The sequence below is a fragment of the Lysinibacillus louembei genome, assembly GCF_033880585.1.
Lineage (GTDB): Bacteria > Bacillota > Bacilli > Bacillales_A > Planococcaceae > Metasolibacillus > Metasolibacillus louembei.
Window position 1 is genome coordinate 516,452 of the sequence record NZ_CP137624.1, and the last position, 230,686, is coordinate 747,137.

Annotated in this window: 225 protein-coding genes, 1 other RNA gene, 3 pseudogenes, 2 riboswitches and 1 other annotated feature (2 of these 232 cut by a window edge); of the genes and pseudogenes, 90 read left to right on the plus strand and 139 right to left on the minus strand. The window is 37.5% G+C overall.

Translation table 11 applies throughout. The features are described from left to right. From thiD to ilvA, 5 genes are all read left to right on the plus strand, one after another. A protein-coding gene (gene thiD / locus R6U77_RS02480) for a bifunctional hydroxymethylpyrimidine kinase/phosphomethylpyrimidine kinase (protein WP_319837290.1) crosses the window boundary here: on the plus strand, positions 1–798 show its 3' portion. Its footprint begins 33 nt before the window's first position; the window shows 798 of its 831 coding nt (coding positions 34–831); its start codon lies beyond the left edge, outside the window; the stop codon is at positions 796–798. 135 nt (positions 799–933) lie between these two features. After that, positions 934–1,284 (plus strand): YojF family protein, encoded by a 351-nt coding sequence (locus R6U77_RS02485; protein WP_293921395.1) that lies wholly within the window; start codon positions 934–936, stop codon positions 1,282–1,284. Between the two features lie 12 nt (positions 1,285–1,296). Then, positions 1,297–2,007: a bacillithiol biosynthesis deacetylase BshB2 gene (gene bshB2 / locus R6U77_RS02490; protein WP_319837291.1), complete on the plus strand. Its 711-nt coding sequence runs from the start codon at positions 1,297–1,299 to the stop codon at positions 2,005–2,007. Positions 2,008–2,174: 167 nt separating this feature from the next. Continuing rightward, the gene (locus tag R6U77_RS02495) at positions 2,175–3,527 is read left to right on the plus strand and encodes a YjiH family protein (RefSeq protein ID WP_319837292.1); all 1,353 of its coding nucleotides are present in this window, start codon (positions 2,175–2,177) and stop codon (positions 3,525–3,527) included. A gap of 149 nt (positions 3,528–3,676) precedes the next feature. Further along, on the plus strand, positions 3,677–4,942 hold the full coding sequence (gene ilvA / locus R6U77_RS02500; protein ID WP_319837293.1) for a threonine ammonia-lyase IlvA: 1,266 nt from the start codon (positions 3,677–3,679) through the stop codon (positions 4,940–4,942). A gap of 165 nt (positions 4,943–5,107) precedes the next feature. Here ilvA and R6U77_RS02505 read toward each other — a convergent pair whose 3' ends face one another. Then, positions 5,108–6,055, minus strand: coding sequence for a nuclease-related domain-containing protein (locus R6U77_RS02505; RefSeq protein ID WP_319837294.1), 948 nt, complete (start codon positions 6,053–6,055; stop codon positions 5,108–5,110). A 70-nt stretch (positions 6,056–6,125) separates the two neighbouring features. Here R6U77_RS02505 and R6U77_RS02510 point away from each other — a divergent pair. Next, positions 6,126–6,659, plus strand: a pseudogene (locus R6U77_RS02510) (ATP-binding protein). Here the strand turns inward: R6U77_RS02510 and R6U77_RS02515 are convergent. From R6U77_RS02515 to R6U77_RS02585, 15 genes are all read right to left on the minus strand, one after another. Further along, entirely contained in the window at positions 6,651–7,445 is a 795-nt protein-coding gene (locus R6U77_RS02515) for an ABC transporter ATP-binding protein (RefSeq protein ID WP_319837295.1), read from the minus strand. The pseudogene R6U77_RS02510 and the gene R6U77_RS02515 sit on opposite strands and share 9 nt — an antisense overlap. Then, entirely contained in the window at positions 7,438–8,442 is a 1,005-nt protein-coding gene (locus R6U77_RS02520; protein WP_319837296.1) for an ABC transporter permease, read from the minus strand. Before R6U77_RS02520 ends, R6U77_RS02515 begins: the two co-directional genes overlap by 8 nt. A gap of 22 nt (positions 8,443–8,464) precedes the next feature. Then, on the minus strand, positions 8,465–9,460 hold the full coding sequence (locus R6U77_RS02525; RefSeq protein WP_319837297.1) for an ABC transporter substrate-binding protein: 996 nt from the start codon (positions 9,458–9,460) through the stop codon (positions 8,465–8,467). A gap of 190 nt (positions 9,461–9,650) precedes the next feature. Then, complete coding sequence (locus tag R6U77_RS02530) at positions 9,651–10,283, minus strand: M15 family metallopeptidase (RefSeq protein WP_319837298.1); 633 nt, start codon at positions 10,281–10,283, stop codon at positions 9,651–9,653. Between the two features lie 4 nt (positions 10,284–10,287). Then, positions 10,288–10,680: a phage holin family protein gene (locus R6U77_RS02535; RefSeq protein ID WP_319837299.1), complete on the minus strand. Its 393-nt coding sequence runs from the start codon at positions 10,678–10,680 to the stop codon at positions 10,288–10,290. 78 nt (positions 10,681–10,758) lie between these two features. Beyond that, complete coding sequence (locus tag R6U77_RS02540) at positions 10,759–10,953, minus strand: hypothetical protein (protein ID WP_319837300.1); 195 nt, start codon at positions 10,951–10,953, stop codon at positions 10,759–10,761. Positions 10,954–10,969: 16 nt separating this feature from the next. Continuing rightward, the gene (locus R6U77_RS02545; protein ID WP_319837301.1) at positions 10,970–12,778 is read right to left on the minus strand and encodes a phage tail protein; all 1,809 of its coding nucleotides are present in this window, start codon (positions 12,776–12,778) and stop codon (positions 10,970–10,972) included. 31 nt (positions 12,779–12,809) lie between these two features. Next, positions 12,810–16,181 carry a hypothetical protein gene (locus R6U77_RS02550; protein ID WP_319837302.1) on the minus strand — a complete coding sequence of 1,124 codons (3,372 nt, stop codon included), beginning with the start codon at positions 16,179–16,181 and terminating at the stop codon, positions 12,810–12,812. Between the two features lie 12 nt (positions 16,182–16,193). Then, a complete protein-coding gene (locus R6U77_RS02555; protein WP_319837303.1) occupies positions 16,194–17,009 on the minus strand; it encodes a distal tail protein Dit in 816 nt (271 codons plus the stop codon). Then, complete coding sequence (locus R6U77_RS02560) at positions 17,006–19,633, minus strand: phage tail protein (RefSeq protein WP_319837304.1); 2,628 nt, start codon at positions 19,631–19,633, stop codon at positions 17,006–17,008. Before R6U77_RS02560 ends, R6U77_RS02555 begins: the two co-directional genes overlap by 4 nt. Positions 19,634–19,686: 53 nt before the next feature. Further along, the gene (locus R6U77_RS02565) at positions 19,687–20,784 is read right to left on the minus strand and encodes a phage tail tape measure protein (RefSeq protein WP_319837305.1); all 1,098 of its coding nucleotides are present in this window, start codon (positions 20,782–20,784) and stop codon (positions 19,687–19,689) included. Between the two features lie 33 nt (positions 20,785–20,817). Further along, positions 20,818–20,952, minus strand: coding sequence for a hypothetical protein (locus R6U77_RS02570; protein ID WP_319837306.1), 135 nt, complete (start codon positions 20,950–20,952; stop codon positions 20,818–20,820). A gap of 71 nt (positions 20,953–21,023) precedes the next feature. Beyond that, positions 21,024–21,377, minus strand: coding sequence for a hypothetical protein (locus R6U77_RS02575; RefSeq protein WP_319837307.1), 354 nt, complete (start codon positions 21,375–21,377; stop codon positions 21,024–21,026). Positions 21,378–21,397: 20 nt separating this feature from the next. Continuing rightward, the gene (locus R6U77_RS02580; protein ID WP_319837308.1) at positions 21,398–21,970 is read right to left on the minus strand and encodes a major tail protein; all 573 of its coding nucleotides are present in this window, start codon (positions 21,968–21,970) and stop codon (positions 21,398–21,400) included. 405 nt (positions 21,971–22,375) lie between these two features. Further along, on the minus strand, positions 22,376–22,762 hold the full coding sequence (locus tag R6U77_RS02585; RefSeq protein ID WP_319837309.1) for a hypothetical protein: 387 nt from the start codon (positions 22,760–22,762) through the stop codon (positions 22,376–22,378). Between the two features lie 457 nt (positions 22,763–23,219). Between R6U77_RS02585 and R6U77_RS02590 the strand changes: the two genes are divergently transcribed. The 8 genes from R6U77_RS02590 to trpA all read left to right on the plus strand — a co-directional run bounded on the left by R6U77_RS02590 (position 23,220) and on the right by trpA (position 30,434). After that, positions 23,220–23,645: a helix-turn-helix domain-containing protein gene (locus R6U77_RS02590; RefSeq protein WP_319837310.1), complete on the plus strand. Its 426-nt coding sequence runs from the start codon at positions 23,220–23,222 to the stop codon at positions 23,643–23,645. Positions 23,646–23,724: 79 nt separating this feature from the next. After that, positions 23,725–24,177 (plus strand): ImmA/IrrE family metallo-endopeptidase, encoded by a 453-nt coding sequence (locus R6U77_RS02595; RefSeq protein WP_319837311.1) that lies wholly within the window; start codon positions 23,725–23,727, stop codon positions 24,175–24,177. Positions 24,178–24,396: 219 nt separating this feature from the next. Beyond that, complete coding sequence (locus R6U77_RS02600; RefSeq protein WP_293926740.1) at positions 24,397–24,882, plus strand: QueT transporter family protein; 486 nt, start codon at positions 24,397–24,399, stop codon at positions 24,880–24,882. Positions 24,883–25,043: 161 nt separating this feature from the next. Further along, positions 25,044–25,251, plus strand: a binding site (T-box leader). 57 nt (positions 25,252–25,308) lie between these two features. Next, positions 25,309–26,082: a metal ABC transporter ATP-binding protein gene (locus R6U77_RS02605; protein WP_319837312.1), complete on the plus strand. Its 774-nt coding sequence runs from the start codon at positions 25,309–25,311 to the stop codon at positions 26,080–26,082. A 5-nt stretch (positions 26,083–26,087) separates the two neighbouring features. Then, positions 26,088–27,116 (plus strand): anthranilate phosphoribosyltransferase, encoded by a 1,029-nt coding sequence (gene trpD, locus R6U77_RS02610; protein ID WP_319837313.1) that lies wholly within the window; start codon positions 26,088–26,090, stop codon positions 27,114–27,116. Continuing rightward, the gene (gene trpCF, locus R6U77_RS02615) at positions 27,113–28,489 is read left to right on the plus strand and encodes a bifunctional indole-3-glycerol-phosphate synthase TrpC/phosphoribosylanthranilate isomerase TrpF (RefSeq protein ID WP_319837314.1); all 1,377 of its coding nucleotides are present in this window, start codon (positions 27,113–27,115) and stop codon (positions 28,487–28,489) included. Before trpD ends, trpCF begins: the two co-directional genes overlap by 4 nt. After that, a complete protein-coding gene (gene trpB, locus R6U77_RS02620) occupies positions 28,486–29,673 on the plus strand; it encodes a tryptophan synthase subunit beta (RefSeq protein WP_319837315.1) in 1,188 nt (395 codons plus the stop codon). Before trpCF ends, trpB begins: the two co-directional genes overlap by 4 nt. Further along, entirely contained in the window at positions 29,670–30,434 is a 765-nt protein-coding gene (gene trpA, locus R6U77_RS02625) for a tryptophan synthase subunit alpha (RefSeq protein ID WP_319837316.1), read from the plus strand. Before trpB ends, trpA begins: the two co-directional genes overlap by 4 nt. Before the next feature lie 48 nt (positions 30,435–30,482). Here the strand turns inward: trpA and R6U77_RS02630 are convergent, their stop codons facing one another. Both R6U77_RS02630 and R6U77_RS02635 read right to left on the minus strand, forming a co-directional pair. Then, the gene (locus R6U77_RS02630) at positions 30,483–31,409 is read right to left on the minus strand and encodes an L-threonine 3-dehydrogenase (protein WP_319837317.1); all 927 of its coding nucleotides are present in this window, start codon (positions 31,407–31,409) and stop codon (positions 30,483–30,485) included. Positions 31,410–31,639: 230 nt separating this feature from the next. Beyond that, positions 31,640–32,431 (minus strand): carbon-nitrogen family hydrolase, encoded by a 792-nt coding sequence (locus R6U77_RS02635; protein WP_319837318.1) that lies wholly within the window; start codon positions 32,429–32,431, stop codon positions 31,640–31,642. A gap of 78 nt (positions 32,432–32,509) precedes the next feature. Here R6U77_RS02635 and R6U77_RS02640 point away from each other — a divergent pair, with 78 nt between their 5' ends. Further along, positions 32,510–33,673, plus strand: coding sequence for a pyridoxal phosphate-dependent aminotransferase (locus R6U77_RS02640; protein ID WP_319837319.1), 1,164 nt, complete (start codon positions 32,510–32,512; stop codon positions 33,671–33,673). Then, positions 33,633–34,283, plus strand: a complete 651-nt coding sequence (locus tag R6U77_RS02645) for a hypothetical protein (protein WP_319837320.1) — start codon at positions 33,633–33,635, stop codon at positions 34,281–34,283. Before R6U77_RS02640 ends, R6U77_RS02645 begins: the two co-directional genes overlap by 41 nt. A 5-nt stretch (positions 34,284–34,288) precedes the next feature. Here the strand turns inward: R6U77_RS02645 and R6U77_RS02650 are convergent, their stop codons facing one another. The 18 genes from R6U77_RS02650 to R6U77_RS02735 all read right to left on the minus strand — a co-directional run bounded on the left by R6U77_RS02650 (position 34,289) and on the right by R6U77_RS02735 (position 56,761). After that, the gene (locus R6U77_RS02650) at positions 34,289–36,034 is read right to left on the minus strand and encodes a polysaccharide deacetylase family protein (RefSeq protein WP_319837321.1); all 1,746 of its coding nucleotides are present in this window, start codon (positions 36,032–36,034) and stop codon (positions 34,289–34,291) included. Beyond that, the gene (locus R6U77_RS02655; RefSeq protein ID WP_319837322.1) at positions 36,027–37,880 is read right to left on the minus strand and encodes a glycosyltransferase; all 1,854 of its coding nucleotides are present in this window, start codon (positions 37,878–37,880) and stop codon (positions 36,027–36,029) included. The genes R6U77_RS02650 and R6U77_RS02655 overlap by 8 nt, the downstream gene beginning before the upstream one ends. Next, positions 37,880–39,310 (minus strand): polysaccharide deacetylase family protein, encoded by a 1,431-nt coding sequence (locus R6U77_RS02660; RefSeq protein ID WP_319837323.1) that lies wholly within the window; start codon positions 39,308–39,310, stop codon positions 37,880–37,882. The genes R6U77_RS02655 and R6U77_RS02660 overlap by 1 nt, the downstream gene beginning before the upstream one ends. 12 nt (positions 39,311–39,322) lie before the next feature. Beyond that, the gene (locus R6U77_RS02665; protein WP_319837324.1) at positions 39,323–40,627 is read right to left on the minus strand and encodes a nucleotide sugar dehydrogenase; all 1,305 of its coding nucleotides are present in this window, start codon (positions 40,625–40,627) and stop codon (positions 39,323–39,325) included. Between the two features lie 401 nt (positions 40,628–41,028). Beyond that, positions 41,029–42,027, minus strand: a complete 999-nt coding sequence (locus R6U77_RS02670) for a cellulose biosynthesis cyclic di-GMP-binding regulatory protein BcsB (protein WP_319837325.1) — start codon at positions 42,025–42,027, stop codon at positions 41,029–41,031. A 2-nt stretch (positions 42,028–42,029) separates the two neighbouring features. Continuing rightward, positions 42,030–43,061, minus strand: a complete 1,032-nt coding sequence (locus tag R6U77_RS02675; RefSeq protein ID WP_319837326.1) for a cellulose biosynthesis cyclic di-GMP-binding regulatory protein BcsB — start codon at positions 43,059–43,061, stop codon at positions 42,030–42,032. 15 nt (positions 43,062–43,076) lie between these two features. After that, positions 43,077–44,336 (minus strand): glycosyltransferase family 2 protein, encoded by a 1,260-nt coding sequence (locus R6U77_RS02680; RefSeq protein WP_319837327.1) that lies wholly within the window; start codon positions 44,334–44,336, stop codon positions 43,077–43,079. Further along, entirely contained in the window at positions 44,329–45,657 is a 1,329-nt protein-coding gene (locus R6U77_RS02685) for a hypothetical protein (RefSeq protein WP_319837328.1), read from the minus strand. The genes R6U77_RS02680 and R6U77_RS02685 overlap by 8 nt, the downstream gene beginning before the upstream one ends. Before the next feature lie 88 nt (positions 45,658–45,745). Next, positions 45,746–46,603: a diguanylate cyclase domain-containing protein gene (locus tag R6U77_RS02690; protein WP_319837329.1), complete on the minus strand. Its 858-nt coding sequence runs from the start codon at positions 46,601–46,603 to the stop codon at positions 45,746–45,748. Beyond that, positions 46,578–47,639, minus strand: coding sequence for a hypothetical protein (locus tag R6U77_RS02695; RefSeq protein ID WP_319837330.1), 1,062 nt, complete (start codon positions 47,637–47,639; stop codon positions 46,578–46,580). The genes R6U77_RS02690 and R6U77_RS02695 overlap by 26 nt, the downstream gene beginning before the upstream one ends. A 105-nt stretch (positions 47,640–47,744) precedes the next feature. Further along, positions 47,745–48,935 (minus strand): glycine C-acetyltransferase, encoded by a 1,191-nt coding sequence (locus tag R6U77_RS02700; protein ID WP_319837331.1) that lies wholly within the window; start codon positions 48,933–48,935, stop codon positions 47,745–47,747. Between the two features lie 29 nt (positions 48,936–48,964). Further along, positions 48,965–49,591 carry a YczE/YyaS/YitT family protein gene (locus R6U77_RS02705; protein ID WP_319837332.1) on the minus strand — a complete coding sequence of 209 codons (627 nt, stop codon included), beginning with the start codon at positions 49,589–49,591 and terminating at the stop codon, positions 48,965–48,967. Positions 49,592–49,615: 24 nt separating this feature from the next. Beyond that, positions 49,616–50,101, minus strand: a complete 486-nt coding sequence (gene ybaK, locus R6U77_RS02710) for a Cys-tRNA(Pro) deacylase (RefSeq protein WP_319837333.1) — start codon at positions 50,099–50,101, stop codon at positions 49,616–49,618. A gap of 117 nt (positions 50,102–50,218) precedes the next feature. After that, positions 50,219–51,013 (minus strand): putative metalloprotease CJM1_0395 family protein, encoded by a 795-nt coding sequence (locus R6U77_RS02715; RefSeq protein ID WP_319837334.1) that lies wholly within the window; start codon positions 51,011–51,013, stop codon positions 50,219–50,221. A gap of 236 nt (positions 51,014–51,249) precedes the next feature. Beyond that, the gene (locus tag R6U77_RS02720) at positions 51,250–52,086 is read right to left on the minus strand and encodes a D-alanyl-D-alanine carboxypeptidase family protein (protein ID WP_319837335.1); all 837 of its coding nucleotides are present in this window, start codon (positions 52,084–52,086) and stop codon (positions 51,250–51,252) included. A 173-nt stretch (positions 52,087–52,259) separates the two neighbouring features. Next, positions 52,260–53,354, minus strand: coding sequence for a sensor histidine kinase (locus R6U77_RS02725; RefSeq protein WP_319838335.1), 1,095 nt, complete (start codon positions 53,352–53,354; stop codon positions 52,260–52,262). Positions 53,355–53,376: 22 nt separating this feature from the next. Beyond that, positions 53,377–54,069, minus strand: coding sequence for a VanR-ABDEGLN family response regulator transcription factor (gene vanR / locus R6U77_RS02730; RefSeq protein ID WP_293926759.1), 693 nt, complete (start codon positions 54,067–54,069; stop codon positions 53,377–53,379). 499 nt (positions 54,070–54,568) lie between these two features. Then, the gene (locus R6U77_RS02735; RefSeq protein WP_319837336.1) at positions 54,569–56,761 is read right to left on the minus strand and encodes a DNA topoisomerase III; all 2,193 of its coding nucleotides are present in this window, start codon (positions 56,759–56,761) and stop codon (positions 54,569–54,571) included. A 194-nt stretch (positions 56,762–56,955) separates the two neighbouring features. Between R6U77_RS02735 and R6U77_RS02740 the strand changes: the two genes are divergently transcribed. Beyond that, positions 56,956–58,305, plus strand: a complete 1,350-nt coding sequence (locus R6U77_RS02740; RefSeq protein ID WP_293926674.1) for an MATE family efflux transporter — start codon at positions 56,956–56,958, stop codon at positions 58,303–58,305. A 41-nt stretch (positions 58,306–58,346) separates the two neighbouring features. Here the strand turns inward: R6U77_RS02740 and R6U77_RS02745 are convergent, their stop codons facing one another. The 12 genes from R6U77_RS02745 to R6U77_RS02800 all read right to left on the minus strand — a co-directional run bounded on the left by R6U77_RS02745 (position 58,347) and on the right by R6U77_RS02800 (position 70,521). Next, complete coding sequence (locus tag R6U77_RS02745) at positions 58,347–59,858, minus strand: methyl-accepting chemotaxis protein (protein WP_319837337.1); 1,512 nt, start codon at positions 59,856–59,858, stop codon at positions 58,347–58,349. Between the two features lie 197 nt (positions 59,859–60,055). After that, entirely contained in the window at positions 60,056–61,066 is a 1,011-nt protein-coding gene (locus tag R6U77_RS02750; RefSeq protein ID WP_319837338.1) for a histidinol phosphate phosphatase domain-containing protein, read from the minus strand. Then, on the minus strand, positions 61,063–61,848 hold the full coding sequence (locus R6U77_RS02755) for a DeoR/GlpR family DNA-binding transcription regulator (protein WP_319837339.1): 786 nt from the start codon (positions 61,846–61,848) through the stop codon (positions 61,063–61,065). The genes R6U77_RS02750 and R6U77_RS02755 overlap by 4 nt, the downstream gene beginning before the upstream one ends. Then, positions 61,845–62,846, minus strand: coding sequence for an ABC transporter ATP-binding protein (locus tag R6U77_RS02760; protein WP_319837340.1), 1,002 nt, complete (start codon positions 62,844–62,846; stop codon positions 61,845–61,847). The genes R6U77_RS02755 and R6U77_RS02760 overlap by 4 nt, the downstream gene beginning before the upstream one ends. Next, on the minus strand, positions 62,843–63,628 hold the full coding sequence (locus tag R6U77_RS02765) for an ABC transporter permease (RefSeq protein WP_319837341.1): 786 nt from the start codon (positions 63,626–63,628) through the stop codon (positions 62,843–62,845). The genes R6U77_RS02760 and R6U77_RS02765 overlap by 4 nt, the downstream gene beginning before the upstream one ends. After that, entirely contained in the window at positions 63,628–64,458 is an 831-nt protein-coding gene (locus R6U77_RS02770; protein WP_406601093.1) for an ABC transporter permease, read from the minus strand. The genes R6U77_RS02765 and R6U77_RS02770 overlap by 1 nt, the downstream gene beginning before the upstream one ends. A 179-nt stretch (positions 64,459–64,637) precedes the next feature. Further along, a complete protein-coding gene (locus R6U77_RS02775; RefSeq protein WP_319837343.1) occupies positions 64,638–65,471 on the minus strand; it encodes an alkaline phosphatase family protein in 834 nt (277 codons plus the stop codon). Next, positions 65,461–66,552: an ABC transporter substrate-binding protein gene (locus R6U77_RS02780; protein ID WP_319837344.1), complete on the minus strand. Its 1,092-nt coding sequence runs from the start codon at positions 66,550–66,552 to the stop codon at positions 65,461–65,463. The genes R6U77_RS02775 and R6U77_RS02780 overlap by 11 nt, the downstream gene beginning before the upstream one ends. A 194-nt stretch (positions 66,553–66,746) precedes the next feature. Then, the gene (gene dcm, locus R6U77_RS02785) at positions 66,747–67,994 is read right to left on the minus strand and encodes a DNA (cytosine-5-)-methyltransferase (protein WP_319837345.1); all 1,248 of its coding nucleotides are present in this window, start codon (positions 67,992–67,994) and stop codon (positions 66,747–66,749) included. Between the two features lie 75 nt (positions 67,995–68,069). Next, a complete protein-coding gene (locus R6U77_RS02790) occupies positions 68,070–68,309 on the minus strand; it encodes a hypothetical protein (RefSeq protein ID WP_319837346.1) in 240 nt (79 codons plus the stop codon). Between the two features lie 43 nt (positions 68,310–68,352). Next, positions 68,353–68,898: a hypothetical protein gene (locus tag R6U77_RS02795; RefSeq protein ID WP_319837347.1), complete on the minus strand. Its 546-nt coding sequence runs from the start codon at positions 68,896–68,898 to the stop codon at positions 68,353–68,355. Between the two features lie 273 nt (positions 68,899–69,171). Next, the gene (locus tag R6U77_RS02800; protein WP_319837348.1) at positions 69,172–70,521 is read right to left on the minus strand and encodes a Sau3AI family type II restriction endonuclease; all 1,350 of its coding nucleotides are present in this window, start codon (positions 70,519–70,521) and stop codon (positions 69,172–69,174) included. 402 nt (positions 70,522–70,923) lie between these two features. On the opposite strand from R6U77_RS02800, the gene R6U77_RS02805 reads away from it, so the two are divergent. Then, on the plus strand, positions 70,924–71,313 hold the full coding sequence (locus R6U77_RS02805) for a diguanylate cyclase (protein ID WP_319837349.1): 390 nt from the start codon (positions 70,924–70,926) through the stop codon (positions 71,311–71,313). A 59-nt stretch (positions 71,314–71,372) separates the two neighbouring features. Here R6U77_RS02805 and R6U77_RS02810 read toward each other — a convergent pair whose 3' ends face one another. Beyond that, entirely contained in the window at positions 71,373–74,234 is a 2,862-nt protein-coding gene (locus tag R6U77_RS02810) for a hypothetical protein (protein ID WP_319837350.1), read from the minus strand. Positions 74,235–74,316: 82 nt separating this feature from the next. After that, entirely contained in the window at positions 74,317–75,009 is a 693-nt protein-coding gene (locus R6U77_RS02815) for a copper homeostasis protein CutC (RefSeq protein WP_319837351.1), read from the minus strand. 81 nt (positions 75,010–75,090) lie between these two features. Between R6U77_RS02815 and R6U77_RS02820 the strand changes: the two genes are divergently transcribed. Next, complete coding sequence (locus tag R6U77_RS02820; RefSeq protein ID WP_319837352.1) at positions 75,091–75,846, plus strand: class I SAM-dependent methyltransferase; 756 nt, start codon at positions 75,091–75,093, stop codon at positions 75,844–75,846. Positions 75,847–75,891: 45 nt separating this feature from the next. Here the strand turns inward: R6U77_RS02820 and R6U77_RS02825 are convergent, their stop codons facing one another. Further along, positions 75,892–76,446 carry an NADPH-dependent FMN reductase gene (locus R6U77_RS02825; RefSeq protein WP_319837353.1) on the minus strand — a complete coding sequence of 185 codons (555 nt, stop codon included), beginning with the start codon at positions 76,444–76,446 and terminating at the stop codon, positions 75,892–75,894. A gap of 101 nt (positions 76,447–76,547) precedes the next feature. Further along, positions 76,548–77,357, minus strand: a complete 810-nt coding sequence (locus R6U77_RS02830) for an NAD(P)H-binding protein (protein WP_319837354.1) — start codon at positions 77,355–77,357, stop codon at positions 76,548–76,550. 100 nt (positions 77,358–77,457) lie between these two features. Between R6U77_RS02830 and R6U77_RS02835 the strand changes: the two genes are divergently transcribed. From R6U77_RS02835 to R6U77_RS02855, 5 genes are all read left to right on the plus strand, one after another. Next, positions 77,458–78,462 (plus strand): CMP-N-acetylneuraminic acid synthetase, encoded by a 1,005-nt coding sequence (locus R6U77_RS02835; protein WP_319837355.1) that lies wholly within the window; start codon positions 77,458–77,460, stop codon positions 78,460–78,462. A gap of 60 nt (positions 78,463–78,522) precedes the next feature. After that, positions 78,523–78,708, plus strand: a complete 186-nt coding sequence (locus R6U77_RS02840; protein ID WP_293926630.1) for an SE1832 family protein — start codon at positions 78,523–78,525, stop codon at positions 78,706–78,708. A gap of 45 nt (positions 78,709–78,753) precedes the next feature. Next, positions 78,754–80,328 carry an ABC-F family ATP-binding cassette domain-containing protein gene (locus tag R6U77_RS02845; RefSeq protein ID WP_293926627.1) on the plus strand — a complete coding sequence of 525 codons (1,575 nt, stop codon included), beginning with the start codon at positions 78,754–78,756 and terminating at the stop codon, positions 80,326–80,328. A 261-nt stretch (positions 80,329–80,589) separates the two neighbouring features. Further along, a complete protein-coding gene (spx, locus tag R6U77_RS02850) occupies positions 80,590–80,991 on the plus strand; it encodes a transcriptional regulator Spx (RefSeq protein WP_293926624.1) in 402 nt (133 codons plus the stop codon). Positions 80,992–81,032: 41 nt separating this feature from the next. Then, positions 81,033–81,461 (plus strand): MarR family winged helix-turn-helix transcriptional regulator, encoded by a 429-nt coding sequence (locus tag R6U77_RS02855; RefSeq protein WP_293926621.1) that lies wholly within the window; start codon positions 81,033–81,035, stop codon positions 81,459–81,461. Between the two features lie 34 nt (positions 81,462–81,495). Here R6U77_RS02855 and R6U77_RS02860 read toward each other — a convergent pair whose 3' ends face one another. Both R6U77_RS02860 and R6U77_RS02865 read right to left on the minus strand, forming a co-directional pair. After that, entirely contained in the window at positions 81,496–82,476 is a 981-nt protein-coding gene (locus tag R6U77_RS02860) for a glycerophosphodiester phosphodiesterase family protein (RefSeq protein WP_319837356.1), read from the minus strand. 34 nt (positions 82,477–82,510) lie between these two features. After that, complete coding sequence (locus R6U77_RS02865; RefSeq protein ID WP_293926619.1) at positions 82,511–83,059, minus strand: RNA polymerase sigma factor; 549 nt, start codon at positions 83,057–83,059, stop codon at positions 82,511–82,513. 269 nt (positions 83,060–83,328) lie between these two features. Here R6U77_RS02865 and R6U77_RS02870 point away from each other — a divergent pair, with 269 nt between their 5' ends. Together R6U77_RS02870 and R6U77_RS02875 are read left to right on the plus strand one after the other, a co-directional pair. After that, the gene (locus R6U77_RS02870) at positions 83,329–83,904 is read left to right on the plus strand and encodes a TetR/AcrR family transcriptional regulator (RefSeq protein WP_319837357.1); all 576 of its coding nucleotides are present in this window, start codon (positions 83,329–83,331) and stop codon (positions 83,902–83,904) included. A 14-nt stretch (positions 83,905–83,918) separates the two neighbouring features. Continuing rightward, positions 83,919–84,749 (plus strand): CPBP family intramembrane glutamic endopeptidase, encoded by an 831-nt coding sequence (locus R6U77_RS02875; RefSeq protein WP_319837358.1) that lies wholly within the window; start codon positions 83,919–83,921, stop codon positions 84,747–84,749. On the opposite strand, the gene R6U77_RS02880 is transcribed toward R6U77_RS02875, so the two are convergent. From R6U77_RS02880 to R6U77_RS02895, 4 genes are all read right to left on the minus strand, one after another. Further along, entirely contained in the window at positions 84,735–85,736 is a 1,002-nt protein-coding gene (locus R6U77_RS02880; RefSeq protein WP_319837359.1) for an MBL fold metallo-hydrolase, read from the minus strand. The two genes, R6U77_RS02875 and R6U77_RS02880, sit on opposite strands and share 15 nt — an antisense overlap. Further along, positions 85,729–87,390 (minus strand): ABC transporter permease, encoded by a 1,662-nt coding sequence (locus R6U77_RS02885; RefSeq protein ID WP_319837360.1) that lies wholly within the window; start codon positions 87,388–87,390, stop codon positions 85,729–85,731. Before R6U77_RS02885 ends, R6U77_RS02880 begins: the two co-directional genes overlap by 8 nt. A 50-nt stretch (positions 87,391–87,440) precedes the next feature. After that, entirely contained in the window at positions 87,441–88,454 is a 1,014-nt protein-coding gene (locus R6U77_RS02890) for an ABC transporter substrate-binding protein (RefSeq protein WP_406601072.1), read from the minus strand. Between the two features lie 89 nt (positions 88,455–88,543). Next, positions 88,544–89,416, minus strand: a complete 873-nt coding sequence (locus R6U77_RS02895) for an ABC transporter ATP-binding protein (RefSeq protein ID WP_319837362.1) — start codon at positions 89,414–89,416, stop codon at positions 88,544–88,546. A gap of 137 nt (positions 89,417–89,553) precedes the next feature. Here R6U77_RS02895 and R6U77_RS02900 point away from each other — a divergent pair, with 137 nt between their 5' ends. Continuing rightward, positions 89,554–90,435: a LysR family transcriptional regulator gene (locus R6U77_RS02900; RefSeq protein WP_319837363.1), complete on the plus strand. Its 882-nt coding sequence runs from the start codon at positions 89,554–89,556 to the stop codon at positions 90,433–90,435. A gap of 40 nt (positions 90,436–90,475) precedes the next feature. Here the strand turns inward: R6U77_RS02900 and R6U77_RS02905 are convergent, their stop codons facing one another. Then, on the minus strand, positions 90,476–90,907 hold the full coding sequence (locus R6U77_RS02905) for a hypothetical protein (protein ID WP_319837364.1): 432 nt from the start codon (positions 90,905–90,907) through the stop codon (positions 90,476–90,478). A gap of 178 nt (positions 90,908–91,085) precedes the next feature. Here R6U77_RS02905 and R6U77_RS19905 point away from each other — a divergent pair. Further along, positions 91,086–91,205, plus strand: a pseudogene (locus R6U77_RS19905) (IS30 family transposase); the annotation flags it as partial. Positions 91,206–91,489: 284 nt separating this feature from the next. Here R6U77_RS19905 and R6U77_RS02910 read toward each other — a convergent pair. Beyond that, positions 91,490–92,782 (minus strand): helix-turn-helix domain-containing protein, encoded by a 1,293-nt coding sequence (locus R6U77_RS02910; protein WP_319837365.1) that lies wholly within the window; start codon positions 92,780–92,782, stop codon positions 91,490–91,492. Between the two features lie 385 nt (positions 92,783–93,167). On the opposite strand from R6U77_RS02910, the gene R6U77_RS02915 reads away from it, so the two are divergent. The 7 genes from R6U77_RS02915 (at position 93,168) to R6U77_RS02945 (ending at position 102,196) form a co-directional block, all read left to right on the plus strand. Further along, complete coding sequence (locus tag R6U77_RS02915) at positions 93,168–94,334, plus strand: hypothetical protein (protein WP_319837366.1); 1,167 nt, start codon at positions 93,168–93,170, stop codon at positions 94,332–94,334. Then, the gene (locus tag R6U77_RS02920) at positions 94,303–95,391 is read left to right on the plus strand and encodes an arginase family protein (RefSeq protein ID WP_319837367.1); all 1,089 of its coding nucleotides are present in this window, start codon (positions 94,303–94,305) and stop codon (positions 95,389–95,391) included. Before R6U77_RS02915 ends, R6U77_RS02920 begins: the two co-directional genes overlap by 32 nt. A gap of 5 nt (positions 95,392–95,396) precedes the next feature. Continuing rightward, complete coding sequence (locus R6U77_RS02925) at positions 95,397–96,767, plus strand: hypothetical protein (RefSeq protein WP_319837368.1); 1,371 nt, start codon at positions 95,397–95,399, stop codon at positions 96,765–96,767. 74 nt (positions 96,768–96,841) lie between these two features. Then, on the plus strand, positions 96,842–98,011 hold the full coding sequence (locus R6U77_RS02930) for a type III PLP-dependent enzyme domain-containing protein (RefSeq protein WP_319837369.1): 1,170 nt from the start codon (positions 96,842–96,844) through the stop codon (positions 98,009–98,011). Continuing rightward, on the plus strand, positions 98,001–99,617 hold the full coding sequence (locus R6U77_RS02935; RefSeq protein WP_319837370.1) for an ABC transporter ATP-binding protein: 1,617 nt from the start codon (positions 98,001–98,003) through the stop codon (positions 99,615–99,617). The genes R6U77_RS02930 and R6U77_RS02935 overlap by 11 nt, the downstream gene beginning before the upstream one ends. Before the next feature lie 25 nt (positions 99,618–99,642). Next, positions 99,643–100,071 (plus strand): GNAT family N-acetyltransferase, encoded by a 429-nt coding sequence (locus R6U77_RS02940; protein ID WP_319837371.1) that lies wholly within the window; start codon positions 99,643–99,645, stop codon positions 100,069–100,071. A gap of 742 nt (positions 100,072–100,813) precedes the next feature. After that, the gene (locus tag R6U77_RS02945; protein ID WP_319837372.1) at positions 100,814–102,196 is read left to right on the plus strand and encodes a dipeptidase; all 1,383 of its coding nucleotides are present in this window, start codon (positions 100,814–100,816) and stop codon (positions 102,194–102,196) included. Positions 102,197–102,230: 34 nt separating this feature from the next. On the opposite strand, the gene cyoE is transcribed toward R6U77_RS02945, so the two are convergent. The 7 genes from cyoE to R6U77_RS02980 form a co-directional block, all read right to left on the minus strand. Continuing rightward, a complete protein-coding gene (gene cyoE, locus R6U77_RS02950; RefSeq protein WP_319837373.1) occupies positions 102,231–103,127 on the minus strand; it encodes a heme o synthase in 897 nt (298 codons plus the stop codon). Positions 103,128–103,300: 173 nt separating this feature from the next. Then, positions 103,301–104,200, minus strand: a complete 900-nt coding sequence (locus tag R6U77_RS02955) for a nuclease-related domain-containing protein (RefSeq protein WP_319837374.1) — start codon at positions 104,198–104,200, stop codon at positions 103,301–103,303. 209 nt (positions 104,201–104,409) lie between these two features. Further along, positions 104,410–105,348 (minus strand): Gfo/Idh/MocA family protein, encoded by a 939-nt coding sequence (locus R6U77_RS02960; RefSeq protein WP_319837375.1) that lies wholly within the window; start codon positions 105,346–105,348, stop codon positions 104,410–104,412. A gap of 17 nt (positions 105,349–105,365) precedes the next feature. Continuing rightward, on the minus strand, positions 105,366–105,980 hold the full coding sequence (locus tag R6U77_RS02965) for a PH domain-containing protein (RefSeq protein ID WP_293926583.1): 615 nt from the start codon (positions 105,978–105,980) through the stop codon (positions 105,366–105,368). A gap of 36 nt (positions 105,981–106,016) precedes the next feature. Further along, entirely contained in the window at positions 106,017–106,799 is a 783-nt protein-coding gene (locus R6U77_RS02970; RefSeq protein ID WP_319837376.1) for a hypothetical protein, read from the minus strand. A gap of 1 nt (position 106,800) precedes the next feature. After that, positions 106,801–107,673 carry an ABC transporter ATP-binding protein gene (locus R6U77_RS02975; RefSeq protein WP_319837377.1) on the minus strand — a complete coding sequence of 291 codons (873 nt, stop codon included), beginning with the start codon at positions 107,671–107,673 and terminating at the stop codon, positions 106,801–106,803. Continuing rightward, positions 107,670–108,038 carry a GntR family transcriptional regulator gene (locus R6U77_RS02980; protein ID WP_319837378.1) on the minus strand — a complete coding sequence of 123 codons (369 nt, stop codon included), beginning with the start codon at positions 108,036–108,038 and terminating at the stop codon, positions 107,670–107,672. The genes R6U77_RS02975 and R6U77_RS02980 overlap by 4 nt, the downstream gene beginning before the upstream one ends. Before the next feature lie 146 nt (positions 108,039–108,184). Here R6U77_RS02980 and R6U77_RS02985 point away from each other — a divergent pair, with 146 nt between their 5' ends. Both R6U77_RS02985 and R6U77_RS02990 read left to right on the plus strand, forming a co-directional pair. Continuing rightward, a complete protein-coding gene (locus R6U77_RS02985; RefSeq protein ID WP_319837379.1) occupies positions 108,185–109,087 on the plus strand; it encodes an AEC family transporter in 903 nt (300 codons plus the stop codon). A 195-nt stretch (positions 109,088–109,282) separates the two neighbouring features. Next, entirely contained in the window at positions 109,283–109,729 is a 447-nt protein-coding gene (locus R6U77_RS02990; RefSeq protein WP_319837380.1) for a DUF4279 domain-containing protein, read from the plus strand. A 166-nt stretch (positions 109,730–109,895) separates the two neighbouring features. Here R6U77_RS02990 and R6U77_RS02995 read toward each other — a convergent pair whose 3' ends face one another. The 3 genes from R6U77_RS02995 to R6U77_RS03005 all read right to left on the minus strand — a co-directional run bounded on the left by R6U77_RS02995 (position 109,896) and on the right by R6U77_RS03005 (position 111,458). After that, positions 109,896–110,099, minus strand: a complete 204-nt coding sequence (locus R6U77_RS02995; RefSeq protein ID WP_319837381.1) for a hypothetical protein — start codon at positions 110,097–110,099, stop codon at positions 109,896–109,898. Between the two features lie 241 nt (positions 110,100–110,340). Continuing rightward, positions 110,341–110,910 carry a nitroreductase family protein gene (locus R6U77_RS03000; RefSeq protein WP_406601073.1) on the minus strand — a complete coding sequence of 190 codons (570 nt, stop codon included), beginning with the start codon at positions 110,908–110,910 and terminating at the stop codon, positions 110,341–110,343. Between the two features lie 50 nt (positions 110,911–110,960). Then, entirely contained in the window at positions 110,961–111,458 is a 498-nt protein-coding gene (locus R6U77_RS03005) for an amidase domain-containing protein (RefSeq protein WP_293927892.1), read from the minus strand. A 120-nt stretch (positions 111,459–111,578) separates the two neighbouring features. On the opposite strand from R6U77_RS03005, the gene R6U77_RS03010 reads away from it, so the two are divergent. Then, positions 111,579–112,601, plus strand: a complete 1,023-nt coding sequence (locus tag R6U77_RS03010; protein ID WP_319837382.1) for a DUF2804 domain-containing protein — start codon at positions 111,579–111,581, stop codon at positions 112,599–112,601. A 174-nt stretch (positions 112,602–112,775) separates the two neighbouring features. Here R6U77_RS03010 and ccsB read toward each other — a convergent pair whose 3' ends face one another. Then, complete coding sequence (ccsB, locus tag R6U77_RS03015) at positions 112,776–113,897, minus strand: c-type cytochrome biogenesis protein CcsB (protein WP_319837383.1); 1,122 nt, start codon at positions 113,895–113,897, stop codon at positions 112,776–112,778. Between the two features lie 128 nt (positions 113,898–114,025). On the opposite strand from ccsB, the gene R6U77_RS03020 reads away from it, so the two are divergent. Continuing rightward, complete coding sequence (locus R6U77_RS03020; protein WP_319837384.1) at positions 114,026–115,297, plus strand: sensor histidine kinase; 1,272 nt, start codon at positions 114,026–114,028, stop codon at positions 115,295–115,297. Continuing rightward, positions 115,278–115,988, plus strand: a complete 711-nt coding sequence (locus R6U77_RS03025) for a LytR/AlgR family response regulator transcription factor (protein ID WP_319837385.1) — start codon at positions 115,278–115,280, stop codon at positions 115,986–115,988. Before R6U77_RS03020 ends, R6U77_RS03025 begins: the two co-directional genes overlap by 20 nt. Before the next feature lie 41 nt (positions 115,989–116,029). Here R6U77_RS03025 and R6U77_RS03030 read toward each other — a convergent pair whose 3' ends face one another. Together R6U77_RS03030 and R6U77_RS03035 are read right to left on the minus strand one after the other, a co-directional pair. Then, on the minus strand, positions 116,030–116,512 hold the full coding sequence (locus R6U77_RS03030) for an NUDIX hydrolase (RefSeq protein ID WP_319837386.1): 483 nt from the start codon (positions 116,510–116,512) through the stop codon (positions 116,030–116,032). A gap of 93 nt (positions 116,513–116,605) precedes the next feature. After that, the gene (locus R6U77_RS03035) at positions 116,606–117,208 is read right to left on the minus strand and encodes a 50S ribosomal protein L25/general stress protein Ctc (RefSeq protein ID WP_319837387.1); all 603 of its coding nucleotides are present in this window, start codon (positions 117,206–117,208) and stop codon (positions 116,606–116,608) included. A 271-nt stretch (positions 117,209–117,479) separates the two neighbouring features. Between R6U77_RS03035 and helD the strand changes: the two genes are divergently transcribed. Next, complete coding sequence (helD, locus tag R6U77_RS03040) at positions 117,480–119,699, plus strand: RNA polymerase recycling motor HelD (RefSeq protein ID WP_319837388.1); 2,220 nt, start codon at positions 117,480–117,482, stop codon at positions 119,697–119,699. Here the strand turns inward: helD and R6U77_RS03045 are convergent. The 4 genes from R6U77_RS03045 to R6U77_RS03060 form a co-directional block, all read right to left on the minus strand. Beyond that, positions 119,694–119,831, minus strand: coding sequence for a hypothetical protein (locus tag R6U77_RS03045; protein WP_293927910.1), 138 nt, complete (start codon positions 119,829–119,831; stop codon positions 119,694–119,696). The genes helD and R6U77_RS03045 overlap by 6 nt on opposite strands. A 97-nt stretch (positions 119,832–119,928) precedes the next feature. Further along, complete coding sequence (locus R6U77_RS03050) at positions 119,929–120,801, minus strand: GNAT family N-acetyltransferase (protein ID WP_319837389.1); 873 nt, start codon at positions 120,799–120,801, stop codon at positions 119,929–119,931. Positions 120,802–120,819: 18 nt separating this feature from the next. Next, entirely contained in the window at positions 120,820–122,631 is a 1,812-nt protein-coding gene (locus R6U77_RS03055) for an ABC transporter ATP-binding protein (RefSeq protein WP_319837390.1), read from the minus strand. Further along, entirely contained in the window at positions 122,628–124,352 is a 1,725-nt protein-coding gene (locus tag R6U77_RS03060) for an ABC transporter ATP-binding protein (protein WP_319837391.1), read from the minus strand. Before R6U77_RS03060 ends, R6U77_RS03055 begins: the two co-directional genes overlap by 4 nt. A 323-nt stretch (positions 124,353–124,675) precedes the next feature. On the opposite strand from R6U77_RS03060, the gene R6U77_RS03065 reads away from it, so the two are divergent. Further along, the gene (locus tag R6U77_RS03065) at positions 124,676–126,685 is read left to right on the plus strand and encodes an EAL domain-containing protein (protein WP_319837392.1); all 2,010 of its coding nucleotides are present in this window, start codon (positions 124,676–124,678) and stop codon (positions 126,683–126,685) included. A 59-nt stretch (positions 126,686–126,744) separates the two neighbouring features. On the opposite strand, the gene R6U77_RS03070 is transcribed toward R6U77_RS03065, so the two are convergent. Both R6U77_RS03070 and R6U77_RS03075 read right to left on the minus strand, forming a co-directional pair. Then, positions 126,745–127,218 (minus strand): threonine/serine exporter family protein, encoded by a 474-nt coding sequence (locus R6U77_RS03070; protein ID WP_293927921.1) that lies wholly within the window; start codon positions 127,216–127,218, stop codon positions 126,745–126,747. Between the two features lie 13 nt (positions 127,219–127,231). Further along, on the minus strand, positions 127,232–127,984 hold the full coding sequence (locus R6U77_RS03075) for a threonine/serine exporter family protein (RefSeq protein ID WP_319837393.1): 753 nt from the start codon (positions 127,982–127,984) through the stop codon (positions 127,232–127,234). Between the two features lie 180 nt (positions 127,985–128,164). Between R6U77_RS03075 and R6U77_RS03080 the strand changes: the two genes are divergently transcribed. Beyond that, the gene (locus R6U77_RS03080) at positions 128,165–129,589 is read left to right on the plus strand and encodes a polysaccharide deacetylase family protein (RefSeq protein ID WP_319837394.1); all 1,425 of its coding nucleotides are present in this window, start codon (positions 128,165–128,167) and stop codon (positions 129,587–129,589) included. 24 nt (positions 129,590–129,613) lie between these two features. Here R6U77_RS03080 and R6U77_RS03085 read toward each other — a convergent pair whose 3' ends face one another. From R6U77_RS03085 to R6U77_RS03110, 6 genes are all read right to left on the minus strand, one after another. Continuing rightward, entirely contained in the window at positions 129,614–130,357 is a 744-nt protein-coding gene (locus R6U77_RS03085; protein WP_319837395.1) for a GNAT family N-acetyltransferase, read from the minus strand. Positions 130,358–130,430: 73 nt separating this feature from the next. After that, positions 130,431–132,575, minus strand: coding sequence for a beta-propeller domain-containing protein (locus tag R6U77_RS03090; RefSeq protein ID WP_319837396.1), 2,145 nt, complete (start codon positions 132,573–132,575; stop codon positions 130,431–130,433). A gap of 325 nt (positions 132,576–132,900) precedes the next feature. Next, the gene (locus R6U77_RS03095; protein WP_293927929.1) at positions 132,901–133,473 is read right to left on the minus strand and encodes a hypothetical protein; all 573 of its coding nucleotides are present in this window, start codon (positions 133,471–133,473) and stop codon (positions 132,901–132,903) included. A gap of 17 nt (positions 133,474–133,490) precedes the next feature. After that, positions 133,491–134,132: a hypothetical protein gene (locus R6U77_RS03100; protein ID WP_319837397.1), complete on the minus strand. Its 642-nt coding sequence runs from the start codon at positions 134,130–134,132 to the stop codon at positions 133,491–133,493. 287 nt (positions 134,133–134,419) lie between these two features. Next, positions 134,420–135,592: a saccharopine dehydrogenase family protein gene (locus tag R6U77_RS03105; RefSeq protein WP_319837398.1), complete on the minus strand. Its 1,173-nt coding sequence runs from the start codon at positions 135,590–135,592 to the stop codon at positions 134,420–134,422. 108 nt (positions 135,593–135,700) lie between these two features. Then, positions 135,701–137,173 carry an aldehyde dehydrogenase family protein gene (locus tag R6U77_RS03110; protein WP_319837399.1) on the minus strand — a complete coding sequence of 491 codons (1,473 nt, stop codon included), beginning with the start codon at positions 137,171–137,173 and terminating at the stop codon, positions 135,701–135,703. Between the two features lie 167 nt (positions 137,174–137,340). Here R6U77_RS03110 and R6U77_RS03115 point away from each other — a divergent pair, with 167 nt between their 5' ends. Further along, on the plus strand, positions 137,341–138,138 hold the full coding sequence (locus R6U77_RS03115) for a TIGR00266 family protein (RefSeq protein WP_293927940.1): 798 nt from the start codon (positions 137,341–137,343) through the stop codon (positions 138,136–138,138). A 48-nt stretch (positions 138,139–138,186) separates the two neighbouring features. On the opposite strand, the gene R6U77_RS03120 is transcribed toward R6U77_RS03115, so the two are convergent. From R6U77_RS03120 to R6U77_RS03135, 4 genes are all read right to left on the minus strand, one after another. Further along, the gene (locus R6U77_RS03120) at positions 138,187–139,014 is read right to left on the minus strand and encodes an undecaprenyl-diphosphate phosphatase (protein ID WP_319837400.1); all 828 of its coding nucleotides are present in this window, start codon (positions 139,012–139,014) and stop codon (positions 138,187–138,189) included. Positions 139,015–139,032: 18 nt separating this feature from the next. Then, the gene (locus R6U77_RS03125) at positions 139,033–140,100 is read right to left on the minus strand and encodes a metallophosphoesterase (protein WP_319837401.1); all 1,068 of its coding nucleotides are present in this window, start codon (positions 140,098–140,100) and stop codon (positions 139,033–139,035) included. 132 nt (positions 140,101–140,232) lie between these two features. Next, entirely contained in the window at positions 140,233–142,506 is a 2,274-nt protein-coding gene (locus tag R6U77_RS03130; protein ID WP_319837402.1) for a HAMP domain-containing sensor histidine kinase, read from the minus strand. Between the two features lie 142 nt (positions 142,507–142,648). Further along, positions 142,649–143,335 carry a response regulator transcription factor gene (locus R6U77_RS03135; RefSeq protein ID WP_319837403.1) on the minus strand — a complete coding sequence of 229 codons (687 nt, stop codon included), beginning with the start codon at positions 143,333–143,335 and terminating at the stop codon, positions 142,649–142,651. Between the two features lie 111 nt (positions 143,336–143,446). Here R6U77_RS03135 and R6U77_RS03140 point away from each other — a divergent pair, with 111 nt between their 5' ends. After that, entirely contained in the window at positions 143,447–143,677 is a 231-nt protein-coding gene (locus R6U77_RS03140) for a MerR family transcriptional regulator (RefSeq protein ID WP_293927958.1), read from the plus strand. 51 nt (positions 143,678–143,728) lie between these two features. Here R6U77_RS03140 and R6U77_RS03145 read toward each other — a convergent pair whose 3' ends face one another. From R6U77_RS03145 to R6U77_RS03155, 3 genes are all read right to left on the minus strand, one after another. Continuing rightward, the gene (locus tag R6U77_RS03145) at positions 143,729–144,715 is read right to left on the minus strand and encodes a homoserine dehydrogenase (RefSeq protein WP_319837404.1); all 987 of its coding nucleotides are present in this window, start codon (positions 144,713–144,715) and stop codon (positions 143,729–143,731) included. 362 nt (positions 144,716–145,077) lie between these two features. Continuing rightward, entirely contained in the window at positions 145,078–145,464 is a 387-nt protein-coding gene (locus R6U77_RS03150) for a hypothetical protein (RefSeq protein WP_293927963.1), read from the minus strand. 162 nt (positions 145,465–145,626) lie between these two features. Beyond that, positions 145,627–146,913 carry an O-acetylhomoserine aminocarboxypropyltransferase/cysteine synthase family protein gene (locus tag R6U77_RS03155; protein ID WP_319837405.1) on the minus strand — a complete coding sequence of 429 codons (1,287 nt, stop codon included), beginning with the start codon at positions 146,911–146,913 and terminating at the stop codon, positions 145,627–145,629. A 105-nt stretch (positions 146,914–147,018) separates the two neighbouring features. Further along, a riboswitch (SAM riboswitch) is annotated at positions 147,019–147,133 on the minus strand. 178 nt (positions 147,134–147,311) lie between these two features. Between R6U77_RS03155 and nfsA the strand changes: the two genes are divergently transcribed. Both nfsA and R6U77_RS03165 read left to right on the plus strand, forming a co-directional pair. Beyond that, positions 147,312–148,046, plus strand: coding sequence for an oxygen-insensitive NADPH nitroreductase (nfsA, locus tag R6U77_RS03160; RefSeq protein ID WP_319837406.1), 735 nt, complete (start codon positions 147,312–147,314; stop codon positions 148,044–148,046). Positions 148,047–148,410: 364 nt separating this feature from the next. Next, positions 148,411–148,839 carry a hypothetical protein gene (locus R6U77_RS03165; RefSeq protein WP_319837407.1) on the plus strand — a complete coding sequence of 143 codons (429 nt, stop codon included), beginning with the start codon at positions 148,411–148,413 and terminating at the stop codon, positions 148,837–148,839. 47 nt (positions 148,840–148,886) lie between these two features. Here R6U77_RS03165 and lepB read toward each other — a convergent pair whose 3' ends face one another. Both lepB and R6U77_RS03175 read right to left on the minus strand, forming a co-directional pair. Then, positions 148,887–149,450, minus strand: coding sequence for a signal peptidase I (lepB, locus tag R6U77_RS03170; protein ID WP_293927975.1), 564 nt, complete (start codon positions 149,448–149,450; stop codon positions 148,887–148,889). 70 nt (positions 149,451–149,520) lie between these two features. Then, positions 149,521–149,778 carry a hypothetical protein gene (locus R6U77_RS03175; RefSeq protein WP_319837408.1) on the minus strand — a complete coding sequence of 86 codons (258 nt, stop codon included), beginning with the start codon at positions 149,776–149,778 and terminating at the stop codon, positions 149,521–149,523. A gap of 87 nt (positions 149,779–149,865) precedes the next feature. On the opposite strand from R6U77_RS03175, the gene R6U77_RS03180 reads away from it, so the two are divergent. Next, entirely contained in the window at positions 149,866–150,045 is a 180-nt protein-coding gene (locus R6U77_RS03180; RefSeq protein ID WP_319837409.1) for a hypothetical protein, read from the plus strand. A gap of 43 nt (positions 150,046–150,088) precedes the next feature. Here the strand turns inward: R6U77_RS03180 and R6U77_RS03185 are convergent, their stop codons facing one another. Beyond that, positions 150,089–151,786: a methyl-accepting chemotaxis protein gene (locus R6U77_RS03185; protein WP_319837410.1), complete on the minus strand. Its 1,698-nt coding sequence runs from the start codon at positions 151,784–151,786 to the stop codon at positions 150,089–150,091. A 188-nt stretch (positions 151,787–151,974) separates the two neighbouring features. Continuing rightward, positions 151,975–153,657, minus strand: a complete 1,683-nt coding sequence (locus R6U77_RS03190) for a TMEM175 family protein (protein ID WP_319837411.1) — start codon at positions 153,655–153,657, stop codon at positions 151,975–151,977. A gap of 72 nt (positions 153,658–153,729) precedes the next feature. Here R6U77_RS03190 and R6U77_RS03195 point away from each other — a divergent pair, with 72 nt between their 5' ends. From R6U77_RS03195 to R6U77_RS03210, 4 genes are all read left to right on the plus strand, one after another. Further along, positions 153,730–154,374, plus strand: a complete 645-nt coding sequence (locus R6U77_RS03195; protein WP_319837412.1) for a lysoplasmalogenase — start codon at positions 153,730–153,732, stop codon at positions 154,372–154,374. A gap of 32 nt (positions 154,375–154,406) precedes the next feature. Further along, the gene (pepT, locus tag R6U77_RS03200) at positions 154,407–155,636 is read left to right on the plus strand and encodes a peptidase T (protein WP_319837413.1); all 1,230 of its coding nucleotides are present in this window, start codon (positions 154,407–154,409) and stop codon (positions 155,634–155,636) included. An 87-nt stretch (positions 155,637–155,723) separates the two neighbouring features. Beyond that, positions 155,724–156,677 (plus strand): DMT family transporter, encoded by a 954-nt coding sequence (locus R6U77_RS03205; protein ID WP_319837414.1) that lies wholly within the window; start codon positions 155,724–155,726, stop codon positions 156,675–156,677. 310 nt (positions 156,678–156,987) lie between these two features. Beyond that, a complete protein-coding gene (locus R6U77_RS03210; protein WP_319838337.1) occupies positions 156,988–157,698 on the plus strand; it encodes a Fe-S oxidoreductase in 711 nt (236 codons plus the stop codon). 31 nt (positions 157,699–157,729) lie between these two features. Here R6U77_RS03210 and R6U77_RS03215 read toward each other — a convergent pair whose 3' ends face one another. From R6U77_RS03215 to R6U77_RS03240, 6 genes are all read right to left on the minus strand, one after another. Beyond that, the gene (locus tag R6U77_RS03215; protein ID WP_319837415.1) at positions 157,730–158,401 is read right to left on the minus strand and encodes a GNAT family N-acetyltransferase; all 672 of its coding nucleotides are present in this window, start codon (positions 158,399–158,401) and stop codon (positions 157,730–157,732) included. Between the two features lie 84 nt (positions 158,402–158,485). Continuing rightward, positions 158,486–158,626 (minus strand): hypothetical protein, encoded by a 141-nt coding sequence (locus R6U77_RS03220; RefSeq protein WP_293928003.1) that lies wholly within the window; start codon positions 158,624–158,626, stop codon positions 158,486–158,488. Positions 158,627–158,767: 141 nt separating this feature from the next. Beyond that, positions 158,768–160,780, minus strand: a complete 2,013-nt coding sequence (locus R6U77_RS03225; RefSeq protein WP_319837416.1) for a TRAP transporter permease — start codon at positions 160,778–160,780, stop codon at positions 158,768–158,770. Next, on the minus strand, positions 160,777–161,226 hold the full coding sequence (locus R6U77_RS03230) for a DUF1850 domain-containing protein (protein ID WP_319837417.1): 450 nt from the start codon (positions 161,224–161,226) through the stop codon (positions 160,777–160,779). The genes R6U77_RS03225 and R6U77_RS03230 overlap by 4 nt, the downstream gene beginning before the upstream one ends. 113 nt (positions 161,227–161,339) lie before the next feature. Continuing rightward, positions 161,340–162,332, minus strand: coding sequence for a TAXI family TRAP transporter solute-binding subunit (locus tag R6U77_RS03235; protein WP_319837418.1), 993 nt, complete (start codon positions 162,330–162,332; stop codon positions 161,340–161,342). 221 nt (positions 162,333–162,553) lie between these two features. After that, complete coding sequence (locus tag R6U77_RS03240; protein ID WP_319837419.1) at positions 162,554–163,105, minus strand: superoxide dismutase family protein; 552 nt, start codon at positions 163,103–163,105, stop codon at positions 162,554–162,556. Between the two features lie 94 nt (positions 163,106–163,199). On the opposite strand from R6U77_RS03240, the gene R6U77_RS03245 reads away from it, so the two are divergent. Beyond that, entirely contained in the window at positions 163,200–163,376 is a 177-nt protein-coding gene (locus R6U77_RS03245; protein ID WP_293928018.1) for a putative motility protein, read from the plus strand. A 40-nt stretch (positions 163,377–163,416) separates the two neighbouring features. Here the strand turns inward: R6U77_RS03245 and R6U77_RS03250 are convergent, their stop codons facing one another. The 4 genes from R6U77_RS03250 to R6U77_RS03265 form a co-directional block, all read right to left on the minus strand. Beyond that, a complete protein-coding gene (locus tag R6U77_RS03250; RefSeq protein WP_319837420.1) occupies positions 163,417–164,151 on the minus strand; it encodes a LytR/AlgR family response regulator transcription factor in 735 nt (244 codons plus the stop codon). A gap of 14 nt (positions 164,152–164,165) precedes the next feature. Continuing rightward, on the minus strand, positions 164,166–165,215 hold the full coding sequence (locus tag R6U77_RS03255; protein WP_293928024.1) for a GHKL domain-containing protein: 1,050 nt from the start codon (positions 165,213–165,215) through the stop codon (positions 164,166–164,168). A gap of 241 nt (positions 165,216–165,456) precedes the next feature. Then, on the minus strand, positions 165,457–165,624 hold the full coding sequence (locus R6U77_RS03260; protein WP_319837421.1) for a hypothetical protein: 168 nt from the start codon (positions 165,622–165,624) through the stop codon (positions 165,457–165,459). Next, positions 165,624–166,169, minus strand: coding sequence for an accessory gene regulator ArgB-like protein (locus R6U77_RS03265; RefSeq protein WP_319837422.1), 546 nt, complete (start codon positions 166,167–166,169; stop codon positions 165,624–165,626). The genes R6U77_RS03260 and R6U77_RS03265 overlap by 1 nt, the downstream gene beginning before the upstream one ends. Before the next feature lie 323 nt (positions 166,170–166,492). Between R6U77_RS03265 and R6U77_RS03270 the strand changes: the two genes are divergently transcribed. The 4 genes from R6U77_RS03270 to R6U77_RS03285 all read left to right on the plus strand — a co-directional run bounded on the left by R6U77_RS03270 (position 166,493) and on the right by R6U77_RS03285 (position 169,152). Continuing rightward, the gene (locus tag R6U77_RS03270) at positions 166,493–167,182 is read left to right on the plus strand and encodes a hypothetical protein (protein WP_319837423.1); all 690 of its coding nucleotides are present in this window, start codon (positions 166,493–166,495) and stop codon (positions 167,180–167,182) included. A 23-nt stretch (positions 167,183–167,205) separates the two neighbouring features. Continuing rightward, a complete protein-coding gene (locus R6U77_RS03275) occupies positions 167,206–167,829 on the plus strand; it encodes a hypothetical protein (RefSeq protein ID WP_319837424.1) in 624 nt (207 codons plus the stop codon). Positions 167,830–168,277: 448 nt separating this feature from the next. After that, positions 168,278–168,808 (plus strand): hypothetical protein, encoded by a 531-nt coding sequence (locus R6U77_RS03280; protein ID WP_319837425.1) that lies wholly within the window; start codon positions 168,278–168,280, stop codon positions 168,806–168,808. Between the two features lie 2 nt (positions 168,809–168,810). Continuing rightward, on the plus strand, positions 168,811–169,152 hold the full coding sequence (locus R6U77_RS03285; protein WP_319837426.1) for a DUF3969 family protein: 342 nt from the start codon (positions 168,811–168,813) through the stop codon (positions 169,150–169,152). A 362-nt stretch (positions 169,153–169,514) separates the two neighbouring features. Here the strand turns inward: R6U77_RS03285 and R6U77_RS03290 are convergent. After that, positions 169,515–170,545: pseudogene (locus R6U77_RS03290) on the minus strand (IS3 family transposase). A gap of 95 nt (positions 170,546–170,640) precedes the next feature. On the opposite strand from R6U77_RS03290, the gene R6U77_RS03295 reads away from it, so the two are divergent. Both R6U77_RS03295 and R6U77_RS03300 read left to right on the plus strand, forming a co-directional pair. After that, positions 170,641–171,210, plus strand: coding sequence for a toxin C-terminal domain-containing protein (locus tag R6U77_RS03295; protein WP_319837427.1), 570 nt, complete (start codon positions 170,641–170,643; stop codon positions 171,208–171,210). A gap of 8 nt (positions 171,211–171,218) precedes the next feature. Beyond that, on the plus strand, positions 171,219–171,743 hold the full coding sequence (locus R6U77_RS03300; protein WP_319837428.1) for a phosphatase: 525 nt from the start codon (positions 171,219–171,221) through the stop codon (positions 171,741–171,743). A gap of 277 nt (positions 171,744–172,020) precedes the next feature. Here R6U77_RS03300 and R6U77_RS19830 read toward each other — a convergent pair whose 3' ends face one another. After that, the gene (locus R6U77_RS19830; protein ID WP_406601074.1) at positions 172,021–172,260 is read right to left on the minus strand and encodes a transposase; all 240 of its coding nucleotides are present in this window, start codon (positions 172,258–172,260) and stop codon (positions 172,021–172,023) included. A gap of 688 nt (positions 172,261–172,948) precedes the next feature. Here R6U77_RS19830 and R6U77_RS03305 point away from each other — a divergent pair. From R6U77_RS03305 to R6U77_RS03335, 7 genes are all read left to right on the plus strand, one after another. Beyond that, positions 172,949–173,299: a hypothetical protein gene (locus R6U77_RS03305; RefSeq protein ID WP_319837429.1), complete on the plus strand. Its 351-nt coding sequence runs from the start codon at positions 172,949–172,951 to the stop codon at positions 173,297–173,299. A 483-nt stretch (positions 173,300–173,782) separates the two neighbouring features. Next, positions 173,783–174,331 carry a hypothetical protein gene (locus tag R6U77_RS03310; protein ID WP_319837430.1) on the plus strand — a complete coding sequence of 183 codons (549 nt, stop codon included), beginning with the start codon at positions 173,783–173,785 and terminating at the stop codon, positions 174,329–174,331. Positions 174,332–174,713: 382 nt separating this feature from the next. Next, positions 174,714–175,262, plus strand: a complete 549-nt coding sequence (locus R6U77_RS03315) for a hypothetical protein (RefSeq protein ID WP_319837431.1) — start codon at positions 174,714–174,716, stop codon at positions 175,260–175,262. Positions 175,263–175,895: 633 nt separating this feature from the next. After that, the gene (locus R6U77_RS03320) at positions 175,896–176,147 is read left to right on the plus strand and encodes a hypothetical protein (RefSeq protein WP_319837432.1); all 252 of its coding nucleotides are present in this window, start codon (positions 175,896–175,898) and stop codon (positions 176,145–176,147) included. A 315-nt stretch (positions 176,148–176,462) separates the two neighbouring features. Continuing rightward, positions 176,463–176,711 carry a hypothetical protein gene (locus tag R6U77_RS03325; RefSeq protein WP_319837433.1) on the plus strand — a complete coding sequence of 83 codons (249 nt, stop codon included), beginning with the start codon at positions 176,463–176,465 and terminating at the stop codon, positions 176,709–176,711. A gap of 10 nt (positions 176,712–176,721) precedes the next feature. Further along, the gene (locus tag R6U77_RS03330; protein WP_319837434.1) at positions 176,722–177,036 is read left to right on the plus strand and encodes a hypothetical protein; all 315 of its coding nucleotides are present in this window, start codon (positions 176,722–176,724) and stop codon (positions 177,034–177,036) included. 82 nt (positions 177,037–177,118) lie between these two features. Further along, positions 177,119–177,487 carry a hypothetical protein gene (locus R6U77_RS03335; protein ID WP_319837435.1) on the plus strand — a complete coding sequence of 123 codons (369 nt, stop codon included), beginning with the start codon at positions 177,119–177,121 and terminating at the stop codon, positions 177,485–177,487. Between the two features lie 54 nt (positions 177,488–177,541). On the opposite strand, the gene R6U77_RS03340 is transcribed toward R6U77_RS03335, so the two are convergent. The 10 genes from R6U77_RS03340 to R6U77_RS03385 all read right to left on the minus strand — a co-directional run bounded on the left by R6U77_RS03340 (position 177,542) and on the right by R6U77_RS03385 (position 186,531). Beyond that, the gene (locus R6U77_RS03340) at positions 177,542–178,171 is read right to left on the minus strand and encodes an IucA/IucC family C-terminal-domain containing protein (protein ID WP_319837436.1); all 630 of its coding nucleotides are present in this window, start codon (positions 178,169–178,171) and stop codon (positions 177,542–177,544) included. After that, complete coding sequence (locus tag R6U77_RS03345) at positions 178,168–178,962, minus strand: ABC transporter ATP-binding protein (protein ID WP_293925918.1); 795 nt, start codon at positions 178,960–178,962, stop codon at positions 178,168–178,170. Before R6U77_RS03345 ends, R6U77_RS03340 begins: the two co-directional genes overlap by 4 nt. 10 nt (positions 178,963–178,972) lie before the next feature. Beyond that, positions 178,973–180,007 carry a FecCD family ABC transporter permease gene (locus tag R6U77_RS03350; protein WP_319837437.1) on the minus strand — a complete coding sequence of 345 codons (1,035 nt, stop codon included), beginning with the start codon at positions 180,005–180,007 and terminating at the stop codon, positions 178,973–178,975. Next, on the minus strand, positions 180,004–181,008 hold the full coding sequence (locus R6U77_RS03355; RefSeq protein ID WP_293925922.1) for a FecCD family ABC transporter permease: 1,005 nt from the start codon (positions 181,006–181,008) through the stop codon (positions 180,004–180,006). The genes R6U77_RS03350 and R6U77_RS03355 overlap by 4 nt, the downstream gene beginning before the upstream one ends. A gap of 68 nt (positions 181,009–181,076) precedes the next feature. Then, the gene (locus tag R6U77_RS03360) at positions 181,077–182,048 is read right to left on the minus strand and encodes an ABC transporter substrate-binding protein (RefSeq protein WP_319837438.1); all 972 of its coding nucleotides are present in this window, start codon (positions 182,046–182,048) and stop codon (positions 181,077–181,079) included. A 173-nt stretch (positions 182,049–182,221) separates the two neighbouring features. Further along, positions 182,222–183,576 (minus strand): IS3 family transposase gene (locus tag R6U77_RS03365; protein WP_319837439.1). Its coding sequence is split into 2 segments (ribosomal slippage): positions 182,222–183,123 and positions 183,123–183,576, totalling 1,356 coding nucleotides; the frame shifts between segments, so codons are not numbered across the junction. 84 nt (positions 183,577–183,660) lie between these two features. Then, positions 183,661–184,383, minus strand: coding sequence for an amino acid ABC transporter ATP-binding protein (locus R6U77_RS03370; protein ID WP_319837440.1), 723 nt, complete (start codon positions 184,381–184,383; stop codon positions 183,661–183,663). After that, positions 184,380–185,084, minus strand: coding sequence for an amino acid ABC transporter permease (locus R6U77_RS03375; RefSeq protein ID WP_293925929.1), 705 nt, complete (start codon positions 185,082–185,084; stop codon positions 184,380–184,382). Before R6U77_RS03375 ends, R6U77_RS03370 begins: the two co-directional genes overlap by 4 nt. Positions 185,085–185,166: 82 nt before the next feature. Beyond that, on the minus strand, positions 185,167–185,961 hold the full coding sequence (locus tag R6U77_RS03380) for a basic amino acid ABC transporter substrate-binding protein (RefSeq protein ID WP_293925931.1): 795 nt from the start codon (positions 185,959–185,961) through the stop codon (positions 185,167–185,169). Positions 185,962–186,093: 132 nt separating this feature from the next. Then, positions 186,094–186,531 (minus strand): DUF2269 family protein, encoded by a 438-nt coding sequence (locus R6U77_RS03385; RefSeq protein ID WP_319837441.1) that lies wholly within the window; start codon positions 186,529–186,531, stop codon positions 186,094–186,096. A 180-nt stretch (positions 186,532–186,711) separates the two neighbouring features. On the opposite strand from R6U77_RS03385, the gene R6U77_RS03390 reads away from it, so the two are divergent. After that, positions 186,712–187,350: a YfbR-like 5'-deoxynucleotidase gene (locus R6U77_RS03390; RefSeq protein ID WP_293925935.1), complete on the plus strand. Its 639-nt coding sequence runs from the start codon at positions 186,712–186,714 to the stop codon at positions 187,348–187,350. 167 nt (positions 187,351–187,517) lie between these two features. On the opposite strand, the gene R6U77_RS03395 is transcribed toward R6U77_RS03390, so the two are convergent. After that, complete coding sequence (locus R6U77_RS03395) at positions 187,518–188,249, minus strand: MerR family transcriptional regulator (RefSeq protein WP_319837442.1); 732 nt, start codon at positions 188,247–188,249, stop codon at positions 187,518–187,520. Positions 188,250–188,334: 85 nt separating this feature from the next. Between R6U77_RS03395 and R6U77_RS03400 the strand changes: the two genes are divergently transcribed. The 6 genes from R6U77_RS03400 (at position 188,335) to R6U77_RS03425 (ending at position 193,282) form a co-directional block, all read left to right on the plus strand. Continuing rightward, positions 188,335–189,039, plus strand: a complete 705-nt coding sequence (locus R6U77_RS03400; protein ID WP_319837443.1) for a CPBP family intramembrane glutamic endopeptidase — start codon at positions 188,335–188,337, stop codon at positions 189,037–189,039. A gap of 75 nt (positions 189,040–189,114) precedes the next feature. Then, positions 189,115–189,822 carry a lantibiotic protection ABC transporter ATP-binding protein gene (locus tag R6U77_RS03405; RefSeq protein WP_319837444.1) on the plus strand — a complete coding sequence of 236 codons (708 nt, stop codon included), beginning with the start codon at positions 189,115–189,117 and terminating at the stop codon, positions 189,820–189,822. Beyond that, positions 189,822–190,553 carry a lantibiotic immunity ABC transporter MutE/EpiE family permease subunit gene (locus R6U77_RS03410; protein WP_319837445.1) on the plus strand — a complete coding sequence of 244 codons (732 nt, stop codon included), beginning with the start codon at positions 189,822–189,824 and terminating at the stop codon, positions 190,551–190,553. The genes R6U77_RS03405 and R6U77_RS03410 overlap by 1 nt, the downstream gene beginning before the upstream one ends. Next, positions 190,550–191,260, plus strand: coding sequence for a lantibiotic immunity ABC transporter MutG family permease subunit (locus R6U77_RS03415; RefSeq protein ID WP_319837446.1), 711 nt, complete (start codon positions 190,550–190,552; stop codon positions 191,258–191,260). The genes R6U77_RS03410 and R6U77_RS03415 overlap by 4 nt, the downstream gene beginning before the upstream one ends. Positions 191,261–191,279: 19 nt before the next feature. Continuing rightward, a complete protein-coding gene (locus R6U77_RS03420) occupies positions 191,280–191,942 on the plus strand; it encodes a response regulator transcription factor (protein WP_319837447.1) in 663 nt (220 codons plus the stop codon). Continuing rightward, positions 191,930–193,282, plus strand: coding sequence for a sensor histidine kinase (locus R6U77_RS03425; RefSeq protein WP_319837448.1), 1,353 nt, complete (start codon positions 191,930–191,932; stop codon positions 193,280–193,282). Before R6U77_RS03420 ends, R6U77_RS03425 begins: the two co-directional genes overlap by 13 nt. A 41-nt stretch (positions 193,283–193,323) precedes the next feature. Here R6U77_RS03425 and R6U77_RS03430 read toward each other — a convergent pair whose 3' ends face one another. Continuing rightward, entirely contained in the window at positions 193,324–194,364 is a 1,041-nt protein-coding gene (locus R6U77_RS03430; protein WP_319837449.1) for a DUF418 domain-containing protein, read from the minus strand. Positions 194,365–194,472: 108 nt separating this feature from the next. Between R6U77_RS03430 and R6U77_RS03435 the strand changes: the two genes are divergently transcribed. The 4 genes from R6U77_RS03435 (at position 194,473) to R6U77_RS03450 (ending at position 198,456) form a co-directional block, all read left to right on the plus strand. Further along, complete coding sequence (locus tag R6U77_RS03435; RefSeq protein WP_319837450.1) at positions 194,473–195,948, plus strand: methyl-accepting chemotaxis protein; 1,476 nt, start codon at positions 194,473–194,475, stop codon at positions 195,946–195,948. A gap of 256 nt (positions 195,949–196,204) precedes the next feature. Continuing rightward, positions 196,205–196,394: non-coding RNA, 6S RNA (gene ssrS, locus R6U77_RS03440), on the plus strand. Positions 196,395–196,603: 209 nt separating this feature from the next. Continuing rightward, on the plus strand, positions 196,604–197,131 hold the full coding sequence (gene speG, locus R6U77_RS03445; RefSeq protein ID WP_293925945.1) for a spermidine N1-acetyltransferase: 528 nt from the start codon (positions 196,604–196,606) through the stop codon (positions 197,129–197,131). 161 nt (positions 197,132–197,292) lie between these two features. After that, positions 197,293–198,456 carry a YbfB/YjiJ family MFS transporter gene (locus tag R6U77_RS03450; protein WP_319837451.1) on the plus strand — a complete coding sequence of 388 codons (1,164 nt, stop codon included), beginning with the start codon at positions 197,293–197,295 and terminating at the stop codon, positions 198,454–198,456. A gap of 19 nt (positions 198,457–198,475) precedes the next feature. On the opposite strand, the gene R6U77_RS03455 is transcribed toward R6U77_RS03450, so the two are convergent. Further along, entirely contained in the window at positions 198,476–199,075 is a 600-nt protein-coding gene (locus R6U77_RS03455; RefSeq protein ID WP_319837452.1) for a histidine phosphatase family protein, read from the minus strand. Between the two features lie 155 nt (positions 199,076–199,230). On the opposite strand from R6U77_RS03455, the gene norA reads away from it, so the two are divergent. The 3 genes from norA (at position 199,231) to R6U77_RS03470 (ending at position 202,536) form a co-directional block, all read left to right on the plus strand. Then, positions 199,231–200,409, plus strand: a complete 1,179-nt coding sequence (norA, locus tag R6U77_RS03460; RefSeq protein WP_319837453.1) for a multidrug efflux MFS transporter NorA — start codon at positions 199,231–199,233, stop codon at positions 200,407–200,409. A 211-nt stretch (positions 200,410–200,620) separates the two neighbouring features. Next, complete coding sequence (locus R6U77_RS03465) at positions 200,621–201,808, plus strand: ornithine--oxo-acid transaminase (RefSeq protein ID WP_293925955.1); 1,188 nt, start codon at positions 200,621–200,623, stop codon at positions 201,806–201,808. A 161-nt stretch (positions 201,809–201,969) separates the two neighbouring features. After that, positions 201,970–202,536 carry a hypothetical protein gene (locus R6U77_RS03470; protein ID WP_319837454.1) on the plus strand — a complete coding sequence of 189 codons (567 nt, stop codon included), beginning with the start codon at positions 201,970–201,972 and terminating at the stop codon, positions 202,534–202,536. A 46-nt stretch (positions 202,537–202,582) separates the two neighbouring features. Here the strand turns inward: R6U77_RS03470 and R6U77_RS03475 are convergent, their stop codons facing one another. Continuing rightward, positions 202,583–203,485 carry a DMT family transporter gene (locus R6U77_RS03475; protein WP_319837455.1) on the minus strand — a complete coding sequence of 301 codons (903 nt, stop codon included), beginning with the start codon at positions 203,483–203,485 and terminating at the stop codon, positions 202,583–202,585. Between the two features lie 77 nt (positions 203,486–203,562). On the opposite strand from R6U77_RS03475, the gene R6U77_RS03480 reads away from it, so the two are divergent. Both R6U77_RS03480 and R6U77_RS03485 read left to right on the plus strand, forming a co-directional pair. Continuing rightward, complete coding sequence (locus R6U77_RS03480) at positions 203,563–204,120, plus strand: SLOG family protein (RefSeq protein ID WP_319837456.1); 558 nt, start codon at positions 203,563–203,565, stop codon at positions 204,118–204,120. Positions 204,121–204,192: 72 nt separating this feature from the next. Continuing rightward, positions 204,193–204,504, plus strand: coding sequence for a hypothetical protein (locus R6U77_RS03485; RefSeq protein ID WP_293925964.1), 312 nt, complete (start codon positions 204,193–204,195; stop codon positions 204,502–204,504). Positions 204,505–204,537: 33 nt separating this feature from the next. On the opposite strand, the gene R6U77_RS03490 is transcribed toward R6U77_RS03485, so the two are convergent. The 3 genes from R6U77_RS03490 to R6U77_RS03500 form a co-directional block, all read right to left on the minus strand. Next, positions 204,538–205,809, minus strand: a complete 1,272-nt coding sequence (locus R6U77_RS03490) for a nucleobase:cation symporter-2 family protein (RefSeq protein WP_319837457.1) — start codon at positions 205,807–205,809, stop codon at positions 204,538–204,540. A 23-nt stretch (positions 205,810–205,832) separates the two neighbouring features. Further along, positions 205,833–206,405, minus strand: a complete 573-nt coding sequence (locus R6U77_RS03495; protein ID WP_319837458.1) for a xanthine phosphoribosyltransferase — start codon at positions 206,403–206,405, stop codon at positions 205,833–205,835. 119 nt (positions 206,406–206,524) lie between these two features. Further along, positions 206,525–206,626: riboswitch (purine riboswitch) on the minus strand. Between the two features lie 67 nt (positions 206,627–206,693). Further along, complete coding sequence (locus tag R6U77_RS03500) at positions 206,694–207,389, minus strand: RNA 2'-phosphotransferase (protein WP_319837459.1); 696 nt, start codon at positions 207,387–207,389, stop codon at positions 206,694–206,696. Positions 207,390–207,520: 131 nt separating this feature from the next. Here R6U77_RS03500 and R6U77_RS03505 point away from each other — a divergent pair, with 131 nt between their 5' ends. Together R6U77_RS03505 and R6U77_RS03510 are read left to right on the plus strand one after the other, a co-directional pair. Further along, on the plus strand, positions 207,521–208,708 hold the full coding sequence (locus R6U77_RS03505; RefSeq protein WP_319837460.1) for a CynX/NimT family MFS transporter: 1,188 nt from the start codon (positions 207,521–207,523) through the stop codon (positions 208,706–208,708). Between the two features lie 62 nt (positions 208,709–208,770). Then, a complete protein-coding gene (locus R6U77_RS03510) occupies positions 208,771–209,325 on the plus strand; it encodes a restriction endonuclease (RefSeq protein WP_319837461.1) in 555 nt (184 codons plus the stop codon). A gap of 39 nt (positions 209,326–209,364) precedes the next feature. On the opposite strand, the gene R6U77_RS03515 is transcribed toward R6U77_RS03510, so the two are convergent. Beyond that, a complete protein-coding gene (locus R6U77_RS03515) occupies positions 209,365–210,069 on the minus strand; it encodes a toast rack family protein (protein ID WP_319837462.1) in 705 nt (234 codons plus the stop codon). A 97-nt stretch (positions 210,070–210,166) separates the two neighbouring features. After that, complete coding sequence (locus R6U77_RS03520) at positions 210,167–211,207, minus strand: nitric oxide synthase oxygenase (RefSeq protein ID WP_319837463.1); 1,041 nt, start codon at positions 211,205–211,207, stop codon at positions 210,167–210,169. Between the two features lie 165 nt (positions 211,208–211,372). Here R6U77_RS03520 and R6U77_RS03525 point away from each other — a divergent pair, with 165 nt between their 5' ends. Continuing rightward, a complete protein-coding gene (locus R6U77_RS03525) occupies positions 211,373–211,516 on the plus strand; it encodes a hypothetical protein (RefSeq protein WP_293925978.1) in 144 nt (47 codons plus the stop codon). Next, entirely contained in the window at positions 211,513–211,872 is a 360-nt protein-coding gene (locus tag R6U77_RS03530; protein WP_319837464.1) for a hypothetical protein, read from the plus strand. The genes R6U77_RS03525 and R6U77_RS03530 overlap by 4 nt, the downstream gene beginning before the upstream one ends. 24 nt (positions 211,873–211,896) lie before the next feature. On the opposite strand, the gene R6U77_RS03535 is transcribed toward R6U77_RS03530, so the two are convergent. Then, a complete protein-coding gene (locus R6U77_RS03535) occupies positions 211,897–212,796 on the minus strand; it encodes a hypothetical protein (protein WP_319837465.1) in 900 nt (299 codons plus the stop codon). Further along, positions 212,793–213,266 carry a sigma-70 family RNA polymerase sigma factor gene (locus tag R6U77_RS03540; protein ID WP_319837466.1) on the minus strand — a complete coding sequence of 158 codons (474 nt, stop codon included), beginning with the start codon at positions 213,264–213,266 and terminating at the stop codon, positions 212,793–212,795. The genes R6U77_RS03535 and R6U77_RS03540 overlap by 4 nt, the downstream gene beginning before the upstream one ends. Before the next feature lie 372 nt (positions 213,267–213,638). Between R6U77_RS03540 and R6U77_RS03545 the strand changes: the two genes are divergently transcribed. Beyond that, positions 213,639–214,442 (plus strand): hypothetical protein, encoded by an 804-nt coding sequence (locus R6U77_RS03545; RefSeq protein WP_319837467.1) that lies wholly within the window; start codon positions 213,639–213,641, stop codon positions 214,440–214,442. Positions 214,443–214,908: 466 nt separating this feature from the next. Here the strand turns inward: R6U77_RS03545 and R6U77_RS03550 are convergent, their stop codons facing one another. From R6U77_RS03550 to R6U77_RS03565, 4 genes are read right to left on the minus strand one after another with little or no spacing between them, the layout of a single operon-like run. Further along, positions 214,909–215,871, minus strand: coding sequence for an agmatinase family protein (locus R6U77_RS03550; protein ID WP_319837468.1), 963 nt, complete (start codon positions 215,869–215,871; stop codon positions 214,909–214,911). Beyond that, positions 215,868–217,136: an imidazolonepropionase gene (hutI, locus tag R6U77_RS03555; RefSeq protein WP_319837469.1), complete on the minus strand. Its 1,269-nt coding sequence runs from the start codon at positions 217,134–217,136 to the stop codon at positions 215,868–215,870. The genes R6U77_RS03550 and hutI overlap by 4 nt, the downstream gene beginning before the upstream one ends. A gap of 4 nt (positions 217,137–217,140) precedes the next feature. Next, positions 217,141–218,802: a urocanate hydratase gene (gene hutU, locus R6U77_RS03560; protein WP_319837470.1), complete on the minus strand. Its 1,662-nt coding sequence runs from the start codon at positions 218,800–218,802 to the stop codon at positions 217,141–217,143. 15 nt (positions 218,803–218,817) lie between these two features. Then, positions 218,818–220,140 (minus strand): YjiH family protein, encoded by a 1,323-nt coding sequence (locus tag R6U77_RS03565; protein WP_319837471.1) that lies wholly within the window; start codon positions 220,138–220,140, stop codon positions 218,818–218,820. 151 nt (positions 220,141–220,291) lie between these two features. Between R6U77_RS03565 and R6U77_RS03570 the strand changes: the two genes are divergently transcribed. Continuing rightward, positions 220,292–221,749 carry a helix-turn-helix domain-containing protein gene (locus tag R6U77_RS03570; protein ID WP_319837472.1) on the plus strand — a complete coding sequence of 486 codons (1,458 nt, stop codon included), beginning with the start codon at positions 220,292–220,294 and terminating at the stop codon, positions 221,747–221,749. Positions 221,750–222,533: 784 nt separating this feature from the next. Here R6U77_RS03570 and dinD read toward each other — a convergent pair. The 4 genes from dinD to R6U77_RS03590 form a co-directional block, all read right to left on the minus strand. Beyond that, positions 222,534–223,376: a DNA damage-inducible protein D gene (gene dinD, locus R6U77_RS03575; RefSeq protein ID WP_319837473.1), complete on the minus strand. Its 843-nt coding sequence runs from the start codon at positions 223,374–223,376 to the stop codon at positions 222,534–222,536. An 880-nt stretch (positions 223,377–224,256) separates the two neighbouring features. Continuing rightward, the gene (locus R6U77_RS03580; RefSeq protein ID WP_319837474.1) at positions 224,257–225,327 is read right to left on the minus strand and encodes a S26 family signal peptidase; all 1,071 of its coding nucleotides are present in this window, start codon (positions 225,325–225,327) and stop codon (positions 224,257–224,259) included. Then, positions 225,324–225,821 (minus strand): sigma-70 family RNA polymerase sigma factor, encoded by a 498-nt coding sequence (locus R6U77_RS03585; protein WP_319837475.1) that lies wholly within the window; start codon positions 225,819–225,821, stop codon positions 225,324–225,326. The genes R6U77_RS03580 and R6U77_RS03585 overlap by 4 nt, the downstream gene beginning before the upstream one ends. A gap of 20 nt (positions 225,822–225,841) precedes the next feature. Next, on the minus strand, positions 225,842–227,080 hold the full coding sequence (locus R6U77_RS03590; protein ID WP_319837476.1) for a polysaccharide deacetylase family protein: 1,239 nt from the start codon (positions 227,078–227,080) through the stop codon (positions 225,842–225,844). Positions 227,081–227,657: 577 nt separating this feature from the next. Between R6U77_RS03590 and ahpC the strand changes: the two genes are divergently transcribed. Both ahpC and ahpF read left to right on the plus strand, forming a co-directional pair. Continuing rightward, positions 227,658–228,221, plus strand: coding sequence for an alkyl hydroperoxide reductase subunit C (ahpC, locus tag R6U77_RS03595; protein WP_319837477.1), 564 nt, complete (start codon positions 227,658–227,660; stop codon positions 228,219–228,221). A gap of 150 nt (positions 228,222–228,371) precedes the next feature. Beyond that, positions 228,372–229,901 carry an alkyl hydroperoxide reductase subunit F gene (gene ahpF / locus R6U77_RS03600; protein ID WP_319837478.1) on the plus strand — a complete coding sequence of 510 codons (1,530 nt, stop codon included), beginning with the start codon at positions 228,372–228,374 and terminating at the stop codon, positions 229,899–229,901. 69 nt (positions 229,902–229,970) lie between these two features. Here the strand turns inward: ahpF and R6U77_RS03605 are convergent, their stop codons facing one another. Both R6U77_RS03605 and R6U77_RS03610 read right to left on the minus strand, forming a co-directional pair. Beyond that, positions 229,971–230,549 (minus strand): type 1 glutamine amidotransferase family protein, encoded by a 579-nt coding sequence (locus R6U77_RS03605; RefSeq protein WP_319837479.1) that lies wholly within the window; start codon positions 230,547–230,549, stop codon positions 229,971–229,973. 42 nt (positions 230,550–230,591) lie between these two features. After that, positions 230,592–230,686, minus strand: the final stretch of a protein-coding gene (locus tag R6U77_RS03610; protein ID WP_319837480.1) for an ABC transporter ATP-binding protein. The gene runs 808 nt beyond the window's last position; the window shows 95 of its 903 coding nt (coding positions 809–903); its start codon lies beyond the right edge, outside the window; the stop codon is at positions 230,592–230,594.

Sequence of the window (230,686 nt, forward strand, 5' to 3'; positions counted from 1 at the left end):
TCTGATACATCTGCTGGCGCTGGTATGCAAGCGGACTTAAAAGCATTTCAGGAGCATGGCACATACGGTATGGTCGCATTAACAGTCGTTGTAACAATGGACCCGAACGGCTGGCATCATCAAGTAACACCGCTCCCAACAGACTTATTGCAAAAACAAATTGATACAGCTTTATCGACAAAAGTAGATGCAATTAAAACAGGTATGCTATCAACAGAGGAAATTATTAAAATTACAAGCGATGCGATTCAACAATCTGGCACAGATATCGTTGTCATTGACCCTGTTATGGTATGTAAAGGCGATGACGAAGTATTAAATCCCGGCAATACAACAGCGATGATTGAATATTTACTGCCATACGCTACAGTTATCACACCTAACCTTTTCGAGGCAGGACAGCTTGCTGGAACAGGTACACCAAAAACGATTGAGGAAATGAAAGCAGCAGCAGCAAAAATTCATGAGCTTGGTGCAAAAAATATTGTCATTAAAGGTGGTAAAGCTTTAGCATCAGACAAGGCGGTTGATTTGTTTTATGATGGCACGTCTTATAAGCTCCTTGCCTCTGAAAAAGTAGCTTCCACTTATAATCATGGGGCAGGCTGTACATTCGCAGCGAGCGTTTGTGCCAATTTAGCAAACGGCCTTTCTGTAGAAGAGTCTGTCATTGAAGCGAAGGAATTTGTTTCTGCTGCGATTGCACATGGCTGGGCATTAAATGAATACGTTGGACCTGTAATGCACGGGGCAAAATCACGCTTCGGTGCACCAGAAGTAACAATCACAGAAATTTAAAGAAAAGTATCAGGCTAATTCGGTCTGATACTTTTTTATTGGCGAATCCATTTAGTTTTCAAGACGTCTTCTTTTCATTCTGAAAAAAATTCTACTATACTATCATATAGAGAGTTTAGAAAGGGGTTACGATAAATGAAAGAGGTACATATCGAAACACTTCAGGAATTGCTTAATTCTTTTGCTAATAAAGATGTTTTTATTCATTTAGAAACGACAAATGGCGCTTATGCAAGCCATTTTGATACGAAGGTTTTCAATGCGGGGGCCTTTATTCGCAATGCAAAAATTCGCTATGAGCTAGGAAAAGTAATTGATGATATGCCGCATCGCATCGGCTTAAAAATGGAGCATGGTTGGGTTTATGCGCAGGGCATTACTCACTATGAATTAGATGAACATGGTCGCTTATTAATGGCTGGTCTTGACTATACAGGCAAGCTAGCGATTGCTTTGGAAATTAGCGAAACACCATTTTCTTATTAAGGAGTGAAAGAAATGACATTACCTTCAGAGCGTCATGTATTAATTATTTTCCCACACCCTGATGACGAGGCATTTTCTGTTGCTGGGATTGCTAGACTATATCACCAAATGGGCGTACCTGTGACATATGCTTGTTTAACGCTTGGCGAAATGGGGCGCAATTTAGGTAATCCCCCATTTGCAACACGCGAATCGCTGCCAGAAATTCGCCGCAAGGAGCTTATAGCTGCATGTGAGGCGATGGCGATTCCTGATTTGCGCATGATGGGCTTACGCGATAAAACAATTGAATTTGAAGATGATGAAAAGATGGTACAGCTTGTCACAGCATTAATCGAAGAGCTGAATCCATCCGTAATCTATTCATTCTATCCTCACTATGCAGTGCACCCTGACCATGAAGCAACAGCACGTGCTGTAAAAGAAGCTGTGCGCCGCATTGATAAGGAGAAACGTCCACGTTTACTTGGCTGCGCTTTTGCAAATAACACTTTAGCAGAGCTAGGTGAACCACATGTCGTTGTCGACATTAAAAGCGTTGGTCACCATAAATTAAGAGCATTGCAGGCACACGCATCACAAACAGGCTGGATGATGGCTGAAACAGCAAAGCGTGTAGATGATGGTGAAACACCTGCTGATAGCTGGCTAAGTATTGAGAAGTTTTATGTTGTACAACAGGATGATGAGCTTGGCGAGCCAATTCAACGTGTACACTATTAAATTATAGTGAAAAAGCAGTATGTAAATTTCTTCGTTTACATACTGCTTTTTTACGAATAAATGTATTTTTATAAATTATTTCAGCATAAAATTAAATTTAGTGTAGATTTTTTCGCTCACCGAACTTATAATTATACAGGAAATAAATTAGGAGTTTAATGAGATTTATGAAAAAGTATTCGTTTTATATTTGGTTTTTATTTATTGCATTATCAAGCTTAGGAATCTTTTTATTCATTTTGCCGATTGGCACAGAGAATGGCATTAAAGTACCAATTGCATTACTAGCTAGTGCCCTTGCTGGCGTTGTTGAACCATTTATTCAGTGGTTCACTCTGATTGTCTTTATTATCGCTGCGATAGGTTCTTTAATTACAAAAGTAGTTCCAAAGCATGAAGGCTCATACACATTATGGGATTCCATTTTCCGTGTTAACTGGTTTTGGACTATTGTACGCGTATTAGCTGTTGTATTTGCAGCAATGTATATATTAGATTTCGGTCCATCGCCAATTAACAGTGACAATACAGCAGGTATTTTGCTTGACCCTGCCGGTGGTCTTGTTACGTATATGTTTTCAATTTTCTTCTTTGCGGGTCTGCTACTACCGTTATTAACAGATTTCGGTTTACTTGATTTCTTCGGTTCCATGATGGTCAAAATTATGCGTCCATTATTTAAAATTCCAGGACGTGCTGCGATTGACTGTCTTGCTTCCTTCGTTGGTGATGGTACGATTGGTGTTTTATTAACGAACCGTCAATACGAAGAAAACAATTATACAGCGCGTGAAGCTGCAACAATTGCGACAACGTTTTCTGTTGTGTCCATTACATTTTGTATCGTTGTTGTTGAAACAATCCATATTGAGCAATACTTCTTACAGTTTTATGGAACGGTCATTTTAGCAACGATTATATTAGCTGTCATTATGCCCCGTATTTATCCGTTAAAGAAAAAATCAGACATGTTTTATAATGGTCAAGCTCCTACAGCAGAGCGTGAGAAAGTAGAGGAAGGCTTTAACGTTTTTTCATTCGGCTTAAAAAACGCATTGGAAAAAGCAGAAGAAAACAAAAACCTCGGCAAAATCGTTTTCTCTGGCTCTAAAAATGTGCTAGAAATGTGGATTGCGATTACGCCAATCATTATGACATTTGCTACAATCGCTTTGATGTTAGCTGAGTTTACAAGCTTCTTCCGTATTTTGGGTATGCCATTTGAGCCTATTTTAGCGCTACTACAAATCCCTGAAGCTGGTGAAGCTGCTCAAACGATGATTGTCGGATTTGCCGATATGCTATTGCCATCTGTTTTAGGTGCTGGCATTGAGTCAGATATGACACGCTTTTTCATCGCAACTGTTTCAGTAACGCAGCTCATTTATTTATCTGAGGTTGGTGGATTAATTTTAGGAACGAGACTTCCATTAAAGCTATGGGATTTGTTTATCATTTTCTTAATTCGCACAATCATTTCAATTCCAATTGTTGCTGCTGTTGCACATATGATTTTTTAAACCACATGAGCTTTCATGTGGTTTTTTTATGCATCCGCTTTCATTGTGAACATTTTGTAAACAGTTGAATTTACTAAATATTTTCAACATTTCGTCATTAAATTATGTTAGAATAAATAAACGTTTTATCTTAATGGAGGTTGCTATATATGGAAGAAGTTTCAAACTCAAAAACCGTTGCGGTTGAGAATATTTTAATTGCCCATCATTTCTTAAAGGATGTTGTTGCACATACACCTTTGCAAAAAAATGATTATTTATCAGAGAAGTATGGGGCAAATATTTATTTAAAGCGCGAAGATTTACAGCATGTACGCTCATTCAAATTACGAGGTGCATACTATAAAATAAAAAAAATAGAAGAGCAAGCAAAAGAGGTAGGCGTTGTGTGCGCAAGCGCAGGTAACCATGCACAAGGTGTCGCTTATGCATGTGCCCATTTGCAAATTCAAGCAACTATTTTCATGCCTAAAACAACACCTAAGCAAAAAATTGGCCAGGTTCGCATGTTTGGTCGTGACTATGTCGAAATTGTACTGTCAGGTGATACATTCGATGATTCTGCGCGAAGTGCCCAAGCTTACTGTGAAGAGCATGGGAAAATTTTCATTCACCCGTTTGATGACTTTGATGTCATTGCTGGACAAGGCACTGTGGCAGTCGAAATTATGAACGATATTGAGGAGCCGATTGATTACATTTTCGGTAGCATCGGCGGTGGTGGCTTAATGTCTGGTGTTTCAACATATGTGAAAAACCTCTCCCCTACTAGCAAAATCATTGGTGTGGAGCCAGCAGGTGCTGGCAGTATGAAAGCTGCATTTGCCAATGACGCGCCAACCTCTCTATCTTCCATCGATAAATTTGTAGATGGTGCAGCTGTACAATGTGTCGGCTCTGAAACATATGAAACGTGTCGCAAATATTTAGACGATATCATTCTAGTACCAGAAGGCAAAGTATGTACGACGATTTTAGATTTGTACAATAAGCATGCAATCGTTGCGGAGCCAGCTGGCGCCCTTTCTGTTGCAGCGCTTGATTTTTATGCTGAAGAAATCAAAGGGAAATCAGTTGTCATCATTATTAGCGGAGGCAACAACGATATCGGACGCATGCAGGAAATTAAAGAGCGCTCACTTATTTATGAAGGCTTGCTCTACTATTTCATCGTCAGCTTCCCACAGCGTTCTGGTGCACTACGCCAATTTCTCACATCTGTGCTCGGACCAAATGATGATATTACAACATTCGAGTACACGAAGAAAAACAACAAGGAAAGTGGCCCCGCCCTCGTCGGCATCGAGGTCGCATATCGTGATGATTATCAAGGCATACTACAACGCATGCGAGAAAACGGCTTCGAATATAAGGAAGTCAATAAAGACAGCACACTATTCGGACTGTTAGTATAATGAAATCCCCCGCCAGCTGAACTGCACCTCCAATTATTAGATGTGTCTAACAATTGGGGTGCAGTTCAGCTGGCGGGGGATTTTTGCTTTATTCCATGTTTTTTTGGTTTTATTCCATATTTTCAGAAGTTTATTCCACGTTTTTTGAGATTTATTCCATGTTTTTCAGAGTTTATTCCACGTTACCTCATTAGGAATCATATACTCTCTTTTTTTGCGTTCTCCAATCCTCTCTAAATTAAGCTGAGCTAATAAATTCCCTGCCACTTTCACATCCCGTATACCAAAAAACTGCCGAAATTCACTATTTGTAATCTTGTCACTCACTAATATTTTATAATCACGTAAACCTTTTAAAATTGCATCATTTACACGCATTTCACAGCATGGACATTGAAAGGTTTTGCCACGCCAATGCTGCATGCGGATGGCAGGCTGACAAGTTGGACATAATGCACCCATTATTGTGTTTGGTGGAATCGTCAACCTAACAAACGGTTTTCTTTTATAGCTTGCTAGTAATTGTTCCTTTAAGTAACTTAATTGATTGCTTGTAATTATAGGAGGATATTTTTCAAAAAGCTGTTGTAGCTTTGTACGTAAGCCGGTCACGTGGAAAATCAAATATTGAGGTGGCGTTGTAGCAATGTGTGATGAGGGAGTCGTCACAACGATAGCTGGAATTACAGGAAGCTCAACTCCCCATTGTAATAGGAGTGTTTCCATCAGTAGGCGATGGCGTTCAACCTGATCGATTGGATTTCGGTAAACATTTTGCGTACCATCATTTTTAGTGCGGATAAATTGATGTGTCTGTTCTTCAAAATCGAGCCGCCCAACAATATGCTTTACTTCAATTAATAAAATAAAGGAGCGACAAATAAACAAGGTGTCAATTTGATGCGTAAAATTCGCTTTGTTTGTTAGTTGATAATCATAAAAAAGATAATGCTTCTGCTTTAAAAATATATCAGCCCATTCACGGTCTACTCGAAGCTCTCCTATGTATCCCGCATTCACACTCTGATATTGCTCATAAAAGTCTGCATTTCTTTGCAGCAATGTCTCTAAAAATAGCAATTGTTCTGGCATTTTTCTACACATAACAATCATTAGCATTTCCCCTTTTTTAGACAATATTATATAATATTCCCCAGGGAATTTCTTTATTGGAGATGAAAAAATGAAGCGTCTACTTATTATGACGGTTGGTAAAACACATAGTGGAAAAAGCTCGTTTGCTAAAGCATTGGAAAACAAATTTTTGTTATAGGCCAAGATAGCCATGCTGAATTTTTAATTGCTCTAAAAAACAGGCACAAGAACATTAAAAAATGGTCTTTCTAAATACATTTTGTCGTATGCCATTGAACATACGAGCCTACATATTATTGTGTGTAATGCCAATCGTGATAAAGGTAGTCGCACACAGTTATTTAGGGAATTCTTCACAGAGGAAAAGTTCATTCGCATTTTCGTACATTTTGATTTATCAGATGAAGTGCTTTTATAAAGAGTAAAGACAAGCAACCGAAGCACCAATATATTCAGGGAAAGTTATTCAAGCTTTCAGCAAGTACTGAATCAACAGCAAAAAGCCCCATCAGAAAATATCTCGTCTGATGAGGCAGATTATTTATTTGTTATTAAAGATAATGCGGAAAACGATTTAGTCATTGAACAAATTATAGAAATTGCGCAATCTATATCACCCTAACAACGCGCGGTCAGAGTTCATTTTTTCGCCACGAATGCGCTCAAATTCTGCCATCAAATCAGGAATGGTCAAACCTGGTTTTGTTTCTTCATCGATTTGTAAAATGATTTGGCCTTTGTCCATCATAATGAGTCGGTTGCCTAAGTCTAAAGCTTGCTGCATATTGTGTGTCACCATTAATGTTGTTAACTTGTCTGCTTCAACTAGCTCCTTCGTTAAGCGAGTGATGAGCTCTGCGCGTGATGGGTCAAGCGCTGCTGTATGCTCATCTAGCAAAAGAATCGCCGGCTTAGTAAATGTCGCCATTAATAGCGATAATGCCTGACGTTCGCCACCTGATAATAATCCTACTTTCGCATTCAGGCGGTTTTCTAAATTTAAATGTAGTCGCTCAAGCGATGTACGGAAGAAATCACGGCGCTCACGGTCTACGCCACGGCGCAAAGAACGCTTTGTATTACGTGAATAAGCAATCGCTAAGTTTTCTTCAATTGTCATTGATGGTGCTGTGCCTGCCATTGGGTCTTGGAATACGCGGCCCAAATATTGTGAGCGCTTATATTCAGGTAAACGTGTAACATCAGTACCATCAATTGCGACAACACCATAATCTGGTGTTAATGCGCCTGAAATCATGTTCATCATTGTTGATTTACCTGCACCATTACTCCCGATAATTGTCACGAAATCACCTGACGCTAAGTGCAAATTGATATCATTTAAGGCAACCTTTTCATCAGGTGTCCCTTCATTAAAAATCTTATTAATTTGTTGTAATTTAAGCAAGTGGCTGACCTCCCCGCTCTGCTAAGCGTTTTGCCTTGCTTTTTTGTTGCTTGCGTTTATTGACTATTTGCGGAATAACTAGCGCTAAAATTACAATGACTGCTGTAATTAATTTCATATCTCCTGTGTCTAACCAATCGATGCGTAGTGCAATCGCGTAAATAATACGATAAATAATTGCCCCTACAACAACAGCCAATGTTGTACGGAAAATCGTTTTCGTACCAAAAATGGCTTCCCCAATAATGACAGAGGCTAAACCAATAACAATCATCCCGATACCAAGCCCGATATCTGCATATTTTGCATATTGAGCGATTAAAGCACCTGAAAACGCAACAAGCGCATTAGAAATACCAAGCCCTAAAATAATGAGGCGGTCTGTATTGGCAGAGAAGCTGCGAATCATGCGCTTATTATCACCTGTTGCACGAATCGCAAGCCCTACCTCTGTTTTTAAGAACCAATCGACAATCAGTTTAATAATAACCGTAATAATAATGACAACTAATAAAATGCCCCATGTTGCTGGTACTGGTGCGATGCCCATGCTTGCTAGCATGTTATTTAATGCATCGTCGATTCCCAAATTACTCCAAAATGCATAAAACTTCGTAAAAATCGTTTCTTCGTTCAATAACGGGATGTTGGAGCGACCAATTGTATTGTCAGCTGTTAATCCCATAATACGCAAATTGATTGACCATAGGGCAATCATCATTAAAATCCCTGAAAGCAATGGATTTATTTTTCCCTTGGTGTGTAATAAGCCTGTCATGCATCCTGCAATAAATCCTGCAACAATTGCCACTAACGTCGCGAGTATTGGATGATAGCCGAGCACAATCATCATCGCTGCTGTCGCCGCACCTGTTACAAAGCTTCCATCAACCGTTAAATCTGGAAAGTCTAACACTCGGAATGTTAAATACACTCCGAGTGCCATAATTGCATAGATGATTCCTTGCTCCACCGAGCCAAATAATGCTGTAAACATGCTGAATCATCTCCTAGAAAAATTATTTCACTTCCGCATTCCAAGTATCTTTAATTTCAAGACCTAATGCATCTGCTACACTTTTATTGATTACTAATTTTAAATTTGCAGGGTATGCTGCTGGTACTTCACTTGGTGATTTGCCATCTTGTAAAATTTGAATCGCCATTTGCCCTGCTTCATAGCCGATATCATAATATTCAAAGCCATATGCACCTAAGCCACCACGTGCTACTGAATCAAGTTCTCCTACCATTGTTGGTAGGCTGTTCACTTTCGCTACATCGATAACAGATTCTAAAGCTGAAACAACTGTATTATCTGTAACAATATAAAGCGCATCTACTTTACCTACTAATGATTCTGTCGCTTGCTTCACCTCAGCAGATGTTGCTACTGATGCTTCTACTAATTCTAAACCTTCATTAGCTAGTGCTTGTTTTACCTGTGCAATTTGTGCAACAGAGTTTTGCTCACCAGAGTTATATACTGTCCCAACTTTTTTCGCACCTAGTTCATTTTTCATAAATGCTACTGTGTTAGCAATTGTATCTGGATGTAAGTCAATTGTACCTGTGACATTGCCCCCTGGCTCTTCCATTGAATGAATTAATTGCGCATCAATTGCATCTGTTACAGAGGTAAAGACGATTGGAATATCGGATGTTGCACTTTTTGCTGCTTGTGCAGACGGTGTGGAGTTTGCAAAAATTAAATCAACTTGATCCCCTACTAGCTTTTGAGCGATTGACATATTGGCATTATTGTCACCGTTTGCTGTCTGATAAATAAATTCTGCCTCAATACCTGCATCGGCAAATGCAGCCTGAAACCCTTTATATGCTGCATCAAGCGATGGATGCTCAACGATTTGTGTTACCCCAATTTTATATTTTTTTGTATCTTGTGATGTTTCTTTGTCCTCTGTACCTGTAGATGACCCATTGTTTGAGCCAGTCCCACATGCCGCTAGTAACAAAACGACGGCTACTAGTAAAAATGCTAATTTGTTTTTCATTTTCAATAAATCCCCCTGCTTCATTTGAATAAAGTGATAATTATCGTAATATTACATGGGGTATTCTATATAGTCAATACGATTTACGCAAATATTCTTACAATTTTTCGCTTTAAACCGCTAAACTAAAGTTTTTTCGGAATTATGAATTTTTTATGTCTTTTTTCTTTAAATGAATAAAAGTAATCTGTTAGTGATTACGTCGTTGGTTAATTGTGATGAATAGCCCTAATAATCGATCTGTCGTTAACTGCTTATTTTGCAAATCCTTTAAGTGAGATGCTTGAATAATACCTTCCTTTACCGCTTGTGCTAAAAACAGTTCTGCTGCTGTTTGCATAGCTGGACTTGCTGGATTCCATCCTGTCATTTTTATCTCCTCCTTTGCTTGACTACTTGAAGGTATTGTCATCATATCTTCAAGCTGATGGCCCTTCGGTAACCGCCAATTTCCTGTAACCTCGAAATGTGGACGGTCAATGCTCCCTAGCCAATCACCACCCCATGTGATATTTAGCTTACGGGCAATAGCCCCTACTTTATTTAAAGTAACCACATCATGCAGTGATTGTGGTGGGCCAACAGCGATATCCCAAGCTAAGCGTGATTTATGCTTACTATCAAGCGTCCATGTCACAATCTGTCCTGGCCTTGTGCGCCCTTGTGCATACAAGTAATTTTGTCTTTCCTGTGAGCGGTAGGTTTCCGTTATAAAAATATTTCGTATCCCAGCCTTATAACATTCTTGAAAAAGCAATTTACATGCTCTTTGTGCTACTGGTAATAGCTCATTAACATCCCGACATGTTGTTGAAATACTCATCACATCACTTCCCTTCACGATGTAGCAAGCCCTTGAAAAATTCAATAAAAGGGTCCATGCTCTTATCATCCTCTGCTAGCTTAAAGTGATTTAAAATCGAATTAATCTCACTTAATAAATAAACGATATAAAGCGCATATAACGCACTAATACCTAAGGGCTTTGGCATTAGAAGCGCTACGGGAATGGCATATACTAACACAACAAATAAAGTAATTTTACGTGCCACACCAAAAATAGCCTTTGAGCTACTAAATTTCACCTTTTTATTCAATTTTGCATTCAGCCAGCCCACTACTGTATCTAAAATGTTGGCAAACAAAATACACGATAAAATATAAATTAGCTTCGTGCTATCTGACTCTAAAAAGCCTTGCAAATAGTCAATCATCTCCATATACATCACCCTTCATTTTCGTTTTTATACAAAGAAAAGCCCTCCACAGCAGAGCTGTGAAGGGCATAAAAAATAACGCTAGTCGTTGGACTGCGTTTCCATAGCATTTGTAGGTAAGACACTAACGATAATGTGCTTATTAATGATTGCCCCACCGATATTAACAAAATTAATTTTTTGCTCATTTAATGTCGTTGTAAAAGCCTCCACATTAAACTCTGCATTTTTTAAAGTAATTGCTTGTCCATTGTTTAATTGTACTTGATAATCCATGTTTATCATGCTCCTTTTAATTAATTTCTACTTGTCCTAAATAGCTACCATTTTGTCTGAAGGTGATATATTTTTTTCCTCCGGTTGAGGTATAGGTCATTGTGTAACCGTTTATTGAATTTGCAGATACTGCATTTTGTACATTTGCGTCCAGTCTACCTACAACTCGAATATACTCAGCATTTAATTCAATTCCATTTGTTGCACTAATTACTAAGCTGCCCCCATTGTATGCAATACCTGCTGTACTATATTGTCCAGCAAATCGAATTGCTTTCGGATAAGTAGATTGCCAATTTTGACCAATTTGTAATGTCGTTCCTATAACGATGCTCTCTTGAACATTTATAGATGTAGCACCACTTATTGTGCCATTAACTATGACAGCACCGTTGAGGTTAATGCGATTCGCTTGAATCGTCACATCTGTAGCGGTTTGGTTAATCAATGATGCAATTGTATTACCATTATAGTCCGTCTGCGAGACCTTTGAGCTAATATTATGTTGCATAATACCAATAGACGCATTTGTATTATATTCTAAATCTTTTACGGATAGGTTAATTTCATTTGCACGAGCATTGATCTCTGCCACTTCATTTGTTATACGGTTATTAACACTTATATTGATATTGTCAGCCTTGAAATTTATGACTGCCATTTCATCTGTGATACGATTGTTTACTGATATATTAATATGGTCAGCTTTTACATCGATAGCAGCAATAGATTTTTCTAGCTCCTCCACTTCAAATTTAATTTGATTGTCTGTTTGCTCAATTTTGCTTTGAAATTCCTTTTTTGCTTCATCAATGCTTTCTTTCAATTCCGTTTTTGTTTCCGTTAATTTCTCTTTCGTTTCCTTCAGCTTTTCTTGCTGCTCAACAAATAAATCTGTAGAAGATTTATTTGTTGTATTGCCAAGGACAATAGAGGAAGTCACTAGCTGACCATTTTGTAAAATGAATATCTGCTGTAATATACGTGTCTGCATTTCAATATTTAACGGCTCGTATATTAGCCATACACGCTCACCAATTTCTCGTTTTGTCAGCTCTGGAATGGCTGATTCAATGACTAGCTCTGGCTCATCCTGGATTTGGCTCGCCATATATTCTTTGAATGCTTGAGCATTAGTAAATTGCTCATCATGAATAGGCTCTGCCTCTAGCTCCCCAAAAATATCAGCTTTTGGCGACCTATAAATTACCTCTAGCCCATCTTTTCCATAGCCACGCATAACCGTTGTTAGATTCGCTGTATCCTCTTTTCGCACAACACTTGAAACATTATGCTTATAACGATATTGATAATCATAATCTCCACCGATTTGCTTAGCAAAATACAGCCTTTTATTTGGTAAAATCAAATATTCGCATTGAAATACTTTACAGATTTTCGTGATTAATGAAACGACATTATCATTACCAAACTTTCCTATATCACTAATTAAATTAGCAATACTACGATCTATTGTAGCTTCCCACTCAGTTCCTTGGAGTGCAAAGTTAATATAATTTTGTAGTGTAGAACTACTATTGAAAATATTATGCTGCTGTGTTTTTGCATGGTCATAAAATATACTAATAGCTGTTACTGTCTTAATTTGTGCTGTATGGCTAAGCTGCTTCACACGAAAATCATAATCCATTATCGTAACCATAGATTCAGCTTGTAGCAATTCATAGCCATCATTATTATTACTAGGAAAACAAGAAAACGACACTGTCAAAGTGCCGTCTATTGCTTGTTCCATTTTAAAATCGCTGCCGATGTTTATTAAAGGCTCTACCTGTGACCCATCTAAGTTTGTTACATAAAACAATTCCTCACCATCTTTCTATCATTAACGTTATTTAACTGAAAGAAGTGACCTTACCGCCTGTAAGTTCCTGTATTAAGTTTGTCGCTGTTAAGGTATTGGCACTATTGTATAAAACTGTAGAGCCTACACTAGCTCTATAGCCGTTAGTATTACCTGCACCGCTAACATTATTTGCATACAGACTAGAAATTCTGTCTGCATACATAGCATACGTAGCATTATCAATCTTGACGTTAGATACTTCTACTCTAGCATTTTGAGATACGCTGATGCCTACACTATTAGATACAGAGCCGCAATTGACTTGAACGCTTGTAAGATTAGCATAAGCATTACGTACAGATATTCCGACACGCCCTGTAAAAGTGCCTTGATTAAAGACAACTTTAGTAGACGTGTTTGTTACACTTATAGAGCCTGTGAATATAGCGCTAAACATATTAATCTCAATAGTGCCGCCCTGTGTACGCCCTATATAAGTGTTGGCGTCGAAATACGTTGCGGAGCTAAATTCAATCTTAATCGTAACGTTAGGTGCTATTATATCTCCGATGGAATCAATAGCCTCTTGTAATGTCTTTATCGGTCTAGTTGCACCTACTTGGATAGTTCTATTAACCTTCTCAACTGTCGCCCCTCCAGAAGGTATAGTGACGTTACCGTTTATATCTGGAGATATATCATTTACTGTTAAGACACCCTTATCAACATACGACGTAACTCTACCCCCAGTTGATTCCTGTTTCAGTACAGTAGTAGTTATAGTATTGCTAGGGTCGTACAGGATAGAGCCGCCTGTAAATGCACGATAGGCAAGGGTATTGTTACTGCCGATGATTCCTGTTGCACGAATAGAGGATAATTCATTGGCAAAGATAGCAGTTCCTCCATTATTAATTCTAACGCCTGCTATGTCCATGCTTCCTTTTCTCGCTGCATATAATGCTATACTACTCGAATTGTTATCACAATCTATTTCAGTATTCATAATGCGGACTCTGGAGTTCAGGCTGTACACAGCAGTAGGTATCCCATTTTCAAGTAGGAACGAGCCGCCCCTAATATTTACTTCGGTAGTAGTATTTCTTACGTAAATACTACTTTTTATAACAGCACCACCTAACTGTAGCTCAATAGCGCCGCCTTGTGTACGACCTATATTTATAGTATTGCCTGTATACGTTCCTGCATCAAGTACTATAAATATTGTGACGTTTGAATCTATCATATCTCCAATGGAATCTATAGCATCTTGTAGTGTCGTAAATTCCCTAGTAGCTCCTACATAAATAGTTCTGCTATATTTCTCGACTATAGCGCCGCCTGCCGATATTTCTACATCGCCGTCTTCATCTGGAGAAATGCCATTTATAGTTTTTACATAGTCCGTTGGTACTTCTAGAATAGGAATTGTGATATTACCACTTGCGTCAGGCGATTGGCCATTAACTGTTGTTACTGGATTATAATTAAAAGGGATAATTCGTCCACCATAACCTGTTTCTTTTGTTAATTCAATCTCATTGGATTCAGCATAATTAATTACACTACTAGTCTGTGCTTGGTAACTTGTGATGTTACCTGTACCTTTAACAGCATAAGCATTAATGATACTGTTAGTATTTGCACTAATTGCATATTTACTATTGTTGATAGTTACAGACGTAAGTGCTACATTAGCAGAATATGTTAATATACCATAATTATTATTAAAGCTATCTATCAATGACCCATTAAGAACTACTGTACTGTTCATAATAAAGATAGCTTCATTCTTGTTGATATTGTTATTATTGAAGTTAATAGTCATGTTATTCAGAACTACTCTTGAAGATGTGTTACGTATATCAATACATCCATTAAGAGTAAATCTATTCCTAGAACTTGTGCACATAATGTCAAGTACACCACCTTGAGTGCGACCTATGATAATATTTTCATCATACACACCTTGGTCAACAGAAATAACAACACTAGTCTGGGGCGACATAATGTCACCTATCGAATCAATAGCACTTTGAATAGTTGTGAATTCCCTAGTAGCTCCTACATAGATAACACGACTTACAGTTTCAATCTTAATGCCTGTTTGTAAATCCAATTCCACGTTGCCCTGTTCGTCTGGAAGAACACCGTTGACAGAACTAACTGCACCTGTACCATCTACACCACGTTGAGCAAACAAAAGCCAATCATCACCACTAACAGGCGTAACACCTGTATTCGCTCGTTTAGCTTGCCATGTAGACCCATTATAAGTAACAAGGTTGTGCTCTACATATTCAGCTGTATTGTTCCATCCGCCTTTTTGTTCCCAACCTTCTATTAGGTCTGCCGCTAAATCAGCACGCACTGCCGCATTATTTGCATCTTCTGTAGCGACTATGGCTTCACCAATTTTCACAATCACTTCATCTTTTGCACTATTGGCTTCTGTAGCTGCGATATTAGCTGAAAGAGCTGCTAGATTGGCTGCTGTGACTGCTTCATTTGCGCTTGTTGTTGCTTCACTTGCTGCTGTTGTAGCGGCTGTTGCATTTGTAGCTGCCTGTTCTGCTATACTTGCTGCTGATGTTGCTTCATTTGCTGCTGTTGTAGCAGCGATTGTTGCCACATTCGCTGTATCTGTTGCGGTACTGGCATTTGTTGCTGCTGTATTAGCTGCTTCTGTGGCTAAATTGGCAGCCGTTATTGCTGTGTTTGCATTTTCAGTAGCTTGATTAGCGTTAATGGTAGCCGTTTCTGCGGCTGTAGCAATTTGTGTTACATCCGTTTGTAATTGCTGTAATTCGTCTTTCAACGCTTTAAGTGCCGTCAATAATTGTGTTGCTTCTGTTACTTTTTCGTTAGCTGCTTGTGCTGCATTGTTCGCATCTTCCGTCGCTGCTTGTGCATTTGCTGTAGCTTGAGCTGCGCTATCAGCCGATTCTTGCGCTAGTTGAGTAGCCTCGTTAGCATTTGTTGTAGCTGTGATGGACTCTTGCGTAACTGTATTAGCTGCTTCTGTCGCATCTTGTGCTAACTGCGTCGCATCATTTGCGTTTGTTGCCGCTTCATTGGCATTATTTTTAGCCTCAACAAGCGACGTTTGCATTTGCTCTAAAACATTCTGTAACACCGTTAAGTCACCTAAGAGCACCCTAGCCTCTGTTGTGATATTATTAGCTGCTTCTGTCGCTTCTCTTGCTTCCAACGTTGCATTTTCTGCATTTGTTGCTGCTTCATTAGCTGCGTCAATAGAGCTATTTATGCGTGCTATTAATTCCTCTACTTCTTCGTTGCCTGTTAAAAAGCGAATATCGCTTTGAATTTTAGCAAAGCGGCTCAAAATATCCTGCCATGTCGCATTGATATTGTTTCTTTCTTCTCGCGTAATGGGCGAGTTTGTGTTATACATTGTCATTCCATCACTTCCTTACATATATAAGAATCTAAAATTAAAAGCGATACTTTGAATCGTACCGCCCTCCACTGTGAATATATTTTGTCCAGGTGCTAAGGAAATTAGCTTTTTATTTGTCTCTTTAAATACCGACAAACCATTTTTCAATGTTTGTATCCCTTTTAATACTAGCGTATCGTTTACGGTTAATGTGCCGCCATATTTATAAACATCGCCCGTTGTTTGATTCGTTATTTGCAAATAAGATGCGGCGTTTGCCTTCACTATAATTTCAAGCTCATGCTGACGTGGATCAATCAATGCATTGCCAATGTTTTCAATACTGAAATGATTTGAGCTATGTTCATAGCTGTATGTTTTATCCCAATCTATTCCCATGCCCCATCCCCATAAATCGGCATCCCATTGTTTCGTGCTTTGTAAATTTAAGGATGTTCCTACCGATTCAGCAAATAAGTTTTCCATCCGAAATTGCACATCAAAGCTGTTCATATGTGTGGAAGGCTCCATAGATAGCTGCTGCATTAAACGAACCTTATAGCGTTTATAAGGCTCTCTTTTAAAAATGATATAAAATGGCTTCTCCTGTAAAAATAAAGCATTCAATTCATCGCGCAGTAAATAATAATCATAAATATCCTGTACGATATATAAAAATCTCACAGTAATGACACGTTGTTTAAAATTGCTCGCTGTGACAATATCGCCATTGCCTTCCACAGATTGAATGGTGTGTGCTATTTCAACAGAGGGAATATCATGAAAAAGCCTTTTTAAACTATAGTTGGCAATATCATAACGAGTGCCATTTTCTAGTTCGATAATCATAGCACCACTCCTTTCGTTAACGCAGAAAGATTGGCATTACTATATTGGTGCGTTGATACAGCATTTGCTACCTCTTTGCCATCCATCGCAACAATCGTTTGTACTGGGCGACCTGCTAATTGTGTAATTGCTTCTACTAATGAAGCTAAATCGATATTCGCACCACGCTGAATGATTTGTGTTTGTGCAATGTGATTAGCCTTTGATTTTTGAGTGGATGATGCTAGCGATCCATATACCGTGTTCATGGTGTCTTGCAATTTTAAGCTGGAATGCTTAATGCCTCCTACCAATCGCTCATTTAACTCGACTTCAAAGCCTTTTGAATAAAGTGAGGTTGAGCCAAGGTCAAGTGCTTGCTTAATTGATTGGGCAATTTCCGCCGCCTTTTGTGCAATAGCTGGCGCAGTATCACTCAGGCTTTTTAGCAATCCTTTACCTGCATTTTCACCAAAGGCATCTAGCATAAGCAATTCATCATCGGCTGCTTCAGCAATCGCCTGTACTGTACTTTGATAAGCCTTTTGTGCCTCTATTTTTTCCTTTGTTCCATCTTTGAAAAGGTTAGCCGATTTTCTCCATACCTCTGCCTCTTGAAGAAGATTTAGCTGATCCAATACCTTCTTCTCGCTAATAAATTGTTTAATTGCCTCTAAACGTTCTTTATCACTATCCGCATGTAACAGCGCTCTATCTTGCAGTGCTTTTGCTTCAATGGCATTTACCTTTTGCTCACTCTGCTCTTTTATCTGCACAATGGCATTTGCTTCATCGACTGTAAGAGCACGTTTTTTAGATGCTGCTGTTTGTCTAATTTTCTCGATGTCATCTGCAGCTTTTTGCTCAATTGCTTCAATTTCTGTATTGGCATCCTGTGCTATTTTTTTTTCATTTTTACGGAAGTCGATTGATACCTGCTCAAGTCCTTTTGTTAAATCTGTCATCACTTGATTCAGCTGCTGTTGTCTCTCGCTCATCCCAATTTCCATACCACGCACTGTGTCAGCACCTATTGCTGCAAAGACACGCGATGGAGATTTAATGCCTAACAGGGACTTCGCTTTGTTGATTACGCCATCCACAACACCTGTAATGGATTCAATCGCATTCACCGCCATATTGGAGATACCTCTAATTAAACCTTCAATAATATTTTTCCCAATTTCAATGAATTTCTCTGGTAATACGGTAATACGCTCAAGCATGCCATCTTTAATTTCAGTCATTTTATTGATAACATTTGTTTTCATTGTAGATATCGTATTGAAGAAATTAGTTGAAAGATCTTTTACAAATTGCCATACAGAGCTAGCCATTGTAGATATCGTTTCTTTTACTGAGGTGCTTAAGCTGCTAAAAGATGTAACTACATTATTCCAGAGGTTTTTAACTGTATTAATAACATTTGTTCCTAACCCTTTAAAGAAATTGACAATCGATAGAGAAAAATTTGAAACGGTTGTCGATACAGTTGTTCCCATTGTCGAAAAGAAGCTTGCAATATTATCCCACATTCCTTTGAGTAGGCTGATACCTGCCTGGGCAAGCTCTGTGAAGATTTTTTTAATACCACCAAAGAATGTCAATGTTGTCCACCCGATAATTAGCTCAATAGCACCAGAGAATAGCTGCTTAATTCCTTCCCACATGGCAGAGAAATCGCCTGTAAATAAGCCACTAAATATTTTCACAGCGCCCATAATAATATCGAGCGCACCATTAATCACATTTTGAATGGCTGTCCATACGGTTTCAATGACAAATTGTATAGCAGGCATCACAAAGTCAATAACACCCTTAATGGTATTAAAAACATTTTCAACAGCCTGCATAATTTGTGTGCCATTTTCATCCCAAAACTGTTTAATTAATGCGATTTTTTCCCCAATAAAAGAAGCCACTGCTTCAAAAACAATGACTGCGACCTCCTTTATTTGATTAAACACATTTTGAACATTTTCTCTAAAGGTTTCAGAATTTTGGTATGCGGCTACTAAAGCAATTCCTATTCCTGCAATGGCTGCAATAACTAAGCCTACAGGAGATAATATCGCTCCTACAGCAGCAGCTAGTGCAGGCCATGCTGTAACTAAGCCTGCAATTGCAGGCATCAATGTAGCAAATGCACCAACTAAAATGCTAATCGTCATGGCAATCGCTGTGATAGCTGCAACAAGGCTTGCGTTATTACTTACCCACTCCGCTATTTTTCCAACAAAATCAGCGATCACTTCAAAAACAGGCTGAAGTGAGTCCTTGATTTGCTTGCCAGCATCAGCAATGCGCATCAACGGATCAGCATTTACTCCATTGATAGTATCCGTTACACCTTGCATATTTTCTGCTGTTTGATCTTGTGCATTCGCAAGCCCTTGGAAAACAGATATCATATCATTAACTTGCAGACCTGTTTCTGTCCCAAATATCTCCATCGCTAAGCTGTTTTTTAAAGAATCATCCTCAATGGTTTGAAGCCAGCTTGATACTTCTCCCATTGCTGATGCTCCATCTTCTCCACCTTTTGCAACAGCTTGACCCCATGCCTGAAATTGCTTTAATGAAACATCTGTACCTTCTAGTAGCTTGGCTAACGAATTAGGCACTTCCTGACCAAAGCTTTTCATATTGTTATTGGCTGTCTTAATACCATCATTTAATTTACTTACATCAAAGTTCTTTAAATCGATACCTTTTTCAAAACAGCCTGTATTTCGTTTGTAGTAAAGCCTACTTCCTTCATTTGCTGCCCATAGCTTGCGATTGTATCTAACTGCTCAGGGGGAAAGCCTGATTTTAATAAGCTGTCTATAAGACCTAATGCTTCTTCATTGCTTATACCTAATGCTGCCCCTACATCATTGACCTCTTGAACAAGCTCAGCAAAATCGATTTGGCCATATACGTTTGCAATCGCCCCTGCCCCTTGAATAATAGAGGCATTTGCTTCATCTGATTGATCTTTATTCAAGGCCCATTGCTTACGAACCCCTTCTAATGCGGTTTCTTGATCTCCGATATATGTTGTAACTGTTGTCACCGAGTCTCGTATCGTTGCCACACTTTCTTCAGGTACATCAAACATAATATCTATTTTCGTATTTAAGCTAGATACATCTAAGGCCTGTGTTACAACGCTTGTCACATTGCTAGTTAAAGAGCCTGCTTGTTTCTGAGCAAAGTCATTAAGGGCATTACTTGCATCCCCAGCTTTTTTGCTAATGCCTTCTAAATCCTTTTTAACTTGATCTAGGCTTGCTCCTTCGCCGGCACTCCTTAGTGCATTTCGCATTTCATCAATGTTTGCACTAGCTCCTAAAGTATTTCGCCCCATCAGCTTTAATGCTTTATTTATTTCATCTGTAGAAGCTGTTCCATTGCGGATGGCGTTCGTTAAACGCGTACCTAAAACATCCGCAAAAGAGCTAACATCCGTTTCTGTCGCTTCAAAAAAAGTAGATAATTCTTTAGTTGCTTGCGCTAACTTCTCTTGCTCTTTTGTTGAACTGTTTAATTGTGCACTATATCTTCGTAGTTGAGCCTCAACCCTCGACTGCGTTTCCTGAAGCGTGTTTAATTTTTGCCCAGCTATTTCAGATGATTGTTGCAAAAGCTCCATTTTTTGCTTAATTAAATCTACATTGCCAGCATCTAATTTTAATCCACGCTCTACTTTTTTTAGTGCCTGCTGTACCCTATTGCTTTCTTGCGTTATCTCTTTTAGAGCGGCCGCTATTTTTTTTGCTTCATCATTGCTTCCACTTTGATTACTCGCCAATACTACCACCACCTTTTGTACTAAATTGACATATTAAAAGCTATCAAAATCAATTTGATTCGCATGTCTAGTTTTTGGCTTTTTATTTGGATTTTTACTCTCCAAATATTCATCTATATAATCTAAAACCATACCAAAGGACATCGTTTCAAGATCATCGTGTGTCAAATGACATTCTCGACACAACACTAAAAATTGTTCGGTGCTGATCTGGCTTGCGCCAGCAGCACCGCTATATGTTATTTTTTTTTAGAAGCGATTGTTTTTTCAAGCAAGCTTTGTAAAGGCTCAATAATATCTAAAATCGGGAATTCATCAAAGGATTCAAGCCAGCTTAGAGGATCTTGAATGGTATTGTCTGCTGTTTTAGCAAAAGTCCATGCAATGTCGTAAAACATATTAAAATCAATATTTTCACGCATCCAGCTAACTTTTTCTCCTTCTTCCATCTCCTCAAAGCCTTTATTTGTAGCACCCATACTTAAAATATCCTTAAGTAAATCACGTTGGAATTGCATCATATAACGTTTTGCTACTGCACCATTCGATTTGAATGGAATTTGTTTACCATCAATTGTTAATGTAATCTCCATTGTTTAGTCTCCCATCATAATTAAGGTGCTGGTACTACTACTGGTTGAAATACACTTGAATACCAAGCATTATAAACAACATCTTCTGTCTCACCTGTTGTTGAGCGTTTTACGACACCATCAATTGTTGGCGCAGCGACAAATGCCAGCTCCTGTGTGCCTGGCTCAGTTGTTTCACCCTTTGTTTGACCAGTTAATCCAGGGCGAGAAATGGTTACATTATATAAAGCATGACGTGTAGCCTTTACATCGCCATCAAATTCAAATAACAATGCCACTGTTTTCGGCTTAGCATTCGATGTTTCTGTTAAAACACCATCTGCACTTAATTCATCGCCTAATACATCTACTCGGAACTGCTGCAATAATGTTGCAACCGTTAATGTACCAGAATAACCTGTATTTGTAGATGAAGTGTAATACACACGATCATCTGCATAGAAGTCAGCCTGCTCACCACGTGCTTCTAAAGTTAAAGATACAGCCCCTGGGAATGCTACTGGTGCAGCATATGTGAATTGCCCATCTGTGCCTTCCGTTGCTACTGCATAATGTACGTTTTTAATACCAAATTGAACTTTGTTTTCTGTCATAAAAATGACCTCCTAGGTTAATTAATTTTTTTGTAAAATAAAAACTCCTTATGCATCATGTGACGATAGGAGCCTACTGCTTAATAAAATTGTGTCATTGTAGTACTAACGCCGCTTTTTCATCATGTTCTCAGCTCCGTCCATAGATTGTCATTGTTTTAGCTATTAATAATCTTCCATTACTATCTACTTCATTGTGATTCTCTCCTTTCTGCCAATAACAAAAGAAGCCTATTCATGAGAATAGACTTCTTTTGTTAATTTATTTTTCACTGTTGCCTCAAAAGTTAAGCACATCCGGTGAAATGAAGGTTGATAGCCTTTTGCATAACTATCACGTTATCATCATAATATGATTTAGCAATAAAATTAATAGCCACAATATAGAGTAAGTTTATAATAAGTTTATGAAGCACCATGAAATTTCATCAATCGTTTAATTTGAGAATGCTTCGTGTAAATATATTGTGCACTGTAGCCTAAGTCTTCTGCTACATGTTCTAACGTCTTTCCTTCAATATACTTTCCATAAATAATCTTTTGCTCAATGCCTTTGAATTTTTTTATTAACTGCTCTAAATCATATAAATCGTTTAATTTGTGGGCTAATTCATACTCAATAATTTCAATGCGCTCCTCCAGCCTTGCTCCATCCGATTCTGCTGTCAGCTTATACTTTGCTAAATCACCATGCATCCAACGCTGTAGCTCCTTTTTCGAGCGACTTAAATTTTGTTCAAAATAACTAATTTCATCCTCCAATTGCTGATAATCCTTTAACCATTCGTACATTTGCTGCACCTTCCTTTTGATTATTTTGATATGTATTATGTAATTTAATTAATTTGCCCTTTGAAAACATAAAATTTTAAAAATAGACTGAATATACCTTCGACTCATCCTTCGTTTAAATAATTCAGCTCAAGCTTGTATTGTTAAATACTTTGACATCGTTCCCCTCCTTATATGGAATAATCATTTCAACAAAAAGTGAATCCATTGACTTAAAGTATCCAATAGTATAAAATTAGTGTACAGCTAAATAAAACTTATAAAAGCCTATTACGGTATACTTGATTTGTCTCTTAACAACGTAGATATACGGTAAGTAAGGCTATTTATATATACTGGGATTTAGCTAATAACTTAGCCTATGAGAATAAAATAATATAATTGGATACAAAAATCAATGATACAATATCCAAAAGTATAATTTATTTTTATTCAAGTATCCAGAAAGGTTGATACTATGTTATTTGACAGAGTCAAAAAACTAGCAGAAGAACGTGGAGAAAATTTAAAAACAGTTGCTCAAAAACTAAGTTTTAGTGAAAATGCTTTTTATAAATGGAAAACGCAAAGTCCTAAATCTGAAACTTTAGAAAAGACAGCAGACTATTTTGATGTGAGTACCGATTATTTACTAGGTCGCACTGACCAAAAGCGCTATTACGATTTAACCGAGAAGGATGAGCAATCGATACAGGAAGAGCTCCAAAAAATGATTGAAGGATTATCTAATAGCGGACATGCTGCGTTTGATGGACGAACATTAGACGAATTAAGTGAAGAGGAATTGGAAGATCGAGAATTGTTACTATCCAGCTTAGAAAATTCTCTACGACTTGCTAAAAGAGTAGCTAAACAAAAATTTACACCTAAAAAATATAGATAGTCATGCTGTTATTTCCCTATCACTAAGAAAATTAGTTATAATATACTTAAAAGTATCGTTAAAGTAGGAAGTGATGAATTTGTCACAAATTAAAAACTTAGTCAATCAGCTAATCAAAAAGCATCGTACGCTTGATCCATTTGAACTTGCTGAGCGCATGGGAATAATCATTGTTTATGAGCCTTTAGGAAGTACTTTAGGTTACTTTAGCAAGCAGTTTAGAGTCCCTATCATTCATATTAATCAGGATGTTAGCAAAGAAATACAAACGTTTATTTGTGCTCACGAGCTTGGCCATGCTGTCCAGCACGCCAATGTGAACACAACCTTTTTAAAAAGGCATACCCTTTTATCCACTGAAAAAATTGAAATAGAGGCGAATACGTTTGCTATTGAATTACTGTTACCAGATGAATATTTTAATGAAAAAAATAATACTAACTTTACCATCTATGAAGCAATTGAAAGTTACGGTGTTCCTACAGAGCTACTAATTTTGAAAAACTTAGATGGTAAAAAACTTGCCCTTTAACAGAACGTACATTCTATTGTGGAGCGGAAATTATCTTGATCAGCAAAACCTCTTCTACTCTTTATATCATCTATTGCAAACATGATTTCTATAGAGTAGGAATAGTATGATTAAATATTTTTATTGCTCTCTAACGTTATTTTAGTTATAATTCATATTTGTGCTTATGCACCGTGGTTCGTAACCATCCCACGTGAACAAAACTAGGAGGAATTGAATATGAAGGTCAAATTTTTAGCTACGAGCGCTATTATTGCGGCACTGTATATCGCAGTGACAATGCTTGTTGCACCAATTAGCTTTGGACAAGTACAGTTTCGCATTGCGGAGATGTTTAACCATTTAGTTGCATTTAATCCACGTTATATCGTAGGTGTGACCCTTGGTGTACTTATTTCCAATTTTTTATTATCATCAGTTGGACCGCTCGATTTAATTTTCGGTGTAGGTCATACAATTATCACATTAGGCATTTTTATTTTTATTTGTAAATTTGTCAAAAATATTTGGGCACGTTTGATTATCAATACATTTTTATTTACATTTACAATGTTTATTATTGCGTACCAATTAAATTTAGTGTTAGAGCTACCATTTTGGGAAACATGGCTCTTCGTGGCGGCAGGCGAATTTACTGTATTAGCAGTGAGCGCACCAATTATGTATGCATTGAACAAACGACTTGACTTTAAAAATTTAATATAGAATTTTTCAACTGAATGCTTAAAGCATTCAGTTTTTTTAATCAGAATTAATTGACTTTTCTGTACATACCTTTTACAATGACACTACATCTTTGTTCGGGTATGGTAGCAGGTTGCGGGAGCGCGACCACCAAGAGACGAGATGAGTAGAGTTTGAGCTGAGAAAAATTGATGACTAAGAATAGTAGCTATTGTTTTATGTGAGAGAGAGTGCATGTTGGGTGGAAATGCACCATAAACAGTAGTGAATGGGCCTTAGGAGAGCTGTCGGCTTTTTTGTCGATGGACGGATTCCCTACGTTATAAGGGCATGAGTGGAAGCAAATAGGCTTCAAGCTGAGGTGGCAACGCGGTATTTATCGTCCTCTACAAAAGGAACAATTCCTTTTGTAGAGGACTTTTTTTATTTTAAAAGGAGGAAAATGAAATGCAAAAAACTTCACGTACGACGATTCGCAAAGTAAATGGAGATTGTTTAACGCCAATTGTACTTTTTAATAGACTGCAAGGAACGCAAAAGTTTTTATTGGAAAGCGCCACAAAGCATGAAACAACTGGGCGCTACTCCTTTATTGGAGCAAACCCACGCAAGACATATAAAGGCAAAGGAGATACGCTACAGGAAATTAGCCATGTCACATATAGCCATCATGGCGACTTAATTCAATCGCTCAAGCAAATGATGCCACGTATTTCACAGCATACAGAATACCCTTTTATGGGTGGGGCAATCGGCTATATCCATGAAGATGAGATACTGTTTCAAGTATATGATACGGTCATTATTTTTGATCATATAACTGACGAGCTTGCTATCGTGCATACAAATATTGAAATCGAGCAGCAAACACCTAATTTAGATGCACTAATTGAGCAATTGATGAATGGAACTACAGCAGACGCTCAGAACAAGGCTTTTGCGGATTACCGCAAATTCCGATTAGAGCAAAGAGCTTCCTATTTATATTATGTAGAATTTGCGAATAGCACTCTTATTGGCTCTTCAGCAAGTAGCACAATTAAGGTAAAAGATGGCGTGATTACGACAGCAATTCCAACGGTAAACGAATGGGCACAGAATGGGCAGCTCCCCCCTTCTGCCCATTCAATCGACGCATTAGCAGAAGCAGTAAAAAGCGTGCCAGCAATGTTAGGCTATATCGGTTTTAATGGACAAATTGATTTTACGGTGGAGGGATAAGTCATATGTCATTACAACAATACACGGCGCAAATTAATCATCATGAAAGCTTACCACTTGAAGAAATGAAGGCGGCAGCAGCGCTTATTTTCAATGAGACAACTCCTGCTCAAGATATCGCTGACTTTTTAATTGGCTTAAGCAAGAAAGGGGAAACGGCGGAAGAGGTAGCAGGTCTTGCAATCATTATGCGTGATAATGCACTGAAAATTGATGTACCAGAAGGAATTTATATGGATAACTGTGGTACAGGCGGTGATGGTCTACAAAGCTTTAATATTAGCACAACGACCGCTTTTGTCCTCGCTGGTGGGGGCTTGCTTGTTGCCAAGCATGGCAATCGCAAAATATCGAGCGCTGCTGGCAGTTCTGACGTTTTAGAGGCATTGCAAATTCGTTTGCTCCCTTCTGTTGAGGAAACTTCCGAATTACTTGAGCAGCATGGCATCGCTTTTTTACATGCACCTAATATGCATCCGAAATTAAAGCGTATCAGTGAAATCCGTCGTTCTATTGGCAAACCAACGATTTTTAATTTAGTTGGGCCTTTGACGAACCCTGTCCCTTTAAAGACGCAATTTGTCGGCATTAATCGTCCGCATTTTACGACAGATTATGCACAGGTTTTGCATATGCTAGGTCGAGAGCGAGCAATTGTTGTTTCGGGCACACAGGGAATGGACGAAGCTTCACTAGAGGGAGAAAACACGCTTGCATTGCTTGACCGAGGTGATATTATCCCATTTAAATTACGCGCTGAAGATGTTGGTTTACGTACTATGCCTTTATCTGCAATTCGAGGTGGAGATGCACGGGAAAATGCAAAAATTTTGCTCGATTTATTAAATGGTCAGCAAAGTGCTTACTTAGATACTGTGTTACTTAATGCCGGCATCGGCTTCTTTGCATATGGATCCGCACTATCAATTAAAGAAGGTATTGAAATGGCTAGGGATAGCATTTTTTCAGGTCGTGCTTTAGAAAAGCTACAGGCTGTCGTTGCCTATTCACAGCACAAGGAGGGTGTCCAATGACCATTTTAACGAAAATTATTGACCATAAAAAAACAGAATTAGATAGCTTACGTGCAACAGAGCCTAATTTTATCGCAACGGCAAAGCGCCCTTCTCTTTATGAACAGCTGCGTCAAACAACGACTGTACAGGTTATTGCTGAAATGAAACGTGCCTCCCCCTCAAAGGGCGATATTGCGACACATGTTGAGCCCGTTGAGCAAGCAAAGACTTATGCAGCTGCAGGTGCTGCTTGTATTTCTGTTTTGACAGAAAGTAAATTTTTCAAAGGCTCTTTCGCTGATTTAAATGCTGTGGCACGAGCTGTTGATATTCCTTTATTGTGCAAGGATTTTATCATTGATCCAGTGCAAATCGATTATGCAAAGGCTGCTGGGGCATCAGTTATTTTGCTTATTGTAGCGGCTTTAACGGATGAGGAGCTCGCTTCGTTATATGCTTATGCAACGTCTTTAGGGCTTGATGTTTTAGTAGAGGTACATGATGTTGAAGAACTAGCACGCGCATTAAAAATCAACCCGAAAATTGTCGGTGTTAATAACCGCAATTTAAAAACATTTGAGGTAGACTTAGCGCAAACAGCAGAGGTAGCGCAGCATTTAACAAATAACGACATCGTCTTTATTAGTGAAAGTGGTATTTGGGGACCTGAGGATGTAGAGGTAGTAGCAAAGGCTGGTGCACGTGCTGTGCTCGTTGGCGAGTCCCTTATGCGTAGCGACGATGTAGTAGCAGATTTACAAGCATTGCAAATTCCATTAACAAAGGTCAAAGTTTGTGGCTTAAAAACATCTGAGCATGTTGAAGCAGCAGTGCAAGCAGGCGCAGATTTCATCGGCTTTGTTTTCGCACCAAGCAAACGCCGCATTTCAGTGGAGGAGGCAATTGAACTTGCTAAATTGATCCCTGCTAACGTGAAAAAGGTTGGTGTATTCGTTAATGAAGATGTAGAAACAATTCGTGCTATTGCTAAGACAGTTCCACTTGATTACATTCAATATCATGGCGATGAAACGAATGACTTTATTCAGCAAGTTGGCTTACCTGCATTAAAGGCATTTTCGGTACGTGATGCAGAGGATGTAAAAAAGGCAGCAGCTTTTAATGTAGATTATTACTTATTCGATGCACCAGGCACAGATTTCCGTGGTGGTAGCGGGCATACATTCGATTGGTCTTTGGTAGAGGAAGCAAATATTCCAAGCTCAAAGGTAATTGTTGCAGGTGGTTTAACGGTAGCTAATGTTGCAGAGGCCGTTCAATTTGTTCATCCCGCAGCAGTCGATGTATCAAGCGGTGTAGAACGAGATGGTATAAAAGATTCCACATTAATTCAAGCATTTATTCGCAATGCGAAAGGAGCTAAACAATGACAACTGTAAAAGGACGTTTCGGTGAATACGGTGGACAATTTGTGCCTGAAACATTGATGACTCCACTTTTGGAGCTGGAGCAAGCTTATGAGGAAGCAACAAATGACTCTGAATTTTCAGCGCAATTTCAATATTATTTGCAGCAATATGTAGGGCGTGAAACACCTCTTTATTTCGCAGAGCGCCTAACAGCTAAATGTGGTGGTGCAAAAATTTATTTAAAGCGTGAAGATTTAAATCATACAGGGGCACATAAAATTAATAACGCCATTGGGCAAGCATTGCTAGCAAAGCGTATGGGTAAAAAGAAAATCGTAGCTGAAACTGGGGCAGGACAGCACGGTGTCGCAACAGCGACAGCCTGCGCATTGCTCGATTTAGAATGCATTGTTTATATGGGGGCAGAGGATGTGAAGCGTCAAGCATTGAACGTCTTCCGTATGGAATTACTTGGCGCAAAAGTTATTGCAGTTGAAAAAGGCTCTGCTACATTAAAGGATGCGGTAAATGAAGCTTTACGTCATTGGGTAACACATGTGGAGGATACACATTATATTTTAGGCTCAGCGCTTGGACCACACCCCTTCCCTACCATTGTACGCGATTTCCAACGTGTCATCGGTGATGAAACACGTGCACAAATTGTGGCACAGGAAGGGCGCTTACCAGACAGCGTTATCGCTTGTATTGGTGGTGGCAGTAATGCAATCGGCATGTTTTATCCATTTATCGAGGATGAAAATGTGCAATTAATTGGGGTTGAGGCTGCTGGTGCAGGTCTTGCAACAGGCAAGCATGCGGCAGCGATTTACGGCGCACAAAAAGGCGTGCTACATGGCGCATATATGTACTTATTGCAGGATGAAAACGGCTTTGTACAGGAGGCACACTCCATTTCAGCTGGGCTTGATTATCCAGGCGTCGGACCTGAGCATTGTTATTTGAGCGATATTGGTCGCGCACTTTATGAAAGTGTAACAGATGTGGAGGCTTTAGAAGGCGTCAAGTTGCTTGCTGAAACAGAGGGCATTTTACCCGCTTTAGAAAGTGCCCATGCTATTTACTACGCAGCACAGCTTGCGAAATCGAAGACGGCAGATGAAATCATTGTCGTTTGTTTATCAGGTCGTGGCGATAAAGATGTGCATACATTAATTGATACAATTGGAGGGACAGAGGCATGATTCAACAAGCGATTGAGCAAGTTTTAGCACATGGTGACCGTGCGTTCGTCCCATATATTATGGCTGGAGATGGCGGCTTAGAAGCTTTAAAAACGACCATTTTGCGCTTACAGGAAATCGGTGTAACAGCCATTGAAGTAGGCATCCCTTTTACAGACCCTGTAGCGGATGGATCGACGATTGAGCTTGCAGGACAGCGTGCATTGCAAAATGGCACTACATTAAAATCAGTCTTAGCTACACTAGCGAGCTTTGCTGAGGAAATTACTGTGCCACTTGTTGCGATGACCTATTTAAATCCTATTTTAGCGTACGGGGCAGCAACATTCGCTCGTGATGCAAAGCAAGCAGGTATTTATGGTGTCATTATTCCGGATATGCCGTTGGAGGAGCGTGACATTATTTATAGTGCACTACAGCAAGAGGAAATTGCGTTAATTCAGCTCATTTCTTTAACAAGCCCTGCGGAACGTATTGAAAAATTAGCTGCGGCGAGTGAAGGCTTTATTTATGCGGTCACAGTTAACGGCATTACAGGCGCACGCAGCAATTTTGCAAATGAGCTAGAAGCCCATTTTGCTAAATTGAAAGCGGCAAGCACTATCCCTGTATTAGCCGGCTTCGGCATTTCTACACCTGAGCACGTCAAAAAATTCGCCAGCTTTAGCGATGGCGTCATTGTTGGCAGTAAGATTGTTGATGCTCTTACAAATAATGATTGGACAACAATTGAAGCGTTAGTTGAGGCTTCGAAAAAGTAACTAGCATGTAGAAAAAGCTCTGAAATTTTCTTCAGAGCTTTTTCTCATTTACTTTTTCAATTTATCTAACATATCCACCGTCATTGATGCAAGATCATACTTTGCATTGAAGCCCCATTCCGCCTTTGCCGCAGAGGAATCAATCGCATTTGGCCAGCTATCTGCAATCGCTTGACGTACAGGGTCTACATCATACTCCATCGCAAAGCTTGGAATATGCTTCTTGATTTCTGCAGCAATTTGTGAAGGTTCAAAGCTCATTGCTGAAATATTGAATGCATTACGGTGCACTAATTTAGAACCGTCTGCCTCCATTAAATCAACAATTGCTTGCAATGCATCTGGCATATACATCATATCCATGTACGTGCCTTCTGCAATATAAGATGTATATTTCCCTTCTTCAATCGCCTTATAGTAAATATCAACCGCATAATCTGTTGTGCCCCCACCTGGTGGTGTCGCATAAGAAATTAAGCCTGGGAAACGAACACCGCGTGTATCTAAGCCGAATCTTGTGAAATAGTAATCACATAGCAATTCACCCGCTACTTTGTTGACACCATACATCGTTGTTGGGCGCTGTAATGTATCCTGCGGCGTATTATCTTTTGGTGTCGATGGACCAAACGCACCGATCGAGCTTGGCGTGAAAAATTGCAAATTCAGCTCACGTGATACTTCCAATGCATTCATTAAGCCACCCATGTTTAAGTTCCAAGCAAACAGAGGGTTCTTCTCTGCTGTTGCTGATAACAATGCTGCCATATGAATCATTGTGTCCGCACCAAACTCCTTGGCAAGCTCATGCATGCGCTTACCATCTGTTACATCTAATATTTCAAATGGACCATCCTGCTGCGCTGCGCGAATATCCGTCGCTAAAACGGCATCTGTTCCATAAATTGTACGTAATTTCCCCACTAACTCTGAACCAATTTGACCAAGTGCACCTGTGACAATAATTTTTTTCATTCCCGTACCCTCCTGTGGCGTTATACATTTGTACACTGTAAAAATACAACAAAACACTGATATACAGCGTTTATTTTGTCCTTTTGCTGAAATTAATTATAAAATGTTCTTTTCAAAAACACAATCATTAATTTTATTTATCGTTGAAAATACTATTAAATAGATAACTTAAAAGTTATGAGTACTTTCTACATACAAAAACAAAAAACTAGCCAGAAATTGACTTCTGGCTAGTTTTTCACTACTTCTTCATATAAATTTGGTCGGCGGTCATCGTAAACTGGTATACGTGTGCGTACTTCATCTACAATGGCGAAATCAACATCGATAATGGCAAGCTCCTCATCAGCTGCACCTGTCCACAGCACCTCGCCCCAAGGCTGGATAATCATTGATTGTCCATTGAAGTTTTCTACTTTACGCGAAATTCGGTTGACCGCAATAACAAAGCATTGGTTCTCAATTGCTCGTGCTTGCAGCAACGTTTTCCAATGGTCAATACGCGGCGTAGGCCACTGCGCTGGCACAAATAGCACTTTTGCGCCTTGCAACGCATGGGAGCGTAGCCATTCTGGGAAACGAATATCGTAGCAAATGACACCCCCTGCCTCAACATCTCCTAAAGCAAAGCGGTTCATTTTATCCCCTGCCTGCAAATATAAATGCTCGTCCATTAGACGGAATAAATGCGCTTTGCTATATTCGCCAACAAGCTCGCCCTCCTTATTCAATGTATACATCGTATTAAAAAATTTTTCGCCAACACGGATAGCGACTGAACCTCCAACAATATGGACAGCTAGCTCCTTCGCTAATTTACTTAAAAACGCTTGCGTACGCTCGCCGTTTTCATCTGCTAGCTCTGGCAACTTTTCAAGTGCATAGCCCGTATTCCACATTTCAGGTAAGACGATAATTTCAGCGCCACCTTGTGCAGCCTGACGAATAAATTGTTCCGCTCGTTCAAAGTTTTCATCTACTTTGCCAAAGCCGACATTTAATTGAATACATCCGATTTTCATAGCTTCACTTCCTATATAGACATTTTTTCAAAAAAGCTTTACCATATTTTTATTATATTCAGAAAACGAGGGGATTGCATGGAATTTTCAAAAAAACTACAGCAGTTACCGCCTCAATTTTTTGCTTCGCTTGTGCAAAAGGTTAACGCGGCTATCGCTGAAGGGCGCGATATCATTAATTTAGGACAAGGTAATCCTGATCAGCCAACACCTATACATATTATTGAGGCATTGCAGCAAGCTGCTGAAAACCCAGTGACGCATAAATATCCACCCTTTCGTGGCATTGCGGAGCTACGTGAGGCAGCAGCAGCGTTTTACATGCGTGAATATGGTGTATCTATCGACCCACAAACAGAGGTCGCAATTGTTGGTGGTACAAAAATTGGGCTTGTTGAGCTACCACTTGCCATCATGAATCCTGGTGATTTAATGCTGCTACCTGATCCAGGCTATCCAGATTACTTATCAGGTGTAGCGCTTGCGGATGTGCAATTTGCCACAATGCCGCTACAAGCAGAGAATCATTTTTTGCCTAATTATGATTTATTAAGCGATGACATTAAAGCACGAGCAAAGCTTCTCTACCTTAACTATCCTAACAATCCAACAGGGGCGATGGCAACTTATGACTTCTTTCAGGAAACGGTTGCCTTTGCTAAAAAGCATCAAATTGCTGTTGCACATGACTTCGCCTATGGTGCTATTGGTTTTGATGGCAAAAAGCCAATTAGCTTTTTACAAATAGAGGGAGCTAAAGAGGTTGGTATTGAATTTTATACATTATCAAAAACATTTAATATGGCAGGCTGGCGTGTTGGCTTTGCGGTAGGTAATGCCAAAATAATTGAGGCGATTGAATTGCTACAGGATCATTTATTTTGTAGCCTCTTCCCAGCAGTTCAACATGCAGCAGCACATGCGCTCAATATGGAGCAAACCGTTGTTGGAGAGTTGCGAGCAGCTTATGAAAGCAGGCGCAATGTATTAATTGAGGAGGCAGCAAAAATCGGCTGGCAAGTGAAGGCACCTGCGGGTTCATTTTTTGCATGGCTTCCTGTGCCTGAAGGCTATACAAGTGAGCAATTTACCGATTTGCTATTAAATGAGGCGGATGTTGCTGTTGCCAATGGTCGAGGCTTTGGGGAATTCGGGGAAGGCTATGTGCGTGTTGGGCTTTTAGTTGAGGAGGAGCGCTTACGTGAAGCGATGCAACGCATTGCCGCACTTCATATTTTTTAAAATTAAAGACTGTTTGAAAGGAATAGCTTTTCAAACAGCCTTCATCTACAAGAACTATTATTTATGTCATAGCAACAATAAATGCGTCCTAGAGAGGTTTAAAATTTTGTGCTGTGGAGGTTTTGATTTATTTGCGGGTTTCTCGTTTTATTTGCGCTTTCTCAGATTTATTTGCGACTTTCTCGTTTTATTTGCGCTTTCTCCGGTTTATTGGCGAGTTTCTCAATTTATTTGCGACTTCCCCGGTTTATTGGCGAGTTTCTCAATTTATTTGCGACTTCCCCGGTTTATTGGCGAGTTTCTCAATTTATTTGCGACTTCCCCGGTTTATTGGCGACTTTCTCGTTTTATTTGCGACTTCCCCAGTTTATTGGCGACTTTCTCGTTTTATTTGCGACTTCCCCGGTTTATTGGCGACTTTCTCGTTTTATTTGCGACTTCCCCAGTTTATTGGCGACTTTCTCGTTTTATTTGCGACTTCCCCAGTTTATTGGCGAGTTTCTCGTTTTATTTGCGACTTCCCCAGTTTATTGGCGAGTTTCTCGTTTTATTTGCGACTTCCCCGATTTCTTTAGTTACTCCATTCAAAATGAACGATGCACATAGCTAACACTATTAAAACGTTTCAATGAAGAAATCTACGACACCATTAAACCATGTGGAAACATTATGCTCAGCCTTTGCCATTTTAGTATATTGATTTGAGAAAAGAACTTTTCCTGCTTTATCTGTTATTTCAATGTCCTCCACCACTGTATCGTATATATCATCTGCATATTGCTCATGCGATGTATCCTTTTTAGAATAAGCTGCACCGAAGCCAATTTGTGTACTTTGAATCGCCTCATTCATTGCAATTGTTGCTATAGGCTCATTATCGACTACTAATTGCAGCTCCCCTTGCCCTACCTGTAGCTCAAAATGGCGGCGGTTTTTTAAATTGCGAGGATATTCCTCCTCATCAATACGAGAGCCTTTTTGTGTATCATAATAAGAATATACTGTCGCCTTATTAAAGGCATAATCCTCACCGTTCCACTCTATTTTCTTCAGCGGATAACGTTGCACCTCAGCCTCTGTTTGATTCGGCTGCTTTTCTAATACAACCATCTCGTTGTCCTTCAGCATAATACGCATATAGCTCTCATCGTCCGCCTTCACATAAAGCGATTGCTCACCAACAACATTGCCATAAAAATCGAACTCTAGCTGATAAGTAGTAGGTAGCTCTTGCTTTAAAAATAATGTCGCTTGTGCAGAGGGCTCTGACGTTAAAATAAGTTGATTATCTAAAAATTCTGCTGCGCCATTTGCTAAAATCCACTGCTTTGCAAGCTTCTCGTCACCGATAGCAAACTCTACATTTTGCTTGCTCGATTGTTGAATTTTCATCATTAAATGGTTGGTTGGCCAATAGGGGGAAACCTGCAATCGACTCAAATTATAAATATCAGCATCCGCCTCGTTATAAGCATCTAGCTCTAAATTAAAATGCATTTTGTATAGCTCTTTAATATGTTGATCATTCGCCTTTTCAACGAGTGAATCCATATTATTATACAGCGCATTTGCATGCATAATCGCATATGCTTGTGGTACTTCTCCAAGCGTCTCTGTATAAATATCACGCATTAGCCCATAATCCTCTGCAATACGCTGTTCTAGCTCCGCTCGTGTTTCTGTCGGAATCATATACTCATCACGAATAAAATCCATTAAATAATGGTTATAGTACTCAATTGTCATTTTGTCGGGCACATCGTTTTCATCTATCATGCCTAATGACTTCCCTTCATCATTAAAAACATTAATGTATGTTAGGCGATAGCCGTTTGAGCCGAGCTCCCAATAGCCGCTGTTTTGCATGAGCTTCAAATGATTAGGCTTTAAAAATTTTGTATCTTTCGTATCCATTTTATTTGCATATGTGTACATCGTTGCGCGATAGTTGAGCTTTTCCAATATTTTTTGTGCAAAAATACTTGAATCTGTACGCCCATCCTCAAACGATAAATACAAGGCCTTTTCAGGTAAGGGCTTGCCTTGCTCATAAAAATCAATAATATCCTGCTGAGAAATCGTTGTATAGCCCTGCTTCGCCAACAATGTTAATTGCTTTTCCAATTCAGCCTTTGCTACATATTTCGTTGACTCTCCTCGGCTCACACCGAAATAAGACAGAGCGATAAAGCCATCTCCATTTGATGTAGCAAAAGCTGTATCTTCATATTTGTTAAGTAAAAAGACAGCACGTATTAAAATAAAAGCTAGAAAAGCAACAATTACCGCTTGAATAATCGTTCGAATAACCTTCTTGCGCTCTTTCGATTTTTGATTTAATGCAACACCCTTTTTACTCATTTTTCTCACCTGCATTTCTAAAAGCCCATTTTTTCTTGCGACGAGCTTTTCTTTCCAATTTCTTTTCTCGCTCTAATACATCCTGTGGCGTTTCTCTCGTGCCCCATGTCGATTTCCAAAATGTGACCCAAGCAACAGGCATTTGCCATAGTAAAACAAACTCATAAAATAGCACAAAAATAAAGCCAAATGACCATAGCTTACTTCTTCTAAAATAAAGATGTGCTAAGCTCATTAGCATTGCCATTAATAATAGCCCTAACAAAAATGTTCGAGGAAAAATACTTTGCGTAATCGGCACCCATATTAAGTTATATACAACCACAACAGGTGCAGCAATTGGCACGATTAAGCCAATAATGAAGAAGAGGAACATAAACGGCTCCTTTTTCCACATAAATGTAAAAGCGCGCAATGATTCTCTTAGCCATGAACGTTTCCAGCGCATCTGCTGTGATAAAAACGACTTCGTATCAGATGGTACAATCGTTGAGCATACAGCATTATCCTGATATGTCGTACGATGCGTTTTTAAAATATAGTTCGTCATGCTACGATCATCACCAAATGTTGCTGGCTGACCGAGAAATTTTTGATTGAGCCATGCTTCTTCATTTTGTAAAACAAGGTCTTTGCGATAGCAGGAAAGCGGACCAGATAAGCATGTCACTGCATCAAACCACGACTCTGCTGCCTTCATAATGCGAAATGCAATATAATATCGAACCGTTTGGAGCTTCGTTAAGGCATTTGTAAATTTGTTTTCTACCTCAGTGCGCCCTGCTACGCCACCCATTTTTTCATCTTGAAAAGGCTGCACTAAGTTGCGAATCGCGTTTGGCTCTAAAAAACTATCAGAATCAACGAACACGACTAAATCGTGCTTTGCCATATGCACACCTGCTATTAATGCCTCACGCTTGCCACCATTTTGAGGCAATTGATGCACGATTAAACGCTCCTTCGTTTTAAAGCGCTCCCCCTCTTGATGAATGAGCTCTGCTATTTCATCCGCTTTTCGCTTCGTATCATCTGTCGAACAATCGTCAACAACAATGACCTCCAATTTATCAACTGGATAATATTGATTCATACAGCTTAAAATTGTTCGCTGAATCCACTTCTCTTCATTAAATACAGGAATAATAATGGATACAGCAGGCTCATACTGTGGGTTAATGCGAACAGTTCGATAAAACATGCCAAATACATAACGACTAATTAAAAATGCGGCCGCAATTAAACTATATAAATATAAGGATTTATTAAATTTGAAATAAATAACACTTTCCGCACGCATCAGCATTACTGTTAATGTTGCAAGCAATAATACGAGGCTTGCAACAAAAATGGATAGACCCCAGCGCTTTTTTTGCATATATTGATTCAGCGACTGTAAAAATTCACAGGCATAATAATAGCGTGTTTCTCCATCTACTTCCTTTGTAAATGTACGAATAATCTTACCCTTTAGCTTAACGTTTGCCTCATAGCCCTCAGGCATTGCACCGCCAGGAATTTTAAATGCTAATGTTAAAATTTCATCACATTCAAAAACATTTGCTGTATCTGAATAAATTAAAATCCCCGTAACAGAAATGTCCTCAGAATAAAATTTTATAGCCGATTTTAATTTTGAAACCTTTACAGGGAATCTTGTAATATAGCGTAAGCTTAATGACTGTAAGCGAAACAATTCATTAACATCCGCAACATCTACCTCAGCTTGCTGATAACTAGCCCCTCTTCGGTCTATCAGGCTACGCATATTTTCCGGGTCGGGAATATTTGATAAAATACGCCGATCCGGTCGTTTAGTCATTAACACTTCCTTTTCTATTGTCATCAATCCACACCTTCTTCTGCATATTGTTCTATCCATGTCGAGAGCTTTTCAAATGTGTAGCCTTGCTGCTGTAATTGCTCAATAACTAACGGCAATGCGTTCACTGTTTCTGTACCATCCAACACATGCATCACAATAATTTTCCCCGGTGCTACTCGCTCCATAATTCGGTTATAAATATCTTGTACAGTGTAGTCTGTTTTCCAGTCAAATGACGCAATATCATATAAAGCAATAGCCTTCATTCCTGTTGCTGTGACTACCTTTGCGGATTTTTCATCAATCACACCTTGCGCTGGCCTAAAATATAATAATGGCGATTGCTGCAAGGCATATGTTAGTGCACGATGTGTTTTTACAATATCCTCTTGAAGCTCCTCAGGCGTCATTTCAGTAATATTTCGATGATAGTAGGAGTGGCTTGCAACCTCATGCCCCTCATCTAAAATAAGCTTTGCTAAATGCGGATCCTTTTCCACACCACTTCCGATTAAAAAGAATGTGCTTTTAATGTCGTATTTGCGCAATATGTCTAGAATTTCCTTTGTTCTTTCCTCGCTTGCCCAATCATCAAAGGTTAAAGCAACTTCCTTTTTTGTTGTATTTTTTCGATAATAAATATATGGCTCTACATCTTCATAATTCGCGTTCATTTGAATGGCATCATAGCCTTCGATTTCCTCTAATTCATGCAATGTATACTGATCCTTTAACACTTCTGATAATGTCGTGAGCGTGTAGCCTCTTTCATTCGCTTTCTCTGCTAATAACGGAATCGCCTCAATCACAGCTGGGTTAATATATGTGTTCAAATGAATGACAGCACCACTACTCCAAAAACGCTCAATATATGCTACAAGGTCCTCTGCGCTTTGCATTTTTCTATCCTGTGGATTAATCGAGTATTCTATAACCGCCTTTAACCCTAGTGTAGCGGCTGCTAAACGCATGTTTTCTGTTGCATCGCCTGAGCGGCTGCGCACATATTGTGGTGTATAGTGTAAATGCTTATCAAAAATTTCATTCGCTAAAAAGATTTCTTTATATGTTTGCTCATAATCTAGCGTTGACATATTCTGAAATGTTAAGGTACCATTTTGCACTTCATGCCCTCTTGCTATAATTTCCTGTGCAAGCTCCGGCTCTTGTGCCACACGCATTCCCTCTAAAAAGAAAGTTGCTTTTATTTTATGTTTGTCTAGTTCATCTAATATTTTCATCATTGTGTCTTCGTCTGCTAAGCCGTTAAATGTAAGTCCTATTTTTGGTTCTAGGGTGTTAGATACTCGAATTACATCGCTTAGTGTTCCATCAGATGCCTCCACTTCAATTGAAGGTTCTACTGCCTGAACAGCTCCCTCTCCATTTTTTGACTGACAACCTATTAAAAATAAAATAGGCACTATACTATAAAGTAGCCATTTCTTCATAAATAACACCCCTTACAATTTATAGTAATTTTCATTTTGGAATAAGTAGTTTGTTTGACGAGTATCGAAAATAAAATTCGCATGAATATCGATTATTTCATAATCAATATTGGAATGGTTTGTTAAAATCAAAACTCCATCTGCCTGCTGAACAAGCTCAGGTGTTAATAAAACGGTAGGTATATCTGTCATAAATGGATCAACGATTTGAATGTTGCAATTCATATTTTTAAGCAATTGAATAATAGCAAGTGCAGGTGATTCGCGTACATCATCAACATTCGGCTTATATGCCACACCAATAACGACTAGCGTTGCACCTGCTAACTGCTTGTGTAGCATATTCAAATAGTTTGCTAATCGATATACGATAAATTGTGGCATTGATGCATTCACTTTATCAGCGGTATCAATTAGTGATGTGTGCACACCATATTGTTGCCCTATCCATAGTAAGTATTTAGGATCGATTGGTATGCAATGCCCGCCAACCCCTGGTCCTGGAGTGAAACGCATAAAACCATAGGGCTTTGTAGCAGCCGCATCCACAACTTCCCATATATCAATATTCATCGCATGACATACTTTGCTTAGCTCATTAATCAAAGCAATATTCACTTGGCGGAATGTGTTTTCAAGTAGCTTCTCCATTTCGGCTACTTCCGGTGTCGAAACGCAGTGTACTTGCGTTTGCAATGCATTTTCATAAAATAGCCTCGCTAGCCATGTACAGCTTGTAGTTAATCCTCCGACGACTTTTGGCGTATTTTTTACATTAAAATGTTGATTCCCCGGATCAATACGCTCAGGAGAATAAGCGATAAAGCAATCTTCCCCCACTGTATAACTATGTTGCTCAATCATTGGGTAAATAACTTCCCTTGTCGTTCCTGGATATGTTGTGCTCTCTAAAATAAGTAATGTATCTTTCGTCATATAGCGTTGTATTTGGATAACAGCGTCTTCTATATACGAAATATTCGGACTTCCGTCGACATTTAAAGGCGTTGGTACACAAATAACAATAATATCAGCTTGCTGTAATCGCTCAAATTGATTTGTTGCTATAAATCGCTCACTCTCTAATGCTGTTGCTATATCGTTAGAGAGCATATCTGAAATATAGCTTTTTCTTTGATTCAAACTATTAATTTTATCGATGTTATTATCAAAGCCAATGGTAAAAAACCCATTGTTGACAGCTTCAATTGCTAAAGGTAATCCGACATAACCGAGACCAATCACACCAACTACCGCCTGCTTCGATTGTATTTTGTCAGCAAATATAGAGTATTTACTGCCCATTTTATTATTCATAAAAATCTCCCTTCATCTCTTTTCAACTAAACATCTATCATTATTATTGAAATTAAAATAAGTAATATTTTTACTTTTATAAATATATAATGAAGACTTAATTGATATATGCAATTATATTTCAAAGTATGATTTACCTGTAAATTCCAATATAAAAAGATGCACTGTTACCGAATTGAAACTTAGCATAGCTTGCAAAGGTTAAAATTAGGTTAAAAAATCACAATTTTTCTCAAAAATCCCCTAAAATAATCCTATAGTTTCAATCATTATTAAATAGGATAAAACACATGTAATCCAAAATACCCAACCACTTTAATATTATTCAAAAGTAATATTTACTATTGAAATAAAAATGGAGTTATACGAAAGGATGATGCTCTTTCGTATAACTCCATTCATTATTCATTATTTTCTTCTATTGGATAGCGCTTTTTTCTTCTTCTTAGCAAAATGTATATAATAACAGCAATGAGCGCCATAAAGAGGGCAAAGAACATGATTATTTGCCATGAAAGATTTTCTACTTCTTTTCCTTTCCCTTCCATTACCTGTACTTGCTTCCCTGCGATTAACTGCCCTTCCTTTGTCAACATCACCGTATTTATTGGTTGATTTACTTGGCGGAGCTGCTCTAAAAAATGTGGCTTTATAGACGCTGCTTCAGCTAGTTGTAACAGCATAAACGGCTGGTTTTCCTGCCAAAAGCTTCGTGTAATAAACGCATATTGTGACATAGCCCCATATAGAAGTCCCTGATTTGAAAAATCCTCCTCTGTATGCACAATGCTATTTGTGTGCGCAGTAAGTGTTGAAAAATCTGCTAATGCCCCCACATAAATGACTGCATAGCTTTGCAAATTCTCCTCGCTAATTTCCTGCTCCTGTATTAATTTTATTTTAGCAGGTTGTCCATTCATCATTAGCGACTTATAAAGCTGAACCATCTCTCCAAAATTCGTTTCTTTATTGTTTGGTACAACAATTAATGCATTTTTATAGAAGGCGCGTGGGAAGTCCATCAATGTAAATGTAGGACTTGCTAGTTCACTTGGTATTGATAATGTGCTTGCTGAATCAATATATAACCAATAGCGCTCATTCGTTGTCTCACATGGCTCCTCCAATTGGAAGCCTGTTACTTCAAATTGAATGGCTGCCAGCTTGCTTTTGTTTAAGGTATTCGTTGACACAGGGATTGTTACCTCATATATGCCTGTAGATGCTTCTGTTAGCTTTTGCAAATCTACTGCATGTGGCACATTATTAATTGTAACAATTAACTCGGTTTCCCGTTCCATTTCCTCAGATAATGTAGCGGACTTTTTTAATAGCAGCTTTAAAGCTGCTTCTTTATCTGGCTGCAATTGTGGCAAAGCTACATAATAAGGAGAGGTCATCGTTACTTGACTTGATAATGTTTGCGTAGTAAAACCAAATTGCTCAAAGGAATTTCAGATGTTTGTAAATGGTCAAACACAGGCAGACTCTTTACTGAAAAGGTGTCTCCGACTAATTGCTTGTATAAATGCTCTGTTGTTAATAGCGAAATTCCTTGCTGTAAGCTAGCTGCCTCTTTTGCAGTGACGAATAGTGCAGGAACACTTTGCCTATTGGCTGTACTTTCAAATGCAAAAACATTTAGTGTCGCCTCCTCAGCATTGATACCTCTCAGTATTTCTTTCATATAGGGCTCTGTAAATTCATCTTGCGCACCTACTACAATGACTGCTCCTCTGACTGTTTGCACCGATGATTCTTTGACAATATGCACATCCTGCTCACTGTGCTCTGATAAATAGGCAGCGAGCTGATAAGCATTGTTTAATGTCGCTATAGATGCTTGATTTGGGATAATTAGTGTTGTTTCATTGCCTTCATAGCTAAAAAATGCAGAGGGATAATCAGCGAGTGTCCATGCTTGCGCCCCTTTATCAAATAAAGAAATAGAGGAAAGCGGGTCAATACGCAGCCAATTACCTGCATTACCTGACGCTACACAAACACCTTCTTTTACAATACCATAAAAGCTTGCCGTCACTTTATGTGTTCCTTTTGCTAAAGCTTCCTTCGGTAATTGAACGGTTACAGACTGACTCAATTTATTTTGTGTTAATGGGATTGTTTTAATGGCACTATCATCTATTTTTACTGTAAAAGAAGAGGGTGCAATTAATAGCCCAGAATGACGAATATGAAATATAACTTCATATGTTTTATCATTCAGCACATCCTCTGTTAGCGTATAATAAAAATCTCTGGATGCTTCCGTTCCTTGCAGTTCAATAGATTTAGTTACTAAGGGCTTTTTCAGTGTTTCACTTACATTCATTTGTAGCTTCTCCTCATCTATTTCAATCGTTGCTGCAGCGACCTGCTCGGAATAAAATAACAAGCTGATATATATCGCTATTAAATAAGCTATATTTTTCACTACCTTCATGACCTCCTATTTCGTCTTTTTAGCGAAACGCTCCGTTTTATACCATTGCACCTCTTGCCCTGTAATAGCTCGCTTTATTTCTAAAAAGAGCGACCACACCACTAACACAATCCACATTTGTGAATAGGTGAAATACATTAAAATAACGTAAAAGAAGTTTTTTCGATTCATCTCCGTCTTTTCAATGCTTAACGTAATCATTACCTCTCCTAAAAAAAGCAAAAATGCTAATATCCATAAAATAATTGCGATATTACCTACTGTTAAATGAATATCAACAAACAAATTGGTAATAAAAAGGGCATTAGATAAAATGACACCGAAAAAAAATAAAAAATAAGTAAAAAAGAAATAGAACAAATCAAAAATAATGCTTTTGCGTTTCAATGTCATAAACTGTGTCAAAAACTTCAATACAACATATTGGTTGCCACGCGCCCATCTCGTACGCTGCTTCCACCAAACCTTTAAATTTTCCGGCTCTTGCTCCCATGTAATTGCTTTTGGGAAAAAGCGAATATGGTAGCCCATATTATAAACACGAATCGTTAGCTCTGTATCTTCCGCAAGCGCTTTCACATCCCAGCCACCTAGCGACTCTAGCACACTGCGTCGAATCGCAAAGTTTGTTCCTGGGATTGTGGCAATTTTAAACCATTTCCAACGTCCTCCTTGTGCCATCCACTGAAAGCAAATCGTTTCAATATTAATAAAGCGTGTTAGCCACGTTTCGTCTGCATTAATAACACGAAATTTTCCTACTGTAGCAGCAGCCTTCGGGTCGTTAACAAGCCCCATCACTAAATACCAAACTGCCATCCGTTCAGGTGTATTATCTGCATCATAGACAACAACGATATCACTGTCTGAAGCCGCCAATGCTGAATTTAAGGCAGAGGATTTACCCTTCCCTTTATTCGGCTCGACTGTTTCGATGACGCGAATAAAGGGGTATTTTTCTGTAAAACGCTGTGCAATTTCTCCTGTATTATCAGAGGAATTGTCATTGATGACGATAACCTCTAGCTTGTCCTTCGGATAATATAAACGTGACATTGCACGTAACGTTTGCTCAATCACAACCGCTTCATTATGTGCGGGAATAAAGATACTTACAGTTGGAACATCCACCATCTTTTCGCTCCATTGATCAATAGGCTTTTCAAATGAGCGAAAGTGCAGGTAGCCACCCTCCATCAAAAACATGTGATAAAGTAACATCATCCAAATCAAGGTGAGCGCACAATAAAATAATATATCAGCCATTGCTTTTCCTCTCCTCAAATAATCGTTTGCGCAATGTCATGCGAAGTCTCAATGTATTCATAAAAAACAACAGAACGAACAGAGCAACCGTTATGACTAATATCCACAAGCCAAATTCAAAAGGACTGTGGTCAAAATACATTCGTAAGCGCTCAAAAATAGAAAAGGATAATTGCACATTTAGCTTGCCTTCAACGGTTTGCTCAATTACTACATTCTCTGCCTGTACGATAGAATCCAATGCTTGAAAATCAAGCCATTGCACATTTGGTCGTTGTACAAGCTTAATAAGATTTACTAAATGCGTAGCATCTGCATAGCTTGGATATTGAAAGCTGATAATAGCTCCTGGCGTTCTTAGTAGTTGGGTGATTGTTTGTTCCATTCGATAAAGTGGATTGTCTCCTGCATCAATTGCAGTTTGCACTGTATATGGGAAAATATGCTGACGGGTGTGTATGCTTCGATAAATATGGAGAGGTCTCATTTGTACTAAATGACTAAATATAGGACTATTACCATTTAGCAATGTAGGATAAATTCGATTTTGCACTAAATAGTCCAAGCTTTTTTCCACTGCTTCAGCGGGAGGTGGTGCTAATACAAAGCTTGCCTCATTCCTCTGCAAAATTTGTAAATATTTAATAAGCGGCTTATTATTCTCTAAATGAAGCAGCTCTCCATTCTCTTCATAGAAAGGAGCTATTTCCAATACGATAGGCACTTCATATTGCTTTAAAATCGTTACTAATTTTTCTAAGTGCTCAACATTTGTTTTCATATTAATATCCGATAGCACAATAAACGCCTCATGATTGCTTGGCGGATGTAGCTGCAATAATTGGCTAATGAGAGATGGCCATTCATATACAAGCTCCTTTGCAAAAAGGGCTATATATGACCAGTTACTTTTTGGCATTTCAACAACAAATGGATATTTTTGTGAAAACGAAGCGGATGTTTGCACAATTTCTGCGTCATCTGATGGCTGCACGATTTGCCAGCTAAGTGGATTGTTTAGTATCTTATCACCAATCTTCAGTAATGTCGTTTCCTCTCCAATATGCCATTCTGCAAATGGCGCTAGCTGTAACGCGCTATTTCCTATCGCAATAGCTACACCTCGGAAGTCATTCAAGGCTTGTACAGCTTTAGCAGGCATTTGAGCAGAGGAGGAATTGAAGACAATTACTCGTTCATACGATAACAACCTCTCTCTATCCACATCCTGTACAGCTAATAAATCTGTAGTCTCATATATGCTAAGCAATTCATATAAAATTTGCACATCTTCGTTTATTTCTTCATTCGCGTAAATCAAGGCAATTCCACCTTGGGGTTTCTCTGCACTGACAAGCTGAGGCAGCAGCATAACACTACTTATATAGACGATGAATAAAAGCCTATAGTTAAAGCTCATTTGTTCTCAGCTCTCTTTCTAAGCTCAATAATAGCTCTTCAAAGCTTTGTTCTACTTGAGATGTATAAACGAAGTAGCTTGTTTTATAACGCAATGTTACCCAATGCCCATTCAATAGCTGATGACTTTTCAAAGCTTGATCTAATTTTTCATACACTACATCAATAAACTGACTTGATGTATCTGTCAAAAGGAGGGCGATTTGATTGTCTCCGTAACGAAATTTTTTATCCGTTTGGCGAACTGTTTTCTGTATTTTCATCGCTAGCTGCTTCCACAAATGATGCACTTCATTCACTCCATATAGCTGCTTAAACTGCTTATAGTTTTCCAACCTTAGAAGAATAAATACAAAATTATGCTTAGAGCGGTCCGTTCTGCTCATTTCTTCTTCCACTGTTGAATACATACGTGTTTCATTATCAAACCCTGTTTCTATATCAATAGCAACAAAACGACTGACATCCCGCTCAAGATGCTGAATGTGTTGATCCTGTAATAGAAGCAGCTCCCGCACCTTTCCAGCACATAAAATAAGCAGTAATAGTAGCGCACCATAAATAAAAAATAAATATAGCGGAAAAGTAGCACTAATTGTTGAAATTGTACCAGCTATACGCATGTACAATAGAATTGTTCCACTGCAAAAAATAAGTACAAGGCTGCTAATTAAGCCAGCCACCGCACCTTTCCATATCGTTAAAATAATAATAACAATCAAAAGAATATATAATAATAATCCTTCTTCGCCTCTGTTCAACAACATAAACACAGGGATTTGCATGAGCAATAGTAGCAGTATGCCGTATACTACCAAGGATTTAGTTCCTTTTATCGTTATTCGCATCCTCCATCTCCCTCTCTGTCATTAAAGGCAGTAAATTATCAAATATATGTGTTGCCTTCGTTTTTGTATCAATATACCCTAATAGCTCATCATTTCTTAATGCATGCATTCGCTGAAAAAATTGATTCGCCATTTCTTTGTTTCCAAGTGCGAGCATATAGCTTGTAGCAAGGGCATAAACTGCTGGCGACTCAAAGGGGACGGCAGGTAAATTTGTACTTGCCTCATAACGTCCATATAGCTGACCATCTCTTTCATATAGCTTTAGCAGCCATTGTGTAAACATATCTGTCGATTCGCCCAACTGTAGCTTATTCAAAGCTGTATACAATTGATCAATCATATGCAGCTCTGTATCATACGTATATTCCTTCGCTAAAATATCATAGGATTTGGGGTAAAATCCCTCTTTCGTAGGCTGTGCATTTTGTACAATATATATTTGTTGAGCCATTTGTTCATTTGTTATAACATCGTACTGCACCATTTTCTGTAATGCATTTGGCAGTATATAACTTAACATAATAGTTGTCGCTTTATCCTTTGAATAAATATCAACAAAATCAACAAAAATTCCGTCTAGCATCCCGTACTTTGTAAGCTGCTTTCCTAGCTCCTTTGCTAAGCTAATATATTGCGCCGTATTCCATCGTTCACCAGCCTCTAATAAAACGTGAATGATGCGTAAATCATCAATAAATGCATTCACCGTCGCTTTTTTATCGCCATCCATGCGCCAAACAATCAAATCATCCGTTATAAAATACTGCTTTAACACATCTACTTGCTCCTGAAATCGCTCTCTATCTTCCTTTTCTAGCAAATAGGTTAGCCACAGTCCGACGGATTCAGATAAAAACACCTTCTTTTGCTGTTGCATATCTGTTTGCAATAGCCCATTTTTATTAATCAATTGCTCCAGCACAAATTGTTCTGTAGGTGATAGTGGAGGCATCTGTTCAACTATTTTCTCCTGTTCACAGCCAATCAATACTAAAATTGAAAAAATCAAAAACCCTTTCATTATCCGCTTCATTTAGCCGCACCTCCTTACACATAAATATGCTTTAAGCTATATACAAAAGGCTACCAAAAAAGTAGGTAGTTTATTACCTATTTTTCCGGCAGCCTTTTGTTGCGCTTATTGAATTACACCTAATTCACGACCTACTTTCGCATAAATCGCTAATGCCTCATCTAGCATTTCCTTTGTATGTGCTGCTGTTGGCATGTTACGCACACGACCAGTTCCTTTTGGTACTGTTGGGAAAACAATTGATTTTGCGTAAACGCCTTCTTCAAATAGGCGCTTTGAAAATTCTTGTGTTAATTTTTCATCACCGATAATACATGGTGTAATCGGTGTTTCAGATGCACCGATATTAAAGCCTAACTCCGATAAACCTTTTTTCAAGTAATCACCATTGTCCCACAGCTTATCATGTAGCTCTGTTGAATCGATAATCATTTGTACTGCACTTGTAATTGCTGCAACATCCGCTGGTGGCAATGCTGTTGAGAATAAAAATGGACGAGAACGCACTTTTAACCAGTCGATTAATTGCTTCTTCCCAGCTACATAGCCACCAACAACACCGATTGCCTTTGATAATGTACCGATTTGGAAGTCGATTTCATTTTCCAAGCCGAAATGCTTCACTGTGCCTTTTCCTTTACCTGTCACACCAGAGCCATGCGCATCATCCACGTAAGTAATCAAATCAAACTCTTTTGCAATTTCAACAATTTCTGGTAGCTTCGCGATATCACCATCCATTGAAAAGACACCGTCTGTAATAACCATAATTTTATTGTAAAGACCTGACTCTTTCGCTGCCTTCGCCTTCGCACGTAAGTCACCCATATCTGAATGGTTGTATGCGATAATTTTTGCCTTTGATAGACGGCAGCCATCAATAATAGAAGCATGGTTTAATTGATCTGATAAAATCGCATCATTTTTATCCATCACAGCTGAAATTGCTGCCATATTACAGTTAAAGCCTGATTGATAAGAAATTGCTGCCTCTGTTCCTTTGAACTCTGCTAGCTTTTCCTCTAACTTCACGTGCAAATCAAGCGTACCATTAATCGTACGTACAGCACCTGCACCTACGCCATATACATCAATTGTTTCCTTTGCAACTTTCTTTAATTCATCATTTGTTGCTAAACCTAAATAGTTATTTGATGATAAGTTAACTAAATTTTTGCCACGCACTTTAATAATCGGACCATTTGCGCCTTCTACAGGGTCGATTTCGTTATATAATCCTTGCTCATGCAACGCTTGTAAATTCTCTTGTAAAAATGCATCTAATATTTTTGACAAAGCACTTCATCCCTTCGTGTAATGTAAATCTATTTTAACATATTTGGCTCACCAATCAATTGCGCTAGCTGTTTTCTAAAGAAAGGCAATGCCCATTGAATAATTTGTCCAGAGCCTAGTGCAAGTATAACTGTCCCTACACCAACTGGACCACCAAGCAGCCAACCGACAGCCGCTGCAAATACTTCCATAATCGTCCTTGCTAAACGCACAGAACCGCCAAACTGTTCAACAATAATCATCATAATCGTGTCGCGTGGACCCGCTCCGACATTCGCCGAAATATATAAGGCACAGCCAATGCTCATGACAAAAAATCCTGCGATAAAATAGCACAGCTCCCATATAAAAATAGATGTTGATGGTAGCAGCCAGTTAAATAAATCAATAAAAGAACCAATTAATAGCATATTTAACCATGTTGCTATTTTCGGCCATCTTCTTAAAAATAATGAGGTGCTTACAACGATGATAAGCCCTGTCAAAATAGACCATGTACCAATCGTTAAGCCAAATTGCTTAAATAAACCAATATGTAATACATCCCACGGGCTTGTTCCTAACGCTTTCCCTTTAATCGTTAAAGAAATCCCTAATGACATGACAGTTAAACCGACAAAAAAGAATGTCCACTGCCATGCAAATTTTTTCCGCATATCATTTGCCTTCTTTCTTATACTTTACATCGTCAATTCACCGTATTGTGCTTTGACAACTTCCAATAAATGCTGTGGTAGTAGCTTCATCTGCATACCAATTTTCCCTGCACTGACAATCATAAATGGTAGCTGCTGTGCTGATGCATCAATAAATGTTGGGAAAAGCTTTTTCATGCCAACTGGTGAACAGCCTCCACGAATATAGCCTGTTAAGCCTAGTAGCTCCTTTACTGCAATGAGCTCGACTTTTTTCTCACCTGCTATTTTTGCTGCTGCCTTTAAGTTTAATTCCTTTGCTACAGGAATGACAAAAACATAAAATTGCCCTTTGCCATTTGTGGCAATAAGCGTCTTAAACACCGTTTCTACTCGTTGATTTGTTTTTTGCGCAACTGTCACACCATCGATTGCACCGCCTTCCTCCACCGTATATTCCAACACCTCATACGGAATCTTTTGTTGTTCAATGATGCGAACGGCATTCGTCTTAGCTGTTTTCTTTGCCATTTTACACCCTCCTTTTAGCATATATCAATTACTCTGAGGCTTTATCATGATTCAATGGGTATTTAAATTATGATAAAAAAAGCTGTTCTAGCATACATACTAGAACAACTTTTATGTTTACGCAATTTTTGAAAATGTTGGCTCTTCAACCGCAAGATAGCCGTTTTTCACCATCTCAATATGGCTTTGGTACTGCATCTTTGCTTTATTAAACGTTCTTTGTGTAATAATATTTTCTAATTCCTTACCGAAAATCGTTGGTGCTGTCGCATTACGCTCTACATCATTTGTAAATTGCTCAGGCACATCGAAAGTTAAGTCTTCGTTTACAAATGGGGGCTCTTCATGTGGTTCCAGTTCTGCAACAAGCCCTGTCTGCACTTGTTGAATCTGTGCTGCTGCGCTCGCAGCTACTCGCAAATCCTGTGGAGATGGCTGTGCAGGTGCCAATGCCGCTTGACGTACCTGCTCTAATATTTTTATTGTTTCCTCGTCAGAGCTTGTCGTAGGTGTTTGAATAGACACTTCTCCACCACTTACATAAAGCTGATCATCTGGACCTTGCGTATATGTGTATGAAATTGGCCCTGTGACGCTTGCTCCCGCCGCTTTATGCGCCTGCTCATGTGCCTTTACTTCGCTCTCTGTCATTTGTAGGTGGCGTAATTGCGCTTGCGCTTCAGGTGTCTCTAGCCTTTGCTGTGTATCATTCGCTTTTGCGTCTGCTGCTAGTAAATCCTTCTCTGTTTTACCTGACAGCAAATTTTCTAACGCCACAAGAACTGGGTTTTGGCTTGCCTTAGCAAATTGTGCCGTTCTTTTATATGCCTCACCCATCTCTTTGCGTTGTAATACCTTTTTGCGTCCCTCAAAATCCAACATGCCGCTTTGCATCAAGCTAGCAATTTTCATAAACTTCACCTCTTTCTGTGCATTTTAGTTAAGACAATTATATCAGACCATACCCTATTTTTTCATGCACAAAACGTTAAATAGATCTTAAGTCATATAGCCTTAATAAAAATTAATGCTCATATTTTTATTTGGCTTTTCAAAAACTAGATTTTCATTATACGAAGCCTTTCTCAATCAAATAAAAAAATGAAAGGTTACCAAAAACAACCTTTCACCTTTATTATTTTGAAAGCTCACAGCGCACTATATACTGAAAATGCATCCACTATATTAAATTGCTCAGTTCGTGGTCCTCCTTCAGCTCCTGCCGTTACAAGGATGTACTCTTGTCCATTTACCACTGCTAAGCTTGCTAAACATAAGCCTGCCTCATCTGTATAGCCCGTTTTGCCACCTACTATTTCGCCCTGAGGTAGCATGCTGGAGCTCATATTTTGAAACATTCGACTTGTCAATGTGATGCCTTCTGGATGGAGATTTGTTGATTGTATAGAATAACGCTGTGCTGTATAAACATTTCGAAACTCCTGATTCATTAACGCATATTGTAAAAATAAGGAAATATCTTTAACCGTCGTATAATGATTAGCATTGTGTAATCCTGTTGTATTTGTAAAATTCGTATTTTCCATTTCTAGCTGCTGAGCCTTATCGTTCATAAGCTTTACAAATGCTTGCTCTGAGCCAGCAATATATTCAGCTAAACCGATTGTTGCCTCCGCACCTGACGGCAGCATAGAGCCATACAGTAAATCCTCTAAAGTAAGCTCCTCATTTGGAAGAAAACCTGCCATAGAGGCATTTTCTTGATATAAATCATCAAATATTTCCCTCGGTAATACAATGCGTTCTTGCAAATCATCAATATGTTCAATAGCTACTAAAATTGTCATCATTTTTGTTAAAGATGCTGGGTAAATAATTTGCTCACTATTTTTATCCAATAGCACTTCATTTTTATCCAAATTCACTAAAATTGCATTGGAGCTGTGTAAACTAATATCAAGCGTTCCCTCGCTCTGTACAGGTGCGAATAATTTTGAAGAGGCAATGTCCTGACGTAAAGACATTGAAGGCTCCCTTGTTAGCATAAAATAAAGGAATAGCGCCGTTAATATCAACAAGATACTAAAAATCCCTTTTTTCGTGAACATAAATAACAACTCCTTTTCTGTATGCTTCTATTGAAACATAAAAAAAGGAGCATTTTTTTAATTAACCATTAGTAAATTCTTAAGGTTTCTTAAGAATTCGTTGGAATCATCACAGTAAACACGGTTTTATGATCACTTGAAGTAGCTGTAATCGTCCCACCATGCGCCTGTATAATTTCATTGGAAATTGCTAAGCCAAGCCCCGCACCACCTGTTTGCGTCGACCTTGCGCTATCTAAACGATAAAATTTTTGAAATATCATCTCCAGCTTTTCAGCAGGAATTGTTTTCCCTACATTCGTAAATGAAATAAACGTCTGATTATTTTCGTTTCTAGCGCTAATTTCAATGGTGCTATTTGGATTACTATAGACAACTGCATTTTTTAAAATATTATTAAATACCCTTGCCAATTTATCACCATCTGCATAAATATTGATTTCATCATCTATTTGGACAACTGCTTTTTGACCTTTCGGTGCTAGCAATGGATAAAATTCATCAGCTACTTGCAATAGCATATAATTTAAAGGAATTAGATTTTTTTCTAAAATAATAGTTTGCAAATTAAATCTTGTTATTTCAAAAAACTCATTAATTAATTGCTCCAATCTATACGATTTTTCTAATGTAATCGTGACATACTTTTCCCTTTGCTCCACCGGCATATCCTTCGCCTCATCTAAAAGGCTTAAATAACCAATAATTGATGTTAGCGGTGTTTTAATATCGTGTGCTAAATAAACAACTAAATCATTCTTTCTCTGCTCTGCTTCCTGCGCATCTTTGGCACGCTTCTCTAATTTAGCTTTTACATTGTTTAATTGCTTTTCTAAAAAATCTAGCTCAGCAGGAAGGTGAATTTCCTTCTCTGAATCCTCTGAAAGCATCATAATACCATCGCTAATTTGATTAAAATAACGAGTAAAACGAGAAAGCGCAATGTAAAAAATAATAAGTAATAATATAATAAATCCTATAGCCAACCAAAAGGATTTATTTTGTTGAAACAATACGGAGTAAGCGTCTCTTGCTACATACCAATCTAATTGCAGCACATTTTCACAGAAGGCTATAAATAAATCCGCAAACGGCGCTTGTAATATTCCATCAAGCAAAACGAAGCTAATGAGATAGCCACTAATGATGGCTATTACTAAAATAAAAATAATTTGCCCAATCATTTTCCTCTTCAGTCGGCCAAATTCACTTTTCAATTGTATATCCCACTCCCCAAACCGTTTTAATAAACTTTGGATTTTCCGCAGAATCCTTCATTTTATCTCGCAAATTTCTAATATGGACCATAATAGTATTATTGCTGTTAAAATACTTTTCTCCCCAAACCTCCTGAAATAGCTGCTCTGAGCTAATCACCTTTCCTCTATTTAAAGATAAGTACCATAAAATAGAGAACTCAGTTGGTGTAAGAGCTAATTGCTTTTCGTTCAGAAAAACTTGACGTGTGCTTTTATTTAAAACTAAGCCAGAGAAGTCTATCGTATCTTCACTATGCTTAGCGTCCTGATTATACATTGTAAACCTTCTTATTTGAGCCTTGACACGAGCGACGAGCTCCAACGGGCGAAAAGGCTTCGTAATATAATCATCTGCTCCTAGCGAAAAGCCGTTTATTTTGTCTATCTCCTCTTCTTTTGCAGTCAGCATAATAACAGGAAAAGTGTGAGCTTCTCTAATTTTCCTTAACAGCGTAAAGCCATCTATTTCGGGCATCATCACATCTAAAATGGCTAAATCAATCGTTGTGCTTTCTATAAATGCTAAAGCCTCTTTCGCATCGTAATATTTAAACACATTGTATTTTTCATTTATTAAATAAACTTCGATTAAATCGGCAATTTCCTTTTCATCATCTAATACTAAAATATTCAAATTCAAGGCTTCATCTCTCCTTACTATATTCCCTACACCGTTCCCCTTGTCCATTATTATTATACATTCTCATAAATAGTACCGTATATTTCTTGTGAATATCTTAAGTTCTTCTTAAGAAAATATTTAGCACGGTGGGGCAATGATAGAAAGTTTTCTACAGCATTCCACACACTTTATGTTATATTTTCATCATAAAAATGGATATTTATATGTCTAAAATAGCTGTACTTGTAGAAAAGCCTTCTGTCACATAGGAATTAAACTGTAATAAAAAGAAATGGCTTTCTTGAAGGCGATAAATATCGTCACATGGACTTTAGGTCATTTAGTAACTTCGGCAAATTCTAAAAGCTACGAAATCGAGTATAAAGTGCATTAACCTAAATCATGATGGTTTTAATAAAATACAAAAGAAGCCGCATCCATTTTAGTATTTATTCAAAATAAATAACCCAATTGTTTAGTGACTCCTAAACAATTGGGTGCATTTCATATCTACAAGCTATTCATCTAATTTAAGACCCTTTAATAATTCAGCAAATGCATTATTGATTGGCTCTGCTTCCTTATCCTGCTGCTTCATATATTTTTGCACAGAGCGTTTATCGACCTTACCTGAGCCTTCTTTCTTACGACGTGCTTCAAAGGCAGACAGTTTTTCACGGTAACCACATTTACATACGAAAATTTGCCCTTCACCTTCGCCACGTAGTTCAAGCTTTTTCTTACATTGTGGACAACGTGCATTCGTCGTGCGTGAAACATTTTTACGATGACCACATTCACGATCCTGGCAAACAAGCATTTTGCCCTTTTTACCATTGACCTCAAGCATCGGCTTGCCACAATCTGGGCAAGTTTTTGTTGAGATATTATCATGCTTGTATTTTTTATCGTTATTTTTAATATCTGTTACGATTGCTTTCGTATGCTCTTTCATTTCATTAATGAACGTGTCCTTTTGTAGCTTGCCTTTTGCAATCAATTCTAGCTTTTGCTCCCACTCGGCTGTCGTCGCTGGCGAGCGCAATTCTTCAGGTGCTAAATCAAGCAATTGGCGCCCTTTCGATGTAATGAAAATATCTTTACCGCCACGCTTTTCAATCATAAAGGAATTGAACAGTTTATCAATAATATCCGCACGTGTCGCAACAGTGCCAAGCCCACCTGTTGATTTCAATGTGTCTGCTAAACGTTTGTCATCCGTCTCTAAATATTTTGTCGGATTTTCCATCGCCGATAATAATGTCGCCTCTGTGAAGCGCGCTGGTGGCTTTGTTTGACCGGATGTTCCTGCGATTAAGCGCGTTTTCAGCACATCACCTTTATTAAGTCGAGGTAACAGCTGCTCCTTCACATCTTCGTTTGTTTCTTCATCATCAAAGCGATTTTGGTAAACCTCTTTCCAGCCTGCGTTCAGCACCGTTTTACCTTTCGCAATAAATTTCTCCGCTGCAATTTCAGCCTGCACTGTTAATTGCTCGTACTCATGTGCTGGTAATAATACTGCAAGGAAACGCTTGACAACTAAATCATAAATTTTACGTTCCTTATCGGAAAATGCCGATAAATTGACATATGCCTCTGTTGGAATAATGGCATGGTGATCGCTGACCTTGCTATCATCGACAAACGCTTTCGTTGCTTTAATTGGCTTTGTCGCTATCTTATTGGCAATTGTGCGATAATCGCCTACTGCGCATGCCTTTAAACGCTCTGGCAATGTACCCACAATATCCGATGAAATATAACGTGAATCTGTACGTGGATATGTCAGCACTTTATGCGATTCATAAAGCTTTTGCATAATATTTAATGTTTCTTTAGCTGAATAACCGAACAGCTTGTTCGCATCACGCTGAAGCTCTGTTAAATCATACAGCGCTGGTGCAAAGGATTTCTTTGGCTTTCGTTCCACATTGATAACCTTCGCATCTTGGCGACCTAGCGTTTTAATAATGCTGTCGATTTTTTCCTTATTAAAGCTACGGCTATTACCATTTGCATCTTGCCATGTTAGTTTAATTGAGTCTGTTTGGGCTTCAATGCCGTAATATGTCTGTGCCTTAAAGTTTTTAATTTCATCTTCGCGTGCTGCAATCATGGCCAATGTCGGTGTTTGCACACGCCCACAATTCAACTGTGCATTATGCTTCGCTGTTAATGCGCGCGTTGCATTTAAGCCGATATACCAATCTGCCTCAGAGCGTGCAATCGCTGCATGGTATAGGTTTTCATACTGTTTACCAGGCTTTAAATTAGCAAAGCCTTCTTTAATCGCTTTATCTGTAACAGAAGAAATCCATAGACGCTTGACAGGCTTATTAATTTTCGCCTTCGCTAAAATCCAACGCGCCACAAGCTCCCCCTCACGTCCTGCATCTGTCGCAATAATTACTTCATTGACATCACTACGGCTTAGCTGTGACTTTACCGCATTAAATTGTTTGCCTGATTGCTTAATCACTGTCAGCTTTAAACGCTCTGGCAGCATCGGTAAATCCTCTAAATTCCATGTTTTATATTTGACATCATAGCTTTCAGGGTCAGCAAGTGTTACTAAATGCCCTAAAGCCCATGTCACAATGTATTTGTCACCTTCTAAAAACCCGTTACCCTTTTTATGACACTTCAGCACATTCGCAATATCGCGTGCTACTGAAGGTTTTTCTGCTAATACTACGCTTTTTGCCATTTCTTTACGCTCCTTTTACTTATGTATAGCTACTATAACATAGATTTTGCCTTGATTATGGCGAATGTGTTCACCTCTTTTGTCTTGAAAACGATTTCTTTTCGCCTCCCGAAATAAAGTTAGCGACTTTCGATAAAGAATATGATACGATACTTGTTGCTTTGATTTGATATCGGATAGAAAAGAGGTTTTTTATGGCGAAGAAAACGAAAGAACTTGGCCTATTTCAATTGACTTGGCCACTCTTTTTAGAATTATTTTTATTTATGTTAATGGGGCTAGCAGATACGCTGATGCTAAGTGCCGTTTCAGATGAAGCGGTAGCTGGAGTTGGTGCAGCAAATCAATATATCCAAATTGCTATTTTAATATTAGGTGTTATCGGCTCAGGTGCTGCCATCGTTGTTTCTCAATATTTAGGCTCGAAGCGCTTTAAAGAGGCTTCCAAAATTTCAGCGTTGTCAGTGTCGCTCAACCTTTGTGTCGGTATTATAATGAGTGCGCTGTTTATTTTATTCTCAAATAACATTATGACGATGATGAATTTACAAGGAAATGTCCTGCTATTTGCACAAAGCTATCTTGGCATTGTCGGTGGATTTATTTTCCTGCAAGCATTAATTAATTCATTATCTGCCGTTATTCGTGTAAACGGTTGGACAAAGCAAACAATGTATGTGTCACTTGGCATGAACGTCATCCATTTAATTTTAAATTATATTTTGATTTTCGGAAAATTCGGCGCACCTGCAATGGGTGTTGAAGGTGCAGCTATTTCTTCTGTTATTAGCCGTGCGCTCGCTGCTGTCGTGTTTTTCTGGCTGCTCTATCAGGCGCTGGAGGTACGCGTAAAATTACAATACTATTATACTTTTTCAAAAGACTATATTAAGAAAATTTTGCAAATTGGAATCCCTTCTGCTTTAGAGCAGGTGCTTTATCAAACTGCGCAAATTGTTTTCTTATATTACGTTACGTATATAGGTGCAGCCTCTCTTGCAGCACGTCAATATGTCGTCAATATTTCCATGTTTACTTATTTATTCGCAATGGCAATCGGGATGGGAACCGCTATTTTAATCGGTCGCCATGTTGGAGCAGGTGAACAGGAAATCGCCTATAAGCGTGGATGGTTTAGTGTGAAAACTGCTTTAATTTTCACACTCGTTATGGTAGCAGTCGTCATGCTTTTCCGTGAGCAATTCGTTCAGCTATTTACAAAGGACCCTGAAATTATAGCCATTGCCTCAGCTGTCCTACTATTAAGTATTTTACTTGAAACAGGACGGACAATTAATATTACGATTATTAACGCATTGCGTGCCTCTGGTGACGCACGCTTCCCCGTGAAAATCGGCTTCATTTCAATGATTTGTATGAGCTTACCACTAGGTTATTTATTCGTCTTCGTCCTTGATATGGGATTGGTTGGTGTATGGTTAGCTATTGCAGCAGATGAGTGGCTACGCGCAATTCTTGTATTACTACGATGGAAAAGCCGAAAATGGGAGCGCTACGCTATCGTTACGGCAAAAGCAGAATAAAAACAAAGGCTGTGCGGCGCTCTTGCCACACAGCCTTATTTTTATGAAAATTGCTGCTGCAACGACTGACTTAATGAGCCAAGCTCTTCGATTTCCTCATCTACTTGCTTCGCTGATTCTATTTGCTGGTCGCCGATTGCTCTTAACCTCTCTACAGAATCAAAGCCTCTTTCCGTAACAGCTAAAACTTGCTGCATATTTTCTGTTACATCTGTCGTATCACGATGAATCGCTGTCATCATATTGTTCATTTCAATAATATATTGCAGCATTTGCTGAATCATTTGATGTATTTTTCCAAAATCAGTAGCGAATGACTCTACATTTGTTGTTGATTGTTGGATAGCCTGTTGACCAACATTAACATGCCCAACATTCGCTTCACTTTCCTCACCAATCGTTGTAATAATTGCTTGTATTTCCTCCGCCGCACTTCGACTTTGATCAGATAATTTACGAATCTCATCTGCTACGACCGCAAATCCTTTACCGTGCTCTCCAGCCCTTGCTGCTTCAATTGATGCATTTAATGCTAATAAATTTGTTTGATCTGCAATTGCTTGAATCATGCTTGTCATACTTTGTGCCGCAAGCGCTGATTGCTGTAACGATTTCATCGATGAAACGATAACGGAAGTTGTGTGTAATACATTTTTATTTTGCTCCTGTATTATCTCAAGTCTGCCATAGCTTTCAGTTACTGCTTTTTCTGTTGTTGTTGCTTCTCCTTGAATTTCCTCAAAGGAATCGAATGTTTTTTGAATTGAATGATGAATGCGCCCAAGATTGTCATTAACATACTGAATTGAATCAATTTGCATGGATAATCCCTCTGTCACCTCATCAAAGGAATGCCCCATCGCCTCATTCGATTTCAAATTTTGCTCAGATTTACTCGAAACGTTCATTGAAGCTGATTGGATGCGCTCAGATAGCTTTTCAACCTGCTGTACTAAATGGATTAAGCTTTCTTCCTTGCTACGCTTCTCTTCCTCAAGTTGCTTCGTTATCGCATTTTTCGACAAAATTTGCTTAATTGTTGCATAGCTAGTTAATAATAAAAAGATTGCATGGATAACTAACATAAGGAAGGTATATTGGTCTGTTCCAAAAACAATTTGTGGAATAAAGAAGTAACCTGCAACATGCTGTACTGCAAACAGTACTGTCATTAAAATCATTAATCGTACTTGCTCATAATAAGCAATGATCGCTAACACCATAAAAATCGAAAAGTGAAACTCCACTCCTCCACCAGCACTACTAATAATAGCCATACTACCGAATGTTTGCGTTAATGTATTAATCCATGGCAGTAAATGGTGCTCTGAGTTTTTAATATAAAGCACAATTCCCCATGCTAAAAATAAGAAAGGAATAATGAAAAATATATATCTCCCTACTATAGTACCTGTTGAAACTTCTGTAACTGCCCCATGTGAATTATGCTTGCTTAATAAATGAAAATACTTCTCCAGTACAAAAACAATTATATTAATCCCAACCGTTAAAGCCGCTAATCTGAGCATTAAATAATTCTTTTTATATTGCATAACACTCCCTACCCTTCCTTTATTCCTAGTCTATCATATGAATTGTTTGCAAAAAAGATAGATAGATACCATATTACTATATAGACCTAAACAAATTCTGAGCAAGGTTATAACAGCTAGTATCATATTACTATTCGTTACTGTAAAATAAAAAGAAACTGTCGGAAAAGCATGTACCATTTGCTTTTCCAACAGCTCTACTCAATCTCTATATATTGTTTTTCTCGCTGATTAAATGTTACTAGTGAAGAAACTCCCGCATTTTTTAACTGCTGTGCATTTTCAAATGTAAATTTCCCTAAATCATCTGGGAAATGTGCATCAGATGAAACTGTAAACTCGACGCCATACGCTAATAATGTTTGCAAAAAGCGTGGGCTTGGACACATTTCCTTAACTGGATAACGATAATATAAGCCTGCATTAATTTCTGTAGCAGTATTTGTGGCAATCAACGCCTTTGCAATACGCTTATACGCTGTGTCCAAAAAAACTTTATCCTGCACTTTATAATTAAACACTTTAAAATTATCTAAATGCGCTACAAAATCGAATAAATTAGATGCAATCATGCCTTCAACTGTTTCAAAAAAACGTTGATAATGCTGCTTTAATGCCGCTTCATCCATGCGCTTAAAAATATACTCTGTTTGCGGATTATCGAAGCCCCAGCCATCCACAAAATGAACAGAGCCAATTACGAAATCCCAAGGATACCCATCTAGCAATGTCGCTAACTCTTCTTCCCCGCCGATAAAGTAATCAGCTTCGACACCAAGCTTCAGCGTCACACCTTGCTCACGCCATTTTTCCTTCGCTTGCTGAATCGTTTCTATAAATTCATCTATATTCTCGGTCATTACACGCTCTAGCCAATAGCGCTGTAAACTGCCGTATTCATGCTGCTTATCTAACTCCATATAACGTTCAAAGTATGCGCGTGTTTCTTTAAAGCGATATAAATGATCGACAATGCCTACTTCCCGCAAACCTAACCGTTTTGCTTGCTGTAAATATAAATCAAGCCATTCCTCACTAAAGCAGCCTTTTTGTAATCGCTCGGATAATAATTGCACTTGTCGCTCTACATTTTGACGATAGCCCTTATCTGTAGCATCTTCTTCATAAGCTTGTAATGCTTGCGCAGTACGCTCTAGCCAACGAAATGAATATGGTCCCTCTTCTAAATGTACATGATAATCAATCATCCAAATTTCCCTCCATGACATAGCGTCCAAATTTCCTCATATGCTTGCCATGTTATCGGACAAACCTGATCACACAATACTTCTACACATGCATCCAACTGGCAAATTTGATAAAAGGATTTACTATTTAATTTCGTAGCATCAGCTAATAAATAGCTTTTTTTGCTTTGCTCTAGCATTTTTTTTGAAACTAAAGATTCATCTAAATCATAATCATAAACGATGCCTTCACTAATTCCACCACATGATAAAAATGCTTTATCAAAATTCATTTTACTAAGCATTTCAATTGTCATTGCGCCTACTAATGAGGATTGTGCTGGGTTTGTCATACCCCCAAGTACAATTACTTTTCCTGTCATACGGCGTTCTTCAATTGCTAAATTAAATTGAACAGCTGCTGCAATTGAATTTGTTACAACCGTTACATCATCCACTGCAAGCAGAAAATCTGCAATGTGCACAGTCGTTGTGCCTGTATCCACAGCAATTGTATCTCCGTTCTGAATACGGTGAGCTGCTGCACGTGCAATTTGGCGCTTTGCCTCCATCTGCATTTGAAGCTTACGTAAAAAGGCTGGCTCATTTCTTACATTCATGTATTTTACAGCCCCACCATGGACCCTTGTTAATAGCTTTTGCTGCTCCAATTCATCAAAATCTCGACGAATTGTCTCAGGAGCTACTTGCAACGCTTCGGCAATATTAGCAACGATAATTTTCCCTTCAAGCTCTAGCTGCTTTACAATGTATTCAAAGCGCTCGATTTTTGCGTACGTCATAATAATGCGACCACATCTTCCTGCGCAACATAGCAAGTATATTTTTGACCAAGTATCACCTTTTGTTCACGTTGATGTAGCTGCTCCATTACAAACATACTTTCACCTTCAAATGTCGTACGAATAACATTCCCACTCATTAAAGAATGCTGCGCTATACCCGCTATAGCAATATCACCTTGTTTCTGGTCAAGATGAATGACCTCTGGGCGGATTGCAAATTTTTCTCCTTTAATAGATAAAGGTGCACCAACCATTTTTTCTAGCATTTGACGTGTAAATACATTGTAATGTCCAATAAAATTCGCTACAAATTCGCTTTTAGGGCTTGTATAAATTTCAGTTGGTGTCCCACTTTGCGCAATCATTCCGTTATTCATTACGAAAATGCGGTCTGAAATTGCCATCGCCTCCTCCTGGTCATGTGTCACTAAAATCATTGTCATCTCAAGCTGCTGTTGAATATTACGCAAGTCCACCTGTAGCTTTTTGCGAATCTGTGCATCTAGTGCACTTAACGGCTCATCTAGCAGAAGCACTTTAGGTCGAACAATAATTGCACGTGCTAAAGCAACACGTTGCTGCTGCCCACCTGATAATTCTTTAGGATAAAAATGGGCCTTTTCCGTCAAGCGAACAATTGTAAGTATTTCCTGTACACGCTTATCAATTTCTGCTTTGGCCACCTTTTGCATACGCAAGCCGAATGCTACATTTTCATACACCGTCATATTCGGAAATAACGCATAGGATTGGAACACCATGCCCACCTGTCTCTCCTTTGGCTGCACCCCCATCATATTTTTACCATCAATTTGAATAACGCCTGCTGAGGATTCTGTTAGCCCCGCCAATATGCGTAAAATTGTACTTTTTCCACAGCCACTTGGGCCTAATAGTGTAATAAATTCGCCTTTATTAATTTGCATATCAATTTCTGTTAGTACCGTCGTATCTCCAAATTTTTTATGAAGTCCTTCAATCGTTATATAACTCATACGTTTGTAGCACCTTTCGTCTTTTTCGTCACTTTTGCTGCAATAAATGTTAAAATGCCCATTAACACAATATATACAAAGACAACTGCACTCGCAATGTGCCCGCTTGTGCTTAGCTTTTTCATTAAATAAATTTGCACTGTTTCAAAGCGTGAGCCAACAACAAGATTGATTAACACAAATTCACCGAACAGCACAGAAAAAGAAAGCAACGCCCCTGCAAATAGTCCAGGATAAACAGTCGGCAGCAAAATCCTTGTAAATGCCTGCATTTTAGAAGCGCCAAGTAATTGGGCTGCATCTAAAAGCTGGCGCGCATCGACATTGCGTAAACTATTGCGTGTACCTTGATAAATATAAGGTAATATACCAATAACATAAGCGCCAAGCACAACTAAAATCATTGATATACCAAATTTGCTATAAACGCGAATTAGCCCTACTGCTAAAATAATACCTGGGAAGGAATAAACCATCACAACAGTCGCTTGAATCCACTTTTCATACTTCGGAAAATATAACACAATAACAAAAATTGCTGGGACAATGACAAATAATGCAACGATGACCGCCCCACCAGCTAGCAACACAGAACGCCCGAATGCTTGAATAAAGGCGGGGTCCTGAAATAAGGTCATTACCCATTTCAAAGTTAATCCTTCTGGCAATATTGTCTTATTCCATTTATCTGCAAAGGCATAAAGCATCGTCGCAGCAACTGGTAGCACAATATAAACGACAAATAGAAGGAAAAATAAATCGGTAAAGCTTCGTTTTTTCATTATAATTTCCTCCTCGTTTTTGCAATACTCCACTCACTTAACAGCATCGCAAGTACCATTGTTACCGCAAGCAATACTGCTATTGCACTTGCCAGCTCAGGCTGTGCGAAAATATCGCCTTTAATTAACGAGCCAATACGAATCGCTACTAAATTGTAATTACTGCTCGTTAACGCATAGGCAGAAGCGTATGCCCCCATCGCATTAGCAAACAATACGCTAAATGTTCCAACAACACCTGGTAGGATAATTGGAATACCTATCTTCATCCAAAACTGCCATGTCGAAGCACCTAAAAGAGCCGATGCCTCCTTCCATTGCTGCTGTATCCCATCATAAATCGGATATAAAAGCATTAGCGCTAACGGCATTTGGAAATACACATAAATAAGCAATAATCCTGCCCAGCTATAGAGCGAAAATGATGACAGTACACCGATTTCCCATTTATCAAATAGCAATGTAAATAAGCCGCTATTGCCAAGTAAAACAATAAAAGCAAAGGCTAATGGAATACCAGAAAAATTCGATGTTAAGTTTGTTAAAATCAAAATTCGCTCACGCATAGGCTCCGAAAAATTCATGATGGCATACACAGCAAATAATGTCACGATTAATGCGATGATAGCAGATACAACCGACAGTGTAATACTATTTTTAAAGCCTTGTAAAATATAGCTATTCGTTAAAACCGTTTGATACTGCTGCAACGTAAATGCACCATTACTTTGAAAGCTCGTAATGAGCATATAAAGTAGCGGCACAAGGAAAAATAGCAGCACGAGCACTATAAAAGGAGATAGCCAGATAAATGCTTGGCGTTTGGAAATCACAGCAATTCCTTCTTTCTTTTTTATATGTAAAGTAGAGTGCGCCCGCTATTCAGCTAGGCGCAAATTTGTGGAATTCCGCTTCGGTGCATGGTTTATTCCACATTTTTTGAGATTTATTCCACGTTTCTGCAGGTTTATTCCACGTTTTTTGAGTTTTATTCCACGTTTTCAGGACTTTATTCCACGTTCGCCCTCACACCATCCAATAACAACGGAACCATACTTTCTGCGGGCTCAATACCGAGCAAGCAACAGCAAAGTGGTGCCACTTGTAATTGCGATACGACACCATCACGAATCCCTGGCTTCACTGCACTGGAAATCACAAACATCGGTACGTGACGGTCCTCCGCTGTCGTTCCACCATGATTGCCATCGCTCGTCATTCCATGATCCGCCGTCACAATCACCTCATAGCCATGTGCTAAGCATTTCGGAATAAATAAAGATAATAAATTATCCGTTGCCAACACGCGATTACGATAGCCTGCTGAATCAGCTGTAAACTTATGCCCATCATCATCGACATTCATCGGATGCACATAAAGAAAATCTGGCTGTTTATTATCAATTAGCCATGTTGCCTCTGCAAATAAATGACTATCTGGATAATGATCTTCAAAATAGAACAAGCCGTTATTAATCGGCAGCTCTTTATCTAGTTGAATTCGGTCCTCCATATGCACGAACGGCGCGCGATTGTACAGCTCGCTTACCCAATAGTAAGCTGCTGCGGCTGTTGACAAACCATTTTGCTGTGCGACATGGAAAAGGCTCGTCTGCGTCGATAAACGCACAAGCATATTGCTCACGACCCCATGCACAAGCGGCGGTGTCCCTGTTAAGATCGTTTCATATAGCGGTCTAGATAAAGCGGGAACCTCCGAACAAACTTTATAACGTGCTGCCATATTTTGCTCCACTAAATGCTGCATAAAGCCCATATGTGTACAAGCTGTATCAAAACGTAGCGCGTCAACAACAATTAACACCACTTTTTTATTTTGCATGGATTAACACCTGCTCTTGATATAGCTGCGGTATTTGCTTTGTTGTTTCTTCCCATTTCTTTTGATCCTTCACAGGCTGCGCATTTGTATACATATCGCTTGGTAATAATAATGCCTTCACCTCTGCTGATAATTCTACATTTTCACGAATTGGACGAGCGTAGCCTTTTGCTAAATTTTCTTGTCCAGCATCAGATAAAATATATTCACGTGCTAGCATTGCTGCATACGGATTTTTTGCATACTTATTAATAACTGTTGCATATCCAGATGTCACTGAGCCCTCTGCTGGAATCACTACATCAAAACGGCTTTCATCAATTTGGCTACGATAACCAAGTGAATTGAAATCCCAAAGAATGGCTACATCAATTTCGCCTTTCTCTAAGTTCGCCACACTTGGATCACCTTGCAAGCGCCCTTGCTTCGCTAGCTCTGCAAAGAAATCGATACCTGGCTGAATATTCGACTCGTCCCCTCCAAAAGCCATCGCTGCCGCTAAAATAGCAAACTGCGCTTGGTTCGCTGTTAATGCATCCCCAATACTCACCTGATAATCACCATTTTTTAAATCTTCCCATGATTTTGGTGGATTTTTCACATTGTTTGTATCTGCAATAAATGAAATTGTTCCTGTATAACCTACAATCCAATGCCCTTCATCATCTTTTGCCCACTCAGGAATGTCATCCCAGTAAGATGTATTATACGGTAATGTTAAACCCTTCTCTTTTGCGATTGGTCCAAAGGCAATCCCTACATCACCGATATCTGCTGTCGCATCATCTTTCTCTGCTTCAAACTTCGCTAACTCCTCAGCACTCGACATATCTGTATCCGCATGCTTCAGACTATACTCTGTTCCAAGCTCCTCCCAGGTTTCCACCCAGTTCGCCCAAGTATCAGGCATCCCAACAGAATTAACTACGCCCTCCTCCTTTGCCTTTGTAACAAGCTCCTCCAGCGATACATTGCTATCTATCTCTTTCCCATTAGAAGACGAACTATCAGAACACGCCGCCAACATCGAAATTGCTGCTACCCCAATCAAGCCTTTTTTCCACCATTTTTGAATCATCATCAAATTGGACCCTCCGTTTGTTTTGCTTTATTTTTATTTGCTTACAAGATTTATAGTACGAAACAAACATTAAGTAAGTGTGGATGGTTTGAGAAGGTTGTGTAAAAAGTGTTAAGAGGGGGTAAAGGGGCGATAATTAAGATGTAGAAAAAGCTGTTCTAGAATATAGATTTCCAGAACAGCTTTCTTTTAGATTAAAAGTTAATAATTATTTGTTCAGATAATAGCTTTTCATTCTTATCTAAATTTAATATTGTGTTCCCCATTTTCTCAACCATATCCACCACTAATGCATTTCCCATGCAAAAATAACGCATACGGTCTGACATCATAGCTGTCCAATTATCAGGAAAACCGTTCAAACGTTCACATTCTACAGGTGTTAAAAATCTCTTCCTTCCATTTACTTGTACTATATGTGTACTCCGGTTAATAGAGCCTTCGCTCGTCAACATTGTTCGTCCTGGCCCTTCTAAATCATCTGTTGGTGACATACCACCTTCTGAGAAAATATATTTGTGACCATCTGCTGACGTACGCTCTATTTTTTTCGGTCCACGCAAATAAGCAAATTTTTCAGCTTGCACTTCTGTTAAATAAAAGCGCTCATCCACAATTGCTTCATCAACTAAAATATCTTTCAATGGTGTAGAAGTTGGATTTTTAGCCTCTGTTTGTGCGGTGAATACTTCACCACCTCTCATTATACCTGCCGTATGAAAAATAAATGCAAAGTTATCTGAAATATCCAAAACATCATTTGGTAACATACAAGTTGTTATTCTATTTTTATATGGCTGACTCTCTACAGGAAATGTTTTTGCAAAAAAACCATCTTTAAAAATAATATCATTCCCTGAAATTGAATTTTGCTCTTTAGCAAAATTTAATTTGTTTTTATAAGCAAAAATAAATACTCGTCGTCGCTTTTGAGCAGCGCCATACTCAGCAGCATTTACTACACGCCATTCAACATTGTATTGTAAATCGCGAAATGTCGCTAACATTACCGCAAAATCACGACCTCTTTGTTTAGAAGGTGATTTTAATAGGCGATCTACATTTTCTAATAATACATATTTAGGATGCGAATGTTCAATGACTCGCTTAATCTCCCAAAAGAGAACACCTTTTTTCCCCTCTAGTCCCTTTTCACCCGATAAGGAGCGAGCTACAGAGTAGTCTTGACATGGGAAACCTCCTACTAATAAATCTATATTTAATTCACTGAACAATTCGTTTGGAACTGTTGTAATATCGTCATTACTCGGTTCTCCACCAAAATTTTCTTTATAACAATTAAAAGCATCCTGTGCTTTGCGCGATGGCTCCCATTGATTTGCCCAAACGGTTTTAAAAATATTTGCATCCGCTTTTTCTAAACCTAAACGAAAGCCCCCTACGCCTGCGAATAACTCGACAACATTCAGAGCTTCTTTCATAAGCGAACATCCTTTCTGCAAAAACTAATTATATCTTATTATAAAACATTTCTGCAAAGGGATCAACTTTTTTAATTACACTAATATTTCCTCAAATACAATACTTTTTGAATTTGGTTCATATGTGTATTTTATTAACCTTAAATTGCTCCATTCAACAGTTATAGCTTGCCTTCTTCCCTTAGTATATACCCTTTTAGCTATTTTACTTTTTAGCTCTATTACTTCATTCGAAAACTCTTTTGCAACAATAAATGCTTCAATCATATCATAGCTATTGCTATATTCTTGATTTACCCAGTCTACATACTTCATTATTTGATGAATCACATCTTCTGTTGCTTTGTCCTTCTTTATTTCAATTGTTAAATATTTTGATATAGTGTATTAGGTATATATAACCAAAAACATCCATTTTATCCATGTAATCCACAGGTTTAAACGGAGAAGCTACAACCTGATGTGAAATATAATCCCATTTTCCAAATATACCATCCTCACAATTACTTATATAATCAATTACAGCAGCCTCAATAGCCATTTCATGTCGAAGAGAATCCCCATTTCCCACTAAAGAAATGATATTTTGAGAAGTAGCCTTATATTCACTAGTATAGATATTCTTAATCCTAGCATGCAGAACATTGTCAGAACAAAATATATTTTGCATTTGTATCAACTCTTGCTCATTCGCTTTTAGAATATAATCAAATAAAGCTTTATTTTCCACATCATCTATTTTAATAAAAGATAATTTCCATAAAACACGTAGCATTTTAAATGCTTTGAAATCAGATGCTAATACATCGTCCATATCAACACCGTTTAAAAAGAAATGTGGACTTTGTTTAAAAGTACATATAAAACGATTTCTCAAATTAAAAGCTGATTTATTTAAAATCATCTTATCTTTTAAGCTAGAAAAACTCTCACTTTGTGGAAAATCCGCCTTTGGGAAATTAAGTAGCTTACAATCATCTACAACGTTTACTAGTTCGCCAACTCCATATATTTTTCTATCAATAAAAAATATACATTATCGCCTGCCTTCATGAGCAGGTAACCAAACATCTTTTGTCAGTACATTTATATATGTACTATATACACCATTTTTAATAATCTCTTTTAATGAATCATAGCTATCTATAGTAAAAATGTATCCTGCCATATCCTAATCTCACTTCTTTAAAATTTCCGCCACATATTCTGCATTCAACCAATAACTTTGCTTCGTAATCCATTGTCCACTTGGCAACTCTGTTTTGTCAGATGCATTTCTTCCTTTTGGTCGTACATGCAGCACTCCGTTAAATTTTGTATCTGGCAGATTATTTTTTATACCTCGCTTTGTTTGCGTGAATTGAACGCCATCATTTACAACTTGACGAATTTCCATCCAGTATCTCCATACTTCATGCTCAATTGTCTCCATCGGCATATGCCAAAGCTTTATTCCTTTAAACACAAGTTCATTATTTTTATTAAATTTAAATATAACAAATAGGAGCTGTGTTTCTAAAAAGTAGTTCCTAATATAACTCTCTTCCCATCTTTCCTTAACGATTTCTTTGAAATTAATATTTACAAACGACATGTGCTCCTTTGGTATATCATTTTTCTTTAAGCGTACTGTTTTGAATTGAATATTTGCCTTTGCAAATTCTGCAATTTGATTAAGCTTCGTCCCCTTGACACCTAATAAAGCGCTTATCAATTTTGGAATAAATGCTTTGTTTTTAGAATCAAAAGGCATGTTTAAACGAGCTGCCATCTCCTCTTGAGTTAAATGAATATAAGGTGCAAAGCGTTTATGCAAAAGCTCCTCTATCGTTTTCTCACTTAATTCTTGTTTTGTTGCAAAATAAGTGAGTTTCTCTTTAGTAAGATATTCTCTCATAATTGAAGACATATACGATTGTTTCAAAGAATATGCTCTTTGTGGTGCTAAAACATTCGAATAGGGTTGTTGACGCACAGTTGATTTATTTGCACCTTTTGTACAAGCACCTAAGTATTGTGTATCTCCTTCTGATAATAAATGGGCTTCTCCAGCTCGAATTTTGCTGACTATATGTTCCCAATCTTTCTTAATAATAATTAAATCTTCCTCTGGATATTCATATAAAACTGTCTCAATTATTTGAAAGTCACCTCTTGCTAACTCTGTTTGCCATTCATAAAACATTAACAAAAGTTTTTGATTTTTCTTCCAGAAGCTAGATGTTTCAAAATTCTCATGAACTTCTTCCATATAATTAATAATATTCAATACGAGCCTTTCTTTAGCAGATAGTGTTCCGTTTTTATTTCTCTTAAATGCGGTTACTTTTAATTCAATACCTAGTTCTTTAAAGTCTGGTTCTGCGTTGCTATTTATTTCGTATCCAAAATGACTCTCTTCTATAATGTGACCAAATCCACCTTTTTGCCCTTTCCCTAATCGGTTATGTTGATCAATTTCATTAAATGTTTTCCCAATTGCTTCTCGTGCCTTTTTCATTAATTCTGCCTCTGTTGTGTACAACATAAAATCACCTCATTAGGAAATATTCAAGCATATACTACTACTTATGGTCCTTTAGAACAGCTGATTTTTCAATTTTGACTCGTTAAAATATAGCATACAACTTATACTAGAGGATGTATAGTAACGACTAAAAATGATAATATACCTATAGTGACGACAGTAATCCAACAGTCTCGACAAACAATATAAACAAATTGGTAATGCTGTACCTGTGCTACTTGCAAAAGCTGTAGCAACACCAATCGCTCAATGGGCTGTTCAATATTTAGAACAAAGAACAATCGAGCAAACACAACAACTAAAACTTTTCTAAAAGTTCTGGTATAATAATTCCAACTATTAAAATAGTAAGGAGCGCTCCCCATAACCTACCAAGCAAAAACCTCAAGATTGCTTTTTCTTATGCTGTGCCTTTTAACGCTGCCTACTTTGCTTGTGGCAGAGTTTTGGCTTCAGTTGATAAGTGGTGTAACATTACTTTTATTGCTAATGCTTATATTTTTGAAATATACCTTTACAATAAAAAATAATACAATCACTTACACAACAACACTTTTCGGTCAAATATTGTATACAAAGGAAGTTCAAGCAGCGGATATTGTAAGAGTGACGTTTAAACGGTTTAATTGGGCAACGCGCTTAGCTGTTATTAAAACGTCGAAGGGCTTGCCAATTCGGGTGGCGTTGTTTAAGCCCGAAACGGTTTTTGAAGATTTGACTATATTTTGTAAGGATTATAATGTGCCTTATACAAAGACAAAAGATTATCAAATTCTGGAGAAATTGGGCTAAACTTCGACTACACAATAAAGGCACCTGAAATCAAAATTTGATTTTGGGTGCCTTTGCTTTTATATATCACTTGGATACATTTGTTTGTATAAAACCTCTAGTTTTTTCGATAGCTTACTGTAGGCTGACTTCCACGCTTTTCGCTTCTTGTCGTCACCATCTGCTGGGACATATTGTGCGTGTATATCCGCTATTTTCTTCAAATCCGCTTCCGCTTCTGTTAGCTTTTTATAGTTTTTCACAGCGTTTTTATCACTTGTGCTTAAGCTATCATAAGCCGCTCGAAGCTCCTTCACTTTGTTGTCCAAGTTGGCGATGTATTCACCTTTCACAACGAGTCCATTAATGGATTCAATTAATGTTAATACACCATTAGCTGATTGAAGTTCCTTTTCCTTGTTACTGATTGCTTGGCGAACTGTTGAGCTTACTAGGCTTGCTTGCTTTGTTGTCAGCTTAGCAAATGCTTTAATGACCGTGCTCGGATCCTTTGTAAAGGACTTGTCGTATTGTGCCATGAAAGTCGATACTTTTTTTGCATCTGATACAGCTGTCTTTAATATGTCACCGTTCGTTATAGCTTTTTTATCTGTAGCGTTCAGTTTATTATATTGTGCTGATAGCTCATTAATTTTTTCGACAGATACTGTATATATACCGTTAACTTGTATCGCTGCAATTTCATTATTTAAGCGTGTTAAATTTGGTGCATTGTTGTCCACTAAACGGTTCGCTAGCAGGTTTTCATATTGCTGCTTGGCTAAATATTGTTGCTTTGCAGGTAGCTTATCATATGCTTTTTGAACTGATTCGATTTTTTTCGTTTGCTTTTTTACATCTGTTTCTTCACGTGCGACCTGTACTTTTTTATGAAACGAATTGACTGCCGAAAGATCCTTGCTCGCGGCTGTTAAAATATGATAGTTCGTCACATATTTACGCGCGCCAGAAGATAGGCTTTTATAGACCATTGTTGCCGAATTCACCGCATTTTCAAACGTGGCAAATGTGTAATTCTCAACTTTTGCTAACTTTTCAATATCTGTTATTAGCTTTTCTGCCACCGCTTTATCTGAAGGCTCCTGCTTGCCTGGGTCAACAGATGTTTTGGGTGCATTTTTCAAAAATGTCTCGGCATTATAAACTAGTGATTGCTGAAGGCTCGTTAATTTATTATACGCTTTTAATGTACTTGTATAAGTTGATTGCAATTTATTGCTTGCTACACCCTTCGTTGTAGACAGCTTTTGATACGCATCAATGCTTTGAATTACTTTTAATGCTGTCTTGAAATCCTTCTGTAGTGTAAGAAGCTTATCATAGCCAACAATTTGTGTTGCTGACGCTTTTGTTAAACCTTTATATTCACTTACAAGGCGATTGACATCATTAACATAGCTGTTCCACGAAGTGCTAGAAGGATTTATCGGGTAATGAGTGCCAAGATTGCCAACATAGCCTGCAATTTCATTGTTCAAGCGTTCAATTTGCTGCTTCTCTGCGCTTTCTGCTTGTAGTAATAGCGTAATCCATTCACTCGTCACTAATTGTGATTGTTTATATGTCAGTTTGTCATAAGCATTGCGAATTGATTTTGCTGTTGTCACCTGCTTATTTGGCGTATCATTCAATGATAATTTATCAAATGCTTTAATGAATTGCTGCACTTTTTTAATGTCCTGCTTGGCATCCTGTAAAACGGATTGATTTTGAATAGCAGCCTTTGCATCCTGTGACAATGTAGCGATATTTTTATCGATTTCCTCAACCTTTGCTTGTAAGCTAGCTGCGTCTGCTGCATTATATTTTGTAAAAGACGCTTCATAAACTAATAACGCTTGAATTGCTTCATTAATTTTTCTGACATCCTTGAACTCCTCATCTGCATGCGGGTCAAGTAAATTACGAATATCTTTGTATAAAGCTTCTTGTGGGTCAAGGCTACGTTGCAATAAGTCTAGCTTATTGTACGCTTCCTCAATTTCCTTTAAATATTTCGCCTTATCCTTTTCCGCCACTTCATCTACTTTACTTACTTTTTCTTGTAGCTTTTCAATTGCTTCAACATCAGCTAATGCACGCTTTAGCGACGTATAATTTGTTACACCTTCTTTCGCCGCTGCTGATAAATTTTGATACTTGCTATCTAAATCTGTTAATTGCGCTTTAAAAGATGGAATAGATGTAAATTTGTATTGATAATCATTCACGAAAATTTCTTTAATCTCATCAATCATTGAAGTAACTACTTCATTTGAAATCGTCAGCACATTAGAAACATCTGATTCTACCGATGCTTTTCCTGCTTTCGCTGTTACCCTCACAATAATTTGCTTTACATCTTTATCTAATGCGTCTTTAGCAATTGTATATGTGCTGCTTGTTGCACCATCAATAATCGTAAAGGATTCCCCTACTTTATAAAACCATTGATAGCTATATGTAACCTGCCCATTTTGTAGTTTGGCACCCGCATTATCTGTAGCAATAGCACCTTGTACTTTCACCGTCTCTCCTGGTACTGCAAAATCATTTAGCTTCGGCACTGTAATCGCTAATTGCAATGCCTTGATTTCTACTGACTCACTTTTATATTTAATGCCCTCTGTCGTAGTTGCCTCTACAAAAATAGAGCGTCCTGCTGCATCTACTGGCACTTTTAATGTCGCTTGCGTTGCACCAGTAATTGGCTTATATGTTGCGCCATTTGAGCCTTCACCTGCTACATTTTCCGCATAATACCATTGATAGCTTTTAACGAGTGAATTCGCTGGTAATTTTTCAATCGTTGCTTTCAATGTTTCATTCACTGTTTTTTCACCTGTAATTGATACAGTGTGTGTCTCTTCTCCATGTACAACAGCAGGCGCAATCATTACAATAGGAACCGCCCCTAAAGTAAAAAATAATTTTTTATTCATTTTCCGACCTCCTCTGTTTCATAGTCTATATCGGGCTTATTTTCTAGCACTTTAGTATTTTTTCAAAAAACAGGGATTCTTCCTAGCTCAATATATTTTTTATTTGTGATAATGCCTGCACATCAATAGCTTGAGCAAAGCTGCCTTCTTTGCGAATCCCTGAGCCGAAATGGTAAAACTGCGCCTGTAGTACCTCATGTACAGATGCAATATTGTGCACATTTAGCCCAGCTCCTGGCATAATCATCGGAGGATTTAATTGCTTTGAGGCATGCTGTATTAGAGCGTGTAATGTCGTTAAACCTTCTGGCACTGTACTTTGCCCTCCAGATGTTAGTATTTGGTGCACGTGATAGGATGATTGGCATAGCGCTTTGTATAAATCAAGCGTATTTGCTTCATCAATTGCACGATGAAATGTAATTGCTAAACCATCCGCTTCTTCTATCACCTTTGACAAAAGTTCAAAATCAATCATATTCTTTGTAGTCAATGCGCCAAATACAATGCCAGCAGCACCAAGCTCCTTTATTATGCGAATATCCTCCAGCAGCGTTGCCCATTCACTTTGTTGATAGTTGTAATGATAGCTATGTGGACGTACCATCACCATTACAGGAATTTGCACGCTCTTGACTACTTGCTTGATTGTGCCATAGCTAGGTGTTAAGCCACCTTCAGCAATAGCTGAAACTAACTCTAAACGATCTGCTCCATATGCTTCTGCGGTCTTTGCATCCTCTTCATTTAATACAATTGCTTCTATTTTACTCATTCTTTAGCGCCTCTTTTCCTAATTATGTATTCTTCTTATGTTATAATGAATGCCAACTTATATAAAACAAAAGGAGTAACTATGACCTTACATAATGCAGAAGAATACAACAATCCCATTCTATATGATAAAGAAAACGAAAATCATTTGGCAGATGTTCCATTTCTATTGAAATGGGCAGCACAGCAGCAAGGAATAATTATTGATTTAGCCTGTGGTACAGGGCGAGCGACCATCCCGCTTGCTCAATACGGTCACCAGTTAATTGGTGTTGATATTCACAGTGCTATGTTAGAAGAGGCCAAAAAGAAAGCAATCAAGGCAAACCTTGCAGTTGAATGGATTGAGCAAGATTGCAGTAAGCTACAGTTAGGTTTGAAAAGTCAATTAATCTACACTGTCGGCAACTCTTTTCAGCATTTCCTCACAAATGAAGCACAAGATAATTTATTGACAGCAGTTAATCGCCATTTAGAATTAGGTGGCATTTTCATTTTCGATACAAGATTCCCTAGTGCGGAGGAATTATTGCAGCCACCTACCGAGGAATATTGGAGAAGCTATATCGATCACGATACACAAAACAAAGTAGATGTTTATACAATTAGCCATTATGATACTTTGAACCAGCTTCAGCACTATACGACAATCCGAAGATCTCACAATAGCGCTGAACAACGAACAAATATTACTTTGCGCTATGTTTACCCAAAAGAAATGGAGCGATTATTAAAGGTAAATGGTTTTGTCATCCAGCATGTTTATCAAGATTGGAGCGAAACGCCAATTACCAATGATGCTTACTCTATGATTTATGTATGTAAGAAGATACGATAAACGAAAGGACGATTTACACTGAAGATGTAAATCGTCCTTTTTATTTTACGGTGTATCGACTGGTTCTTTACATAGATTTTTGCTCATTTCGCAATATTGTACGAAAACGCGTGCTAGTTCACGTAGGCGATTGTGTACATCATTATCGATAATATTGTTATCTGCGTCGAAGTGATCTGAATGTGTGTAAACATAGTTTGGTGTTACTAAGCAGCGGAAGTAATCTAAAATTGGCTTTAATTGATTTTCGATTACTAAATGATGCTGATATGTGCCACCGTTTGCAATCATTGCTACCGGCTTGTAACGCATCGTCTTTGGGCTAATCATATCAAAGGCATTTTTCAATACACCTGGAATCGATGCTTGGAAAATCGGCGATGCAATAACATAGCCATCTGCCTCTTCGAATTTTTGTACCATCAATTTCATATCATCATTTAGAGGGCTGCCGTCCAAAATTTGATGCTTTAAATCCGAGAAATATAGAAGCTCTAGCTGTAAATCTTTGTTGTATTCTTGAATATATTTTTCAACTTGTTGAAGAACGGCGCCTGTTTTACGTCCAAAAACTGTACCGTCAACGAGTAAAATTTTCATTTTTTAAACCTCCACTATTACTGAATTAGTGTTTACTTCGTCACCTATTGTAGCAGATGCAAACGTTGTCGAACAGGGTACGGCGCGAGAAAAGCTGAATTTCAGTCTTTTGGCGTATCTCGCTCAACCTTGTATTGCTTTATCTTAGATTTATCAAACGTCACTTCTTCATCTAATACATTTCCCGATTGAAGTTTATTCCAATTGAATAAATCCTCACGCTTCATTTCTGGCTCTTCCTCTAGCTCAGGCGGTGTCATTTGTGCAAGCTCGTTCGATGGATAAATCGCTAATTTAGTGTTTTTATGATAAAGTGCGATGACAATCATCGCTAAAGCTACTTGCTCTGCTTTAATTGAGCGATAGCGCTTCAACGGACCAATTAATAATGGATTGAATACCGCCAAGACAGCCGCACCTATTTTTTCTCCTATTCGCAACTCAGAGCGATTTCCTACTAATAATGATGGGCGAACAATAGATAGCTGAGGTAAATCGATATCGATAAGCTCCTTTTCCATTTTGCCCTTCACTCGATTATAATATGCGAATGATTTCTCGTTTGCTCCCATTGCTGAAATAACAATCATATGCTGAATGCCACGGTTTTTTGCCATTGCAGCAATTTGTACGGGGTATTCCACATCAATTTTTTCAAATACTTCACGTGAGCCCGCTTTTTTAATAGTTGTGCCAAGACAGCAAAAGATTTCATGCGCAAATTCCATATCGCTTTCTGCTAATGCGTCAAATTCTTTTATTCGTACAACTAATTTAGGATGTGAGTAATCTAATGCTCTACGCGCAATAACAGTTACCGCTACGTATTCATCACTTTCACATAATTGCTTTACAAGCGTTGATCCTACTAATCCAGTCGCACCAACAACGATAGCTGAGCGCATCTCCATGAGCACTCCTCCTCTTTTTCTCCTATTCTTTTAATTTTCACACATACTTCAGGAAATTTCACCATATTTTATGTAGAAACGAGAAAGGATGGGATAAGCTATGGCAAAAAACATTGCCTTCATTTTAGAATATAGTGAATGGAAAGGCTATTATCCATTTGAGCGTGCAGCAATTATGCAGGAATTATTAGCGACAGAGCATATTTCGATTTTTTTAAAAGGAAATGATACACAAATTTTGGAGCAGCTGAATGGCTCACCTGTCATTTTCAAAAGCTACAGCGAGCTACCTAACATATTGAAAGAGCAGCATTTTGATTTAATGATTTATGATGGCAATGACTCTACTGTGGAGCAGGCTCAATTATTGAAAGCACATTGCCATACGCTTGTACATTTTGATGATCGTGGCGAAGGTGCTACTTTTGCTGATGGACATATTGTTGCATTGCGAGAGGAATCACAGGAAATGATTCCCCCTAATATGCTTATTGGTAATTTCGTCTTCGCTACGCCAAATGAGCTGCTGCAAATCGCCTTTGAGGACAAGCTGGAAAATGACCTACCACATATCGTTATCGCCTTTGAGGATGGTGATGAAAATAATTTAACGTATCGTACTTTGCGCCATTTAACACAGCTCCATATCCCACTAAAAATTTCTGTTGCGATTGATGAAAACTATCGTCATTCTGTAGAAGATCTACAAATGATGGTATTAAGCCGTCGCCATACATCCATTCACCAGCAACCAAATGCACTTTTATCATTACTCCCTAATGCCGATATCGTCGTTTGTAACGCCAATTATACACCTTACAAAATTGCTACGGTTGGCATTCCTTGTATTACAGCAGCACAAAATGAACGCGAACTAACAAATAATTTAAATCGTGAGCATAATGGCTTCGTGCATCTAGGCTTAGGTCGCAAAATGAAGCAATCGACCATTCAAAACGCGGTCATGGAGTTTGTATTGCATGAAGCAAGACGTGAACGTGCTATTTATAAGCAGCGTGCACTCGATTTACGTACAAGCAACGAAGCTTTACAGCAGCTTTTACTTGATTTAGCTTATGCTCGTCATGAAATAATCCATATTTGAGTATACGGCATTGCATATGCTATAATTTACAGCAGAAAATAGGAAAAGAGGTCGTTGTTCATGCTAACAAAGTCTCAATTACAGCAAGAAATTGCCGAACTGAAAATGGATTATGTTAATTTACAAGGTGATATGGAAAAGCTTGAATCATTAGGTCATGCAGACTCTGTGAAGCAAGCATTGACACGCCTTGAAAATATGGAAGCACGACTTGCAGAACTGAATAAACAGCTCGCGGCGTTGTAAGCCCGCGAGTTTTTTCTTTGTATACTAATTATCGGAGGAATCGATATGGCAATATTAACAGTTGAAAATTTAGGTCATTCATTTGGTGACCGCACGCTTTTTAAAGATGTATCTTTCCGCATTGTAGAAGGCGATCACATCGGTCTTGTCGGTGCAAATGGTGTTGGGAAATCAACGCTGATGGGCATTATTACAGGCCAGCAAATCCATGATGCTGGGAAAGTTGAATGGCTGCCGAACACACATTATGGCTATTTAGACCAGCACGCTGTATTAACAGCAGGTCGCACAATGCGCGATGTATTGCGCGATGCCTTTTTACCACTTTATAAAAAAGAGGAAGAGCTAAACGAAATCGCAGGTAAAATGGCGGAGGCAACGCCAGAAGAGCTTGAAAAATTACTTGAGGATATGGCAGAAGTGCAGGATGCGCTTGATGCTGGTGATTTTTACACATTAGATATGAAAATCGAGGAGGTTGCACGCGGTCTTGGCTTAGATGCAATTGGATTAGAGCGTGATGTTGCAGCACTTTCTGGTGGTCAGCGTACAAAAGTATTATTAGCAAAGCTTCTTTTAGAAAAGCCAAAAGTATTATTACTCGATGAGCCAACAAACTATTTAGATGAAGAGCATGTCACTTGGTTGAAAAACTATTTAAAAGGCTATCCGCATGCCTTCCTGCTTATTTCACATGATACGGAATTTATGAATGACGTAGTTGATGTTATTTTCCATTTAGAGTTTTCAAAAATGAACCGTTACACAGCTACATATGAGAAGTTTTTAGAGCTAGCTGAAATTAATAAGCGTCAGCATATTGAGGCATATGAAAAACAACAGGAATTCATTAAAAAGCAAGAGGACTTTATCGCCAAAAATAAAGCGCGTTATTCAACAACTGGTCGCGCTAAATCACGTGCCAAGCAGCTTGACCGTCTTGAACGTATCGATCGCCCTGAAACAGCGATGAAGCCTGAGTTTGGCTTTAAGGAGGCACGCTCCTCTAGCCGCTATGTCGTAGAGGCAGAGAATTTACTTATCGGATACGACAACCCATTGCTACCACCGTTAACATTCCAAATTGAGCGCGGCGAAAAAATCGCACTTGTTGGTATGAATGGTGTCGGGAAGTCTACTTTATTAAAAACAATGCTAGGCAAAATTAATCCATTAGGTGGCAAAGTCATTCGTGGTGATTATTTATATCCTTCTTACTTCGAACAAGAAGTAAAAGCAGAAAAAATTACGCCAATTGATGATGTATGGAATGCCTTCCCATCAATGGAGCAGGCACAAGTACGTGCAGCACTTGCTCGTGCAGGCTTAAAAACAGAGCATATTACACGTCCATTAAGCTCACTATCAGGGGGCGAGCAGGCAAAGGTTCGCCTATGTAAACTAATGATGAATGAGGCAAACTGGCTCATCTTTGATGAACCGACAAACCATTTAGATGTTGATGCAAAAGAAGAATTGAAACGTGCAATGAAAGAATTCAAGGGCACAATCGTTCTCGTATCACATGAGCCTGACTTTTATGAAGGACTTGTGACAAAAACTTGGAACGTGCAAGATTGGTTTACAACAGGTCGCACAATTGAATTAGAAGAACAATAATAGAAAAAACTGTAGTAAATTACTACAGTTTTTTCTATTGCAATCTTTTATTTTTTTCATTTTCTATGAAACTTTTTTCTATTTTTTGCGTATATATTATTAAGAAAGTGGGTATACATTAATTAGGGTATTAATTACCGCTTTAACAATAAAAAAAATTTGAAAAAACAATTGCATTACAATTAACTTAGTTGTAAGATATAAATATAAGTAATTACCTTACAAGTAAGTTACTAATGTAAAGGAAGAGAGGAATTTATTATGTCAGTAACAATTTATACACAATCAAGCTGTTCCTCATCACGAAAAGCATTAAAATGGTTAAACGAAAATAACATTTCATACAATGAGAAACGTATTACATCTCAGCCGCTAACATTAGCTGAGTTTAAAAATATTTTAAGCATGACAGAAGATGGAACAGATGAAATTATTGCAACAAACTCAAACGACTTTAAAAATCTTGATGTCGATATCGAACAGCTTTCCATCCAAGAGCTATATGCATTAATTCAAAAATACCCACGCATGTTGCGTAGTCCGATTTTACTCGATGAAAAACGCATCCAAGTCGGTTATAATGAAATGGACATTCGACGCTTTATTCCACGTAAAGTACGTGCGTTTGAGCTGAATGCTTTGCAAAAATTGGCGGTTGAATAAGTCGCCTTTTTTGCATGAAAGAAAGTTTGGAGATGACAAACATGGGTGATTATAAACATGAGCATTTAACACCACTTTTCGAAGCAGTAGCTGCCTTAGAACGTAGAATTGCCAATGAATGGAATAGCTTAAATGAGCTTGGCTTCTCAAAATCACATATTTTAATTTTAGACTTTCTAGCAAATGAAGGTCCAAAGCGCCCCTCCGCTATTGCGGAGTATTTAAAAGTGACAACAGGTGGCGTAACTGTATTAACAACAAAGCTTTTAAAATCAGGCTTTATCGAAAAAGCACAAAACGAAAATGACCGACGCGCATCACAAATTACGATTACCGAGTCGGGTAGAGCTATTTTAAACGAATCGCGCGAGCAAGTGAACACATTGATTCATCAGCTTTTTGGCATGCTTACAGAGGAAGAAATCGAAAGCTTGCGCCAAATTTTTATCAAATGTGCAAACTTTAAATAATAGAAGGCGAAGGAGACAACCTCCCTCGCCTTATTTAATGCCCTTTTATAACTGGGGCAATCACATCAATTCGATTCGTCCAAATACCTCCCGTATATTGCCCTGGCAAGCGCTTTAAGTCTTGCTCTGTATCAAACCCTTCTGACCACGTTCCATTTCCTGCAACCATCATTACACGCGTATCAACCGAATCCATACGATTCAGCATTTTATTTGGCCATCCCCATAACCAAGGTGCTATATTTTCTGGAATATGAATCTGCGTATTTTTACACGCTTTAGGAATATACCCCGTCCATCCAATCCCAATATACGGTAATAAGCAGCTTTTTAATGTTGCTTTTGACATGACAGGAATTTCTGGCATCTTTGTTTTCAATGCTTGTATTGGTGCATCTCCACCATAAACAGTTAGCTGTTGCTGCTGCGATTTAGGTAATGCTGCTATATAGTCAGCTAGCTGTATTCCTTCACCTGCTTCATTGCTTTTTATATGAATCAAAAATTCTTTGTCTGGGAAATGCTTCAATACTTCATCAAGTGATGGCATAAGACCTATCCCCTTTCCTCGGAACGGAAATGTTTTTCCTTCATCTGCTGTATATCCATAGCCAATATCTATTTGCTTTAATTCAGCCATCGTATATAGCTTTGGTTCGCCTTTTACATCTGTTCTGCAATCTAAAGTCCAGTCATGGAATACAGCAAATTGTCCATCTTTAGTTGGTCTAATATCCAATTCCACTACATCAGCCCCTGCTTCAAAAGCTGCCTCCATCGATGGAATTGTATTTTCTAAATATGGATGCTCTGGCTCATAAATACGCTGTGCTGTACAAGTGTTGCCTTCTATTCCTTCCATGCTAAAGGTTTGTGCCATACCTCTATGCGCCAATAATATGGGATCATTAGCTCGCTCCTTTGTTATATAGGAACTATTATTCAAGTACACAAATATAATGAGCAACACAAATACAGTGATTATCCTCTTCCAAAACTTTCTCTTCACCGTCATTCTCAATCCTTTCCTAAAAAAATCGCCCTACCTCTTATGCTGGTAGGACGACATCTGCTAGTTTATGATCAGCTAATAGCATTTCTTTTAAGCGTGCTTTAGCACGGAATAAACGCGATTTCACAGTACCAATCGATACTTTCATTAACGTTGAAATTTCAGCTAATGAGTATTGATCTACATAGAAATACCATAATGTTTTTTGGTAAATCGCATCAAGCTCATGCATTTTTTCTTGCACAATTTTCGTAATTTCTACTTTCTCTACTTGTTCCTCTGTTGAAACATCATTATTGGGAACCAAATCTAAAATCGGAACGTCTAATTGTTCAGGTTGGTTCATCATGTACTTACTACGTCTTACATTTTTGCGATAGCGGTCGCGGAATGTGTTCATTGTAATTGTTGTTAGCCAAGCTTTTACATGGTCAACTTGTTCAATCGTTGCTTCATAGCGTACAACTTTTACCCATACCTCTTGCATTAAGTCTTCCGCCTCTAGCGTGTTGCGTGTAAGCTTTAAGCAAAGGTGGTATATGTAGCGATTATATTCATCATAAACTTTCGTTAACATTTCATTCATTGTTACTGCCTCCGTTCGGTCTGCTTCATTAACCTCATTTTCGCAAATTCCTTCCTTACGCTCTATCGCATTTACTTTCAATTTCCTTACAATTGTGTAAGCTTCGATGTCATCTACAAATTATGTATGCCCTCTTCGCCAAGTTATACCTCTTTTTCAAAACCCTTATACCCCTTTTGAAAAATTTTTACACTCTTAAAGAAGGAATTTACGTTTATTTTGTTGAATATAATTTCAATGAAAACAAATTCAATAAAGAGGGTATTTATATGAACAGTAGACAACAGCAAAAAGAGCAAAGACGACAGCTTATTTTACAAGCCGCCTTAGATTTATTTATTCGCAAAGGCTATGGGGAAACGAAAATTGCCGATATTGCCAAAGCAGCCAATATGAGTATGGGGCTACTCTTTCATTATTTTGAATCGAAGGAAAAGTTATATGAAACTCTTATTCGTATCGGCAGCGAAAAATTAAAGATGGAACTAAATTTTGCGGAGGCATCGCCATTGATGATTTTTCAATATGTGACTGAGGACATTTTTCAAACAATTAATGCCAACCCATTTGCAGCGAAAATGTTCGTCTTAATGGAAAATGCACAGCATTTAGATACTTTGCCCTCAGATATAAAAGAAATGCTTGCTGAGGCAAATACACTTATTGCAAAAAGCATCCCACTCATTGAAGAAGGTCAGCGCTTAAATGAAATAAGAGAAGGAAATCCGCAGGCACTAGCGATTGCCTTTTGGAATTCCTTGCAAGGCATCGCGCAGCACATCGCCTTACAGCCTAATGCACCTTGTCCTAAGGCAGAGTGGATTATTGCTATATTAAAAAAATAGGGAGGGAATAAGAAATGAAGACAAAAAGAAATATTATGATTTTTATTGTAGTTGCATTGCTATGTGGCTGGCTTGGTGTTGCAGTCGATTATTTTATACCTGAACAGCCTGAAGGTAATACACTTGGAATGGGGCTTTGGCTAGTTATTCCACTACTTGCAACGATTATTTTACGCGCTTTTGCAGGAGATGGCTGGCGCGATATGGGGCTTGCCTTGAATTTTAAAGGCAATGTGAAATGGTATTTGATAGCATTGGCAATTTATCCTGCTACAACATTTCTTTTGTTGCTATTTGGTTATGTAACAGGTTGGATTAATTTTTCTAATTTTAATATACAAGCTGTTATCACTGCTTTTACTAGCGTATTTATTATCCAATTTATCAAAAATATTTTCGAGGAATCTGTTTGGCGTGGCTATTTAACAAGCAAGCTTCTCCAGCTAAAAGCAAATGATTTTTGGCTTTATCTAACAGTCGGAGGTGTTTGGGGTGCATGGCATCTCCCCTACTTCCTCGTATTTTTACCAGCAAGCGATATTGCTAGCGTGCTACCAGTTAACCGTTTAGCCTTTGCGATTATTGGTATTTTAACAATGATTGTATGGACGATTATGTATACAGAAATTTATTTAATGACAAGAAGCATTTGGCCACTTGTTTTGATGCATGCAACAGAGGATGCGCTTATTAACCCTTTAATGCTAGACGGTTATATTCAGATTGCGCAAGGTAAGGAGTTTTTCGTTTCACCAACAGCAGGAATTGTAACAACCGTAATGTATTTAATGATTGGGTTAGCTTTGCGAGCTAAAAGAAGGGCTGCCCGTTTAGACACACCCTAGCTGCACTGGAAATGCACTATGAAAATAAATCACTTGCTTTGCACGTATTTGCTGTGAGAGCTGCACAATATCCTCATAATCTGGATGTGTTTTATAGAAGAAATGATGATAAGCACCTTTTTTATGCAAATACCCTGTATAAATTGCAATCGCCTGTGGATAATGCTTCGCCTCTTGCTCAGCTACAAAATAAAGACCTGTCTCTATATTGTCCATAGGCGACCAAAATACTTCCCGTATAGCGTTTTCAATTTGTATATTGCTCTTAGACTCTATATATTGCTGAAACAAAGCTTGTAATGATTGTTCTACATATATAGGTCTTGCTGTATGCTGATAAAGATATGTAGCAATATCTAATGTTTTCCCAGAAAAAGAGGAGGGGAAAATAATTGACTGCTGTGGATAAGCTTGTACAAATTGCACAATTTGCTGCAAAACTACTTGATTATCCACATGCTTCTCCACATGCCCACTGTCAATGAAAGCAATATCATATAGTAGATCATCCTGTGGCAATGTCGTCTGCAATACATAAGTGTCTGCAACATAATCACCAGAATAAAAAATCATTTTACTTCTAAAGCGAATTTGATACCAAACACTACCGATTACATGCCCGCTATAGCCCCATTTAAACGCTAACTGGTCGCTAATTGACACCCACTGTCCTAAAGAAGCATCGGAAAATATAGATGTATTGCGATAGCATTGCTTAAGCTGGCACTGTGTTAGCTCACTCATCACAATCGGTCCTGTGTAGCCTAGCTGCTCAGCAATTGGCAGCGCCCCAACATGATCAATGTGGGAATGTGAAATAAAAATCGCTGTTAGCTTTTCAATATGCGCTGCTGTTAAGCTTGGTGGCGTTTTTTGTGCATTTTTCATAATGCCGCAATCCAATAAAATCGCTTGACCATCTACTTCAATGTAAAAGCAATTGCGCCCATACTCGCCCACGCCACCTAAAATTTCAACATTAAGCATTTGTTTGCTTCCCTCCCCTTTGCATCCACTCCAGCAAAAACATAAAGAGCACTGTAATAATAACTGTCATAACAGCGACAGCCATTCCCACACTGACATTACCTTGCTCAAACTGGCTATAAATAAAGGTAGCCCCTGTTTCAACAGAAGGAGGTAAAATTAACAAACCTGCTACGAGCTCACGCATCGAAATAATAAAGGTCATCATCATGCCAGCAACAATGCCCTGCATCAAGAGCGGAATAATAATTTGCACATAGACAGCCCATTTATTACGCCCAAAAATGGCTGCCGATTGAAAAATGGAAGCATCCAATTGTGTAAATGCAGATTTTGTATATTGCACAGAATACGGCAAAAATAATACGCAATATGTGACAACCACCATCGCCTTCGTATTATAAATCGTAAAAGGTAATAGCGGTGAATTCCAAAACATAATCAAGCCAACAACAAAGACAATACCAGGAATAATATTTGGCGTTAAGCTAAAGAAATCTAATAGCTGCTGCTTTTTCGTTTGCCCCTTTTTCACATATAAAGCAATACATAGTCCAAGCACTGCGGTAATGATTGCCGTTAAAATGGAGAAAACAAAGCTATTCATAAATGCTGTAAAGCCTGCGCTACCAGCTGTAAATATTTCTCCGTATGCAGCCAATGTAAAATTGCCCGCCTGCAAGCCATCTCCACGCACCTTTTGCAAGGACGTAACGATAATAGAGAAGTAAGGCACAGCTATCGATAATAATAAAATAATCGTCACAAAAAGCCATGCCCCAAGCTTTATAAACCAAGGCTCTCGTATTTCACGCAGAGCTGGTGTTTTGCCTGAAAGCACACCATATGTATATTTGCGACCAATCCAATTTTGGAAATACCAAATTATTAAGCAAATTGAAAGTAAAAACAATGATAAAGATGTTGCCATACGAATATCAACAGGCCATCTTGAAAGATAGGAATGTATTTCTGTTGTAAATACTTGAAAGCCAATTCGACTACCAAATGTAGCGGGTGTTCCAAATTCAGCTAATGTTTTAATAAAGATCAACAGGCTTCCTAACACATAACTCGATACTGTTAATGGCAAAACAATTTTGAACCAATTGCGCCAAGCCCCTTTACCGAAAATTAAAGCCGCATCTAAAAACGAGCCATTAATTCGAAGCAGCGTATTTTTTAGCATTAAATAGAGAAACGGAAATAAATGCAAACTCATAATTAATACCATGCCAAAAAGTTTGAAAAACAGCTCAGAAAGCCATGCCGTACTTGGTAGTAATTGCTGTAAAAATCCGTTGTGCTGCATAAATAAAATCCAGCCCATTGAGCCTATATAAGGTGGTGTCATAAAAGGAATTGTTAGCACAATATCTAACCAATTATATTTTGCTAAACTTGTTTTCGTGCGAATAAGCGCCATCGGAAAAGCAATAATTGTTGTGCCAATAATGACAAATAAGCCGAGCAATAACGAATTCGATAACGTTTGCCATAAGCGATTTTGCGAAAATAATCGCTGTAACTGCTCCATATTCAATTGTCCATCTTGCACGAATGTATAAAATACAATAGCTATTATTGGTGCAATGGCAAACGTGCTAACGATTGCTATTAATAAAATAAAACTACGTTTGCTTTCCATCACCATATATTTCAGTCCCTTCTAAAAAGGGCTTCTCGGCATAAGCCGAGGAAGCCTTAACGGAATAATTCGATAAACTTCGTTAATACATCTACTTGCTTTTGCTCTGCCCCTTGCCATTTCACTTCTAATTGAGGAATCTCATCAAGTGTCGCACGATCTTTTACAGCAATCGCTTCATTGCCTGGTAGTAAATAGGCTTCTGCTACAAGTGCCTGTCCTTCATCAGATAAGAGAAAATCAACATATGCCTGTGCCGCATCCACATGCTTCGATTCTTTCATAATAGCAACAGCACGTGGGCTTACTACTGTTCCGCTTGCTGGATAAACGATATCTACAGGCTCACCGCTTGCTTTTGCTTTATATGCCATATAGTCAACGCCTGCAATCGTAATATCTTTTTCTCCTGTAATAACAGCATCTAAAGCCTCTTTATTTGCCCCATTCACTTGTAAACCGTTGCTTTTCCATTGTTCCATCGTATTCCATGCTGTCCCATCTGCCTCTGTATAACCAAATAGGAAGTCAACAGCTGAACCAGATAAGCTTGGGTCAGGAATATTGATTTTATTTTGCCATTGTGGCTGTGCTAAATCCGCCCATTCCTTTGGTGCTTCTGCTGCATTTTTCGTATTGTAAACGATGCCTAATGCCGAAGCGCTATAGCCATAGTAATAGCCCTCTGCATCTGACCATTCGGCATTGATTTTATCCGCATTTTTCGCTTCCTTATAGCTTTGTAGCTGGTCTGCTGCTTTTAAGCCATCCATTGAAGCGACAGAAGCTAATACAACGACATCTGCTACTGGATTATTTTTCTCTGCTTCTAAGCGCGATAAAATTTTCCCTGTTGTTCCTTGGAACATTTCAACTTTGATGCCTGTTTGCTGTTCAAATGCTTCTTGAATATTTGCTGCTAAGCCATCTGGACCCGCTGAATAAACCGTCACGGTTGTTGATGGCTCTGCCGCTTCTGCTGACTTTTCCTCTTTTTCTTTACTACTACACCCTGCCAATGCTAGTGTTAATACAAGTGCCGCTGTCGTTAAAACTTTGCTCTTTTTCATGTTCATTCCTCCAATTGATAAATTTGCTGTTGATCGATAAATATGTCGAGCGTTTGCCCTTGTGTAACAGGCTCTGTATCATAAAAGCCTCACTCTCTTTCTCCTACTTGTGCCTGTATAAAGTAGCGATCCCCAAGAAAAATACTTTTCATGACCTTTGCTGGCATAGCAATTGTGCCTTCACGCGGTTGTCTTGAAATTCCTTCTGGACGCACAATACACCTATCCTGCTTTAGCCAATTGACTTTACCAATAAAATCAGCAACGTAAGGCGTTGCAGGTGTTTTATAAATTTCCTGTGGTGTACCAACCTGTGCAATATGCCCTGCCTCCATCACAATAATTTGATCAGACATCGTCATCGCCTCTGCTTGGTCATGTGTCACAAAAATCGCTTGGCAATCAAAGCTTTGAATAATATTCATAATTTCATACTGCATTTTCTCTCGTAGTACAGCATCTAGTGCCGACAAAGGTTCATCAAATAAAATCAACTTAGGATTTATCGCAAGTGCTCGTGCTAAAGCAACACGCTGCTGCTGCCCGCCTGATAATTCTCCAGGCTTTCTTTGCTCAAAGCCTTCCATGCTAACAAGCTGCATCACATGCTGCACACGCTGCGGTATTTCAGCTTTAGCAATAATACCTTTTAAACCAAAGGCGATATTTTGAAAGATGGTCATATGTGGCCATAAGGCAAAATCCTGAAACACCATGGCAATATTTCGTTTACTAGGCTGTATATTAATTTTTTGCTCCGTTGAATAAATCACTGTATCATCAAAGCGAATCTCACCTTGCGTTGGCTGCTCCAAGCCTGCCAACATTTTCAACAATGTCGTTTTGCCACAGCCCGATTGACCTAAAATCGTCGTAAATTTGCTATTTAGCTCTAAATTAATCGGCCACAACACTTGTGTGTCTCCATACTTCTTTTCAATATTCGTTAATGAAATTTTCATTATATCCTCCCTGTCTATTACTACTATAGGGTGCAGATATTTAGAAAATATTAACGTACTATTAATAAAACGTTAAAAAAATTCTAATAAAATAAAACAAATGTAAGATTTTATCTAATTTACTTTAGGGGGATAAAATGAATAATATAAAATTGCAGGCATTTTGCTTATTAGTGGAGCACAGAAAGCTTGCTCCTGTCGCACAGCAGCTTAATATTACAAAGCCAACTGTTTCCTTTCATATTCGTTCCATTGAAGAGGAGTATGGCATCCAGCTATTTCGGACAAATGCTGGTGGCTATCGCCTAACCGCTGCTGGTGAAGGGCTCTATCATTACGCAAAGCAAATTGTACAGCTACATAAAGAGATGACAAATTTTATCGAGGATTTATTGGCAGGCGATGTCGGCTCCATCCGACTCGGTGCGAGTGGCTTACCTGCGCATATTTTTATGCCAGAGCTTATCCACAAAATTTCAACAACCTATCCAGCTATACAAATTTCATTTATCGTGAAAACAGCACCTGAAATTGAGGAGCTTGTCGCACAGCATGAGCTTGATTTCGGCTTTATTATGGAAACAAAGCAGGAAAATCCATTACTCGTTTACGAAACAATCGGTGAAGACACCTTTGTTTTAGCATTCAGTCCAAAGCACGAGCTCGCCTCAAAGCACAACATGACAAAGGCGGATATTTTACAATATAAAATTTTGCTGCACACCTCCTCCAGCTCAACAAACTATTTTATTGAGCAATGGCTAGGCTCGCAATCCGCCATGAACAAAATGGAATTAGACTCAATCAGCACCATCAAAAAAATGCTAACATTCGGCACAACTGTCGCCTTCCTGTCAGCAGCTTTAATTGAGGAGGAACTACGCGCTGGCTCCTTAGTCAAAAAGGATTTAGCTGACCGCTCCTTAACACGCAAAATCCAATTTATCTATTCTAGCTCTCGACTAGACAGCCCAATTGATGTTTTTGTCAAAAAGGCAATTGGGGAGTTGCAGATTTAATAAAAAAAGAAAGCTCTCATTACAAAGTGAAGAGGGCTTTCTATACTACTCTAGCAATCATTAAGTCTACAAACCAGAAATTCACACCTGGATATAAGCATATAAACATTAATTTAATGAAATAAAACTCATTCGTTAAATACTCATAAGTTAGTAGATCAGCATCCAATAGCTGAAGAATAATAACGGCTACGATACAGCCTGTTGCCATATGCAAAATAAGCGATAGCAGCTTTTTATTTTTGCTCGCTCTATCAATGATGATTGATGCAGGAATACCTATGCCGATTATGAATGGAGCAACACATACTAAAGAAAACGTTAAAATTAATATGAGGCTACTAATCAATGAAAATAGTATATTATCATGCGTTCCCTGTGTGACATTTGTATCCATTACATTTATTAAAAACCCAATATTAAATATAACAATAAAACTTGTTAGAAATTTTCTTTTTAAAATAGAATTCATCGTAACATCTCCTTATAATAGAGAAGCATTCCACATAACCATATTGAATATAATGGATTCACTTACACTTAAATCAATTCAAATTATACACATCTAAACCTATAAAACCATCTCAAAACTATTTTTGCAAGAAACGTGTTAGAAACTATCAGTATAACAGGATTCTCCATCCATAAAAAAGCTGAATTTTAAAAGGATTTACGCTAGTTTATTGGAAATACCCATTTTGATCTACACAAAACGTCAGAATCCTAGAGAAACAAGAGGACGTTTCAATATTGATGCATTGATTGTGAAGTGTTCAAGAAAAAAATCATTTAAATATAATATAAGACATTGAACGAAAAACATACTGGTACATTAGTTATCATCCCAGATTTTGTAGAAAAATCTCATATGAATAATAAAAAACACCACCAATTGTTCGATTAACTCTAACATTGGCAGTGTTTCTTTATTAAATAACCTTATAATAGTTAACGGTTTTTAAAGTGGGCTCATTTTCTGTTGCCCCCACCTCATAATTAATGTTTGTCCCTATCAGTATAAATGAAAATAATAATACAAAAATAAGTTTTCTCACTATAATTGCTCCCAACTATGGATATTTTTATTTAAATAACTATACTTTGTTGCTTCTTGAAAATAAAAAGTTGCTAACTTATATTTTTTATTTTGTAAATAATACTCTGCTAATGCAATAGAATATTTATAGGCGTGTCGGTAATCTTGAATTTTTGAGAAATAATGAATCATTTTTAATGCTTTCTTTTGTGATGTTTCATTATTTTCATATAGTGCTTTATAAAACTCAAAATGTTGACGATAAGCATATAAACTTTCATCTTGCATTTCCTCATATAGCACTATTCCTTTATTGCACCATTTCAAAACAAGTGTTACTTGATTACTTCTAGAGTATTCAATAATTAGACAAAAGATCGAAATAAAGTGACTCTTCTTGTCTGTTTTAGTTTCTATACTTTTATGAAAATAACAAATTCCTTCCTTTTGTTGTCCCATAACAATTTTCACAGACCCCATATTATGGTATACAATTCCTAAATACCCTTGTAAGTTAAATTCGTTGCATATTTGCTTTGCTTTTACAAAGGTATCTAATGCCTCCGAATATTGTCTGTTTTTTTGATAGATGATACCCATTGATATGTAACCATCCAACACACGTTTCATCAATAATTGCTCTTTAAAATAACTTAAAGCTTTATCAATATACAATTTTGCTTCTATTAAACGATTATCTACTGCATAAATTGTCCCAATTATAAAATCTAATTCAGCTATTTCCCAATTGTCCATATCCACTTTAGAAATAATAGATTGCAAATACTCTAAACATAATATCGATTTTTTAATCTCTTTAACATAATAATAGTATAGTGCCTTGTTCAACTCATGAAGGTACAGTTGCTGTGTATTAAAATGACTACTTGCATCTTCTAATATGACTAAATCCTTTTTTATTTCCTCAAAATTTCTTCCCACAACAATACGGAATCGCAACATAATCAATAAATATGTATAATGGATTTGGATATTTCCTAAAAAGGGGGTTTCTTTTTCTAACTCCATTAACTTCTGCTCTATGATTTCTTTGACCCCTATACTAATTGCCTTTCTATATACATCATATACGTATTTTTCAAATTCTTCGTTTTTAGAATCACCTCTTTCTATTTCTCGCAAGTTAATCCCTAGCTTTGATAATAATAAAGTTGCTATTTCTTCACTTGGAATGATTTTGCCTTGCTCGATTCGTGATAAATAAGAAGTTGTACAAATTCCTTTAGATAAAACAAGCTGCTTCATGCCTTGTTTCATTCTTTCCGCTTTGATAATATGCCCTACTTCCATTACATATACTTATCTCCTTATTTTAGTAATAAACTCTAACATATTATAGCATTTTTTATTGTGTAATTCTGCCTAAAAACATACATAAATATGTTTTTTAAGATAAAAATTACACAACAAGGGTATATTTAATATAGCACAATTACATGTTACATTTACTATGCAAGACATTCTTATTCAGAAAGGAGAGCTTGATATGACAAAAAAAGCAAATAACACAAAACCATCATCAACTAAAAGTCCTGTGCCTCAAATCGCATTAGATTTAAGTGTCTTAGGCGGAAGTAGAATCGATAAAGATCGTTTATAAAAATCATATACGTGACTACTTAATATAGCGAGTTTGTTATGCTCGCTATATTTTTAAATTAAAGGAGAAAAAAACTTGAGCCAAATATTGTTTAATCATCCTAGTGAAAAATTATATGAATTGTTTAAAACTACCCCAACACCTGCTATTGTTTTTGATTTAGATTCTGTTGAAAAAACTACACATCAAATGAAAAGTGACATAAAAAATTTTATAAATACCAAAATAAATTTTGCGGTAAAAGCTACTTATAATGAGTCTGTTTTAAAAACGATTTCAAATATTATACAAGGATGTGATGTAGCATCTGTTGGAGAACATAAATTAGCTAAACAATGCGGGTTTGAAAATTTCACCAGTACCAGCCCTTATTACTCAATAGATGATATGAAGTATTTTTGTGCTAACGATGTCGTATTAGATTTAGATAGCATTGAACAAATTATTCAGTTTGGGGAACAGAACTTTGAATCTAAAAAAATTGGGTTAAGAGTTGCCGTTCCAATACCAGCAATACTTGAAAATAACGCTTCGATTGGGTTGGATAGTAGGTTTGGTTTGGAATTAAATGAAGATACATTAGATATGCTAACAGCAGTTACACAAAAATATAATCTAGAAATTGTTCGCTTTCATGTCCACACAGGACAAACTACTCCAGATTTACTCATCTATAAACTAAAGTATCTATTGGAAAAGTCAGAAAATTTCCATAATCTAAAGATGATTAACTTTGGTGGTGGCTTTTTGTATCTATATGCACATTATGAAAAATTAAATAAAACCATTGAAGAATATAACTATATATACCGAAATTGGTCTAAAAAAAACGGAAGGAAAATGGAATTTTTAGTTGAACCAGGTTCTGCCTTTGTCACAGGAAATGGATATCTTTTATCTAAAGTCGTAGCTCTAAAATCACATACTGGAGAAACACCATTTGTTCAGTGTGATTGTTCATTTTGGAATTTAAATCCTTGGATTATATCCAATCCTTTGAATATTTCTAATTATGGAGATACTATCAACGAATACACTCTTTGCGGCGCTACTCTATTTGAGCAAGATAAAATGCCTAATAAAAAAATTTCTAAAGTTAGAATTAATGATTTACTTATTTTCCCGGCATATGGGGGCTACGTAGGCAATATGAAGAATTTTAATTTATTACATAAAATTCACTTCTGGGGTTTTTATAAAGGAGAATATTATGAAATTGACAAGCCCAGCTTTTTACCTTAGTGACAATGTAAGTGTTACACATGATCATAATCAAATAACATTTATTGATTTTTCTCGGGGTATTTCAGATGAATATACGGTAGCTGACAATTTTGATTTTTCAATTTTTGAAACAGGAATATCTGAATATCAAATAAACAATTCACCGGAAATGTTATCAATGCTAAAGAAAGGATACTTTGTCTCTTTACTAGACTTATATCAAAAATATAGAGAAAAGTTGAATAATAGATCATTTTTTGGTTTTCCTTTTCTTTCAATAGGAGAAGTAATTAATCGTGATAACATCACAGTATCAATATTGGGAGTTTGTTATGATTTAGGTGCTTCATACAAGAAAAATCAACAATTTACTCCTTATATTTTACGTGAAACAAGTCAGTCAAATATTTCAAAACAATTTGGAAATAACATGATTGCTGATTGTGGTGATATTACATCAGATACCGTCATGAAACAAAATGGTGAAAAAATCCAGCAATTGCAAACAATTTGTTCACTGCTATCAAAGTATAAAAAAAAACCATTAATCATTGGTGGTGATCACTCTATTTCATTTTACTCTATATCAGGATTATTGGATTCGTATAATAAAATTACTATTTTACATATTGATGCTCACTTTGATGGCGTAGGTTATTTTGAGAATGATATAGAAAATCTAGATCATTCAAACTTCATTAATTATTTGTTATTTGATGAACGGGTTGAAGAAATAATTCATATTGGTAATAGACAAATGGGTTATACCCCTCAAGAATCAAAAAAAAGAAGGTTTGTCTCTTTGGAACAATTTTTAACAGAAGCCCCAAAGAAAGATGCGATTTATTATCTAACTTTTGATGTGGATTGGATTGATCCTACGATTATCAGTAGTGTTGGTACTCCAGTTGCATTTGGTGCAACTTTAAAAGATGTTGCATCATTAATTAGTCATTTAAAAGAATACAATTTAATCGGTGCAGATATAGTTGAATTTATAGGCTCTTTTGAAAAAAATTCAGAAAACATTACAATTAATTCAATTATTCAACAAATATTAAATTTATTAAGGTGATAACAATGAATTACCATTTAGTTAATAGTATATTAAAGCAGGATTATTCTAATTTATTTTTAGAACAAATTAAGGAACTAGACTATTTAAAAGAAATTTCAAATATCTCATTAAACAAACATACAATAACAATTGATAGAAAAGATCCGTTTTTAGTTGAGAAAGAAATAGAACTATATGGTAATAAAATTAGAATGGCAATCATTGAACAAGTTCAAAGTAAGATAAGTAAATATTACAAGTCTCCAATTATTGACAAAGAGGCATTCGAAGCAAAAATATTATTTAACTATGAAAGAAGTTATTCAAATGATAATCTTGCAAAAATGGCTTGGGCTGACATATTGGAATCTTCAGAAGTGCTTCTATTTAGTTCTGGGATGGCTACAATTAGTACTATATTAACTTCAATCACCTCAATATTTAATAATAAATGTAATTGTGTGATTTTAGGAAAATATTTTGAAACTCTAACAATATCCAATTTACTTCAAAAAATAGGGGTGAATATTTCTCAAAAAATAGAGGAAAATCATGTATATAATATTCTTTTTTTAGAGCCTACAAAATATTCATGGAAATTAGAAAATCAAGATATTGAACAAATTAAGAATCAATTACTTTCTAAAGATATTCAGTTTGTAATTATTGATTCTACCTTATCGCAGGATAGCCGATTTGCTAATGAAATAGTGACATTCATTAATGATGGAAAACTGCAAAACAAATATGTGATTGAAATAAAATCTCGATTAAAGCTATATCAATTGGGATTTGAATTCTGTAATTTGGGAAGTGCAGAGATTTACGCTACAGCCCACAATGATATTAAAAGTATCTCGGAATATATATCAAAAATTAGAACCGTATTGGGTACAACTCCAGATTTTTTTTCACTAAGTATGCTTGAACATCCCATATTAAATTCACAAGGATTGACAGAAAAATATATAAACACAATTTTTTCAAACAATAAAATTTTAAGAAACTATGGAAAATCTTCTATAAACACTAACTTTATCACTAAAATATCAAACAAGATAACTGGTAAACCCTTTACTATAATTGAAATAGGCGATAAAAAAATTAATAATTATGCACCTATTATTGATCATCTTAGACTTATACAAAAAGAATATCTCCCTTGTTTATTTTTAGGTTCAAGTTTTGGTTTTAGACACCATAGATATGAAATGATTATTCCTGATAACCGAATTGACGAAGCATATCTGAAATTTTGCCCAGGGTATCGTAAAGGACCTTCTTTTGATTTATTTTGTAACTATTTTAGTTGGTTATCACAAATAAGTTCTATTGAGGAATTTTCTAATAATACGGGAATACAATCTAAGTTCGATACAAAACAATTTGATTAAATTAAGAAAATATATAAGTAATTTTAAAATTCCCTACTTGAAATTATGAGCTAAACTAACCGGAGGTAATGAAATTGGATAATAGAAATAAAAAAATGGATTTAGAATATTTAAGGAAATCTAGTTTTATACAATTAGAAGATGAAATATTAGATAGCATCCCTACTCCATATATTATCTATAATTTATCTCATTTATTAGGTAATTTAAATCAAATAATCTCAATTATCGAACCAGATTTCTTCTATATTCCAATAAAGGCTAATTATAGTCAAAAAATTCATGATTTTTTAGCAAAACATACTGATGGTGCAGATGTAGCGTCATTGGGCGAAATTGATTTAGCTACTAGCGCTAAATATAAATCATTACATCTTTCAACGCCATTTTTGACTATTGATATACTCAAAAAAGCAAATCTTAGAGAGTGTGATTCAATAGATTTATATAGCCTTCATCAAGCTAATATTTTAATAAGTTATTTTGCAACAAATAAAAAAATAAATAATCCTAGTATAAGTCTTCGTTTAAAAGTCCCGTATACAAGTAATAACTCAGAAACTTACTTGAATAACAGTAGATTTGGAATTTTATACAAATCAAAAGAATTTGATGATGTAATACTATTATTAAAGAAAAATAATATCAAAATAGAATGTATACATATACACATCGGTGAATATAACAATTTTTCAGTCATTTCTCAAATTCAAAAGTTTTTAGAAAAAATCACTTTAGATATACCTTATTTAAAAAGGATAAATTTAGGTGGAGGGTTCACATCATTATTTGGAAAATATACTGATAATGAAATAAGGGATACATTTCATAGTTTTAAAAATAATATTTTGAAAGTTAATTCTGCAATAAAATTTATAATAGAACCGGGTATGTTAACATTAATGAGTAGTGGAACATTAGCCGTAAGTTGTATTGATTCAATTAATAGTAAAGATATTATAGTAGACATATCAGCATTTAATTTTTTCTCTTGGGTGAAACCTAGATTATTACCATCAATATCTGCAATAAATGAAAATACTGAAATCACAATTTATGGTACAACATGCTATGAGGAAGATATAGTCTCTGAAAAAGTATATGTATCTAAAATCCCCAAAATCGGAGAAAAAATTTTCCTTGCTCCTGCTGGTGCATATATTAATAGTATAAATAGAAATTTACATATGTTCCATATTACAAATGAACTCTATATTTTCGAAGGAGTAATTTATGAATCTTAATAAAAATAGCAATATTTTATTTGTAATAAAACAAAGTAAAATTTCAACTATATATAAAATTTCAGTATTTGTAATTGCTATTGTTTTTGCACTACTTTCGATAATATATCCACTGTTACTAAATGAAATCATTCAAAAATTAGTTTTGGGGATTGTAGAAAGTAAAAATATTTTATTGCTAATTCTAATACTTATCATTCAAGGAATATTAAATGGGTTCTCTATTTATTTTTTTAGTGTTTATTGTGAAAAATCTATATTAGATACTCGAATAATGTTTTGGAATAAATTATTTTCAATATCAAGGGAATCTTCTGAAACCTATAGTCCAGAAATATTGAATAATTATTTAATTACTAATATTGATGAACTAGGTTCATTTGTAACTGAAAATATTCCAAGTCTAATAACCAACAGTTTGGTAATCATTTCCTACAGCATATCTATTTGGATCATCAACAAATACTTATTAATTATTTTGATAATTTTTCTTATTATATATTTTTTAATTACAATTCCATTCTCAAAAGTGATGCAAAAAATAACGATGGAGCTAATAGTAACAACTAATACATTATCAGTGCATTTTATAAATGCACTGAGAAATATGGATGTTATAAACACACATAAAATTTCAATTACAATGCAAGATAAAGTTACTAATTTATTCTCTAAAATTATGAAATTATCTTTAAAAGAAGCAAAGATATATTCTTGGTTAGAGCCTATTAATCAAGTACTAACATCAATTTTGTTATTGAGCACTTTCGGCATAGGTGCTTTGTTGATATCTACAAATCATTTAACAATAGCATCTTTATCTGTTTTCATTATTATATTGATGCAAGCAATTCCTTCAGCTAAGGCAATTATGCAATTCAGATTATCGTGGAAAAGAACGGAGTCTATTGCAGCACCGATTAGAGATATACTAGAAATTGAAGAACTTGAAGAAAACAAGCACACTTTGTTTGATATAAATAAAATTGTAGAACTAACAAATTTAAATTTTCATTATGAAGATATAGCTTGTTTAGAAAATATAAATTTAGAAATAAACAAAGGGGAAATAATTGCTATTGTTGGACCATCTGGCAGTGGAAAAACCACACTTTCTAAATTAATAGGAGGTATATATACAAAATACTCTGGACAAATAAAGAAACCTTTAGATTTAAAAATCTCTTACGCGCCTCAGCACAGTAATTTATTTAGTGAGAAAGTTAGTGATAATTACCTTACAGATGGTACCATATTTATGAATGAGGTAAATAAAAAAATTGAAGAACTATCTGGTGGTGAAAAACAGCGAGTTAACTTGGATAGGGCTTTCTCAAATGAGTATGACCTAATTATCTTAGATGAACCAACTAACAATTTAGACAAATCCTCTATAGATAAATTAATTTATAAAATAAAAGAGGAGAAGACTAAGAATAAGTCTATTATTTTGGTTACTCACAATATTGAAATTACAAAAATAGCTGATATAATAGTGTTCTTAGATGATGGAAAAATTACAGGTATTGGCAATTACAATTTTCTTTTAGAGTCCCACAAAAAATTCCGAGCATATAAAACACTCGAAAATATGGATAGTATATAATTAACTTTAAAAAGGAGAGATAAATATGTACAACTGTAGAAAAGCTTCAAATGAAGAAATTAGGTTTGTTTTCGATGAATTAGACAAATTCAATATGCAAAAAAAACCGTTACATCAATCTGAAGAATCTGTTTCTTTTAAACATATTGTTGAGGATGACGGAAAAATAATAGGAGGAATATTCGGTTACTCATCTTACTATAAAATCGGATATATTGATACATTATGGGTTGATGAGAATTATCGTCATAAAGGTATTGGAACGGAACTTTTAAAAGCAATTGAAAATGACTTGCACGAATTTGGGTGTGAAGTTATCCATCTTGAAACGTTCGATTTCCAAGGTCCTGAATTCTATAAAAAAAATGGATATGAACAATTCGGGTCTTTATTTTATCCAAATGCAAATCTTTATGAGTTTTTTTTAAAAAAAGAGAAGTTCAATCAACAATAATTAAATCATGTATCTTTTGCAAGTAATCATCATTCACTATCTAATTTTCCCTAAAATTTAAATCTTTTATTAAAATCACATAAAAGCTGTTAGAAAAGCCTTATATCATACGTTTTTCTAACAGTTTTCCTTATTCATAATGTCCTTAACTATTCTCTGCTTTATGAATTACATAAGTAATCTTTTTATTAATCATCTCCATTTTTTGGATTATTTAAAACTTTAAAATTTCTCCCCTAGTTTGGCAGATGTAAGATAATGTATTTAATACCTCATCTATAATATTCATTTCGCATTGTTCACAATAATAAACCGTTTGATGCCCTACTCCACAAAATAAAACTGGATCCCAGACAACTTCTTTAGTAACATTCATTAAAAATGATTATGTCACTTAGATCATCTTTATCACTCATGTTCTATAAAGATTTGCTACACTTCCTTTATCATTAAATGTTTTATATTAGTACATCTTTAAATTTACCTTTTAATAAATGAAAAGTGTGAGAATAATAGCTGAACAACTTGGAAATACGCTGAAAATGGTCATGAACACATACGGTCATGTAATGAAGGAATTAGAGCAGGAATCTGTGACTGTCTTTAGCGCAAGCTTGGCAACTGGGGCTAAAAGTGGGGCTAATTAATTTTTACCCCTCTCCCACCGTTGATATATCAATACTTCTTGGGCTTGATATGCTATACTATTTCCATATTCGAAATAAAAGGAGGCTTTCTTTTTATGAGTCATTTAGAAAAATTGGATGCTTATTTTATAGAGCATCGTGCACGCCATTTGTCGGAGTTAAACGAGTTTTTGCGCATTCCTAGTATTTCAGCATTGTCTGAGCATAAAGGAGATATGCGTGATGCGGCAAATTGGCTAGCAGAGCATTTAAAATCTTTAAAAATTGAAAATGTAGCGGTCGAGGAAACAGCTGGGCATCCTGTTGTTTATGGAGAATGGTTACATGCTGAAGGCAAGCCAACGATTTTATTCTACGGGCACTATGATGTACAGCCTGTAGATCCGCTAAATTTATGGGAAACGCCACCTTTTGAACCGACGATTCGTGATAATAAATTGTTTGCGCGTGGTTCTTCTGATGATAAAGGACAAGTGTTTATGCACTTAAAAATGATTGAAGCATTGTTTGCGACAGAGGGTACACTGCCAGTAAACGTGAAGTTTATTTATGAAGGTGAAGAGGAAATTGGTAGCCCATCTCTTCCAAAATATACAGAAGATAATAAAGAAAAATTAGCAGCGGATCTAATTGTTATTTCTGATACAGGTCTTTATGCAAAAGGCAAGCCTGCTGTATGCTACGGTCTACGTGGCTTAACTGGCGTGCAAATTGATGTGCGCGGAGCGAAAGGCGATTTACACTCTGGTCTTTATGGCGGTGGTGTCCAAAATGCGATTCACGCATTAACTGAAATTTTGGCTTCCTTCCGCGATGAGCACGGGACAATTCAAGTCGATGGCTTCTACGATAAAGTGTTGCCATTATCTGATGAAGAGCGCCAAGCATATCGTGATTTGGGCTTTGATGAGGAAGCATTGAAGGACGAGCTAAAAGTACCTGCATTATTCGGTGAAGCTGGCTACTCTTATTTAGAGCAAACATGGGCACGCCCGACATTAGAAATTAATGGCGTCTTCGGTGGCTTCTCTGGTGAAGGCATTAAAACGGTATTACCTGCTGAGGCTGGTGCGAAAATTACATGCCGTTTAGTACCAAACCAAGACCCTGAGGAAATTGTAGCATTATTAAAGGCACATATTGAAAAACACAAACCGACTGGTGTGGAAGTTATCGTTTCTGAATTCGATAAAGGAAAACCATACTTAACACCATTCGATCACCCATTAATTCAAGCAGCTGGTCGCTCTTATGAAAAAGTATACAAAGTACCAACTGCTTACACACGTGGTGGTGGCTCGATTCCAATCGTAGCAGCATTCGATGAAATTTTAAACTTACCTGTTGTGTTAATGGGCTTCGGCTTATCTGAAGAAAATTTCCATGCACCAAATGAGCATTTCCATTTGGAAAACTTCGACCAAGGCTTACGTGTATTAGGCGATTACTTACATGAAGTTGCAGAGTTAAAGCTATAACAAAAAAGGTCTGTCCAGATGGGCAGACCTTTTCTTATAGAGCTTGCATAATTAATCCGACAGATGCGTAAATAATAACTGTTGCAAACAAAACCATCATGTGAATAAGAGAAAAAGCAAACATTTTATTCGCCCATGTTTTCCCTTCCATTTTATGATAGCCGACAAAGCTTAACCATAGCCAAATACCGCCAAGCACTAATGATACAAGTGTTAATCCTAAGCTTAATGGTAAAAATAAAAAGCTTGTTAGCATTAGTAGCACTAAATACACATTTGTTTGAATATATGTTCGGCGCTGCCCTTTCGCTACAGGAAGCATTGGAATATTCGCAGCAGCATAATCATCATGCTTGCGAATAGCAATCGCGTAAAAATGCGGCATTTGCCAAATCACCATAATAATAAACAATGCCCAGCATGCCGGATGCCAAATATTTGGTGCAACTGCTGCCCAGCCAATTAATGGTGGCACTGCTCCAGAAATACTACCAACCTCTGTGTTCCAAATCGTTCGGCGCTTCGTCCACATCGTATATGGCACAACATAAAAAAATACACCTAAAAAGCCTAAAAACATTGCAAGTGGTGTCGTAAATGCCAGTGCAATTAAACCGAGAATTAAGAAGACAACCCCAGCTATTAACACTGTTCGTGTATTCAGTTCCCCAGTTACAGTAGGACGTGTCTTTGTACGAGGCATCACCTTATCGATATCGCGATCATACAAATTATTAAAGATACCAGCCGCTGCAATCACAAGGGCTGAGCCTACTGTTGCCAAAATAATATTTGGGATGTTTTCAATAAAACTTAGTTCATACGTATAAAGCGCAAGCATAAGCCCAGCAACCATCGGAATCAAATTTGATTTAATGATGCCAGTCTTCACAGCCTGTGCCCATAAATTTATAGTAGATTGCTTCTGCATAATCGTTACCCCTCATTATAGTCACTATTATTAAGTATACATTATATATGAGACTATGTGCTATGGAACTAGATGTTTTGTCATAAATTTGTGCGAGGGGGCTTGGGACGCTATCGGTAACTTCAGTTATTCTATCGGCAACTTTTTAAATTCTATCAGCAACTTTGACTATTCTATCGGCAACTTATCCGATATCGCCTCCATCTTCTTTCACCTTCATATTGAAAGCCTAATTTTTTCAGCAAATATTTCGCACTATCACTCGACTCAACTCCCACAAATCTTCGAAACTCTTCATTCGTAATCCATTCATCTACTAATAAACAATAATCCCGCATGGCTTGTTTTAATAATATGCCATCGTCTTTATAATTACATTTTAGACACTTAAAATGCCCATAATGATACTGCATTTTGCTTTGGCACTGCACACAGAGCACCCCTTGGCGAACTCTAGCTTTATCAATATTTAATTGTGGCTTATGAATTGTATGCATTTGAAGTAATTGCCTAGCTAAACTTTGAAGTCCTTGCGAAGATAACCGTGTAGCATATTGTTTGAGGTGCTCTCGAACATGGAATTCAAGTCCACTGCGATGAAATACCGGCTCACCCTGTGGGATATGACCAATAATTGTTTTGGGTAATGCAAAGACAACCGCATATAACACTGGCAAATCACTAACAACCCTACGTAACATTCTTTGATGGCGACGCACTTGGTCTAGAGGATTGCGAAAACCTTGAATAGTGCCATCCTCTAATGTTCTTGTAAACTGGTGCCGTTCCTCATCAAAATCAATACGACCAACGATATTTTTAATTTCTATAATCAGTAGAAACTTTTGACAAAGAAAAATCGTATCTATTTGATGTGCATTTGTTTGAAAATCATGTAGCAAATAATAAGGCTCATCCAGCTGCATGTCGTGCCAATTTTGGTCAACATAGCGCTCACCTAGCAAGCCTTGCTGCAAGCGAATTAGCTCATCCTTGTATTCAGGAAATCCTCGCCGAATTGCCGCTTGAAGCAATTGTTCTTTAACAGTCTGCTCACGCTGCAAAACAATCATATTCTCCCCCCTTTTAAAGGGATCATATGCATTTTCTAAAATTTTAGCAAACTTCCAAATGTCATATTTCACTATGTTCTAGCTATTCAAATTTATATTTCAGACACCCTTATTTTAAGAAAAGTCTGCTACTAAACGAGTTCTTAACTAACCAAATATTAAATTTCAAATATAAAAAGTAGCTGCCAACTTCGACAGCTACTTTTGCTTTATTTCAACAACTCATCAATCCATTTTTGCACTTTTAAGCCTTCTTCAAATGAAACGATAAGGGCGTCTTCATCTTGAAGATGTGCGCAGCATGCGTCTAACAGTGATGCAGGCTCGATGCTTGGTGCGATATGTTGCGCTTCCTCATATGCAGCGCTTAGCCATAGCTCAGACCAGTTGCGTAGCGTCATGACTTTCTCTGTGCCAAACACTTTAAATTCCAAGCGCTCCTCTTGCCCGATACTAGATAAACCATTTAATACAACAGGCACACCATTCTCCGTTTTTGCTAATGCGGATACACCTGTTTCACATAGTGTGACATCCTCTGGATATGTTGTTTCATGCGATAAAATCGTTATATCCCCAAAGAAATGATGCATTAATTGTAAGTAGTGTGGGAACACCTCGCGAATAAAGCCGCCTTGTTCACGCGATGCAATCCATGGGTTTTGCTGCCATTTTCTTGGCCATTCTGGGAAATATGTATGCAATTCAATACGCACAATTTCTCCCAATTCTTGATTTGTTAAACGTTGCTTCATTTCGTGTACTGCAGGGCTATACATCAATGGGAAATGCATCGCTGTTTTGACGCCTGCCTCTTCAGCCACCTGTACCATCTCAATACCATCCTGTGCATCATGTGCCAATGGCTTTTCAGAAAGAATGTGTAAGCCATGTGCTGCAATTTCCTTCGCAAGCGGTGCATGGCTTACTGGCGGTGTACCGATATATACCCAGTCTGGTTTCGTTGCTAATAATTCTTCCAATGTCGCAACAGCAGGAATATTATATTTATCAGCAATCTCCTGTAAACGTGTTTGATTGCCATCAAAAATAGCGACAATCTCGGCATGTGGATGCGCTAAAATTTGATTAATAATGCGCTCTCCTACAATACCTGTACCAATTAATGCAAATGTTGTTTTTGTCATAAAAATAATCTCCAAACTTAGTTATGAATATAACGCTCAAATACGTCGCCATAGTCTTTTTTTACATATTGTTTCTTTTGCTGTAACAGCCATTCATGTGAAAACTTTGTAATGTCTTCAAAGGAGCTAGCAGGTGCTACCTCATTATTGCCGACACGACCTAATGCGCTAGCTGCAAGCGACAAGCTCTGTTTTGCTGAATCGAATTTGTACGTATTCGATTTTTGCTCCAGTGAAATGGCATGCAATGCTTTGTATAAATCTTTAATCTCATTCAAGAATTTTTTATGAATATCAATCGACATCGGGATATCACCAATTGTAAACTTAATTTCCACATCCAAATCAATTGTTCCAGCTGTTTCAAGCAGCACGCTTTCAATTGTTGCATGCTCATAATCATAGCGGCGAAGCAGGCGTTTTTTGCTAATCGCATTTGCCCCGTCCACGTGAATTAAAGCATAATTAGTAAAGCAATATTCATCTGCCTTTGTTTTAATTAAGAAGTAAATTTGTTCATCAATTTCGTTAAAAATAAAATCGTCTGAATCTGTTTTATCGAAGTCCTCCTTTGGCACAACTACGCCAATATCTGAGAGACCTAATGCATCCGATGCGAATTTTTTAAACATTTCGCCACCTCCTGTTTTTTAAATAGTCTAACATTTTTACAGTTTAACAGCTACTTTTTTAGTAAACTGACGAATCAATACAAGCATTACTGCAATTACAACAATAGCTATTAAGTAGGCAGCTGGAACGGGAATTGCGGGAATCGACAATGGACCCACTATTGGCTTATCTAATGCAATGCTTATCATTTCACCATATATTAATAGTAGGATAACTACTAATGGGATAGAAAACAGTCCCATCACGCCTCCGAAGCGATAAAAGCTAATGCCAATCAACCAGCCTGCCACATAATAGCAAAAAATAGTAAGCGCAAATAGCACAATGCCAAGTAACCAGCTATTATTTAAATCAATATGCAGAAAGAATAAAATATTTTGAATCACTTGCTCTACCAATTCATCGTTAGGCTCTACTATTTTTGTGCTATTAGCGAAGTCCAGTGGTAGCACCTTTTCAACTAACAAAGCAAGCTTAGCGATAATTGGCATTGCTAGCGCAACACCGAAAGAGCCAAGCGTTGCCCCAATAAAATAATGCTTGCGTGTGACACCGTTACTCACAAAATATTGAAGAAACCCATAGGCTGCTACAATACCGATAACGAACATAAAAATATTGGATGAATAAAAAATCATTGTAGAATAACTATCTATTTCTGCCCCACCTTTAAAAATAGTGAACTCGATACTTGGAATCAAGGTTGTGATAATTCTTACAGCAAAGATGATTAGCAAAACAAATAAATAGCCTACTGCCCAGCTCATTTGTGTAAAAAATATATCCAATGCAACTTTTATGGAGATTGATTTTTGCATATTATTCATGCCCTCCCTCTGTTAAATAAATAAACAAATCTTGCAGTGCAACTGGACCTATTTCTAGTCCTAGCTTCGCTGCCTCCTGATATTGCCGCTCTGATAAATGGCCATAGACCGTCACTGCCTTTGTGCCACCTAATTGCTTTATGTTGAGCTGACGCATATTTTGAACAAATATATCTACATCCTCTGCGCGACCTGTCACTGTTACACCTTTTGAAATGAGCTCATCGTATGTCTCATGTAAAACCATTGTCCCTTTGTGTAAAATCAGCACCTCATCAAATAAATATTCCATTTCTGACACTAAGTGTGTAGACATAATTATTGCTCTTGGGCATTCTTCTTGTGATTTTAGCAATTCCTCATAAAAAATAGTTCTAGTTGGGGCATCCATTCCTGCATAAATTTCATCAAAAATTGTAATTGGCGCATTGCTTGCTAAACCAATTGTCGCATCAACAGCTGCCTGCATTCCCTTTGATAATTGCTTCATTTTTTTATTCTGTGGTATTTGAAAGCGTGTAAGCAAATGCTCTGCATAAGCCATATTAAAGTTTGGGCGATACTTTGCAATGCCTTGCAGTAAATCCTTCACTTTGTCCGATTCTTCTTTGTAATTTTTGTTGTAAGCAAAAACGACTTGCTGCATGATTTCTGCATTTTCAAATGGCACTTGCCCTAAAATCGTTAAGGCTCCTGCTGTTTGCTGACGAAATGATGCAATAATGGATAAGAGCGAGGTTTTACCTGCTCCGTTTCTCCCTAATAAACCATATATTTTATTACCTTCTAGCTGAAAGGAAATATTTTGTAGTGCTACGTCGTACCCATAGTTCAAGCTAATATTTTTAGCCTCCATCGCCGTCATTCACTTTCACGCTCCTTCACTTGTTTAATGTACTCAATAATTTCCTGCTCACTTATTTCTAATTTGTTTGCCTCTTCAATAAGGCTGACGATAAATTGGTCAACAAATGCTTCTTTTCTTTTTTTCATCAGTTTCTCCCTCGCTCCTACTGCGACAAACATACCGATCCCCCGCTTTTTATAAAGAATGCCTTCCTCTACTAATTGATTAATCCCTTTGGACACCGTGGCATGATTAATTTTGTAAAAGCTAACAAGCTGATTCGTTGAGGGTGCCTGCTCCTCTTCTAATAGCTGTCGGTTGACGATTTGATCCTCTATCTTTTCACGAATTTGCTGGTAAATTGGCTTATCTTTATCGAACACAAAAACTCCACCACCTTATATGGTTATATACTTATGTGTATAACCATAATAGATAAAAAAATATTTGTCAAATTCTTTCTTTACTTCTTCTGAAAAAATGCAATAATGAAGGATAAAATATTTCGCAACTCGAAGGAGAAAGCACAATGACTTTATTTTTTATCATTTTACCTGCACTCGTCATTTTTTTAATTGGCTTTATCGCTCAGAAGCTAATTGGTTTTGATATTAAGTCCATTTCAGCAATGTCCCTTTACATATTGTCACCATGCTTAGCCTTTCGCACATTTTTCACGAATGCTATTACATTGGACTACGTATATATGATGCTAGCAGCGCTATTATTGAGCGCTTCATTATTAGTCATTACATATATCGTTGCTAAAATAACAAAAGCGAACCAATCTGAAAGCTCTGCCCTCGTTTTAAGCAGTGTTTTTATGAATAGCGGCAACTACGGAGCCCCTGTTGTACTATTTGCCCTTGGACCTGTGGGGTTTGATTATGCAGTTATTATTATGGTATTACATTCGTTGTTAATGAATACGCTTGGTATTTTCTTTGCGGCACTTGGCGGACAAGAAGGGGGCGGGCATAAGCAAGCTATGCAAAGCGTTGTGAGAATGCCTGTGCTTTATGCTGCAATTTTGGGTATGGTTTGTCATTGGATGGGCTTGGAGCTATCCGCTCCTTTTCAGGACGCGCTTGACCTTGTAGCCAATGCAACGATTCCTGTTATTATGCTTGTACTAGGTATGCAGCTCGCCGTTATTTCACGTAAAAAGGTAACATATCGCTTCGTTGTAGGCGCAAGCATTATACGGATGATTGCCTCACCTATTATTGCAGCGCTTATTTTATCATTTTTGCCATTAAATGATTTAGCAAAAACAGTATTTATCATTCAAGCCGCAATGCCTGCCGCTGCCAACACGACGATGCTGGCTTTGAAATACGATACAGAGCCCGACCTCGTATCGTTTACAACACTTGTCACAACAGCAATTAGCATTGTTTCATTGCCGATTGTGTTGTATTTAACAATTTAGGAGAATTTAAGAATGCAATATATTTTTGTAAACCTTGAAAGCTCTCAACATTGCAAAGCAAGTATCATATGTATAAAATTACTAAGCTGGAGAAATTTTGAGCATAGATAATCATTGTACACAAAAATTTTTATAACTTAGTTCATCATTGAAACTGGTTATGTATTCACTACACCGTAAAGGGGGATGTCCTTAATGCAGCCAAAAATATTTATTACATTTTCTCTTGAAACAAATATGTACCCAGACAATAAGTTTGAACATTTTGACCCAAGTGAGATAACTAAAGCTTTACAAGTTCAACCAATTCAAACACAGGCCTATGATTTAGAACGTAAAGAGCTCCCTAGATCAAGGCGTCCTGGAAACCCTTGGTGTTCTTCATGGATTTACAGATTAGGCGGATATTATGATGAGGAGCAATACACTCATCCAGATGGTTATATACAGCACTTATTAGAGCAGTTTAACGAACAGTTTTTGACAGTTAAACAAAGCCTTATTATTGACATACAAAATCGATATAATGCTATTTGTTATTTAGAAATATATTTGTTTTCTACTCAAGATTCCTTTACGCATGTTTCTATCCCTTCTAACATTATGAAATCTTTACTGTTCAATAGACATATATACGCATAGCCAATCTATAGAGCACTATCCTCGCTATGAACAAAAGGACATGTATAAATTTAAATAAGAGCTTTCACTGCATCTCGAATGATTAAAATCATTGGAGGTGCAGTTTCCCTTTTCTCATGATAAAATAATACGCTCAATCAGAGGTATAGTCCCTTACACGATATCCTTATCCTACTAAATAATTTTTTGCAATCAATTCCTGTACAATTGCATGATTATCAGTCACCTGTATATGCTGTCTTTGCAAAAATGCAATGAACTGTGGAAGAAATGTCATTGATGTATTATTTAAATTGAGCTCCATTTCTACACCATTATGCATCGTTACCTTCAAATATACAGCATCTGGACTAAAATCATATGGTGACATCTTTTGTATATGTTGATAAATAATTTCCGCAGAAAAAATATCCTTATAATAGATTTTATTTACCCTTTGATTCTTCGTGACAAGCTCAATAGTTTTTCTAACACTTCCATTAGAGTACTTTTTTACACTTATTCCATCTTTTTCAACGACCCAGTAATCTTTAAAAATAAATGGTTGAATCCTTATTTCATGCGGTTTTACACATAAAAAAATCCACTGCCCATAGCAATGGATTTTCCTCTTATTCTCCGAAAAACGTAACAATTTCAGCTGCTGTTTTGCGTTCTTTTCCTTTTGGTAGCTCATCAAAATAACCAAGCTGTAGCATGGCAATCACTCGCTCACCAGTTTTTACACCAAGTGCTTCGCGGAATTTTGGTACATCTAAAAAGCCTGGTGTTTTCCAGCATGAGCCAATGCCTTTCTCCCATGCAAGCAGCTGCATATTTTGTAAAAAGCTTGCCGCTGCCGCATAGTCCTCTAAGCGCTCCTTTTGACGTACATCTTCAGGTACAACCATAAATGCATAGCCACCTGCTAAAGTAAATTTTTGCATTTGTGTAGCTAGAGCCTCATCCGATAGTTCCTGCCACTTCGGTACAGCTAAGTCACGCAATAGCTCAAGTAATTTTGGTAATTGCTCATCACATGCAACTACTAAACGCCAAGGCTCACGTGTACCATGGTTAGGTGCCCATGCTGCATCCTCAATAATATTTAGTAAATCTTCTCGCTTTACAAGCTGTCCGTTAAATTTTTTAATTGAGCGGCGTGTTGTAATCGCTTCTCGTACTGTTAATGCTTTTGTCATTATGGAATCTCCCCTTCTGCAATTGATGCTCCTTCTCAATTATAAAGCTTTCACCACGAAAATACATCTGCTATGTGAAAGTAATAGTAGCGCATATTTGGTGTAGCTGCTGTTGAATCACGATAATGATACGCTCGATCAGCACTATTGGACGTATGGGCATGTATATATGGAATGCCCCCTTGAATACTTGTCACAATTGTCGTGTGATCAATGCGGTTGTCTCCTGAAAAATCATAGGCAATGACATCGCCAATTTCTAACTCTGTCGGCGAGTAAACTCGTGTTGCTGTAAGTCCTTTTTTAGATGTTTCTAAATACCAGCGCAATGAATGTGCAACCGTCCAACTAAAGCTCCAAATACCTTGCTCCGATCGCATCCACCAGCCTTCAGATTGATTCGGTGCCCCCCTCATTGGCGCCCCTCCTGCATATAAACATTGTGATACAAAATTTGTACAATCATCTTGAAAGGCAGGAAAAGCGGGATTGCGTCCATTCCACCACATCCTTGCATAGGCAACAGCTGCCTCACGATTATAACGCATTTACCATCCTCCTTTTCTCCTATTTACATATATTTTCATTTATCGTGTCAAAAGCTCCCATATTCCTTTATGATTTGTTACACTATTCAGTAATAGCAATATGCAAGGGGGATGATTTTTATGAGGCTAGTTGCAGAACGTGAAGTGACAATTCCCACACCTTTGTGTGATAAAAAAGGCAATTTGAATCCTGCTGCAATTGGTTTTGCACGAAAACCGTTAATTGATTGCAATGTAAAAGGCCACTATTTACGCAAGAAAAAATGGAATTATTGGTGTGTATACGGTGAGGATATATTATTTTCAGCCACAATTAGCCATTTAGATTATGCAGCTGTTTGCTTCGTCTATTTCTTAGAATATGAAACACAGCGCTATTTCGAAAAAACTGTCACAATCCCACTTGGCACAGGTGTGAAAATGCCATCACAAGTACTTGAAACAGTAAAATTTTCAACTAATGAGCTCGATATTCGCTTTACTTATAGCAATGAGACGACACAGCTTTCTGTATCCATACCTGATTTTGATAACGAGTATTTACAGGCAGATTTAACAATTCAGCACCCTCCACATGATGAGTCATTAAATGTGGTCATCCCTTGGAACAGACAAATGTTCCAATTTACTGCGAAGCATCATACATTGCCAGCCTCTGGTACTGTTCATATCGGGCAACGAAGCTACACATTCAATCCAGAGGAATGCTTTGCTGTGCTTGATTATGGGCGTGGTGTTTGGCCGCGCAAAGCGGTATGGAACTGGGGGATGGCTTCACAGCGTATTCGTGGAAAACGCATCGGGCTCAATTTCGGGGGACAATGGACAGATGGTACTGGCATGACTGAAAATGCTATTTTTATCGATGGTAAAATGATTAAAATTAGCGAAGATGTAGCATTTACATATAACCGAGCGAATTTTATGCAACCATGGGCAATTCGCTCTAAATCAAGCAATCAAGTAGAATTGACCTTCACACCATTTTTTGAACGTATAGCAAAAACAGATGCAAAATTAGTGACATCTGAGGTACATCAACTCGTAGGCTATTACCATGGAACAATTACATTACCTACTGGCGAAACATTAATGATTCAACAAATGCTCGGCTGTATTGAGGAGCATGTTGCGAAATGGTAAAAGCAAAAATCAGCACATTTCTCTATAGAATGTGCTAATTTTTTCTTCATTTTGCAAGGTAGCTGTTGAGATATCTGCGCTTCTTCTGGACTTATCTGCGAATTCCTTTGAGATATCTGCGTTTTCTCCTAACTTATCTGCGAATTTTACTAGATTATCTGCGTTTGTCTCAACTTACGCATATGAATGCAACCCTGCAATCACCAAATTGACAAATACTTGATTAAAGACAATTAACCCAAAACCGATAATTGCGAGCCATGCTGTGCGCTCCCCTTCCCATTCCTTTGTTAAGCGCAAATGGAGTAAGGCTGCATAAAATAGCCATGTAATCAAGGCCCATACTTCCTTTGGATCCCAGCCCCAATACCTGCCCCACGCCATTTGTGCCCAAATCATCGCGAAAAACAAACCGCCGAGTGAAAATAGAGGAAATCCAATTAAAATTGCCCGATGTGAAATTTCATCAAGCAGCTTCAAATCCATCTTTAACGTAAATGGCTGCAATATCTCACAAAGCGTTTTACGCGCTACAACACGAATGATGAAATAAAGTATCCCACCTACAAGAAAAGCCCAAAGTATCGTATTGAATTTTTTCGCATCAATACTATTAGATAATGCTAGTAAGCCTACATCTGCATGATTTGAAGTAATAATTGGCAGCATATATGTAGCAACCTCTTTTTTCCCTACTTTATTCGTAAACTCTATAGCTCGAGGACTAAAGAACAAGTGACATAACGTTGAAATTAAAATAAACCCTATAACGACCACCAGCTGAAACAATACGAATTCCAGCCATTTCGATGCTTTCGCTGTTTTCAACAAATATATTAAACTTGTAATAAAGGCAACCGATAAAATTGCGCTTGACGCGGCGACTGTAATCACATGAATCGCTAACCAATGACTTTGTAAACTCGGTATTAGTGGCGATGCTTCATTGGAAAATACGCTACCATAGCCTAAAATAATCAATGTAATTGGAATGGCAAAAAAACCAATTGACCATTGCTTATAAAGTGAGCTTATCAGCAATATAGCACCAATTAACATGATGCCAAAAAACGTCATAAATTCATACATATTGCTAACAGGAGCATGCCCCACCGCTATCCATCTACATACGAAATATATGATTTGCAATATAAAAGCAGCCCATGTTAACACCAATGCTATTTTCCAGCTTGCCGCATGTCTCATTTTCGTTGCATAGCCAAACGGAATGATGGCAATTAACAATAAAATAAATGCAAGCAATAGGGCATCGCTACTTAATGAAAAGTAATTCATCCATTTCCCTCTTTCTACAATGTAAATGTTATACTGTTCATTGTAGAAAGTTATAGTAGAAAAAGCTGAACTTTATCTTAAGCGTTAGAAATTTCTTCTTAAACGTCTGATGTCGAAGGAGGCTTGAAATGAGTTTATTCTTTTGGGCTTTTAGCTTATTAAATTATTTGATTGTCTTTGGCTCACTCTTTTATTTATTACATGTTCGCCCTACCTTCAAAATGCTTGCCATCACTTTATTAGCCAATACAATGCTTGCGATGAGTGTTTTTTATTTCACACCTGCCCAATGGATTGCACTCGTGCTAAGCACTCTTTTTAGTGGCGGCTTCTTTTACTGTCTCACAAAGCAAGGCATCGCCTTTTTTCATAGCCTCATCATAGTTTTACTAGTAATTCCAGTGGAATATGCGAGCTTATTGCTCGTTGACGCATTCCAGCTTTCAACGATCACACACGCTTTGTTGATACTCATATTCTTTGTCATTACGCTTTATATGTATAAAAAATTAATACATAAAATAGCAGTTGTCCCATTAAAAATTCAATTATTACTTATTACGATGGCAATCATTACATTTATTATTTTTTATGTAACAGTCTTTGTCGGCAATATCACACTTTCTCTTTTTCAATTTAGCCTGCTACTTTGCTATTCAATTTTTCTTTTTATGACAATCAATATCGTGCTAAAAGTTGTTGTCAAAGAGATGGGACTTACACAAAAGGAGTTAGCCCAGCAATCCTTTTATGAATATACATTACAGCTAGAACAAATGAATCGAGAAATTCGGCAAGTACAGCATGATTATTCTAATATATTACTAGCAATAAGGGGCTACATAGAAAAAGAAGATGTAGAAGGGCTTAGAAATTATTTCGAAAAAGTGACTACAACTACACAGTCACCTGCTATTCATAGCTTGCAGCAGCTTGAAAATATTCAGTTGCTAGAACTAAAAGGACTACTAAGCGCGAAAATTTTTAAAGCCCACCATCTCTCCATCGCCGTAAATATCGAAATACCTAATACTATTGAACATTTATTTATTGAATCAATTGATTTAGTTCGCCTTATAGGTATTTTCTTCGATAATGCAATGGAGGCGACTATACAGCACGCTACACCGAAAATTGAGCTGGCAATTTTAACGATAAGCGAAAATGAGCAGCTACTTATTATTCGTAACACAACAAATAGAAATTATAGTGATATAACAGAAATCTTTAAAGAAAATTATTCTACCAAATCAAATAATCAAGGATTAGGTTTATATAATGTACAGCAAATATTAAGGCACTACCCAAATATAACATTGAATACATATGTAGAGGATGGATGGTTTGTTCAAGAAATGATGATTGAAAGGGAGGAAGAAAATGCGCGTCGCGATATGTGAGGATGATACCTTCTATCAGCAGCTCATTGTAGAAACAGTCAAAAATTACGCCTTATTCCAAGCACCTAGCATTCAAATTGTATCATGTACAGCACAGCCTTCAACTGAGACGGCCGATTGTTACATACTTGATATTGAGCTGAATAGTAGTGTGAATGGTTTAGAGATTGCACAAGCAATACGTCAGCGAGACCCGCTTGCACATATTATTTTCATTACAACATATGCGCAGTATTTAACCTTAACTTTTAAATACAAATTAGCAGCACTCGACTTCATCGTGAAGGACTCGCCAGCACAAATACAGGCTGACCTAACCGAAGCATTACAAGCTGCCTTTATGAAATATCAGCAGCTCGGTACAATTGACCAAACAAAATGGTTTCAAATAAAAATCGGAGAAAAGATTAAAAATATAGCAATAGAGGATATTTACTTTTTCGAAACGGCTACACAGCCACATAAAATCCAACTATATGAACGTAATGGCTGTCACTCCTTTTACGGCTCTTTAAAAGAGATTAATTTAGGTGATGACTTTTTCCGCTGTCATAAAAGCTTTTTAGTGCATCTGAACAATATCAAGGAAGTAGATTTTAAAAAGCGCCAAATTATAATGGCAAATGGTAGTCACTGCCCCATTGCCTTTCGTTCATTGGCTGCATTACAAAAAATTTTGTATAGAAAATAGCCTTTCCCTAAAGGAGAGGTTATTTTCTAAGTAAATAGATATTATATCGTCCTTGTTTGTTTTAACTTGAATTCAGGCTTCGTTACGAACTCCATATATGTTACTTCCTCAAAATTTTCTAAAAAGACTCTATATCTTCTTTGGATAGCAGGGGATTCTACTAATTCTAAAACTTTACTCTTTGATACCCACTTGCATTCTGTCGTTTCCTCTGAAGTTTGCAATATCCCACCTATTGGCTTACATATAAAATCTAATATCACTTTTGTAGGAACATCGGTTACCCCATCATGCCATTTATGAATCGCTGTGTTAGAAGAAACGCTAATCAACTTCTCTACACTAACATCGATGCCACTTTCCTCTTTTATTTCTCGTACCAATGCATCAAGAAGACTTTCTTCAACTTCTACTTGTCCACCTGGAAATACCCAGCCATTATTTTTCGTTTTAACTAACAAAATATCCCCTTCGTTATTTTCTACAATCCCACCCACTGCTACGATATGTGTTGGTATTACCATTTTATTCCCTCCTCTCTATATGACAAGTATAAACAAAAAACTGCCGAGAAATATAGTGACTAACCTCACCTAATTTCCCGACAGTTTTTCAATTTATTCTTCTGCTTCTTCCGTTGTTTCTTCTACTTCCGCTGGTTCTTCTTCCTCAACAGCTGGTGCTGCTACTGTAACCAACACTTCCTCATCAGCGTTTAAAATATCGTACGTTTGCTGTGAGCGAATATCACCAACTGTTAATGAGGAGCCGATTGCTAAATTTGTTACATCGACTTCAACGGCCTCTGGAATCGCATTCGGCTTTACTTTAATCGTTATCTCACGAGTCGGCTGTAACAACAATCCGCCTTCTGCTACACCGACTGAATCACCTGTTGTTATAACTGGTACATTTACTTCTAAATCCTCTGACATATTAATTACTTGGAAATCAATATGCTTCACAAAGCCTTTTAAAGCATCGCGCTGTACTTCTGATAAAACGGCATTAACCTTTTTACCATCTAGCTCCAGCTGAAAAACACCATTGCTTCCGTTGTCAGATAAAGCTTTCGCAAATTTCTTTGCATCAATTGAAATTGGTGTAGACTCAACTTGATAGCCGTACACTACTCCTGGAATCGCACCTTGCTGACGTAGCTTCGTTAACGCAGAATGCTGCCCCTTTGTGCGTTTATTTGTAGTTAAAGCTGTACTCATTGTATCTTCCCCTTTCTATGTTATTATGTATACCCAGCATGAATTGCTTTTAAACATAAAGCTCCTACTTGCTTATTACTTCTATAATTTGGTACGATCAATTACGCCTTGGCGTAATTGCGTCGGAGGCTTTATTATGATTCAGTGAGTGTTTGAACAGCACTGAATGAAAGGTAATCTAAGCATTCATCGCACCACCTATAGAAGTAGGCGTTTTCTGCTGAATCATGATAAATTTCTGACTTAAAAGACGATTGGAGGAATGGACTAAATGCAACATCCTGATTACCAAGATGAAGTACAACGGTTAGAACGAACAAAAGCCTATATGTATGATATTTTATCGACATCTGAACATGATTTACAGGCAGCACAGCAAAATATTCGCTCTGCTATGGCGAATCTTGAATACCTTGACTCTAGTGATAGTTTTTTGAATATTTTAACCAACGCACGCTTTTTCGAAATGGCTCGTACACAAAAAGAAGGATTAGAGGCCGTTATGCAAAAGCCTTATTTTGCACGCATCCATTTCCAACGTACTGATGAGCAAGAGGAATTTTTATATATTGGCAAAACCTCATTATTCGACAAGGATACGAATGAGCCTATTATCATCGATTGGCGCTCGCCTGTTGCCAATGTTTATTATGATGGGCGGTTAGGCGATGTTACATATCAAGTGCGCGATGAGGAGCACGAGGGACATTTATTTGCAAAGCGGCAATATAAAATTGAGCAAGGAGAGCTGCTCGATTTTCGCGATGTCGATTTAACGACAAATGATGAACTGTTACAGGAGGCATTAGCTGGAAAAGCGGATGTGCGCTTAACGGAAATTGTTTCTACCATTCAAAAGGAGCAAAATGAAATTATTCGTGCCCATTTGCGTCAGCCGATTTTAGTGCAGGGCGCTGCAGGTAGTGGAAAAACGACTATTGCGCTACACCGCATTTCCTATTTTCTTTATACAATGGGCGAGCATTTCAAGCCTGAGCAGCTCATGATTTTAGCACCAAGCCAATTGTTTATCGAATATATTGGCGATGTTCTGCCAGAGCTAGGTGTCGATAAAATTTGTCAAACAACATACGCTGACTATGTGCAAAATGCAATTGGTATCAAGCTAAAGCTGCAAAATCCAAATGAGCAATTAGAGCATATTATCGAAAATAGTAGCGCCACACTTCCTGCCTTTTCTATTCCACAGGCAAAGGGCTCACTTGGCTATCGTGCTATAATGGAGCGCTATGTGCATCGCTATGAGGAGCAGCTCGCCTCTATGTTTGAAGATGTATCTATCGAAAAATACCGCATTATACGGGGGACTCATTTACAAAAGCTCTTTTTACAGGAATTTGCTTATATGCCGATTGAAAAAAGGTTGGAGCGTATTAAATTAGTTATTCAAACAGAGGTCAAACGCAAAACGACTGCCATTTTAAATTCATTAAATGCACGCTATGAGGAAGCCATCGGACGTGCTTTAAACGGGATACGCAATGCCGAAAATCGCCGACGTATTGTGACAAAATACATTGACGAACGCGATGCACGCATACCAAGAGTAAAAGCAGAAGCTAAAACAACAACATCTGCCTATATGAAACGTTTTAGCAAATTAAAAATAAAAGCTGCTTACCGCGATATTGTGACCAATCGTCCATTGTTGCAGGAGCTTGCTCTTGAATGGACGCTAGATGAACAGGAGCTGTTTTTACAGGCACATCAAAAAGAGCGCTGGGCATTCGAGGATTTAGCTGCACTGTACTATTTACATGCACGTATTAAAGGAATTGACGATAAGTGGAAAATGCGCGTTGTCTTTATTGATGAGGTGCAGGACTACAGCATATTCCAGCTCGCTGCTTTAAAGGTAGGGCTTGAAACGGATATGTTTACAATGGTTGGTGATTTAGCACAAGGTATTCATAGCTACCGTTCTGTGACAGAATGGAATCCTGTGCTTGAGCTATTCCCAAGAGCAACATACGCTACTCTACAAAAAAGCTATAGAACGACAATTGAAATTATGGAAGTAGCCAACAAAGTATTAGCACAAATGGATGAGGATTTGCCATTAGTTGAACCCGTTGTTCGTCATGGAAAAGAGCCAGCCTTTATACAAGCGCAGGCTTTCGATGCAGCAACTATTGCAGAGCTCTATGCATCAATTCAAGCAGCAGGACATCGCTCTATCGCACTTATTTGTAAAACGACAAAGGAGGCGAAGGAATTCGTCACATTGCTACAAGCCCATGCTGTAAATGCGGCAGAGCTCAATGAACATTCTAGTATTAATCAAACGACACTGCTTGTCGTCCCTTGTCATTTAGCAAAAGGACTTGAATTCGATGCAGTCATTATCGCCGCTTTTGATATCGCCTTTTACGACCATGCCATCGACCGTAAGCTACTATACGTTGCTTTAACGCGTGCGATGCATGAGCTATATTTAGTTGGTCCATCAAAGGAAACGTTCTTATTATAACTTTTGGCGTGGCGGCACTTTAAAAAATGGCTTTTTGGCAAACCATTTTTGAGGCAGCTTGCTACGCAATTTTTGAAAAATGGTCTTTTTTTCTGCTTCATTTCGGCTTCTAGGCAGTGCAGGCATACGCATTATAAAACCTCCTTTTCAATCATGATAAGGCTGTTGGATACCTTTCCCAACAGCCTTAGTTTACTATATTTATATGATAGAAAAAGCGTTATTATGCTTATTTTACATAGACATAATAATCTATTTGCAAAGCCTTAACAAAGCCTGCCTTTTCATAAATAGACAGCGCACGTGCATTATCTATTTCCACATCTAACAACACATGCTGCTGCCCCCCATCAAACGCAAGCTGCTGCACCCATTTCAGTAATGTAGAGCCAATGCCCAGCCCTGTATGCTGTGGATGTACTGCTAATGCTGTTAGCCATTGAACAGACTCCTCTTGACGTGTCGTCACAGTACCAACAACTTGATTTTCCAGCACTGCTACCCACAAAGTGAGCTGTTCAGAGATTGAATTGTAATCGATTAAATCGTGTGCTTCTTCCATTGTGTCACCAAATGCTGCAGTAAAGATTGCTACGAGCATTTCTCGATCTGCCTCTTCATAGCGACGAATTTCTATATTGTCAGGTCGCTCAGCAGATTGCGCTGCCCCTTGCAATGTTGCCTCAGAAAAGCTATAACTATAGCCATTGTTCTTTAAAAATTGCGCGCCATACGGTCCTTCTTCAAATGTTAAGGCAAGTGTGCCATCCGCTCCACGCATAGCTAGCCCGTTATACACTTCCTGCAATAAAGATTGACCAATCCCCTTTTGGCGATATGCTGGTGCTACAACAATTGACCATTCATAAGTATGTAAGCCCATCATATCAATCGCACTTGCTAAGCCAATCAGCTGATTTTGCTCATCGTCATAGGCAAGCACACAAAAGCCAGACATTTCATAATTTTTAGCAGCCTGTAAATTCATAATCAGCTCATAGCGTACATTATCCGCCTGCCCTGCTTCTGAACATAGGGCACGCATTTCTTCAAATGTTTCCATATCAACAGGAAATGATACTGTCACCGTTGAAAAGCTCATTTCTTTCCCTTCTTTCATCTAATTAACCATCGAAGCATAAATACCGTTTTTCGCAATAAGCTCCTGCTGTGAGCCCATCTCAACAAGCTCTCCTTTTTGCATAACAAAGACGACATCCGCATTGCGAATCGTATTCAAGCGATGTGCAATAACAAAGCTTGTACGTCCCTCCATTAGCACTTCAAGCGCCTCTTGAATTTTCATTTCTGTCACTGTATCAATGCTGCTCGTCGCCTCATCTAACAATAAAATGACAGGGTCTGCTACAAAGGCACGTGCAATTGATAATAATTGCTTTTGTCCTTGTGATATTTCACTTCCATCAGCAGTTAACAATGTATTATAGCCTTGTGGTAATTTCATAATAAAATCATGTGCATTGGCCTTTTTAGCAGCCTCTTCGATTTCTTCATTTGTCGCATCTAAACGACCATAGCGAATGTTTTCATAAACCGTCGCTTCAAATAAAAACGGTTCCTGTAAAACAAATGCCATTTGACTGCGTAATGCCTCACGTGTAAAATCACGCACATCTACCCCATCAAACAATACAGCCCCCTCATTTGTATCATAAAAGCGAGAAATTAGCTGCATAATTGTCGTTTTGCCAGCACCTGTTGCTCCAACTAAAGCAGCTGTCTGTCCTGGCTTAACAACAAAGCTGACATCACGTAGTGTGTGTGCCTCCTCTGCCTGTTCATATTTAAACGAAACATGTTGAAAGGCAACTGCTCCCTTTAGTTGCTGCTCCTTCCCAATATGCCCCGTCTCCACTTCATCCGCTTCGTCCATAATAGCAAATACACGCTCCGCCCCAGCAATAGCCGATAGCACTGTATTGAACTGGTTCGCTAAATCATTTAGCGGGCGTGTAAACTGCCTTGCATACTCCGTAAAAATAACGATAACACCAATTGAAACATGACCATTGATTGCAAGCAAGCCTCCAACCCCTGCAACAATTGCAAAGCTCGCATTGTTCAGTGTATTCATTACCTTTGGAATGTAGCCTGAATAAGCTAGAGCCCAAAAGCCAACTAAACGAAGGCGCGCGCTTTTTTCCTGAAACTCCGCCTTCACACGCTCTTCCTGTGAAAATGCTTTGACGATACGCTGTCCTGATATCGTTTCCTCAATCATACCATTTAACGCACCGACCGCTGCCTGCTGCTCTTTAAAAAGCTTACCTGTTCTGCGCGTAATCCAACGCATCGCAATAAACATAGCAGGTATAATACTCATCGTTAGCAAAGTTAGCAACGGGCTTAAATAGAGCATCACTAGCAGCGTCCCGGTTAAAGTGAGCACGCTTGAAAACACTTGAATAAATGCGCTATTTAATGTTGAGCTGACCGTCTCAATATCGTTCGTTGCACGGCTCATTAGCTCCCCATGCTGCCTTTTATCAAAAAAGCTAATTGGCAGGCGCAGTAATTTATTAAAAACACCTACACGCATACGATAAATCGTTTGCTGTGCAATACCAATCATCCAATAGTTTTGCAAATAGAGCGAGATGGAAAGGACAATATAAATGGCAATTAAAACACCAATCATCCATAGCATGCCTTCAAATTGACCTGGCACAATATATTCATCAATAATTTTCCCAATTAAAAATGGACCAATTAAAGCTAAAGCTGAGCTCATTACAACCATCACTAAGACCATCACTAATAAGAAACGTTGCTCATCAACGATTTTCCAAATACGGGCTAGCACTGACTTCCAATCATTTGCACGTGGCCCTTTTTTCTTTTTCGTTACTTGCTGCAAATCTTCCTTTGTCAGTACACGCTCGTAGCCAAAAGGTTTTTCAAGGAATTTCATTGTGCATCCCCCTGTTCCTGCTGTGATTGTGCAATCTTTCTATATAGCTCACTTGTTTGTAATAGTTCATCATGGCTACCAAAGCCTACAACTCGCCCTGCCTCTAAAAGTAAAATACGGTCTGCTCCTTGTGCTGTACGGATTTTCTGCGTTACAACAAGCATCGTTGCATGCTCTTCCTCTAGAGCATCCCATAATGCTGCCTCCGTTTTTACATCAAGCGCAGATGTACTATCATCTAATAGCAGTATTTGCGATTTGCGAATCAAGGCACGTGCAATCGATAAACGTTGCTTCTGCCCACCAGATAAATTTACGCCCTTTTGTCCAACACGCGTCTCATATGCATTTGGGAAGCTTTCAACAGACTCATGTATTTGAGCCTGTGCCGCTGCCATTTCGACCTCTGTTAAACTTGCCTCGATTTTCCCCCAGCTCACATTTTCCAAAATTGAGCCTGTGAAAAGTAATGACTGCTGTGGTACAAAGCCAATCATTGCGCGTAAATCATCTAAATCCCATGCTTTCACATCTCGACCATTTACTAAAACGTGACCATCTGTCGCTTCGTAAAAGCGTGGAATTAAATTGAGTAGCGTCGACTTTCCTGCTCCTGTTGCCCCCATAATCGCTAGCTTCTCGCCTTGCTTTACATCAAAGGATACATTATGTATAACAGTTTGCTCTTCATTATAAGCAAATGACACATTATCAAAACGCACTGTTCCTAATTCAGCTACGTCAAGCTCTATTGCTTGTCCTGTACGCACCTCAAGCCCCTCTTCAACAAGTAAAATTTCCTCCATACGCTCTGCTGATGCCTTCGCACGAGCAAGCGCAATGATGATAAAAGCAAACATCGAAAATGAGCCTGTCATGCGCATTGCATAGTTGACGATTGCGACTAAATCCCCTACCTGTGCATTGCTACTGCTTACTTCTGCAGCTCCGAACCAAAGCACTGCAAGCAGGCTGACATTCATCACTAAAAGCAAAATCGGCATAATTAGCTCCATCGTGCGCAGAGCTTTCACCGTATCAATTTTTAAGGCTTCTGCCACGCGGTTAAAGCGGCTCTCCTCATACCGACCTCGCATGTATGCTTTTACTAAGCGCATCGCCTGCAAGCTCTCTTGTAGCACACGATTGACACGATCAAGACGCCCTTGCACCTCACTAAAATACGCTACACCTCGCTTTACCATAATAACAAGGAAAAATATTAAAAATGGTGCACCGATAATTAAAAATAGCGCAATTTTCGCATTGACGACAAAGGCCATGATCATGCTTCCAACGACCATCAATGGCGCGCGTAGCATAATGCGCAAGCTCATAAAGAAAACGTTTTGCACTTGAGTAATATCGCTCGTTAAACGCGTAATTAAGCTAGACGTTGGAAATTTTAAATACGTCGCCATTGTAAACGACTGAATTCTACTAAATAACGCATTGCGTAAATCATAGCTAAAGCTTTGCGCAGCATGTGAAGCAAAATAGGAATTTGTCACCCCTACAATTAATGCTAACATTGATAGCGCAAACATGACTAAACCCCAATGCCACACAGCTTGCCCATCTTGTACTAAAATACCATCATCTATAATCTTTGCCATAATTAATGGCTGCACAAGCTCTACGAATAATTCAATTAACATTAAGATGAGTGCAATGATGGCAGGCCATTTATACGGCTTGACATAAGCAAACACTGTTTTCATTCCAACACCCCTTGTAACAAGTCCTACTTTATTTTGTAACCCGAAATATAATTATGCCACAATATTCTTAAAAATTAAACTTCACTATGCTCTATAGTAAATATGAAGCAAATAGACTTATATTTTTTTTAGAAATTATTCTCCCTTTTTTTCATATAAGTAAACATTGGTAACTCTTTTCTTAATATTTTTTCAAAATTTACACACATACTGTTTCAAAAGATATATAATATACTCAATTAAAAACCCATATTCGTACTTTATACCCAAAAACTATATATAACTATCCCTTTGAAATATAAAATAAAGGAGGATTACTCAGTATGAAAGATTTGCAACGCTATAAAGTAGATAAAGAATTATTAAATCAAGCACAGTTCCCTTCCTTTATCATCAGTCAACATGGATGCTTATTACATTGGACATCTGCTTGTGAAGATTTATTTGGATACACAGCAAAGGATTTCTCTTCCCATTCAGCTATATTTAACGAGCAGCTATTTTCGGTTGCTCCATCACATATACACGAAACGATTTTAAATAGCAATGGCGCACTAAAGCTGGATTCATTACAACTTTTAACTAAACATGATCAACTGTTAGAAATGACACTAATGACAACACCTTGTCAATTTGGAGAACAGCAAGGCATGCAAATTACTTGTATTCCTATGAAAAGCATTCGCACATTCCAGGATGATGGCGATACGCTTATCCACTTAAAAAACAGTATTATGTCTTATTTCATGGTTGTTACACTTGACTATGAAGGACTTATTACACAATGTAATGATTTATTTTTAAAAACAAGTCATTGGACACCAAAGCGCGTGATTGGGAAGTCATTTTGGCAGCTGTTCCCTAAATCACCTACAGGAGTGCAAGCCTCGGAGGAAATTTGGGAAACGCTACAAAGAGGCGAAGTATGGAAAGGTGAAGTAGAAAAAATAACGAAAGATGGCATGCTTTATTGGACTGATTTACTGGCAATCCCAGTGCCAGGTAACCGTTCCTTTTTATTAATTGAAAAAGATATTACAAATGAAAAAACTATTCAGTTGCAGCTTGAAAAAATTGCTTATATCGATACAGAAACAGGCTTTATGAATGTTCATCGCTTGGAGCATTTAATTGATGAAATGATACAAGAGGATCGTCGCTTCTCATTTGTTTACATTAGCATTGATAAATTTTACACGCTGAAGGATTTAACAGAATTTAATGCAGCTAAAAACTTAGCAGCAGATTTTGCTAAACGAATTAAAATGTACTTCCAGGATAGTACTGTTGCCCGCATTGATGCGAGCGATTTTGTTATTATTACACCATTGCCTGAATGGTTTATTCAAGGATTTTTATCATATTTACAGCAAAATCCTATTTACAATGAGCACACCGCGGTTCCTCTTTCTATTAGTGGTAGCATTACGCGCTTCCCAGAGGATCAGCTAACATTTGGTCAAATGATGAAAGCCTCTACTTTAACAATTACAAATGTAAGAAAAGCAGGTGGCAATAGCATTATGTCACTTTCAAAAGAGGGGCATAAAGCTTTAAGTCGACAGGCAACGATTGAAAAACACCTTCTACTTGCACTTGATCAAAAAAACTTAAATGTGCTGTATCAACCACAGCTTGATATACAAACAGGGAAAATTATAGCAGCAGAGGCATTAGTTCGCTGGGTAGACGAAAGTATCGGAGTTGTCTCACCAGATGAGTTAATACCGATTGCTGAGGAAACGGGACTTATCCACTCGATTGGCTCATTCGTTTTAGAGCAAGCATGTCAGCAAGCTTTAGCATGGCAAAAAGAAGGGATTCCGTTAAAGGTAAGCATTAACGTTTCGATTCGCGAATTCCGTGATAAAAATATGGCACGCTCTATTTTAGAAACGTTAGAGCGTACAAAATGCCCTGCTGATTTGATTCAAATCGAAATTACAGAGAAGTTTGCTTTAGAGGCAGAGAGCGAAGGGGCGATTATGAAGCAAATGCGCCAGCTAGAACAGGAAGGAATCGTTTTTGTACTTGATGACTTTGGTACAGGCTATGCTTCTTTCCGTTACATGCAGCTATTGCCTTTAAAAACAGTCAAAATTGATGCAACGTTTATCCGCTCTATGATGCAGTCTGAAAAAACAGAGCAGCTTGTACGCGGCATGATTCAGTTAGCTAAATCAATGCAGCTGACTATTTTAGCAGAAGGAGTTGAAACTGCGGAGCAATTTGATTTGCTCAAAGGCTTCGGCTGCGATTTAGCACAAGGCTATCATATATGTAAGCCAACAGCCGCAAATGCTGTAAAAAATCTTTATTATCAAAAGGCTTAAAAATAAAAGCGCATGAAACCAACTTGATTTCATGCGCTTCTAATATTAATCTCTATTTGTTATCTTTTCACCTTTATGAATGATTGAATAGATGTTTTTCCTTTTCGCAGCATGCGGAATAAAATTTGCATAATGACTTCAGCAAAGACAAGACCCATCGCAATGGCACCTGAAATCATAAATACGCGCATCCCATTTTGCATACCTAGTGCGTAATCTAGCTCCACAATATTGCGCATCGTATTGTATGCCACTCCACCAGGTACAAGAGGAATGATACCCGACACGCTATAAATAATCATCGGCATGCGGAATTTCCTTGCTAGCGCCATTGCTAAAATTGCTACAACAAATGCTCCTGCAAAGGAAGCTTTGACCTCATCTACACCATTTATGCCAAGCTGATAATAAATAATCCAGCCAATTGAGCCGACAATACCGCAATATGGAATGGCTTTAACTGGCGCATTGAAAATAACACCAAAACAAGCTGTTGCAATAAAACTAAAAATCATTTGAATGATATATTCCATCTGTTCGCCTCCGTTACCATGCCATGACAAGCGCAATACCAGCTCCGATGGCGAAGGCTGTTAAAAAAGCTTCTGCTCCCTTTGCCATGCCTGCTGTAAAGTGCCCTGCCATTAAATCGCGTACTGCATTCGTGATAAGAAGCCCTGGTACAAGTGGCATAACAGAGCCGATAATAATTTTATCTATTTGTGTTCCATATCCAAAATAAAGCGCCAATGAGGCAACCATGCCTACGCCGAGCGTCGCTACAAACTCAGAGAAAAACTTAACGCGTGATAGCTTTTGCATGACCATCACAACATACTGCCCTACGCCTCCAGCGATAAACGCGGCTGGCATATCTCCCCATATTCCGCCAAATAATATCAAAAAACTAATACTAGCAAATGATGCAGCTAATACTTGTAAAGTGACGGGCAGGAAATAATTTGTCTTTTGTATCGTATTTAGCTCGTCATATGCCTCCTCTAATGTTATGATGTGAGATGTAAGCTTTCGCGATACATTATTAACAAGTGCAATACGATGTAAATCGGTAACTCTTGTCGAAATAGCTGAAATACGTGTTGGCTGTGTTTTACCAAGAGAAAAAATAATACCCGTTGGAGTAACATAGCTTTGTGCATCGTTCATATTTTGTGAGCGAGCCATTCGAAGCATCGTATCCTCCACTCGATATGTTTCTGCTCCACTTTCCATCATAATGCGACCAGCTAATAGAAAACAATCAATAGCTAGTTCGTTTTGCTGGGGCTTCTCTATCATCTTTCAAACCTCCCTTGGTATTCTAACTTGATTAAACGCAAACTCTATTATTCAAACAACCATATTACTATAGTTAGTTATATACAAAATTGACATTATCAATATTTTTCTAAAATTTGTCGTCTTTTTTCAGCGCTTATTCGTCTATATTTTATAACAGAAAGGAGCTCTTTAAGCAACATGAAAAATGAACGTAGAAAAAGACGCGGCCCATGGATTGACCTTATTCTTATTGGGGCAATCATCGTTTTAGCTGCTGCTGTTGTATTCTTTACAGTTATTAATCCAGATCAACAACAAGCCACTGAAGATGAACCGAAAGATACAATACAAGGAGAAGTAACAGAAAGTCAGTCTAGCTTCCCCGGTATTCGTATTGTAACAGATATTTCAAATGATAAAACTATGCCATATGCAATTCAATATCCTCAATCAGATTCAGATTCCTTTAATGAAGCCGTCACAAAATTTATTACAGCTTCAAAAGAAAATTACATAGCGGAAATGCGTTTAGAAAAAAATGTCGATAATTATAAAATCGAGCCCGGTGAACTGAATATTATCTTTGAAACATATCCATACAAAGAGCACTATTACTCGTTTGTATTAAAGAAAAAATTAAGAACAAACAGTAGTGATGATATGACAGTCACAACTTATTTTTATAATTATGAAACTGGTGAGCTACTAGATATTCGTGCTATTTTAGGAGAGAATCTAAAAAACTTAGAAGTATTGTCAACACATATTCGCTCACAAATTACGGATAGCGTAGAATTCGAAGGGCATTTATTAGCAGAAGAGATGCTGGCGAAAACAGAGCCTAAATGGAAATTATTCCAACGCTTCGCCATTCAAAATGACGCATTAGTTCTGTATTTCGATTCAGGTGAGATTGCTAGCCCTGAAATGGGTATATCAACTGTCACAACCTCACTTTCATATATTAATCCGATTTTAGCCGAGCAATTCCAAGAGCAAATGGTGAACTCTGAAACAATTATCTCTGGACAGGAAACAACAGACGGTGCAGTCGAGCAGGATAATATAAAACGTGTTGCACTTACATTTGATGATGGTCCTGACCCAAAAGTAACAAGACATGTTCTACAGCTTTTAGAGCAGTATAATGCAAAAGCAACCTTCTTTATGCTTGGTAGCCGCGTACAGTATTATCCAGAAATCGCGCAAGAAGTATACGATGCTGGACATGAAGTAGGCAACCATTCTTGGAGCCATCCTGTGCTGACAAAGTTAACATCTAAGCAAGTTTTAGCAGAATACAACTCGACAGACCAAGCACTACAACAAGCTATTGGACAATCTGCCACTGTATTCCGTCCTCCATATGGTGCGACAAATCAACGCGTAAATGGATTAATTCCAATTCCTGTAGTCAATTGGACGATTGATACATTGGATTGGAAGCATCGTGATGCTAAGCAGCTATTGCCTGTTATTAAAAATCATATGCATAATAACGCCATTATTTTAATGCACGACATCCATGCATCTACTGCCGATGGCTTGGAGGATGTATTGAAATATTTAACTGAGGAAGGTTATACATTTGTAACCGTTAGTGAGGTTTTGAAGTATCATTAAAGCAATTACGCCGCTCTTGTAAGCTTACTGCCTACAAGAGCGGCGATTTTTTATAGAATAACATAATGACATTAATGTATATTTATACTGTATACAACCATTTGCAACCATAATCTTTCTCATTGGATGATTATCAATTTGAGTGATTCCCATATAAGAGTTTGCCTTCAATTCATTTTTTAATCGATACAGCCCAATTGCATGCAGCTTCTTTCCTAAACCTTGCCCTAAATAATTAGGATGCACCCCTATCCAAAAGAGGCGACCTTCTTGCTTTGTATTCGGCTCTATATGCGGAAAAACTACACCAATCGGTTCCTGATTAACTATATATACGGTGTACATTTTCTGTGCCTGTGATGGCAGCTCTGCATTCATTTCCATTAAAAATTTTTCTGCATCTTGAAAGCTTTTTCCCATCACTGCAGCGAGAAAAGCAATAGAGCTACTATCAAAAATCGACCACAGTGCATAATCCTGCTCTGAAACATCCAGTGGTGCTATAAAACTACTCTTATACAGTACTCTTTCACCAACGATTTGCATTTTCCCTTTAGTGTAAGCTAGATGATTAAAAAAAACTGCTGGACACTCCAGCCTCACTGTATTCAAATCATATGCCTGTAGCTGATCTAACAGCTTATTAATAAGTAAATCGATTTCTGCTGCTTGATGAGGCTTGTACTCCAAAATCTCCAGACTAATCCCACTATCGCTCTTTATATAATTCACGCCAATATTTAATAGCTGCTGAAGTAATTCATCCATTTTATTCACCTAACCTTCTATACATAGAAAAACTACTTGCTTCAAGAATAGCCTTGAAGCAAGTAGAATTGTTTTACTTAGCAAAATTCACGGTATTTAATTTCTTAAATGTATTTAAATCATAGCTGACAATACCGCTTTGAGAAATCGTGTAAAGTGCGTCATCAATATAAATCAGGCGACGTACTGCCTTATCCCATTCCTCGTACATTTGACTAGATTGAGCAGGTTCAATTAAATCTGCTTTTAGCTTGATGCCGTTTGTCGTCACTTCATATACTTGTGACCCTGTACCTTTATAAAGCATTTCATTAACGTTCTTTTCCTCATACAATGTTACAGGGAAGCCATAGTAGCCCTTTTCGATGTGTCGTAGCAACGCTTTATGGTCATATTGCACATCGGAATATGTGCCACGCCCACCGATAATAACAGCTGCTTTTTCCTTTGGATTAGCTAAGTCGCTCACATCAAATAATGCTAGCTTCATACCTTTCGTTACAACAAATGGCTCTTTAGAATATTCGTTTATGCGAACCTCTGTATCGTAGCCAATACCGATTAAATGCTTGTCATCAAGCGGGTGCAAGTAGTTACTAAAGCCAGGAATTTTTAGCTCTCCTAGCACTTTTGGTTGGGCTGGATTTGCTACATCAATAACGAATAGTGGATCTACTTCCTTGAATGTTACGAGATACGCTTTATCGCCCATAAAACGTGCTGAGAAGATGCGCTCACCTCGCGCTAAATCTGTTAATGCCCCAACTTGCTTTAACTCGCTATTTAAAATGAATAGATGGTTTTTCGAATCAGCATTGCGTCCCCATGCAAAGCCCTCTGTTGTAGCAATGCGGAAATGCCCCTCATACTCATCCATCGAAAATTGGTTTAATGGTGTTCCTTTTACTTCTGCTTGTGCCGCTAGCTTAATCGCTGTTCCATTTACATCAAACTTATAGATTTGTGTATTTGATGTAGCTGGCATAATCATCATATCCGTCACCATACGCTTCGCCCCTGTTGCTGCTGGGCTTACAAAATCATACTTAGGTGCTGTTACATAAATTGCTTTTGGTGACATATATAACTGAGAGCCGCTACCTAAATAGCTTTCTGTTTTCACTTCATTTTTAGCTAGATTTTTCAAATCAATTGCTGATAATGTTGTGTAATTCGGTTCTGTATTGCCAGGGAAAATTGAGATTTTCTCAATCGGCATTGGCTGTGATGTGTTTTGTACATTGCTATCATATGTGTATGGACGCAATTCTACATCTACACCTTCACGTAACAGCCAAAAATCAGGTGTTGAGTTTGTTACCATATATAGAACATCGCCCTGCTTACGAATGCCCGCCATGTGACCTTCCTGCCCAATTTCACGTATTAATTTCGGGTTTGCTGCATCCTCCACATCAAAGAATGCAAATTTGGATAGCGAAACTGTTTGCATGTAATCTTTTCCTGGTAGAGGTCGTTCCTCATAGCTATTATAAGCAACGATTAATAATGAATCATGCAGTATTAGAGTAGATAAATATTGATTTTCCTTAAATGCTTTTTTTGCGACAACTTTCATATTTTTAGGATTTTTTGCATCTGTAATGACAAGCTCATTTTCAACGATTGCATAAATATAGCGCCCGTCTGTTACCACAATATCTCCTTCTTCAATACCTTCTACTTGGTTGTTCGTCGTAGAATGATCAGCGGATTTATTGCTTGATGCTTCATTTCCTACAGCAGCATCAGACATTTCCATTTCCTCAGTTACACCATTGCGTGTAAAGCTTTGATTATTTATTACCGTCTCAAAATAAGTAACTAAATCCTTTGTTGATTTTATTTGCTTGACTGCCTTCACAACATTAAACTTAATCGCTTTTTTCTGATGGTTTAATGACAATTTTTTATACGCTCCTTTTTCAACATGTAGCGTGTATTCTCCTTGATTTAGCCCCCAAACGATAATTGCATCGCCCGTTTCATTTAATGTTAAAGTTGCTTCAACCTTTTTCCCAGCAGCATTTGTCACATACACTTTACCATTTGTTAAGCTTGCCGCTTCAATGCCCTTTGCAAGCTCGGCGTAAAATGGCTGCCCTTCCAATACTGTTGTAGCGCTATTTGCCAGTGTTTTATTTTCAAATAAAACAGTTGATGCGATAAACATAATAGCCGCAACAAAGATGGTGACCATTGTTCGCTTTTTAACCATGTTGTGCTCCACTCCTTTTTATGGTTTTCTTTCCATGTCATTAAATAAGACGAGACATAATAAAATTCGTTACACAAATTTTAAAAACTCTGAAAAATAATAAGTGCATTTTCTCCTCTTATTGTATTTCTTTCTCACCATTATTAAAGTATATGATAATAACAATAGTAGTCATGTAAAATTTCTGTACCTATTATCTTATTCCTAGTGCCTATGAACAAAACAAAAAATACTTTCGCAAAGAGATTTATCTCCCTACGAAAGTATTAAGCTAACAATTATATTGATAAATTGCGCATGTTTTTTATAATCAACACGTCAATTATTACATAGGTTTATCCAGCATATCTACTTCTAGCCCAGCAAATATAGCTACTACTAATGTTTCCTCGTTTACTACCTCAAGTACATAAGTATCGGGAAGTAATAATTTTTCGATTATTTCAGCAGGCACATCTTCAATAAGCTTTATAGATTGCGTGATGATATAGTAATTACCATCTTTTAATTTATCTAAATCACCCTCTACAAATATAGGTGGCTCCGCAGTCACATCTAATAGAGTATTATGCCCAGGAATATCTGCTATATTGAAATAAAATGGCGATTCTGTATTTAACATTTTTTCTTGTAATAATGATGAAATTCGAATCTTTAATTTAATATTTAAATAATTCCCCTCATAAGAAATATCAGGTATTCCACATACTAAATGTTCACCAGTAATAAAGTTATTATAGTCTAATACTGAATAATACCTCTTTTGTAACGGAATTGTTACTTTATCAGTAATTTGGTCTTGTGGATTATCTGGTTCATTCGATTCTTGCACACATCCCCCAAGAAGAAGCAATAATGTAATGATAACAAGGGTTATGAATGATTGTAATGTTTTCATACTTCAATATTCCATTGTTAAAGTGGTGTTGATTTTTTATCCATATACTCATCATATGAATAATCTACATTTACTGCCGTCCTTTTAACCTCTACTCCTGAGCGATATTCAACAATTGAACCTGTTGATTTCACTGCCCTTGTACCAATTTCTACATATGTTTTATGTTTTGCAGGTAATTGAATATTGTATGAAACTGTAATTGTTGTAGAACTCCCCCATGCAGCTTCTCCATTTATCCCTACTTTACCTTGTATTAACTTCCAGTTCACTGCTGTTTCTGCTGAAGCCCCTATTTTTCCATTAGCAAATTTAGTACGTGCTACAGAACGTGTAACAGAATCGGCTAATGGACTATCATTTCTAATTTCTGAGCCCCATGCCTTTTGCTTGTAGAGGGTTTGAGTGCTTAGTGCATACTCTTTAAAGTCGTCTGGTATATAGTATGGAGTGTAGTTAGGCAACATATAGGTTTGAAAATCATAATTCACAGGCTCATCATAGTAATAAGTTGTTATATCCAAATGACCTTGTTTTTCATGAGTTACCCTTGGTATGGAATTACCTTCATTTGCATGTGCAAAATTTGAGGAAATACCCCAAATTGAAAGACTTAGTGCTGCTGTTGTAAAGATTGTTGGGAATTTTAGTTTGTTCAAATAAATCACTCCTTAGTCAAAATTAATTAATCAATATGCTGCAATTCACCAATAACGAAGTATATTCAAAATTTCATTTCTCCTACTTTACCACCTCACAAATACTTAAATTACCAAATTATATAATTCATTATAATACAATCCAAAATAAGTATCTATAACATTATTTAGACAAATTAAGATGTAAGACTACTTTAATCGACATTTTTCATTTATATGTTATTAACTTTCTTTATAAAACAAATATGGCTGGAGGGGAAAGTATTCCCCTCCAGCCATATTGCATTCTACCATTTAACAATCATTGCTGAACGATGGGACGTTTCTCTAATAACCACGCCACGCTTCGCCATTTCCTCAATATACGCTCCACCTGGTACAATCGATTCCGGTGCGAAAACACCCCTCTCCGAAATGAGCCCACTACCAATCATTTGCGCAACAACAGACGCTGTATTCGCTGTTGCACGAGCCATTGCCGTTACGCCTGTTTCTAAATCCTTTTTCACGACCATTTCATATTCATACGTTACTTGTTCCTCGGATTTTTCACCCGAAACAATTGCACGTAATAATACGGCATCCACTTTCTTTCCAAGTTCTAGCTTTTTCTTTAAAGCCTCACGCACAACATCACGCACGCTTACCTCTTGCCCATTCACCTCTACTGCATTGTCTTTGCTGAGGAAGTCTAAGTCAGCCAATAGCTTGAACTTTTCGACATGCCCTTTATAACGAATTGTTTTGTATTCTAGCGTTTTGACATTCGGGAATGTTTGGTACAGTGTCGAAATACCTCCTGATGTATAAAACGCCTCCAATACACCAAATTCGTCGAAGTAAATTGGCTCAACTCCCGTTAGCGATTCCACCTCTGTGAGCTTGCCATCTTGAATCATTTTAGATGGCTCTGTATAGTGGTCAAACACACCTTCCAATGAAAATACATGCGTGTAATGTAACGGTGGCTTCGGTTCTGTTGGAATACCGCCTACATATAGTTTAATAGACTCTACCTTATCTAGCTTTGTTGCACCATATCCAGCTAAAATATTGACCATCCCTGGTGCAACCCCTAAATCTGGAATAATGGTAACGCCCGCAGCCTTTGCTTCATCAGCCATCGCCAGTACATGCTCTGTTATGCCACCAATATGTCCACCTAAATCAACTGTATGGACACCTGTTGCCATCGCTGCCTTTGCCACTGCTTCATTGAATTCATAAAACAATGCATTGATTGCTACATTCCCTTTTGACATCACATTTTCTAAGGATTCACTTGAGGTAGCATCAAGCTCAATGACTTCCACTTTATTTGTATTTAACGTTACAACAAACTCCTCTGCTGCACTCACTACTAAGTCTGCTAAGTATACTTTCTCAACTGATTCACTTGCTACTAAATCACGTGCTACTTCTTTCCCCATTAAGCCTGCACCTAGAACTACTACTTTCATGTAATCCAACCCCTTTTATTTAGTATGTCATTATTAGTAAATCAAAATTACTTCTTGAAACATCGTATATCCTTGTTACAGCTTAATACTTTCCGTTAAAAAGATGATTTAACTATCAATTTGTGCTCTTTGTAATGTCCCACTATAGTCTACATAGATGCTTTTCCACTCTGTGTAAACATCCAGTGCAGCCTGACCAGAGTCACGATGACCATTGCCAGTCCCTTTTGTACCGCCAAACGGTAAATGAATTTCCGCTCCTGTCGTTCCAGCATTGACATAAACGATACCTGTATCTAAAAGCTGCTGTGCTTTAAATATCGTATTCACATTGCGTGAGAAAATAGAACTGGATAAGCCAAATCGCACGCCATTATTTACTTCAATTGCTTGCTCTAAGCTATCAATCTCAATAATGCTGACGACAGGTCCGAAGATTTCCTCCTGTGCAATAATCATATTTGGCAGGACATTTGTGAAAACAGTTGGCTCAAAATAAAAGCCTTTATCATATGGTGCATCAGCTAATATATGACCACCCGTTAGTAGCGTGGCTCCCTCTTGCTTACCGAGCTGCACATAATGATTAATTTTTTCAAGTGCCTGACGATTAATTACTGGACCTACCTTTACGTTAGGATCAAGCCCATCGCCAATTGTAATCGCTTGCATTTCCTTTAAGAGCTTTTCTTCAAGCTCCTTTTTCACATCGCGATGTACAATGATACGGCTACACGCAGTGCATCGCTGCCCGGCAGTTCCAAAGGCACTCCAAACAATGCCTTGTACAGCTAAATCAACATCTGCATCATCCATGACGATAACTGCATTTTTACCGCCCATTTCAAGCGATATTTTTTTCAAATGCTTACCACCAAGCTCCGCTACTTTACTGCCAGTTGCTGTTGATCCTGTAAAGGAAATTACGCGCACATCCGGATGCTCAATCATCGCGGTCCCAATCGTTGGCCCCGTACCAAATACAATGTTTGCAACACCTTTAGGTAAGCCAACTTCATCAAAAATTTTCGCCAGCTCATATGCCATCATTGGCGTTTCATTTGATGGCTTCCAAACGAATGTATTGCCAGCTACAAGTGCAGGAAACGCCTTCCATGTCGCAATAGCAATTGGAAAATTCCACGGTGTAATTAATCCAACTACACCAATCGGAGCTCGCACGCTCATTGCAAATTTATTTGTTAGCTCAGACGGTGTTGTTTCACCAAATAATCTACGCCCTTCACCAGCCATATACAGCGCCATGTCGATACCTTCCTGTACCTCTCCACGCGCCTCTTCAATTACTTTGCCCATTTCCTTCGTCAAAATTTGAGCTAAATATTCCTTTTTCTCTTTTAGTTTAAAGCCTATTTCATATAAATAATCTGCACGTTTTGGTGCGGGTAGCAAAGCCCAGCTTTTTTGTGCTTCCTTTGCTGCTTGAACAGCTACATCAATTTCCGTTTTTGTTGAGAGTGGCACTGTACCTAGTTGCTCACCTGTTGCTGGATTTATAATCGGCATTCTTTGTAGCTCATTCTTAGCCCATTCTCCAGCTATATAGTTTTTCAGTTCCATTGATTCTCTCCTTTCCATACGCAAAAACTTCATTTCTCATGTTACACTACAAACTATTCGACATTTTCCTCTTTAAATCCTTTTTCTAGTCTTAATATTTTGAAACTTCTTTTCTTCAAAATACGTACATATTAATAAAATGAGATTTTGATAGGAGGAAAATAATAATGAATAACCATGAAATTGATTACAAGCTTTACGGGGATGATATGCAATTTGTAGAAGTGGAGCTTGACCCTTCTGAAACAGTCGTTGCTGAGGCGGGCAGCTTAATGATGATGGAAGATGACATTCGTATGGAAACGATATTTGGTGATGGCTCTGCAAGCAGTGGTGGCGGTTTTATGGATAAGCTTATGGGTGCTGGTAAACGCTTATTAACAGGTGAAAGCCTATTTATGACGACATTTACAAACGTAGGCTCTAGCAAACGACATGTTTCTTTCGCAGCACCCTATCCTGGAAAAATTATTCCGATTGATTTAAGCGTTTGGCGTGGCAAAATTATTTGTCAAAAGGATGCTTTTTTAGCAGCGGCGAAAGGCGTTTCTGTCGGCATTGAATTCCAACGCAAATTAGCAACAGGCTTTTTCGGTGGAGAAGGCTTCATTATGCAAAAGCTCGAAGGTGACGGCATGGCATTTATCCATGCAGGTGGCACAATTCACCGTCACGATTTGCAGCCTGGTGAAACATTGCGTGTTGATACAGGCTGTCTCGTGGCAATGACACAGGATGTTGATTACAATATCGAAATGGTAAGCGGCGTAAAAACTGCATTATTTGGTGGAGAGGGGCTATTTTTAGCAACATTGCGTGGTCCTGGTACTGTATGGGTACAATCATTGCCATTTAGCCGCTTAGCAAGCCGCGTATTCGCAGCAGCTCCAGCGAGCAAGGGCGGTGGTGGCCGCTCAAGCGACGAAGGCGGCATTGGTGGATTGTTCGATTTATTTAATAAATAGCAATAAATAAGAGCTAGCAGGAAATTTTCCCTGCTAGCTCTTTGTCACTTATAAATACAACACTACTAATAACACGGCTGCCAATACAATACGATAAATCGCAAACGGCGTTAGTTTCACACGTGAAATTAATTTCAAGAAGAATTTAATTGATACTAATGCAAAGACAAAGGCACTAATAAAGCCTACTGCATAAAACATAAAGTGGTCTGGGTTAATATCCTCCCAGTGCTTAATTAAAGATAAGCCACTTGCCCCTGCCATAATCGGCACAGCCATAATAAATGTGAAGTCCGCTGCTGTTTTATGATCTAAGCCTAATAAAACCCCTCCAGAAATTGTAGCGCCTGAGCGTGAGAAGCCTGGCCATAACGATAAACATTGCACAAGGCCTATTTTCAATGCTTTTGCATATGAAATTTGATCTAATGAAGTAATTGTTGGTTTTTGTGGACCAAATTTATCAGCAATAATCATTAAAAATGCCCCAATAATTAAACCAATCACCACTGTGTTAATTGAAAATAAATGCTCATCAATAAAATCCTCAAATAATACGCCAAAAATGCCCGCTGGAATAATACCTGCAATAACATGACCTAAATGAAAACGCTGCTTCGCTGTTTGCCCTTCAATTTTATACAAACCTACTAAGCTCAACATGCGCTTCCACATAACAACAACAACCGCTAAAATTGAGCCAAGCTGAATGACAATTTTAAATGTATTCGCAGAGCTAGAGCCTAAAAACTCCTTCGTTTTCAGCCACATATCATCAACGATAATCATATGTCCTGTTGATGATACAGGTGCAAATTCGGTCATCCCCTCTACAAAGCCTAAAATCAAGGCTTTTAATAATTCAATTAATTCCACTCTGTAATTCCTCCAATATTAATTAGTTGGTTCAACATGAATTACCCATAGCTCCGAGCGACTGCCTATGCGCATTGGTGGGCCCCAAAAGCCGAAGCCACTTGAAACGAGCGCATGCATGCCATCTTTATTTTTATAGCCGTAATCCAATTCAAATACTTTATCTGTAATAAAATTATTTGGCCATAATTGCCCTAAATGGGTATGCCCTGATACGTGCAAATCCACGCCTGCCTGTGCAGGGGAATGTAAATCATTCGGCGTATGATTCATCACAATCCAAGGCTTATCTCGCTCTATCGGTGCTAAATCTGCAATCTGTTTTCTCTCTTTATTTGTCGAATCTTCCTGCCCTGTTAAATAGAAACGCTCTGCTACTAAAATGGTTTCATCTAATAGCATTTTTACATTCGCTTTTTTTAGCTCAGCAACAACTTCTGCAATAGCGTTTCCGTAATACTCATGATTACCTAGCACCCCATATACACCATATGTCGATTTTAGCTGTGCCATCACTTCTCCCATACCCTTCCTAATAAACAGGTCTGGCTTGTCATCCACTAAGTCTCCTGCCAATAGGACAACATCAGGATTTTGCTCATTTGATAATGTTACAAATCGTTGCAAATGTGCTTTATTTGATAAGACACCTAAATGAAAATCTGATGCCATTACGATTTTCAAAGGTTGATCAATATCCATCTTGACTGTTGTTTCTCGTACAACAGGAGAATATGCATTATACGTTCCATAAACGAAAAGCATAATAAAAATAATGATTGCAGCACTACCAGTCGTACGTGCTGTCAATGGTGTTATAAAGACAACGATATTTGCAATAATACATAAAATTAACCCATATTCAAAAATAAACATCCAATAGTTACCTAAAATCGATAACGGACGCAAGTATTCATGAATTCTCCCTAATAAAAAGCCAAACGCTACTATGTAAAGAATCGGCCAAAAAATAAAATTTGATATATGTATATTTATAGATGCTAGCCATAAATTAAAATTCCAGCCTATGTAAAATGTAAGCCCACTATAAATAACAACTATTAATGTACCAATTAAATATTGCACTGTACAGTATCCTCCTGTTTTTTTCTACATGCAAAAGTATATCATTACTAATTGTGTGTAGAAAAATATAAGCCTTAAAACTGAAATTTAATTTTAAAAGGCTGACGAAAAAATCTTTCGTCAGCCCTCTTTTTAATATGCTACTTGTACTGCGACTGTTACTTTGAACAAATCGCCATCTACTTCAATTTTCATTCGCGCTCCATGTAAGTCCACGATAGATTGCGCAATCGCTAAGCCTAAGCCAGAGCCTTCTGTATGACGTGATGTATCTGCACGTTTAAAGCGCTCCGTTAGCTCATCAACATTTTCTACAAGCTCATATTTCGCTACATTTTTCACAATAAGCTCTGCCTCTGCGCCCTGTTGCTTTAATGTAATGTAAACACGTGTACCTTGTAACGAATATTTTTGTGCATTAACGATTAAATTATCGATTACACGCCACCATTTTTGCCCATCCACATAGGCGAAAATTGGCTGGCTTTCAATATTAACACGCATATCTAAGTTAGCTGTCACAAATGCCTCTTCATGCTCACCAATCGCTTGCTGTAAGAGCTGTGCTAAATCGACACGCTGCTTCAATAGCTCCACATTGCCACTAGCCATTTTCGACACATCGAATAAATCTTCAATTAGCGTTTTCAAACGTGCTGATTTTTTATCAAGTATATCTATATATTTACTGCGTTCTTCCTCTGATAAATCTGTTTTTTTTAATAAATCTGTATACGTAATAATCGACGTTAACGGTGTACGCAAATCATGGCTAACATTTGTAATTAACTCTGTTTTCAAGCGCTCACTCTTCGCCTGCTCCGTCATCGATGTACGAACACCATCTCTTAATTTATTTAAGTTTTCTGCATGTACTGCAATCGGCGATTTGCCCTTCACTTCAATATCGCTCGTTAAACGCCCTTCTGCCATATCCTCCGTTTGCTTCATCACACGATTTAGGTAGCCCATTCGATGAAGGAATATATATAATGCTGGCACAAGTATAAATAAGAACAACGGTATATAAATAAGGAACAGCTTACCATCAATCATAGCGCCTACAAACCCTATCCCTGCAAGGAAAAATATGATAAGTATTGCGACTGTTTGGACACCGATGGAACGATTTAAAAAGGCTTCTTGACCTACTTGCCAAAGCTTTAACGAAAACGATTTTTGCCAGCGCTCGATATTACGAATATCCTCCATTAGCCATACTGCGCAAATAGCTACTATTGTAAATAGGCTAGTGCTCAATACAAAGAAGATAATAGAATCCCATAAAAATCCTGTATTATGTTGAATGTAATAAGCAACGCTATAAAGTGAATGTACTAGCCCATCAATAGCGCCAATAAGTAGTATGGTGCCACATAAAGCTAAAGCAAGTGCTATATCCATCGGTAGCTTATCAAACAATCGCTTAATTTTTGGGAACAAAACGCTGATTCCCGTTTTTTTAGTACGTATTATATAGAGCAATATGGCGAATGTAACTAAACCGATTGCCCAAATAAGGTAGGAGAGCATTTTAAATGTTTGAAAGCCTTCATAGTTTCTTTTTAACTCTGTATTTTTTAATGCTGCTTTAGGTAAAGAAATTGTTCCCGTAAATTTTGGCTGTTCAAGTGTCAGTGGCACAGAGTGGTTTAATAAGGCATAACTTTCTTCCACTGCCCCATCCAAATAAATTTCTGTATCAATCGATGTTGCAACGTTATCAGACCACATAGCCCAATCTGTCATGGCCTCAGCATAGACAAAGCTTCCATTAGCATCAGGTGTAAAATATTCCCCACCATCTCCTGTAAATTGCTGTTTAAAAATACTCGGTGCATTCGTGCTGCTATTCAAAAAGCTTTGTCCTGTCTCAACATTCACTAAATCATAGCTGAACATGCTATAGCTAGTCGATTTAAGGAAATCTCGGCGATAACGCCCTCTTTCTTCAGCATATTTATCAATCAGCTGTTCTTTTAATGTGCGAATTTTCGCTTCTACATGTGCATCATCTGCAAAGTTTTTCTTAATTTCCTCAATCTTACGGTCACGCTCTTGCTTTAATACTTCCTTTACTTCAGCAGAAACGCCTTCCTCCTGTATGCGGTAATCATATTGTGATGCAACATTCCCTACTTGTTCCTCTAACGAGCCATAATAATTGCGATAATACTGAATTTCATCTTTATTAACGGTTATTTGCTCCTTTACCTTCTCTGCATCAAATGTGTTTAAAACATGTTGATATAATCCCTCATAATAATTGCGTAGCTCTGATTGAAATTCATCTGAGGTTACGAAGGATTTACCTATAATTTTATCCGCGTCTTTTACAAAAGACGTTAGCGCAAATACCGTCCAAAAAATTAGAAAAAGTGTAAGGACGCCTCTCCCTTTCTTCATTCCTTTATCCTCCTAAAAAAGCTTTCGTAATAACTGTAATGTATTGATTAAATCCGCTTTTGCCGCCCACAAAAATATCCCGATATAAATAAGACCGATCACACTAGCTACCGCACTAATAACTGTACAAATTAGCGCAACATTATTTCTCCATTTTGTAGCCAAGTCCCCAAACAACCTTTAAATAACGTGGATTTTTTGGATCTGTCTCAATTTTTTCGCGGATTTTTCGGATGTGGACTGCAACAATATTTTCAGCATTATAGGCCTCTTCCTTCCAAACCATTTCATAAATTTCTTGAATGGAAAAAACACGCCCTGCATTTTTTAATAATAATTCAGTAATTTTATATTCAATTGGCGTTAGCTTTACAGGCTCTCCGTCCTTCAAAATTTGACGCCCCGCGGCATCTAGCTCCAAGCCCTCTACCTGTACTGCACTATTTTGAAATGTCCCTAGCTCAACATAGCGACGAAGCTGTGATTTCACACGTGCCATCAGCTCTAACGGGTGGAACGGCTTCGTAATGTAGTCATCTGCTCCAACTGATAAGCCGTGAATTTTATCCGAATCCTCTGCCTTTGCACTCAGCATAATAATAGGGATATTGCGCTCTGCTCGAATTTTAAAAGTCGCTGTAATACCATCCATATTAGGCATCATAATGTCTAAAACGATTAAATGCACCTCATGCTGTGACAGCATATTTAAAGCCTCTACACCATCTCCAGCTTTCAATACATGATAGCCATCATTTTTTAAATAAATCTCGATACCATCGCGAATATCCTGGTCATCATCCACGACTAATACCGTCAATTTTGTCATATCGTTCACCTCACTATAAGTTCTTATAATGTTATAATAAAGGATAAAAATGAAGTATTGCTTATTGTAAATCTTAAGAAATTCTGAAGAAGTGGAAAGGAAATGTCGTTTATGTATAAAACTGTAGCCCAAACAGCGATAGATTTAAATATGCCAGAAGAACAAATTTTACATTATATTCATAACGGCCGCATCAAAGCAGTACACGATGGGGAACAATTTTTAATTAACAGCGGTCAATTCGATACATATCATGAGCAAATTGAACGTATTAAAGAGGAAATTGAAATTTGGCGTCATACACCCATTCCTGAAGATATTGATGTAAAGGATGAAGATTAAAAGTGCCAGGCACAGAAACAATTCAGAATTGTTTCTGTGCCTGGCACTTATTTAGATGGATACAGCCTGCCCTACGCCCTTCAACATAATTGCTGCGTAATCTTCTACCATCACACTTGCAGTTGGGTACATACCTGCACCTGGTCCTACAAGTGTAATTGTTCCAATGTAGTCTGTATCAACGGTAACAGCATTATTTACATCATCGATTGAATATAATGGATGCACATTGTCTACTAATAGCGGTGTCACTTTGCCAACTAGCGTTCCGTCTGCTAAACGCTCAATTTCAGCAACATGGCGATAACGCAAATTTTGTAAATTTGCTGCTTCCATATCCGTTTGAGAAATTGTATCAACACCGATTACTTCTATTTCTGCCCAATTTGGCTGTTCACCAAATGCTAAGCTTGATAAAATCATTAGTTTTTTGAAGGCGTCTTGCCCTGAGACATCATTGTAGGGATCTGCTTCTGCATAGCCTAGGCGCTGTGCTTCACTTAAAGCTTCCTCAAAGGGAACATTTTCAATGCGCATTTTTGTTAAAATAAAATTTGTCGTTCCATTTAAAATCCCTTGAATGCGCTGTGCATTATTTACCAACAGTATATTTTTCAACGTTTTAATAACAGGTACGCCACCTGCTACAGACGCTTCATATCCTACACCTACACCGTGCTCTTTTGCAAGCTGCTCAAGCTCCTGCCCGCGCTTTGCAAACATCACCTTATTCGCTGTAATCACATGACATTTATGCTCAACTGCGCGCTTTAAATAAGAAAATGCTGGCTCCTCGTTGACAATTGCTTCAAATACAACGTGTAAGCCTGGCTCTGCCAATACATCTTCAATACTTTCCGTCATTAAATGCAGTGTATTTTGTACACGCTCTTTACTTGCATCTGTTACTAATATTTTTGCTACCTCGAGCTCCACACCTAGCTTCTCTAGGAGCTCCTGCTTCCTCTCCTTTAATATATGATAAATTCCTTGCCCCACGGTTCCAAAACCGAGGATGGCTGCCTTTATTGTTGCCATTATCTAATTCGCCTCCAAATTTCCTTTCACGACCAATCATACTTTGTATGATGTACAAAAATTACAATTTGTTTTATCTTAGTGCCATTTTATCTAAATTTCCTTAGGATAATCACTTCAAAATTTGCACTAAAGACTTTATTTTGATGCATCGTTCTAGTTATTATATAGTGATTCTAGCGCAATCCTTAGGATATTACAAGGAAATTCTACCTTAAATGGACATTTGTTTTCTCAGAGAGGTCACTTTATGTGCGTTGCGAAATTTAAAAGGGCTGCTAGGAAGTTGATTCCCGACAGCCCTTGACATTTATGAATAAAAGAAATGGGGGAATTTCTTCTATTATATAGTAAGAAATATTTCAGCTGACTTGTGTCAATTGTCTACTTCGGTAATTTTGTAAAATTGATTGCATAATTTTTTCCTCTAAAGCTGTAAACGCAGGCACTGCATATGTGCGTTGGATAAGCTGGAATTCACCATAGCGCAAAAACCATTCTTTTGCTGGTATATCAATATGGTGACTGCCACAGTCTGTATACGCATCGTAAACTTCCTTAATAATATAGCCATTTGATAAATCGCATGTTGTTTCTAAGAACGCACTGTGTCCAAATACTTTCATCCACATCTTTTCAACATTTGCCAATAATAATTGAATCGCCTGTGCATTAACAAATGTATACGTTTCATTTAATTCATATACGATATAAGATGCGATATTTTGTGCACTATATGTACGTCCCATGTCCAACACTCCTTTTATTTATCATTTCAATTCCCTGCAAGTTGGTTGGTTTAATTGTAATTCATAAAATAGAAGAAGTCAATAATTCTTATAAAAATACTAGGTATTATTTTTATAGGCAGCTGTGACTGCGAAATGATGCAGCCTACAGAGCCTTTGTCTTTACTTATTTAGTGAAAGCTGTTGAAATGCTTGTTCTAAATCTGCAATGATATCCTCTACTGCCTCCAAGCCTATCGATAAGCGAATGAGCTCCTCTGATACACCAGCGATTTTCAATTCCTCCGCAGATAGTTGCTGATGCGTTGTAGATGCAGGGTGAATGATAAGGGAGCGCGCATCTCCTACATTCGCTACATGTGAGAATAATTGAACATTATCAATTACTTCTCGCCCAGCATCTCTGCCACCTTTAATACCAAAAGTTACAATAGAACCAAAGCCGTTTTTCAAATACTTTGTCGCCAATGAATGCGAGTCAGCATCTTCAAAGCCATTGTAATTTACGTATTCCACGAATGGGTGATCACGTAAATACTCAGCTACTTTTTTAGCATTTTCATTATGTCTTACTACACGCAAATGAAGCGTTTCTAACCCTTGTAAGAAATTAAATGCCGCATCCGCACTCAATGTCGGACCGAAATCACGCAATAATTGTACACGTAGCTTTGTGGCAAATGCAGCCGCTGCTGTATCAATTCCATAGCATATGCCGTGATATGTTAAATCTGGCTCTGTAAAGCCTGGGAACTTACCTTGTGTCCAATCAAATTTCCCTGCATCAACAACAATGCCACCGATTGTTGTACCATGCCCACCAATCCATTTTGTTGCCGAATGAATGACAACATCCGCTCCAAATTCAATTGGGTTAGAGCCGTATGGAGAAGGGAATGTATTATCAATAATTAATGGAATTTCATGCTCATGTGCGATTTTAGCAATCGCTTCAATATCTAGTACATTTAAGCTTGGATTACCAATTGTTTCTGCAAAGATTGCTTTTGTATTTTCTTGAATTGCTGCTCGGAAGTTTTCCGGGTCACTTTCGTCGACAAATGTTGTTGTAATACCATAGCGTGGCAATGTTGTCGCAAATAAATTATAAGTACCACCATATAAAGAGCCTGCCGATACGATATGGTCTCCTGCACCAGCAATATTTAAAATGGAAAATGAGATAGCTGCCATTCCTGAAGAAAGTGCTACTGCTGCTGTGCCCTTTTCTAACAAGGCGACACGTTCTTCAAATGCTCCTACAGTTGGGTTCATAATGCGAGAATAAATATTCCCGGCTTCTTCTAATGCAAATAGTCGCTGCGCATGAGCAGTGTCATTAAATGCATATGCAGTTGTACGATAAATAGGTACTGCAATTGCTCCTGTTACTGGATCAGGCTTTTGCCCACCGTGTAGTAGCAATGTTTCTGGCCGTAATGCTGACATGATATTCCTCCTAAAATTTATTCGATGGCAGTGAATTTTGAGGAGGGTAGAAAAACAAAAAACCCTCTTCCTAAGAAGAGGGTTGCAAATGAGCAAGTTTTCCTCCCCTTATCTTTCAGATTCCAATTCGAATCTGTAGGAATTAGCACCTTTGTAAGCTTGTCGCCTACCGGTTGCTGGGCATCTTAGGGCCTAGTCCCTCCGCCACTCTTGATAAGAGTATTTGATTCATGTTCCATCGTTGAAATTGAGTATAAATCATTGTAAACCAAGAAGTCAACTATTATTTTTAAAATTTTTTAAATTGCTAGAATCATCACCCCCAGCCAACATGATTGGTTATTTAGCTTGAGTAGTATAAAATAGTGAGGAGAATACATCTATTTAGGAGGATGGAAATGGATACGAGAGAGCTTTTACGCAGTCATTCATCTGTGCGTAAATATACAGGGGAACAAATTTCACGCGAAATAGTTATTGATTTAATCGAAACAGCGCAAATGGCAGCTAGCTCACATTTTGTGCAGGCCTATAGCGTCATTTGGATAACGGATGAGGATAAAAAGAAAAAGCTTGGTGAATTATCAAAAAATGAATTTCAATTTCAAACAGCAGGTGCTTCATTTTTATTTTGTGTTGATTTCAAACGTTTACAAGTAGCGGGGCAAAAGCATGGTACAAACATCGTCACGGATTCAGCGGAAAATTTACTTGTTGGTGTAGCGGACGTATCTTTATTCGCCCAAAACTTCGTCATTGCTGCCGAGGCACATGGCTACGGTATTTGCTATATTGGAGGCGCACGTAATAATCCAGCTGAGATTAGCGAATTGTTCAGCTTACCTGAGGGTGTCTTTCCGCTATTCGCCATGACAATTGGCACACCAACAAAGCGCAACGAAACGAAACCGCGCTTGCCTGTTGCAGCTATTTTACATGAAAATAGCTATGATGTGATGAAATACGACGCTTTATTAGATGAATATGATGCAACGATGGAAAGCTATTATGCAAGCCGCTCAGCCAACCAAAAAATGGCTACATGGACAAAGCAAATGGCCGATTATTTAATTGAACAGAAGCGTCCATTCATTAAAGACTATCTTGCACAGCAAGGCTTTACATGGAAATAGTAGCAAGGTTATTTTGCACATCAGCAAGTATGCTTTCGCATAGTTGCGTCCAAGCTTTTTGTGACAGTCGCTGAATCATAGATTGCTTAAGGCATGTTGTAGAGCTAGGAATTTCCTACTGAATCATGATCAATTACGCCTTGGCGTAATTGCGTCGGGATTTTGCATTGTGCTTGCACAATGGGCTCCTTTCAAAATCCCTGACATCCGCCGGAGGCTTTATTATGATTCAGTAGGCGTTTGAACACTTACTGAATCAAAGTAGTCTAAGCATTCATCGCACCACCTATAGAGGTGGGCATTTTCTACTGAATCATGATAAAATATACCTACAATACATGAAAGTATTATGAGGTGTTCGCCTATGCAAATGAATAGACATACAGCAAAATCAATCGAGCGCCAGCAATTAAAATCGATTCGTCGCTTTTATTACGCCATTGCCGATATTAATTTAGCATTGGCTGATGTTCATAAAAAGATTCAGCCAATGATTGATGAAGCAAAATACCAGCATGCTACAGCTTATATTAATCAATATATATCTTATACAACCGTTTGGAATATGAAATTCGCATACAATCTAGAAAGCCCTGAAGTTGCAATGCTTCAGCTATTTCATTTACGATATATTTTCCAGCATGAGCCTGCTATCGCTTTTACACAGGAACGTCAAATTGTTCGAGAACAGCAGCAAGCTTTTGACAAGCTACAACTGTTCGCAGAAGAACAGCTCACCTTGCGTTATGCAAAAATGCTTCAATATATTGAAGAAGAGCTGTTTAGAAAGTGATCACTTTCTAAACAGCTCCCTTTTTGCATTTGTGCAAATTGTTATTTTCAGTCTTTAATTACCCGTGCATTTGGTAATGGCCAAACAACAACCGGTACTGTGCCCAGTATTTTCTCCTGTGCTACGAAGCCAACTCGTATATCGCGGCTATCAGAGCTGTAACGGCGATTATCTCCAAGTACAAAATAATGTCCTTCAGGTACAACTTCCTCACCGAGTGTATCCTGTAAAGTAAAGTCTCCTGTTAAATCTCCGCTATCCAATAGCTCGGCTCGATTCGTCTCCAAATAAGGCTCATCAAACTTCTCTCCGTTAATAAACAGCTCATCATCATGATATTCTACACGATCTCCTGGCAAACCAATAATGCGTTTAATATAATTTTTTCCACTTGGCGCCTTAAAAACAATCACATCAAAGCGGTTATAATCCGATAATGCAGGACCGATAATATTAACAATTACTTTTTCCTCATTCTCAAATGTCGGCATCATGGAAGCACCCTCAACGCTAACAGGTGTAAACAAAAAGACGCGAATCCCGACAGACAATACAACAGCAAACACGATTGTTTTAATCCAGCTGATTACTTCACTTTTTTCCAAGTCCACATCTCCTTCAAATTTCCTCTATGCTATATGAACGCTAGTACCTCTCAAAAAGTTGCAACTTTTTGCCCTTCTACAATAAATGATGATTAACAAGCTGGTCCTTTACGAGCGCACTTGCCTTCTCTAAAATAGCTACCGCCTCTTTATAGTCATTTGCCTTAATTGCCTCTAACAATAATGTATTGATGTGATTCGCTCTATAATTCGTTACATTAGGATTGATTTTCCACCCTGTTATGGACTTCATAATAATTCGATTCTTTAAATTTTCAACAATTGTATTCATGACATCATTATTCGCTACAGCTATAAATTTTTGAATAAACAATAAACTGTTTTCTATACTTACTATGGCAATAAAAACTTTGCAGCTATTCAAGGCTCTGTTATTTGGGTTTTATCCGTTGTTAGCGCATTGAGCCCACTTATTTCTGGATGGATTGCTGATAAAACGGGCTCATACAACGCATCGTTTGCTGTAACATTTGTAGTGATTGTAGTAGGTATCGTCTTAGCTTTGGCAGCAAAGCCACCTGTTGTTCCAGCGCATTATGCTGACAAGGAACTACCATCATCCCCAGTATATTCTCACTAAAATACAAGGAGCGCTGTACGATTTCGCATAGCGCTCCTTGTTATTATAGTAATTTGAATTTCCCTACAGCATTATTCAAATTCATTGCTAATTGATTAAGCATCTGTGTCGCCGAAGCAATTTCCTCCATAGAGGCAAGCTGCTCCTCAGATAAACTTGCTACATGTTGTGTCGTTTCTGTTGAAGAGCGTGAAATTGCCTGCAATGAATCGAAAGTGGCTGAAACTTGTTGTGCACTTGCTGCCATCTGCTCAGAAACTGCCGAAACCTCTTGAATTTGATTTGTTACTGTTTGGATAGCTTGAATAATCGTTTCAAAAGATGTACCAGTATGCGTAATAGATTGGGTTCCTATCGAAACTTTATCGTTAACCTTATTCATTTGTTGGACAGTTGTCTGCATATCTCCTTGAATCATATGAATAATAGTAGCAATTTGCTTAGCAGATTGGTTTGATTGCTCCGCTAATTTACGTACCTCATCCGCCACAACAGCGAAGCCTTTTCCACTTTCCCCTGCTCTTGCTGCCTCTATCGCAGCATTTAATGCTAATAAATTCGTTTGGTCTGCAATGCCTGTAATCGTCTCTACAATATTTTCAATTTCTCGAGATTGTGTTGATAAAGATTCGATAGAGGACATCGCCTCATTTACAGCTACATCAACCTCCTGCATTTGCTCAATCGCATGCTGCAAGCCCTGTCCTCCTTCATCTGCTTGTTTCGATACCTCTGTAGAGGAAGTTGCTACATCAGATGCCGCTGATGCAATATGTTGAATACCTTGTGCTACTTCCATCATCGCCTGTGAGCTTTCTTGTATTTGCTCAAGCTGGGTTTGTGCTCCTCCAGCAATGCCATCTGTAGCCTCTGTTACGCGCTCTGTTGCATCTGTTGATTGACTAACATTGACGCTCAACTGCTCTGTAGATGCCGATAATTCCATACTTGCATCATTAACAGTTACAATAGTGTTTTTTAAATTCCCAAACATCATGTTAAATGCGAGAGACAGCTGGGAAATTTCATCCTTTGCTCCCTCTTTTGCAGCAAGGGGCTGAATCATTAAATTACCATCTGCCACTTCTTCAATTTGCTGAATAACAGCAAACAGCGGCTTAAATTTAGAAATAATTAAAATGCTTGCTATTATGCTAAACAAAGATGAAATAACAACAGACGAAATTAAAATAACGATGCTCATTGTTACACCATTTTTAGCTGTTGTAGATAATTCATCCACCCATGTCGAGACTTCATCATTAAAGGCTTGTAAGTAATCGTTAATGCGATTTTTTCCTGCAAAATAATTATCATCATACATCATATCAATTGCAGCCTGTTGATTGCCTTGCTGCATTAACTGAAAGCCTTGTGCCTCAATTTGAGCTAATTGCCCTGACTCTGATTGCACATTGTGTACAATCGTTAATATATCATCTGGTAGTATTTTTTCAAACTCAGCAATGACTTTAGCATATGTTTGCGTGTCATTTACTTCTCTCATATACGCCTCATAAAATGCCTTATCCCCTGTACTTACATACGCACGTGCTTCTGTTGTTAAATAATCGGATACCATCACAAGCTGTTCCTTTAATTGAAGCACTGTATTTTCTTTTTGAAATGCTTGCACCTGTTGTTTGGTGTTCATCACAAGAAGACCTAAACTAACACCATTAATCACAAATAAAATTACCGCAATTGCTGAAACCATCATTAACATCGATTTAATCTTCATAAGCATTGCTCCCCATTTATTTTTAGCTAGCATTTCTTAATAAGAAAATACAAATGTGCTAGTATACTACATATTTCGACATTTTTCATCATAAAACCTTTCAAAATCATCCATGCTAAACAAATTTTTTTAGCAAAAAAACTATCGAGAAATATAGGTAATAGCCTAATTTCCCGATAGCCTTTTAACTACCTTTCCATATTGACAATTTCAAGCTGCTTAATTGGCTGGAATTGCTCTCCTGTTGCGTAATAAGTGATATTCACCTCATCACCCTGCTCTAAATAAATAGCAAGTGGCGCTACCTCTGAGCTAACGATGAAATTTTGCCCTGAATCTGTTAGCAGTGACACAACCGTAAAGTCACCAATACGCTCTTTATACACGCGAACAATTTTGGCAATGAGCTGTGCTTCCTCTGCATTTGAAGAGCCATCTACTGTACTGCCCCCACGACTAAGCGCAGTTTTATATTGCTTCAATGCCTCCTTCGGTGTCAAAGCATATGCCGAAATTTCTGGATTTGCAGCAGATACGATAAAGTAGTTTTGCAGGAAGCCATTTGAATCTAACACTGCTGAAAGCCAGCTTGCTTCACCGTAGAAGTTATACAAAATTGGCATTTCACCTTCCCACTCTTTTTCGATAAACTTCTTCTCGATAATTTCTAGAGCACCTTGTGAATCCATATATGATTCCTCTAAATTACCTGTGTAATATGTTGCTTGACCTGTGCGCGCATGTGTTAAAGAATAGCCAAGCATCGAATCGACACCCTCTTTTGGGCTAGAGAAATCTGTGAAATAGTACATTTCTCCATCCTCCATAAAGACAGGGCTAACGTTTGCCTCCGTTCCTTCATCTGATGGAAGCTTGACATCTTTTTTGCCAAACAAACTATTCCAGAAGCCATGTACATAATTACCATAATAGCTATTTTGTAAGCTCACTGACTCTGGTGAAATTGCACCATCAATAAATTCTGGTACATCTGCTAAGGCCATTTTTTCAGATTGCCCTGTTTTCGCATCTACCTTAACAATCCCTTTGACGTCAAAGCCATTGCGGGCAGAAATAAAATTACCATATGTGCGAATATAATATGGCACACCATCATCATCAATTTCTAATTGTGCATCGCCATAAAATATCAACGTTGGATATTGAAGTCGAATATGACGCTCTAAGTTTTTATTAAAATAGGCTGATGGGATATAAGCCATATCATGTGCCATAAACTTTGGATTGTCGCTTGAATCAGTTGCACTCATCATGAAATAACCTGGTGTTGTTTTGCCGTTAAACCATTTAAAAAGCCCTGAAAACTCCACTGGTGCAATATAGACATAATCACCATTGACCTTTTGAATTTGTAGACGACCTAGCTCATAGTAGCTCGTATTCGGCACTTGACCAAATGCTTTTTTCATTTTATTTTTCACAAACTTCGGTGGCACACTTGCAGGTGTTTTTGTTTCATCAAATGGCTGAATTTCCACCTGCTCCTCCATTTCAGAGGATTGGTATTTTTTCTCTGCGTTAAAAATTGGGGCAGCTAGCAAATAAGCAACCGCTACAATTGACAGTAGCGTAATTACAGATTTCGCTTTTTGTTCCATACCTGCTGCCAATAACGCACCTACTAATGCCATTACAGGAATTACGTATAAGAAAATTGTCCAATGCAAATCAATTTTCGAAATATAAACCGTTAAAAATGTTAAAATTAAACTACCGAAAAATACGGAAGCTAATAGTATTCCAAACTGCTTACCTGTTAACTCACCCTTCGGTAATTTTTTTGTTAAAGGTACTATTAAAATTGTAGCGACGATTGCTACAATCAGTACTGTTATAAATAATTGTCCCACTGTCATCACCTCTATTTATTTTTACGTATGGAGGGTAGGAAAGTTTCATTAAATTAAGAAAGGAGGAGTTTGATGGAGAAAAAAATCATCTTATTGTTATTTGCAATTTTCAGTATTTATTATATCTTTTTCTTTGATACGATTGCCGCTTCATGTCAAATGGTGTTCAAGCTGATTCCGATGTTATTGCTTATTTTTTTAGCTTTACGTTCAACAGGCGAGAAAAAGTATAAAACAATTATTATTGGTGGACTTATTTTTTGCACAATTGGAGACTATACATTGCAATGGTTTATCATTGGGCTTTTTAGCTTTTTAATCGGACATATTTTTTATATCATTGCCTTCCAGCAAACGAGCGAAGGAAAAATTCATCGTTTGGTGAAAATGCTGTTAATTGCTTATGGAGGCTTTATGATGGTGTTTTTATTGAGCTTTATTTTACCTGATGGAGGCTACATTTTAGCACTAGCCGTTTGCGCTTATATTGGAGCAATTTTATTAATGGGCTGGAATTCGTTTCGAACAGCGAGCAGCTTCGCCATTATCGGCGCCCTTTTATTTATTTCGTCCGATTCCATTTTAGCAATCAATCGCTTTATTACAGATATCCCATACTCACATATATTGATTATGCTAACATACTACGCAGCGCAATTATTTATCGCACTCAGCATCGTTCAATATTCCGCACTGCGAAGTAAAATGATACAATAATGTAGATGTATGATAACAAGGGGGATTATTCCATGAAAGAACAATTAATCGAACGCTTAATTCGCTATGCAAAAATCGATACACAATCAGATTTTACAAGCACTACAACACCTTCAACAATGAAGCAATTTGATTTGTTAAACGTTTTAAAGGATGAGCTAGCAGCAATTGGCTTAACAGATATTACATTAGACGAGTATGGTTATTTATTTGCCACATTACCAGCTAATACAGAGAAAAGTGATGTACCAACATTGGGCTTCCTTGCACACGTTGATTCAACACCAGATTTCTCTGGCACAAATGTCAAGCCACAGCGTATTGATAATTACGATGGTGGCGATATTCAATTAAACGAGCAATTAGTTATGTCAACAACCTACTTCCCTAATTTAAAAAACTATGTTGGGCAAACATTAATTACAACAGATGGGACAACATTACTTGGAGCTGATGATAAAGCAGGGATTGCAGAAATTGTGACAGCGATGGAATATTTAGTACAGCACCCTGAAATTAAGCATGGTAAAATTCGCGTTGCCTTCACTCCAGATGAGGAAATCGGTCGCGGTCCACATAAATTTGATGTAAAAGCATTTGACGCAAAGTATGCTTACACGTTAGATGGGGGTCCACTTGGCGAGCTTCAATACGAAAGCTTCAATGCAGCAGGTGTTAAAGTTACAACTCGTGGTACAAGTGTGCATCCAGGCTCTGCTAAAGATAAAATGGTTAATGCGACAACAATGGCGATTAAATTCCAAAATGAAATGCCTTTAGATGAAGTACCTGAAAAAACAGAAGGCTATGAAGGCTTTATCCATTTAATGAGCTTTAATGGGCATATTGAGGAAGCAACATTAACATATATTATTCGTGACCATGATCGTGGAAAATTCGAGGAGAAAAAAGCACGCTTTATCGACGCCGAGAAAAAAATTAAAGCGACGTTTGGTGAAGATGCGATTACTGTGGAAATCGAAGATCAATATTACAATATGAAAGAAAAAATTGAACCTGTTATGGAAATCGTTGATATTGCGAAAGATGCTATGATAAAGCTTGACATCACACCAATTATCGAGCCAGTGCGTGGTGGCACTGATGGCTCACAGCTATCTTATATGGGATTACCAACACCAAATATTTTCGCTGGCGGCGAAAATATGCACGGTAAATTTGAATATGTATCAGCAGAAACAATGGAAAAAGCAACTGAAGTTATTTTAGAAATCGTGCAAGCTTTCGAGGCACGCGCATAATCATTTAGAAAAAGCGCTAGCATCATGCTAGCATTTTTTCTTCTTTTTTCATTCTGAATATTCAGTTATATAGGAGGTGTTTATACGATGAAAGAAATTTTAATCGGTATTATTGCAGCTTTATTTTTTGCCTTTACATTCATTTTAAATCACTCTATGGAATTAGATGGTGGCAGCTGGCTATGGAGCGCTTCCTTACGCTATTTCTTTATGCTGCCCTTTTTAATTGCTATCGTATTATACAGAAAAAATTACCGACAGCTACATAATGAAATGAAGGCACAGCCTTGGCAATGGCTCGTGTGGAGCTTCGTAGGTTTCGTATTATTTTATGCACCACTTACATTTGCGGCTGCATATGGCCCGGGTTGGCTTGTTTCGGGTACTTGGCAGTTTACAATCGTTGCGGGGGTACTGCTCGCACCACTTTTCGTAACAATTATTGCAGGGCAAAAGATACGGCAAAAAATCCCGATGGTGTCACTTTTAATTTCCTGTGTGATCTTAATTGGCATATTGCTCATTCAAATCCCACATGCTAAATCCGTGTCAACAACCGCTCTGCTTCTCGGTATTTTACCTGTATTAATTGCAGCATTTGCTTATCCATTAGGTAATCGCAAAATGATGGACATATGTGACGGGCGCATTGATACATTTCAGCGTGTGCTCGGTATGACGATTGCTTCCTTACCCGTATGGATTTTAATGGCAATCTACGCTATAATGACCGTTGGGCTACCTTCAAGCAGTCAAGTATTTCAATCATTATTAGTTGGATTAAGTTCAGGCGTAATTGCAACAACATTATTCTTTATCGCAACTGATCGTGTGCGTGACAATCAAGGAAAGCTTGCTGCAGTTGAGGCAACGCAATCAACGGAGGTTGTTTTTGTTATCATTGGTGAAATGCTTTTATTAGGCATTCCCCTTCCGACACCAATTGCACTTGTAGGATTAGCAATTATCATTATTGGTATGCTTCTGCATAGCTATCATACAATGCTTGCCGCCAAACGTGCTCAGATAGCCACAGAATGATTTTTATTGGCGCATATAAAAAAAGTAGCCGATCCTATGGCTAGGGATCGGCTCAAATTGGCTCTCAAAAGAGAAGCTTTGAAGAAAATATAAAGGGTAAAAAATTACGTTCTAAAATGAGGGGGGTAGAACGTATTTTCTGAACTAGCGAACTTCTGGAGAAAAGTAGCTAAAGTTCAAGCTCATAAGCACTGTATTGCATATGAGTAATGCTTACAATGATAATGATAATCGTTTTCATTTAGATTGTCAACACTATTTAAATAATTTTTTATCAAAAAATGTTATGATAAATGAAAAAGGTGAGTTTATGCCCGCACTATCCTATGATCAAATTCAACAATTAAATTCTTATAGCATTTATACAGAAAATCCTGAGCGTCCATTATTTACGCTGGCAAATCTGCAAAAGGACTTTTATTTAACAGATTTTCGCAACTTAATGATGGGCATTACACAGGCAGCTACAGAAACGGCTGCTATTTCCCATTTCACTCGTCGCTACGGTATGTTTGTTGCAATGCAATTTTATATGCTTGCAGTTTATGATGAGGTTTGGGATGGCAAACTAGAGGATATTCGCTTCGCCCTCGTTCACGAATACGGTATCAATACGCTTGGCACATTTATTTCAGCAAATGATTTTCGCTATGTGGAGGATAATGAACGTGAGGCAGTGATTCAAAAAATATTGTATAAGCAAACTTTTGAAATTATTCAGCAGCTACGTAAAACAACATCTATTTCACCACTCGTTATGTGGGAAAACATTTTTGGTTACCTATTATGGCATTACCATACATTACTTGAAAACCCTGCGCTAGCTGATAGAGCCTATGAAGACCTAGAAATTTTAGAAGATACAAAAGTATGGCGCTACATTTCCGATAAATCGCTATTTTTAAATTATACAGGTGGCAACCACCCTTCGCAGCTGTTAAACAGACCTGTTCGCAAAAGTTGCTGCCAATCCAAGGATATCCCTGGCTTAATGGCCTGTGGATTTTGTCCGTTGAAATAAAATAAGAGCGTAGCATCACTACGCTCTTATTTCATCTATTAAATTGAACAAACCATTCATCCTCTTGCTTCTCAATTGCTACGCCACGGTAGCCGTTACGTAAAGCTTGCTGCTGTGCCTCTGTGTCCCCCATCGCAATTATTAACTTTTCACCTGCGAAAACTGGCTCTTTATGTAAAGGTTTTGCAAACACATAGCGCAGTTTGCCACCATATTTATATTTCAGCGCATATATATGCATATTTTGTACAAGCTTATCTTTTAGACTGGCAATATTATATGGCTTAACTGTTGCACATACCCAATCATATTTTTCAATATCCACTTGTGACATAATGATACTTGCTAATGTTTGCTGTAGCCCATAGCCTCTAAATGTTGGATGGATAAACGAAACCTCCTGATATAGCACACGTGCCAAATCCTCCGCCCCAACATCAAGCCCTAAATGCTCTTCTTCATCTGAATTTGGCTCTAATAAAGCACGAACCGCAACCAATTGCTCGTTAACAAATGCGCCAATCATAACACCATGACCATTTAAAATATATAAAAGCTCCTCATCACTAAGAGGCTGTAAAATTGTCTTATCCTCTAATACATCATAAACAATCTGCTGCAACTTTTGGATTTGAGTTAATTGTGTATTTTTTAGAGGCTGTACATAAAATTCATGTTCACCTAAATATCCTTGAAATATCATTTTGTCACCACACTGTTCTGTTTTTCACACTCCATCATTATAACGCAAACAAAAAACGAATGCTCAGTTGAACATTCGCCTTTTCTATAAGCTTGTAAAGAAGCCTGCTGGATATTGCTCATAGCCATCATGCTCTTTAAAGACATCCATCTCCTCATGACGCTCAAGCTCTAACTCCTCATCCAACAAATACGTTTCAAGATTTGACGATAAAATCTTGCCCATAAACAACACCCTTTCTTTTAAATGAATTTTCTGATTATTCATATAATACTATGATGCTTTTTTATGTGCAAGTCATTAATTCACTATATGCATAAAAAGTATCAAACCTATCTATGAAACAGATAGGTTTGATACAAGCTTTTAAGCTTTAGCTGCTGTGACGCCGCCATTTTTATTTTTTGTCATAAACTGAATCACGAACATAATACCGAAGACAATCAGCCCTGAAATATCTGAAATTGACTCTGGATAAATCATAGCTATCCCTGCTATGACTAAAATTAAACGCTCAAACCAGACAAGTTTTCTATACCAGAACCCAATAACCCCTGCTCCAATTGCTATCATTCCCATCATCGCTGTAAATACTACCCAAGCAATTTCTAATATGGTAACATCAATCATCAACATTGCTGGTGAAAATACAATCATATATGGAATGATAAATGCCGCAATTGCTAGTTTTGCTGAGTGGATACCTGTTTTTATTGGGTCTCCTCCTGATATACCTGATGCTGCAAATGCGGCAAGGGCTACAGGTGGGGTAATATCTGCAATAATACCAAAATAGAATACAAAGAAATGTGCAGATAATAAAACAACGATTGGTACTGCACTTGCCGGCACATCTGGGGCAAGTAAAGTAATAATAGCTGGTGCAGCAATTGTCGATGTAATAACATAGTTAGCTGTTGTTGGTGCCCCCATCCCTAAAATGAGTGAGGCGATCATAACGAAAATAAGCGTTAAGAAAATGCTACCGCCTGCGAGCTTTACTAAGCTATTAGCTAGGGATAAGCCTAAGCCTGTTTTCACAACTACTCCTACGATAATACCCGCACATGCAGTTGCTGCTGCTACTGATAAAGCTGAACGCGCCCCTTCCACCATTGCGTCAATAATTTCACGAAGACCAAATTTCACATCTTTATTAATCATTCCAACAATGATACATGCGACAATACCGTATAATGCCGAATGTATTACAGGTACGCCAAACATCATAATAACGATGATTAGGACAATCGGAATTAATAAATAAAGCTTTTTGAAAATTTCTTTGCGATTTGGCATCTCTTCGTCTGTTAGGCCACGTAAACCCAAACGCTTTGCTTCAAAGTGTGTCATAATCCAAATACCCGCAAAATATAACACCGCAGGAATTGCTGCTGCTTTGGCGATATCCCAATATGTCACGCCTCGCCCAATAAACTCAACCATTAAAAAGGCTGCTGCTCCCATAATCGGCGGCATTAATTGTCCACCTGTAGAAGAGGAAGCTTCAACCGCCCCCGCAAAATCCTTTTTATAGCCAAGACGCTTCATTAAAGGAATTGTATAGGCACCAGATGTAACAACGTTGGCTACAGAAGAACCTGAAATCGTCCCTTGTAATGCTGAAGAGAAAATAGCTACTTTAGCTGGTCCACCAATTAATTTTCCTGCAACTGAAATCGCCAAATCGTTAAAGTACTCCCCAACGCCTGTTTTCACAAGGAAAGCACCAAACAATAAAAAAGCAAAAATATAAGTGGAGGATACAGCTAATGGCGTACCTAAAATACCATCTGTAGTATAGAACATTAAATTCACAATATTATTAATACTTTGCCCTCGATGTGCCATAAAGTCTGGCATATAAGGACCAAAATAAGCGTATAACAGGAAGGCACCCGCTATGATTGTAATTGGTAGTCCCACTGCACGCCTTGCAGCCTCTAATACTAATAAAATAGCGATCAAGCCAATATAAAAATCTATTGTTTCTAATTGCCCTAAACTTTGGACAAGACGAGTATAATTAGTTACCCAATATAATCCTACTAATATTGCTAAACCAGCTAAAATATAGTCATAAATTGGAGCCTTTTTCTTTGACCATACACGCTTTGCAGGATAGAGTAGGAAAATAAATGTTAAACCAAATCCTAAATGGACCGTACGCTGTATTTGTGCTGGAAACTGTCCAAAAATAGCTGTGTATAATTGAAATAAGGAAAATGCTAATAAACCACCATAAACAAGCCATTTCATAAAGCCATCAAATCTTCGTTGATTTGCTTCAATATCATACTTTTCTAATAATTGCTGCTGCTGCTCTTCCGTCAGTTCTTTGAATTCATCTTGTGGCGTAGTCGCATTTGCTTTGCTCATTTTAGCTCTACTCCTTTCAGCTTATCGTACATCGATAATTTTTTGACTTTTAATAAATAAGAGTTACCTCGTTCAAGATTGCTTTTTAAATCATATACACTATTGTTATGCAACAACTCAAGTTTATAATCCACATCCCCTATGTAAAGCACAAAATCTGGCAAAATTGCTTCATCATAAGTTAAATAATATATACCATTTTCATAAAGTAATGCTTGCCCTTCCTCTGCATAAGAGGGCATTCCAATTGCTACATCACTATATTCCATGCTAAGCAACTGAACTTCTCCTTGTGGCAATGCCTTGTATGTTTCTGTTACATCTGTCAAATGAATCGAATGTGTAAAAACAATTTGAAAAACCCCTTCATTTTGCAATGGTAATATATAATGTACTGGATTCGTAGTACGTGTTTCTGTAAACACTAATGATCTTTGAAACGGCATAAATAATATAATGCCACCTATGAATATGAATACTATCAATCTTCTAACTAGCATTCCTCACCTCAAAACATAAAGGAACCTGAAGCGGCTAGCAGCAGATTCCTTTCGTTTGGTTAGTTGTTCACTTCATCGAAATATTTTTTAGCACCTGGATGCACTTCAATACCAATGCCGTTTAAACCATTTTCCGCTTTTATAAATTCACCTTTTGCATGGCTAATTTTGCTTGTATTATCATAGATTGCTTTTGTAATCGCGTACACTAGGTCTTCAGATAAATCCTTTTTCACTGCAAGCATCGCACCTACTGATACAGCTGGAATTTCCTCCTTTAAACCATAAGTACCTGCTGGAATTGCATCTTTTGCATAGTATGGATATTTGGCAATTAACTCTTCTGCTTTATCAGCTGAAACTGGAATAATATATACGCCATTTGTAGCATTTAACGCTTCAACTGCACCTGTTGGATAACCAGCTGTAATAAATGCTGCATCAATTTGACCTGATTGGATCCCATCCGCCGATTCTCCAAAATCTAAATTTTGCGGCTGAATATCCGACATAGATAAACCGTGAATTTCAAGTAATTGTTCAGCATTCGCATAAGTACCTGATCCCGGTGCACCTACCGATACTTTTTTCCCCTTTAAATCCTCATACGATTTAATACCTGAGTCAGCCAATGTAACAAGTTGTACGGTTTCAGGATATAGAGCGCCAAGAGCAACTACTGAATCAATCTTTTGCCCTTCAAACATTAACGTACCCTCTGTTGCATAGTATGCAATATCTGTTTGTACGAAAGCAATTTCACCTTCACCATTTTGTAATGCAGTCATATTCGCAGCAGATGCTTGAGATACCTCCGCTGTTGTTTTTACGCCTGTGTCTGTTGTAATCAAATCAGCAAATGTCCCGCCTAATGGATAGTAAGTTCCTTGCGTACCACCTGTTAAAATGGATAAGAAATCGACATCAAACGATTGCTTGTCGCCACCATCAGTACCTGTACCTTCTTTACTTCCCTCTTTATCGCTACCACATGCAGCTAAGATAAGTAAAAATGCACCCAAAATTGTAAGTAACATCCCTTTTTTATTCATTATTAACATAACCCCCCTATTTTGCTAATCACTCTACATTTTACAGATGATCAAAACAGTTGTCAAACTAGTCTGTTAATTCGCCCCGTATTAATAAAAATAATTGAATAGGTCGTTAAAAGCCACACAAGCTAAGCACTTCACAGTAATATGAAGTGCTTAGCTTGTGTTCCTGTACCAACAATCAGCGGGAGAAACTCCCAACTGATTGAAGTCCCACTTTATTCAATTACACCACAGGCAATGCGATCACCTGAATTACCAGATGGATCTGTTTTATAGTCATCAGCCTTTTCATGAATCACAATAGAGCTACCATCTTTATCGAAAAGAGAATTCTCATGACCTTTCATTAATGTCACGAGCTTCGTTGTAAATTCAAGCTCTACAGTGCCATCCTCAGCTACTTCTAAATTTGGTAAATCCCCTGCATGTGGACCTTGTGGGTTTTCAATGCCGTGCTGCTTATGCTCTGGGTTAAAATGTGCGCCCGCAGATTCGAATGATGGTGCTTCACATTTTCCTACCTCATGAATATGAATAGCATGTGTTCCAGGTGGCAAGTTGTGTAGCTCTGCATATAATTCTACACCTTCTGTTACTTCCTTTAACGTTACTTCTCCAACACTCTCACCTTTGCTATTGAGCATTTTCGCAGTTGCTGTAGCAGCGCTTGGTGCATGAACAGGCATTTCCACTTCTTCTTTTTTCGCTTGAAATAGTGAACAGCCCGATAATAATAAAGCGGTGCTTAGTAAGATTATTTTATACATGATGATCCCTCCTACTGCTATTGTTGCCAAAATCGCCTGTTCTTTATTCAAATTAAAAAAGACAATCCGATATAAAAGCAAAGGAGGAGTGACAATGGAAATTAATTCAATTATGTCAAGCCAACTCGCACAGCTACAGCAAACATTGCAAATGTCGATTTTAGACAAAACATTAAATGCTGGCGCTGGCGTTGTTGAAATGCTAGCAGAAATGCCTGCTCCCGCTGCTGAACACCCGTATAAAGGTCAACTATTTGACGCACAGGTGTAAATGAAAAGCTATCGAGGTCAGTATTTGCCTCGATAGCTTTTTAATTAGCTTCTAGTTTCTTGCGCAAAGTCCGCATCGCACGAAACGATACTTTACATATACTTTCGTCTGCCATCGTTACTGTACGTTCCTTCGCATTAAGCTCAACAATATGCTGTAAATTAATTACATAGCTCGTGTGGCAGCGATAAAAGCGCTCATCTATCTTTTCCAATTCCTGCATCGAGCCATAAAATTCATAATAATGATTTTTCGCATAAAGCTCGATTTTATGTACTTGTGGTGATGTTGAGAAAAAATAAATATCCTCATATGGAATGTTAACAATACGCCTATCAACCTTTAATTGATAAACATTCGCCTGTTCATTTCGCCCTAGCTTTTGATATTTTTCAAAGGCTGTATGAATCACTTTTCGTAGTTGCACAGCCATTTTCTCTTGCGTATCTTTGACAATATAATCAAGTGCCTCTAGCTGATATTTAAACACAAGATGCCACTTCTCTGCATCCGTTGTTACAAAAATGATGCTCGCCAAAGGATTGTCCTTGCGAATCTCATAAGCAACATCCATTCCTGTTAACTCATGCGATAAGTCAATATCTAAAAAGTAGCAATCCACATGCTGCTCTGCTGCATAAGCAAGCACTTCCTCAGGGCTTGCCGTTTCTAATACAATTTCTACACTTGGATTATGGAACATCTCATAGTTTTTCAGCTCTGTATAAATCAAATGACGATGAAGTGAGTCATCTTCACAAATTACTACTTTCATAAAAATACACCACCTTAATAAATGCTCAACTCTTGAATAAATTTGCCATCCTCTACCCTTGTATGCATCATAGCATTTGGATAGCTCCCAATAATCGCCTTCGCTATCGTTAAACCGCTACCACGTCCTTGACCTTTTGTAGAATAACCTTGCTGAAATAGCTTGCCAATATTAGGTGACATATCTCCATAGCTATTTTCAATAAGTAACTGCACCATTTCATTATCAGTTGGGAAAATAGCCACACGAATATTGCCTTTTGGCAGCTCTTTTACAGCCTCTAGCGCATTATCCAGTAAAATCCCTACAACTCTTGCAATATCAACAATACTCATTTGTAGCATCGGTACAGGTCTAGGAATCTCAATAATAGATGGGATATTTAATGCATCTGCCTGCAATATTTTTGTTGCAAGCAAGCCTTTTAATTCTACTGACTCCAAATTGTCTAGCCGTCCTAATGTTTGATGCTTCACCAACGTTTGTCGTCCTGTTTGCACAATGCTTTGCTGAAAATAAGATTGCAATCCTTCCATGTCCTTTTGATCTAAATAGCCCTGAATTGTCAGCAATATATTCGTATAATCATGGCGGAATTTTTGCATATCACGATTAACTTCTTCAAGTGCAGTCATGTATTGCATGAATTGCTCAGTTTCTAGCACTTTTCTCTTTGCCCTATATGTGTTATGTATGCTATATAAAAATACACCTAAAACAATAATCACTATAATAAAATACAAAAGCTGAATCATCAAATTCATATTTAATGTAGATGTTGAATTCATATGTTCTGCAAAATAAATATTCAAATAAAATGCTAACGCTGTTAAAAATAAAATAAGAAAAATAAAAAATTTACTAGTTGTTGATAACATCAAAATTTCATTAATTTTTTGTATAAGCTGTTTATAAAGATAAATATACGCAATAAAAATAAGTAAAAAGGAGCAAATATACAACAATTCATATATAAAATTATTTCCCTGCGAAAAGAAATACAAAATAAACTTAGCTAAATAATTAGCTAGTACCCCACCAATACAAACAATTGTAATATCCATCCATACTCTATGTTTTTTAGAAAGCAGGTAAAAAAAGATGCCTAAGCTAACTAACAATACCGGAATCATGATCCACTGCGATACAAGGAAAAAGAATAATATTGATGGAAGAATGATAAATAATATTAAGTAAAGGCCCTTCTGCCAATTTATTTTTATATTTAATAGATAACTTAGAGCTACTATAATTGCACTATACTCTACTGCAATATTAATGTATAAGGCTACATTCATCTGTAAGTTACTCCTCTTTCTTCATAAAAGGATGCTGTTCTTGTAACGCCTTTGGCATATCCTCAGCATAAAATATAAAGTGGCAATCTTTTTTTAACGCAAGTTCTCCAATAAATAACGCTACTTGAGATAGAATAAATAGTTTAGATTGTATAATACGTTGAATTAATCTCATCACTTCAATTCTCCTTGAATTAACATACTACCACTTTGAATCACTAATCCATAAACAATATAAGATTGCATGCTCTCTGAAGAAAATAACAATACAATACTAATCATCACAATTCGAACATACAGCTTTTTTCGTAAATATTGTCGATGTTGGTTATTAACAATTGGATGCTTCCCAGTTCCTACAGGTGCCTTCAGCAAAATAAGAAATACTGCAGCTGCACCAATCCCCCATACAACCCACATAGGAATCAATATAGAAGTCAGTATCAATGCCATAATAGGGAATACAAGTATACTACATATTATACAGCTTACAGCATTTTGAAAATGTGCCCCAAACGCCACTTGCCGTATAAAATAAAAAACCATATGGATAATGAATGTTGGTAATAAACAGTTTAATAAAAATGCTACGCTGTACAGTAACAATAACTTATAGAATTCTTTCAAGATTATACGGACACCATATTGTATTTTCTCCTGCTCTAGTCTCGTATATATTCGTTGTTTAATTAATATATTTGTAATCTTTGCCTCTATCATTTAACAAAATTCTCCCTAATTTTATTATAAACTACAAATATCCATTTTTTGTGTGCTATGTTTACGACAATAATTTTAACAGTTTTGAATGGTATTATGTTATACCATATCAAAAACGTCATAATTATCGTCGCAAATGTATTGCAATTATTGGTAAATAACATTTTTAATAGAAATATATGCGGTTTTGACAATGTACACCTACTTTTAAAAATAGTGTGTTAGAGTAAAAATAGTTAACTGATTTCCTCTAGGCGCTTTAATAACTTATTAGAGATGCTTACAGGAAATCATTTTAATTATTACTTAAAGGAGGAGATAGAATGAACTTTAAAAAAATTATTTCATTATTAACAGTATTTACAATTATCTTTAGCTTACTAGCACCTCTGCAATCAAGTGCAAATGATTTCACAGGAGAAAATAACGAAACAAACCTCAATTTTGAATCTTTTATCGAGTATAATGAAGATGCTACTAATGGTTTTTTAGAATCTGATTTAGTGTTTGATTCTAATGAAATTATTGTTGAACCAATGTGTGGTCCACCATGTGCCATGATAGCTGTTACAGTAGTTAAAGAAGGTGGAAAAGCTTTATTAAAAAGTGGGCTTAGACTGATAAAAACGGTAACACCTGCAACAGCTGGGGCTGCATCTAGAGCAGTAGCAAACTATGTTCCCAAAACTGTAACAATTGGTAAAGAAACGTATACAATAACTGCACGTAATATGCAGCATTACTTAGAGCGCCATTCCATGAAACATTGGAACGGTACTTGGGAATACAATCAAGATTTCTTTCATACAGGAATGACACTGAACAGGCTTGAAACCATAGCAACATCAGGTGTTAAGGCAAATGCAAGTAAAATAGCAAATAGTACTAGTGATTTTGTGACAATCGATTATATGTATGAAGGAATTGGCTATCGAATTGGGGTAAATAAAGCAACAAAACGTATTGAACAACTTTACCCTAGAGCAACTTTTGTAAATCCTAATAACCCCTAAAAGGCAGGGAGGAGTGACTTACTGTGTTCACTATTAAAACATGGGTGACTGATACATGGTATGGAGCTGAGCCACCTGTACCATCGATGAGCGAAGTCAAAAAGCACTTTTATTTATTCGAAGACCCTAAAAATCATCTTGCAATTGACCAAATCATCAATGATAGTAATGGAGAACCTTCTGGACTATTATTTGGTTTTGTTCATATTACTTACAATGGCCAAGAAATTTTGGGAAAGAGGATGTTTTCTCAAATCTTCATTACATGGCATAGTTATGAGATGCTTTTAAAGCAAATGCAAACGCAAAATTTTGCAAATGTGGAACATCCAGAAACAGGCTACACAGCTGTTACTGTCCGCCCTGATGATACAGCTCCAAATCAGATTATACTAGAAACCTTCTTTAAGGAAGGTGCTTATTATGAAACTATCTTGGACCAAGAAACGAATCAAGAAACTAAGATATTCCATGATATAAAAACAATACATGAAACCTTCATACTGCCACGCAAAGAGTTTTTAAAGGCATTATATGATGCACTGATTAACTATCGCTGTATAAATCTTAAATTTTTCAAGGTTGAGGATTATAAACAACGCGCACAGGAGTATCTAGATAAATTACTAGCCACACCTTTATATTAAAATAAGAGCAACTGTCGAAAAAATAGTTGCTTTTATTAACTTAAGTTTAACGTTACTTACACAAATTAGAATTATTAAGCTTAGAGTAACATAAAAAGACTATATAGTATGGATATGTATATAGTCTTGCAAACCAACATGATATTTGTTATTGCCCACAGCCCTATTTACATTGAATTACTAAATAGGGTATATAAAAATTAGCTTGTAGACTTAAAAGATTATATTAAATTTATAAAAGATATTTTCAAAAGAGCTATAAAAACCGATTAAACTACATAAGGCTAAAATGAGTTTTAGTAAGATGGACAGTTAGCTTGTTTACCACATAACAAATATCACTTAGTTAAAAGAAATAACTTTACTAAATAATCAATTGACTTCAATAGTTTGAGGATTTTTAATAGAAACTTTTACAATATCTAATTTATTTTTAGGAGGAATAATTATGAAAAAACTTTTACCTACTATTTTGTCTCTATCTTTAGTTTTAATGCTTATCACACCTAGTTATGGACTAGCTACAACAATAATACCTGATGATGCTATTATATATGAAAATGAGTTTTTAATTGATATTGGATATGAAGATTCTACGATAGATGAATACTACAGTGATGATATGGAAGATTACATATTGTCAGAGGAAGTATTAGTACAGCCTATGATAGCTAATGTAATTATTCGTTATGTTGTAGTAAATGGTGCTAAAGTTGCTAAACACCTATATAATTCTATTAAATATGCTCCAAAGTATCCGACAGGCTTTAAGGCTGTACAAAATGGCACTAAAAATCATACTGTTAACAATAAAGAATTATTAGATGAATTGAGACAAATTGAAGCCGGTACTTGGCATAAAGTATACAAAGATGGCTATGATAAAAATGGGGGAAAAATTTCTATCCATTATTTCCAAAGTAAATCTGGGCTGGTGTATGATGTTAAAGTAAAAAATGGATGGAGTGTGAAAAAATAATTATGAATCAGCTTTTACTAAATTTCTCTACCAATAGCCAAAAAAAGTTAGAAAAATTGGTTTTGTTAAATATAGTAGGTGTTATAAGTGCTTTAGAGGAAAATGTAATCACTTTAGAGGAAGCTGAAAAGATTATATTCAGTCCATATGTAATGGATTTATTACATTCAAAAAGAATATCTAACGACGTTATAGAAGTTGTGCATTTAGGAACTGAACTTGAAGATATCGAGAGTTTGATCCCTGGAAAGTTAATTGAAAGTTTAAATCATATTAAAATTAGGGCAATTGAATTATTAAAAGAAAGAAATATATATAAGATTGAAGAAAACATGATAACTTAGGGAGCAGCTATAGTTGCTCTTTTTTGCATGAAAAGTAAGTTCTATCATAAGTATGATTCATATATAAATCTCTATGTAAATCATCTTAACTTCTTCATAATATGACAGCAATCAAAATCACTGACATATGCAAATAAAATTGGTAGATTGAAATACTTTATACTAAATTAAATATTGAAAAAGCGTTTTTGATTAAAATACATACAGTTACGACAAAAAACACCTCCCCTTGAAAATAGCATGTTAGAGTAAAATTAAATAATTTAGCTGTTATTTATCACCTTTTTAATACGAAATACTGGATCTAAGTCAAGATTTCGGACACAAAAAGATTAAGTTTTTTTCTGCACAACAACGATGTATTACGCTGCTGCACGACATATTAGTTCATACTCATCTGGTGTTAGATAACCGATACTACCATGAATTCGTTTGCGATTATACCAACCTTTGATGAATTGAAATAAGGCACTTCTCGCTGTCTCAAAGCTTTCGTATTTTGTTAGGTAAACTTCCTCTTTTTTCAGTGTGGCGTGAAATGATTCGATACAAGCGTTGTCCTAAGGACATCCTTTTCGACTAAACGACGGAATCATTTTGTGTTTTTTAAGTAGTTCTTGGAATGCTTCGCTTGTGTATTGTGTTCCTAAATCGGTATGCACAATGAGCCCAGGGTCAGGTTGTTGGTCATTGATCGCATTCTTAAGCGCTTCAAGTACAATTTCTGTTGTCATTGTACGAGAGAATTTATAGCCAACCACTTTTTTCGTGTGTAAATCAAGAACAGATGCTAGATAGCACCACCCATTGCGAAGTGTATGGATGTACGTAATATCCGCTACCCATTTTTCATTGATTGTCTTTGTAGTGAAGTCTTGTTTTAATACGTTTTCTCGTTCGTCCACTGATTTTTGTGTGGATGCTGGACGATATTTTTTTATGATGCATGATTGGATGCCTGCTTGTTTCATAAGACGTTGAACCCTTTTAATACTGCATAAGTAGCCTTCTTTTTGGATCTTTTCAGAGATTTTAGGTGCGCCGTAGCGACCTTTACTTTCTTTGTGAATCACTTTAATCCGTTCAAGTAGCGCTTCATTGGCGGCATGATAGCTATTGGAGTTCTTGCTCATCTATTTTCTTGCGAATATGGTCATAGCCTTTTTTAAGATTTCAAGCTCTGCCTTAAACGAAGATTTTCCTTTTGGATCGCTTCTACATCCGACACAGTTAATTCTTGGGTTCCTTCAAGTGGAGAGTGCTGCTTAATCCATTTGTAAATTGTTACTTCCGACACACCATATTCGCTAGAGAGTTGACTGACCGGCGTACCTGAGCGATAAAGCTCAACTACTGTTTGTTTAAATTCTTGATTATATCGTTTGCGACTCATCATTCGGACACGACCTTTCGTTAGTTCAATCATAATGACTTAACCAAGTTGTGTCCAAGTATCTATACTACATTCACTTGAATAGGAGAATATTAATGAAAAATTTAATAAAAAAATATTTTATTTTTAGTATGGTTATGGTATTTTTATTTGCAAATCTTTCAATTGTTAATGCAGAAATTAACAAAAACGCTCTTCATCAAGAAACTTACCAGGATGATTTGTTTAATATAGGTTCATTTCCAATAAACAAAATTGAAAATAATAGTGAACTATATACTCAAAGTTTATTTAACGAAAATTCTGCAGAGATTCAGCCATATGTTCTGCCTGCGATACCAGCTGTTGTAGCGCTAATAGGTTCTTCAGGGCTAAGGTTTGCTGTTCAAACTTATGGAAGAACAGTCATTAAAACTCTTATCAAACAGCAAGAAAAGGTTGCTAGAGCTGCTGCTAAAGATTTAGGTTATATTGAATTAAAGAATCTCTCACATGGCGCAAAGGTATATTCGAGAAAGTCCGGTTCAGGACCTAAGTATATAACTAGAGATATGGATAGTCACACTGGTGGGGCATGGAAAGGAGCAGATACTATCCCTAACTTAGCGAGAAAAGAAACAAGATCGGGTACTTATGATGTATTTTTAGAAAGAATAGGAGATTAGATTGAGCTTTGAATAAACTACATGACTTTAAATTTAATATAAACGAATTTAATATAACTCCATTTTTCCAATCAAAAGAAGAGCTTAGAATAAGATTTGGTACAGAGGTTTTTAAAGGCAATATAAAGACTTTAGAGGAAATAATTAACTATTTGTTTAACAGGAATGAAGAGATTGAAAGTACTTTTATAATAGGATCTAAATTTAATATGCAAAATGAAATTAAGTACAATAAAATTGGTCTTAAATCTTTTTTTGAAATTACTAACTGGAACGAGGTTCTTATAGAAAGTGATGATTTAGAGGGCACTGTAGTGTTCGCTACAATAGGAGGTTTAAAGCCAAGTGGTATTTTTCAATATTGTAAAAGTATTATTTTAGGTAGAATTCCACAAGCATATATTATGTTTTATAACAATTCTTTTCTTCTATACATTAGTACCGATGTTTTGGATATTATTTCCAAAAAAGAAGAAGATATAATTGCATTAAAAAATAACTATTCTAAAATTCATACCAAATACAATGCTTAAAATTCATACCATATTAAAGGGTAATAAGATCCCTTTCCTATTTTACCTATCATTTTTTCTTCTAAAAGTTAGCCTAGAGATGTTAAATAAAAAATTTTTATATTAATCTAAACAGCAACTATCCTAGTGATGGTTGTTGTTTGGTTAAGTACATGAACTTTAGAATACAACTTCAAAATGTTTTAGAAAAATTTTTATGAACAATCTTTTAGATAATTTTAAATGAGCATTTATATGACTAGTACCTTATGCCGCTTAAGGCTCATTTTTGATTTGTTCAAGTGGTGTCCCGCCTGTTGTTGCTCTGTACATGAACTCTATGGATATGCGTTGCGAATTGTTTTGTCTGAGTACGGATACCTTGTGGATACAACATACAATTCGTTTTGAGTGCACCGATGACATGTATCCCTTTAGAAAGTGCAACTTCGATGATTGTACGTGACGTATACCAACTATCACATAATAAATACTTCGGCTGTTTGAGTACGGGTACTTGATTCATCATGTCTAACAAAAGTTGAATTTTACTGTCAGTGGTTTCTTTATCAAATAATCAAAAATCGTAAGGATACGCGTGTTGACCTGATTTTAGCATCAATTGCACGACTTGATGCCCCCAAACACTTTTCCAATCCGTGTGCGAGAATCGATACCTGCAGCTTTCAATTGGGCAGGTTGCTCGTGACAAAGGCTTTGTTTTTTCGGGAAATCGTGTCGTCCTGCAAAAAAATACAGGCACATCTACAGAGATGCTTTGTTACATGTATTTTTGAGATTGGTGTAGAAAAAATGCTTCATTCCAAGGGCTTTTTTTAAGAAAATACCTGTGGGTTGTATGATGCTTTTGGTGGTGACTAAAAGCATGGACTTCTGTTAGTTTGCCAGTGAAACCAACACTCGACATCCCATCAATAAAGTGTGTCAAATGCCGTAAAACGGGCTTTGAAAAGTAATAAGAAAACTGCCATTCGAGAAAACCTTTGTTGATTTGTTGGTGATGTGTTAATCTATTTATCGGACAAATACGCTCCTTTGGTGGATGATGGGGTCAGAGCTTTCATTTTAACTAAAAGAGTGGATTCTGTCTTTTTATTTTGTTTGATGGAAGCATTTTGAAGGTCATTTGCTCATTTAGAGTAATAAGAAAACTAAGAAATTTGATGATTTTAAGTTTAAATAAAAACGAAAAGAGTGGTTTCATAGTGAAGAACGAGATAATTGATGAGATTTTAAATGATTGGGTAAGAAAGTTAAACGAAGATGAATTTTATTTTACTCATGCTTTTGAAACTTTAATTGAATCATTTACCTCACATGAAGCTTTTGATTTTATTGAACTAATGGTTCAAACAATACTAAAGCTAGATAACCCATTCTTAGTAAATCAATTTATATTTTTCACAGGTTGTTTGTACAGCAAGGCTAAAACTACTGAACTTCATCCTGTAATGGAAAAGAATCTACCAGCTATTGAAAAGCACATACTACAATTACAAAATTCAGGCGTACATCGGGAGTGGCAAGAATTAAAAAGAGATTTAAGACTTCCTTAACTAAGTAATCTACTATAATTAAATCTGTAGGTAAACTGAATTTATAGGGAAGGCCCTTTTCTAGGATGGACTATAGTGGCTTCATTCTACTATGAAGAGGGCTTCTTTTTTAGTATGAGACTTTTCATTTACGCAAAGAATAAATTACTATTACCTAGGGAACTTTTAGAACAGATATACAAACAAAACTTTGCGAATGTTACTCATCCAAAAAGAGGCGATAAATCTTTTATTACACTTCATCCTCATGATTTCAGTCCAAATCAAATTATATTCAGCATATCCCTTGAAAGAGATACCACTCTATCTTGTGAGGAATTTCTAAAGACATTATATGATACGCTATTTGCTTATCATCAATGGACAAAATAGCCAACCTTTCAACATCTATAAATGTTCATTTAAGGAATCGGCATTTTAGGCTGGTATATTACTTTCACTGTACCCCGTTGTAAAATAATTCAATATGGAGGAGTGATTTCCTTGTTTACTATTCAAACGTGGGTGTCCGATCAATGGCATAGCGATCCCATACCTATTAAGGAAATTGACCAGCATTATTGCCTATTTGATGACCCTAAAAACCATGATTTTATTTGGGATGTGTTAGTTGAACGACAGGCAATTCTGTTTGGCTTTGTTCAAATTAATTACAATGGACAGGAACTTATCGGACAAGAGATGTTTTCGCAAATTCTGATTACTTGGCATTACTATAAAGAAATTTTAAAGCAAATGCATAAACAAAATTTTGCGAGCACTACACAGCCTGAGGGAGGAGATGAACCTGTTTTTACGGTTCATCCACATAATACAGACTCCTATCAAATTATACTTGAACTATTTCCCGAAAGAGGTATATCACACAAAGACTACAAAATCTTTATTTTACCTCGTAAGGAATTTTTAAAGGCACTTTACGATGCATTGATTGCTTATCATCAAACCGACTTCTTTTTCTGTGCCACAGAGGAACATAAATTGGCTAAAAAAGAGCATATCGATTCATTATTAGCAGAGAAACTATACTAAATAAACGAAAACCAATTGCCTTTTGGTAGTTGGTTTTCTTAGAAACATGGATGACTAATACATAGTACGAAACTGTGTCATCTGTACTATCAATGTGGGAGATCGAAAAGCACTTTTATTTATTGGAAGACTCCAAAAATCACCCTATAATAGTAAATGTAAATCCATCAATAAGCCTTAAAGCCTCAAGTACTTTTAATTCAAGTGTTAAAAATGCCATGAAGCTGGATTCGGTTAGTTTGTTGGGTAAACAATGGGTGTCTCAACATCTATAACTGTTAATCATATTAATGTATATTGAAGAACTTAGTGTTGGGGCCTGTATATTCCTTTCACCGTAACCTCTGTATATGAAATAATTCAATATGTAGGAGTGATTTTCTTGTTTACTATTCAAACATGGGTGTCCGATCAATGGCATAGTGATCCTGTGCCTATCGGTGAAATTGACCAGCATTATTGCCTATTTGATGACCTTAAAAACTATGATTTTATTTGGGATATATTAGTTGAACGACAGGCAATTCTGTTTGGCTTTGTTCAAATTAATTACAATGGACAGGAGCTTATCGGACAAGAAATGTTTTCGCAAATTCTGATTACTTGGCATTACTATGAAGAAATTCTAAAGCAAATGTATAAACAAAATTTTGCGAGCGCTACACAGCCTGAGGGAGGAGATGAACCTGTTATTACGGTTTGTCCACATAATACAGACTCCAATCAAATTATACTTGAAGTATTTCCCGAAAGAGGTATATCACACAAAGACTACAAAATCTTTATTCTACCTCGTAAGGAATTTTTGAAGGCACTCTACGATGCATTGATTACTTATCATCAAACTGACCTTCAATTCTACGTTGTAGATGAGCATAAACAGGCAGCAAAAAGACATATTCACTCTTTATTAAACCAACCTCTATACTAGCCAAAATCCAACTACTTTCTGGGTAGTTGGATTTTGGCTAATCAGTTTAAAGATTTAAATTTCAACAACACCGTTGTCATTACCAAAGAGGAATAATTTGGATTAGAAAATACATGGTTTACGATAAAGCATAGCTCTTCTATTGCAAAATACATCTGTTATTGAATTATTGAATGAAGTACAGCCTATTTGTTTGCATGGCTAGTGACAAATACAGCTTCAGATGGTTTTCCTGCAAATTCAAGCAAACATGTAGGTGAAGGTTTTATAGCATTTAATCATTCTCACAATGGTATTGTTTATCAAATTGGTGTTAACATGAATAGCTTAGCGATTGTAGTAATCAGCGCTATTATTCTCAACTTAGTATATTCGCTTATTAAACAAATTCAATATACTAAAATTATATTCATCCTACGATTAGACGAAAGTTACATATTATGAACAGTGCACTATTGGGGATTATTGTGTTCTACTCCTTAAATGTAGTTACTGGATTAGGTATATTATCAATTAATAGCCTATCAAGTAATACAACAGCACTTGGCGCATTTGTTAGCTTTATTATTTATTTTCTTACTAAGATGAGGATGTCGCAGCAAAACTATAAGCTTTAATAAAGGAGCATCATCTATGCGAAATTCAGGTTCCCCCTTCTCACTTGCGAAATTTTATTGGTTTATGCTTATACCGCTGTTTTTAGTTGTTAGCTATTATGAGCTTTTTATCAATTGGCAGGTTCAGCGTTATTCTTTTCATGAATTAGAGGATTTCGGTCGATATGTTTTTGTGAGCTTCATTGCTTTCATAGAAGCACTTATCATCATTTATATACTCGCTATGCTGGAACGGATATTGAAGAAATATGCTTGGAATAATAATTGACTGATAGGAATTCAAAGATTGGAGAAGGTTACTAGTGAAAAAAAATATATACTTTAGTGTTTTAAATTGCACTTTGCTATGTGGAATAGGCATATTTCTAGCTTTTTACTGTTTCCACAATCAAGTAGAGTTAAAATCAGGCTTAGCACTTGTAGCAGGGACATTGATTGGTTATGGGATATACTCTTCTTTGCAATACTTAAAATTAGCTAGAGCAAAATAACAAAGTTTTTTAAATTAGCTATCAAGAACTTAATCTTACAAATTTATGTCTATTTACGATAAGGAAATTTTTATTTTAAAGGAGTAACTTAGATGCAATATTTACAGCGTTCTTTATATCTACCTAAAATTTATCGTTGGTTGTTTATACCAGTATTTTTAATCGCTATTTATTATGAGCTTTTTATCAATTGGCAAGTTCAATATTATTATTTTGAACAACTCGGGAGATTGGGTACATATATTTTCGTAGGTTTTATCGCATTTCTTGATGCAATCATTGTAGTTTATATTCTTTACTCTATTCAATGGGCATTAGCTAAATGGGTATTGAAAAGGTAGGTGCATTTCTTTGAAATTCAAAAAAACATCTATTTTATTTATTATACTAATCGTCTTGTTCATTACAAAGCCATCTGAAGCTACTTTTGATAAATGGCTATTGAAAAAATATGGATATGCTTGTACTGAAGATATATGTTTAAGCCAGAAATCCTCAAAAGAAAATATAATTATCACGAAGGAAGAGAAAGATTATTTCTTTTTTAATATGAGAAATATTAAATTACAGGAAAAAGATAATCGCCAAACCATGTTAATGTTCATCCAAGGAACTGGCATTTTAGGCTGGTATATTCCCTTCACAATAAAACCTGTAGTTAAATAGTAATTCCATTCATTGTGTTGCTTCTATATCTATAGAGCGATTTCAAAACGAGCATTAAAATAGCATTGGAGGTTAGATAAATATGAACCGCATTATGATTAGCAATGCCATTTCTATTCTTTTATCCCCATTTGTTGCAGCTATCATATTAGAAGGATTTATATTTGAGGCGATACCATTTAGCGCTTTTCTTATGTACCTCATCTATTTTATTTGTTTCTTTCCGTTTATCGCGATTTTATACTTCGCAAGAGCCTCTATGCCTTTGCAGCTTTTGTTATGTATGGGCGTCACCTTTTTAGCTGCTCTTTGCTTAGAATGGCTCTATTTTGAGTCAAATGATACGATGCTGCGATTTCTTCTCGCAAGCCTGTTCGCTGGTTTTGTTTACTTTATCGTTCAACAGTTTGTGGAGAAAAGAATATTAAGTAAACTATCATTTATAGAATAAGAGAGATCCATCAAAAAATGTGCTAAAAGCCAACTATGGCCTTTAACACATTCTTTATTTTTTCAATGGGCACACTAAACAGTAAGGCATGCCCTCTTCTTTTTTCTCCAGCTGATAATAGCGGCAGCAGGTTTTACGAACAGCTTTATTTACATGAATATAGTCTCGAATTGGATTTGTTAAACCAGCAATCGGGCGTGAAAGCTCTTCAACTATTTCCTCAAGGCGCTCTTGCTCATAAGAGGTGCTATTTTTTTCAAGTGCGGCATTTATTCGCACCGCAATATTTTCCCACAATATACGACGGTTAATTTTATAGTCCACAGCTAAAATATCTACAATATTTGCTAGATGCTCCTGTAGCAAATATTTTTTCCAGCAGTTCATTTGTGTTAGCTTCTCTCCCTCACTTATTTGCAGTGTAAAGGTCGCTGTATCAAAATATGCTGCATCTAACCAATTGCTTTTCCCCTGCTGTAGCTCGTAATAGTCTACACAGGCAGCCGCAGTCAGTACCGCATAGCGTTTAATAAATAAGGACGCTGAAATTGCCATGGAATCAGTTTGTAAATAGTCTGCATATCGCTTTACAATTTGCTCAAGCATCGCCCGACTTTCTAGCTCCTTTATCGGTAAGCCCTGTGCTTGTTCTACGAAGGCAACTCCATAAGCCTGTAAATTCATTTAATATGCCGACCTTTTCCATTTGGAATACATAAAGGTGTACCGAAATAAGGATCTTTTTGTATGATGGATTTCAATTGAAATATTTCCTCCACCATTTGCGAGGTCACAATTTCCTCTGGGGCACCTTCGATTGCTACTTTTTTATTATGGATAGCAACTAAATGGTCTGCATAGCGGCATGCTAAGTTTAAATCATGCAATACCATGACAACTGTTCGCTTTGATTGTCGATTTAGCTCAAACAAAAAGTCTAACAGCTCGATTTGGTGCGTCATATCTAAATAAGTTGTTGGCTCATCTAATAATATAATGGGTGTTTCCTGCGCTAAAGTCATCGCAATCCACGCACGCTGTCTTTGTCCACCTGACAAAGCATCTACAGGTCTGTCCTTTAGAGCTAATAATTGTGTAGCCTCTAATGCCTGCTCTACTAGCATTTCATCCTTCTTTGACCACTGCTGAAACCAGCTTTGATGTGGATAACGCCCTTGTTTAACTAGCTGCTGCACTGTAATACCTTCAGGGGCAACTGGACCTTGAGGTAAAATGGCAAGCTGCTTCGCAATTTGCTTTGTAGACATGGAATGCAGCTTTTGTGCATCAAGTAAAATTTCCCCTGAGGCAGGATTCAAAAGTCTCGCTAATGAGCGTAGCAATGTAGATTTACCACTTCCATTTGCACCAACTAACACAGTAATTTTGCCAAGCGGAATATCAAAATCTAAACAATCAATAATCGTTTGATTGCCATACTGTAATGTAAGACCTTTCGTTTGAAGTCCTTGCATTGTAAACCTCCTATCGATTGCGCGTTCTGAATAGTAAAAAGATAAAAAATGGTGCGCCAATTGCTGCTGTAAAGACGCCAGCAGGTATATCAAGCGGTAAAAACATTGTTCTAGCAATTAAATCCGCAATAAGGACAAGCAATGCACCAACAATTGCTGTAATCGGTACTAAGCCAATAAAAGAGCGACCAACTAAGCGACGAGCAATATGTGGAGCCATAAGACCGACGAATTCTATTCCCCCAACAAAGGCTGCTGCACTACCTGCTAGCAGTACAGCACATGCTAGAAATAAAAAGCGTTGACGTTGCAGACGAATACCTGTACTAATCGCTACATCATCACCTAGCTCCGTCACATTCATACTACGCCCAAGTAAAAGAATAATTGGCACTGGAATTAACAGCCAGCAGCTGAGCGATATTACATCTTTCCACGTTGCAGCATATAGGCTACCAGTTAACCAAATATACGCCTTCGATACAATAAATGTATCGCTATAAACTAATAAAAAAGTAACACCTGATTTTAGAATCGCTGAAATACCAATTCCGATTAACACAAGTCGAACGGGTGTCACACCTTTATTCCACGATAACAAATAAATGATAATTGCTGTAATGAGACCCCCACAAATCGCAGCTAGCGGTAGGAAGGACATACTAATAACACCAGTAGCTAAGGTAATAAATAGCACTGCGCCAAATGAAGCACCACTTGTAATACCTATAATATCAGGTGAAGCTAACGGGTTGCGGACAATACTTTGCAATATGAGTCCAGAGACACCTAATGCACTTCCTACTAAAATAGCTAAAAGCACACGTGGTAATCTCAATGTTTCAATGACAAATGTAAATTCATCTGTTTGATTAAAAAGCTGACGTAATACATCTATCGGGGAAATCCAATTACTTCCTGCTGAAAGGCTTAGCATGAAAATAGCAAGCAGCAGTAGCAGGCTGATTATTAATGTAATAAGCCATTTTTGTGAAAGCTGAAAGGATGCCTTGTTTTGGAACAAGCGTATATTCCAATACTTCATTGTTTCGACACCCCTTTTTTAGCTAAATAAATGAAAAATGGGCCACCAATAAATGCAGTCATTACACCAATTGGTACCTCCATTGGACTAATTAAAAATCGAGCTAAAATATCCGCAGCAATTAATAATGCAGCACCAATACATGCACCGTATGGAATCATCCAACGATAGTCATTGCCGACCAAGCCCTTCGCAATATGCGGAACAATTAAACCAATAAAGCCAATTGAACCAACAATCGCCACTGAACCACCTGCTAATATAATGATTAATATCCCCATCAATAGCTTTAAAATGGCAACATTTTGCCCAAGGCTTTTTGCGACATCATCACCAGAGCTAAAAATATTCATTGCCTTGCCCATAAAGCCGCTCACAATAAGTGCGATGACGAGCAATGGTAGCACATCAAATAACATCTGCAAATCTCTGCCTGCAATTGAGCCAGCTAACCAAAATAACACGGTTTGAATGGATTGCTCATCAATAACGAGCATCCCCTGTGTAAAGGAGATAAAAAATGCAGATAATGCTGTACCAGCCAATATTACCTTCATTGGTGTAACACCATCACGCCCAATATTGCTTAAAAGAAACACCCCAACTGCCGCAACTGCTGCCCCTAAAAATCCAAACCACATATATTGTGTGAGCGATTGCATATTTAACCAAGTTAATGCAAATACGATAAAGAAAATAGCTCCCGCATTAATGCCTAATAAGTCAGGAGCCGCTAATGGGTTGCGTGTTAATGATTGAATTAAAATACCAGCAATCGCTAATGAGGCTCCTACTGTTAACGCGATTGTTGCACGAGCAAGCCTACTTGTCGCAATAATTAAATGTGTCTCATTATTTGGGTCATAATTCGTAATAACTTCTAATGCAAGTGGAAACGATATAGAAGTTTGTCCCATAGCGAGACTACAAAAATAAAGAATACCGAGTAACCCAACTAATAGTAATAAGCCTATTGTTTTATATTGTATGGAATGTAACATAGCATACCCTCTTCAAGTAATTGAAAAACGATGCTCGAAAAATATTACCTTTTCGAGCATCTTTCCTATTATTGTTCAAGTTCAAAATATGTGTATAAATCATCTAGCATTAAATTAGCTGCTTTTAAACCACCAGCGAAGTTCCAAATGATTTCATTTACTGTAAATACTTGATTATTCTTCACTGCATCTAAGTTTGCATAAAGCGGGTGTTTTGTCCATTCTTCATGTGTGCTCTTTACAGCTGCATTATCCTCCATGAATTCGAAAATAATATCAGCATTCATACTTGAAATAGACTCTTTATCTGTAAGCTTAACAATTTCAAGATTTTGTCCGATTAAATTTTTTGGTTCAGTAAAGCCGAGCTCTGTTAAAATTGAACCAGCAAAGCCTTGCACATAAATACGGGCATGGTCTTCACGGTAGTTTGTCACTGCTACGCTAAGTGGATAATCTCCTTTTGCTGCAATTTTTTCTTTGAAATCTGCAACACGTGCATCCCAAGCTGTCATCAGCTCTTTTGCTTTTTCCTCTTCATCTAAAGCTTTTCCTAAAAGCTCTGTTGTTTCATGAATATCATAAAGAGTTGTATTGACAATAGTTGGAGCAATTTGAGAAAGCTGCTCATAAATTTCCTCATGACGTACTTGTGTAGCAATAATTAAATCTGGCTGTAATGCGGCAATTTCCTCTAAGTTTGGCTGCGTTTCTTGCCCAACAATCTTCGCATCTCCAACCTCTGTCTTAATATACTCATACATTGGCTGCTCTGCCCATGATTCAACAACACCAATAGGCTTCACACCAAATTGTGTAATTGTATCTGTTGCACCCTGATATAATGTCACAATTTTTTGTGGCTTACCTTTAATTTCTGTTTTACCTAGTACGTGCTCAATAACATGTACAGTTTCTTCTGCCTCTTCTTTTTTCTCTGCAGAAGTGCCCTCTTTCTTATCTGATGTATTACCGCAGGCAGCTAACACTAGCAATGCAGCAATAATTGTTGTAAATAGGAATCCTAACTTTTTGTTCATTTGTTCATCTCCTAAATGATAGTGATTTTCATTACTATTAAATAATAATCTAATTGATTATCATTTTCAATGAGAATTATGAATGTTTATCAAATTTTTTATGTATTTTATTTCACAAAAAAACCGCCCAGAAAAGTGAAGTGACCCCTAAAAGTTAGACACGGTTATTTCATTTAGGCAGCTTGGATAAAATGAGTTCGGTATTGCACCGGACTCATTTTTAATTTTGCCTTCATGCGTTTAGTGTTGTAATAGTTTATATAGTTTTCAAGTTCCTTTTTAAACTGCTCTACACTTTCAAATTCCTTTAAGTAGAGGAATTCAGACTTTATAATCCCGAAAAAGTTCTCCATCACAGAATTATCGTAACAGTTTCCTTTACGTGACATACTTTGCACAATTCCTCTTGATTCAAGGACGTGGCGATATGGTTTCATTTGATAATGCCAACCTTGATCAGAATGCATCAGTAGCTGGTGCTCCTCTGGTAAGTGTTCTAAAGCCTTCTCCAACATCTCTGAAACCAAAGAGTACGTAGGTCTAGAGCCAATTGTATACGTGATAATTTCTCCATTAAACAAGTCTAAAACAGGCGATAAATAAAGCTTTTCGCCAAATAATTTAAACTCTGTAATATCTGTTACCCACTTCTGATTTGGCGCTTCCGCTGTAAAGTTACGGTCTAAAATATTTGGCGCAATTTTATCGACGGTTCCTTTATAAGACTTATATTTTTTCATGCGAACGAGGCACTTTAAACCTAGCTCTTTCATGATACGTTGCACTTTCTTATGATTCACTTTTTGTCCACGATTCGCCAGCTCATCACGAATACGACGGTAGCCATAACGCCCCTCATGTTCCTTATAAATCGCTTGAATTTCAGCTTTTAGCTTGGCGTCGGAATCGGGTCGATTCATCTTCTTTACTAAAAAGTAATACGTGCTTCGTTTCATGCCTGCGAATGCCACAAGCGCCTTCACCGAGTATTTATGCCTTAATTCATAGATGACCTTTACTTTGTCTTCTTTGGTGATTGTTCCTTGGCTTGAACTAAGGCGTTCAACTTTTTTAAATACTCGTTTTCCATACGTAGACGTTCAATTTCTGCTTGAAGTGCTTCTGGTGAGCCTTCTACTGGTGCTTGTTTTAGTTGTTTCTTCGTTTCTTGTTTCATGGATGGACGCCCTTTTTTCTTTGATTGAAGGGCATCGAATCCTTTTGTTTCAAACTGTCTTCGCCATTTCCGAAGAGTAGATGGGTCAGCTATGTTAAAAATGACAGCTGTTTCAAGAGTGGACGTACCGTGTTCAATCATGTAATTTAGTACGTCTAGTTTAAACTGTGGCGAGTAATTTGTATATCGTTTTATAAATGCTTCAGCCCCATGATATTCATATTGCTTCGCCCAAGTAAGGATAGCTTTGTGTTCTGCTCCAATTGACTTAGCGATTTCATAGGAACTTTCATGCCCATTTAAGTAGCGTAAAGCGGCTTGTAATTTTTCTTCAGTTGTAAATTTAGCCATATCAAAACTGCACCTCCAATTATTAGATGTGTCTAACAATTGGGGTGCAGTTCAAAGATGCTTCTTTTCTGGGCGGTCTTACATTTATAATACTTTTCCTAAAAATGCCTTCGTTCTATCATTTTTAGGGTTACCGAAAAGCTCGTCTGGTGTGCCCTCCTCGACGATATAGCCACCGTCCATAAAGACAACACGATCTCCTACTTCACGTGCAAAGCCCATTTCATGTGTGACAACAACCATTGTCATACCTTCTGCAGCTAAATTTTTCATTACTTCTAGCACTTCCTTTACCATTTCAGGGTCAAGTGCGGAGGTTGGTTCATCAAATAACATTGCTTTCGGCTTCATTGCCAAAGCACGTGCAATGGCTACACGCTGCTGCTGTCCGCCTGAAAGCTGCTCTGGATAATTGTATGCCTTGCTATCTAAGCCTACCTTTTTCAGTAATTCATGTGCCAGCTTCTCCGCTTCGGCACGGCCCATTTTGCGTATTTGCATCGGTGCCATCACGACATTATCAAGGATATTCATGTGAGGAAATAGGTTGAATTGCTGGAATACCATACCTACCTCTGCGCGAATTTCATTAATATTTGTCTTTGGGTCATTTACTTTCACATTTCCAATATAAACAGCACCATCGGTTATTTCCTCAAGCAAATTAATACAACGTAAAAATGTACTTTTTCCTGAGCCAGATGGACCGATAACACAAACTACTTGCTGCTCTTTAATTTCATAGTCAATCCCTTTTAATACTTCAAGTTCACCAAAGGATTTATACAAGTTTTCAATTTTAATCATCGCGCTAACCTCCCTTTTGCTTTACGAGGGATGTACGTATTGCTATAGCGCTTCTCAATAAATGCAATTACTTTTGTTGCTATATATGTGAGAATCAAATATAAAAGCGCTGCAAAAAGATATGGCTCCCACTGTCTAAATGTCGCACCAGCTATTACTTTACTCGTATACAAAATATCCGGCGCTGCAATTACCATCAATAATGAAGAGTCTTTTAATAAGGCAATAAACTCATTTCCTAATGGCGGAATCATACGTCTAAATGCTTGTGGCAAAATGACTTTGCGCATTGCCTGTCCGTATGTTAGACCTAGCGAACGTGCTGCCTCCATTTGCCCCTTCGCAATACTTTGAATACCCGCACGGAAAATTTCTGCATTGTACGCAGCACAATTGATAATAAGCGCTGTAATACCAGATACCATATAGCCTAATGAGTGTCCAAAAATTGTTGGGAACAAGGCAAAGTGAATGATGAAAATTTGCACAAGCATCGGTGTACCACGTATTAAATCAACATAGATTTTACATGGCCAATAAATAAGTTTTTTCGTTGATACTTGCCCAAGCCCTAGCAGTAGCCCTAAAACGATACCGCCACAGTAGCCTGCTAAAGTTAAAACTAGCGTTATCCCAACACCACGTATAAACATATCACGGTAATTCCAAATGACGCCCCACTCTAAATTTAATAAATCCATATACGAACCTACTTCCTATTCGAAATTACGTAAACCTAGATAGCGCATTCAGAGAGATTTCTCTCTGAATGGCGTTTATCTACTACTCTTTCCAAAATGCTGAGCCTGTAATTTCCTCTAGTTTTCCGTTCTCTTTAATTTTTTGTAAGCCTTCATTTAGTTTATCTAATAGCTCTTTATTACCTTTGCGTACCATTAAGCCGTAGTATTCTCTTTCAAATGCGTCATCTTCAACGATTTTTAATTTTTTATCTGGATTTGCTTTCATATATTCATACACAACCGCATTATCACCAATTACTGCATCTGCATTGCCATTTAACATTTCTTGAATCGCAAGTGGCTGACTTTCAAATGCTAAAATATTTTTGCTCATTTCACCTTGAAGCTTTTTCGCTGCTACATGTCCTGTCGCATTAATTTGTACAGCAATTTTTTTATCCTTTAGCTCATCTAATGAGCTGATTGTTGAATCGCTAGGTAAGGCAATTAATAGCTTTGATTCATAATATGGCTCTGTGAAGTCAAATGTCTTTTGACGGTCTTCTGTAATCGTAATACCTGATGCACCAATATCTGTTTCTTTGTTATTAATCATAGAGAAAACTGCATCCCAACCAACATTTCTCCACTCTACTTGAATACCTACTTCATCTGCGATTGCCTGCAGTATATCCACATCAATACCGACAATATTGCCATCTGCATCGATGGATTCAAACGGTGCAAATGTTGCCTCTGTACCTACCATATATACTTTATTATCCCCATCTGTGCCAGGATCATTACTAGCGTTACCGCCATCCTTTGTTCCACAGGCTGCTAATACAAGCACTGCTGTGATAACCATTAGTAATACTGAAAACTTTTGCTTCATAAACAATCTCCCCCTAAATATAAATACCTTATCTAATAATTCAGAAAAGTAATTCTTATATTTATTATAGTAATATTGTTAGCGGAAAAGCAATAGTTTTCAGAAAAAACCATTTATTCTGATAGTTTACATTTACCATAGCATAGGCTTCGCAACCATAAACCAAAGCATAATAAGCAAGAGCACAACATATAGCCATGTAGAGCGTCTAAGCTTTGCTATAAATTGCATTCGATTGAATGCTGATGTACCAAATGTTTTCATCGTTGGCTTAAAGGCTTGCGCCAAAAAGTAAATGGAAGCAATCATTAAAGCAATCGTCAGCACAATCCATGATGTGTGCCATGGCCATCCACCTCTCCAAATTAACAAAATTCCTGATAGTACTAAAACGTGCCCACCATGCTTTACTGTTGTAATGCTCGCTTGAAATGAATGAACATAGCCTACAAGTGCCGCATCATCGGCCTTTTCCATGCGTTTTAAAATAGAAAATAGCACAAATAATGGACCGATTGACACAATTGCACTTGCTATATGTACATATAATAAAATATTAAAAAGTAGCACTGCTTAACACCTCTTTAAGTTTGTCTCTACTTTTTAGTATAGTGTAAAGATGCTGTTAATAATATGTAAAATGTTTTACAAAACGGACTTTTTGGGTATAAATTAAAGTATGCTGTTAGTGAGAAAGCTTGCTCATTCCTCCCTTATGACAAGCCTTCTCAACATTAAATAAGAAACGGAGTGATTGTTATAGGTATTCATCGTTTTTTCACAAGCTTAAATGATTTGGAGCGCATTATCCGCTGTCCTGGCCGCTTTAAGTTCGAGGAACATAATGTAGCGGCACATTCGTGGAAGGTATCACAATATGCCATGTTCTTTGCAACGCTAGAGGAGCGCGCTGGCAATACAATCGATTGGAAAGCTCTATATGAAAAAACAATTAATCATGACTTTGCAGAAGTCTTTATCGGCGATATTAAAACACCTGTGAAGCACGCCTCTCCAGAATTAAAGGAAATGCTTGCACATGTTGAAGAAAAGATGATGGAGAAATTTATTCGGGAAGAAATACCGCCCGATTTTCAAGAAGTCTTTTTTGAGCGCATGAAGGAAGGCAAGGACGCTACAATCGAAGGTAGACTGCTGGAATTCGCAGACAAACTTGATCAATTTTATGAGGCATTCGCAGAGTTAAAGCGTGGCAATACTGATACAGAGTTTGTTTACATGTATCAAACCGCCTTAGCAAAGCTATTATTAATTCCACTCGATGCTACAGTGCACTATTTCCGCACTGAAATTTTAAAGGATGCGATGCAGGAAGATACACATATTGATGTTGCCACACTGACAAATGAAATTTTAAATAAGTCCTGATGCGAAGCTTCTTGATTCAGTTTCTTATCTTAATTTTGTAAAGTTAGCTTTATAACAAAGTTTACTTTACATTATTTTGTTATAGGATACATTTTTGAACAAAAAATATTGTCATACTATTTGTATATGCTGGTTGATTTTTCTCTCATAATTAAGCATTTATATCCCTACTCCAAAGCTGTTGCATAAGCAATACACCGTTCGACATACTCCAAGATTTCTTCTGAAATTGGATATAGCCCCGTTTCTTCGATAGGGCGTTTTCTAATTTCCCAAAATTCCTCCATTAACTTTGTATCTTCCTGAAAGGTCTCTTTGGATATTTCAATTAACTCAGAGGCAATTTGAAAACCTTCGTCTGATTCAGCCTCTATATTATTTTGTATACACCTTTCAATTCGTCGTAGCAATGCAATATATTGCTGCGTTGTTTTATCGTTATGACTAATGTTTGGAAGTGCTTCTTGTAACAAGGTTTTATCTTCATCTTGGAAATAGTCAATCCATTTTTTAGATGATTTTTGTGAATTTTGAACAAGTGCCGTTACATGCTCCCAAGATAAAGGAGCTTCCAAATCAATCATATTAATTAATGAGGCTGTATGGGAAATGTTCATTTGAATATTCGATAGTTGCTCTTGTAGATAATTATGATGCGAAATTAGAACTTGTTTATAGGAGAGTTTATCCAATAAATCACGTATATTTTCAAGAGGAAGTGCTAGAGATTTCAAAATAAGAATTTTCTCTAATTGAAATAAATCCTTTTCTGAATAGTAGCGCCGTCCATTATCATCCTTATAGCTTGGCGTAAGAAGGTTAATTTGATCGTAATAGCGCAGCGTGCGGATGGAAATATTTTTCTGTTTAGCTACTTCTCCTGTTGTCCATTGCTTCATCTCATATCCTCCTAAAAAAGGGTTGCAGGTGACGTTACGTCATCTTCTATACTCGAAGTATATCAAAAATAAGGAGAGAGCACGAATGGAAATGAAACAACTAGGCTGGAAAGAGCAAGACTTTTGGAGTTTGAAAGAATTCGTATTATTATTGTTGCTTGAATTCGTAATTGTAATAGGATGTATTAAATTTTTTGTAAAACCAATTTATTTGAGATTGCTTGATAATGAGCTATATGCCGGAACATTAACGGGGCTAACAATAGCGCTTATTTTAATGTTAGGTGTCTATGTTATTGCACTCTATCCAAAAAAGCTTTCCTGGAGCGAGTTAGGAATAAAATCATTTAGCGTGAAGGAATGGAAACATATTCTACTATCCTCCATTCTCTTACTGGTTGGAGCTACAATCATTGTCATACTTACTAGCTTTATAGGGAATTCGTGGGAGAACAGCAAAACAGCAGCCATCCAACAAAACGTAACTTTCCTTACAGCTCTAATCGCTTTCGTCTCTGCGGCTGTAATCTCACCGATATATGAGGAAATTTTTTATCGTGGCTTTTTATATCGTTGGTTACGTACACGCATAGGATTTACAGGTGCACTGATCATTAGCTCCCTCATCTTTACAATTGTTCATATTCCAACATATAACGTCATGCCAGTAAATTTCTTTAGTGGTGTTATTTTCGCTTTAGCATATGAACGAACAGGCTCGATTTGGCCATCTGTTGTTATTCATGGTTTAACGAATGGAGTAATGGTTTTACTGACAATTTGGGGATGACGGTATTTAACTGATTCCTTATAAATTCCTTATAATTGTTTTTTACACTAAAGCCATCAGAAAGGATGATGGTGAATGCAGCAGTTTATTTTACAAACAGAAAATCTTAGTAAAGCTTTTAAAGGGCAACAAGTGGTGGACGATGTTTCTCTACATATTCCACGCCATACGGTTTACGGTCTATTAGGACCAAATGGGGCTGGTAAATCCACGCTTTTAAAAATGTTAACGGGCATACTACGTCCAAATGTAGGGACGATTTCCTTCAATGATCATGCTTGGTCACGAGATGATTTACGGCATATTGGTGCACTAATTGAAACACCGCCGCTTTATGATAATTTAACAGCACATGAAAATTTGAAAGTGCGCACACTTACTTTAGGGCTACCTGAATCACGCATTGATGAGGTGCTACAAATCGTGGATTTAACACAAACTGGCAAGAAGCGAGCACGCCAATTTTCTTTAGGGATGAAGCAACGATTAGGTATTGCTATTGCATTGCTACAAAAACCGCAGCTTTTAATTCTTGATGAACCAACAAATGGACTGGACCCGCTCGGTATTCAAGAACTGCGTGAGCTTATTCGCTCCTTCCCTTCACAAGGGATTACCGTTATTTTGTCGAGCCATATTTTATCTGAGGTTGAACAAATTGCGGATGTGATTGGTATTATTGCACAAGGGAAACTGCGCTATGAAGGTGCAATGCCTAAAGGGAATCAGTTGGAAGCATTATTTATGGAAATTGCCATCGCTAGCCGAAAGGAGGCATTTTAATGCTAAATCTTCTTTTAGCCGAACGTTTAAAATGGAAAAGAACAGCAATTACTAAAATATTGTGGATTGCCCCGTTAATTACTTTGCTGCTAGGCGCTGGCTTAATGGGCGGCCCATTCTTTCAAACAGGTACTTATAACTGGTGGTATACGCTATTACTGCCTAGTGCTTTAGCGATGACTTGCGCCTTCGCAATTGAAAAAGATAGAAAACTAAAATTAGCTAGTATTTTAACCTTGCCTATTGATTTAACAAAGGTTTGGTACAGCAAAATTGTAGCCTGTAGCATATGGCTTTTGATGAGTACAATGGTTTTCTTTTTCATGATGAACATAGGCGGAACGTTTTTCGATTCTCACTATACACTTCTACAACAAATCGTTGGCTGCTTCTTTATCTTTTTTACAATGCTTTGGCAAATTCCTGTTTGTCTTTTTCTCGCAGCTAAATTCGGCATATATATAGCGATTTTGTTGAATATTGTGGGGACAGTAATTGGCGTTGTGTTTGCTATGAGTAAATTATGGTATTTAATGCCTTATTCGATTACACCTCGAATGATGGTCCCGCTCCTGCATATTTTACCGAATGGTCTACCTGCATCAGTAAATAGCCCGCTTCTTACAACAACTAGCTTACTGTTTGGCTCATTAATTGCATGCCTATTATTTATCGCCCTTACTTTCATAACCGCTTTGTGGTTCCAGAAAAAAGGAGCGATTCATCAATGAAATTATTTCATGCAGAGCTATTGAAAACGAAACACAGCGCTTTTTTATACGTCCATCTAATTGTACCTGCTACTATTGCAGCTCTATTTATCGCCTATTATTCATACACACCTTGGCATTGGGAAGGGAAATTAATCGCTTATTTTCAAGTGCTGGCTTGTGGGCTACCACTGATGATTAGCATTGTTTGTACAATGCTAATTGAGCAGGAATCATCAGCAGGACATTTTCAATTAATGCTGACAGACACACGTAGAAAAATCACCTCATTTTTAATGAAGGCATTTTTAGCTTGTAGCTTTGGCTTTATTGCACTACTGCTTGCTGCTATTTTATTTAGTAGCGGCTTTTCCGCAAAAATGCCATTGACATTTTATTTAGGTGCGAGCTGTATTTTATTTGCAAGCAGCATTTTTCTCTATATATTCCACCTTGTTATCAGCCTACAGTTTGGTAGAGGTGCCTCTATTGGATTAGGCGTTGTCGGCTCCCTATTAGCCGCTTTACTTATTACAGGCTTAGGGGATACGATTTGGCCTTTTGTGCCATATGGCTGGGGGATACGTTTTATTTCACATTGGACGCTTGGCTCATTAACAGCAGATGTGCAGATGGCGATTGTTGTTTGCTTTGTAGTCACAGCTAGCGCGATTGTTTTCGCCTCTATTTGGTTTTGGCGTTGGCAAGGAAGAAATTCACTTGATTAGAGTAGAGAGGGGGCAGATGATGGCACATATATTAGTAGTGGATGATGCAGAGGATATTTTACAGCTAGTGAAAAATACTTTGCATAAGGATGGTCATATTATTACGACAATTGCTAATGCGGTAGAGGCTTTAACGATAAATCTAGGGCATTTTGATTTAATTTTGCTCGATGTGATGATGCCACAAATGGATGGCTTTACATTGTGCCGAGAAATTCGCTATAAGGTCGATTGCCCGATTTTATTTTTAACAGCAAAAGCGTTGGAGCAGGATATTATATATGGGCTAGGTTTAGGGGCAGATGATTATATAGCAAAGCCATTTAGCACGCATGAATTGCGTGCAAGAGTTCAAGCACATTTGCGACGTGAGCAACGGGATAAGCGCAGCATCCTTCATACGAAACATGCCTATTTCAATCTTTCTGGCAAGGAGCTTTTCGTGAAGGAGCAAAAAGTACCTTTAACGAAAAGTGAATATGAGATTTGTGAGCTACTAGCTCGCTATAAAGGACAAGTTTTTTCCAAAGAGCAGCTTTATGAGCAAGTTTTTGGCTTTGACGGCAAAGGTGATAGCACCGCCATTACAGAGCATATTAAAAATATTCGCGCAAAATTAAACGCATTGCAAATCGATAGCATTGATACTGTTTGGGGGATTGGCTATAGATGGAAGGAATAAAAATACAAACCTTTTTCCTACGTTATCTTTTGCTGCTAACACTTGGCACTATTTTGCTCGCTCTCCTTTTAGCAGGCTTATTTTCACTCGCCTTCTCTACAAATATTGTGCTACCAGCCAATTATACCGAATGGCAAATTTCGCAGCTAAAGGGGCAACTTTCTTCAAGCGAGGTCATTACAGAAGATATGATTCCTCCACTAGCAGATTATGCAATTGTATCAAAGGACGGACATTTTCTCTCTGGTAGCCTTTCACCACAGGAGACCTTAGAGGCACAGCAATTAATAGATAAAGGCAAGCGAGGACAAGGGCAGTATTTTTATTCAGTTATCGAAAGAGCCAGTGAGCTTTGTATTATTCGCTATCGCATATCACCTGAGTATAGCTCCCCTCTTTTAAGAGCATATTTACCAAATATTGAATTGCTCAGCATTATTGTATTTATCGTAGGCATCATTGCCTTAACAGCTACTATTGCGATCCATTTCGGTAAAAGCCTTCAGCACAAAATGATTGGTTTACAAGAAGCGATTGAAAAAATTGAAAATCAAAACCTCGATTTTGACATTTCTCCTTCTGGCATTCAGGAAATTGATGGTGTCGCATTATCGTTGGAGCAAATGAAAAATGCGTTAAGCCATTCTTTGCAACAGCAATGGCATCATGAGCATATGCGACGTGAGCAAATTGCTGCGCTTGCTCATGACCTAAAAACACCTATCACAATTATTAAAGGCAATGCAGAGTTATTACAGGGTACAGCTCAAGACGCTGAGCAGCAAGCATACAATCAATATATTTTAAAAAATACACAAACCATCGAGCAATTCACACAGCAGCTTATTGATTTGTCAAATATGGACACACATATGCTAGAAGAAAAAGCAGACATAGATACAGAATTATTTATTGAAGAACTAGAACAGCAGATGTTAGCGCTCGCTACGAAGAAAAGCATCGCCGTAAATGTGCAACGTAAATCGCTCCCTGCTGTAATCCATGCCAATGCTAAATTATTGCAGCGCGCGATTAGTAATATTATTAGCAACGCGATGGAGCATACACCGCCTAATGGGCAAGTAATGTTAACTATAGCAACAAACAATGTCGCATTAGTATTGACAATTACCGATAGCGGTAGCGGTTTTTCACCACAGGATTTACAGGAGGCGATGAAGCAATTTTATCAAGGTGACCAAAGCCGCAATAATAACAATCATCATGGAATGGGCTTATATATTGCTGCAACTATTATTAAACAGCATCAAGGGCAAATAAAGCTTGCTAACAATGCTTGCACTAGTGGTGCTGAAGTGACCGTAACAATCCCAATTTAAAGGCTATCCGAAATGGTATTTTTCGGATAGCCACATGTAAATTATATCTTTTCTCGTTTATTAAATAGCGGTGGCACTGATAAATATGTCCCCATCCGCCATAGCCATTCCATTGGCCCAAAGCGACAATAGTGTAGCCATGCTTTACTAAATAATAGCTGAACACAATAGATGGCAAGGCAAATCCAGAGTGTTTGAATGAGCTGGATATTACCAATTAAGTCGAATGTACGTCCAACGAGCAGAATAAGCACCGTTTGTCCTAAGTAATTCGTTAGTGCCATACGTCCATAAGCTTTTAATGGCGATAATATTGTTTGTATAACCGGATATTGAAGCAGTAATAATAATGCACCGACATAAAATGCTGATACAAAAGGGCTCACTTGTAAACCAATTAAGTTAAATTGCTGAACATTTGTAATATGCTGTTTTAGCTCATTGTCCGTTAGTTGCTCAAATTGTACATTTCCTGCTGGTACATAGCTCCACTGATAAAACAACCCAGCTACACTAAAGCACAGCATTAGTATTGTAAGAATAACAAGCTGCTTACGAAGCTCCTTTAACTTTTCAAAAATCCGATACTTTCCAGCTGCTAAGCCGAGTAAAATGAGCGGTAATGGCATGGCAATTTTTATACCATAATACGCTGTAACTGCTAGTAATAATAATGCTATGACAAGTGTTATTTCCTTCCTTACCTTATAAAATGGCAATGCTATAAAACCATATATTGCATAGACAGAGAGCGCTTCTCCTGGCTGAAAGAAGAAGTGAATAATCCCCATGCTAAGAAGGATAGCGAGACGCCGTGTAAATAACAGATATGCTCTCTCCCCTCTCGCTTTAGCACGTGAAATAAACAAATAAAAACCCACTCCAAATAAAAATGAAAAAATAGAGAAAAACTTTCCTTCTACAAATAATAATAAAAATCGGTTATATGCAATATCTATTGTCGTTTCTAGTAAACCTACTCTCATCAGTGCAGGTATATTCACTAAAATAATGCCGAGCAATGCAAAGCCTCTTAAATAATCCAACACATCTATACGCTGTTTTCCTTCAATTGGTTGCAAACTTTTCCCTCCTCGATATAACTAACTTAACATCCTTTTATAATAATGACATAATAGCATTTTTTTAGTACAATTACATGAATAATCATTCATTTTCGGAGGAATTATATGGAGCTTAAAATTCAATATGACACACAAAAAGTCCATCGTGTTAACTTAGCTATTATTATTGCTTTAGCCATTCTGATTTGTGGTCCTTTAATTATTTCGAGGGGAATGCTTTTTTTAGCAGTCGGTTTAATCGTTGTTGCATTGGCCCTTATTAATTATTTTTTACCAATCAATCCTTATATTAAAGGCTTTATTTTCGGTATGATTCCTACATTAATTGTCTTTACATTGTTTTTAGTTGACCAATTTTCATTAAATAAGCACTATATTTTAATTTGTTCCGTTGCAATTATTGCGCTGTATTTTAAAAGTAACCTGATCATTTTGTTCGGCATTATTATCAATATGAGCTTTATTACCGTTTATCTTTTAAAGCCCGAAAATTTGTTAGGAGCTACTAATTCTTTTATTACTTTTATGACGCTATTTTCGATTTTAAACGGTGTTATTATCGCATTTTACTTGATTGCTAGATGGGGCAACGCATTAATTGACAATGCCAAGCAGCAGCAGGAGGAAATGCAACAATCATTACAGCAGCTACAAAGCACATTCCAAGAAATTGAAACAAGCACACAAGCGCTGGACCAACACGTGACACAGTTCCAGCAAACAATGACACAGATTGCGACTAGCAGTCAATATATTTTATCTGCCTCTGAATCTATTTCAGCAAGCACACAGCAGGAAGCAGCGAGCCTACAATTTATTCGTAGTGCGATGAGCGATTCGGTCTATTTTGTCAATGATACGCTTGAAATTTCTAAAGATACCGTAGCACAATCAACAAATTTACAGCAGGAGGTTATGACAGGCTGGCATAAAATGCAGCATACGATGAGCCAAATGTCTGTAATGAGCAATGCAATGCATGCAACTGCTGATACGGTGAACGAGCTACAAAGTAGCCTGCAATTAGTGAATCAGCTACTGCTAGGCATTCAGCATATCGCAGGGCAAACAAACTTGCTCGCCCTCAACGCAGCTATCGAAGCAGCACGCGCAGGTGAACATGGAAAAGGCTTTGCGATCGTCGCAGATGAAGTGCGCAAATTAGCAGAAGAAAGTGCCTCAATTACAGTGAATATTACGCAAGTAACGGAAAGCTTATTCGCTAAATCCACTGAAGCACAGCAACGCTCACAGGAGGGTGAACAAGCTTTACAAGAAGGTGAGCAGTCTTTACAGGAGGTTGGCGAATTTTTAAATCGCTTAAAAAATTCCTTTACACAAAGCACTGAAGATTTGACGCGAGGGATGAATGATTTAACAAACGCTATTGCGCAATTCAATACAATCCAACAACAGGTAGACCGACTGAATGAGATGGCTAGTCAAAATGCAACATCGACAAGCTCAATCGTGCAGGCTGTCGAGGATGAAAATCAAATGCTGCAAACGATGAGTGAAATTACTAAGAAGGTGCATAGCTTGAACGATGCATTGAAGTCGCTCGTCACGGTAGAGAAATAAGAAAACTTGGTCAAATCCATTTTTTCATATTATCTGTTTAGGACTTTTCAATAAGAAGCCGATTCTAGGAGAAAAGCATAATTACAGGCTTTACTTTAAAAGGATTTTTTTATCTTTTAGTTCTTCTTATTATTGGGAGCATCCTTAAATATTTATTTTTTTAAATCAATTTGTAGTAATTCCCATATGTTATCATTTGACAAATTCATGTAAAGACACTTACTTGCGCCAAGCAAATAGTTGCTCTACAATAAGAATCAAGCTACGTTGTACGTATTAATATTAAGTTTTAACCTTTATACTGTAACAGGGAGTTTTATATCCGAGCTGGAATGGCGAGCCTTAGCTCCTTTGACCTAAGGATAAACAGGAATGCTCATGCGGACACCCACTTTGAGAAGTGTGGTTTAAAACTTTCTATATATTTACGGCAATGTGGCTTATCTTTCAAAATGTTGATATATCAGCATTTTGAAGTACATAGGCAATATGGAAAAGCGCTTTTTACACTTACATTAAAACTAAAATTGATAGTAATCATTTGTAGACCACTTGTCATGAAGTGGTCTTTTTATATGTTGGAAGAGAAAAAAAGTGAAAAATTTCATTTGCTTCTATAGAATATAAATAATTATTGATTTTGGAGGCGTATGGGATGGATCAGCGTATCAAATTAAGACCGTTAGAGCGTGAGGATTTAAAATATGTGCATAAGCTTAACAATGACTCAAGAATTATGTCCTATTGGTTTGAGGAGCCGTATGAGTCATTTGTAGAGTTACAGGATTTATTTGAAAAGCATATTCATAAACAGAGTGAAAGGCGCTTCATTATTCAAAAAGGTGAGGAAATCCTTGGCTTAGTTGAATTAGTTGAAATCGACTTAATTCACCGCAATGCAGAATTTCAAATTATTATTGACCCTAACTGTCAAGGAAAGGGCTACGCTTATTCAGTAACAGTGCTCGCAATGCGCTATGCATTCAATATTCTTAACTTGCACAAGCTCTATTTAATCGTTGATAAACAAAATGAAAAAGCCATTCACATTTATAAAAAAGCTGGCTTCCAAATTGAAGGTGAGCTGAAAGAGGAATTTTTCACTGCTGGCTCTTATCACGATGCGTATCGTATGTATATTTTCCAACGTGATTTTCATCAAAATAGCGAAAAATACTGTTAACTAAAGGGCTCGTCTGATTTTCGGACGGGCCCTTCTGTTTTATGAACATCAATACACCACTCTCCTGTGAAATAGATTTTTTCATACTATTTCTAAATATAAATTTTAGCGGTATAATGAAATTTATTGATTTTTCAAAAAATAAAGGTGGAGGCTTTATTATGTCAAAGCAGCATATTGGAATTATCTTTGGTGGGATTTTATTTTTAGTTGTCGCAATGGGCATTAGCCGCTTTGCCTTCACACCCCTTTTACCTTTTATGCGTGAGGATGAAGGCTTATCGTTACAAATTGGGGGCTGGCTAGCATCAAGCAACTACATAGGTTATTTTCTCGGCTCGTTAGGGGCTGGCTTTATTTTTAAACGTAAAAAGGAATTTTTACTAGCAAATGTTGTGATTAATGTGCTCTCCATTGTCGCAATGGGGCTAACAGCAGTGCTAGCTCCTTGGCTTATTTTGCGCTTTATTGCTGGGCTAACAGGCGGCTTTATTTTTGTCTTAACATCTAGTATCGTCATGGATTATTTAGCAACACACCTTTTAACTCGCTGGTCAGGCTTTGTCTTTAGTGGTATCGGTCTTGGCATCGCTATTTCTGGGTTGGTTGTGCCCTATTTAGAAAGCCTTGTGGCATGGCAAGGTACATGGATCGGGCTCGGCATTTTATCAGCGCTACTTGTGACAACAACGGCTGTTTTATGGCGAAATTTAACTGTACATAATAGTGAAAAGGCTGTGAAATCTCATGATACAAATATTTGGAGAGGTTTTATGCCATGGCTCATTCTTGCCTATGGCTTAGAAGGCTTTGGCTATATTATTACTGGCACATTTTTAGTAGATATTATTTACAATATCGAGAGCTTGCGTGCATTTGCAGGCTATAGCTGGGTTGTTGCAGGAATTGCAGCAATTCCCTCTGCCCCATTATGGGTATCGCTAATGACAAAGCTATCACCTGTGAAGGCGATGGCAATTGCCTATGCATTACAAATTTTCGGCATCATCCTTCCCGTCCTTTCACAAACGGTATGGAGTGTGTTACTGTCAGCATTTTTATTCGGTATGACGTTCGTTGGGCTCGTTTCTATGACAACAGGCTATGCGCGCCAGCTCTTCCCTAAACAAAGCGGTATGGTCGTTTCGGTGCTGACAACATTTTATGCCTTTGGGCAAATTATCGGCCCAATTTTAGCAAGTAAATTAGAGGCTTATTATAGTAGCTATAAAGCTCCACTGCTTCTTGCTGGCGCTGTCGTAACAATCGCATTGCTTATTTTATTAGTCGGTCATATGAAAGCGACGCGAAAAGCAACAAGTTAAGTTGTTTTTCGCATCGCTGTTAAGCTAGATGAGCCTGTGAGTTTAAATAATGAACGATCTTTTCCTCATTCCTCAATTCAATGACATGCAGCTCTGTATCCCCTGTATGAAACAGCCATTGCTCCTCTATTGTCTTTCCTAACAAAATATTCAATAAATGTAGCAACGTTCCGCCATGTGCAACAAGCGCTATACATTGTAAATGCCCATAATCATGTAAAATGGTATATAACGCTTGCTCCACGCGAGAGCGAAATTGCAATTGTGATTCACCACCCTCAATCGCTATATGCAATGGACGTCCCCCCTCTGGCAATGGATATTTGATGAGTGCTTCCTGTCGAGACACTCCAGCTAATACACCGTTATTGTATTCCATCAAATCACCTTCAATAGCAACCTCACATCGACACTGCTCACTTAAAATTTCCGCTGTTTGATATGCTCTTTGGAGAGGACTTGCAATGATCGTATCTATTTGAAAATGAGCTGCAACAAAGCTAGCTAGTTTTTTGACTTGTTCTATACCTAAATCTGTTAAAGGAAAATCCACCCTGCCTTCATGCACTTCTAAAATATCAGCCTGTGATTGTCCATGTCTAATAAGCAATAATTTCAATATATATCCTCCTCAAAAATCAATATAGTAAATTATGTATTTGAAAGCGTTTTATTGTAAATAATTTTATAAGATGAAAGCAAAAACATTGACCCTATAGTTACTATAGGGTTTATTCTATATGAAGTACAATTTATAATAGGAGAAAAATTTTTATGTTTGAGAAAAGTTCAAAAGTCACCTTAAGTATTTTATTAATTAATTTATTTATTGCCTTTCTAGGTATTGGCCTCGTCATTCCTGTTCTTCCAACAATTATGAATGAATTAAATATAAGCGGCTCAGTGGTCGGCTATATGGTTGCTGCCTTCGCTATTACACAGCTCATTATCTCACCTATCGCAGGAAAATGGGTAGATCGTTATGGTCGTAAAATTATGATTGTAATTGGGCTATTTATTTTCGGCTTCTCAGAGTTTTTATTCGGTATTGGAACTACTGTATCTGTTCTTTTCATATCTCGTATGCTTGGTGGGGTCAGTGCGGCGTTTATTATGCCTGCTGTTACAGCCTTTATCGCTGACATTACAACAGTGGCTACACGTGCGAAAGCTTTAGGCTATATGTCTGCGGCAATTAGTACAGGATTTATTATCGGGCCTGGTATCGGTGGATTTTTAGCAGAGCTTGGCACACGCATTCCGTTTTATGCAGCAGGAGTTTTAGGGGTTGTCGCAGCAATTGGCTCTATGCTATTGCTGAAGGAACCAACGCGAGCAGAGGCTGAACCTGTGGAGCAAGGCGAGGAACAAAAGTCTGGCTTCCAGCGCATTTTTGTACCAATGTATTTAATCGCCTTTTTAATTATTTTTATTTCTTCATTCGGCCTAGCTGCCTTTGAGTCATTATTTAGCCTTTTCGTTGACCATAAATTCAGCTTTACACCAAAGGATATCGCCATCGTTATTACAGGTGGAGCAATTGTTGGTGCAGTAGCGCAAGTTGTCTTATTCGATAGGCTAACGAAGCGTCTCGGTGAAATTGCAGTAATTCGCTACTCGCTTATCTTCTCGACATTGCTTGTTTTCATTATGACTGTCGTTAACTCGTATATGGCGATTTTAATTACAACATTTTTAGTATTTGTTGGCTTCGATTTAATTCGCCCTGCTGTTACTGCTTATTTATCAAAAATTGCAGGAAATGAACAAGGCTTTGTTGGAGGCATGAACTCCATGTTTACGAGCCTTGCTAATATTTTCGGCCCAATTATCGGTGGTGCATTGTTCGATAAAAACTTTGACTACCCGTACTATTTTGCGGCTCTCGTACTGGGTATCGGTTTTATCATTACGATTTTCTGGAGAAAGCCAAAAAATTATAGCAGCTATTAAATATTTGAAAAGCTTGAGCCAGTTCCAATTTTGCTCAAGCTTTTTACATGCTCTCGAATATGTTGAAGAAATATCGGAAACAATAACTATCTGCTTGTTGAAAAATAAAACTTGAAAAAAGCAAGAAATTTCTGCATTATAGTAAGTATAAAGTACAATAAGGTGCAAATTTCCTTTGCGCCTTTATTTACTAAAAAGGGGGATTTATATTATGACAAAAACAACTGAGGTTATTACACAAACTGAAAATTTCGGTGCAAATAACTATCATCCACTACCGATTGTTATTTCAGAGGCAGAGGGTGTATGGGTAAAAGACCCAGAGGGCAATAAATATATGGATATGTTATCTGCTTATTCAGCAGTTAACCAAGGTCACCGTCATCCTAAAATTATTGAAGCATTAAAGAAGCAAGCAGATCGCGTAACATTAACATCTCGTGCATTCCACTCTGATCAGCTTGGCCCTTGGTATGAAAAAGTAAGTAAATTAACAAATAAAGAAATGGTATTGCCAATGAACACAGGTGCAGAGGCAGTTGAAACAGCAATTAAAACTGCACGTCGTTGGGCATATGAGAAAAAAGGTGTTGCGGAAAACCAAGCACATATTATCGGCTGTATCGGCAACTTCCACGGTCGTACAATGGCAGCTGTTTCTTTATCATCAGAGGCAGAATATCAACGTGGCTTCGGTCCATTATTACCAGGCTTTAGCTTAGTACCATATGGCGATATCGAAGCATTAAAAAATGCTATCACACCAAACACAGCAGCATTTATCGTAGAACCAATCCAAGGTGAAGCAGGCATCCTTATTCCACCAGCTGGCTTCTTAAAAGCAGCAAAGCAATTATGTGAAGACAACAATGTACTATTTATCGCGGACGAAATCCAAAGTGGTCTTGCGCGCTCTGGTAAAATGTTTGCATACGAATGGGAAGATATTACACCAGATATTTTAATTTTAGGTAAAGCACTAGGTGGCGGCGTATTCCCTATTTCATGTGTTGTTGCAAACCGTGACATTTTAGGTGTATTCAACCCAGGCTCACACGGCTCAACATTCGGCGGAAACCCACTAGCATGTGCAGTATCTCTTGCAGCACTTGAAGTAATCGAAGAGGAAGATTTAGCAGCACGCTCACAAGGCTTAGGTGACTACTTCCAAGAAGCACTTCGCCAAATCGAGCACCCTGCCATTAAAGAGGTTCGTGGACGCGGTCTATTTATCGGCTTAGAATTACACGAAGCAGCACGTCCATATTGCGAAAAATTAATGGAGCGCGGCTTATTATGTAAAGAAACACATGATACTGTAATTCGTTTTGCCCCGCCATTAGTTATTACAAAAGAAGAATTAGATTGGGCAATCGACCAAATTAAAGCAGTGTTTTAAAAAAGGTGCCAGGCACAGAAACAATTCTGAATTGTTTTTGTGTCTGGCATTTTATGATTAAAAATTCAACAGTTATGATATAACACAACCTATTTTCACAAAAAATGTTAAAATAATTAGAGGCGTACCGAATTAAATTTCAATTTTAAGGAGGCTTTATCATGACGACATCATTTATTTATAATGTAGTTCCCTTCGGTATCATTTTATTATTAGTCTATGCTTTCATTGATATATTTTTAGATTATTTTAGAAAATCTCAGACAGACAAAGTGCACCGTTTTGTATTTTATGGATTTCTTTTTTATTTAATAAACCTTGTTCAAATTAGATGGGGTGGGCTCATTTTCCCTGCTAAAAATACAGATACACTAAATGTTCTCGTCTCCTCCAATGCTAGCAAAACAAATACTATTTATGAAACACTTTATACTGTTGCAGCTAGTTACCATTCGTTAGCGATTATTTACAATATGCTATTATGGATTCCAGTAGGCATATTTGCTGCGCTTCTTTTCAATAAACAGCCTTTGAAGAAAAGCCTTGTCATTGTACTGATTAGTTGCTTCTCCCTAGAATTAATGGAGTTTGCTTTAGCGTATTTTGGTTTTATTTTTAAAAGTACAAGCCTATTAAATATATTAACATTAGCAGGCTCTATGCTAGGGGTGGTTATAGGTACGTGGATAGTGAAAACACTTCCTCTGACGCGACGAGCAGCATATTAAAGTGCCAGGCACAGAAACAATTCAGAATTGTTTCTGTGCCTGGCACTCATGTTTTGCGACTTCGTATAAATGCCTCTAACGCTCCTGTTCCGATTAATACCCCAACAATAATTAACAAACAGCCAACGACTTGATTGATACCAACTGGCTCCTTCAATAAAATAGCCGTTCCGAGCAAGCTAAACAATGTGTTGAAATTACCAAAAATCGCTGTTTCAGCTGCACCTATTTTAGCGATTGCTGAGTTGTAAATTACATGCCCGATAGCTGTTGCAAAAATGGCTGATACTAATAGTAAAATGATAGCCTTTGGTGCGACGGTGGTAAACGTGATAAATTGTGCAGGCTCTATAATCAACGCGAGCAACAATAAAACAAGTGAGCCGCTCAGCATCATATAGCCTGTTAACACAACTGGATTTAATGTTTTCGAGGCCTTACTGATCACTAAAAAGCTAAAGGCTTGAGCTAGAATCGATAGGAAGACGAATAAATCGCCTAGTGCCACACCTGTAACACCCTCTCCCCCACGTAGCACAGCCATGATAACACCAAATGCGCCAATAACAAAGCCGACAAAACGCTTCCAGCTCATTTGTGTAAAACCAAAAACAATTGCTAGTATGGCTGTTAGCAACGGGCTAAAGCCTAATATAATACTGCCCTTTACTGCGGAAGTATTGGCTAAGCCAAATGCTAGCAAGCCATGGTGAAGCACGACACCTAATATGCTTGCCGTCATCACCGCATATATATCGCTACGCGTAGGTTTTTGCAGCTTTTTCAAAAGTGCTAAAATCCCAACGACCGTTATCCCTGCAATGAAAATGCGCACAGCTGTCATTGTTAAGGGGCTAAAATAAGAAACGAGCAGCTTTAAAGCTACAACATTTAAGCCCCAGGCTAGCATAACAACTAATAAAATGAGGTAAATTTTCGCTTTCCCCATATCATTCCCTTCTTTCTATTGATAAAATCTCGTACAATTAGAAACATCTTAACATATTTCACCAAGGAGTGAGGATGATGATTAAAACTCTTTTCATTACAGGCTACCGCCCACATGAGCTTGGTATTTTTAATGACAAACATCCAGGCATTGAAATTATTAAAAAGGCGTTAAAAAATAAATTGCTAACATTGCTCGATGACGGTTTAGAATGGGTGATTGTTAGCGGACAATTAGGTGTTGAGCTGTGGGCAACTGAGGTTGTTCGTTCATTAAAGGAGCAGTACCCAACACTTAAATACTCCGTCATTACACCATTTTTAGAGCAGGAGAAAAATTGGAACGAGCATAAGCAGGAACTATATCAACGAATGATTTTACAGGCTGATTTCGTAACAAGTGTGACGAAGCGACCTTATGAGGCTCCATGGCAATTCATTGAAAAGGATAAATTTATTATTGATAACACGGATGCTATGCTGCTCGTTTATGATGAAGAAAATGAGGCTTCTCCAAAATATGTGCTCAACCTTGTGAAAAAATATATGGAGCAGCATGACACTTACGAGCTTTTCACAATAAATGCTTACGATTTACAAATGATTGCAGAGGAAATGCAGCAGGAAAATTGGTAGTATGCGCATCTTTTCATATCAGGAAAATTTGATATAATACAGGCAAAGCAACATAATTAGGAGGCTCTCACTATGATGAAATTAGAAATGACAGTCGAACAGCAGCCGCTCTATATTTCACACGACACATATCGCAGAGAATGCCGTTATACGCGTGGCATTCATATCCCCGTTGATGAGTTCTCTCAAATTATTAACCTGATGGAAGAAGATACGAAGCTGTACTTTGAGTTTCATAATGTAGCGAAAAAAATTGAGCCTGGTATTTATTTGAATGGACATTCAAGCCTTGCAAGACAAATTGATGATTATTATAAAAAAATGAAAAACACTGAGATTATTGGTCTTAACAATGGTAAGGATTTTTATGTAAAGCTAACATAAAAAGGAAGGTTGGGCATTTCCCCAACCTTCCTTTTATTTTTTCCGTCCAATCATATTAAAGAGAATGTTCAAGACGATTGCAGTGACAGAGCCACAGACGATACCATTTGATGTTAAAATATTTATGCCATATTCCTTAGGTAATGATTCAAACAGCTCTGGTACAACAGCTACGCCGATACCAAGCCCAACTGCAATAGCAACGATCATCGCATTTTCCATTGATTTTGCGATTTCTGGTGCAAGCATTTTAATGCCTTGTGTAATAACCATACCAAACATCGCTAGCATTGCTGCTCCAAGTACAGGTGTTGGAATAATTGTCGTTAATGCCGCAAGCTTCGGTAAAAAGCCTAATGCAACTAACATGCCACCTGTAATGAAAATTACTTTGCGGTCACGCACGCCAGATACTTGAATTAAGCCAACATTTTGCGAAAACGTCGTATACGGAAAGGCGTTAAAAATCCCACCGATAATAGAAGCTAAACCTTCTGAACGATAGCCTCTCGCTAAATCCTTTGACGTCAATTTTCTATCACAAATATCGCTTAGTGCATAATAAACACCTGTCGATTCCACAAGCGAAACCATCGCTACTAACGTCATTGTAATAATCGCTGATGTCTCAAAGGTTGGTGTTGCTAAATAAAATGGCATTGCCACATGCAACCAAGATGCTTCGATCACTGGTGTAAAATCAACCTTCCCCATAAACACAGCAATAACTGTGCCAATAACTAGCCCTAGCAATATGGCAATTGCACGAATAAAGCCATCAAAAAAGCGGTAAATCAATATAATAATTAATAATGTGATAAAGGCTAAGCCAACATTAGATGCTGATGCAAAATCCTCTGCTCCTTGTCCGCCACCCATATTGTTAATTGCTACAGGGATAAGACTAACCCCAATAATTGTGACAACAGAGCCTGTCACGACAGGTGGGAAAAAGCGCACTAATAAACCAAAAATACCTGAAATTAATACAATGATAATACCAGAAGCAATAATGGCACCATAAATTGCTCCTAAGCCACCTGATGAGCCGATTGCAATAATCGGACTTACCGCTGTAAAGGTACAGCCAAGTACAACAGGTAGCCCGACACCGATATATTTGCCCTTCCATACTTGTAATAATGTTGCGATACCGCACATCATAATGTCTATTGCGACTAAATATGTCATTTGTGCTGGTGTGAAATTAAGCTCTGCACCTATAATTAACGGCACTAAAATTGCGCCTGCATACATCGCAAGTAAATGCTGGATACCTAATGTTGTTGCCTTAAAGCCGTTCATAAAAAGTTTGACCTCCTACAGTCCTAATCGAAAAATTCGACTTTGCCGTTTGCTAATGATTTAATATTTGCTAATGATTCGATACGCAAGCCTTCTTGACGCAGCTTGTCGCCACCTTGCTGAAAGCCCTTTTCAATAACAATGCCTGCACCAACAATATGTGCACCTGCTTGCTGGGCAATATCAACTAAGCCCTTTAATGCCTCGCCATTTGCCAAAAAGTCATCGATAATGACAACGCGGTCATCTGCTGATAGGAAGTTTTTTGAAACTGAAATTTCATTTACCTCATTTTTCGTGAAGGAATGAACTTGTGCTGAATATAAATTATCTGTTAGCGTTAACGATTTACGTTTGCGTGCAAAAACGACTGGTGCGCCAAGCACTAAGCCTAAAAATGTAGCAGGTGCGATACCAGAAGATTCAATTGTTAATACTTTCGTAATAATTTCATCGCTATAGCGATTCGCAAGCTCTTCTCCTATTTCCTGCATTAACATCGGATCGATTTGGTGATTCAAGAAAGAATCCACCTTTAATACAACATCCGATAATACCTTTCCCTCTTGCTGAATTTTATCTTTTAAAAGCTTCATGTCAAAGCTCCTCCTTTTGAAATAATGAAAAAACTCGAAAGGCTATCTCCCTGCATAAGAGAAGAGCCTTTCGAGTTGAAGTTACTGAAAGAACGTATAACAAAATAGAGACCAATGCCTTTTTTGTTACTTCTTCTCATAGTCGACCTCTTTACGGGATGTCGGTAGAAACTTACGAGCCATATTCTCGTTATTATATGAGTAAAATAAATTAAATTAAAGAACGTCCCAATTATACGCACCTACTTGCTTGAATGCAAGAGCAGAAAAGCAAAAATTTTATTGGAATTATTTGTTTGCTAGCTTAATTGTCGTTTGTAATTGCTCCTTGAACGCTTGAAATGCCTTACCTTCTTTGCCATAATAGCTCATGCTGCGGCATGCTAAAACTTTCACGGTATTGCCATTTTTGTAGCGAAGCTCAGCAAAAGCACCAAGCTCCTCTAGCTCCTGCACTTTACTTATTTGGCTATAATGATCTGTTAGTTGCTCAGCAAAGCTTGCTCTAAACTGCTGGACGGCCTCTGTACCATGTAAAATCATCCATTGTGGCTGAAACTCCTCCAAAACCTCTTGGAAAATAGCTTGTCCTCTTTTATATAAAGCAGGACTTTCCTTCTGTGCTTGCTTAAGCTCCTGCGCATTCTGCACTTGCAATGTGTTAACATACGTAGCAACAGCTTGCTCATTTACTTGTTGCGCCAGCCATTCTATAAAATAAGTCGTTCCGAGATACTCTCGCGACTTTTGCTTCATCTCATAGCCATACATTTCATCAAATAGCAGACCATTTACTAATGCATCGATATAGACACCTTCATCTGTCGTATTACTATCAATTTTTGGTGCAGCGAATGCACCTACCACAAATATTGCTGATTTATATGGATTGCCATCCACTTGAAATGGTCGAAACGCTAAGCGTGCATCGCCCTCTGTTACCCATGCTTTTATTTTTTTATAAAATCCTGTCGATACTGCCATTTGCTTCACTTCCTTCGAACAATGATTGCTTGCATTTTAGCATACTTTCAGCGCTGTTGTAAGCAACCTTTTAGAAATCGCTATCCAGTTGCTATATAATGGAGTAATTATGAACGACGAGGAGGATCGAAATGGATTCGCACCATACAAATAAAAAAATTACTAAACAAACATGGCTATTCGTCATAGCCATTTTTCTAATTGCAACAACTTTGCGTACACCGCTTACTGTCGTTGGACCTGTCATCCCATTTATTCGAGAGGATTTAGGAATCTCTAACGGATTAGCAGGCTTTTTAACGACAATTCCCTTGTTAGCCTTTGCCATCATTTCACCATTCGCTGCACCGATTGCACGTAAATTTGGAATGGAGCATACGCTGGTTTATTCTGTCATTTTATTGGCCGCAGGCATTGTTTTACGCTCTACAGGATATACAGCCTTGCTTATTGGTGGTACCGCATTAATCGGAATCGCAATCGCCTTTGGCAATGTGCTTATTCCTAGTTATTTCAAATTGAAATTCCCTTTACATATCGGACTTTTAATGGGTATTTATACAGTATCAATGAATGCTTCCGCCGGGTTAGCTGCTGGCATAAGTCATCCTATTGCCGCTGCATCAACAGGCTGGCAAGGGGCGCTTGGTTTTTCCGTCATTCTTTGTGTAACAACGATGATTGCATGGTTGCCATTATTACGTAGCAATAAAGTAGAGACAATGACACCAAGCACGAATCAGCAACGCACAAAGCTTTCTCGCTCTGGGCTTGCTTGGGCTGTCGCTTTAACAATGGGGCTGCAATCTTTCTTTTTCTATTCTCTAGCTACATGGCTACCGGAAATATTTGTGTCACAAGGTATCGCTCCTGAAAATGCAGGCTGGATGGTTACAGTTATGCAGTTTGCGCAAATTCCGATGACTTTTATTATGCCGATTATTGCAAGCAAGCTTTCTTCTCAGCGTCCTATCGCTATATTTTTTACAATTTGCTATCTTATCGGCTTTACAGGGCTATGGTTGGAATGGACTAGCTTAGCGATTGTTTGGATGATTTTTTTAGGCTTTGCAGGTGGTGCTTCTTTTGGCTTATGTATGATGCTCTTTACATTGCGAACAAATACAGCCTATGAGGCCGCTGAATTATCAGGCTTTGCGCAATCTATCGGCTATTTACTCGCCGCTATTGGTCCAACTGCGCTAGGCTATATTCATGATGTAACGGACAGCTGGTTTGTTCCAAATGCGACTTTTCTTATCATTACAATCATGATTTTTATTACTAGTATGATTAGCTCTCAAAATCGCACAATCTAATGCGAACATTTGTGCTTTTTGTGATATAATGAAAGGTATCATTATAGTAAGGAGTACAAATTTTGAAAAAAAGAAAGAAAAAACGTAAAACGAGCTTCGTCACTTCATTGCTTCAATTGTTGTTATTAGCTGCCGGTGCTGCTGGCTGGTATTATACAAAAACGTGGAAAGGCATTGTAGCTGCCATTGTTATTTATTGCATTGTCCTTATTTGTGGCACGATTTGGTTTAAAACGAGACGACTTGCCCGCTTACGCAAAGCAGGAATTAAAGAAGTGGATGCGATGTCTGGCGAGGAATTCGAGCAGTTTTTAGGTCAATTATTCAAACGACGTGGCTATAAAGTTTCTTATACCGCTACTTCTGGTGATTACGGAGCAGATTTAATTTTAAAGGACCGCAAAGACATTATCGCCGTACAAGCAAAGCGCTATAGCGGCACAGTCGGCGTAAAAGCGGTGCAGGAAATTATCGGGGCGGTTAAAATGTACAATGCTACAGAGGCGTGGGTTGTTACAAATAGCCATTTTACAAAGCAAGCAATTAAGCTGGCGAATATTAATGATGTCTACTTAGTTGACCGCGAAGAGCTGATTGATTTGATTTTGAAAAAATAATAAAAGCCGTCTGAATTGGATGTTCAGACGGCTTGCTTTTTATTTATCTAACTTGAAAACGACATTGCCAATGCCCATTTCCACATTTATATTAATTGTTACTTCCTTATTGCCATATGCCTCATTCACATAAGTATCCTTGCCTTGTGCAATAAAACCATCAATATCGACTGAGCCAATTCCCTTTTCCACTGTAATTTTTACTCCTACCTCTGATGGTAGAGTGACAGTCGTTTGTCCAACACCTGACTCAATTGTTGTATCAAAGCTTTTTTCCCAATCGCCACCTAAATTGACGGATAAATCACCAACACCTGTTTCAATTTCTAAATTTTCAAGCTGTAGCCCTTGTAAATCAAGATTTGCAACAGCAGCCCCTGTCTCTACATACAAATTCATTGGTACATCTTCATTTAGCTTCAAAGCCCAGTTACTTTTTATTTCAGAAAGTGCAAGGTTTTTCGAGCCTTTTTGTTCAATTGTAAGCTCGCCTGTATCGCCAGCTAGCTTATAACGAGTATGTGGTGCCAATTTCTTTTTATTATACTCTGCAACGCCTTCTAGCCATTGCTCTGCACCCTTGGCAACTGTCACTTCACCTACACCAAGCTCAAGATTAACATCTAACTGCTTCGCTCCATCTTTCTCAACAACAATGGCTTCCTCCTCAGTTTTGCTAGGCAAAATAGAGCTACACCCCGCTAACATGGCAATCGAAACACCAAGCACTACTAATTTTTTCATTTTTATATCCTCCCTCTACATACTTTATCTGTTACTTTCAGTATATAGAAGCTGTATTTTTCTAGAAACCCTCCTGCGGTGGAATTGCAACTACGTCTTAAGGCTGATATGGTGATTTTTGATAAAAATAGTTCGGCTTGTTAATATCATTCGACATTGGCTTATGATAAATATGTGTCGTAGCTGGTGATAGCGGCGGAATTAACCATGTCCAATTGCCTGTCACTTCGCGATTTGCTGCTTGCTCCTGCTGCTCGAAAAGCTTAAATTGCTGTGCTGCTGTATGATGATCGACAATGCTAACCCCTGCCATTTTAAAGGAGTGTAGTACAGCAATATTTAACTCAACTAATGCTTTATCCTTCCATAAAGAGCTGTTTGATTCACGTGCGATGCCGATAATATCTGCTACAGCAGGCAGCATATTGTAGCGCTCCACATCAGCAAAATTGCGTGCGCCAATTTCCGTCCCCATATACCAGCCATTAAATGGTGCTGCTGTATAGTCAATCCCGCCACAGTTCAAGCGCATACTTGAAATAATTGGAACGGCATACCATTTCAACTGTAGCTCCGCAAAATGAGGATAATCTGGATGCGTTATTTCAACTTCTAGCACATGCTTGCGCGGAATCTCAAAGCATTTCGGCTTTCGGTCATCTACTTGAATTACTAATGGCAAGACATCAAAGCGTGTTCCTTCTCCTCGCCAGCCAAGCTCCATACACATTTGCGTAAACTGTAGTGAATCTGAATCACCAACTATACCATCCTTTGTTTCATAGCCTGCATAGCGAATCAGCTGATGATTCCAAATTCTTACACGCCCCGCAGCAAAAACCGTTTGTGTTGGTCGAATTTTCCCACCATTAGTCGCAAAATCAATATGACGCAGCAAGGCTTCGAAAATAGCTTCTTCCTCTAATAAATGGCGCTCGTCAAAAACATGGAGCGACTGCCAAAAAAGACGCCCAATGCATTTATTGCTATTGCGCCACGCAACCCGTGCACCAAATGTTAACTCCTCTGCCGTTAGCTCATACGGTCTCTGCTGTAGTCGCTGCGTTAGCCATTCGTCTGTTTTTTGATATTCTTTTTTATATAAATTGAAAAAATCATACATTTCCTGTTGCTTCATTATTCCATCCTCCACTCACCTTCATTGTAGAAGATGCGTAAAGGGAAACCAATGCTTGATGCACGTCGCAAAACATGTATTTTTCATATATGACTAAATTTAGTCAAAATAAGGATAGAGAATTAAAGATTTATCAATTACTATAAATAAAAAGGGGGAATGGAAATGATTTGGATTATTTTAAGTATCGTCATATTTTTTATCGGGTTTTTAACGCCAATTAGTGGGCTATTTACACTTCCGATTAGTGTGGCATTAATGATTTGGGGGATTTTCGTATTATTTAAAACTAAGAGAATCACACGGTGATTAGAAAAATAATAAGGTTACTGATTCCTGCTTTTTTCACTATCTTTTTTATAAGAGAAATATTCGTACGAGAACATAGGTCTTTCAAAGTACCTGCTATTTTGCTAGCAATCGTTACTGTATGTGCACTCGTACAAAATATATTGGCATTTAAATACCATGCTAAAGAGAATACAAGTGAACCAATATTATTGAAGAAAATCATTGGATTACTTGTTTTTTCTGTCATTATTATTTTGTTCCCCCAAGTAATTTTCATAGAAAGTCATTGGCTTTTCAAAATACCTGTGCTGCTGCTTATCTTTTACGCCCTTTTGCAATTCGTTCACTATCTAAAAGATAAGAGAGCTGCCTAAATACAAGCCTTTAGGCAGCTTGCTTTATTGCTCAGGCAAATAATTCACCTGCCAAATGCCATCTGCTGTTTTCGATAAACCAAAAAAAGCTCTTTTATATTTCGTAAAAATATAGGCCTTGTGATTTTCTTCAATTTTTTCATAAAGTTGCGTATGCTTAAAAGCAGGGTTGCTTTTTAAATCGCCTATGTCTTGACTAAATTCCTCAAATGTTGGTTTTACACTCTCTTCATTGATTAATTCATAAATGACTCGTATATCATTTTGCTCCATGGCAAATTGATATAACTGAAAAACTTCATGTGGTGCAAGATTAATCAGTAAAGCCTTATTCAATTCCTGTGAAAACTGAAGATATATTTTTTCAAGCTTCTCATCCAGTAAAAGCTTGCCCTGCTCATTTAAAGTCAGTTGAAAAGTAAATAAATGCTCATATTCAGCCCAATCAGTTCCCAAATCCAATATATTTGTATCTTTCGCTAAATAAGCATCCTTTATCTTCTCTAATCCTTTAATTGTGATAATTGCAGGTACATCTATATAAAGCTCTGGCATGTCACGTAAAACTTTCTCTGCACTAGGTGGAAACATAATTTTAGTTGAAGCCTTAATTGCCCCTCTTAATTCTGGATAATCTTCGATAGATTCTTCATTTACTTGAAAGTAAAATACGTCATTTTCATAGTGAATCATACCTAATAAATCACCTCCAAAATTAGCCAAATTGGCATTTTTATCTGATGGAATCAGTTGGAGTAAAGCAAACAACATTAGGTAGCTCGTCAGCAAAATTGTTGCGATATAAAATGAGTTATTTTTTTGCTTAGCTTTTGTATTCTGCTGAATTTGCTTTCTCGTATTTTCGATAATTCTCCTTTTACTACCTTGCATTGCCTCAAAGCGTTTAAATTGCCATTTACTCATGTGAAGTCCACTCCTTCCAACTTTTCTTTCAAAAGCTCCCTACCTCGTTTCAACCTAGATTTTACCGTGCTTTCAGGTGTCGCTATAATTGCTGAAATCTCCTTTGTTGTAAATCCTTCAAAATAATAATACGTAATGATTTCCCTAAATTTTAACGGCAGTGCCAACACTTCTTCCTCTAATGCTGAGGATTCATAGAGGATGTCTGTTATTTTTAAAATAGGTAGCTTTTTATAAAGGACAAGTTTTCGATACGCCCAACTCTTTAAATAATCTTTACATTTATTGGAAGTAATTTTAGTAAGCAATGCCTTTAATTCTTCGTGTGCTTGGTGATTGTAGGTGTAATAATATTTAATAAAGACTTCCTGCACAATGTCCTCAGATGCTTGCACATCCTTTGTGTAATAATAGGCAATACGAAATAACAGGTCGGTATATTCATCCATCACATCTTCTAAATGATTCATTTTCGGCCTCCTCTCACTACTATAAACGATTCTCACCATCGAAAAAGACGAATAATTTTTTTAGCGAATAAAAAAATGCTCCTCATTTTCAATGAATATAATGTGCGCTCAATATTGTTAAAAAATATGTATGATTCCCCCCTAAAATATTGCTCCTCTCCCCTTTGATTACAATTAGAAACAGAACCTTAATTTTGCCATTCCCTACTCCTGTTAATTACAATTGCGGTACGTAGATTGATACGATGTTATTACCTTGAGGTAAGACACTATGCTATAGCAAAAAATTCAAATACCTAAATCTTTACCTAGTATAGTCTACGAATTTTCTATTAATATTGAATCATAGTAGACAGAAGAAAGGACTATTTAATGATGAATGTAAATTTTAAAAAATGGCTATTAATCAGTGCAATTTTCATTACAGGGTTCACAACAATAATCTTCCCATTAGAAAGTTATGCTGCTGCTAAGAATGAAATTTCAAATGATTCTATTAATATGATTAAACAAACAAATAGTGAATTGATTTATGAAGTTGAACAAGATGGAGTGCTTTTACGTTACGAAGAGGAAATCCAAGAATATGAAAATAAAACGGAAGTCAAAACTAAAATCTATCAAGTAAATAATGGAGAAAAGGTATTAATAGAGGACTCTAAGAAAGAGTTTATAGAAACAAACTCTTTCATTGAAATTATTAAAGATGATGAAAGTATCTTTTTTGATTTAGCAGAATCAAACAATGTTGAAATAGCCCTCATACAACCTTTCGCTTATAGTAGTTGGGTCAATTCAATGGTGTTAGGCTCCAAGCTCGGATATCGTAGAGATTTATCAGCAAATTATGGAGATGCGAAATATAGCTCCATGACTAAATCGAAAATTAAGCTTAATGATGCAAATTTCGATTCTTTTAAATCCCAAGTTGATGCTTTACGAAGTAGGGAATCTACTTTTATTTTTGAAGCAACAGCAGTGAGTGCTATAATTCATATAATCGATAAAGGTTTTACACAATGGTCAATTGGTGATCTTTTTACCCTTGCAAAAAAACTTGCTGTACCTGTTAATATAGCTTGGGAAGTTGCTCATTGGGTTTGGGACTACAACAAAGCTATTAATGCATGGTATGATATACCTGTAAAACATACAGGTGGGTTTTGGGGTGATTAAAAACGATAATGTCCTTTAGAAGAATAATAGGAATACTCATCCCTGCTTTTTTCACAATTTTCTTCATACGTGAAATATTTGTGAGGGAGCACTGGTCCTTCAAAATACCTGCAATTTTAATTGCTGTAGTTACTGCCATAGCGCTAGTACAAAATATAGCAGCTATAAAATACGGTGATGTAAAAAAGCATGATGAGCAGATATCTTTTAGCAAAACAATTGCATTGTTGGTTTTCGCTTTTCTTATACTGCTTTATCCACAATTAATATTCGTAGAAAGTCATTGGCTTTTCAAAATACCAGTATTTCTAATGTTAATTTATGCAATTTCAAATCTTTTACTTTATATAAAGAACAAGAACTCTAAAAATAAGCATGACTAAAACCGTCTGAAAAGTGTGCAAATGCACAGCTTTTCAAACGGTTCTTTGCTTTTTTAGAATGCTTTCAACTATAAATCAAGTTCTCAGTTGCCAATAGTTCTTATATACCTCGAGCTCAACGCCGTCAAAAACGCATAGGTTACAGCTTTCACTGTTTGTAGCTCGCTCGTGTCACGATGTGGGTCGATGCACACAAAGTCCATCGCACGAACCATTTCATATTTGCCCACTTCATATAGTAAATCAAATAGCTCGTCTGTACGCATTCCGCCTGGTGTTGAAGCAGGTACACCTGGAGCGTAGGCAATATCTAGCACGTCAATATCGACCGTTACATAAATGAAATCCACTTTCTCTTGCAGTGCCGCCATGACCTCAGCAATTTGTTGCTGTGCCCCTTTGCTGCGCATTTGCTTCAGTGTAATCATATTGACACCATAATGCTTAGCTGCCTCAATTAAAGATGGTGCATTATAGAAGCCGTGCAAGCCGATATTGTAAACATCCTCACCTTGCACAACGCCAGCCTCTAGTAATTGGCGAATTGGCGTGCCGTTTGATGGGCCGTTCGATAAATCGCGTAAATCTAAGTGTGTATCAAACTGTAAGATGCCGACACGTTTTCCTTCACGCAATGCGCGTACAAGTGGCGCTGTGATAGAATGGTCGCCACCGATTGATACGTAAAAGCTTTGCGGATGCTTTTGCATCACTTCCTGCATCGCTTCCTCAATATTGCGATGACATTGTAAAATATCCGTCGTATGCATTTTGACATCGCCAATATCTGCAACACGCAAATCACGAATATCGACTTGCTCATCAATATAGTATGTTGTGAATAGCTCCCAGCTTTTGCGGAAGGCGCTCGGAAATTCTGAGGCTGCTGATGCGCTAATGGATGAGCGTGATAATGGCACACCTAGCACAACAACCTGTGGCTCCTCTGTCATTTCCGCTACCGGGCATATCCAGTCCTTGACCTTTATATCCTGCCCATCTTGGCGCTGCCATTTAAAGCTTGGTTGTACAATTACCTCACTCATACAAGAACGCCATCCTTCACAACGACTTGACCACCTTTAATAACTGTATGTGTATGGTTCATGCCATAGAAATATTGCATTTGCTTATAGTTTGGTACGTTTAAAATCACGATATCTGCTTTTTTACCAGCCTCTAATGAGCCAACTTCATCGCCACGATTAATTGCATATGCTGCGTTGATTGTCGTTGCTGTAATAACCTCCTCCATCGTCATCCCCATATTTAAGCATGCCAAGTTTTGAATAAATGGCAGGCTAATTGTTGGCGACGAACCTGGATTAAAGTCTGTTGAAATGGCAACAGGTACACCTGAATCGACCATTAAACGCCCTCGTGCAAAAGGTGCACGTAGGAAGAACGCTGTCCCTGGTAAAAGCACAGCGATTGTGCCAGCCTCAGCCATGCGACGAATCCCCTCATCTGAGGCAACAAGTAGATGCTCCGCAGAAATAGCACCAACCTCTGCTGCTAACTCTGCCCCCTCATATGGCTCGATTTCATCAGCATGAATTTTCGGCGTTAAGCCTAATGCTTTACCCGCTAATAAAATGCGGCGTGATTGCTCTGGTGTAAAGACGCCATGCTCACAAAATACATCGTTAAATTCAGCTAAACCGAGCTCCGCTACTTTTGGCAGCATTTCCTCGATAACGATATCAACGAATTTGTCGCTGTTCTCCTTATATTCCTTCGGGACAGCATGTGCACCCATAAATGTTGAAACAACATCTATGGCATGCGTTTCCTGTAGCCTTTTCGCGACAGTTAATTGCTTATATTCCGTTTCCCAATCAAGACCGTAGCCCGATTTTGCTTCAACCGTTGTAATACCGTGCTTTAAAAACGTATTTAAATGCACATACGTTTTATCGTATAGCTCATCAAAGCTCGCCTCACGCGTTTTTGTGGTTGTGTAATGAATACCGCCACCAGCATTCATAATTTCCATATATGTTGCACCATTTAAACGCATATTAAATTCGTTTTCACGTGTACCACCATGTACTAAGTGTGTATGTGCATCAACGAAGCCTGGTAAGACGATTTGCCCTTTCGCGTCAATCACTTCTGCACTTTCTACTAATGCTGCATAATCGCTTTTTAGCTGCTCAAGGGGAGCAATCTCGACGATTTCCCCCTCGGCCACTAACACTGCTACGTCTTGTAGCACATTGATTTCTGCCATTTCCTCTTTGATACGAGGCTCTTTTTTCTCACTCGCTAATGTCACGACTTCATTTGCATTGATAATTAATAACGCCATTTTCTCAGTCCTTTAACATCGGCATTTGTACGCCTTTTTCTTTTGCTGTGCGAATTGCAATATCATATCCTGCATCGGCATGGCGCACAACCCCCATACCTGGGTCTGCTACTAATACTCGTTTAATTTTTTCCGCTGCTAGCTCGCTACCATCTGCTACAAGCACTTGACCTGCGTGCTGTGAGAAGCCCATACCTACGCCACCGCCATGATGTAAGCTTACCCAGCTTGCACCGCTCGCTGTATTCACAAGTGCATTTAATAGCGGCCAGTCTGACACTGCATCTGTACCATCACGCATTCCTTCTGTTTCACGGTTCGGTGAAGCTACAGAGCCTGAGTCTAAATGGTCACGACCGAATACAATTGGTGCTTTTAGCTCACCATTTGCTACCATTTCGTTTACGCGTAATGCGAAGCGGTGACGGTCGCCATAGCCTAGCCAGCAAATACGTGCAGGCAGCCCTTGCCATTTCACCATTTTTTGAGCCATATCAATCCAGTTGACTAAGCCTTCATCCTGTGCGAACATTTCCTTCGCTAACGCATCTGTTTTGTAAATATCCTCTGGGTCACCAGATAATGCAGCCCAACGGAATGGCCCTTTACCTTCACAGAATAGTGGACGAATGTATGCTGGTACGAAGCCTGGGAAGGCGAAGGCATTTTCAACACCCATTTCCTGCGCATATGCACGAATATTATTGCCGTAGTCGAATACTTCCGCACCCTTCTCTTGGAATTCTAACATTGTGCGCACATGCTCTGCCATTGTTTCCTTCGCTTTTTGCTCATATGTTTTCGGGTCAGCCTTGCGCAGTGCAAATGCTTCCTCTAAAGTCATGCCATTTGGTACATAGCCGTTGATTGGGTCATGCGCTGATGTTTGGTCTGTTACGAAATCTGGAATAATGCCACGATTTAATAGCTCACGGTTAACATCTGCACAGTTGCCTACAAGACCGATTGATGCAGGCTCATTTTTCTCACGTAGCTCGTTGACTAACGCAATCGCCTCATCTACTGTTTCTACTAAATAATCACAGTATGCTTCTTTGATTTTACGCTCAATTTTCGCACGCTCTACCTCTACTACTAGAATGACTGCCCCAGCCATTTTACCTGCAAGTGGCTGTGCACCACTCATACCGCCCATACCACCAGTTAAAATGAATTTTCCACGTAAATCTGCTGAGCCAAATACTTTTTTACCAGCCTCTACAAAGCTTAAATACGTCCCTTGTAAAATTCCTTGCGCTCCGATGTAAATCCAGCTACCCGCTGTCATCTGTCCATACATCATTAAGTCGCGCTCTTCCAGCTCATAAAACTTATCCCAATTTGCCCATTGTGGCACTAAATTGGAGTTCGCAATTAATACGCGTGGTGCATTTTCATGCGTGCGGAATACTGCTACAGGCTTCCCTGATTGCACAATTAATGTCTCATCATTTTCAAGCTTCTTTAATGATTCAATAATTTGCTCATAGCTTTCCCAGTTACGTGCCGCTTTACCGATACCACCATAAACAACTAGCTCATCTGGATTTTCCGCTACTTCAGGGTCAAGGTTGTTCATCAGCATGCGCATTGCTGCTTCCTGTGTCCATCCTTTACATGTTAATTCATTTCCTCTTGGTGCTTTAATGTTTGTTTTAAAAGCCATTATCAATCTCTCCCTTTAAAATAATAAAAATGCAATTGGTGTTACTAAAATTAACGTTAAAACTACGCGTTCAAACCAAATAATAATCATTTGACGAATAGATAACGGAATGTCTGTTGATAAAATAACTGGAATAACAGCCGAGAAAAATAAAATGGCTGATATCGATACAACTGCTACAATAAATTTCGTCACCATTGCTGCCTGTGTTACGACTAATGCAGGTAAAAACATTTCTGCAATTGATAACGATACCGCTTTTGCTGCAAGCATTGGATCTGGTATTTGCAATATATAAGTAAATGGCACAAAGATATACGCAACGATATCAAAAACAGGTGTATACGTTGCAAGTACCACTCCTAATAAGCCTACTGACAAAATGGAAGGAATAACCCCCATCGTCATAATGAGTCCATCTTTCAAATGAAGATATAAATTCTTCATTAGTGGCGGTGTTGCGTCAACTGCCACCATCGCTTCATGCCATGCTGTTTTCAAACGGTCCTTGCGTACAATCACTTCTGGTTGATGTGTTGAGCCTTCATAGCAATCGTTACTCATGGAGCGTAGCGGGTAAATTCTCGCAGTGATAGCGGTTACAATAAAGGTAATGACTAAAGTCACCCAGAAGAATGCGTTCCAATGCTCCATTAAATCAAGCGTTTTGGCAACAACGACCATAAATGTAGCTGATACAGTTGAAAAGCCTGTTGCAATAATTGCCGCTTCGCGGATCGTATACTTCCCTTCTTTGAAAACGCGATTTGTTAATAATAGTCCGACTGAATAGCTCCCTACAAACGACGCTACAGCATCGACTGCTGAACGTCCCGGTGTTCTAAACAGCGGCTTCATAACGGGCTGCATAAATACCCCAATAAATTCTAATAAGCCATAGCTAACCAATAATGCTAAAAAGATTGCACCAATTGGAATCAAGACCCCTACAGGCTTAATCAGCTTTTCCATTAAAAACGGGCCAATATCAGGATTAAACAACCATGCTGGGCCGAAGCCAAAAATTAGCATAATACCAGCAGCTAATCCGCCAATCTTGAAAATAGATAATATAATGTCAACTTTCGATTTTTTCCACTTGCCTGTAACAAACGGATATAACGCCCCAAGGACTAATATGAGAATAATATAAACATTGATTACTTGTGGAACATTTGTCGAAAGAAACGTTACAATATGATCAATTAAAATAGATGACTTTCCTTGCCATTCAAACGTTACAAAGAAACTAAATATCCCAATCAAACTACACACAATCATTTTCACAGCTTGTTTAGGGCGAAACCCTAGGAGCTCTGTTTGTTGATTAGTTGTCATTCTATCCCCCCTTACTTACACTTTAAATTTCTTTCAATTCTGAATAAATGGATTTACATTGCACAATATAGTAATATTTAAAGAAATAAATATCTACTTACGATTTAAAATATAAATAATATAAGAAATAGAATTTATTAAAGGTGATAACATGCGTATTTTATTAATTGATCGAGATATTGAAGAGGCACGAGGCATTAGCTGGTATATAAAAAATTACTTCCCTAGCCATGTTGAGGTGGAGTATGTGCAAGATACAGCGCAGTTACAAATTTCTATGGAGACATTGCAGCCACATGTCATCATCGTTGAAATTGAAATGGTGACACCTTCTATTGAAAAGCTGCTGCAACGCTATCAGCCACATATTGTCGCATTAACTGCACAGCCGATTTTTCAGCATGCCGCAAAAGCCATTCAATTACAAGCTGCCCAGTTATTTGTGAAGCCTATTCCATTAGAGCAGTTAAAAACAACATTGCTCGCTTTAAATATTGATCGCGCTAGACCTATAGCAACAACAGCCGCAACGGATGTCCAGCTATATGTTGATTTATATTTAAAAAAGCCAACAATTATTGATATAAAGGAAAAGCATTTTTTCATTATTGAGCCATCCCATTTTGAATCAAATTTACAGCTTTATCAATGGTTTATTGAGCTGCGTTTGTTCCAGCAAATGACGGCTTTACCTCTACAAAATCGCATTATTTGTGTTGTGGAAAATGTAGGGCGTGACGAATTATTAAAGCAGCTCCGTTTACTGATTCAAGAATGGCATGTCGTCAGCTCACAATATATGAATATTGCATTGTACGATGGTGATAATGCCACGATACGTGAAATGTATGATGAGGTAAAAAAAGTGTTGATTCAACGCTTTTACAAAGGCTATGAGCATATTTTCCTTAGCTCTGAGCAATTTTCAATTGTGAGGCTTGACCCACTATTAACACCAGAGGAGCAGCAGCTATGGATTAATAGCTTGGAAGAGAGAGATACAGGTGCAATTAAAGCATTCCTTTATCAGCTCGCAAAGGCAGATACATTTTATCATCATGATGATGTACGCATTCATTTAACAAGTGTACTTGCGCAATTGCGACGCTATATGATGAAATATCATTTGCAGCAGCAAGCATCAATCGAGGCAGATTATCGCAAGCTTTTTCACTTGATTTTGGAGGGGCCGATTTTATATTCGATTTTGCAGGAAATGATGCTGTTTACGCAAATGCTTATAGATGCTGTGGAAAAGTCGAAGGAGCAGTTGAAGGCAGATTACAGCGAGTTAGCCATCGAGCTCATCCAGCGTGAATTTAGCGATAGCACGTTGAACTTGCACAGTGTCGCTCAGCAGCTCGGTATTAGCCCGAATTATTTAAGTACCCTCTTTTCTAAAAAACAGGGCATTCCTTTTAAGCGTTATGTGCAAAATGTGCGCATTCAAGCAGCTTCGAAGGCGTTGCTAGAAACGGATTTAGCGATTACAGAAATCGCACAGTTAAATGGCTTTGAGGATGTTAATTATTTTATTAAAGTATTTAAGCAGCATTTAGGGACAACACCGTATCGTTATCGAGCGAATAATCCAATAGTGCAAAATTAAAGAGATATTTGCTTGCGATTAACAAATAGAATAATAAGAGCGACATAAATAAAATACAAAAAACTAACTCCTATTAAAATCAATCCCATTGCTGCAGGTGGTACATCAAATGCATTTGTCATCGGGAATACTTTCGTAAAAACATAAACGAATAAACAAGCATAAGGCAACCACAAAAAGATACCTATGTAACTCCATTTTGATTTTTGCAAAACCTTTATATTTATAACACTACAGATGAGAATCAATAAAACAATACTCAGTGTACCCCACAGAATCAGTTTTGACATTTCTATATTCGTCACTCGGTTCAATCGATACACATTAAGCAAAAGTTGGGCTATTACTATAAATAATAATGCATGCAAAAGACTACTAGCATTTATTTTTAGAAAAAGCTTCACACCCTTTTTTATTTATAATAACGTAAGGTTTTGAAGGAAATCCCTTTCAATTATCACATTTTTTAAGCAGCTTAGACCCAAGCTGCTTAACATTTCTTATTTATTTCAACCATCTACTTGACAGAGAATTTACCATAACCAATATCTAGGTCTTTGTGCAACAATAAATTAAATAATATAAACCATTAATTCACGAAATATTCGGATATATTCGCTTGCACATAGATTAAACAGTCAACTTCTCCTAGCTTTTGTCACACGCACCTTGATAATAGATATCTATTTAACATCCATTTATATAATTTTGCATTTGGTTAATGGAAAGCTTCTACGTGACTAATGTAAGTACGTTTTTAAATTTATCTATTAGGTTGCTAATATTATTCCTCTTTTTTAAAGATTAATCCCTTTTGTTGTTGCTTTTCAATCTGCTGTATACTTTTTGAAGGTGTTGGTAAATCTTCAGGCATTGTGCCACCAAGTTCTTCAATTGTTTTTCTGACTTTTATACCAACATCAAAATGTGTTTTATTGGCTTCTGCTTTTGAAGAAATGTTTTCTCTTCTTAATTTTTCATCTGTTTGAGTTGCTCGAAACAGATTTGCTGCAAGTTCAGTACTTCCCATATGATCTAAAATCTTGTGACTCTTTTTCAATCCTTTTTTAGCATGGATTTCTTTCTGTCCTAACCCACCATACAACCCTTTATATCCATAATTTTGAAATATAGCATAATCTGCTGGTGTTTCAACTCCAGCATTTTGTGCAGCCTCAGCTAGTGATTTATTGTGCTCTTTTAACTCATTTCTAATAGCCAAACGCTTTTTATCTTCACTTAAAGAATCAAACTCGTCTTGAAGTTCTTGCTTTCTTGTTTGAATCGCAAAATATGTTTGACCTAATGCTACAACTTCTTTAGATGGATCTGCATTTTGTACAATTAAATAACAAGCATACCTTGAAAGTATTATATCCTCTATTACACGTTCTGCACCAGAACCGAGTTGGACCATTTTGCTGACGTCAGCAAAATGGTCATTAATTATATTTCCACTTGATTCACATGCAACTTTAGCCTTTTCAATAACATTTAAAAAATTTCGCCATTGAGTATATTGCAAGATTTGTTGCATATCTCGTGCATACCAAAACTCCTGTTCATACTCATTTATATTTTTATATTCTTCAAACATAGACCTACCATATTTTTTAATATCACTCATAAAAAATCCCCCTTTAGATTACTTATACATATAGTATAAAACAATAAAATACAAAAACACATACTACGCTATTTTATAGAGAAATTATTGTTTTATGTCTTTTGCTCTTGTTTCCCTTGGTTCTATTTCTGATAATACCTATGTCCTTTAATTCACATCAATATAAATAGAAAATCCAAACTACCATGAAATATTGAATCAAAATTTCATAAGATAATTGGGATTTCCATTTAGCTGAATAATCTTATTTTTAATTATAAGATTTTATCAGTATGTTAATATTTTCCTAATTCACTTTTTTCTAAATATCCTGTTTTGTCATGCTTACTTGAAGTTTGGTTTTCAAGTAACTAAACTTCTTGCTTATTTATCCTCTGTTGTTCTGACGATATTCAAAAAATCCTTTAATTTTTAACTACCCATTCTCATAAACTCACATCGTCATCCTCCCTTCATTTATTGCTTCAAAGAATCTGAAAAAAGAGGAAATAAATTTACTTTCTACATTTGGTTAGAAAAAAATAGCCCACTGGATTTTCCTAGTGAGCTATTTTATAGAAATTTTAATAAAGTTTATGGTTATTGATGATGCTGTCCGATGTAATTGATATGAAAGTGACAAAATACATCCTAAATTAATACGATCAGGCTACAACTACTGAAAAATGGACTATCACACCATTTTCCAAACAACGCTGTGCTTTTTGATTGAAATATTCACTATTTAGAAAAGGTGTGGATGTTTTTTGAAATTTTAAAAACACTGGATTAAACGTTGTTACCTTCACTTTTAAATTGTTCAAGGAATTTCTGACTTCTTAGACAGCTTTTTCAGAAAATCATAGAAGTAATCTCAAAATAGTAAGATCCCTATTATTTTTCATTCACTCACTATCCATATCCCTGTATTTGACTGCTGCTCCATATGAAATACATGCTCACTAACCCCTGCTCGCCTGTATTGATAGCGCACTTCTACCTGATTATCAGCAATTGGCGAAACCTTTCGATAGGCTGCCTCTAAAAATAGCTCGCCCATACGTGTAATCGATACTGAAGAATCTAACATGGATTGTGCCAATGCACCATCACCAAAAAGACTATCATATAAAAACAAATCAAAATGTTGCTCTGCTGGGTAGCTGTTTGCTCCCTCCTTGGCTAAATAAATGGATTCTGTATTTTCCTCTGTTGCCAGCCCTACAACCTCACCGTAAATTTTGTGTACAGGTGTAATTGTTCCAGCTTGTACTGTTTCACTAGCGGGGAAATGATTAATTAAAAAATATTCGCGTGCGTTCAATAGCTGGTCATAGCCACCTACAATTGTTACACCATTTTCTTTATAATAGTCCATAATTTCTGATTGCACTTGCTTGCCATTTACTTTTAATTGCCCATTTTTCAGTACAATCCGATCCCCTGGCACAGCAACCACCTCATAATAAGCATCTGCATATGTTGGCAAATGGCTCGTCGTATTTGTCATTGTACGCACAATGTCACCAACCTTATAAACGACGCCATCATATAAATTCGCTTTGCGTTCGATGACTGTATGGAAAGTATTTGTACTTCCCTCTAACGAAAAGGCTTCTCGATCGACATAATGCACTCCGTCCACTTTATCGAAATGCGGCAGCTCTGCCAATTCCTCATAGCGAATCGAAGATAGCTTCTGCTTTTTTTGCAAGGCAGAAATTTGTGCTAAATCATCGAGTGGATCATATGGGATTTCTGGTCCTTCATTTGATGAAAGCTGCTCTATCGGGTTAAACGTAATAAATAGAAACAGCGCTACTACAGCGATTGCTGCGGTTACAAATGGTACTTGCCAAGAAGGCTTTTTCGCTGGCGCTCGCAAGTTTTCATGTACACGTTGCTTTATTCGTCTCTCCTGCATGGATGTGTCGCCCATCATTTTATCAAGCTTGCGTTTAAAGTCGCTCAATTGCTTTCGACCTCCTCTTCTTCAAAAAACTCTTTTAATTGCTGCTTCGCTCGTCGCAGCCGTGTTTTCACTGTATTTTCATTGAGCTGTAAATAGTCTGCTATTTCTACAATCGACTGCTCATCATAATAAAAGAGTATTAATGGCTCACGATATTTTAATGGTAGCTGAAAAAGATTTTTCTCGAGCGCTGCAAGCTGCTCCTGCTCTAACATCATTTCCTCTATACCCTTTGTCGATGTAAAAATCGTTTCAAATAATACGTCTTTTTTATGCTTCCACGAGCGTAAATAATCCTTTGCGCGATTAGCTGTCACTTTAGTTAAATAGGTTTTTAACGACGCTTCCTGACGAAATTGCTCGCTTTTTTGAAAAAATGTAACAAATACTTCCTGCACAATATCTTCAGCTGTCGACCAATTTTTTACGTATAAATAAGCGATACGCACTAAATAGCGTGAATGCTCATCAATAATTTGGTCAATGTCATTCATTTGTCAAACCTCACCCTTTTCTATTGCCATATCATGTTACCGTTTACGTAAGTGGTAAATTGCTCGAATGATTTTTTCTCTGTCATTCCAAATCTACATACTTCATAGTTGGAAGCATTCATATTTGCATAACCCTCCACTGTTGTAAAGGCAATTAATAATCCTACCTCTTTAGCTGCTCGCATAAACTCCTCATTATAATGCCCATATGGATAAGCTAACGAAATAGCGTCTGGCACTTGTTGTCGATTATGCTGTAAATCCATTATAATTTCTTCCTCCGAGCGCTCTAAAGCAATTCCTATACCCTCATTGAGTGAATGTAAATCATACGTATGTGCTTCAAACTGAAAGACATCTGCTAGCTCTATCAAATCGGAATTTGTGAAAAATTGTAGTGGTCCTTCTGCATCGAATACTTGCCCCTCTTGCGCCCTATTTACACGCGAGGAAATAATATGCTGAATCGCGGTAAAGCCATGTTGCTTTAAAATAGGATAGGCATACTCCTTCGTTGATAGTAAACCATCATCAAATGTAATTAATAGCGCATTTGTTGGTACAACAAGGCGTCCTTCCAAATAATCATAAAATTGATTTGCCATCAATGTTTTAAATTTATTATCCGCTAAGTAGTCCATTTGCTGTTCAAAAGCCTCTAGCGAAATTGTACTTGCTGTCGTTTTCATTAAGCTTTTTGGCAAAATATGATGATATACAAGTACTGGTAGCCCTTCATCGAGAGCAACGGATCGTTTAGACACATACCCTAATCGCTCCCCTATGTTTACGATATACCAATCTTTTTCCTCTTGTACTACAGGATAACGATAGCCCTCTTCTAAATACATTAACGTTGCACTCTGCAAATTAGCTGCATCATAAACAATGGTTTTTTGTTGTGTTTTGATTGCAGCATGCTGCTCTGTATGTACTGCTGTCATTACTTTCTTTTTTTCAACAATCGCTTGCCCTTTGCGGACAAAGACAGTCATTTTCCCTAATCGTAGCTCATAATAAGCCTCATCTTCGCCGATAATAGCAAAAGGCTGATTCGCCTCTATCTCACCTATTTTCAGGAATGCCGTGTCTTTCATATAAATTGGCTGACGCTCCTGCAATATGATAAATTTTCTCTCCTCAGCTTGAAAGCCTTGTGCAAATGCCTCCGTTTCAACTGAAATCCATTTCGTATAAATAACTATAATCAATATAACTAAGCCAACAAGTAACAGCCCATTTATATAAACTTTTCTCATCATTTTACCTCCCTCTGTCATTTAAGCACCGTACAGACGGAGAAATGAAAAAATAGTTTCAAAAAATAATTGGAAAATTTTTAGGGACTCTTTTATTTATAGCTTCTCTGAGATATTTGCGAGTTCTCAAATTTATTTGCGACTTTCCCTTTTTATTTGCGAACTCTCGGATTTATTTGCGACTTTCTCTTTTATATTTGCGAGTTCTCAGATTTATTTGCCGCTCTCCCTGCCTGCACTTACTGATTCAAGAGCTTTCAGCAAAATATCGCCAATTATGAACAATTTCCAAACTTTCTGTATAAACCACTCGTTTTTGGCTACCATAACCTTGACAGAATAGATGGTTTTCCACCATAATTTTAGTCGTAAGCAATAATTATTATAAAAAAGCAATAACTATTAATAAAGCGCATTTATGTATGTAATATGCTTGACATTCATTGTCATTGTTAAGCTTGCTACATATGGCTCCAACGCCTTTTAGCATGTCTATAATGCATTTCATTTCTCATTTGGAGGCGCTTCGTGTAGAATAGTGATTGTAGTTTTTTCATAAACAAGGAGGAAATTTATCATGGCATTAATCGGCAAAAAAATAGAAGAATTCCAAGCTCAAGCTTTCCAAAAAGGTGAATTCATCGACGTATCTTCAGAAAACTTCCAAGGTCAATGGAGCGTTGTTTGCTTCTACCCAGCAGACTTCACATTCGTTTGCCCAACTGAATTAGAAGATTTACAAAACCAATATGCAACTCTAAAAGAACTAGGTGTTGAAGTATACTCTGTATCAACTGACACACACTTTACACATAAAGCATGGCACGATTCTTCTGAAGCAATCGGCAAAATCGAGTACATCATGATTGGTGACCCATCTCACAATATTTCTAGAATCTTTGATGTGTTGGATGAAGAATCTGGTCTTGCTAACCGTGGTACATTCATCATCGATCCAGATGGTGTTGTACAAACTGTTGAAATCAATGCTGACGGTATTGGTCGCGATGCAAGCACATTAGTAAACAAAATTAAAGCAGCACAATATGTACGCAACAATCCAGGCGAAGTTTGCCCAGCTAAATGGCAAGAAGGTTCTGCTACATTAAAACCAAGCCTTGAATTAGTAGGTAAAATCTAAGCAACAAAAACAAAGGCTGTCTGGAAAGTAGGCTAACACACCACTTTCCAGACAGCTATTTTTTTAATATATAAAAGGCCATGTTGATTTTTTTTTGCCTTTTAATAGTTCTGGAGCTTTTTAAATTTATTAAAACAGGGAGTTTTACTGATGTTATTAGATGCAGATATTAAAGCACAATTAGCCCAATATTTAGAATTAATGGAGGGTGATATTGTACTAAAAGTAAGCGCTGGTGATGATAGCGTTTCTAAAGAAATGCTTGAACTAGTAAATGAACTAAAAACAATGTCTTCGCGTATTACAGTAGAAAATACAACACTTGCTCGCACACCTAGCTTTACGGTAGACCGTGCAAACGAAGCAACTGGTATCGTCTTCGCAGGCGTTCCACTAGGTCACGAGTTCACATCACTTGTTTTAGCTTTATTACAAGTAAGTGGTCGCGCACCAAAAGTAGAGCAAGCTGTTATTGACCAAGTGAAAGCGATTCAAGGCGAATATCGCTTTGAAACATATATTAGCTTAAGCTGTCACAACTGTCCTGACGTTGTACAAGCACTGAACATTATGAGCGTATTGAATCCAAATATTTCTCATACGATGATTGATGGTGCAGCATTTAAGGAAGAGGTAGAAAGCAAGGACATCATGGCTGTGCCGACTGTTTATTTAAATGGTGAGCCATTTGGTAGCGGTCGTATGACATTAGAAGAGATTTTGGGTAAGCTAGGTGGCGGCCCAGATGCTGCTGAATTCGAAAACAAAGAACCGTTCGACGTATTAGTTGTTGGCGGTGGCCCTGCTGGTGCAAGTGCCGCTGTTTATGCAGCGCGTAAAGGTATTCGTACAGGTCTTGTAGCAGAGCGCTTCGGCGGTCAAGTAAACGATACATTATCAATCGAAAATATTATCGGTACAACACATACAGAAGGACCACGCGTTGTAGCAGGTCTTGAAGAGCATGTGAAGGACTATCCAGTAGATATTATGAATACACAGCGTGCAACACGTTTAGAAAAGAAAGATTTAATTGAAGTCGAGCTTGAAAACGGTGCCGTATTAAAAAGTAAAACGGTTATTTTATCAACAGGCGCTCGCTGGCGCAATGTTGGCGTTCCTGGTGAAGCTGAATTCAAAAATAAAGGTGTTGCCTACTGCCCACACTGTGACGGTCCATTATTCGCAGGTAAAGATGTAGCGGTAATCGGTGGGGGGAACTCTGGTATCGAGGCTGCTATTGATTTAGCAGGTATCGTAAAGAGCGTAACAGTCATTGAATTCAACGCCGAATTAAAGGCGGATGAAGTTTTACAAAAACGCCTGTTTAGCTTACCGAACGTAACGGTTGTAACAAACGCCCAAACCAAGGAAATTACAGGGACAGATAAAGTGAACGGCTTAACATATGTAGAGCGTGAATCAGGTGAGGAGCGCCACATTGACGTACAAGGTGTCTTCATTTTAATCGGTCTTGTACCAAACACAGAATGGTTAGGCGAGGAATTTGAGCGTACACGCTTTGGTGAAATCGTTGTTGATCGACATGGCGCAACAAGCGTCCCTGGCGTATTCGCAGCAGGTGATTGTACAGATAGTGCCTATAAGCAAATTATTATTTCAATGGGCTCTGGTGCAACAGCTGCACTTGGCGCATTTGATTATTTGATTCGTAACTAAAAATTATAGGTGACAGAAAAGCACTGCTTCTCTGCCACCTATTTATTGTTTTTCTAAGGTTAATCTCTTTTATTTTTGATAAAACCCGACTTTAAATAATTGATACCACTCTTCTAAAACGTCGGGCTCCATTACATGTAAGTAGCTCAGCACTTCTTTTGCAAACTCTACCGCCGCTGTCCCATTCGCTGTAATAAATCCATCCGCTGACACTACCTGCTTCTCAACAAAATGCTGTGTTCCTTTATAATGAGGTGCGAATTTCTCCAAATAGGTAACTGAATTTCCTGTATGTTCAATATTATTTAAGTAGCCTTTATCAGCTAAAAAAGTACAAGCATCACATATTGCTGCAACAGGAATGTTTTTATTTAAACAAATGTCAATAACAACTTGAATGCGATTATTTTCACCTTTAGCCCAAGATGTGCCACCAATCAAAATGAGCATTTCAAAATGTGGAGGGAGTTCATCAATAGAATAATCAGGTACAACACTAAAACCACCCATTGATTTTACAGGTATGTTGCTAATAGCTAACGTTTTTACAGCGAACTCTGTTTCTGGCTTATTTAGCTCTGAGCAAATATATGCACCTTCCCAGTCAGCATAGCCCTCCGAAATAAATACCAGCACCTCTTTTTTCATACACACCCTCCTCCTATTATATTTATGATACTTCCCCTTTACTTACCCATAATACATCGCATACAAATCATTCAATGTTACCTTACCAAATGTGAAATCGTTTATTTCTAGTTCAGCTAGATGAATAGCCATCTCGC

Excerpts from the sequence above, each read along its gene's own strand:
- R6U77_RS02860 (WP_319837356.1), bottom strand. The coding sequence starts at position 82,476 with ATGACGGTGAAGAGAAAGTTTTGGAAGAGGATAATCACTGTATTTGTG.
- R6U77_RS03150 (WP_293927963.1), bottom strand. The coding sequence starts at position 145,464 with ATGGGACGTACATATAGTGCACAAAATATCGCATCTTATATCGTATAT.
- R6U77_RS03010 (WP_319837382.1), top strand. The coding sequence starts at position 111,579 with ATGAGGCTAGTTGCAGAACGTGAAGTGACAATTCCCACACCTTTGTGT.
- R6U77_RS02640 (WP_319837319.1), top strand. The coding sequence starts at position 32,510 with ATGGAATTTTCAAAAAAACTACAGCAGTTACCGCCTCAATTTTTTGCT.
- R6U77_RS03405 (WP_319837444.1), top strand. The coding sequence starts at position 189,115 with ATGCAGCAGTTTATTTTACAAACAGAAAATCTTAGTAAAGCTTTTAAA.
- R6U77_RS03240 (WP_319837419.1), bottom strand. The coding sequence starts at position 163,105 with ATGTATAAAATAATCTTACTAAGCACCGCTTTATTATTATCGGGCTGT.
- R6U77_RS02630 (WP_319837317.1), bottom strand. The coding sequence starts at position 31,409 with ATGAAAAAAATTATTGTCACAGGTGCACTTGGTCAAATTGGTTCAGAG.
- R6U77_RS02650 (WP_319837321.1), bottom strand. The coding sequence starts at position 36,034 with ATGAGTAAAAAGGGTGTTGCATTAAATCAAAAATCGAAAGAGCGCAAG.
- R6U77_RS03550 (WP_319837468.1), bottom strand. The coding sequence starts at position 215,871 with ATGAGTGAGGTAATTGTACAACCAAGCTTTAAATGGCAGCGCCAAGAT.
- R6U77_RS02955 (WP_319837374.1), bottom strand. The coding sequence starts at position 104,200 with ATGATTGTTTTGCAGCGTGAGCAGACTGTTAAAGAACAATTGCTTCAA.
- R6U77_RS02760 (WP_319837340.1), bottom strand. The coding sequence starts at position 62,846 with ATGAGTTATATAACGATTGAAGGACTTCATAAAAAATTTGGAGATACG.
- R6U77_RS03060 (WP_319837391.1), bottom strand. The coding sequence starts at position 124,352 with ATGAAAACAGTGTTTGCTTATGTCAAGCCGTATAAATGGCCTGCCATC.
- R6U77_RS03325 (WP_319837433.1), top strand. The coding sequence starts at position 176,463 with ATGCAATATTTACAGCGTTCTTTATATCTACCTAAAATTTATCGTTGG.
- R6U77_RS02855 (WP_293926621.1), top strand. The coding sequence starts at position 81,033 with ATGGGTGATTATAAACATGAGCATTTAACACCACTTTTCGAAGCAGTA.
- R6U77_RS03245 (WP_293928018.1), top strand. The coding sequence starts at position 163,200 with ATGGAAATTAATTCAATTATGTCAAGCCAACTCGCACAGCTACAGCAA.
- R6U77_RS03505 (WP_319837460.1), top strand. The coding sequence starts at position 207,521 with ATGGATTCGCACCATACAAATAAAAAAATTACTAAACAAACATGGCTA.
- R6U77_RS03370 (WP_319837440.1), bottom strand. The coding sequence starts at position 184,383 with ATGATTAAAATTGAAAACTTGTATAAATCCTTTGGTGAACTTGAAGTA.
- trpA (WP_319837316.1), top strand. The coding sequence starts at position 29,670 with ATGATTCAACAAGCGATTGAGCAAGTTTTAGCACATGGTGACCGTGCG.
- R6U77_RS03270 (WP_319837423.1), top strand. The coding sequence starts at position 166,493 with ATGAACTTTAAAAAAATTATTTCATTATTAACAGTATTTACAATTATC.
- R6U77_RS02965 (WP_293926583.1), bottom strand. The coding sequence starts at position 105,980 with ATGTTTAAAAAATTCGCATCGGATGCATTAGGTCTCTCAGATATTGGC.
- R6U77_RS03080 (WP_319837394.1), top strand. The coding sequence starts at position 128,165 with ATGAAAAATGAACGTAGAAAAAGACGCGGCCCATGGATTGACCTTATT.
- R6U77_RS03495 (WP_319837458.1), bottom strand. The coding sequence starts at position 206,405 with ATGAAGCTTTTAAAAGATAAAATTCAGCAAGAGGGAAAGGTATTATCG.
- R6U77_RS02830 (WP_319837354.1), bottom strand. The coding sequence starts at position 77,357 with ATGGAGATGCGCTCAGCTATCGTTGTTGGTGCGACTGGATTAGTAGGA.
- dinD (WP_319837473.1), bottom strand. The coding sequence starts at position 223,376 with ATGAGTGATATTAAAAAATATGGTAGGTCTATGTTTGAAGAATATAAA.
- R6U77_RS02815 (WP_319837351.1), bottom strand. The coding sequence starts at position 75,009 with ATGAGTAAAATAGAAGCAATTGTATTAAATGAAGAGGATGCAAAGACC.
- R6U77_RS03520 (WP_319837463.1), bottom strand. The coding sequence starts at position 211,207 with ATGAAGCAACAGGAAATGTATGATTTTTTCAATTTATATAAAAAAGAA.
- R6U77_RS02865 (WP_293926619.1), bottom strand. The coding sequence starts at position 83,059 with ATGAATGAAATGTTAACGAAAGTTTATGATGAATATAATCGCTACATA.
- R6U77_RS03465 (WP_293925955.1), top strand. The coding sequence starts at position 200,621 with ATGACAAAAACAACTGAGGTTATTACACAAACTGAAAATTTCGGTGCA.
- R6U77_RS03250 (WP_319837420.1), bottom strand. The coding sequence starts at position 164,151 with ATGAAAGTAGTAATTTGTGAAGATGACTCACTTCATCGTCATTTGATT.
- R6U77_RS03360 (WP_319837438.1), bottom strand. The coding sequence starts at position 182,048 with ATGAACAAAAAGTTAGGATTCCTATTTACAACAATTATTGCTGCATTG.
- dcm (WP_319837345.1), bottom strand. The coding sequence starts at position 67,994 with ATGAAAGAAGCTCTGAATGTTGTCGAGTTATTCGCAGGCGTAGGGGGC.
- R6U77_RS02775 (WP_319837343.1), bottom strand. The coding sequence starts at position 65,471 with ATGCAAAATAAAAAAGTGGTGTTAATTGTTGTTGACGCGCTACGTTTT.
- pepT (WP_319837413.1), top strand. The coding sequence starts at position 154,407 with ATGAAAGAACAATTAATCGAACGCTTAATTCGCTATGCAAAAATCGAT.
- R6U77_RS02670 (WP_319837325.1), bottom strand. The coding sequence starts at position 42,027 with ATGACCTCTCCTTATTATGTAGCTTTGCCACAATTGCAGCCAGATAAA.
- R6U77_RS03035 (WP_319837387.1), bottom strand. The coding sequence starts at position 117,208 with ATGAGTACAGCTTTAACTACAAATAAACGCACAAAGGGGCAGCATTCT.
- R6U77_RS02665 (WP_319837324.1), bottom strand. The coding sequence starts at position 40,627 with ATGAATAATAAAATGGGCAGTAAATACTCTATATTTGCTGACAAAATA.
- cyoE (WP_319837373.1), bottom strand. The coding sequence starts at position 103,127 with ATGCAGAAGCAATCTACTATAAATTTATGGGCACAGGCTGTGAAGACT.
- R6U77_RS02520 (WP_319837296.1), bottom strand. The coding sequence starts at position 8,442 with ATGTTTACAGCATTATTTGGCTCGGTGGAGCAAGGAATCATCTATGCA.
- R6U77_RS02920 (WP_319837367.1), top strand. The coding sequence starts at position 94,303 with ATGAAATTGACAAGCCCAGCTTTTTACCTTAGTGACAATGTAAGTGTT.
- R6U77_RS02970 (WP_319837376.1), bottom strand. The coding sequence starts at position 106,799 with ATGCAAAAATCAATCTCCATAAAAGTTGCATTGGATATATTTTTTACA.
- R6U77_RS02600 (WP_293926740.1), top strand. The coding sequence starts at position 24,397 with ATGAAGGTCAAATTTTTAGCTACGAGCGCTATTATTGCGGCACTGTAT.
- R6U77_RS02725 (WP_319838335.1), bottom strand. The coding sequence starts at position 53,354 with ATGATTGGGCAAATTATTTTTATTTTAGTAATAGCCATCATTAGTGGC.
- R6U77_RS03020 (WP_319837384.1), top strand. The coding sequence starts at position 114,026 with ATGAGTTTATTCTTTTGGGCTTTTAGCTTATTAAATTATTTGATTGTC.
- R6U77_RS03605 (WP_319837479.1), bottom strand. The coding sequence starts at position 230,549 with ATGAAAAAAGAGGTGCTGGTATTTATTTCGGAGGGCTATGCTGACTGG.
- ahpC (WP_319837477.1), top strand. The coding sequence starts at position 227,658 with ATGGCATTAATCGGCAAAAAAATAGAAGAATTCCAAGCTCAAGCTTTC.
- R6U77_RS02655 (WP_319837322.1), bottom strand. The coding sequence starts at position 37,880 with ATGACAATAGAAAAGGAAGTGTTAATGACTAAACGACCGGATCGGCGT.
- R6U77_RS02605 (WP_319837312.1), top strand. The coding sequence starts at position 25,309 with ATGCAAAAAACTTCACGTACGACGATTCGCAAAGTAAATGGAGATTGT.
- R6U77_RS02935 (WP_319837370.1), top strand. The coding sequence starts at position 98,001 with ATGAATCTTAATAAAAATAGCAATATTTTATTTGTAATAAAACAAAGT.
- R6U77_RS03050 (WP_319837389.1), bottom strand. The coding sequence starts at position 120,801 with ATGAGCTTTTCAACGGTGACAGTATCATTTCCTGTTGATATGGAAACA.
- R6U77_RS03470 (WP_319837454.1), top strand. The coding sequence starts at position 201,970 with ATGACGACATCATTTATTTATAATGTAGTTCCCTTCGGTATCATTTTA.
- R6U77_RS03025 (WP_319837385.1), top strand. The coding sequence starts at position 115,278 with ATGCGCGTCGCGATATGTGAGGATGATACCTTCTATCAGCAGCTCATT.
- R6U77_RS03045 (WP_293927910.1), bottom strand. The coding sequence starts at position 119,831 with ATGCGTATGCCTGCACTGCCTAGAAGCCGAAATGAAGCAGAAAAAAAG.
- R6U77_RS02795 (WP_319837347.1), bottom strand. The coding sequence starts at position 68,898 with ATGATTTTAAATAAATCAGCTTTTAATTTGAGAAATCGTTTTATATGT.
- R6U77_RS02960 (WP_319837375.1), bottom strand. The coding sequence starts at position 105,348 with ATGACAAAAACAACATTTGCATTAATTGGTACAGGTATTGTAGGAGAG.
- helD (WP_319837388.1), top strand. The coding sequence starts at position 117,480 with ATGCAACATCCTGATTACCAAGATGAAGTACAACGGTTAGAACGAACA.
- norA (WP_319837453.1), top strand. The coding sequence starts at position 199,231 with ATGTTTGAGAAAAGTTCAAAAGTCACCTTAAGTATTTTATTAATTAAT.
- R6U77_RS02765 (WP_319837341.1), bottom strand. The coding sequence starts at position 63,628 with ATGAAAAAACGAAGCTTTACCGATTTATTTTTCCTTCTATTTGTCGTT.
- hutU (WP_319837470.1), bottom strand. The coding sequence starts at position 218,802 with ATGGCTTTTAAAACAAACATTAAAGCACCAAGAGGAAATGAATTAACA.
- R6U77_RS02635 (WP_319837318.1), bottom strand. The coding sequence starts at position 32,431 with ATGAAAATCGGATGTATTCAATTAAATGTCGGCTTTGGCAAAGTAGAT.
- R6U77_RS02735 (WP_319837336.1), bottom strand. The coding sequence starts at position 56,761 with ATGGCAAAAAGCGTAGTATTAGCAGAAAAACCTTCAGTAGCACGCGAT.
- R6U77_RS02840 (WP_293926630.1), top strand. The coding sequence starts at position 78,523 with ATGCTAACAAAGTCTCAATTACAGCAAGAAATTGCCGAACTGAAAATG.
- R6U77_RS03265 (WP_319837422.1), bottom strand. The coding sequence starts at position 166,169 with ATGATAGAGGCAAAGATTACAAATATATTAATTAAACAACGAATATAT.
- R6U77_RS03230 (WP_319837417.1), bottom strand. The coding sequence starts at position 161,226 with ATGCCGTTTCAAAGATCATTAGTGTTTACAGAAACACGTACTACGAAT.
- R6U77_RS03420 (WP_319837447.1), top strand. The coding sequence starts at position 191,280 with ATGGCACATATATTAGTAGTGGATGATGCAGAGGATATTTTACAGCTA.
- R6U77_RS02540 (WP_319837300.1), bottom strand. The coding sequence starts at position 10,953 with ATGGATTATCAAGTACAATTAAACAATGGACAAGCAATTACTTTAAAA.
- R6U77_RS03480 (WP_319837456.1), top strand. The coding sequence starts at position 203,563 with ATGATTAAAACTCTTTTCATTACAGGCTACCGCCCACATGAGCTTGGT.
- R6U77_RS02975 (WP_319837377.1), bottom strand. The coding sequence starts at position 107,673 with ATGACGGCGATGGAGGCTAAAAATATTAGCTTGAACTATGGGTACGAC.
- spx (WP_293926624.1), top strand. The coding sequence starts at position 80,590 with ATGTCAGTAACAATTTATACACAATCAAGCTGTTCCTCATCACGAAAA.
- R6U77_RS02890 (WP_406601072.1), bottom strand. The coding sequence starts at position 88,454 with ATGAAAAAGAGCAAAGTTTTAACGACAGCGGCACTTGTATTAACACTA.
- R6U77_RS03355 (WP_293925922.1), bottom strand. The coding sequence starts at position 181,008 with ATGTTACATTCCATACAATATAAAACAATAGGCTTATTACTATTAGTT.
- R6U77_RS03115 (WP_293927940.1), top strand. The coding sequence starts at position 137,341 with ATGAATAACCATGAAATTGATTACAAGCTTTACGGGGATGATATGCAA.
- R6U77_RS03140 (WP_293927958.1), top strand. The coding sequence starts at position 143,447 with ATGTATAAAACTGTAGCCCAAACAGCGATAGATTTAAATATGCCAGAA.
- R6U77_RS03255 (WP_293928024.1), bottom strand. The coding sequence starts at position 165,215 with ATGGATATTACAATTGTTTGTATTGGTGGGGTACTAGCTAATTATTTA.
- R6U77_RS02810 (WP_319837350.1), bottom strand. The coding sequence starts at position 74,234 with ATGAATAAAAAATTATTTTTTACTTTAGGGGCGGTTCCTATTGTAATG.
- R6U77_RS03490 (WP_319837457.1), bottom strand. The coding sequence starts at position 205,809 with ATGAACGGCTTTAAGGCAACAACATTAGGTATCCAGCATTTACTTGCG.
- R6U77_RS02945 (WP_319837372.1), top strand. The coding sequence starts at position 100,814 with ATGAGTCATTTAGAAAAATTGGATGCTTATTTTATAGAGCATCGTGCA.
- R6U77_RS03205 (WP_319837414.1), top strand. The coding sequence starts at position 155,724 with ATGAAAGAAATTTTAATCGGTATTATTGCAGCTTTATTTTTTGCCTTT.
- R6U77_RS03375 (WP_293925929.1), bottom strand. The coding sequence starts at position 185,084 with ATGGATTTATTAAATTTAGAGTGGGGCGTCATTTGGAATTACCGTGAT.
- R6U77_RS03525 (WP_293925978.1), top strand. The coding sequence starts at position 211,373 with ATGATTTGGATTATTTTAAGTATCGTCATATTTTTTATCGGGTTTTTA.
- ccsB (WP_319837383.1), bottom strand. The coding sequence starts at position 113,897 with ATGAATTACTTTTCATTAAGTAGCGATGCCCTATTGCTTGCATTTATT.
- R6U77_RS02875 (WP_319837358.1), top strand. The coding sequence starts at position 83,919 with ATGAAGACAAAAAGAAATATTATGATTTTTATTGTAGTTGCATTGCTA.
- R6U77_RS02880 (WP_319837359.1), bottom strand. The coding sequence starts at position 85,736 with ATGCTTAATGTTGAAATTTTAGGTGGCGTGGGCGAGTATGGGCGCAAT.
- R6U77_RS03070 (WP_293927921.1), bottom strand. The coding sequence starts at position 127,218 with ATGGAATATATCATTCAAATGATTTTTAGTTTTATTGCAACAGCTTGT.
- R6U77_RS02755 (WP_319837339.1), bottom strand. The coding sequence starts at position 61,848 with ATGACGTACGCAAAAATCGAGCGCTTTGAATACATTGTAAAGCAGCTA.
- R6U77_RS02580 (WP_319837308.1), bottom strand. The coding sequence starts at position 21,970 with ATGACAGAAAACAAAGTTCAATTTGGTATTAAAAACGTACATTATGCA.
- R6U77_RS03450 (WP_319837451.1), top strand. The coding sequence starts at position 197,293 with ATGTCAAAGCAGCATATTGGAATTATCTTTGGTGGGATTTTATTTTTA.
- R6U77_RS03350 (WP_319837437.1), bottom strand. The coding sequence starts at position 180,007 with ATGAAGTATTGGAATATACGCTTGTTCCAAAACAAGGCATCCTTTCAG.
- R6U77_RS02550 (WP_319837302.1), bottom strand. The coding sequence starts at position 16,181 with ATGACAATGTATAACACAAACTCGCCCATTACGCGAGAAGAAAGAAAC.
- R6U77_RS03235 (WP_319837418.1), bottom strand. The coding sequence starts at position 162,332 with ATGAATAAAAAAGGGATGTTACTTACAATTTTGGGTGCATTTTTACTT.
- R6U77_RS03110 (WP_319837399.1), bottom strand. The coding sequence starts at position 137,173 with ATGGAACTGAAAAACTATATAGCTGGAGAATGGGCTAAGAATGAGCTA.
- trpD (WP_319837313.1), top strand. The coding sequence starts at position 26,088 with ATGTCATTACAACAATACACGGCGCAAATTAATCATCATGAAAGCTTA.
- R6U77_RS03260 (WP_319837421.1), bottom strand. The coding sequence starts at position 165,624 with ATGAGATTAATTCAACGTATTATACAATCTAAACTATTTATTCTATCT.
- R6U77_RS03565 (WP_319837471.1), bottom strand. The coding sequence starts at position 220,140 with ATGACAACTAATCAACAAACAGAGCTCCTAGGGTTTCGCCCTAAACAA.
- R6U77_RS03590 (WP_319837476.1), bottom strand. The coding sequence starts at position 227,080 with ATGAGAAAAGTTTATATAAATGGGCTGTTACTTGTTGGCTTAGTTATA.
- R6U77_RS03320 (WP_319837432.1), top strand. The coding sequence starts at position 175,896 with ATGCGAAATTCAGGTTCCCCCTTCTCACTTGCGAAATTTTATTGGTTT.
- R6U77_RS02905 (WP_319837364.1), bottom strand. The coding sequence starts at position 90,907 with ATGAATTCTATTTTAAAAAGAAAATTTCTAACAAGTTTTATTGTTATA.
- R6U77_RS03540 (WP_319837466.1), bottom strand. The coding sequence starts at position 213,266 with ATGAATCATTTAGAAGATGTGATGGATGAATATACCGACCTGTTATTT.
- R6U77_RS02720 (WP_319837335.1), bottom strand. The coding sequence starts at position 52,086 with ATGTCTTTACGTCAGGACATTGCCTCTTCAAAATTATTCGCACCTGTA.
- R6U77_RS02900 (WP_319837363.1), top strand. The coding sequence starts at position 89,554 with ATGAATAATATAAAATTGCAGGCATTTTGCTTATTAGTGGAGCACAGA.
- R6U77_RS03515 (WP_319837462.1), bottom strand. The coding sequence starts at position 210,069 with ATGAAAAAATTAGTAGTGCTTGGTGTTTCGATTGCCATGTTAGCGGGG.
- R6U77_RS03335 (WP_319837435.1), top strand. The coding sequence starts at position 177,119 with ATGAACCGCATTATGATTAGCAATGCCATTTCTATTCTTTTATCCCCA.
- R6U77_RS03570 (WP_319837472.1), top strand. The coding sequence starts at position 220,292 with ATGCGTATTTTATTAATTGATCGAGATATTGAAGAGGCACGAGGCATT.
- R6U77_RS02575 (WP_319837307.1), bottom strand. The coding sequence starts at position 21,377 with ATGGAGATTACATTAACAATTGATGGTAAACAAATTCCATTCAAATCG.
- R6U77_RS03475 (WP_319837455.1), bottom strand. The coding sequence starts at position 203,485 with ATGGGGAAAGCGAAAATTTACCTCATTTTATTAGTTGTTATGCTAGCC.
- R6U77_RS02525 (WP_319837297.1), bottom strand. The coding sequence starts at position 9,460 with ATGAAAAACAAATTAGCATTTTTACTAGTAGCCGTCGTTTTGTTACTA.
- R6U77_RS02870 (WP_319837357.1), top strand. The coding sequence starts at position 83,329 with ATGAACAGTAGACAACAGCAAAAAGAGCAAAGACGACAGCTTATTTTA.
- R6U77_RS03095 (WP_293927929.1), bottom strand. The coding sequence starts at position 133,473 with ATGAAAACATTACAATCATTCATAACCCTTGTTATCATTACATTATTG.
- R6U77_RS03225 (WP_319837416.1), bottom strand. The coding sequence starts at position 160,780 with ATGAGCAAAGCAAATGCGACTACGCCACAAGATGAATTCAAAGAACTG.
- R6U77_RS03005 (WP_293927892.1), bottom strand. The coding sequence starts at position 111,458 with ATGCGTTATAATCGTGAGGCAGCTGTTGCCTATGCAAGGATGTGGTGG.
- R6U77_RS03285 (WP_319837426.1), top strand. The coding sequence starts at position 168,811 with ATGAATCAGCTTTTACTAAATTTCTCTACCAATAGCCAAAAAAAGTTA.
- R6U77_RS03500 (WP_319837459.1), bottom strand. The coding sequence starts at position 207,389 with ATGGCAGTATCGACAGGATTTTATAAAAAAATAAAAGCATGGGTAACA.
- R6U77_RS03410 (WP_319837445.1), top strand. The coding sequence starts at position 189,822 with ATGCTAAATCTTCTTTTAGCCGAACGTTTAAAATGGAAAAGAACAGCA.
- R6U77_RS03130 (WP_319837402.1), bottom strand. The coding sequence starts at position 142,506 with ATGAAGAAAGGGAGAGGCGTCCTTACACTTTTTCTAATTTTTTGGACG.
- R6U77_RS02820 (WP_319837352.1), top strand. The coding sequence starts at position 75,091 with ATGACCTTACATAATGCAGAAGAATACAACAATCCCATTCTATATGAT.
- R6U77_RS03395 (WP_319837442.1), bottom strand. The coding sequence starts at position 188,249 with ATGAAGCAATGGACAACAGGAGAAGTAGCTAAACAGAAAAATATTTCC.
- R6U77_RS02835 (WP_319837355.1), top strand. The coding sequence starts at position 77,458 with ATGGCAAAAAACATTGCCTTCATTTTAGAATATAGTGAATGGAAAGGC.
- R6U77_RS02940 (WP_319837371.1), top strand. The coding sequence starts at position 99,643 with ATGTACAACTGTAGAAAAGCTTCAAATGAAGAAATTAGGTTTGTTTTC.
- R6U77_RS03340 (WP_319837436.1), bottom strand. The coding sequence starts at position 178,171 with ATGAATTTACAGGCTTATGGAGTTGCCTTCGTAGAACAAGCACAGGGC.
- bshB2 (WP_319837291.1), top strand. The coding sequence starts at position 1,297 with ATGACATTACCTTCAGAGCGTCATGTATTAATTATTTTCCCACACCCT.
- R6U77_RS02495 (WP_319837292.1), top strand. The coding sequence starts at position 2,175 with ATGAAAAAGTATTCGTTTTATATTTGGTTTTTATTTATTGCATTATCA.
- R6U77_RS03030 (WP_319837386.1), bottom strand. The coding sequence starts at position 116,512 with ATGGTAATACCAACACATATCGTAGCAGTGGGTGGGATTGTAGAAAAT.
- nfsA (WP_319837406.1), top strand. The coding sequence starts at position 147,312 with ATGGATACGAGAGAGCTTTTACGCAGTCATTCATCTGTGCGTAAATAT.
- R6U77_RS03425 (WP_319837448.1), top strand. The coding sequence starts at position 191,930 with ATGGAAGGAATAAAAATACAAACCTTTTTCCTACGTTATCTTTTGCTG.
- speG (WP_293925945.1), top strand. The coding sequence starts at position 196,604 with ATGGATCAGCGTATCAAATTAAGACCGTTAGAGCGTGAGGATTTAAAA.
- R6U77_RS02705 (WP_319837332.1), bottom strand. The coding sequence starts at position 49,591 with ATGCGGAAAAAATTTGCATGGCAGTGGACATTCTTTTTTGTCGGTTTA.
- R6U77_RS02925 (WP_319837368.1), top strand. The coding sequence starts at position 95,397 with ATGAATTACCATTTAGTTAATAGTATATTAAAGCAGGATTATTCTAAT.
- R6U77_RS02590 (WP_319837310.1), top strand. The coding sequence starts at position 23,220 with ATGTTATTTGACAGAGTCAAAAAACTAGCAGAAGAACGTGGAGAAAAT.
- ilvA (WP_319837293.1), top strand. The coding sequence starts at position 3,677 with ATGGAAGAAGTTTCAAACTCAAAAACCGTTGCGGTTGAGAATATTTTA.
- R6U77_RS03145 (WP_319837404.1), bottom strand. The coding sequence starts at position 144,715 with ATGGCAACAATAAAGGCAGCCATCCTCGGTTTTGGAACCGTGGGGCAA.
- R6U77_RS02680 (WP_319837327.1), bottom strand. The coding sequence starts at position 44,336 with ATGGCTGATATATTATTTTATTGTGCGCTCACCTTGATTTGGATGATG.
- R6U77_RS02485 (WP_293921395.1), top strand. The coding sequence starts at position 934 with ATGAAAGAGGTACATATCGAAACACTTCAGGAATTGCTTAATTCTTTT.
- R6U77_RS02790 (WP_319837346.1), bottom strand. The coding sequence starts at position 68,309 with ATGAAGTATGTAGACTGGGTAAATCAAGAATATAGCAATAGCTATGAT.
- R6U77_RS03195 (WP_319837412.1), top strand. The coding sequence starts at position 153,730 with ATGGAGAAAAAAATCATCTTATTGTTATTTGCAATTTTCAGTATTTAT.
- hutI (WP_319837469.1), bottom strand. The coding sequence starts at position 217,136 with ATGGCGTTATTAATTATCAATGCAAATGAAGTCGTGACATTAGCGAGT.
- R6U77_RS02695 (WP_319837330.1), bottom strand. The coding sequence starts at position 47,639 with ATGAAGCGGATAATGAAAGGGTTTTTGATTTTTTCAATTTTAGTATTG.
- R6U77_RS02690 (WP_319837329.1), bottom strand. The coding sequence starts at position 46,603 with ATGCGAATAACGATAAAAGGAACTAAATCCTTGGTAGTATACGGCATA.
- R6U77_RS03295 (WP_319837427.1), top strand. The coding sequence starts at position 170,641 with ATGAAAAATTTAATAAAAAAATATTTTATTTTTAGTATGGTTATGGTA.
- trpCF (WP_319837314.1), top strand. The coding sequence starts at position 27,113 with ATGACCATTTTAACGAAAATTATTGACCATAAAAAAACAGAATTAGAT.
- R6U77_RS02505 (WP_319837294.1), bottom strand. The coding sequence starts at position 6,055 with ATGATTGTTATGTGTAGAAAAATGCCAGAACAATTGCTATTTTTAGAG.
- R6U77_RS02895 (WP_319837362.1), bottom strand. The coding sequence starts at position 89,416 with ATGAAAATTTCATTAACGAATATTGAAAAGAAGTATGGAGACACACAA.
- R6U77_RS02660 (WP_319837323.1), bottom strand. The coding sequence starts at position 39,310 with ATGAAGAAATGGCTACTTTATAGTATAGTGCCTATTTTATTTTTAATA.
- R6U77_RS02800 (WP_319837348.1), bottom strand. The coding sequence starts at position 70,521 with ATGTTGTACACAACAGAGGCAGAATTAATGAAAAAGGCACGAGAAGCA.
- R6U77_RS03400 (WP_319837443.1), top strand. The coding sequence starts at position 188,335 with ATGGAAATGAAACAACTAGGCTGGAAAGAGCAAGACTTTTGGAGTTTG.
- R6U77_RS02825 (WP_319837353.1), bottom strand. The coding sequence starts at position 76,446 with ATGAAAATTTTACTCGTTGACGGTACAGTTTTTGGACGTAAAACAGGC.
- R6U77_RS03185 (WP_319837410.1), bottom strand. The coding sequence starts at position 151,786 with ATGAAGATTAAATCGATGTTAATGATGGTTTCAGCAATTGCGGTAATT.
- R6U77_RS03220 (WP_293928003.1), bottom strand. The coding sequence starts at position 158,626 with ATGGGCAAGATTTTATCGTCAAATCTTGAAACGTATTTGTTGGATGAG.
- R6U77_RS03075 (WP_319837393.1), bottom strand. The coding sequence starts at position 127,984 with ATGATAGAGAAGCCCCAGCAAAACGAACTAGCTATTGATTGTTTTCTA.
- R6U77_RS02985 (WP_319837379.1), top strand. The coding sequence starts at position 108,185 with ATGACTTTATTTTTTATCATTTTACCTGCACTCGTCATTTTTTTAATT.
- trpB (WP_319837315.1), top strand. The coding sequence starts at position 28,486 with ATGACAACTGTAAAAGGACGTTTCGGTGAATACGGTGGACAATTTGTG.
- R6U77_RS02715 (WP_319837334.1), bottom strand. The coding sequence starts at position 51,013 with ATGAAAATTGCTAGCTTGATGCAAAGCGGCATGTTGGATTTTGAGGGA.
- R6U77_RS03155 (WP_319837405.1), bottom strand. The coding sequence starts at position 146,913 with ATGTCAGCATTACGGCCAGAAACATTGCTACTACACGGTGGGCAAAAG.
- R6U77_RS03105 (WP_319837398.1), bottom strand. The coding sequence starts at position 135,592 with ATGAAAGTAGTAGTTCTAGGTGCAGGCTTAATGGGGAAAGAAGTAGCA.
- R6U77_RS03215 (WP_319837415.1), bottom strand. The coding sequence starts at position 158,401 with ATGATATTTCAAGGATATTTAGGTGAACATGAATTTTATGTACAGCCT.
- R6U77_RS03090 (WP_319837396.1), bottom strand. The coding sequence starts at position 132,575 with ATGGTTAAAAAGCGAACAATGGTCACCATCTTTGTTGCGGCTATTATG.
- R6U77_RS03085 (WP_319837395.1), bottom strand. The coding sequence starts at position 130,357 with ATGGATGAATTACTTCAGCAGCTATTAAATATTGGCGTGAATTATATA.
- R6U77_RS02745 (WP_319837337.1), bottom strand. The coding sequence starts at position 59,858 with ATGCAATATAAAAAGAATTATTTAATGCTCAGATTAGCGGCTTTAACG.
- R6U77_RS02585 (WP_319837309.1), bottom strand. The coding sequence starts at position 22,762 with ATGTACGAATGGTTAAAGGATTATCAGCAATTGGAGGATGAAATTAGT.
- R6U77_RS02750 (WP_319837338.1), bottom strand. The coding sequence starts at position 61,066 with ATGATTGATTATCATGTACATTTAGAAGAGGGACCATATTCATTTCGT.
- ybaK (WP_319837333.1), bottom strand. The coding sequence starts at position 50,101 with ATGGCAAAGAAAACAGCTAAGACGAATGCCGTTCGCATCATTGAACAA.
- R6U77_RS02530 (WP_319837298.1), bottom strand. The coding sequence starts at position 10,283 with ATGAGTATTTCAACAACATGTCGGGATGTTAATGAGCTATTACCAGTA.
- R6U77_RS02560 (WP_319837304.1), bottom strand. The coding sequence starts at position 19,633 with ATGAAAAGCTTTGGTCAGGAAGTGCCTAATTCGTTAGCCAAGCTACTA.
- R6U77_RS03000 (WP_406601073.1), bottom strand. The coding sequence starts at position 110,910 with ATGACAAAAGCATTAACAGTACGAGAAGCGATTACAACACGCCGCTCA.
- R6U77_RS03535 (WP_319837465.1), bottom strand. The coding sequence starts at position 212,796 with ATGAGTAAATGGCAATTTAAACGCTTTGAGGCAATGCAAGGTAGTAAA.
- R6U77_RS03135 (WP_319837403.1), bottom strand. The coding sequence starts at position 143,335 with ATGACAAAATTGACGGTATTAGTCGTGGATGATGACCAGGATATTCGC.
- R6U77_RS03210 (WP_319838337.1), top strand. The coding sequence starts at position 156,988 with ATGCCCGCACTATCCTATGATCAAATTCAACAATTAAATTCTTATAGC.
- R6U77_RS03345 (WP_293925918.1), bottom strand. The coding sequence starts at position 178,962 with ATGCAAGGACTTCAAACGAAAGGTCTTACATTACAGTATGGCAATCAA.
- R6U77_RS02990 (WP_319837380.1), top strand. The coding sequence starts at position 109,283 with ATGCAGCCAAAAATATTTATTACATTTTCTCTTGAAACAAATATGTAC.
- R6U77_RS02995 (WP_319837381.1), bottom strand. The coding sequence starts at position 110,099 with ATGTCACCATATGATTTTAGTCCAGATGCTGTATATTTGAAGGTAACG.
- R6U77_RS03485 (WP_293925964.1), top strand. The coding sequence starts at position 204,193 with ATGATGAAATTAGAAATGACAGTCGAACAGCAGCCGCTCTATATTTCA.
- R6U77_RS03585 (WP_319837475.1), bottom strand. The coding sequence starts at position 225,821 with ATGAATGACATTGACCAAATTATTGATGAGCATTCACGCTATTTAGTG.
- R6U77_RS02845 (WP_293926627.1), top strand. The coding sequence starts at position 78,754 with ATGGCAATATTAACAGTTGAAAATTTAGGTCATTCATTTGGTGACCGC.
- R6U77_RS03055 (WP_319837390.1), bottom strand. The coding sequence starts at position 122,631 with ATGAAATTCCTTGAAAAACCTTTTGGCTACGAGCGTGTACTGACAAAG.
- R6U77_RS02780 (WP_319837344.1), bottom strand. The coding sequence starts at position 66,552 with ATGATGATTCAAAAATGGTGGAAAAAAGGCTTGATTGGGGTAGCAGCA.
- R6U77_RS03280 (WP_319837425.1), top strand. The coding sequence starts at position 168,278 with ATGAAAAAACTTTTACCTACTATTTTGTCTCTATCTTTAGTTTTAATG.
- R6U77_RS03065 (WP_319837392.1), top strand. The coding sequence starts at position 124,676 with ATGAAAGATTTGCAACGCTATAAAGTAGATAAAGAATTATTAAATCAA.
- R6U77_RS03545 (WP_319837467.1), top strand. The coding sequence starts at position 213,639 with ATGATGAATGTAAATTTTAAAAAATGGCTATTAATCAGTGCAATTTTC.
- ahpF (WP_319837478.1), top strand. The coding sequence starts at position 228,372 with ATGTTATTAGATGCAGATATTAAAGCACAATTAGCCCAATATTTAGAA.
- R6U77_RS02740 (WP_293926674.1), top strand. The coding sequence starts at position 56,956 with ATGGCGAAGAAAACGAAAGAACTTGGCCTATTTCAATTGACTTGGCCA.
- R6U77_RS02885 (WP_319837360.1), bottom strand. The coding sequence starts at position 87,390 with ATGGTGATGGAAAGCAAACGTAGTTTTATTTTATTAATAGCAATCGTT.
- R6U77_RS03380 (WP_293925931.1), bottom strand. The coding sequence starts at position 185,961 with ATGAAGCAAAAGTTTTCAGTATTACTAATGGTTATCACAGCAGTGCTT.
- R6U77_RS03415 (WP_319837446.1), top strand. The coding sequence starts at position 190,550 with ATGAAATTATTTCATGCAGAGCTATTGAAAACGAAACACAGCGCTTTT.
- R6U77_RS02535 (WP_319837299.1), bottom strand. The coding sequence starts at position 10,680 with ATGGAGATGATTGACTATTTGCAAGGCTTTTTAGAGTCAGATAGCACG.
- R6U77_RS03165 (WP_319837407.1), top strand. The coding sequence starts at position 148,411 with ATGCAAATGAATAGACATACAGCAAAATCAATCGAGCGCCAGCAATTA.
- R6U77_RS02555 (WP_319837303.1), bottom strand. The coding sequence starts at position 17,009 with ATGATTATCGAACTAGAAAATGGCACTCGTTATGATATTGCCAACTAT.
- R6U77_RS02805 (WP_319837349.1), top strand. The coding sequence starts at position 70,924 with ATGCTGTGCCTTTTAACGCTGCCTACTTTGCTTGTGGCAGAGTTTTGG.
- R6U77_RS03435 (WP_319837450.1), top strand. The coding sequence starts at position 194,473 with ATGGAGCTTAAAATTCAATATGACACACAAAAAGTCCATCGTGTTAAC.
- R6U77_RS02910 (WP_319837365.1), bottom strand. The coding sequence starts at position 92,782 with ATGGAAGTAGGGCATATTATCAAAGCGGAAAGAATGAAACAAGGCATG.